219 protein-coding genes, 2 tRNA genes and 2 pseudogenes (2 of these 223 running past the window's edge) are annotated in these 227,094 nt (G+C 60.9%); 112 read left to right on the forward strand and 111 right to left on the reverse strand.

The genetic code is table 11. From position 1 onward, the window contains the following. From SC318_RS06625 to rpoS, 3 genes are all read left to right on the forward strand, one after another. Positions 1-521, forward strand: partial view of a protein-L-isoaspartate(D-aspartate) O-methyltransferase gene (locus SC318_RS06625; RefSeq protein WP_169867554.1) — the 3' portion only. It extends 115 nt beyond the left edge of the window; 521 of the gene's 636 nt are visible here — the last part of the coding sequence; the start codon falls outside the window, past its left edge; the stop codon is at positions 519-521. 208 nt (positions 522-729) lie between these two features. Further along, positions 730-1,566, forward strand: a complete 837-nt coding sequence (locus SC318_RS06630; protein ID WP_320430128.1) for a peptidoglycan DD-metalloendopeptidase family protein — start codon at positions 730-732, stop codon at positions 1,564-1,566. 105 nt (positions 1,567-1,671) lie between these two features. Beyond that, positions 1,672-2,679, forward strand: coding sequence for an RNA polymerase sigma factor RpoS (rpoS, locus tag SC318_RS06635; protein ID WP_320430129.1), 1,008 nt, complete (start codon positions 1,672-1,674; stop codon positions 2,677-2,679). 220 nt (positions 2,680-2,899) lie between these two features. Here the strand turns inward: rpoS and SC318_RS06640 are convergent, their stop codons facing one another. Continuing rightward, complete coding sequence (locus SC318_RS06640; RefSeq protein ID WP_002554837.1) at positions 2,900-3,109, reverse strand: cold-shock protein; 210 nt, start codon at positions 3,107-3,109, stop codon at positions 2,900-2,902. Between the two features lie 388 nt (positions 3,110-3,497). On the opposite strand from SC318_RS06640, the gene dcd reads away from it, so the two are divergent. Continuing rightward, on the forward strand, positions 3,498-4,064 hold the full coding sequence (gene dcd, locus SC318_RS06645) for a dCTP deaminase (RefSeq protein WP_003172320.1): 567 nt from the start codon (positions 3,498-3,500) through the stop codon (positions 4,062-4,064). 108 nt (positions 4,065-4,172) lie between these two features. Beyond that, a complete protein-coding gene (locus tag SC318_RS06650; RefSeq protein ID WP_057723177.1) occupies positions 4,173-4,370 on the forward strand; it encodes a hypothetical protein in 198 nt (65 codons plus the stop codon). A gap of 18 nt (positions 4,371-4,388) precedes the next feature. Here the strand turns inward: SC318_RS06650 and pdeM are convergent, their stop codons facing one another. From pdeM to SC318_RS06720, 14 genes are all read right to left on the reverse strand, one after another. Beyond that, positions 4,389-5,039, reverse strand: coding sequence for a ligase-associated DNA damage response endonuclease PdeM (gene pdeM / locus SC318_RS06655; RefSeq protein ID WP_320430131.1), 651 nt, complete (start codon positions 5,037-5,039; stop codon positions 4,389-4,391). Beyond that, positions 5,039-7,519, reverse strand: a complete 2,481-nt coding sequence (locus SC318_RS06660; protein ID WP_320430132.1) for a ligase-associated DNA damage response DEXH box helicase — start codon at positions 7,517-7,519, stop codon at positions 5,039-5,041. Before SC318_RS06660 ends, pdeM begins: the two co-directional genes overlap by 1 nt. Before the next feature lie 57 nt (positions 7,520-7,576). Then, complete coding sequence (locus SC318_RS06665) at positions 7,577-8,341, reverse strand: ABC transporter ATP-binding protein (RefSeq protein WP_320430133.1); 765 nt, start codon at positions 8,339-8,341, stop codon at positions 7,577-7,579. A gap of 13 nt (positions 8,342-8,354) precedes the next feature. Beyond that, on the reverse strand, positions 8,355-9,473 hold the full coding sequence (locus SC318_RS06670) for a succinylglutamate desuccinylase/aspartoacylase family protein (RefSeq protein WP_320430134.1): 1,119 nt from the start codon (positions 9,471-9,473) through the stop codon (positions 8,355-8,357). A 9-nt stretch (positions 9,474-9,482) separates the two neighbouring features. Further along, the gene (locus SC318_RS06675) at positions 9,483-10,193 is read right to left on the reverse strand and encodes an ABC transporter permease (RefSeq protein WP_124385473.1); all 711 of its coding nucleotides are present in this window, start codon (positions 10,191-10,193) and stop codon (positions 9,483-9,485) included. Next, positions 10,190-10,918, reverse strand: coding sequence for an ABC transporter permease (locus SC318_RS06680; protein ID WP_306491936.1), 729 nt, complete (start codon positions 10,916-10,918; stop codon positions 10,190-10,192). Before SC318_RS06680 ends, SC318_RS06675 begins: the two co-directional genes overlap by 4 nt. Before the next feature lie 57 nt (positions 10,919-10,975). Beyond that, positions 10,976-11,755 carry a transporter substrate-binding domain-containing protein gene (locus SC318_RS06685; protein WP_306491937.1) on the reverse strand — a complete coding sequence of 260 codons (780 nt, stop codon included), beginning with the start codon at positions 11,753-11,755 and terminating at the stop codon, positions 10,976-10,978. A 312-nt stretch (positions 11,756-12,067) separates the two neighbouring features. Next, positions 12,068-13,702 (reverse strand): ATP-dependent DNA ligase, encoded by a 1,635-nt coding sequence (locus SC318_RS06690; RefSeq protein ID WP_320430135.1) that lies wholly within the window; start codon positions 13,700-13,702, stop codon positions 12,068-12,070. After that, positions 13,699-14,703 (reverse strand): ligase-associated DNA damage response exonuclease, encoded by a 1,005-nt coding sequence (locus tag SC318_RS06695; protein WP_320430136.1) that lies wholly within the window; start codon positions 14,701-14,703, stop codon positions 13,699-13,701. Before SC318_RS06695 ends, SC318_RS06690 begins: the two co-directional genes overlap by 4 nt. A 201-nt stretch (positions 14,704-14,904) precedes the next feature. Further along, a complete protein-coding gene (locus tag SC318_RS06700; protein ID WP_320430137.1) occupies positions 14,905-17,346 on the reverse strand; it encodes a penicillin acylase family protein in 2,442 nt (813 codons plus the stop codon). 222 nt (positions 17,347-17,568) lie between these two features. Beyond that, a complete protein-coding gene (locus SC318_RS06705; protein ID WP_003189235.1) occupies positions 17,569-17,769 on the reverse strand; it encodes an SEC-C metal-binding domain-containing protein in 201 nt (66 codons plus the stop codon). Further along, on the reverse strand, positions 17,766-18,248 hold the full coding sequence (locus tag SC318_RS06710) for an LEA/WHy family protein (RefSeq protein WP_320430138.1): 483 nt from the start codon (positions 18,246-18,248) through the stop codon (positions 17,766-17,768). Before SC318_RS06710 ends, SC318_RS06705 begins: the two co-directional genes overlap by 4 nt. A 22-nt stretch (positions 18,249-18,270) precedes the next feature. Next, the gene (locus SC318_RS06715) at positions 18,271-18,741 is read right to left on the reverse strand and encodes a YchJ family protein (protein WP_306491941.1); all 471 of its coding nucleotides are present in this window, start codon (positions 18,739-18,741) and stop codon (positions 18,271-18,273) included. Between the two features lie 4 nt (positions 18,742-18,745). Continuing rightward, a complete protein-coding gene (locus SC318_RS06720) occupies positions 18,746-19,243 on the reverse strand; it encodes a DUF6231 family protein (protein ID WP_124385481.1) in 498 nt (165 codons plus the stop codon). A 174-nt stretch (positions 19,244-19,417) separates the two neighbouring features. Between SC318_RS06720 and SC318_RS06725 the strand changes: the two genes are divergently transcribed. Further along, complete coding sequence (locus SC318_RS06725; protein WP_320430139.1) at positions 19,418-20,176, forward strand: collagen-like protein; 759 nt, start codon at positions 19,418-19,420, stop codon at positions 20,174-20,176. 79 nt (positions 20,177-20,255) lie between these two features. On the opposite strand, the gene SC318_RS06730 is transcribed toward SC318_RS06725, so the two are convergent. Next, positions 20,256-20,720: a CopD family protein gene (locus SC318_RS06730; RefSeq protein WP_320430140.1), complete on the reverse strand. Its 465-nt coding sequence runs from the start codon at positions 20,718-20,720 to the stop codon at positions 20,256-20,258. 99 nt (positions 20,721-20,819) lie between these two features. Between SC318_RS06730 and dinG the strand changes: the two genes are divergently transcribed. The 6 genes from dinG (at position 20,820) to SC318_RS06760 (ending at position 29,277) form a co-directional block, all read left to right on the forward strand. After that, entirely contained in the window at positions 20,820-22,964 is a 2,145-nt protein-coding gene (gene dinG / locus SC318_RS06735; RefSeq protein WP_320430141.1) for an ATP-dependent DNA helicase DinG, read from the forward strand. Between the two features lie 88 nt (positions 22,965-23,052). Next, on the forward strand, positions 23,053-25,362 hold the full coding sequence (locus SC318_RS06740; protein WP_320430142.1) for a beta-galactosidase: 2,310 nt from the start codon (positions 23,053-23,055) through the stop codon (positions 25,360-25,362). Between the two features lie 83 nt (positions 25,363-25,445). Next, positions 25,446-26,591 (forward strand): serine hydrolase domain-containing protein, encoded by a 1,146-nt coding sequence (locus tag SC318_RS06745; protein WP_320430143.1) that lies wholly within the window; start codon positions 25,446-25,448, stop codon positions 26,589-26,591. 143 nt (positions 26,592-26,734) lie between these two features. Further along, positions 26,735-27,883 (forward strand): OmpA family protein, encoded by a 1,149-nt coding sequence (locus tag SC318_RS06750; protein WP_320430144.1) that lies wholly within the window; start codon positions 26,735-26,737, stop codon positions 27,881-27,883. Between the two features lie 25 nt (positions 27,884-27,908). Next, on the forward strand, positions 27,909-28,556 hold the full coding sequence (gene pdxH / locus SC318_RS06755) for a pyridoxamine 5'-phosphate oxidase (RefSeq protein WP_320430145.1): 648 nt from the start codon (positions 27,909-27,911) through the stop codon (positions 28,554-28,556). A 256-nt stretch (positions 28,557-28,812) separates the two neighbouring features. Beyond that, positions 28,813-29,277 (forward strand): outer membrane lipoprotein, encoded by a 465-nt coding sequence (locus SC318_RS06760; protein ID WP_003189251.1) that lies wholly within the window; start codon positions 28,813-28,815, stop codon positions 29,275-29,277. 74 nt (positions 29,278-29,351) lie between these two features. On the opposite strand, the gene nhaA is transcribed toward SC318_RS06760, so the two are convergent. Next, complete coding sequence (nhaA, locus tag SC318_RS06765; RefSeq protein ID WP_320430146.1) at positions 29,352-30,536, reverse strand: Na+/H+ antiporter NhaA; 1,185 nt, start codon at positions 30,534-30,536, stop codon at positions 29,352-29,354. Between the two features lie 215 nt (positions 30,537-30,751). On the opposite strand from nhaA, the gene SC318_RS06770 reads away from it, so the two are divergent. Further along, positions 30,752-31,846 carry a PLP-dependent cysteine synthase family protein gene (locus SC318_RS06770; protein ID WP_320430147.1) on the forward strand — a complete coding sequence of 365 codons (1,095 nt, stop codon included), beginning with the start codon at positions 30,752-30,754 and terminating at the stop codon, positions 31,844-31,846. 109 nt (positions 31,847-31,955) lie between these two features. Here the strand turns inward: SC318_RS06770 and SC318_RS06775 are convergent, their stop codons facing one another. The 3 genes from SC318_RS06775 to SC318_RS06785 form a co-directional block, all read right to left on the reverse strand. Further along, positions 31,956-33,569: an NAD(P)/FAD-dependent oxidoreductase gene (locus SC318_RS06775; protein WP_320430148.1), complete on the reverse strand. Its 1,614-nt coding sequence runs from the start codon at positions 33,567-33,569 to the stop codon at positions 31,956-31,958. Positions 33,570-33,675: 106 nt separating this feature from the next. Next, entirely contained in the window at positions 33,676-34,347 is a 672-nt protein-coding gene (locus SC318_RS06780; RefSeq protein WP_320430149.1) for a COG3650 family protein, read from the reverse strand. Positions 34,348-34,442: 95 nt separating this feature from the next. Beyond that, the gene (locus tag SC318_RS06785; RefSeq protein WP_320430150.1) at positions 34,443-35,042 is read right to left on the reverse strand and encodes a short chain dehydrogenase; all 600 of its coding nucleotides are present in this window, start codon (positions 35,040-35,042) and stop codon (positions 34,443-34,445) included. Positions 35,043-35,146: 104 nt separating this feature from the next. On the opposite strand from SC318_RS06785, the gene SC318_RS06790 reads away from it, so the two are divergent. Then, a complete protein-coding gene (locus SC318_RS06790; RefSeq protein WP_320430151.1) occupies positions 35,147-36,061 on the forward strand; it encodes a LysR family transcriptional regulator in 915 nt (304 codons plus the stop codon). Here the strand turns inward: SC318_RS06790 and SC318_RS06795 are convergent. The 9 genes from SC318_RS06795 to SC318_RS06835 all read right to left on the reverse strand — a co-directional run bounded on the left by SC318_RS06795 (position 36,052) and on the right by SC318_RS06835 (position 43,739). Continuing rightward, a complete protein-coding gene (locus tag SC318_RS06795) occupies positions 36,052-36,537 on the reverse strand; it encodes a DoxX family protein (protein WP_320430152.1) in 486 nt (161 codons plus the stop codon). The genes SC318_RS06790 and SC318_RS06795 overlap by 10 nt on opposite strands. Next, a complete protein-coding gene (locus SC318_RS06800) occupies positions 36,534-37,310 on the reverse strand; it encodes an HvfC/BufC N-terminal domain-containing protein (protein WP_320430153.1) in 777 nt (258 codons plus the stop codon). Before SC318_RS06800 ends, SC318_RS06795 begins: the two co-directional genes overlap by 4 nt. Beyond that, on the reverse strand, positions 37,307-38,185 hold the full coding sequence (locus SC318_RS06805) for an MNIO family bufferin maturase (RefSeq protein ID WP_306491957.1): 879 nt from the start codon (positions 38,183-38,185) through the stop codon (positions 37,307-37,309). The genes SC318_RS06800 and SC318_RS06805 overlap by 4 nt, the downstream gene beginning before the upstream one ends. 22 nt (positions 38,186-38,207) lie before the next feature. Then, on the reverse strand, positions 38,208-38,504 hold the full coding sequence (locus tag SC318_RS06810; RefSeq protein ID WP_320430154.1) for a BufA1 family periplasmic bufferin-type metallophore: 297 nt from the start codon (positions 38,502-38,504) through the stop codon (positions 38,208-38,210). A gap of 236 nt (positions 38,505-38,740) precedes the next feature. After that, complete coding sequence (locus SC318_RS06815) at positions 38,741-39,442, reverse strand: ABC transporter ATP-binding protein (protein ID WP_306491959.1); 702 nt, start codon at positions 39,440-39,442, stop codon at positions 38,741-38,743. Position 39,443: 1 nt separating this feature from the next. Continuing rightward, on the reverse strand, positions 39,444-40,211 hold the full coding sequence (gene livG, locus SC318_RS06820) for a high-affinity branched-chain amino acid ABC transporter ATP-binding protein LivG (protein WP_005785832.1): 768 nt from the start codon (positions 40,209-40,211) through the stop codon (positions 39,444-39,446). Next, a complete protein-coding gene (locus SC318_RS06825) occupies positions 40,208-41,461 on the reverse strand; it encodes a high-affinity branched-chain amino acid ABC transporter permease LivM (protein WP_320430155.1) in 1,254 nt (417 codons plus the stop codon). The genes livG and SC318_RS06825 overlap by 4 nt, the downstream gene beginning before the upstream one ends. Beyond that, complete coding sequence (gene livH, locus SC318_RS06830; protein WP_065886145.1) at positions 41,458-42,381, reverse strand: high-affinity branched-chain amino acid ABC transporter permease LivH; 924 nt, start codon at positions 42,379-42,381, stop codon at positions 41,458-41,460. The genes SC318_RS06825 and livH overlap by 4 nt, the downstream gene beginning before the upstream one ends. A gap of 230 nt (positions 42,382-42,611) precedes the next feature. Continuing rightward, on the reverse strand, positions 42,612-43,739 hold the full coding sequence (locus SC318_RS06835) for a branched-chain amino acid ABC transporter substrate-binding protein (RefSeq protein ID WP_046071338.1): 1,128 nt from the start codon (positions 43,737-43,739) through the stop codon (positions 42,612-42,614). A 340-nt stretch (positions 43,740-44,079) separates the two neighbouring features. On the opposite strand from SC318_RS06835, the gene SC318_RS06840 reads away from it, so the two are divergent. After that, positions 44,080-44,382, forward strand: coding sequence for a DUF2288 domain-containing protein (locus tag SC318_RS06840; RefSeq protein ID WP_306491961.1), 303 nt, complete (start codon positions 44,080-44,082; stop codon positions 44,380-44,382). Positions 44,383-44,572: 190 nt separating this feature from the next. Here SC318_RS06840 and SC318_RS06845 read toward each other — a convergent pair whose 3' ends face one another. Both SC318_RS06845 and SC318_RS06850 read right to left on the reverse strand, forming a co-directional pair. After that, positions 44,573-46,837, reverse strand: a complete 2,265-nt coding sequence (locus SC318_RS06845) for a putative bifunctional diguanylate cyclase/phosphodiesterase (RefSeq protein WP_320431195.1) — start codon at positions 46,835-46,837, stop codon at positions 44,573-44,575. Positions 46,838-46,975: 138 nt separating this feature from the next. Further along, positions 46,976-47,344 carry a YkgJ family cysteine cluster protein gene (locus SC318_RS06850; protein WP_320430156.1) on the reverse strand — a complete coding sequence of 123 codons (369 nt, stop codon included), beginning with the start codon at positions 47,342-47,344 and terminating at the stop codon, positions 46,976-46,978. Positions 47,345-47,597: 253 nt separating this feature from the next. Between SC318_RS06850 and SC318_RS06855 the strand changes: the two genes are divergently transcribed. After that, the gene (locus SC318_RS06855) at positions 47,598-48,944 is read left to right on the forward strand and encodes a spinster family MFS transporter (protein ID WP_320430157.1); all 1,347 of its coding nucleotides are present in this window, start codon (positions 47,598-47,600) and stop codon (positions 48,942-48,944) included. 545 nt (positions 48,945-49,489) lie between these two features. Here SC318_RS06855 and rapA read toward each other — a convergent pair. After that, positions 49,490-52,336: an RNA polymerase-associated protein RapA gene (gene rapA, locus SC318_RS06860; protein WP_320430158.1), complete on the reverse strand. Its 2,847-nt coding sequence runs from the start codon at positions 52,334-52,336 to the stop codon at positions 49,490-49,492. A gap of 232 nt (positions 52,337-52,568) precedes the next feature. On the opposite strand from rapA, the gene SC318_RS06865 reads away from it, so the two are divergent. The 3 genes from SC318_RS06865 (at position 52,569) to ccoM (ending at position 53,418) form a co-directional block, all read left to right on the forward strand. Continuing rightward, complete coding sequence (locus SC318_RS06865; RefSeq protein ID WP_306491965.1) at positions 52,569-52,910, forward strand: aspartate-semialdehyde dehydrogenase; 342 nt, start codon at positions 52,569-52,571, stop codon at positions 52,908-52,910. A gap of 86 nt (positions 52,911-52,996) precedes the next feature. Next, positions 52,997-53,158 carry a hypothetical protein gene (locus SC318_RS06870; RefSeq protein WP_164485559.1) on the forward strand — a complete coding sequence of 54 codons (162 nt, stop codon included), beginning with the start codon at positions 52,997-52,999 and terminating at the stop codon, positions 53,156-53,158. A 143-nt stretch (positions 53,159-53,301) separates the two neighbouring features. Then, positions 53,302-53,418, forward strand: a complete 117-nt coding sequence (ccoM, locus tag SC318_RS06875; protein ID WP_320430159.1) for a cytochrome c oxidase subunit CcoM — start codon at positions 53,302-53,304, stop codon at positions 53,416-53,418. A 158-nt stretch (positions 53,419-53,576) separates the two neighbouring features. On the opposite strand, the gene SC318_RS06880 is transcribed toward ccoM, so the two are convergent. Both SC318_RS06880 and SC318_RS06885 read right to left on the reverse strand, forming a co-directional pair. Further along, on the reverse strand, positions 53,577-55,052 hold the full coding sequence (locus tag SC318_RS06880; RefSeq protein ID WP_320430160.1) for an inorganic phosphate transporter: 1,476 nt from the start codon (positions 55,050-55,052) through the stop codon (positions 53,577-53,579). A gap of 333 nt (positions 55,053-55,385) precedes the next feature. Next, positions 55,386-55,586, reverse strand: coding sequence for a hypothetical protein (locus tag SC318_RS06885; protein WP_320430161.1), 201 nt, complete (start codon positions 55,584-55,586; stop codon positions 55,386-55,388). A 508-nt stretch (positions 55,587-56,094) separates the two neighbouring features. Here SC318_RS06885 and pcaR point away from each other — a divergent pair. The 11 genes from pcaR (at position 56,095) to pcaC (ending at position 66,887) form a co-directional block, all read left to right on the forward strand. Then, a complete protein-coding gene (pcaR, locus tag SC318_RS06890; RefSeq protein WP_124361666.1) occupies positions 56,095-56,937 on the forward strand; it encodes a pca regulon transcriptional regulator PcaR in 843 nt (280 codons plus the stop codon). Between the two features lie 145 nt (positions 56,938-57,082). Then, the gene (locus SC318_RS06895) at positions 57,083-58,423 is read left to right on the forward strand and encodes a 4-hydroxybenzoate transporter PcaK (RefSeq protein ID WP_320430162.1); all 1,341 of its coding nucleotides are present in this window, start codon (positions 57,083-57,085) and stop codon (positions 58,421-58,423) included. A 269-nt stretch (positions 58,424-58,692) separates the two neighbouring features. Beyond that, entirely contained in the window at positions 58,693-59,550 is an 858-nt protein-coding gene (locus SC318_RS06900; protein WP_320430163.1) for a CoA transferase subunit A, read from the forward strand. Further along, complete coding sequence (locus SC318_RS06905; RefSeq protein WP_320430164.1) at positions 59,550-60,329, forward strand: CoA-transferase subunit beta; 780 nt, start codon at positions 59,550-59,552, stop codon at positions 60,327-60,329. Before SC318_RS06900 ends, SC318_RS06905 begins: the two co-directional genes overlap by 1 nt. Continuing rightward, positions 60,326-61,528: a 3-oxoadipyl-CoA thiolase gene (gene pcaF / locus SC318_RS06910; RefSeq protein WP_320431196.1), complete on the forward strand. Its 1,203-nt coding sequence runs from the start codon at positions 60,326-60,328 to the stop codon at positions 61,526-61,528. The genes SC318_RS06905 and pcaF overlap by 4 nt, the downstream gene beginning before the upstream one ends. Positions 61,529-61,545: 17 nt before the next feature. Continuing rightward, entirely contained in the window at positions 61,546-62,250 is a 705-nt protein-coding gene (pcaH, locus tag SC318_RS06915; protein ID WP_320430165.1) for a protocatechuate 3,4-dioxygenase subunit beta, read from the forward strand. 1 nt (position 62,251) lies between these two features. Then, complete coding sequence (pcaG, locus tag SC318_RS06920; protein ID WP_320430166.1) at positions 62,252-62,818, forward strand: protocatechuate 3,4-dioxygenase subunit alpha; 567 nt, start codon at positions 62,252-62,254, stop codon at positions 62,816-62,818. Positions 62,819-63,007: 189 nt separating this feature from the next. Then, positions 63,008-64,303: an MFS family transporter gene (locus tag SC318_RS06925; RefSeq protein ID WP_320430167.1), complete on the forward strand. Its 1,296-nt coding sequence runs from the start codon at positions 63,008-63,010 to the stop codon at positions 64,301-64,303. A gap of 10 nt (positions 64,304-64,313) precedes the next feature. Continuing rightward, positions 64,314-65,678, forward strand: coding sequence for a 3-carboxy-cis,cis-muconate cycloisomerase (locus SC318_RS06930; RefSeq protein WP_320430168.1), 1,365 nt, complete (start codon positions 64,314-64,316; stop codon positions 65,676-65,678). A gap of 10 nt (positions 65,679-65,688) precedes the next feature. Beyond that, positions 65,689-66,480, forward strand: a complete 792-nt coding sequence (gene pcaD / locus SC318_RS06935; RefSeq protein ID WP_320430169.1) for a 3-oxoadipate enol-lactonase — start codon at positions 65,689-65,691, stop codon at positions 66,478-66,480. Positions 66,481-66,491: 11 nt separating this feature from the next. Further along, positions 66,492-66,887: a 4-carboxymuconolactone decarboxylase gene (gene pcaC, locus SC318_RS06940; protein WP_306491976.1), complete on the forward strand. Its 396-nt coding sequence runs from the start codon at positions 66,492-66,494 to the stop codon at positions 66,885-66,887. A 208-nt stretch (positions 66,888-67,095) separates the two neighbouring features. Here pcaC and SC318_RS06945 read toward each other — a convergent pair whose 3' ends face one another. The 7 genes from SC318_RS06945 to SC318_RS06975 form a co-directional block, all read right to left on the reverse strand. Further along, on the reverse strand, positions 67,096-67,995 hold the full coding sequence (locus SC318_RS06945) for a polysaccharide deacetylase family protein (RefSeq protein ID WP_320430170.1): 900 nt from the start codon (positions 67,993-67,995) through the stop codon (positions 67,096-67,098). A gap of 84 nt (positions 67,996-68,079) precedes the next feature. Beyond that, positions 68,080-69,330: an OprD family porin gene (locus tag SC318_RS06950; protein ID WP_320430171.1), complete on the reverse strand. Its 1,251-nt coding sequence runs from the start codon at positions 69,328-69,330 to the stop codon at positions 68,080-68,082. A 152-nt stretch (positions 69,331-69,482) separates the two neighbouring features. Continuing rightward, positions 69,483-71,102, reverse strand: a complete 1,620-nt coding sequence (locus SC318_RS06955; protein WP_320430172.1) for a J domain-containing protein — start codon at positions 71,100-71,102, stop codon at positions 69,483-69,485. Between the two features lie 11 nt (positions 71,103-71,113). Then, entirely contained in the window at positions 71,114-72,811 is a 1,698-nt protein-coding gene (locus SC318_RS06960; RefSeq protein WP_320430173.1) for a molecular chaperone HscC, read from the reverse strand. A 142-nt stretch (positions 72,812-72,953) separates the two neighbouring features. Beyond that, positions 72,954-74,411, reverse strand: coding sequence for an AdeC/AdeK/OprM family multidrug efflux complex outer membrane factor (gene adeC / locus SC318_RS06965; protein WP_320430174.1), 1,458 nt, complete (start codon positions 74,409-74,411; stop codon positions 72,954-72,956). Beyond that, complete coding sequence (locus SC318_RS06970; protein ID WP_320430175.1) at positions 74,408-77,569, reverse strand: efflux RND transporter permease subunit; 3,162 nt, start codon at positions 77,567-77,569, stop codon at positions 74,408-74,410. Before SC318_RS06970 ends, adeC begins: the two co-directional genes overlap by 4 nt. A 3-nt stretch (positions 77,570-77,572) precedes the next feature. Beyond that, positions 77,573-78,718 (reverse strand): efflux RND transporter periplasmic adaptor subunit, encoded by a 1,146-nt coding sequence (locus tag SC318_RS06975; RefSeq protein WP_320430176.1) that lies wholly within the window; start codon positions 78,716-78,718, stop codon positions 77,573-77,575. A gap of 286 nt (positions 78,719-79,004) precedes the next feature. On the opposite strand from SC318_RS06975, the gene SC318_RS06980 reads away from it, so the two are divergent. Continuing rightward, positions 79,005-79,637: a TetR family transcriptional regulator gene (locus SC318_RS06980; protein WP_306491982.1), complete on the forward strand. Its 633-nt coding sequence runs from the start codon at positions 79,005-79,007 to the stop codon at positions 79,635-79,637. Between the two features lie 417 nt (positions 79,638-80,054). Here the strand turns inward: SC318_RS06980 and SC318_RS06985 are convergent, their stop codons facing one another. The 3 genes from SC318_RS06985 to SC318_RS06995 are packed head-to-tail and all read right to left on the reverse strand — an operon-like array spanning position 80,055 to position 82,631. Further along, entirely contained in the window at positions 80,055-81,110 is a 1,056-nt protein-coding gene (locus SC318_RS06985) for an alkene reductase (RefSeq protein ID WP_320430177.1), read from the reverse strand. Between the two features lie 26 nt (positions 81,111-81,136). Further along, a complete protein-coding gene (locus tag SC318_RS06990) occupies positions 81,137-82,303 on the reverse strand; it encodes an MFS transporter (protein WP_320430178.1) in 1,167 nt (388 codons plus the stop codon). Positions 82,304-82,316: 13 nt separating this feature from the next. Then, positions 82,317-82,631 (reverse strand): ArsR/SmtB family transcription factor, encoded by a 315-nt coding sequence (locus tag SC318_RS06995; RefSeq protein WP_320430179.1) that lies wholly within the window; start codon positions 82,629-82,631, stop codon positions 82,317-82,319. 154 nt (positions 82,632-82,785) lie between these two features. On the opposite strand from SC318_RS06995, the gene SC318_RS07000 reads away from it, so the two are divergent. Continuing rightward, positions 82,786-83,370, forward strand: coding sequence for an acyl carrier protein phosphodiesterase (locus SC318_RS07000; RefSeq protein ID WP_320430180.1), 585 nt, complete (start codon positions 82,786-82,788; stop codon positions 83,368-83,370). Between the two features lie 112 nt (positions 83,371-83,482). Here the strand turns inward: SC318_RS07000 and SC318_RS07005 are convergent, their stop codons facing one another. Both SC318_RS07005 and olsB read right to left on the reverse strand, forming a co-directional pair. Then, positions 83,483-84,274, reverse strand: a complete 792-nt coding sequence (locus SC318_RS07005; RefSeq protein WP_320430181.1) for a lysophospholipid acyltransferase family protein — start codon at positions 84,272-84,274, stop codon at positions 83,483-83,485. Then, complete coding sequence (gene olsB / locus SC318_RS07010; RefSeq protein ID WP_034118547.1) at positions 84,274-85,029, reverse strand: L-ornithine N(alpha)-acyltransferase; 756 nt, start codon at positions 85,027-85,029, stop codon at positions 84,274-84,276. The genes SC318_RS07005 and olsB overlap by 1 nt, the downstream gene beginning before the upstream one ends. Positions 85,030-85,214: 185 nt before the next feature. Between olsB and SC318_RS07015 the strand changes: the two genes are divergently transcribed. The 4 genes from SC318_RS07015 (at position 85,215) to SC318_RS07030 (ending at position 88,508) form a co-directional block, all read left to right on the forward strand. After that, entirely contained in the window at positions 85,215-86,288 is a 1,074-nt protein-coding gene (locus SC318_RS07015; protein WP_320431197.1) for a serine hydrolase domain-containing protein, read from the forward strand. Further along, complete coding sequence (locus tag SC318_RS07020) at positions 86,285-86,599, forward strand: amidase (protein ID WP_320430182.1); 315 nt, start codon at positions 86,285-86,287, stop codon at positions 86,597-86,599. The genes SC318_RS07015 and SC318_RS07020 overlap by 4 nt, the downstream gene beginning before the upstream one ends. A gap of 168 nt (positions 86,600-86,767) precedes the next feature. Further along, positions 86,768-87,349, forward strand: a complete 582-nt coding sequence (locus SC318_RS07025; protein ID WP_320430183.1) for a YceI family protein — start codon at positions 86,768-86,770, stop codon at positions 87,347-87,349. 1 nt (position 87,350) lies between these two features. Next, positions 87,351-88,508, forward strand: a complete 1,158-nt coding sequence (locus SC318_RS07030) for a phospholipase D-like domain-containing protein (protein ID WP_320430184.1) — start codon at positions 87,351-87,353, stop codon at positions 88,506-88,508. Between the two features lie 127 nt (positions 88,509-88,635). On the opposite strand, the gene bglX is transcribed toward SC318_RS07030, so the two are convergent. After that, positions 88,636-90,927 (reverse strand): beta-glucosidase BglX, encoded by a 2,292-nt coding sequence (gene bglX, locus SC318_RS07035; RefSeq protein WP_320430185.1) that lies wholly within the window; start codon positions 90,925-90,927, stop codon positions 88,636-88,638. A 238-nt stretch (positions 90,928-91,165) separates the two neighbouring features. On the opposite strand from bglX, the gene SC318_RS07040 reads away from it, so the two are divergent. The 4 genes from SC318_RS07040 to SC318_RS07055 all read left to right on the forward strand — a co-directional run bounded on the left by SC318_RS07040 (position 91,166) and on the right by SC318_RS07055 (position 94,792). After that, the gene (locus SC318_RS07040; protein ID WP_320430186.1) at positions 91,166-91,777 is read left to right on the forward strand and encodes a LemA family protein; all 612 of its coding nucleotides are present in this window, start codon (positions 91,166-91,168) and stop codon (positions 91,775-91,777) included. Positions 91,778-91,795: 18 nt separating this feature from the next. Then, positions 91,796-92,524, forward strand: coding sequence for a TPM domain-containing protein (locus SC318_RS07045; RefSeq protein ID WP_306491993.1), 729 nt, complete (start codon positions 91,796-91,798; stop codon positions 92,522-92,524). 31 nt (positions 92,525-92,555) lie between these two features. Then, positions 92,556-93,173: a TPM domain-containing protein gene (locus tag SC318_RS07050; protein WP_320430187.1), complete on the forward strand. Its 618-nt coding sequence runs from the start codon at positions 92,556-92,558 to the stop codon at positions 93,171-93,173. Positions 93,174-93,574: 401 nt separating this feature from the next. After that, positions 93,575-94,792, forward strand: coding sequence for a class I SAM-dependent methyltransferase (locus SC318_RS07055; RefSeq protein WP_320430188.1), 1,218 nt, complete (start codon positions 93,575-93,577; stop codon positions 94,790-94,792). Positions 94,793-94,930: 138 nt separating this feature from the next. Here SC318_RS07055 and SC318_RS07060 read toward each other — a convergent pair whose 3' ends face one another. The 5 genes from SC318_RS07060 to SC318_RS07080 form a co-directional block, all read right to left on the reverse strand. Continuing rightward, positions 94,931-97,489, reverse strand: coding sequence for a TonB-dependent receptor (locus SC318_RS07060; RefSeq protein ID WP_320430189.1), 2,559 nt, complete (start codon positions 97,487-97,489; stop codon positions 94,931-94,933). Between the two features lie 118 nt (positions 97,490-97,607). Continuing rightward, on the reverse strand, positions 97,608-98,573 hold the full coding sequence (locus SC318_RS07065; protein WP_320430190.1) for a FecR family protein: 966 nt from the start codon (positions 98,571-98,573) through the stop codon (positions 97,608-97,610). Then, positions 98,570-99,109, reverse strand: coding sequence for an RNA polymerase sigma factor (locus SC318_RS07070; RefSeq protein ID WP_320430191.1), 540 nt, complete (start codon positions 99,107-99,109; stop codon positions 98,570-98,572). Before SC318_RS07070 ends, SC318_RS07065 begins: the two co-directional genes overlap by 4 nt. A 182-nt stretch (positions 99,110-99,291) precedes the next feature. Beyond that, positions 99,292-100,164 (reverse strand): dihydrodipicolinate synthase family protein, encoded by an 873-nt coding sequence (locus tag SC318_RS07075; RefSeq protein ID WP_320430192.1) that lies wholly within the window; start codon positions 100,162-100,164, stop codon positions 99,292-99,294. Between the two features lie 27 nt (positions 100,165-100,191). After that, the gene (locus SC318_RS07080; RefSeq protein ID WP_320430193.1) at positions 100,192-100,974 is read right to left on the reverse strand and encodes an aldolase; all 783 of its coding nucleotides are present in this window, start codon (positions 100,972-100,974) and stop codon (positions 100,192-100,194) included. Between the two features lie 108 nt (positions 100,975-101,082). Between SC318_RS07080 and SC318_RS07085 the strand changes: the two genes are divergently transcribed. Then, positions 101,083-101,610 carry a helix-turn-helix domain-containing protein gene (locus SC318_RS07085; protein WP_306492001.1) on the forward strand — a complete coding sequence of 176 codons (528 nt, stop codon included), beginning with the start codon at positions 101,083-101,085 and terminating at the stop codon, positions 101,608-101,610. 171 nt (positions 101,611-101,781) lie between these two features. Here the strand turns inward: SC318_RS07085 and SC318_RS07090 are convergent, their stop codons facing one another. After that, complete coding sequence (locus SC318_RS07090; protein ID WP_320430194.1) at positions 101,782-102,798, reverse strand: DUF4917 family protein; 1,017 nt, start codon at positions 102,796-102,798, stop codon at positions 101,782-101,784. Between the two features lie 123 nt (positions 102,799-102,921). Here SC318_RS07090 and yiaY point away from each other — a divergent pair, with 123 nt between their 5' ends. From yiaY to SC318_RS07120, 6 genes are all read left to right on the forward strand, one after another. Then, positions 102,922-104,070 carry an L-threonine dehydrogenase gene (gene yiaY / locus SC318_RS07095; protein WP_320430195.1) on the forward strand — a complete coding sequence of 383 codons (1,149 nt, stop codon included), beginning with the start codon at positions 102,922-102,924 and terminating at the stop codon, positions 104,068-104,070. 89 nt (positions 104,071-104,159) lie between these two features. Next, entirely contained in the window at positions 104,160-104,834 is a 675-nt protein-coding gene (locus SC318_RS07100; protein ID WP_320430196.1) for an NAD(P)H-binding protein, read from the forward strand. Further along, positions 104,834-105,742 (forward strand): LysR family transcriptional regulator, encoded by a 909-nt coding sequence (locus SC318_RS07105; protein WP_306492005.1) that lies wholly within the window; start codon positions 104,834-104,836, stop codon positions 105,740-105,742. Before SC318_RS07100 ends, SC318_RS07105 begins: the two co-directional genes overlap by 1 nt. 88 nt (positions 105,743-105,830) lie before the next feature. Continuing rightward, positions 105,831-107,024 carry a CaiB/BaiF CoA transferase family protein gene (locus tag SC318_RS07110; RefSeq protein ID WP_320430197.1) on the forward strand — a complete coding sequence of 398 codons (1,194 nt, stop codon included), beginning with the start codon at positions 105,831-105,833 and terminating at the stop codon, positions 107,022-107,024. Further along, a complete protein-coding gene (locus tag SC318_RS07115; protein ID WP_320430198.1) occupies positions 107,021-107,962 on the forward strand; it encodes a hydroxymethylglutaryl-CoA lyase in 942 nt (313 codons plus the stop codon). The genes SC318_RS07110 and SC318_RS07115 overlap by 4 nt, the downstream gene beginning before the upstream one ends. Positions 107,963-108,020: 58 nt before the next feature. Further along, positions 108,021-109,352 carry an MFS transporter gene (locus tag SC318_RS07120; RefSeq protein WP_320430199.1) on the forward strand — a complete coding sequence of 444 codons (1,332 nt, stop codon included), beginning with the start codon at positions 108,021-108,023 and terminating at the stop codon, positions 109,350-109,352. Here the strand turns inward: SC318_RS07120 and SC318_RS07125 are convergent, their stop codons facing one another. Further along, entirely contained in the window at positions 109,353-109,841 is a 489-nt protein-coding gene (locus SC318_RS07125) for a DMT family transporter (RefSeq protein ID WP_320430200.1), read from the reverse strand. 77 nt (positions 109,842-109,918) lie between these two features. Between SC318_RS07125 and SC318_RS07130 the strand changes: the two genes are divergently transcribed. From SC318_RS07130 to SC318_RS07140, 3 genes are all read left to right on the forward strand, one after another. Further along, positions 109,919-110,836: a LysR substrate-binding domain-containing protein gene (locus SC318_RS07130; protein ID WP_413817614.1), complete on the forward strand. Its 918-nt coding sequence runs from the start codon at positions 109,919-109,921 to the stop codon at positions 110,834-110,836. Positions 110,837-110,846: 10 nt separating this feature from the next. Beyond that, positions 110,847-111,257: a fosfomycin resistance glutathione transferase gene (gene fos, locus SC318_RS07135; RefSeq protein WP_320430202.1), complete on the forward strand. Its 411-nt coding sequence runs from the start codon at positions 110,847-110,849 to the stop codon at positions 111,255-111,257. Between the two features lie 250 nt (positions 111,258-111,507). Next, positions 111,508-112,035 (forward strand): DUF4142 domain-containing protein, encoded by a 528-nt coding sequence (locus SC318_RS07140; RefSeq protein WP_306492011.1) that lies wholly within the window; start codon positions 111,508-111,510, stop codon positions 112,033-112,035. A 53-nt stretch (positions 112,036-112,088) separates the two neighbouring features. Here the strand turns inward: SC318_RS07140 and SC318_RS07145 are convergent, their stop codons facing one another. The 11 genes from SC318_RS07145 to SC318_RS07195 all read right to left on the reverse strand — a co-directional run bounded on the left by SC318_RS07145 (position 112,089) and on the right by SC318_RS07195 (position 119,600). After that, entirely contained in the window at positions 112,089-112,511 is a 423-nt protein-coding gene (locus tag SC318_RS07145) for a low affinity iron permease family protein (RefSeq protein WP_306492012.1), read from the reverse strand. A gap of 115 nt (positions 112,512-112,626) precedes the next feature. Beyond that, positions 112,627-113,127 (reverse strand): methylated-DNA--[protein]-cysteine S-methyltransferase, encoded by a 501-nt coding sequence (locus tag SC318_RS07150; RefSeq protein ID WP_320430203.1) that lies wholly within the window; start codon positions 113,125-113,127, stop codon positions 112,627-112,629. A 102-nt stretch (positions 113,128-113,229) separates the two neighbouring features. Next, entirely contained in the window at positions 113,230-113,562 is a 333-nt protein-coding gene (locus SC318_RS07155) for a hypothetical protein (RefSeq protein ID WP_320430204.1), read from the reverse strand. A gap of 69 nt (positions 113,563-113,631) precedes the next feature. Then, positions 113,632-113,937 carry a DUF6482 family protein gene (locus SC318_RS07160; RefSeq protein WP_320430205.1) on the reverse strand — a complete coding sequence of 102 codons (306 nt, stop codon included), beginning with the start codon at positions 113,935-113,937 and terminating at the stop codon, positions 113,632-113,634. A gap of 22 nt (positions 113,938-113,959) precedes the next feature. Then, positions 113,960-114,484 carry a DUF3833 domain-containing protein gene (locus tag SC318_RS07165; protein ID WP_320430206.1) on the reverse strand — a complete coding sequence of 175 codons (525 nt, stop codon included), beginning with the start codon at positions 114,482-114,484 and terminating at the stop codon, positions 113,960-113,962. Between the two features lie 116 nt (positions 114,485-114,600). Next, positions 114,601-115,335, reverse strand: a complete 735-nt coding sequence (locus SC318_RS07170) for a hypothetical protein (protein WP_320430207.1) — start codon at positions 115,333-115,335, stop codon at positions 114,601-114,603. A 282-nt stretch (positions 115,336-115,617) separates the two neighbouring features. After that, a tRNA-Gly gene (locus tag SC318_RS07175) sits at positions 115,618-115,691 on the reverse strand. Positions 115,692-115,825: 134 nt separating this feature from the next. After that, positions 115,826-116,710 (reverse strand): alpha/beta fold hydrolase, encoded by an 885-nt coding sequence (locus tag SC318_RS07180; protein WP_320430208.1) that lies wholly within the window; start codon positions 116,708-116,710, stop codon positions 115,826-115,828. Positions 116,711-117,014: 304 nt separating this feature from the next. Then, the gene (locus SC318_RS07185; RefSeq protein ID WP_320430209.1) at positions 117,015-117,707 is read right to left on the reverse strand and encodes a pseudouridine synthase; all 693 of its coding nucleotides are present in this window, start codon (positions 117,705-117,707) and stop codon (positions 117,015-117,017) included. Further along, positions 117,697-117,909 (reverse strand): cysteine-rich CWC family protein, encoded by a 213-nt coding sequence (locus SC318_RS07190; RefSeq protein WP_306492017.1) that lies wholly within the window; start codon positions 117,907-117,909, stop codon positions 117,697-117,699. The genes SC318_RS07185 and SC318_RS07190 overlap by 11 nt, the downstream gene beginning before the upstream one ends. A 68-nt stretch (positions 117,910-117,977) precedes the next feature. Next, the gene (locus SC318_RS07195; RefSeq protein WP_320430210.1) at positions 117,978-119,600 is read right to left on the reverse strand and encodes a methyl-accepting chemotaxis protein; all 1,623 of its coding nucleotides are present in this window, start codon (positions 119,598-119,600) and stop codon (positions 117,978-117,980) included. A 297-nt stretch (positions 119,601-119,897) separates the two neighbouring features. Between SC318_RS07195 and SC318_RS07200 the strand changes: the two genes are divergently transcribed. Together SC318_RS07200 and SC318_RS07205 are read left to right on the forward strand one after the other, a co-directional pair. Further along, positions 119,898-120,251 (forward strand): hypothetical protein, encoded by a 354-nt coding sequence (locus SC318_RS07200; protein WP_320430211.1) that lies wholly within the window; start codon positions 119,898-119,900, stop codon positions 120,249-120,251. Positions 120,252-120,397: 146 nt separating this feature from the next. Beyond that, complete coding sequence (locus SC318_RS07205; protein ID WP_320430212.1) at positions 120,398-120,832, forward strand: DUF3757 domain-containing protein; 435 nt, start codon at positions 120,398-120,400, stop codon at positions 120,830-120,832. A gap of 4 nt (positions 120,833-120,836) precedes the next feature. On the opposite strand, the gene SC318_RS07210 is transcribed toward SC318_RS07205, so the two are convergent. After that, entirely contained in the window at positions 120,837-121,949 is a 1,113-nt protein-coding gene (locus SC318_RS07210; protein WP_320430213.1) for an enoyl-CoA hydratase/isomerase DspII, read from the reverse strand. A gap of 133 nt (positions 121,950-122,082) precedes the next feature. On the opposite strand from SC318_RS07210, the gene ung reads away from it, so the two are divergent. The 4 genes from ung (at position 122,083) to SC318_RS07230 (ending at position 129,768) form a co-directional block, all read left to right on the forward strand. Then, positions 122,083-122,775 (forward strand): uracil-DNA glycosylase, encoded by a 693-nt coding sequence (ung, locus tag SC318_RS07215; protein WP_320430214.1) that lies wholly within the window; start codon positions 122,083-122,085, stop codon positions 122,773-122,775. Positions 122,776-122,968: 193 nt separating this feature from the next. Further along, positions 122,969-124,996, forward strand: coding sequence for a hypothetical protein (locus SC318_RS07220; RefSeq protein WP_320430215.1), 2,028 nt, complete (start codon positions 122,969-122,971; stop codon positions 124,994-124,996). Positions 124,997-125,332: 336 nt separating this feature from the next. Next, complete coding sequence (locus SC318_RS07225) at positions 125,333-127,291, forward strand: hypothetical protein (RefSeq protein WP_320430216.1); 1,959 nt, start codon at positions 125,333-125,335, stop codon at positions 127,289-127,291. 245 nt (positions 127,292-127,536) lie between these two features. Next, entirely contained in the window at positions 127,537-129,768 is a 2,232-nt protein-coding gene (locus SC318_RS07230) for an autotransporter outer membrane beta-barrel domain-containing protein (protein WP_413817636.1), read from the forward strand. 182 nt (positions 129,769-129,950) lie between these two features. On the opposite strand, the gene SC318_RS07235 is transcribed toward SC318_RS07230, so the two are convergent. The 6 genes and pseudogenes from SC318_RS07235 to SC318_RS07260 all read right to left on the reverse strand — a co-directional run. Then, on the reverse strand, positions 129,951-133,547 hold the full coding sequence (locus SC318_RS07235; protein WP_320430218.1) for a YncE family protein: 3,597 nt from the start codon (positions 133,545-133,547) through the stop codon (positions 129,951-129,953). Between the two features lie 127 nt (positions 133,548-133,674). Beyond that, positions 133,675-134,703, reverse strand: coding sequence for an AbrB family protein (locus tag SC318_RS07240; RefSeq protein WP_320430219.1), 1,029 nt, complete (start codon positions 134,701-134,703; stop codon positions 133,675-133,677). Then, positions 134,696-136,210: a tripartite tricarboxylate transporter permease gene (locus SC318_RS07245; protein ID WP_306492022.1), complete on the reverse strand. Its 1,515-nt coding sequence runs from the start codon at positions 136,208-136,210 to the stop codon at positions 134,696-134,698. The genes SC318_RS07240 and SC318_RS07245 overlap by 8 nt, the downstream gene beginning before the upstream one ends. Position 136,211: 1 nt before the next feature. Next, on the reverse strand, positions 136,212-136,670 hold the full coding sequence (locus SC318_RS07250) for a tripartite tricarboxylate transporter TctB family protein (protein ID WP_306492023.1): 459 nt from the start codon (positions 136,668-136,670) through the stop codon (positions 136,212-136,214). A 62-nt stretch (positions 136,671-136,732) separates the two neighbouring features. Further along, on the reverse strand, positions 136,733-137,722 hold the full coding sequence (locus tag SC318_RS07255) for a Bug family tripartite tricarboxylate transporter substrate binding protein (protein ID WP_320431198.1): 990 nt from the start codon (positions 137,720-137,722) through the stop codon (positions 136,733-136,735). Positions 137,723-137,779: 57 nt separating this feature from the next. Then, a pseudogene (locus SC318_RS07260) lies at positions 137,780-137,998 on the reverse strand (outer membrane porin, OprD family); the annotation flags it as partial. Positions 137,999-138,233: 235 nt separating this feature from the next. Here SC318_RS07260 and SC318_RS07265 point away from each other — a divergent pair. Then, positions 138,234-138,905 carry a two-component system response regulator TctD gene (locus tag SC318_RS07265; RefSeq protein WP_306492024.1) on the forward strand — a complete coding sequence of 224 codons (672 nt, stop codon included), beginning with the start codon at positions 138,234-138,236 and terminating at the stop codon, positions 138,903-138,905. Then, on the forward strand, positions 138,898-140,283 hold the full coding sequence (locus tag SC318_RS07270) for a two-component system sensor histidine kinase TctE (protein ID WP_306492025.1): 1,386 nt from the start codon (positions 138,898-138,900) through the stop codon (positions 140,281-140,283). Before SC318_RS07265 ends, SC318_RS07270 begins: the two co-directional genes overlap by 8 nt. Here the strand turns inward: SC318_RS07270 and SC318_RS07275 are convergent, their stop codons facing one another. Together SC318_RS07275 and SC318_RS07280 are read right to left on the reverse strand one after the other, a co-directional pair. Continuing rightward, positions 140,284-141,105, reverse strand: coding sequence for an HDOD domain-containing protein (locus SC318_RS07275; RefSeq protein WP_320430220.1), 822 nt, complete (start codon positions 141,103-141,105; stop codon positions 140,284-140,286). A gap of 37 nt (positions 141,106-141,142) precedes the next feature. Next, entirely contained in the window at positions 141,143-142,084 is a 942-nt protein-coding gene (locus SC318_RS07280; RefSeq protein ID WP_320430221.1) for a CAF17-like 4Fe-4S cluster assembly/insertion protein YgfZ, read from the reverse strand. A 139-nt stretch (positions 142,085-142,223) separates the two neighbouring features. On the opposite strand from SC318_RS07280, the gene SC318_RS07285 reads away from it, so the two are divergent. Continuing rightward, complete coding sequence (locus tag SC318_RS07285) at positions 142,224-142,478, forward strand: FAD assembly factor SdhE (RefSeq protein WP_320430222.1); 255 nt, start codon at positions 142,224-142,226, stop codon at positions 142,476-142,478. Next, positions 142,462-142,908: a protein YgfX gene (locus tag SC318_RS07290; protein WP_320430223.1), complete on the forward strand. Its 447-nt coding sequence runs from the start codon at positions 142,462-142,464 to the stop codon at positions 142,906-142,908. Before SC318_RS07285 ends, SC318_RS07290 begins: the two co-directional genes overlap by 17 nt. Here the strand turns inward: SC318_RS07290 and nadB are convergent. Next, positions 142,877-144,493, reverse strand: a complete 1,617-nt coding sequence (gene nadB, locus SC318_RS07295) for an L-aspartate oxidase (RefSeq protein ID WP_320430224.1) — start codon at positions 144,491-144,493, stop codon at positions 142,877-142,879. The genes SC318_RS07290 and nadB overlap by 32 nt on opposite strands. Before the next feature lie 462 nt (positions 144,494-144,955). Between nadB and rpoE the strand changes: the two genes are divergently transcribed. The 4 genes from rpoE to SC318_RS07315 all read left to right on the forward strand — a co-directional run bounded on the left by rpoE (position 144,956) and on the right by SC318_RS07315 (position 148,808). After that, complete coding sequence (rpoE, locus tag SC318_RS07300) at positions 144,956-145,537, forward strand: RNA polymerase sigma factor RpoE/AlgU (RefSeq protein ID WP_003172477.1); 582 nt, start codon at positions 144,956-144,958, stop codon at positions 145,535-145,537. 32 nt (positions 145,538-145,569) lie between these two features. Further along, on the forward strand, positions 145,570-146,157 hold the full coding sequence (locus SC318_RS07305; RefSeq protein ID WP_320430225.1) for a sigma-E factor negative regulatory protein: 588 nt from the start codon (positions 145,570-145,572) through the stop codon (positions 146,155-146,157). Positions 146,158-146,173: 16 nt separating this feature from the next. After that, a complete protein-coding gene (locus tag SC318_RS07310) occupies positions 146,174-147,133 on the forward strand; it encodes a MucB/RseB family sigma factor regulatory protein (protein ID WP_320430226.1) in 960 nt (319 codons plus the stop codon). 235 nt (positions 147,134-147,368) lie between these two features. Then, on the forward strand, positions 147,369-148,808 hold the full coding sequence (locus SC318_RS07315; RefSeq protein WP_306492029.1) for a DegQ family serine endoprotease: 1,440 nt from the start codon (positions 147,369-147,371) through the stop codon (positions 148,806-148,808). 67 nt (positions 148,809-148,875) lie between these two features. On the opposite strand, the gene SC318_RS07320 is transcribed toward SC318_RS07315, so the two are convergent. Further along, complete coding sequence (locus tag SC318_RS07320) at positions 148,876-150,309, reverse strand: M48 family metalloprotease (protein WP_065886236.1); 1,434 nt, start codon at positions 150,307-150,309, stop codon at positions 148,876-148,878. Between the two features lie 95 nt (positions 150,310-150,404). Between SC318_RS07320 and SC318_RS07325 the strand changes: the two genes are divergently transcribed. Beyond that, on the forward strand, positions 150,405-150,644 hold the full coding sequence (locus SC318_RS07325; protein ID WP_320430227.1) for a sulfurtransferase TusA family protein: 240 nt from the start codon (positions 150,405-150,407) through the stop codon (positions 150,642-150,644). An 11-nt stretch (positions 150,645-150,655) separates the two neighbouring features. On the opposite strand, the gene SC318_RS07330 is transcribed toward SC318_RS07325, so the two are convergent. After that, entirely contained in the window at positions 150,656-151,129 is a 474-nt protein-coding gene (locus SC318_RS07330; RefSeq protein ID WP_306492032.1) for a peroxiredoxin, read from the reverse strand. A 9-nt stretch (positions 151,130-151,138) separates the two neighbouring features. Continuing rightward, positions 151,139-151,699: a glycine cleavage system transcriptional repressor gene (locus tag SC318_RS07335; protein ID WP_017137336.1), complete on the reverse strand. Its 561-nt coding sequence runs from the start codon at positions 151,697-151,699 to the stop codon at positions 151,139-151,141. 262 nt (positions 151,700-151,961) lie between these two features. Between SC318_RS07335 and dapA the strand changes: the two genes are divergently transcribed. The 7 genes from dapA to hepT all read left to right on the forward strand — a co-directional run bounded on the left by dapA (position 151,962) and on the right by hepT (position 156,597). After that, positions 151,962-152,840 carry a 4-hydroxy-tetrahydrodipicolinate synthase gene (gene dapA / locus SC318_RS07340; protein WP_320430228.1) on the forward strand — a complete coding sequence of 293 codons (879 nt, stop codon included), beginning with the start codon at positions 151,962-151,964 and terminating at the stop codon, positions 152,838-152,840. 17 nt (positions 152,841-152,857) lie between these two features. After that, a complete protein-coding gene (gene bamC / locus SC318_RS07345; RefSeq protein ID WP_306492034.1) occupies positions 152,858-153,973 on the forward strand; it encodes an NlpB/DapX family lipoprotein in 1,116 nt (371 codons plus the stop codon). 4 nt (positions 153,974-153,977) lie between these two features. Further along, positions 153,978-154,736 carry an MBL fold metallo-hydrolase gene (locus SC318_RS07350; RefSeq protein WP_320430229.1) on the forward strand — a complete coding sequence of 253 codons (759 nt, stop codon included), beginning with the start codon at positions 153,978-153,980 and terminating at the stop codon, positions 154,734-154,736. Between the two features lie 27 nt (positions 154,737-154,763). Further along, positions 154,764-155,477, forward strand: a complete 714-nt coding sequence (gene purC, locus SC318_RS07355; RefSeq protein WP_003172493.1) for a phosphoribosylaminoimidazolesuccinocarboxamide synthase — start codon at positions 154,764-154,766, stop codon at positions 155,475-155,477. Positions 155,478-155,560: 83 nt separating this feature from the next. Further along, a tRNA-Ser gene (locus SC318_RS07360) sits at positions 155,561-155,650 on the forward strand. 121 nt (positions 155,651-155,771) lie between these two features. Beyond that, positions 155,772-156,167 carry a type VII toxin-antitoxin system MntA family adenylyltransferase antitoxin gene (gene mntA / locus SC318_RS07365; RefSeq protein WP_320430230.1) on the forward strand — a complete coding sequence of 132 codons (396 nt, stop codon included), beginning with the start codon at positions 155,772-155,774 and terminating at the stop codon, positions 156,165-156,167. Beyond that, a complete protein-coding gene (gene hepT, locus SC318_RS07370; protein ID WP_320430231.1) occupies positions 156,157-156,597 on the forward strand; it encodes a type VII toxin-antitoxin system HepT family RNase toxin in 441 nt (146 codons plus the stop codon). Before mntA ends, hepT begins: the two co-directional genes overlap by 11 nt. A gap of 174 nt (positions 156,598-156,771) precedes the next feature. On the opposite strand, the gene SC318_RS07375 is transcribed toward hepT, so the two are convergent. The 3 genes from SC318_RS07375 to SC318_RS07385 form a co-directional block, all read right to left on the reverse strand. Continuing rightward, complete coding sequence (locus tag SC318_RS07375; RefSeq protein ID WP_320430232.1) at positions 156,772-157,998, reverse strand: MFS transporter; 1,227 nt, start codon at positions 157,996-157,998, stop codon at positions 156,772-156,774. 214 nt (positions 157,999-158,212) lie between these two features. After that, entirely contained in the window at positions 158,213-158,530 is a 318-nt protein-coding gene (locus SC318_RS07380; RefSeq protein ID WP_320430233.1) for a type II toxin-antitoxin system RelE/ParE family toxin, read from the reverse strand. After that, positions 158,527-158,808, reverse strand: a complete 282-nt coding sequence (locus SC318_RS07385) for a ribbon-helix-helix domain-containing protein (RefSeq protein ID WP_320431199.1) — start codon at positions 158,806-158,808, stop codon at positions 158,527-158,529. Before SC318_RS07385 ends, SC318_RS07380 begins: the two co-directional genes overlap by 4 nt. A gap of 332 nt (positions 158,809-159,140) precedes the next feature. Between SC318_RS07385 and SC318_RS07390 the strand changes: the two genes are divergently transcribed. Continuing rightward, positions 159,141-160,043, forward strand: a complete 903-nt coding sequence (locus SC318_RS07390) for a LysR family transcriptional regulator (RefSeq protein ID WP_306492039.1) — start codon at positions 159,141-159,143, stop codon at positions 160,041-160,043. On the opposite strand, the gene SC318_RS07395 is transcribed toward SC318_RS07390, so the two are convergent. Continuing rightward, the gene (locus SC318_RS07395) at positions 160,035-160,793 is read right to left on the reverse strand and encodes a substrate-binding domain-containing protein (protein ID WP_320430234.1); all 759 of its coding nucleotides are present in this window, start codon (positions 160,791-160,793) and stop codon (positions 160,035-160,037) included. The genes SC318_RS07390 and SC318_RS07395 overlap by 9 nt on opposite strands. Next, a complete protein-coding gene (locus tag SC318_RS07400; protein WP_124385599.1) occupies positions 160,790-162,097 on the reverse strand; it encodes an MFS transporter in 1,308 nt (435 codons plus the stop codon). Before SC318_RS07400 ends, SC318_RS07395 begins: the two co-directional genes overlap by 4 nt. A 111-nt stretch (positions 162,098-162,208) precedes the next feature. On the opposite strand from SC318_RS07400, the gene SC318_RS07405 reads away from it, so the two are divergent. The 3 genes from SC318_RS07405 to SC318_RS07415 all read left to right on the forward strand — a co-directional run bounded on the left by SC318_RS07405 (position 162,209) and on the right by SC318_RS07415 (position 164,128). Then, positions 162,209-162,442 (forward strand): hypothetical protein, encoded by a 234-nt coding sequence (locus SC318_RS07405; protein ID WP_320431305.1) that lies wholly within the window; start codon positions 162,209-162,211, stop codon positions 162,440-162,442. Between the two features lie 339 nt (positions 162,443-162,781). After that, complete coding sequence (locus SC318_RS07410; protein ID WP_124385603.1) at positions 162,782-163,705, forward strand: LysR substrate-binding domain-containing protein; 924 nt, start codon at positions 162,782-162,784, stop codon at positions 163,703-163,705. Positions 163,706-163,762: 57 nt separating this feature from the next. After that, a complete protein-coding gene (locus SC318_RS07415; protein ID WP_320430235.1) occupies positions 163,763-164,128 on the forward strand; it encodes a 5-carboxymethyl-2-hydroxymuconate Delta-isomerase in 366 nt (121 codons plus the stop codon). Positions 164,129-164,176: 48 nt separating this feature from the next. Here SC318_RS07415 and SC318_RS07420 read toward each other — a convergent pair whose 3' ends face one another. The 4 genes from SC318_RS07420 to SC318_RS07435 form a co-directional block, all read right to left on the reverse strand. After that, positions 164,177-165,118 carry a LysR family transcriptional regulator gene (locus SC318_RS07420; protein WP_306492043.1) on the reverse strand — a complete coding sequence of 314 codons (942 nt, stop codon included), beginning with the start codon at positions 165,116-165,118 and terminating at the stop codon, positions 164,177-164,179. Positions 165,119-165,255: 137 nt separating this feature from the next. Next, complete coding sequence (locus SC318_RS07425; protein ID WP_320430236.1) at positions 165,256-166,443, reverse strand: cyanate transporter; 1,188 nt, start codon at positions 166,441-166,443, stop codon at positions 165,256-165,258. A 292-nt stretch (positions 166,444-166,735) separates the two neighbouring features. Next, positions 166,736-167,350: an NAD(P)-dependent oxidoreductase gene (locus tag SC318_RS07430; RefSeq protein WP_320430237.1), complete on the reverse strand. Its 615-nt coding sequence runs from the start codon at positions 167,348-167,350 to the stop codon at positions 166,736-166,738. Positions 167,351-167,384: 34 nt separating this feature from the next. Further along, the gene (locus tag SC318_RS07435; RefSeq protein WP_320430238.1) at positions 167,385-168,251 is read right to left on the reverse strand and encodes an MBL fold metallo-hydrolase; all 867 of its coding nucleotides are present in this window, start codon (positions 168,249-168,251) and stop codon (positions 167,385-167,387) included. Between the two features lie 105 nt (positions 168,252-168,356). Between SC318_RS07435 and SC318_RS07440 the strand changes: the two genes are divergently transcribed. Continuing rightward, positions 168,357-169,262: a LysR family transcriptional regulator gene (locus SC318_RS07440; RefSeq protein ID WP_320430239.1), complete on the forward strand. Its 906-nt coding sequence runs from the start codon at positions 168,357-168,359 to the stop codon at positions 169,260-169,262. A gap of 96 nt (positions 169,263-169,358) precedes the next feature. Next, the gene (locus SC318_RS07445; protein WP_306492048.1) at positions 169,359-169,535 is read left to right on the forward strand and encodes a hypothetical protein; all 177 of its coding nucleotides are present in this window, start codon (positions 169,359-169,361) and stop codon (positions 169,533-169,535) included. A gap of 38 nt (positions 169,536-169,573) precedes the next feature. Here SC318_RS07445 and SC318_RS07450 read toward each other — a convergent pair whose 3' ends face one another. Next, positions 169,574-170,446 (reverse strand): helix-turn-helix domain-containing protein, encoded by an 873-nt coding sequence (locus SC318_RS07450; protein WP_320430240.1) that lies wholly within the window; start codon positions 170,444-170,446, stop codon positions 169,574-169,576. Between the two features lie 189 nt (positions 170,447-170,635). Between SC318_RS07450 and pobA the strand changes: the two genes are divergently transcribed. Further along, positions 170,636-171,820 carry a 4-hydroxybenzoate 3-monooxygenase gene (gene pobA, locus SC318_RS07455; RefSeq protein WP_413817637.1) on the forward strand — a complete coding sequence of 395 codons (1,185 nt, stop codon included), beginning with the start codon at positions 170,636-170,638 and terminating at the stop codon, positions 171,818-171,820. A 66-nt stretch (positions 171,821-171,886) separates the two neighbouring features. Continuing rightward, on the forward strand, positions 171,887-173,407 hold the full coding sequence (locus SC318_RS07460; protein WP_320430242.1) for an MDR family MFS transporter: 1,521 nt from the start codon (positions 171,887-171,889) through the stop codon (positions 173,405-173,407). A 264-nt stretch (positions 173,408-173,671) separates the two neighbouring features. On the opposite strand, the gene SC318_RS07465 is transcribed toward SC318_RS07460, so the two are convergent. The 3 genes from SC318_RS07465 to SC318_RS07475 are packed head-to-tail and all read right to left on the reverse strand — an operon-like array spanning position 173,672 to position 175,707. Further along, complete coding sequence (locus SC318_RS07465) at positions 173,672-174,511, reverse strand: cache domain-containing protein (RefSeq protein ID WP_320430243.1); 840 nt, start codon at positions 174,509-174,511, stop codon at positions 173,672-173,674. 55 nt (positions 174,512-174,566) lie between these two features. Continuing rightward, the gene (gene cynS / locus SC318_RS07470) at positions 174,567-175,037 is read right to left on the reverse strand and encodes a cyanase (protein WP_306492053.1); all 471 of its coding nucleotides are present in this window, start codon (positions 175,035-175,037) and stop codon (positions 174,567-174,569) included. Positions 175,038-175,065: 28 nt separating this feature from the next. Beyond that, complete coding sequence (locus tag SC318_RS07475) at positions 175,066-175,707, reverse strand: carbonic anhydrase (RefSeq protein WP_320430244.1); 642 nt, start codon at positions 175,705-175,707, stop codon at positions 175,066-175,068. 112 nt (positions 175,708-175,819) lie between these two features. Here SC318_RS07475 and cynR point away from each other — a divergent pair, with 112 nt between their 5' ends. Beyond that, positions 175,820-176,686, forward strand: a complete 867-nt coding sequence (cynR, locus tag SC318_RS07480; protein WP_320430245.1) for a transcriptional regulator CynR — start codon at positions 175,820-175,822, stop codon at positions 176,684-176,686. Here cynR and SC318_RS07485 read toward each other — a convergent pair. Continuing rightward, the gene (locus tag SC318_RS07485; protein ID WP_320430246.1) at positions 176,661-177,434 is read right to left on the reverse strand and encodes a transporter substrate-binding domain-containing protein; all 774 of its coding nucleotides are present in this window, start codon (positions 177,432-177,434) and stop codon (positions 176,661-176,663) included. The two genes, cynR and SC318_RS07485, sit on opposite strands and share 26 nt — an antisense overlap. Before the next feature lie 189 nt (positions 177,435-177,623). Here SC318_RS07485 and SC318_RS07490 point away from each other — a divergent pair, with 189 nt between their 5' ends. The 4 genes from SC318_RS07490 to SC318_RS07505 all read left to right on the forward strand — a co-directional run bounded on the left by SC318_RS07490 (position 177,624) and on the right by SC318_RS07505 (position 180,810). Beyond that, the gene (locus SC318_RS07490; RefSeq protein WP_320430247.1) at positions 177,624-178,223 is read left to right on the forward strand and encodes a class I SAM-dependent methyltransferase; all 600 of its coding nucleotides are present in this window, start codon (positions 177,624-177,626) and stop codon (positions 178,221-178,223) included. Between the two features lie 122 nt (positions 178,224-178,345). After that, positions 178,346-179,479, forward strand: a complete 1,134-nt coding sequence (rnd, locus tag SC318_RS07495) for a ribonuclease D (RefSeq protein WP_320430248.1) — start codon at positions 178,346-178,348, stop codon at positions 179,477-179,479. Then, a complete protein-coding gene (locus SC318_RS07500) occupies positions 179,476-179,769 on the forward strand; it encodes a YcgL domain-containing protein (RefSeq protein ID WP_124357485.1) in 294 nt (97 codons plus the stop codon). Before rnd ends, SC318_RS07500 begins: the two co-directional genes overlap by 4 nt. Positions 179,770-179,877: 108 nt before the next feature. After that, positions 179,878-180,810 carry a D-2-hydroxyacid dehydrogenase gene (locus SC318_RS07505; protein ID WP_320430249.1) on the forward strand — a complete coding sequence of 311 codons (933 nt, stop codon included), beginning with the start codon at positions 179,878-179,880 and terminating at the stop codon, positions 180,808-180,810. A gap of 125 nt (positions 180,811-180,935) precedes the next feature. Here the strand turns inward: SC318_RS07505 and SC318_RS07510 are convergent, their stop codons facing one another. Continuing rightward, positions 180,936-181,520 (reverse strand): nitroreductase family protein, encoded by a 585-nt coding sequence (locus SC318_RS07510; protein ID WP_320430250.1) that lies wholly within the window; start codon positions 181,518-181,520, stop codon positions 180,936-180,938. Between the two features lie 153 nt (positions 181,521-181,673). On the opposite strand from SC318_RS07510, the gene SC318_RS07515 reads away from it, so the two are divergent. Further along, positions 181,674-182,123, forward strand: a complete 450-nt coding sequence (locus SC318_RS07515; protein WP_003172524.1) for a YcgN family cysteine cluster protein — start codon at positions 181,674-181,676, stop codon at positions 182,121-182,123. Between the two features lie 13 nt (positions 182,124-182,136). After that, positions 182,137-183,357: a hypothetical protein gene (locus SC318_RS07520; protein ID WP_320430251.1), complete on the forward strand. Its 1,221-nt coding sequence runs from the start codon at positions 182,137-182,139 to the stop codon at positions 183,355-183,357. 122 nt (positions 183,358-183,479) lie between these two features. On the opposite strand, the gene SC318_RS07525 is transcribed toward SC318_RS07520, so the two are convergent. The 4 genes from SC318_RS07525 to SC318_RS07540 all read right to left on the reverse strand — a co-directional run bounded on the left by SC318_RS07525 (position 183,480) and on the right by SC318_RS07540 (position 185,655). Beyond that, entirely contained in the window at positions 183,480-183,830 is a 351-nt protein-coding gene (locus tag SC318_RS07525) for a YgaP family membrane protein (protein WP_320430252.1), read from the reverse strand. A 70-nt stretch (positions 183,831-183,900) separates the two neighbouring features. After that, positions 183,901-184,368: an RNA methyltransferase gene (locus tag SC318_RS07530; protein ID WP_003189607.1), complete on the reverse strand. Its 468-nt coding sequence runs from the start codon at positions 184,366-184,368 to the stop codon at positions 183,901-183,903. Between the two features lie 166 nt (positions 184,369-184,534). After that, positions 184,535-184,909 (reverse strand): YajD family HNH nuclease, encoded by a 375-nt coding sequence (locus tag SC318_RS07535; RefSeq protein WP_003210675.1) that lies wholly within the window; start codon positions 184,907-184,909, stop codon positions 184,535-184,537. Between the two features lie 59 nt (positions 184,910-184,968). After that, positions 184,969-185,655 (reverse strand): spermidine synthase, encoded by a 687-nt coding sequence (locus tag SC318_RS07540; protein WP_320430253.1) that lies wholly within the window; start codon positions 185,653-185,655, stop codon positions 184,969-184,971. 78 nt (positions 185,656-185,733) lie between these two features. Between SC318_RS07540 and SC318_RS07545 the strand changes: the two genes are divergently transcribed. Beyond that, complete coding sequence (locus SC318_RS07545; RefSeq protein ID WP_320430254.1) at positions 185,734-186,012, forward strand: hypothetical protein; 279 nt, start codon at positions 185,734-185,736, stop codon at positions 186,010-186,012. Here SC318_RS07545 and SC318_RS07550 read toward each other — a convergent pair. Together SC318_RS07550 and SC318_RS07555 are read right to left on the reverse strand one after the other, a co-directional pair. Further along, positions 186,009-186,482, reverse strand: coding sequence for a cyclic nucleotide-binding domain-containing protein (locus SC318_RS07550; RefSeq protein ID WP_306492066.1), 474 nt, complete (start codon positions 186,480-186,482; stop codon positions 186,009-186,011). The two genes, SC318_RS07545 and SC318_RS07550, sit on opposite strands and share 4 nt — an antisense overlap. Before the next feature lie 70 nt (positions 186,483-186,552). Beyond that, on the reverse strand, positions 186,553-188,595 hold the full coding sequence (locus SC318_RS07555) for a S9 family peptidase (RefSeq protein ID WP_320430255.1): 2,043 nt from the start codon (positions 188,593-188,595) through the stop codon (positions 186,553-186,555). 24 nt (positions 188,596-188,619) lie between these two features. On the opposite strand from SC318_RS07555, the gene SC318_RS07560 reads away from it, so the two are divergent. Genes SC318_RS07560 through SC318_RS07570 form a run of 3 tightly spaced genes read left to right on the forward strand, consistent with a single transcriptional unit; the run spans position 188,620 to position 190,507 of the window. Continuing rightward, complete coding sequence (locus SC318_RS07560) at positions 188,620-189,147, forward strand: MFS transporter (protein ID WP_320430256.1); 528 nt, start codon at positions 188,620-188,622, stop codon at positions 189,145-189,147. 30 nt (positions 189,148-189,177) lie between these two features. Then, the gene (locus SC318_RS07565) at positions 189,178-189,954 is read left to right on the forward strand and encodes a class II glutamine amidotransferase (protein ID WP_122542814.1); all 777 of its coding nucleotides are present in this window, start codon (positions 189,178-189,180) and stop codon (positions 189,952-189,954) included. 10 nt (positions 189,955-189,964) lie between these two features. Further along, on the forward strand, positions 189,965-190,507 hold the full coding sequence (locus tag SC318_RS07570) for a DUF2937 family protein (protein WP_124385631.1): 543 nt from the start codon (positions 189,965-189,967) through the stop codon (positions 190,505-190,507). Between the two features lie 122 nt (positions 190,508-190,629). On the opposite strand, the gene SC318_RS07575 is transcribed toward SC318_RS07570, so the two are convergent. Then, positions 190,630-191,544, reverse strand: a complete 915-nt coding sequence (locus tag SC318_RS07575) for a LysR family transcriptional regulator (RefSeq protein WP_320430257.1) — start codon at positions 191,542-191,544, stop codon at positions 190,630-190,632. A 177-nt stretch (positions 191,545-191,721) separates the two neighbouring features. Between SC318_RS07575 and SC318_RS07580 the strand changes: the two genes are divergently transcribed. The 3 genes from SC318_RS07580 to SC318_RS07590 are packed head-to-tail and all read left to right on the forward strand — an operon-like array spanning position 191,722 to position 194,068. After that, positions 191,722-192,462 (forward strand): 5-oxoprolinase subunit PxpA, encoded by a 741-nt coding sequence (locus SC318_RS07580; protein ID WP_320430258.1) that lies wholly within the window; start codon positions 191,722-191,724, stop codon positions 192,460-192,462. After that, positions 192,459-193,163, forward strand: a complete 705-nt coding sequence (gene pxpB / locus SC318_RS07585) for a 5-oxoprolinase subunit PxpB (RefSeq protein ID WP_320430259.1) — start codon at positions 192,459-192,461, stop codon at positions 193,161-193,163. Before SC318_RS07580 ends, pxpB begins: the two co-directional genes overlap by 4 nt. Then, the gene (locus tag SC318_RS07590) at positions 193,160-194,068 is read left to right on the forward strand and encodes a 5-oxoprolinase subunit C family protein (RefSeq protein WP_320430260.1); all 909 of its coding nucleotides are present in this window, start codon (positions 193,160-193,162) and stop codon (positions 194,066-194,068) included. The genes pxpB and SC318_RS07590 overlap by 4 nt, the downstream gene beginning before the upstream one ends. A gap of 135 nt (positions 194,069-194,203) precedes the next feature. Here the strand turns inward: SC318_RS07590 and SC318_RS07595 are convergent, their stop codons facing one another. The 3 genes from SC318_RS07595 to SC318_RS07605 form a co-directional block, all read right to left on the reverse strand. After that, positions 194,204-195,382, reverse strand: coding sequence for a vWA domain-containing protein (locus tag SC318_RS07595; protein WP_320430261.1), 1,179 nt, complete (start codon positions 195,380-195,382; stop codon positions 194,204-194,206). Then, complete coding sequence (locus tag SC318_RS07600; protein ID WP_034112447.1) at positions 195,382-196,227, reverse strand: AAA family ATPase; 846 nt, start codon at positions 196,225-196,227, stop codon at positions 195,382-195,384. Before SC318_RS07600 ends, SC318_RS07595 begins: the two co-directional genes overlap by 1 nt. A gap of 212 nt (positions 196,228-196,439) precedes the next feature. After that, positions 196,440-197,516, reverse strand: coding sequence for a DUF748 domain-containing protein (locus SC318_RS07605; protein ID WP_320430262.1), 1,077 nt, complete (start codon positions 197,514-197,516; stop codon positions 196,440-196,442). 125 nt (positions 197,517-197,641) lie between these two features. Between SC318_RS07605 and cysK the strand changes: the two genes are divergently transcribed. Then, positions 197,642-198,616 (forward strand): cysteine synthase A, encoded by a 975-nt coding sequence (gene cysK, locus SC318_RS07610; protein ID WP_320430263.1) that lies wholly within the window; start codon positions 197,642-197,644, stop codon positions 198,614-198,616. Positions 198,617-198,716: 100 nt separating this feature from the next. Here the strand turns inward: cysK and SC318_RS07615 are convergent, their stop codons facing one another. Next, positions 198,717-198,854: a hypothetical protein gene (locus tag SC318_RS07615; RefSeq protein ID WP_320430264.1), complete on the reverse strand. Its 138-nt coding sequence runs from the start codon at positions 198,852-198,854 to the stop codon at positions 198,717-198,719. Here SC318_RS07615 and SC318_RS07620 point away from each other — a divergent pair. Then, positions 198,853-199,791 carry an aspartyl/asparaginyl beta-hydroxylase domain-containing protein gene (locus SC318_RS07620; RefSeq protein WP_306492077.1) on the forward strand — a complete coding sequence of 313 codons (939 nt, stop codon included), beginning with the start codon at positions 198,853-198,855 and terminating at the stop codon, positions 199,789-199,791. The two genes, SC318_RS07615 and SC318_RS07620, sit on opposite strands and share 2 nt — an antisense overlap. Positions 199,792-199,921: 130 nt before the next feature. Here SC318_RS07620 and acnA read toward each other — a convergent pair whose 3' ends face one another. Beyond that, the gene (acnA, locus tag SC318_RS07625; protein WP_320430265.1) at positions 199,922-202,663 is read right to left on the reverse strand and encodes an aconitate hydratase AcnA; all 2,742 of its coding nucleotides are present in this window, start codon (positions 202,661-202,663) and stop codon (positions 199,922-199,924) included. Positions 202,664-202,854: 191 nt separating this feature from the next. Between acnA and rlmM the strand changes: the two genes are divergently transcribed. Next, complete coding sequence (gene rlmM, locus SC318_RS07630; protein WP_320430266.1) at positions 202,855-203,931, forward strand: 23S rRNA (cytidine(2498)-2'-O)-methyltransferase RlmM; 1,077 nt, start codon at positions 202,855-202,857, stop codon at positions 203,929-203,931. 125 nt (positions 203,932-204,056) lie between these two features. Next, positions 204,057-204,302 carry a sulfurtransferase TusA gene (gene tusA / locus SC318_RS07635; RefSeq protein WP_044272896.1) on the forward strand — a complete coding sequence of 82 codons (246 nt, stop codon included), beginning with the start codon at positions 204,057-204,059 and terminating at the stop codon, positions 204,300-204,302. Between the two features lie 105 nt (positions 204,303-204,407). Here the strand turns inward: tusA and SC318_RS07640 are convergent, their stop codons facing one another. Then, positions 204,408-205,811, reverse strand: a complete 1,404-nt coding sequence (locus tag SC318_RS07640) for an MATE family efflux transporter (RefSeq protein ID WP_320430267.1) — start codon at positions 205,809-205,811, stop codon at positions 204,408-204,410. Positions 205,812-206,070: 259 nt separating this feature from the next. Between SC318_RS07640 and pdxB the strand changes: the two genes are divergently transcribed. Next, positions 206,071-207,213 carry a 4-phosphoerythronate dehydrogenase PdxB gene (gene pdxB / locus SC318_RS07645; protein ID WP_320430268.1) on the forward strand — a complete coding sequence of 381 codons (1,143 nt, stop codon included), beginning with the start codon at positions 206,071-206,073 and terminating at the stop codon, positions 207,211-207,213. 52 nt (positions 207,214-207,265) lie between these two features. Here pdxB and SC318_RS07650 read toward each other — a convergent pair whose 3' ends face one another. Then, positions 207,266-207,442 carry a PA1571 family protein gene (locus SC318_RS07650; protein ID WP_320430269.1) on the reverse strand — a complete coding sequence of 59 codons (177 nt, stop codon included), beginning with the start codon at positions 207,440-207,442 and terminating at the stop codon, positions 207,266-207,268. 260 nt (positions 207,443-207,702) lie between these two features. On the opposite strand from SC318_RS07650, the gene SC318_RS07655 reads away from it, so the two are divergent. Further along, entirely contained in the window at positions 207,703-209,469 is a 1,767-nt protein-coding gene (locus SC318_RS07655) for an ABC transporter transmembrane domain-containing protein (RefSeq protein WP_320430270.1), read from the forward strand. 63 nt (positions 209,470-209,532) lie between these two features. Continuing rightward, positions 209,533-210,294 (forward strand): annotated as a pseudogene (locus SC318_RS07660) (Fic family protein); the annotation flags it as partial. 91 nt (positions 210,295-210,385) lie between these two features. On the opposite strand, the gene SC318_RS07665 reads toward SC318_RS07660, so the two are convergent. Next, positions 210,386-212,314 (reverse strand): transglycosylase SLT domain-containing protein, encoded by a 1,929-nt coding sequence (locus tag SC318_RS07665; RefSeq protein WP_320430271.1) that lies wholly within the window; start codon positions 212,312-212,314, stop codon positions 210,386-210,388. Positions 212,315-212,527: 213 nt separating this feature from the next. Between SC318_RS07665 and SC318_RS07670 the strand changes: the two genes are divergently transcribed. Continuing rightward, on the forward strand, positions 212,528-214,450 hold the full coding sequence (locus SC318_RS07670; protein ID WP_320430272.1) for an ATP-binding cassette domain-containing protein: 1,923 nt from the start codon (positions 212,528-212,530) through the stop codon (positions 214,448-214,450). A gap of 181 nt (positions 214,451-214,631) precedes the next feature. On the opposite strand, the gene SC318_RS07675 is transcribed toward SC318_RS07670, so the two are convergent. Then, positions 214,632-215,072 (reverse strand): universal stress protein, encoded by a 441-nt coding sequence (locus SC318_RS07675; protein ID WP_306492087.1) that lies wholly within the window; start codon positions 215,070-215,072, stop codon positions 214,632-214,634. 105 nt (positions 215,073-215,177) lie between these two features. Between SC318_RS07675 and SC318_RS07680 the strand changes: the two genes are divergently transcribed. The 7 genes from SC318_RS07680 (at position 215,178) to SC318_RS07710 (ending at position 223,639) form a co-directional block, all read left to right on the forward strand. Beyond that, positions 215,178-215,615: a hypothetical protein gene (locus SC318_RS07680; RefSeq protein WP_320430273.1), complete on the forward strand. Its 438-nt coding sequence runs from the start codon at positions 215,178-215,180 to the stop codon at positions 215,613-215,615. 575 nt (positions 215,616-216,190) lie between these two features. Then, positions 216,191-218,338 (forward strand): fatty acid oxidation complex subunit alpha FadB, encoded by a 2,148-nt coding sequence (gene fadB / locus SC318_RS07685; protein WP_320430274.1) that lies wholly within the window; start codon positions 216,191-216,193, stop codon positions 218,336-218,338. A gap of 29 nt (positions 218,339-218,367) precedes the next feature. Beyond that, entirely contained in the window at positions 218,368-219,543 is a 1,176-nt protein-coding gene (gene fadA / locus SC318_RS07690; protein WP_024074080.1) for an acetyl-CoA C-acyltransferase FadA, read from the forward strand. Positions 219,544-219,639: 96 nt separating this feature from the next. Further along, positions 219,640-219,876 carry a DUF1653 domain-containing protein gene (locus SC318_RS07695; protein ID WP_124385650.1) on the forward strand — a complete coding sequence of 79 codons (237 nt, stop codon included), beginning with the start codon at positions 219,640-219,642 and terminating at the stop codon, positions 219,874-219,876. Between the two features lie 114 nt (positions 219,877-219,990). Beyond that, on the forward strand, positions 219,991-222,612 hold the full coding sequence (gene topA, locus SC318_RS07700) for a type I DNA topoisomerase (protein WP_320430275.1): 2,622 nt from the start codon (positions 219,991-219,993) through the stop codon (positions 222,610-222,612). 208 nt (positions 222,613-222,820) lie between these two features. Then, complete coding sequence (locus SC318_RS07705) at positions 222,821-223,342, forward strand: DUF6586 family protein (protein WP_320430276.1); 522 nt, start codon at positions 222,821-222,823, stop codon at positions 223,340-223,342. Positions 223,343-223,405: 63 nt separating this feature from the next. Next, positions 223,406-223,639, forward strand: a complete 234-nt coding sequence (locus SC318_RS07710; RefSeq protein WP_003218969.1) for a hypothetical protein — start codon at positions 223,406-223,408, stop codon at positions 223,637-223,639. A 23-nt stretch (positions 223,640-223,662) separates the two neighbouring features. Here the strand turns inward: SC318_RS07710 and sulA are convergent, their stop codons facing one another. Together sulA and lexA are read right to left on the reverse strand one after the other, a co-directional pair. Then, a complete protein-coding gene (sulA, locus tag SC318_RS07715) occupies positions 223,663-224,136 on the reverse strand; it encodes an SOS-induced cell division inhibitor SulA (protein WP_065886339.1) in 474 nt (157 codons plus the stop codon). Positions 224,137-224,146: 10 nt separating this feature from the next. After that, the gene (gene lexA, locus SC318_RS07720) at positions 224,147-224,755 is read right to left on the reverse strand and encodes a transcriptional repressor LexA (protein WP_306492093.1); all 609 of its coding nucleotides are present in this window, start codon (positions 224,753-224,755) and stop codon (positions 224,147-224,149) included. A gap of 263 nt (positions 224,756-225,018) precedes the next feature. Between lexA and SC318_RS07725 the strand changes: the two genes are divergently transcribed. The 3 genes from SC318_RS07725 to SC318_RS07735 all read left to right on the forward strand — a co-directional run. Further along, positions 225,019-225,726, forward strand: a complete 708-nt coding sequence (locus tag SC318_RS07725) for a TetR/AcrR family transcriptional regulator (protein ID WP_065886340.1) — start codon at positions 225,019-225,021, stop codon at positions 225,724-225,726. A gap of 135 nt (positions 225,727-225,861) precedes the next feature. After that, positions 225,862-226,872 carry a beta-N-acetylhexosaminidase gene (gene nagZ / locus SC318_RS07730; protein ID WP_306492094.1) on the forward strand — a complete coding sequence of 337 codons (1,011 nt, stop codon included), beginning with the start codon at positions 225,862-225,864 and terminating at the stop codon, positions 226,870-226,872. Between the two features lie 116 nt (positions 226,873-226,988). Then, on the forward strand, positions 226,989-227,094 hold the 5' end (the start) of the coding sequence (locus SC318_RS07735; RefSeq protein WP_320430277.1) for a DEAD/DEAH box helicase. It continues 3,179 nt past the right edge of the window; the window shows 106 of its 3,285 coding nt (coding positions 1-106); its start codon is at positions 226,989-226,991; the stop codon falls past the right edge of the window.

A 227,094-nucleotide genomic window follows, 5' to 3' on the forward strand; every position in this document is an offset into this window, starting at 1 on the left:
AAGCCCTTGCGCATCGCGCCTACGAAGACACGGCGTTGCCGATCGGCCACAACCAGACCATCTCCCAGCCGTATATGGTCGCCCGCATGAGCGAACTGTTGCTGGCCGCGGGGCCATTGGACAAGGTGCTGGAAATCGGCACCGGCTCCGGCTACCAGACCGCCGTGCTGTCGCAACTGGTCGAGCGGGTGTTCTCCGTTGAGCGCATCAAGGTGCTGCAGGACCGCGCCAAGGAGCGCCTGGTGGAGCTGAACCTGCGTAACGTGGTGTTTCGCTGGGGGGATGGCTGGGAAGGCTGGCCGGCCCTGGCGCCCTACAACGGCATCATCGTGACTGCGGTAGCCACCGATGTGCCGCAAGCGTTGCTCGATCAACTGGCGCCTGGCGGCCGGTTAGTCATCCCGGTGGGGTCCGGTGAAGTGCAACAATTGATGCTTATTGTCCGAGAGGACGAAGGCTTTTCCCGGCACGTGCTTGGCGCCGTGCGCTTCGTGCCATTGCTCAATGGCCCGCTGGCCTGATCATTTATTGCGTGGCAGTGAATTCCATAGACACGGATGTGTCTTACAGCGGGGTCTATAGATTCAACTGGGCAGGCGCCGCAATTAAACATGATGAATCTTTCGTTTCAGTCAGGTGCCGGTAAAAAGCCATTGCCCAGTTATACTTGCGACACATTTCAAGCCTGATACAGGCGTTAACGTTCAGCCACCACAAAGGGAGCGGCGGGTGAGTCTCACAGGTCCTGCGCAGCGAATGAGTAAAACAAGCTTTCAGCGACTGGTGCTTGGCCTTGTCTTGAGTTCCTTACTGGCAGCCTGCTCGAGCACGCCATCCGGCGGCGCGCGGGTGGTTGACCGCACTAATGCGACGCCGCAAAGGCCGACCGTGACCACTGGCCAGTACCTGGTGCGCAAGGGCGACACGCTGTTCTCGATTGCCTTCCGTTATGGTTGGGATTACAAGGCGCTCGCAGCTCGTAACAATATTCCGGTGCCTTACACGATCCATCCCGGGCAGACGATCCGCTTCGATGGCCGCTCCGGTTCGGCGTCTACGGCAGTTGTGACAAAGTCAGGATCTTCGCCTTCCTCTTCCAGCAAAACCACCGTCATTACTCGGCCTGCAGGCACCGTTGCGCCTGCGGTTGCGGGTAAGCCGGCACCCGCGCCGTTGCCACCTGCAGGGCCTGCGCCGACCGGTTGGGGATGGCCTTCCAACGGCGTATTGATTGGAAAATTCTCTTCAAACGGCAGTTTGAATAAAGGCATTGATATCGCCGGGGATTTGGGACAGCCTGTTTTAGCTGCGTCTGATGGGACAGTGGTGTACGCCGGGAGTGGTCTACGGGGCTACGGCGAGCTGGTCATCATCAAACACAGCGATACCTACGTCAGTGCCTACGGTCATAACCGCAGGTTGTTGGTTCGGGAGGGGCAGCAGGTCAAGGTCGGACAGACAATTGCCGAAATGGGTTCAACGGGTACAGACCGGGTGAAACTGCACTTTGAGATTCGCCGCCAAGGGAAGCCTGTAGATCCACTGCAATTCCTACCCCGCCGTTGATGTGTTGCCAGCCTGTTCCCTCACGTAGAAGGAACAGGCTCCAGCGTTGCCAAGGATAAAGGCGTCGCTTGAGCTTGAGGTCGAACTCACCAAAGGACTATAACAATGGCTCTCAGTAAAGAAGCGCCGGAGTTTGACATCGACGATGAGGTTCTCCTGATGGAGGCCGGTATCGCTACGGAATCGATGTCAGATAATGAGGGTGCGTCACCACCTTCAGTTCGCACCAAATCCAAAAACTCCTCCGCGTTAAAGCAACACAAGTACATTGACTACACGCGGGCGCTCGACGCGACCCAGTTGTACCTCAATGAAATCGGCTTTTCCCCTCTGCTCACCCCTGAAGAAGAAGTCCATTTTGCGCGTCTGTCGCAAAAAGGGGATCCGGCTGGGCGCAAGCGCATGATTGAAAGCAACCTGCGCCTGGTGGTCAAGATCGCCCGGCGCTACGTCAATCGTGGATTGTCGCTGCTGGACCTGATCGAGGAGGGCAACCTGGGCTTGATCCGGGCGGTGGAGAAATTCGACCCTGAGCGGGGCTTTCGCTTCTCGACCTATGCTACCTGGTGGATTCGCCAGACCATCGAACGGGCGATCATGAATCAGACCCGCACGATCCGGTTGCCGATCCATGTGGTCAAGGAGCTCAACGTGTACCTGCGGGCCGCACGTGAGCTGACACAGAAACTCGATCATGAACCTTCGCCCGAAGAAATCGCCAACCTGCTGGAAAAACCGGTAGGGGAGGTCAAGCGCATGCTTGGCCTGAACGAGCGCGTGTCTTCGGTCGATGTCTCGCTGGGTCCGGATTCGGATAAAACCTTGCTGGACACCCTGACGGATGATCGCCCAACAGATCCGTGTGAGCTGTTGCAAGATGATGATCTGTCCCAAAGCATCGACCAGTGGCTGTCGGAACTCACCGACAAGCAGCGTGAAGTGGTGATTCGCCGCTTCGGCCTGCGTGGCCATGAGAGCAGCACCCTGGAGGACGTAGGCTTGGAGATCGGCCTGACCCGTGAGCGGGTTCGACAGATCCAGGTAGAAGGTCTCAAGCGCTTGCGCGAGATCCTTGAGAAGAACGGCTTGTCGAGTGAGTCGTTGTTCCAGTAGCGCTGCAGCTTGAATGCTTGAATGCTTGAATGTGGGAGGGGGCTTGCCCCCGATAGCAGTGGGTCAGTCAATATAGCTATCGACTGATGCGCCGCTATCGGGGGCAAGCCCCCTCCCACATTTTTTTGTGCCTGGCATTGGGTTGGTGTGAATGCCAAATCTCAGGCATAAAAAAACCCCGCTTTTAAGGGCGGGGTCTTTTCGACTAAGTCAGTACAAGTTAGATAACTTGAACTTCTTCAGCTTGCATGCCTTTCTGACCGCGGGTAGCGATGAAAGAAACCTGTTGGCCTTCTTTCAGGCTTTTGAAGCCGTCGGATTGGATAGCTTTGAAGTGAACGAACAGGTCGTCACCGGATTGTGGAGTGATGAAGCCGAAGCCTTTTTCATCGTTGAACCACTTAACGGTACCAGTTTGGCGATTAGACATGGTGTAACTCCTTGAACAAAGTTAACTGCGACTCAGGAAAAGCCCTGGCCGAGACTGAGTGCAAAGAGCAGGAAAAATTCTTGGAGATGGTTGGATCGAAATTCAACATATCGTGTAGAGATTCTCAGTGACACAAGCAACACAGTGACGCCACCTTAACCCTTTTTCCGGAACGTGCCAATGGTATTTCCGAAGGTTTCTCTATTTTCGTGACTGGCGGTGGTATTTATTGTCCCGCAAAGCCGCCGCAAGAGTCCCGGCCCCGCTGGCTGCGGGTTACAGACGCGCATGCATTCGTCATTAAAAGCCCTGCGCCCTTTGAACCCCACCGCCGGCCCCGGTAAGATGCCCCACAGAATTTTTCCACCTCGCTATTCAGGACATCGCCATGAGCATCAAATCGGACAAGTGGATTCGCCGCATGGCGCAGGAACACGGCATGATCGAACCGTTCGTTGAGCGCCAGATTCGTGGCGAAGGCGACGATCGTGTGATTTCGTACGGCGTTTCCAGCTATGGCTACGACGTGCGTTGCGCCGATGAATTCAAGGTGTTCACCAATATCAACTCGGCGATCGTCGATCCTAAGAACTTCGACGAAAAAAGCTTCGTCGACGTCAAGAGCGATGTCTGCATCATCCCGCCAAACTCCTTCGCCCTGGCCCGCACCGTGGAGTTCTTCCGCATTCCACGTGACGTATTGACCATCTGCCTGGGTAAGAGCACCTATGCCCGTTGCGGCATCATCGTCAACGTGACCCCACTGGAGCCCGAGTGGGAAGGCCACGTGACCCTGGAGTTCTCCAACACCACCACGTTGCCGGCGAAAATCTACGCCAACGAAGGCGTGGCACAGATGCTGTTCCTGCAGTCCGACGAAGCGTGCGAAGTGTCCTACAAAGACCGTGCCGGCAAGTATCAGGGCCAGCGCGGCGTCACTCTCCCACGCGCTTGAGCGAAAGCTCCTACGGCTCAAGGGAATTAGTCTGCGAAAATCGACTCTATCTAGGTGTACTGCCTCGGCGCGTGTAGAACGCGTCGAGCCACGCTTGAGGAGTGCCCTATGAAGATCAACCCGCGAATCAGCGCAGAACTTGCCCGGCTTGAACCCAACCAGATTGGCGTTCTGGCCTGGTCCTTGATGGCCGATCCTGCTTATGCGGGCGGCATCCCCGGCCAACCTGAACCGGACTATCCGCAGCCCACCGAACCCGGTGAACCGACCCTGCCGGATGAGCCGCCTCCCTCGCCCGTCGCGTGATCGCGGGCGCATTGCGCTTCACCGAACCGGCCAGACCTGATGATCGCCGATCACAAAAATGCGGCGTTCATCGTCCAGCTCAACCGCGTAACCGCCGGTAAAGGCGCCAAACGCCGGCAACAGGCTTACGCCCTTGCCAATCTGGAAGCACGGCAGGCGTAAGCTCTGGCGGCCTTTGCCGCGCAAGCGGTACACCGGATGAACATGCCCTGCCAGCACATGATGGGTGGGGTGGGCGTCGGGTTCGTGTTGCAAGGCGAATGGCCCCATCAATAAAGGTTCCGGTACCACGTCGATGTGCAGATCAGCAGGCGGATCGCCCGCGCGTTGATCGTGATTGCCGCGAATCAGCGTGATCGGCAACTCGGCATTTCGGGCGCGCCATGCTCTGAGCGCGCCCAGTGTGCCGCTGGCATGGGAGCCGGGCCCGTGCAGGAAGTCGCCGAGGAAGATGACCTGGGCGCAAGTGAACGCCGCCAATAAGCGATCCAGGCGCTGCAGGTTCTCGCTCGTGGTGCCTTGCGGCACCGGTTGCCCGAGGCTGCGATAGGCCGAGGCCTTGCCGAAGTGCGCGTCGGCGATCAGCAGGCTTTGGCGCGCTGGCCAGTAGATCGCTCTGTCCGCCAGCAGCCACAATTGCTCACCCTCAAGCGTTACCGAACACACCATTAAACCTTTCCTCTGTCCGCGACTTTTTCCAGGTCCTTGACCATTCGTGCGATGCGCTCCGAGAGCTTTTCCGAACTCAGGCTTTCGCGCATGCGCTCCACCAGCAGCGGGAAAGCCAGGGGTGTAGGCCGCTGGATCACATGCAAGTCCAGTTGCAGCGCCGACAGACGCAGCAATGTCTCTTCCAGTCGCTGAATATCCAGTTCATTGCGCAGGACTTCTTCTGCTGCCTGGGTCAGCAGCAGGTTCTGCGGGTCGTATTGTTTGAACACTTCGAAGAACAAACCACTGGAGGCCTGAACCTGTCGCGTGCTTTTTGGCGCACCGGGGTAACCGGCGAACACCAAACCGGCAATGCGCGCAATTTCCCGAAAGCGCCGCAACGCCAGCTCACCGGCGTTGAGGCTGGCTGCCACATCCGTCAGCAAATCCTTTGGGCTGAGCAGCGCCTCGTTCAACCGTTCGGGCCAGTCCACCTCGGTGGCACTGAGCAGCTCCAGCCCATAATCATTGACGGCAATGGAGAAGGTCACCGGTTGCCGGCGACTGACTCGCCAGGCCAACAGGCTCGCCAGCCCCAGATGCACCTGACGCCCGGCGAAGGGGTAGAGAAACAGGTGCCAGCCTTCGCGCGACTTGAGCACCTCCGCCAGCAAATGGTCACGGGTCGGCAGGCCGGACCAACGCAGTTGTGTGAGCAAAAGCGGCTGCACCGCCAGCATCTCCGGGCCCTCGAACCGCCCCTGAGCCGCCTCGTCGAAGCGCTCGATCACCGCCTGCGCCAGCTCATTGGAAAGCGGCATGCGCCCGCCATTCCAGCGTGGCACGGCGGCTTTTTTCGCAGCGCTGCGGCGCACGTAGGCGGTCATGTTTTCCACGCGCACCAACTCCAGCAGGCGCCCGGCAAACAGAAAACCGTCCCCTGGCTTGAGGCGGGCAATAAAGCCTTCCTCGACGCTGCCCAGGTTCTTGCCACCACCGCCTTTGCTCCAGTACTTCAGATGGATACTCGCATCGCTGACGATAGTGCCCACGCTCATGCGGTGGCGGCGCGCCAGTCGAGCATCGGGGACGCGCCAGATGCCGTGCTCATCGGGCTCTACGCGGCGGTAATCCGGATAAGCGGTGAGCGACAGCCCGCCATGGCGCACAAAAGCCAGCGCCCAGGCCCAGTCGGCTTCGCTCAGCTCGCGGTAGGCCCAGGCGCCGCGTACCTCTGCCAACTGTGCATCGGGAGTGAATCCGCCGCCCAGGGCCATGCTGACCAAATGCTGCACCAACACATCCAACGGCTTGTAGGGAGATTCGCGGGCTTCGATACGTCGCTGGGCTATCGCATCCTTTGCCGCGGCTGCTTCCACCAGTTCCAGGCTGTGGGTCGGCACCAGTGTCACCCGGGATGGCCGACCTGGGGCATGCCCCGAGCGGCCGGCGCGTTGCATCAGGCGCGCCACGCCCTTGGCCGAGCCGATCTGCAGTACCCGCTCCACCGGCAGGAAATCCACGCCCAGGTCCAGGCTGGAGGTACACACCACCGCCTTAAGTTGGCCTTCTTTGAGTGCGCGCTCCACCCAGTCCCGGGTCTCCCGCGAAAGCGAGCCGTGATGCAGCGCAATCAGGCCTGCCCAGTCCGGCCTGGCGTCCAGCAGGGCCTGGTACCAGATTTCCGACTGCGCCCGGGTATTGGTGAACACCAGGCAACTGCTGCTGGCGTCCACTTGCTCCACCACTTGGGGCAGCATCTTCAAGCCGATATGCCCGGCCCAGGGAAAACGTTCGGCGACGGGCGGCAGCAGGGTATCGACCAGCAGCTGTTTAGCCGTTTGCCCCTGTACATTGATCCCGCCGCCCTGTGGGACTAACACCTCCAGCGCGTGAGCCTGATTACCCAAGGTCGCGGAAATACCCCACACGAGCAATTCGGGGTGCCAACGCCGCAGCCGCGCCAACGCCAATTGCAGTTGCACGCCGCGTTTATTGCCGATCAGCTCATGCCATTCGTCCACCACCACCATGCGCAGGTGCCCCAGGCTGACCTCACTGTCGGCGCGCGCCAGCATCAGCGTCAGGCTTTCCGGGGTGGTGATCAACGTGGTGGGCTGGCGGCGGGTCTGGCGGGCGCGTTCGCTGCTGCTGGTGTCGCCGGTACGCAGGCCAACAGTCCAGGGTATCTGCAATGCCGCCAGCGGCGCTTCAAGGGCACGCGCGGTGTCGGCAGCCAGGGCGCGCATCGGGGTGATCCACAACACGGTCAGTGGTTCAGCCGGCGCCTTGCGCTTGCCTGCAACGGGTGGGCGAATCATGGCGAAACGATTGAGGGCGGCGAACCACAGCGCGTAGGTTTTACCCGCGCCGGTGCTCGCATGCAGTAAACCTGACTGGCCGTCCTTGACGGCCTTCCACACCTCTTTCTGAAACGCGAACGGACGCCAGCCTCGGGTAGCAAACCATTGTTTTGCGAAATCGACGGGTTTTGCCATGCGGCAGCTGACGCTCTGGAGGCTCTATTGCACAGACACTCCAGGCGTCACAAAGGTTTACTTCAAGTTGCCGCTCAGAAACTGCTGCAGGCGTTCGCTCTTCGGGTTGCCCAGCACGTCCGCCGGCGCACCTTGCTCTTCCACCAGGCCCTGGTGCAGGAACAGCACCTGGCTTGAGACCTTGCGCGCAAAGCTCATTTCGTGGGTCACCATGATCATGGTGCGGCCTTCTTCGGCCAGGCCCTGGATGACCTTCAACACTTCGCCCACCAGCTCCGGGTCCAGTGCCGAGGTGGGCTCATCGAACAGCATTACCTCCGGCTCCATCGCCAGCGCGCGGGCAATCGCCACCCGTTGCTGCTGGCCGCCGGACAGAAACGCCGGGTATTGATCGGCCACCCGCGCTGGCAGGCCGACCTTGTCCAGGTAGCGACGGGCGCGGTCTTCTGCGTCTTTCTTGCTGCACCCCAGCACCCGGCGAGGGGCCATGGTGATGTTTTCCAGCACGCTCATGTGGCTCCACAGGTTGAAGTGCTGGAACACCATGGCCAGCCGCGTGCGCAAGCGTTGCAACTCGGCATCGTCGGCTACGCGCATGCCGTGGCGGTCGCTGACCATGCGGATCGCTTGACCGTCCAGGGTCATGGCGCCGTCGTTGGGCGTTTCCAGGAAGTTGATGCAGCGCAGGAACGTGCTCTTGCCCGAGCCGCTGGCGCCGATCAGGCTGATCACGTCACCGGTCCTGGCCTTGAGCGAGACACCTTTGAGCACTTCATTGTCGCCATAGCTTTTATGCAGGCCTTCAACGGTCAATTTGTACATGGAGCGTGCATCCTCAAGGCGAAAGTAGGTAGCCGCTGCGGTAGGCCTGTGCGCCTGCGACATGGCTGATGACCATCCCGGCAGTGGCCATGCGTCGCAGTGAGCGGGCGTAAAGCAGGCCGGCATTGCGGCAATGCACGGGCGTTACGCGGTCGGTAATGGGGTCGATGATTTCGGCGATCAGTTGCCCGGCTTCCAGGTATTCGCCCGGCAAGGCGCTGAACACCAGCAAGCCGCCCACGGGGGTGGTCACCGGCTCCACACCGGCCAGGGGCGTGGCCGGGTAGGCCAGCGCGGGCAGTGGCGCCGCGTCGCCTTCGATGGCACCGAAGTGAATCAGGTAATCGATGATCGCCTGGCAGTCCAGGGCCGCCAGGCCGTGGTTGACGTCGCCCTGGCCGCGCAATTCGACCGTCACGGAAAAACTGCCCAGGGGGATCGGGAAGCGCTCGCCGAAGCGTTGCTGCAACTGCCACCACACCAGGGTGAAACATTCATCGAAGGACTGCCCGCCGGAATCGGTGGCCAGCAGGTTGGCCTCCGAGCCCAGGTAACGCGCCAGCGGTTCCACCTGTGGCCAGGCCTCGGGGGTGGTGTAGAGGTGCGCCACCGCTTCGAAATCGCAGTGCAGGTCCAGCACCATGTCGGCCTCGCACGCCAGGCGTTGCAGCACCAGGCGTTGGGACTGCAATTGAGTCGACGCGGTTTGCGTGGCCAGGGCGTCGGATAACGCGCTGCGGATCAATTGGGCGTTGCGCTGGGCGTCATCGCCCAGCAGGCCCTCGACCTGATCGCCGACTCTGTCGCTGAGGTCGACGAACAGGCGATTGAAATTCTGCCCGCTTTCCAGCTCGTAGCGGCCCAGGGGGATGTCCATCAGCACCTGTTCCAGCCCCACGGGGTTGGCGACCGGCACCAGTACGATTTCGCTACGCAAGCGGCCGTCGACCGCCAGCTGTGCCAGGCGCGCCTTCAGGTGCCAGGCCACCAGCATGCCCGGCAGTTCATCGGCGTGCAGTGACGACTGGATGTACACCTTGCTGCCGGCCTGTTCCGGGCCGAAGTGGAAACTGTGAATCTGCCGCGCCGTGCCAGGCACCGGTGCGATCAGGTCATGTCGCTGATGACGCATGAACACTCCTTAATGGCTCGGCCCGAGAAAGGCCAGCCAGCGGCGTTCGGCCAACCGAAACAGGCCGACCAGGGCGAAGGTTACGGCCAGGTAGATCAAGGCGGCGATGCCAAATGATTGAAAGGTCATGAAGGTCGCCGAGTTGGCGTCCCTGGCGACTTTGAGGATGTCCGGAATGGTGGCGGTAAACGCCACGGTGGTCGAGTGCAGCATCAGGATCACTTCGTTGCTGTAGTAGGGCAACGACCGGCGCAGCGCCGAGGGCATGATCACATAGGCATACAACTTCCAACCGCTCAGCCCGTAGGCCTTGGCCGCTTCGACTTCGCCGTGGGCCATGCTGCGGATCGCCCCGGCGAAAATTTCCGTGGTGTAGGCGCACGTGTTGAGGGCGAAGGCCAGGATCGTGCAGTTCATCGCATCGCGAAAGAACGCATCGAGCACCGGCTGTGCGCGCACGGCGGCGATGCTGTAGATGCCGGTGTAGCAAATCAGCAGCTGGATATACAGCGGCGTGCCGCGAAACAGGTAGGTGTAGAACTGCACCGGCCAGCGCACCAGGCGCCTGCGCGATACACGGGCGATAGACAGTGGAATCGACACCAGAAAGCCGATCACCAATGCGGCGCTGAGCAGCCACATGGTCATGGCCAGGCCCGTGATGTGCTGGCCGTCGCTATAAAGGAACGGGCGCCAGTACTCCTGCAAAAGCTCGATCATCGTACGGCCTCCCGTGAGCCTGCGGCGTAGCGCCGTTCAAGACGGCGCAAGACAAAATTGGAGGCGCTGGTGATCAGCAGATAGATCAGCGCGGCGATGACCAGGAAGTAGAACAGTTGGTACGTGCTCTTGCCGGCGTCCTGGGCCGCCTTCACCAGGTCGGCCAGGCCGATGATCGACACCAGCGCCGTGGCCTTGAGCATCACCATCCAGTTGTTGCCGATGCCCGGCAGGGCAAAGCGCATCATCTGCGGGAACGTCACGTAGCGAAACCGTTGCCCGCGCTTGAGCCCGTAGGCGGTGGCGGCTTCCAGCTGACCACGCGGCACGGCGAGAATCGCGCCTCGGAAGGTCTCGGTAAAATACGCACCGTAGATAAAGCCCAGGGTGATGACCCCGGCGCTGAATGGGTCGATCTCGATGTATTCCCATTCCATAAAATCGGTCAGGCCGGTCAGCCAGGTTTGCAGGCTGTAGAAAATCAGCAGCATCAACACCAGGTCGGGTACGCCGCGAATCAAGGTGGTGTAGAGCTGGGCGGGGATACGCAGGAAGGGCAGGCTGGACAGCTTCGCGCTGGCGCCGAGCAGGCCCAGCAACACACTGACGGCCAGGGACAGCACCGACAATTTGATGGTCATCCAGGTGCCTTGCAGCAACAGCGGGCCGAAACCCTTCAAGCTGAACGCGCTCAGCCCGAGAGTTTGCAACAGATCTTCAAACATAAATCAGGACCTATGGCGATAAAAAAGCGCCCCTTCAACAAAGGGGCGCCATGGGCATTATTTGCCGCTGTACAGGTTCAGATCGCCGAAGTGTTTCTTCTGGATGGTGGCGTAGGTGCCATCATCGTGTAACGCTTTGATACCTTTATCCAAAAGCGCCTTGAGCTCAGTGTTACCTTTTTTGATACCGACCGCGGTTTTCGACGGCAGCAACGGGTCGTCGATTGCAGCGCTGACTTCGTAGTCAGCACCGGCCGGGGACTTCAGGAAACCCAGCTCAGCCTGCAGCATGTCCTGCACGGAAGCATCGAGACGGCCGGAAGTCAGGTCCGCATACACCTGATCCTGGTTGGCGTAGGCCTTGGTGGTCACGCCAGCCTTGTCCAGCACAGCCTTGGCGTAGGCTTCCTGGATGGTGCCTTGCTCGTAACCCACCGATTTGCCCTTGAGCGACTCTGGGGTCGAATACCCGGCGCCTTTCTTGAACACCAGAGACGTTGGGCCGGAGAACAGCTCGTTGGAGAAGTCGATAGCCTTTTCGCGCACCGGGGTCACGGTCATGGAAGAAATCACGCCGTCGAACTTGTTGGCTTTCAGGCCTGGAATCATGCCGTCAAAGTCGCTTTCAACCCACTTGCACTTGACCTTCAGTTCCGCACAAATGGCATTGCCCAGGTCGATGTCGAAGCCCACCAGGCTGCCGTCGGCGGCTTTGGATTCGAATGGCGCATAGGACGGATCGACACCGAAACGCAATTCCTTGTATTCCTTGGCGGTTGCAACACCTGCAGCCATGCACAGAGCCAGTGCAGAAAGGGTCAGCAATGCTTTTTTCATTATGTATTCCCTGGAAACCAAGATAAGCGCTTGTGGCGCGTTTAGGACTGTTACTGAACGGTGTCAGACGGATCCCAGGTAGCAATTTCTGCACCATAGTGCCGAATGATCGTTTTAAAAGATCGGATGAGGGATTTTTAAGCGTAGGAAATGCCCCATTAGTGGGCGCTGATAGAGTAGTGCACCATTTAAGATCGAACGGAAATCCAAATGTGGGAGGGGGCTTGCTCCCGATAGCAGTGGATCAGGCACAAATGCTGTGACTGTCACACCGCCATCGGGAGCAAGCCCCCCTCCCACAATTGATTTGTGTCAGATCAGTAAGTCCTGCAACGTGGCGAGGCTGTCGGCTTCTTCCACCGGCTTGTCCTGGCGCCAGCGCAACATCCGCGGAAACCGCACCGCAATCCCGCTCTTGTGCCGCTTGGACAGGGCGATGCCTTCAAAACCCAGCTCGAACACCATGCTCGGCGTCACGCTGCTGACCGGGCCGAATTTTTCCACGGTGGTTTTGCGCACGATCGCGTCGACCTTGCGCATTTCTTCGTCAGTCAGCCCGGAATACGCCTTGGCGAACGGCACCAGCGTGCGCTCGCTGCCCGGCGGACCGTCCCACACCGCGAAGGTGTAGTCGCTGAACAGGCTGGCCCGTCGACCATGGCCGCGCTGAGCGTAGATGAGCACCGCGTCGACGTTGAACGGGTCGACTTTCCACTTCCACCACAGGCCCATGTCCTTGGTGCGGCCGACGCCGTACAGGCCTTTGCGATCCTTGAGCATCATGCCCTCGACACCGAGGCTGCGGGAGGCTTCGCGTTGTGTTGCCAACGCCTCCCAGGTAGGCCCTTCAAGCAACGGCGAGGGCAACAGCACGGGTTGGTTACACGCGGCGATCACCTGTTCCAGCTGCGTGCGCCGTTCAGACAGGGGACGGTTGCGCCAGTCTTCGTCCTGAAATTCCAGCAAGTCGTAGGCGAGCACCGCCACCGGCGCATCCTCAAGCACTTTTTTGCTCAGGGTCTTGCGGCCGATCCGCTGCTGCAACAGAGCGAAGGGTTGCACGGCGTCCTTCCAGACCACGATTTCACCGTCGATCACCGTGCCGTCCGGCAAACCACTGACCAGGCTGTGAAGCTCGGGGAAGCGTTCGGTCACCAATTCTTCGCCACGGGACCAGACCCACAGACGGCCTTCACGCTTGACCAACTGCGCGCGGATGCCATCAAACTTCCACTCCACCTGCCAGTCGGCGGGGGCGCCAAGCAGGGCATCAAACTGCTCCACCGGTTGCGCCAAACCGTGGGCGAGAAAAAACGGATACGGCTGCCCGCCGCGCTGGGCATGTTCGTCGCTCGATTCGACGGCGATCAGCTTGAGGTAGCCCGCCGCAGTGGGGCGATTGGACAAGTCGGTGTAGCCCACCAGCCGCTGGGCCACGCGCTTGCTGTCGAGCCCGGCCATGGCGGCAAGCGCGCGGGTGACCAGCAGTTTGGACACGCCCACGCGAAAGCTGCCGGTGATCAACTTGATGCACACCATCAGGCTCGGTTGATCCAGCTGCGCCCACAACGCCGGCAAACGTTCGGCCAGATCAGCAGGCGCCAGGCCACGCAGCGGTAATAGCTTCTCTTCCAGCCACACCGCCAGGCCATCTTCAGAGGTGTAGGTCGATTCGGGCAGCAGCAGGGAAATCGTCTCCGCCAGGTCGCCGACGGATTGGTAGCTTTCCTCGAACAACCACGGCTCGATGCTCGCCGCTTCGGTCGCCATATCCCTGAGCAGGCGCGTGGGTACCAATTGTCGTGGCCGCCCACCGGAGAGGAAATACACCGCCCATGCTGCATCCTGCGGCGGTGCCTGCTGAAAATAGTCTTGCAATGCCGCCAATTTGGCGTTGCTGGAAGTGGTCGCGTCGAGGTTGGCGTACAGCTCGGCGAAAGCTTTCATGCGCTGGCCTCTTCTTCGTCATCGCCGTATTCGGTGCTGAAACCTTGAGCATCCAGGCCTTTCTCGCGCAAATGGCGCACCAGTACGCCCACCGAGCCGTGGGTGACCATTACCCGTTCGGCGCCGGTCTGTTCGATTGCCCACAACAGGCCGGGCCAGTCGGCGTGGTCCGACAGCACAAAGCCACGGTCGACCCCGCGGCGCCGCCGAGTACCCCGCAGGCGCATCCAGCCACTGGCGAAAGCGTCGCTGTAGTCGCCAAAGCGGCGGATCCAGGTGCTGCCACCGGTGGAAGGCGGGGCGATGATCAGTGCCTGGCGCAGCAGCGGGTCGTTTTTCTTGAAGTCGCCGGCGTACAGGGTTTCCGGGATGTAGATACCGGCTTCGCGGTATACCCGATTCAGCGGCTCGACGGCGCCGTGGCTGAGGATCGGGCCGATGCTGGCGTCGATGCCATGGAGAATGCGCTGGGCCTTGCCGAACGAATAGCAGAACAGCACGCTGGCTTTGCCGGCGGCGACATTGGCCTGCCACCAGTCATTAATGCCCGCGAAAATCTGTGCCTGCGGCTGCCAGCGGTAGATCGGCAGGCCGAAGGTCGATTCGGTGATGAAGGTATGGCAGCGCACTGGCTCGAAGGGCGCGCAAGTGCCATCGGGCTCGACCTTGTAATCGCCGGACGCGACCCAGACTTCGCCCTGGTATTCCAGGCGCACCTGAGCTGAGCCCAGCACATGCCCGGCCGGATGAAAACTGATGGTCACACCGTGATGCACCAACGGCTCGCCGTAGGCCAGGGTTTGCAGGTTGATGTCCTGGCCCAGGCGCGAACGCAGGATGCCTTCGCCGGGTGCGGCGGCCAGGTAATGCTGGTTGCCGGTACGGGCGTGGTCGCCGTGAGCATGGGTGATGACGGAACGTTCCACCGGGCGCCAGGGGTCGATGTAGAAATCACCGGCGGGGCAGTAGAGGCCTTCGGGTCGGGCGATGACAAGGTCCATGGGGTGACCGGGGAGGAGGGCTTATCATTTAGGAGGATATGACGGTGAGAGAAGTTCTATCTGAATGCATGGGGTCCAGATGTGGGAGGGGGCTTGCTCCCGATAGCGGTGTGACAGTCGACACATCCATTGACTGAACTACTGCTATCGGGAGCAAGCCCCCTCCCACATCTGGATTCGGTTTCTTCTGAGAAAACCGGGTTACTTGCCGGGTGTCAGGGTCAGCCGGTTTTTTCCGTACACCTTGTCAAAGTTCTGCGGCTGCATCGGGAAGCTCAGGTATTGCGCCTTGAGCGACGGGTCGATGCCGTTGGCATAGTTCGGGCTGGCCGGGTTGCCGGACTGGCCGATGCCACCCTGGCCCATCATCGGTTCCGGCTGGCCGAAATCGACGATCATGCGCAGCGCCGACGTCTGGCTCACGTTGAAATCCTGCCCCCAGCTGTACGGCGCCGAATTCAGGGTGTTGTGGTCGCCGCCGCTGGCGAACGGGCCACGGATGACCTGGCCGCTGGTGTTCTTCCAGGTGATGGTGTGCAGCTTGCCCCACTGCCAGGTCTTGTGATCGGTACCCAGCAAACTGTCGCCGCTGCTGATCGCAGCGGCCAGGGTACGTGCCAGGATCGCCGGCTTGTCTTCCTTGAGCGGCGTGCGTGTGTCATCCCAGAACGGGCTGTCTTCGCGGCCCAGCAAATGGTCGGCAGTGGCTGCGTAGGAGAGGTTGGCGTTGCTGACAAAGGCGTTCCAGCTGGCGCTGTGTTCGGGGCCGAGTTTGTCGAGGAAGATCTGCCTGGCGCTTTCCTGCAGGAACAGCTCGTACACGGCCGCGTCGGCGGAGGTTGGCGCAAGGCGCCCATCGAAGGCCATCAGCCGGCCGAGTGCTTCGCGTGCCTTGGGCTGTTCGGCGGCAGGCAGCGCATCGATGGCCTGTTTCAGCGGCTGAGCCATGCCCGGCGCCTGGAACATGCCCTTGAGTTTGGCGGCGAAGGTGGTGGTCTGGTCGTATTGCATGGCGATCAGGCTGCGGCTGTCATGCTTGCCGGCATTGGCCAGTTGCGCCAGGCGCTCGCTGCGCTCCGGTGCCGCCCAGGAATTGGACAGCTGCATGCCATAGCCACGCGGGGCGGTGCGCTGGTTGGCGGTGCCGATCCAGCCTTGAGCCGGGTCCTGGTCATAGGGGTGCAGCATGGCGTCGGCGTAACCGTCCCAGTCAAAGCGCGTGTCCCAGCCCGGCGAGGGCAGCAGGCCTTCGCCTTCGCGGCGGTTGGGAAAGCGACCGGTGACCTGCCAGCCGATGTTGCTGGCGTCGGCGAAGATCATGTTCAACGCAATCGCGCGAATTTCGCGGGTGGCGTCCGAGGCCTTGCCGGCGTTTTGCGCGCGGGACAGGTCGAAGAACGCGTCCAGGCTCTTGTCTTCCTTCAAATCGGCGGTTTGCAGGGCCAGGCCAAAACCTCTGGTGAGGGCCTGGCTGCTATTGAGCAAGGCACCGTGGCGGGTTTCGTACACCACTTCGCGAATCGAGCGTTGGCCTTTAATGAAGAAGGTCTCGTTACGCACGCCGGCCGGTAGCCATTTACCGTTGTTCTCGTAGTACAACGCGCTGCCCTGGCGTTTGACCTTCTCCAGGAACAGGTCCTGAGTGTCGCCCTTGACCGCGCTCATGCTCCACGCCACCTTGCCGTTGAAGCCCGACAGCAGGGTGGGCAGACCGGCAATCGACGCGCCGACCGCCTGATATTTCGGCGCGCGGATTTGCACATAGCTCCAGGGTGATGGCGCTTGCGGCTGGGCCGCGATGTCGTTGGCCAGCAGGCTTTTGCCGCTGCGGCTGCGTTGCGGCCCGATGGCCCAGTTGCTGGAGGTGGTAACGCCCAGGGCGTTGAGGCTGTTGAGCTGCTGGCTGACCGTGTCCAACCCGGCCAGGCCGGTGATCTGGCTCAGGTTCACACCCTTGAGTTTGTCGGCTTCGGCCAGCGGGATCGCTTCGTCCGGCGCGCTGGGGATAAGCCAGGCGAGCTTGTCGACACCAACTTTTTGCGCCAGCACCAGCGAAGAAATTTCCTGCTGCAGGTTGCTCGACTCGCTGAAGTTCAGCAGGCAGAACAGCAGCGCCGAATCTTCCGGCTTCCAGTACTCGGGCTTGTAGCCGGTCTGGGCCAGGTCGGTCGGCAGCTTGTCGCGGTAGCGGAACAGGTAGGCATTGACGCCCCGTGCGTAGACTTCAAAGAAGCGCTTGAGCCGCGGCGATGAGGCGTTGTACAGCTCCCCGGCGCTCTTTTTAAGGTTGACCGCGCGCATGAAGCGGTCGACATCGAGCACCTGCGGGCCGGACATTTCCGCCAGGCGGCCCTGGGCCAGCAGGCGCAAGGTGACCATCTGGGTGATCCGGTCGCTGGCGTGCACATAGCCGAGGCTGAACAGCGCGTCGTGGAAGGTGCTGCTTTCGATCAACGGCATGCCCTGAGCATTGCGGCGTATCGAAACGTTTTGTGCGATGCCCTTGATCGGCTGTACGCCGGCCACGGGGGGCAGGGTGTCCTGGGTGTTCTGGAGCTGGCAACCGGCCAGGCTCAACGCACTGGCCACTGCCGCGGCAACGCCGAACCGGGGAATAAAATGTGTAAGGGCTGGCGAGGCCATGGCAAAGCTCCTGCGGGGGGTAGCGTCATTAAAGGCGCTACGTTAGTGAGCGCGGTGAAACGACGCAAGCGGGAGTTTTGTAATTGCGTGAGTACTTGGACTTATGCACAAACCAATGTGGGAGGGGGCTTGCTCCCGATAGCGGTCATTCAGTCAATGTCTACATAGACTGACACACTGCTATCGGGAGCAAGCCCCCTCCCACACGGGATGCTCAATGGCTTAAGCGCCGTGGCACTTCTTGAATTTCTTCTCGCTGCCGCATGGGCAAGGGTCGTTGCGACCTACGTCCTTCAAGGCGTTGCGCACGGGCTCCTGATGAGCGTGGCCGCAGTTCGGGCCGTGGACATGGCCGTGGTCGTGATCATGGTGATCATGATCGTGGTTGCAGTCGGGACCATGGACATGGGGTTGCTGAGTCATCGATGTCGCTCCGGAATAAAATCGCCGGGGATTATCTCGCCATTGTGGGCCACCTGCACGTCATTACCGATGAATAATCCGGTTTTCAGCTCGCCCTCAAGGCGATAGGGCACGGGACGTTCGGGATTTTTCAGCATTTGCACCACATCGCGAATTCGCGGCCACAGGTTGGTGCGCACCGAGACCTTGAAGACTTTATGGCTGCGTGGCGGCACGGTCAGCCATTCGTTGGACTCGCCCTCGGTCAGCACCAGATCGCCCAGGGTGACCTTGTAGATCAGGCCGCGCACGGTCAAGTCGGCGTCGTCGCGGTTGTCCACGCGAAAGTACAGCTTGAACTTCTGCTCCAGCAGCTTGGCCCGCACCACTTCGACGTTGACCAGTGATACGTGGGGCGGCGGCGCATCGTCTTCGAACCACGAGGCGCAGCCGGTCAGGCCCAGGGTTAACGCCAGCATCAAGCTGAAGGTGCGAAGCATTGGCGTAATCCCTGTCAGGTCGTTAAAAGTAGCTGGAACAGCACTTCTTGAATTTCTGCCCGCTGCCGCACAAACATACATCATTACGCCCGGCCTTCACCTCCACCGTCGGATCGATGAAGTACCAACGCCCTTCGTTTTGTACGAAAGATGAGCGTTCACGGTGGCTATGCTCGCCAGTGCTGTCGTGCCAGCGCGCGGTGAAGGTGACGAAAGCGTGTTCCGGCTGGCCGCCGAAAACTTCCGAGCTTTCAACTTCAAGGCCGAGCCAGGTGCTTTGGGCACTCCAGGCGGCAATGGCGTTGCGGTCCAGGCCTGCTTGCTGCGCCGGCAGGGTGGTGCTCACCAGATAGTCCACCAGGCCCAGCACATAGGCGCTGTAACGCGAACGCATCAGCGCCGCGGCGCATGGGGCAGGGTGGCCAGCGTGGTAATGACCGCAGCAGGCGTCCAGCAGGGTGCCACTGCCGCAGGGGCAAATGGATGTGCTCATTGGGTTACCACCAATACTTTCCAAAATTTTCCGGGTTGGCCCAGAAGCGGGCGTTGAGCCAGTCCGGTACTTGTTTATAGTCAAGCAGATCGTAGGTAAACAGCGTGAGCACCTGCTCATCGCGCTGGAATCGCTCACCGGCCTGCAGGGCCAGGGAGAAAAAATCGGTGTCCTTCCAGTCGCAGGCGCCCAGGTCCACCAGCACTGCGATGCGGCTGGCATTGAGGTTGCGAATGCCACCCAGCAACGTCAGACCCTGGGGTTTGGGCAGGTGTTCAAGGCAATCGACCACCAGCGCCAGGTCAAAACGCTGCGCCGCGAGTTCGGCCGGCAGCGGGCCAGGTGGGGCTACGCTGACGAGCACCTCGGGATGGGCCGCTTTAAACGCATCCAGCGCGGGAAACTGGCTGGCGCCCAATAGCAACAGGCGTTTGGGGGCGTGCAGGTCCAGCAGTGCAGCCAGTGCTTGCTGGGGCGTACGGGAAGAAATTCCAGCGGTCATCGCAGATCCTCACATCAGGACCGTAGAGACTAGCGCGGCTGGGCGTGCGGGCCTAGCGCATTACCGCCAATACAGCGGGTGTCTGAAGTTTTTTGATCCTTCACTGGCAAATCGCCTGTAGAAGTCGTTACTGTGCGTCCAAAGAAAAATTTGAAAACACTCGGGAGCCCCATGATGCGTAAGGTTTTTTTGCTGGCCCTGTTGGTCAGCCCCGTTGCCCTGGCCCAGAGTGTCAGCGTCGAGACTAACTCGTTGATGCGCCTGCCCAGCAGCACCAGTGTGTTGCAGCTGGAGCGCCTGGACGTGGCGGACTACGGCACCCTGCTGATTCCGGCCACCATCAGCCAGATATCGGTGGAGCAACTGCATCTGGGGCGTGACGCGCGCATCGCGATTGTCCCTGGCAATACCGCGCTGCAACTGCAGGTGCGCCAGGCTGAACTGGAGCACGGTAGCCAGATCACATCGCGCGGCGCGCCCGGGACCCATGAAAAACCCGCCAAGGCCGGGCGCGACTTGACCTTGCGCATCGAGTCGCTGACCGCCGAAGAGTTGTCGGTGGATGCCCGTGGTGGCGCTGGTGCCCAAGGGTATGCAGGCCTGGACGGCGCCAACGGCGAAGACCCAGGGTGCACGTGGGGTTCGGCAGGGCGTGGGTTCAATGGCGACAACGGCGGCAATGGCCTGCCGGGGGCGGCGGGCGCAGCGGTGCGTGTCGAGCTGCCCCAGGACTTTCCTGGCGACCGGATCAAGGTCTGGGTGGACGGTGGTGCCGGTGGCTTGGCCGGTGTAGCGGGCAAACCTGGCAAGGGCGGGCAGTCCAAGGGCTGCCTGGTGTACCGCGCCGACGGCGGCGAAAAAGGCCGGCCCGGGCTGGAAGGGCAGCCGGGGCCGGTGGGGCCTGCGGGGTCTGTGATTATTCAGCGGCTCTAAAGAGCCACAGCTTCAAGCTACAAGTTTAAAGCTGCAAGTTCAAAACTTGCAGCTTCAGGCTTGAAACTTGGCGCTGTGCTTAAAACATCGGCCGAGCCGAAGCAATCGCCACCACCACCAGTCCCACGATCAGATTGATCCCCACCAACTTGCGGATCTGCCCCAGCGCCGCAGCACCCGCCGCCCAATCCTCAGTCGCCACCGCCGCCTTCAGCGCCGGAAATTTCAGCGCCTGGATGCGGATAAACAGCGCCGTCATCACCAGGTACAAGCCCATCATCACCTGCACATAGCGCGGCGCAGTCTCAAAGCCACTGAAACGCAAGTGCAGCAGGCCGACACCGCTGATCGGCAAAATCAGCACCGCCACCCACACCCAGACAAAAAAACGTTGAAACACATTTGCCCACAGCTTCAGCCGGGCAGGGCCCTCAAGCGCCGCCATGGCGGCGGGGCGCAGGATCATCCAGGCGAAAAACATACCGCCGACCCAGATCAAGGCGGCCAGTACATGCAGGGTGTAAGCGAGGCTAAACGCGGTCATTGTGGTACTCCGTTCTGCGCGGGATTAATTAGCGGGGTATGATAGCGGCCGATCCGAACCACTGAAAATTTATCCAGCGTTTTTTGCGCCCGACTATCCATGATCAGCACTGAACTTAAAACCACGATCCAGGGCGCCTATTCGCGTTTTCTCGAAGCCAAGAGCTTGAAACCGCGTTACGGCCAGCGCCTGATGATCGCCGAAGTGGCGAAAGTCCTCGGGGATATCGACACCGACGACGAGGGCCGCCGCGAGGGCGAACCCGCGGTCGTGGCCGTCGAGGCCGGCACCGGTACCGGTAAGACCGTGGCCTACAGCCTGGCTGCGATACCCACCGCCAAGGCCGCGGGCAAGCGCCTGGTGATCGCCACGGCGACCGTCGCACTGCAGGAGCAGATCGTCTACAAGGACCTGCCCGACCTGATGCGCAACAGCGGCTTGAACTTTACCTTTGCCCTGGCGAAGGGGCGCGGCCGCTACATGTGCCTGTCCAAGCTCGACGTGTTGCTGCAGGAAGGCCACGCGCAGACCGCCACGGCTTCGCTGTTCGAAGAAGAAGGCTTCAAGATCGAGGTCGATGAGGCCAGCCAGAAGCTGTTTACCAGCATGATCGAGAAACTCGCCGGCAATAAGTGGGACGGCGATCGCGACAGCTGGCCCACCGCCCTTGAAGACTCCGACTGGGCGCGCCTGACCACCGACCACAGTCAGTGCACCAACCGCCATTGCCCCAACTTCGGTCAGTGCGCCTTCTACAAGGCCCGCGAAGGCATGGGCAAGGTCGATGTGATCGTCACCAACCACGACATGGTGCTGGCCGACCTGGCTCTGGGCGGCGGTGCCGTCCTGCCGGACCCGCGCGACACCCTGTATGTGTTCGACGAAGGTCATCACCTGCCGGACAAGGCCATCGGCCACTTCGCCCATTACACCCGGTTGCGTTCCACCGCCGACTGGCTGGAAACCACCGCCAAGAACCTCACCAAGCTGCTGGCCCAGCATCCGCTGCCGGGCGATCTGGGCAAGCTGATCGAACAGGTGCCTGAGCTGGCGCGTGAGATCAAGACCCAGCAGCAGTTCATGTTCAGCGCCTGCGAGCAGGTGGCCGACTTCAAGCCCGGCGAAGACGTGGAAGGCCGTGAGCGGCCGCGTCACCGATTTGTGGGCGGCATGATCCCTGAGCATATGCGCGAAATGGGCATTGAACTGAAGAAGGGCTTTTCACGCCTGACCGACCTGTTCACCCGTCTTACGGACTTGCTCAAGGAAGGCATGGATGGCGAGGTCAATATCGGCATCGCCAGCAACCAGGCCGAAGAATGGTACCCGCTGTTCGGCAGCCTGCTGTCTCGCTCCCAGGGCAACTGGGAGTTATGGACGGCGTTCACCGTCGAAGACCCGGAAGACAACCCGCCCATGGCGCGCTGGCTGACCTTGTCGGAAAGCGGTGCGCTGTTCGATATCGAGGTCAACGCCAGCCCGATTCTTGCTGCCGAAATGCTGCGCCGCAACCTGTGGAACGTGGCCTACGGCTGCCTGGTGACCTCGGCCACGCTGACCGCCCTGGGTACCTTCGACCGCTTCCGCATGCGCGCCGGCCTGCCGAAAAAGGCCGTCACGGCGGTGGTGCCGAGCCCGTTCCATCATGCCGACGCTGGCGTACTGCGGGTGCCCGACCTCAAGGCCGACCCACGGGATGCGGCGGCGCACACGGCGGCGATCATCCGCGACCTGCCCGAGCTGGTGGAAGGATCGCGAGGCACCCTGGTGCTGTTTTCGTCGCGCAAACAGATGCAGGACGTATTTGACGGCCTTGACCGCGACTGGCGTAAACAAGTGTTTATCCAGGGCAACCTGTCCAAGCAGGAAACCTTGAACAAGCACAAGGCGCGGGTCGACGGCGGTGATTCCAGCGTGCTGTTCGGCCTGGCGAGCTTTGCCGAGGGCGTGGACTTGCCTGGCGCCTACTGCGAACACGTGGTGATCGCCAAGATTCCGTTCTCGGTACCGGATGACCCGGTCGAGGCCGCGTTGGCCGAATGGATCGAAGCCCGCGGCGGCAACCCGTTCATGGAAATCTCGGTGCCCGATGCTTCCCTGAAGCTGGTGCAGGCCTGCGGGCGCTTGCTGCGCACCGAGCAGGACCGGGGCACCATCACCTTGCTCGATCGCCGCCTGGTCACCCAGCGCTATGGCAAGGCAATCCTGAATGCCTTGCCGCCGTTCAGGCGCGAAATTTCTTAAGCCACCGTGGGCGAACTCGCCCACTTCGTGGTCTATCTCATGTATGTCATCAGGCCAGTCATCGGCCGTTTGGGAGAACCTTGTTCGTATGATTCGCACGCTGCCCGCTCTTTTTGCCCTGCTGTTCGCTGCGCCCTTGATGGCCGCGCCTGCCGGGCAACAAACCCTGTTCAACTTCGTCCGGCCCGCCGATGTGGTCAAAGTGGCGACCCAGGACGCCAGCCTGCCGCAATACAACGCCGAACAAACCCCCGAAGGCGAGGTGCTGCGCCGCATCACCTTCAACCCGGCTACCGAGCCGAGCCTGGTGCTCAGCCCGCAGACCGGCGTGTGGGACTGGTCGCAATCGGGCGCCATGAGCCTGCGTATCCAGAGCGCCATGAATTGGGCGTTGACCCTCTACGTCAAAGTACAAAGTGCCGACGGCAAGACCCTGCTCAGCCGCATCGACCTGCCGGCCGGCCCGGCGCAGACCTTGCTCGTGCCGCTGCAAGCCCACTCGCCGCTGAGCCAGGGCATGAAGGCCGGCCCGCCGATGCCCATGACGGTGGATGGCCAGCGTGTGTTGTTGGCCGCCAGCGCCGGGGAAATCGACCGCAGCCAGGTGGTGTCGGTGACGCTGTCGATGATCAAACCCAATGCCGCCCAGAGCATCCTGCTGGAGCGTTTTGGCGTGCAGGACAGCGAGCCGGTGATCAAGGCGGCCTATAGCGAACTGGTGGACGCTTACGGCCAGTCGACCCGCGCGCGCTGGCCGGAAAAGGTCAGCAGCGACGAGCAGCTCAAGGCTGCGGCGGCCAAGGAGCAACAACAGCTGAAGGTGTGGCTTGCCGAGCGTGACAAGTCCTCGCTGGACCAGTACGGCGGCTGGAATAAAGGCCCGGCGTTCGAAGCCAGCGGCTTCTTCCGCACTGAAAAGCGCGACGGTCGCTGGTATCTGGTCACGCCGGAAGGTCACCCGTTCTACTCGCTGGGGGTCAATACCGTGGCCCCGGACAACAGCCAGACCTACGTGGCCGGGCGTGAGTGGATGTTTGCGGCGCTGCCCAAGGCCGGCGAACCATTCGACAAGTATTACGGCAGCGGCGATAACCGTACCGGCAACGGCGCGGGCGAGGGGCGCGGTTTTGGCGCGGGGCGCTGGTATGATTTCTATGGCGCCAACCTGCAACGTACCTATGGCACTGAAACCGGCTCCGATGGTTTCGACCAGAAGCGCTGGGTGACCCATACCCTCGACCGCTTGCAAGCCTGGGGCTTCAACACCGTCGGCAACTGGAGCGACCCGGACCTGGCCACGGCCGACCGCGTGCCCTACACCTTGCCGCTGTCGATTGTGGGGGATTACGCCAGCATCAGCACCGGCACCGACTGGTGGGGCGGCATGCCCGACCCGTTCGACCCACGGTTTGCCATGGCCACTGAACGCGCCGTGGCCATTGCCGCTCGCGATCATCGCGACGACCCGTGGCTGATCGGTTTCTTTGCCGACAACGAACTGGCCTGGGCCGGCCCTGGCGATGATGCCAAATCCCGTTACGCCCTGGCCTACGGCACCCTGCGCATGACCACCGATGTACCGGCCAAGCGAGCCTTCCTCAAGCAACTGCGCGACAAGTACCGCAACGAGCAAGGGCTGTCGAAAGCCTGGGGTATCCAACTGGCGGGCTGGGAACTGATGGAAGACCCCGGCTTCGAGCCGCCGATGCCTAATCCGGAGCATCCTGAAATCGAGGCCGACTTCAAATATTTCCAGAAGACCTTCGCCGACGCCTACTTCAAGACCATCTCCGACTCGCTCAAATGGCACGCGCCCAACCAGTTGCTGCTGGGTGGACGTTATGCGGTGAGCACCCCTGAAGCCGTCGCAGCCTGCGCACAGTATTGCGATGTGCTGAGCTTCAACATGTATACCCTCAAACCCCAGGACGGCTATGACTTTGCCGCCCTGCGTGCACTCGACAAGCCGGTGCTGATCACCGAGTTCAATTTCGGCTCCACCGACCGCGGGCCGTTCTGGGGCGGGGTGACACAGTTGGCCGCAGAAGACGAACGGGGCGCGGCCTACGCTGCGTTCCTCAAGCAAGCCATGGCGGAGCCGTCGATTGTTGGCGTGCACTGGTTCCAGTACCTGGACCAGCCGGTGACCGGTCGCTTGCTGGACGGTGAAAACGGCCACTTTGGCCTCGTGGGTATTACGGATGTGCCGTTTCAGGGCTTCGTCGACAGCGTGCGTAAGAGCAATCTCGCGGCGGTCGACCAGCTCGGCAAGGCGGCGGAAAAAGCCAAGGCGGCCGGTGCGGCCCGTGAGAGCGAAGGTGGCCGAGCGGGCCAGGCAGGCAAAGGCGCGGGCCAGGGCGCCGGGCACGCGGGCGGGCACTCTGGAAATGGGCATTGATTCGTCGTTGACGGGTTCACAAACCCCCTAATGACTGGAACAATGTCGGCCACTTTTCATGATGTTTTTTTGAGGTCGCTCAGGTGCAGATTCAGGGTCATTACGAGCTCCAGTTCGAAGCGGTACGTGAAGCCTTCGCCGCCTTGTTCGATGACCCTCAAGAGCGCGGGGCCGGGCTTTGCATCCAGGTCGGCGGCGAGACGGTCGTCGACCTGTGGGCCGGCACCGCCGACAAGGACGGCGCCGAAGCCTGGCACAGCGACACAATCGTCAATCTGTTCTCCTGCACCAAGACCTTCACAGCGGTCACTGCCCTGCAACTGGTGGCCGAAGGCAAGCTGAAGCTGGACGCGCCCGTGGCCGATTACTGGCCGGAATTCGCGGCGGCGGGCAAAGAGACCATTACCCTGCGCCAGTTGCTCTGCCATCAGGCCGGGCTGCCGGCGATCCGCGAGATGCTGCCCACCGAAGCCTTGTACGACTGGCAACTGATGGTCGATACCCTGGCGGCTGAAGCGCCGTGGTGGACACCCGGCCAGGGTCATGGCTATGAAGCAATCACCTATGGCTGGCTGGTCGGTGAACTGCTGCGCCGTGCCGACGGGCGCGGGCCTGGGGAGTCCATCGTGGCGCGAGTGGCGCGGCCGTTGGGGCTGGATTTTCACGTGGGCCTGGCGGATGAAGAGTTTTATCGTGTCGCCCATATAGCCCGCAGCAAAGGCAATATGGGGGATGCGGCGGCACAACGGTTACTTCAAGTAATGATGCGCGAACCCACGGCAATGACTACGCGTGCATTTGCCAACCCGCCGTCTATTCTGACCAGCACTAATAAACCCGAATGGCGGCGCATGCAGCAGCCAGCGGCAAATGGTCACGGTAATGCGCGCAGCCTGGCCGGGTTTTATAGCGGTTTATTGGACGGTAGTTTGCTGGAAAGCGACATGCTCGAACAATTGACCCGTGAACACAGTATCGGGCCCGATAAAACCTTATTGACCCAAACCCGTTTCGGCCTGGGTTGCATGTTGGATCAACCGCAGTTGCCCAATGCTACGTTCGGCCTTGGCCCGCGCGCCTTCGGGCATCCCGGGGCAGGGGGCTCGGTCGGGTTTGCCGACCCTGAACATGATGTAGCGTTCGGTTTTGTGACTAATACCTTGGGACCCTATGTACTTATGGACCCACGGGCACAGAAGTTGGTCGGAATATTGGCCGGTTGTCTATAAACCCCTTGCTGTTTCACAATTTTTTGTTACAAAGGCACGTATAAGAAGACGCTGAACGCAATGATGTAACTTCAATGTTCTTTAAGCGTCGGTTTAACGGGGCATCTGGCCCCCCTGGTTTTTTCTCATTTTGTGGATATCTCATGTTATCGAACAAGTCCTTGGCACTGGCGCTGTGCCTCACTATTACGGGTTGTGCACAAACTCCACAGAGTGATGCCGAAGGTGGGCATTGGTGGTCATTTGGATCAGACAAGGCTGCTACCAAGGACGCAGTGACCCAAACTGACACCAAGCCGGATGCCAAGACGGACGCCAAGCCTGCTGCCGACGCCAAGCCTGCCGCGCCGGTCGCAGCTGCTGCTGCTGCGCCAGCTCCTGTAGCCAAGGCCGATACCGGCTTCAACTGGTGGCCATTCTCCGCCAAGAGCGCCGACGAGAAGGCCGCCGATGCCAAGGCTGACCTCAAAGCTGACCTCAAGGCTGCAACGCCGGCGCCGGCCGTGGCCAAGACCGACACCGAAGCCCACTGGTGGTGGCCGTTTGACACCAAGCCAAAGCCGCTGGCCAAGGTCGACGTGACCAATGTGCAGATGCCTGATCCGAAAGTTACCCAGGCCTGGTTGGACGATTACGAGCCACGTCTGCGTGCCGCCATCAAGGACAGCAACCTGCAATTGGAACGTCGTGACAACGTACTGGTGGTGATTGCCCCGGTGGACGGCTCCTACAACCCGAAGCGCCCAGCGATGTTGCTGCCGGTGACCCTGGGCCCATTCACTCGCGTCGCCAAGGCGGTTGAGTCGGATCCCAAGACCGCCGTACTGGTTCTGGGCCACGTTGATGCCACCGGCAGCGCTCCGGCCAGCCAGGCGTTGAGCAAGGAACGCGCACAGTCGATTGCCTCGATTTTCAGCCTCAGCGGTTTGAAGCAGGATCGCCTGATGCTGCGTGGCATGGGCGACCTGATGCCACGTGCCGCCAACGACAGCAGCCAGGGCCGTGCGCTGAATCGTCGCATGGAAATCATGTTCACTCAGCGTACAACGATGTTGGCGTTGCTGAGCCAGTACAACTCTGGCAAGACCCCGCCAGTGGCCGAAATGGTTGCCGTGCAGGATGTTCCGGCACCGGCTCCAGTGGCAAAGGCGCCTGCGAAGAAAGCGCCAGCCAAGAAAGCTGCCGCCAAGCCAGCGGCTAAAAAGGCTGCGGCCAAGCCTGCGGCCAAGAAACCGGCTGCGGCCAAAGCCAAGGCTGCTGCGCCGGCGAGTAACGACCAGGCCAAAAACTGATCCGTTGAAAGAAGGATAAAGCCGCATGACCCAGGCATTGGCCGATATGCGCCGTGACTACACACGGGACGGTTTGAGCGAGGCCCAGGCCCCGGATGAACCGTTTGCCTTGTTCCGCCAGTGGTTCGCCGATGCGGTGAATACCGAGCAGGCACCGGTGGAGGCCAATGCCATGACCCTGGCCACGGTCGACCAGGACGGTCGGCCGCACTGTCGCATTCTGTTGCTCAAGGGCCTGGATGAACAGGGCTTTACCTTCTTTACCAACTATCAGAGCGCCAAAGGTGAACAACTGGCGGCGCGCCCGTTCGCGGCGATGACCTTTTTCTGGCCGACCCTCGAGCGTCAGGTGCGCATTGAAGGGCGGGTGGTCAGGGTCACGCCTGAAGAGTCGGATGCTTATTATCAGGTGCGTCCTTTGGGCAGCCGTCTGGGTGCCTGGGCGTCGCCGCAGAGCAAGGTCATTGCAGATCGCGAAGAACTGCAGGCACTGCTCAAGGCAACCGAAGAGCGTTTCAGCGACACCCAACCCGATTGCCCCGAGCATTGGGGAGGCTATCGTCTATTGCCCGAGCGCATCGAGTTCTGGCAGGGCCGCGCCAGCCGCCTGCATGATCGCCTCAACTATCGCCTGCAAGCGGGCCAATGGACGCGCGAGCGTCTTGCGCCCTGAGCGCCTCCTTTCGTCATCTGAGCTGAATCAAGCCCTTTGCGCCGAAGTCTCTATGCAAGAGATTTCGGCGTTCTCGGCTATATGGCTACACTGATCAAGCACGCTATGGCATGGTTGGGGTTCGCCACCGTTCGTCGATTTTTGTGGTGCCAGCAGCCTGTACTCAGGCTGAATGAAAGCACTTTTCTGCGTGGCTCGCCGTGACAGGCGCCAAGCTGCAGCGTTTAATGAATACCTGTCCTTTGGAGTTGATGCTATGCGTAAGTCCGTTTTACTAGTTGCCTGCTTTACCACCCTGTCATTGCTGTTGGGTGGCTGCGCCTCGAGTCTGACCGGCGACTCGTACTCCCGTGACGAGGCCCGTCGCGTACAGACCGTCCGCATGGGTACCATCGAATCCCTGCGCCCGGTCAAGATCGAAGGCACCAAGACCCCAATCGGCGGTGCTGCGGGTGCAGTCATCGGCGGCGTTGGCGGCAGCGCCATCGGCGGCGGCCGTGGCAGCATCGTTACCGCTGTGATCGGCGCGGTAGCCGGCGGCCTGCTGGGCTCGGCCACCGAAGAGGGCCTGACCCGTACTCAGGGCGTGGAAATCACCGTTCGTGAAGACGACGGCAGCATGCGTGCCTACGTGCAAGCCGTGCAGGAAAATGAAATCTTCCGCATTGGCGACCGCGTGCGCATCATGACGGTCGACGGCACCAGCCGCGTTACTCGCTGACAGCGCAGGCAACCGGCAAAGAAAAACCCCAACCGGGTGACCGGTTGGGGTTTTTTGTTTAAACGGTGCAGCAGTCAGGATGGCTGAGCAGGTTTTCGACTCGCCATCGCGGTCACTGCGTAACCAATAAACGCCGCCAAGATGGACCCGGTCAGAATCCCCATCCGATCCTCACCCGCGAATTCGCTGGCCCCCGGCACGAATGCCAGTGAGCCGACAAACAGGCTCATGGTAAAGCCGATCCCGCACAGAATCGCCACGCCCAGCACCTGGCCCCAGTTCGCACCGCTGGGCAACGAGGCGATGCCGGTCTTGATGGCCAGCCAGGTAAGGCCGAACACACCGACGGTCTTGCCGATCAACAGGCCGGCGGCGATGCCCATGGGCACGTGGTGGGTGAAACTTTCGAGGCTGACGCCGGTGAGGGACACCCCGGCGTTGGCAAACGCGAACAGTGGCAGGATGGCGTAGGCCACCCACGGGTGCAGGGCATGTTCCAGGGTCAGCAGGGGTGAAGTTTCGGCATTCTTGGTGCGCAATGGAATGCAGAACGCCAGCGTCACCCCGGCCAGGGTGGCATGGACGCCGCTCTTGAGTACGCACACCCACAGGATCAGGCCGATGATCATGTACGGTCCGAGCTTGACCACACCCAGGCGGTTCATGGCTATCAAGGCGATCAAGCACGCCGCTGCGCCCGCCAGCGAAGCGCCGGACAGGTCGGCGGAGTAGAACAGCGCGATGACGATGATGGCACCGAGGTCGTCGATGATTGCCAGGGTCATCAGGAACAGTTTCAGCGACACCGGCACGCGTTTGCCCAGCAGCGCCAGTACGCCCAGCGCAAAGGCGATATCCGTGGCCATCGGGATCGCCCAACCGGCGAGGGCTGCCGGGTTGTCCTTGTTCAGCGCCCAGTAGATGAGCGCCGGTACGACCATGCCGCCGATCGCCGCTGCGCCGGGAAGGACCACCTGCGACGGTTTGGACAAGTGGCCATCGAGCAGCTCGCGTTTGACCTCAAGACCGATCAGCAGGAAGAACAGGGCCATCAGGCCGTCGTTGATCCACAGCAGGGCCGGCTTGGCGATCTGCAGGGCGCCCACCTGCGCCACCACGGGCGTGTCGAGAAAGGCGCCGTACAGGTGTGACAGCGGTGAATTGTTGATAATCAGCGCCAGGGCGGCAGCGGCGATCAGCAATAGGCCGCTGGCGGCTTCCAGCTGGAAGAAACGAGTGAAAGTGCTACGCAGAGGCAAGGGATGCTCTCCAATCCAGGTTCAATGGTGGGTACCCTAACCCGTACCGTTAGTTGTTAAAACAAAAGTTATATTCTTATTTGTTATAAGCGTCGGACCCAACTGGGGTTGCGTTTAAGCCTGGCAATTGTGTGTCCAATTGAGTCGTTACTGTATCTGTGTGTGGTGTAGGAAACCCCCTAATATCGGCGTGAAATTCTTAGAGAAATCTCCTTATGAGCGACCATCGTCCCTGGGCCCGCGAAGCCATTCGTATCATTGAAGCAGATTTCCAGCGCAGCGCTGACACCCATCTGATCCCTTTGCCATTGCCGGGCTTGCCGGGTATTGAGCTGTATTTCAAGGATGAATCCAGCCACCCGACCGGCAGCCTCAAACATCGGCTGGCGCGCTCGCTGTTCCTGTACGCGTTGTGCAATGGCTGGCTGAAGCCGGGTGCCCCGGTGATCGAAGCGTCCAGCGGTTCGACGGCGATCTCCGAAGCCTACTTTGCGCGCCTGCTCGGCCTGCCGTTTATCGCGGTGATGCCCGCCACCACTTCCCAGGAAAAGATCGCGCAAATTGCCTTTTATGGTGGCAAGAGCCATCTGGTGCAGGATCCCACGCAGATCTACGCCGAATCCGAACGCCTGGCACGGGAAAGCGGCGGTCATTTCATGGACCAGTTCACCTACGCCGAGCGCGCCACCGACTGGCGCGCGAACAACAACATCGCCGAGTCGATCTTCCAGCAGCTGCGCTTCGAGCAACACCCGGAGCCGAGCTGGTTGATTTCCAGCCCCGGAACCGGCGGCACTACCGCGACGCTGGGGCGCTATGTGCGCTATCGCCAGCATTGCACCCGCGTGTTGTGTGCCGACGCCGAACGTTCGGTATTTTTCGATTACTACCTGAGCGGCGACGCCAGCCTGCGCCTGGACTGCGGCTCGCGGATTGAAGGGATTGGCCGGCCACGGGTGGAAGCCTCGTTTTTGCCGGCTGTGATCGATGCGATGGTCAAGGTGCCGGACGCGCTGTCGTTGGCGGCGATGCATTATCTGGCCGAGCGGTTGGGGCGGCGAGTGGGCGGTTCCAGCGGGACGAACCTGATCGGTGCCCTGGTGGCGGCGCAACAGATGAAAGCGGCGGGGGAGTCGGGCTCGATCGTGGCGATCTTGTGTGATGGGGGCGAGCGCTATGCCACGACTTATTATGATCAGGCATGGCTGGCGGGGCAGGGCTATGCGTTGGAGGGCCTGATCGCCGCAGTCGCAGCAAGTGTCGAACGCGGTGATGCGCTACCGGGTACTGTCCTGCGCGCCAATATCTGATACACCGCAAACCAAATGTGGGAGGGGGCTTGCCCCCGATTGCGGTGTATCAGTCAAAGATGCTCCGACTGAACGACTGCTATCGGGGCAAGCCCCCGCCCACATTTTATTAGGCCTCGATGCCCAGCATGTCCCGCGCCAACGCCTCGGCGATACGAATCCCGTCAACGCCTGCCGACAGAATCCCACCGGCATAACCTGCGCCTTCACCGGCCGGGAACAAGCCTTTCACATTCAGGCTCTGCATCGACTCATTACGGGTAATCCGCAGCGGCGAGGAGGTACGCGTCTCGATACCGGTCAAGACCGCGTCGTGCAGCGAGTAGCCTTTGATCTGCTTCTCGAACGCCGGCAAGGCTTCGCGGATGGCTTCGATGGCGAAGTCCGGCAGGGCCAGGGCCAAGTCACCCAGGGCTACCCCAGGCTTGTAGGACGGTTCTACGCTGCCGAGGGCCGTGGACGGCTTGCCTGCGATGAAATCGCCGACCAGCTGGGCCGGGGCCTCGTAATTGCTGCCGCCGAGCACGTAGGCATGGGACTCCAGGCGCTCCTGCAGTTCGATACCGGCGAGCGGGCCGCCTGGGTAGTCCACTTCTGGCGTGATCCCGACCACGATGCCCGAATTGGCGTTGCGCTCGTTACGCGAATACTGGCTCATGCCGTTGGTCACGACGCGATGGGGCTCCGACGTCGCAGCCACCACGGTGCCGCCAGGGCACATGCAGAAGCTGTATACCGAGCGACCGTTCTTGGCGTGGTGCACCAACTTGTAGTCGGCGGCGCCGAGTTTCGGGTGCCCGGCGTATTTGCCCAGGCGCGCGGCATCGATCAACGACTGCGGGTGTTCGATACGGAAGCCCACCGAGAACGGCTTGGCCTCCATGTACACGCCCCGACCGTGAAGCATGCGGAAGGTGTCGCGGGCGCTGTGGCCCAGGGCCAGGATCACGTGCCGGGAGAGGATTTGTTCGCCGCCGTCGATGACCACGCCGTGCAACTGGCCATCTTCGATCAGCACGTCGGTAACCCGTTGTTCGAAGCGCACTTCACCGCCCAGGGCAATGATCTGCTGGCGCATGTTTTCCACCACGCCGGTCAGACGGAATGTGCCGATGTGCGGCTTGCTGACATACAGAATCTCTTCCGGCGCGCCGGCCTTGACGAACTCGTGCAGCACTTTGCGCCCGTGGAATTTCGGGTCCTTGATCTGGCTGTAGAGTTTGCCGTCGGAGAAGGTCCCGGCGCCGCCTTCGCCGAACTGCACGTTGGACTCGGGGTTGAGTACGTTTTTGCGCCACAGGCCCCAGGTGTCCTTAGTGCGCTGGCGCACTTCCTTGCCACGCTCAAGGATGATCGGCTTGAAGCCCATCTGTGCCAGCAGCAGCCCGGCGAAGATTCCGCAGGGGCCAAAGCCAACCACGACCGGCCGTTCGACCAGGCCTTGCGGTGCCTTACCCACCACGTGGTAGCTGACATCCGGTGCCGGGTTGATGTTGCGATCATCGGCAAACTTGAGCAGCAAGGCGGCTTCGCCCTTCACATTCAGGTCAATGGTGTAGATGAAGCACAGCTCCGAGGACTTCTTGCGGGCATCGTAGCTGCGCTTGAACAAGGTGAAATCGAGCAGGTCATCACTGGCGATGCCCAGGCGCTGCACGATGGCAGGGCGCAGGTCTTCTTCGGGATGGTCGATGGGCAGCTTGAGTTCGGTGATTCGTAACATGACAGGATCCGGTAGGCGGCGGGCAAGGAGGCCGGCTGTTTTGCAAACCGGCGATTATAAGCCCCAATGGCGCTTTTCCGTCAGGTTAAAACAGCGCAGGGCGCAATCAGTCGTCCCGCGAGCCGCCAAATGCCGCGCAACCACGCTGTACCTGGCCGTTTACACGCAGCTCGGCGCTCATGTGTTGCAGGCTGCCGCTCATGCTGTCGACGCATCGCTGCGGGGCGACCCACAACTCGATGTGCTGGTTATTGGCGTCGGTCATCAGGTTGAAGCGCCCATCGCCCAGTTGCTCCTCGACATACGGCACGGCCAGGGGCGGCTGGCCTTCGCGTTCGAGCACCATGCCCTTGGCCGTGACGCTCATCGCCCAGGCCGGCTTGTGGCCGTTTGCGCGCAGGATCATGCGTTTGAAGTCCGGGTCGCCACAGGCTGAGGTCGAGCGTTCGACGCGATACAGCTGTTGCAGGTCCACTGAGCCCTGGGTGCCGCTGGCAACGCCGGAAAACTTGCCACGCAAATCTGCAAACAACGCGCCTTGCTGACCGGCCAGGGAGGCGGCTTCCTGCAGGATGCTGGTGCCACCGGTGTCGTTGACCACGTAGTTGCGCTGGTCGTTGCAAGGCTGGAACAGCAGCTTGCCGTCCACCGCCGTCAGTTCACCCTGCATGCGGGTCAGCCCGACGGTAGAGACCTTGGCAGGCTCGCTGTCGAACATCTGGCAAGCGGCGAAGAAGGGGAGCAGGGCTAGCAATGTAAGGGTCGAGGCGGCACGCATTTTCGGTCTCCAGACAGGTGCCGTCACGTTACGCAGGCTTGCGCCGCATCACAAGCCTGTGACCCAGCTTCAGGCGTTTCTTACAGCCGTGAAACTCAGCCCACGATAAAGGTCTGACCGGTCTGTAGACCCTCTACGCTTTTTGCGTAGGCCAAAGCCACTTCGGCGGCGGGCACTGGTTTAAAGCCACGGAAATAGGGTGCGTAGCTGCCCATGGCTTCCAACAGCACCGTCGGGCTCACGGTGTTAATGCGCAAACCGCGCGGTAGCTCAATCGCCGCTGCCTTGACGAACGCATCCAGTGCGCCATTCACCAGCGCCGCCGAGGCACCGGTGCGAATCGGGTCACGGTTCAAAATGCCGCTGGTGAAGGTAAACGACGCGCCGTCATTGGCGAACTCACGGCCGATCAGCAGCAGGTTCACCTGGCCCATCAGCTTGTCACACAGGCCCAGTTCGAAGTCTGTCTCGCCCATGTCGCTCAGCGCTACGAAGTTCACGTTGCCTGCTGCGCAAACCAGCGCGTCGAAGGTGCCGGTCTGCTCGAACAGCTTGCGAATCGAGGCCGTGTCACTGATGTCGACCTGCAAGTCGCCGCTGTTGCGGCCGATGGCGATCACTTCGTGACGCTGCGCCAGCTCTGCCCCGACCGCTGAACCGATCGTGCCGTTGGCACCAATCAAAAGAATTTTCATCGTGCTGTTCCTCCAAGAGCCAGTTGAAGGAAGAGTCTAGTGTGGCTTTTTCACCGGATAAACGCGCTAATAGGCAACCTTTGGTTTTCAAATGGAAACAATCAATGAGCGAAATGGATGACCTTGCCGCCTTCGCCGTGTTGGTCGAGGCCGGTAGCTTTACCTTGGCGTCCGAGCAACTGGGTTGCAGCAAGGGGCAGTTGTCCAAGCGGATCAGCCAGTTGGAGGCACAGTACGCCGTGGTGCTGCTGCATCGCACCACGCGCAAGCTGAGCCTTACCGCCGCAGGTGCGGCCTTGCTGCCTCAGGCACAGGCGCTGGTGTTGCAGGTGGAACGTGCGCGTCAGGCCCTGGCGCGACTCAACGATGACCTGGCCGGGTCGGTGCGTATGACGGTTCCGGTTTCATTGGGAGAAACCTTCTTCGATGGCTTGTTGCTGGAGTTTTCCAGGCAATACCCACAGGTGCAGATCGAGCTGGAGCTCAACAACCGCTATCGGGATTTGGCGCGGGACGGGTTCGATCTGGGTGTACGCTTGGACGCCATCGAGAATGAGCGGCTGGTGGTCAAGCCACTGCTGGCCTGGCACGAGATGACCTGCGCCAGCCCAGGCTATCTGCTACAGCACGGCGAACCGCTGCGCCCGGAGGATCTGGCCGGCCACACCTGTCTGCTCAACAGTCATTACAGCGGCCGCGAGGAATGGCTGTATCACCAGCAGCATGAGTTGGTGCGTGTGCGGGTCAGCGGCACCTTCGCTTCCAACCACTACAACCTCTTGAAAAAAGCCGCATTGGTGGGCGCCGGTATCGCTCGCCTGCCGTCCTACCTGTTGCCCGCGGAATTGGCGGATGGTCGATTACGCTGGCTGCTGCGTGACTATCAGACGCGCAGCCAGCCGATGTACCTGGTGCATCCCTACCAGGGGGGCCTGCCGCGGCGCATCCAGGCACTGGCTGACTACCTGGTGGACTGGTTCAAGCGCAGCGGCGCGGCCCTGGACCGTCTTCAGCGGTAGCGGCGGGCGATCCAGTGGTCGATGGACAAGCGGCCCGGGCCCTTGGCCACCAGCAGCAGCAACAGCGCCAGCCAGGTGCCATGGGTTGGGTAGGCGTCCGGATAGACAAACAGTTGAATGGTCAGGGTCATGCCGACCAAGGCGAGTGCCGAGAACCGCGTGGCAACTCCCAGCAGGATCAGCACCGGGAAAAAGTGCTCGGCAAACGCTGCCAGGTGCGCGGCGACTTCGGGCGACAACAGCGGCACGTGGTATTCGCTGCGAAATAACGGCAAGGTCGAGGCCGCAAGTTTGGGTTCGCCGAGCTGGAAGGTGCCGCTGACCAGATCGATGGCGAAACCTTCGACTTTGGTCTGCCCGGATTTCCAGAACACCGCCGCGACAGAGAAGCGTGCAATGAAAGCGATCAGGCTGTAAGGGATTTTTTCGAAAAGTGCGATGGCCCGGTTGAGCAGGTGGGCAGCGGGACGGTTCATGGCAATACCTTTTGTTCCAGGTGTAAATGAGTAATGGCGTCGTGGCTGATCAACAGCGTCAGACACCGGTGGAGTTCGAATTCGGACGAGACCCGTAAGGCATGCTCCACAGCCGTTTCCAGTTTCATGCCTTGGCTCAGGCATTCAATAAAGGCCACCGAGCCGCTGTCGATGGCGAACACCTTCACCTTCAAGCCCTGGCGCAGGATCAGTGCGTTTTGCGCAGGCCATGGGTTCAAGCCGGCAAGGCCGTCGTCAGTCTGGTGCGCGGCCCATATCGCCACGACCGCATAGCAAGAGTTCAACGTGGCGAGCGACGGGTGCAGTTGCAGGCTTGACTGCCCCACGTCTGCGTCACCTTGCAGGCAGTGAAGAATGTGTTGCTGGCACTGCGCCGGGATGTCCGGCGCGTGATAAGCACGAACACGCAGGCGCTCCAGCCGTGCGACATCGGCGAGATAGGGCACGCTGGCAGCCGGTTCGAATGCCTGGATAAAGTCCGCCAGACTGCTGCCGTACTCGTTGATCAGCGGGCTGGTGGGAGGGTTGGCCTGAACGAAAAGAGCGGCCATGGCGCGGAAAAATTTATCGCCCACCAATTGCAACGTCACGGGATAGCTGGCCGCCAAGGCATTGATCAACGAGCTGTGGACGTTATTGCGATACACCGCGAAGCGACTGGCCGGGTCTGCGCCGTTGCTGCTGAACAACCCGTCCGGACAGGAGCCGTCCGCCGCGATCAGGGCGTTGGCAAATGCGTTCTGAAGGCTCATGAGATCACCTGCAACAGATGCCGTTCGGCTTGCCTGGCTTCAGCGTGCAGCACGCTGAAGGCCGGCACCTGGTTATCTCGCTCGATCAGCGTGGCGACCGGCCCCGTGCGGTTGAGCAGCTGTTTGTATAGCTGCCACACCGCCTCGTCGATCGGCGCGCCGTGATCGTCGATGAGCAACCTGTCGCCCAGGCTGTCGGTGTCTTCGGCAAAGCCGGCCAGGTGTATCTCGCCGACGGCCTGCAAAGGTAAGGCATCGATGTAGGCCAGCGGATCGCGCTGATGGTTGATGCACGACACGTAGACGTTATTCACGTCCAGCAACAAACCGCAGCCGGTGCGCCGAATAATTTCGCTGAGGAAGTCCGTTTCGTCCAGGGTGGAGCGTTGAAACTGCACATAGGTCGACGGGTTCTCCAGCAACATCGGCCGCTTGAGCGCGCTTTGCACCTGATCCACGTGCTCGCAGACACGCGCCAGGGTTTGCGCGTCGTAGGCCAGGGGCAGCAAGTCATTGAGAAACACCGGGCCGTGGCTGGACCAGGCCAGGTGTTCGGAAAAAGAGTGGGGTTGATAGCGTTCGATCAGCCTGGCCAGCCGTGCCAGGTGCTCAGGGTTGAGTGGGCCTTCACCGCCGATGGAGAGACCCACGCCGTGCAACGACAGTGGGTACCGTTCGCGAATCAAGCCCAGATAGTGGTGAAAAGGGCCGCCGGCGACCATGTAGTTTTCGGCATGCACTTCAAAGAAACCGATGTCGGGGCAGGTCTCAAGCACTTGGTTGATGTGCTCGGTCTTCAATCCCAGCCCCGCCCTGTGAGGGAGGCCGGACACTTGAGCCGGTGAGGCGGTAGGCTGGGATGAAAGCGTCATCATCTGTCCTCAGGTTTGCGGGGGTTCAGGGCTTGGCGGTAAAGACTGCTTCCTGACCGAAACCGGTCGGTGAGGTGGTGCTTGGGGTTGTGGTGCAAGTGCCGGCGGGTACCAGCTTCCAGGCGTTGGCCTGGTCCTTGGTTTTGGACGTACCGGCGCAAGAGGTGCCGGCGCCGGCGGCGCAGTCGTTCTTGCCGGCCTCGGCGATGCCGAAGCATTTCTGCATGTCGTCGGCCGCATGGGCGGTGGTGGTCAGGGCAGACAGGCTCAAGGCCGAGCCAAGGGCCAGGACGAGGGTGGCAGCGGACAGTTTGGTCGTCATGATGTATCTCCAGCAGTGGGTTGATTGGCAGGCTTGATTGCCTGCTTGCACCACTAGAGAGAGGGGGACGAACTTCGTTACAAGCCGGCCGAAAATAATTGTAAGCATCACGCAAAGCAAATGTGGGAGGGGGCTTGCTCCCGATGGCGGTGTATCAGATACCCATAGGCTGTCTGACACGCTGTCATCGGGGGCGAGCCCCCTCCCACATTTTGAGCCGGTAACCAGCCAGCGTTTTAACCGCCCAGGTAGGCCTCACGCACCTTCGGATCGGTCAGCAATTGCTCGCCAGTGCCCTGCATCACTACGCGGCCGTTCTCCAACACATAGGCGCGGTCGGCAATTTTCAGTGCCTGGTTGGCGTTCTGCTCCACCAGGAACACCGTCACCCCGTCCTTGCGCAACTGCTCGATGATGTCGAAGATCTGCTGGATGATGATCGGCGCCAGGCCCAGGGACGGTTCGTCCAGCAGCAACAGCTTGGGCTTGCTCATCAATGCCCGGCCGATGGCGAGCATCTGCTGCTCGCCGCCGGACATGGTGCCACCGCGCTGGCTGAAACGCTCCTTGAGCCGCGGGAACAGGTGCAGCACCTTGTCCATCTGCGCCTCGTAGTCGCCCTTGTCGGTAAAGAAGCCGCCCATGGCCAGGTTCTCTTCCACGGTCAAGCGCGAGAACACGCGACGGCCTTCTGGCACCACCGCGATGCTCTTGCGCATGATTTCGGCGGAGTGCTTGCCCACCAGTTCTTCACCCATGTAGCGGATGCTGCCGCTGTGGGCCTGGGGCGAACCGCACAGGGTCATCAGCAACGTCGACTTACCGGCGCCGTTGGCGCCGATCAGGGTCACGATCTCACCCTGGCGCACTTCCACGTTGACGCTGTGCAGGGCCTGGATCTTGCCGTAGAAAGTGGAAACGTTTTCGAATTGCAGCATTTTACGCTTCCCCCAAATAGGCTTTGATCACTTCGGGATTGTCGCGGATCTGCTCCGGCGTCCCGTCGGCCAGCGGCGTGCCCTGGTTGATCACGACGATATGGTCGGAAATGCTCATGACCAGTTTCATGTCGTGTTCGATCAGCAGCACGGTGGCGTTGTTTTCCTCGCGCAGCACGCTGATCAGCGCCTTGAGGTCTTCGGTTTCCTTGGGGTTCAGGCCGGCGGCCGGTTCGTCGAGCATGAGGATCCGCGGGCGGGTCATCATGCAGCGGGCGATTTCCAGGCGACGCTGCTGACCATAGGCCAGGGTGCCGGCCGGGCGGTTGGCGAACTCGGTCAGGTTGACCTTGTCCAGCCAGTACGCCGCATACTCCATGGCCTCGCGCTCGCTCTTGCGAAACGCCGGCGTCTTGAACAGGCCTGCGAAGAAGTTGGTGTTCAGGTGACGATGCTGGGCGATCAGCAGGTTTTCGACCGCTGTCATGTCCTTGAACAGGCGCACGTTCTGGAACGTGCGCACCACGCCCTTGCGGGCGATCTCGTGACCGGCCAGGCCCTGGATCGGCTGGCCGTCCAGCAGGATGCTGCCACCGCTTGGTTTGTAGAAACCGGTGAGGCAGTTGAACACCGTGGTCTTGCCGGCACCGTTGGGGCCGATCAGCGCGACTACTTGTTTTTCCTTGACGGTCAGGGCGACGCCGTTGACCGCGAGCAGGCCGCCGAAGCGCATGCTCAGATTTTCGACTTTCAGGATCTCGCGGCTCATTTGCGCAGCTCCATGTGTGGACGTTGCATGGGCAGCAGGCCTTGAGGGCGCCAGATCATCATCAGCACCATCATGGCGCCGAACATCAACATGCGGTATTCGCTGAACTCACGCATCATTTCCGGCAGCAGGATCATCACGATCGCGGCCAGGATCACACCCAGTTGCGAGCCCATGCCACCCAGTACCACGATGGCAAGGATGATCGCCGACTCGATGAACGTGAACGACTCCGGGGTCACCAGGCCCTGGCGCGCGGCGAAGAAGCTGCCGGCGAAACCGGCGAACGCAGCACCCAGGGTGAAAGCGGAGAGCTTGATGATGGTCGGGTTCAGGCCCAGAGCGCGGCAGGCGATTTCATCTTCGCGCAAGGCTTCCCAGGCGCGGCCGATCGGCATGCGCAGCAAGCGATTGATCACGAACAGTGCCGCCAGCGCCAGCAACAGGGCGACCAGGTACAGGAACACCACCTTGCTCACCGGGTTGTAGGCAATCCCGAAGTACTCGTGGAAAGTCTGCATGCCCTCGGCTGCGCTACGGTCGAACGACAGGCCGAAGAACGTTGGCTTGGGGATGCTGCTGATGCCGTTGGGGCCACCGGTGATATCGGTCAGGTTCCGCAGGAACAGACGGATGATTTCACCGAAACCCAGGGTCACGATTGCCAGGTAGTCACCGCGCAGGCGCAACACCGGGAAACCCAGCAGGAAGCCGAATGTGGCTGCCGCCATCCCCGCCAGTGGCAGGCAGACCCAGAAGCTCCAGCCCAGGTAGTGCGACAGCAGCGCGTAGGTGTAGGCACCCACGGCGTAGAAGCCCACATAACCCAGGTCGAGCAGGCCGGCCAGGCCCACCACGATGTTCAGGCCCAGGCCCAGCAACACGTAGATCAGGATCAGGGTGGCGATGTCGACCGCGCCGCGCGAGCCGAAGAACGGCCAGATCAACGCGGCGATGATCAGGCCGATGATGATGTAGCGCTGGGTGCGCGGGAGGGTCAAGAATTGGCTGACCTTGGGCGACACCAACGGACTACGGTTGCCCTTGAACAGGGCGCCGACCTGCTGGGTGAACAGCACGCGCAGGAACATCAGCACCGAGCACAGGGCGATCACCGTCAGGGTCAGGGGCCCTGTGCCATGCACTTCCAGGTTGATGCCAACAATGCTCAACTTGAGACCCAGTACCGGGAAGGCCACTGCCCATACCAGCAAGGCGCTGAAAAACGCCGATTTAAGATATCTGCTCATACTTTCTCAACCTCCGGACGGCCCAGGATGCCGGTCGGACGGAACAACAACACCAGAACCAACAAGCCGAACGCCACGACGTCCTTGTACTGGTCACCGAAGATATCGGCGCCAAAGGCTTCGGCCACGCCCAGCACCAGCCCGCCGAGCATGGCGCCCGGAATACTGCCGATACCGCCCAATACCGCCGCGGTAAAGGCCTTGAGGCCTACCAGGAAGCCGGCGTTGGGGTTGATCACGCCGTACTGCATGCTCAGCAACACGGCAGCGACCGCCGCCAGCGCAGCACCGATCACGAAGGTCAGGGCGATGATGTTATTAGTGTTGATGCCCAGCAGGTTGGCCATCTTGATGTCTTCGGCGCAGGCCCGGCAGGCGCGCCCCAGACGAGAACGGGAGATGAACAGCGTGAGGCCGAGCATGGCCACCAGGGTGACGATGAAGACCAGGATCTGCATGTAGGAAATCAGTACTTCTTCCGCGCCACCGGGGCCGAAGGAGATGCTCCCCGGAATCAGGTTGGGGATGGACTTGTCCTTGGAGTCCTGGGACAGCAATACGGTGTTCTGCAGGAAAATCGACATGCCGATGGCGGAAATCAGCGGGATCAACCGGTTGCTGCCGCGCAAGGGACGGTAGGCAACACGCTCGATACTGTAGCCATAGGCACTGGTCACGACGATCGACGCAAGGAACGCAGCGGTCATCAACAGCGGCAGGGAGTGGATACCCATCATGGCCAGCCCGGCGAGGGCGATGAAGGCCACGTAGGAACCAATCATGTATACCTCGCCATGGGCGAAGTTGATCATTCCAATGATGCCGTAAACCATTGTGTAGCCAATGGCTATCAAGGCATAGGTGCTGCCAATGGTCAGGCCATTAACCAGCTGTTGGAAAAAATGATAGATCTCAGGCATTACAGCGCTCCTAAAAACCCGATACGCATTTCACTGGTGGAGTCATGTTCCGGCCCTGTGCTGTGTTCTATGAGCACATTTGCACAAAGCGTTTGCCAGCGAACCGCTGGTGACGGTTTTAAGATTTTCAGGTGAGCCAGCGCCCGGATCGCGGGTGACATGGCCCATAAACCTCGTAAAACAAAGCCCACTGCTCTCACAGTGGGCTTGTTGGACCAGTAACGCCTGGCTTACTGAGGGGAAACTTCGGTTTTTGGCTTGCCGAAGTGCCATTCGTAGACCACGAACTTGAAGTCCTTCAGGTCGCCCTTGGCGTCGAAGCTGAGATCGCCGGTAGGGGTCTTGAAGGTGCCCGCGTGGATGGCCTCGGCCACCTTGGCGGTGTCTTCGCTCTTGGCAGCCTTGATACCGCCGGCGATCACTTCGATGGCCGAGTAGGCTGGGAACACGAACGGACCGGTTGGGTCCTGCTTGTTCTTGGCGAACTCTTCAACGATGGCTTTGTTGGCCGGATCGGTGTCGAAGGATTTAGGCAGGGTCACCAGCAGGCCTTCGGAAGCGCCTTGGGCGATTTGCGAGATGGAGTCGTTGCCGACGCCTTCCGGGCCCATGAACTTGGCGTTCAGACCTTTTTCCTTGGCTTGGCGCAGAATCAGGCCCAGCTCAGGGTGGTAGCCGCCGTAGTAGACGAAGTCGACGTTGGCTTGCTTGAGTTTCTGGATGATCGAGGAGAAGTCCTTGTCGCCGGCGTTCAGGCCTTCGAAGACGGCAACCTTGGTGCCTTTTTCTTCGAGGGTTTTCTTCACGGCGCTGGCGATGCCTTCACCGTATTGCTGCTTGTCATGCAGCACGGCAACGATTTTTGGCTTCACGTGGTCGGCGATGTAATTGCCGGCCGCCGGGCCTTGTGCGCTGTCCAGGCCGATGGTGCGGAAGATCAGCTTGTAGCCACGGGAGGTGATTTCCGGGCTGGTGGCCGCGGGGGTAATCATGATGACGCCTTCGTCTTCGTAGATATCGGACGCTGGCTGAGTGGAGCTGGAGCAGAGGTGACCGACCACGAACTTGACGCCGTCGTTGACCACTTTGTTGGCTACGGCAACGGCTTGTTTCGGATCGCACGCGTCGTCGTATTCCTTGGCTTCAAGCATTTTGCCGTCCACGCCGCCCTTGGCGTTGATGTCGGCGATTGCCTGCTTGGCACCCATGAATTGCATGTCGCCGTATTGCGTTACTGGCCCGGTCTTGGGGCCGGCAATGCCGATCTTGATGGTGTCGGCTGCGAACGAATGGCCGGCAACCCCAGCCAGGACCATAGCGGCAAACAGTTTGGAAATCTGCTTAGTAGCCTTATTCATAGTGCTCCACTCTTACTGTTGTATTTTTTATAGTTCTAGCGGCCTTGTGAGCTGCAGAACCGGATCAGATATCTCGGATATCCCCCGGCGATGCCCTGGCAACTGTACCGGTACAGTGTAGAGCGCCGGTTGAGCGCTTGAAAAGCTGGCTGTCGGGGGCGAAACCGGGTTGTGTCGCTTTAATGAAAGAAAAAGACAGAATTGCGGCGGGGTGAGGCCAGCGTTGCGCGCACTCCTTGGCTTTTCCGACACTTTCAATTGCTACCTCATTTGCTACTGGGTTTTTCTGGCTGAGACACGACGCTATGATTGCGCCGATTTTTTACTCAGGTGAACTCCCATGACGCAAGAACCTAGCACCCTCTATGCCAAGCTGCTCGGTGAAACCGCCGAAATTTCCTGGAAGGAGCTCGAACCGTTCTTTGCCAAGGGTGCCCTATTGTGGGTCGACGCTGGCCTGGATTTGATCGAGGCGGCCGAGGCGATGGCCGAAGACAATCGCGACAAAGTCGCTGCCTGGCTGGCTGCAGGGAGCCTCGGCGAAGTGTCTGCGACGCGGGCGGTGGACCTGGTCGCACGAGACCCGGGCTTGTGGGCGGTGGTGGTATCGCCCTGGATTTTGATCCAGGAAAGGGCGGCGTAAGAAGCTGTTGCTCCAAATGGGTGCGCCGAATGTGCCTGGGCAAGTGTGTAGCCGAGTAACCGCTTGAGCGGTGATGGCACCTTGCCGTAGAGAAAGGTCACAGGTGACGGTGACGTTAACGTCACGGGAACAGTTAGGAGGCCGGGGCGAGGGCAGGGGAATTGTTTCAACGTATTAAACCCTCGCCCCTTCAGCGAATGGGCCTGACGATCGAAGGCGGGTTGACGCGCGCTGCAACGGGTTCCGTTGGCGGCAGGGGGGCTTTAGTGCTGCCCGTGCCGACGGCGTGGAGCGGGTTGCGTATCTGCATGCCTTGCATGACGCCGATGATGTCGTTGAACGCCACCGCCGGGCTCAGCAGGTAACCCTGAATGAAGTCGCAGCCGTGCTGCAGTAACAGCTCGAATTGGGCTTGAGTTTCCACCCCTTCGGTCACCACCTCCAGGTGCAGGGTATGCGCCATGCCGATGATGGCCTGGACGATTTCGCTGTCGGCGGTGGACTTGGGGATGTCCTGGATAAACGAACGATCAATCTTCAAGGTGTTCAGCGGCAGACGCTTGAGGTAGGCCAGTGATGAATAGCCGGTACCGAAGTCATCGATCGCCAGGGATACGCCCAGGGCGCGGATCTGCCGCAACAAGGCCAGGGTGCTGCTGATATTGCCCATCAACGCGTTTTCGGTGACTTCCAGCTCCAGGCGATTGGCGGCAATGTCGGCAAAGCGCAGCGCGGCTTCGATTTCGTCTGCCAGTTCATCACGGGCCAGGTTCAGGGCCGAGCAGTTCACGGCCATGGTCAGCTCGGTGTAGCCGCGATCGGACAGCAGGCTCAGATCATGGCAGGCCTGGCGCAACACCCAGTGGTCCAGTTCGGCAATCAAGCCGTTGCTTTCGGCGATCCCGATAAAACGGTCCGGAGCCAGCAACCCGTGTTGCGGATGTTGCCAGCGCACCAGGGCCTCCAGGCGCGTGACCTTGCCCAGTTTCATGTCGAAGATCGGCTGATAGAACAGCACCAGTTCATTACGCGTGCGCAGGGCGGCGCGCAGTTCTTCTTCCAGTTGCAGCTCAAGGAAGGCGCGGGTTTTCAGGTTGGAACTGAAGAAGTGCAGACTGTTGCGCCCGGCGTCCTTGGATTGGTAAAGCGCCAGGTCGGCGGTTTTCAGCAGTTCTTCGCAGGTCTGGCCATCCTCGGGAAACAGGCTGATACCGATGCTGGTGGTCATGACCATGCGCCGGCCCGCCAACTCGATGGGTTCTTTCATTTTTTGCATGATGCGCTGGGCCATGTGCCGCGCTTCTTCGCGATGATGGATGTTGATCAGGATGCAGAACTCATCCCCACCAAAGCGCGCCACCACGTCGGCATGGCTGCGCACCGAGCTTTTGATATGGCTGGCCAGCACGGTCAGCAATTGATCACCGGCATCATGCCCAAGGCTGTCGTTGATGCGCTTGAAGTGGTCAATGTCGAGGAAGATCACCGCCATCATGCCGTTGGTTGCGGTTTTTTCCGCGACTTTTTCCGCGAAAATCTGGTTGAAGCCCCGCCGGTTGAGCAAGCTGGTCAGCGCATCGTAATGGGCCACCTGTTGCAACGAGGCACGGGCCTGGTCCAGTTCGCTGAGCAGCGCGTTGACCCGGCGCAGGTCACGTTCCTTGTGCTGCAGCTTCTTGTCGGCCAGGGCCGCGCTGATGCTGCTGCCGATGACCAGCAAGGTAATCACCGCCACCGACAGGCCCAATTGCAACGGATTGTGATCGATCGGCAACTGCAGATTCGAGCCATTCGGTATCAGCATTTGCATGGCTGCCATGCCAGTGAAGTGCATGCTCAGGATGCCGGCACCCAGCACCAGGCTGGCGGCGTATTTGAGCAACTGGTGAAACATGCCGGTACCGTTGCGCAGGTAGCTCGACAGCAGCAACGCTGCCAGGCTGGCACCGATGGCAATCGCGACCGATGCCACGAATAGCCCTGACTCGAAGTACACCTGGGCCTGGGAGCGCATGGCCGACATGCCGACGTAGTGCATCAGGGCGATGCCCAGCCCCATCCACACCGAAGCCAGCAGGTACTGGTGGAACCGCAGGTGCGCATGACTGAGGGTTTGCATGGCGAACAGCGAAGCGATCAAGGCAATGACCAGCGAGACGAAGGTCATGGGCAATTCGTAATGAATGGCGATGGGGGCCTGGAAAGCCAACATGCTGATGAAGTGGGTGGACCAGATACCGCCCGCCAGGCAACTGGCACCCAACCAGCGCCAGCGGCGGCGGGCGGTGGGGTCTTCTACATGGCCGACGCGTTCGGCCATGTCCAGCGTGCCGAAGCCCGCCGCGCAGGCGACCAGATACGCCAGCAGCACCAGAAAGGGGTTATGACTGCAATTGAGTAATAAGTGCCCGTTGTCTGGAAGGTCGGTGAAAAAGTGCAGCCCCAGCCATTCCATAGCATGTCCCGTCATAGAGTCGCGTCACAGCCTGAGGCGATGACCTATGAGGTCGAGTATAGAAGCCTCGGAGGATTTGCCATGAATAATGGCACTTTGATTTTAATTATTTTGGCATCCCGCCCATAGCGTTTGATGCTAAGCGCTGATGGGCAACTCCCGCTCAAAAGGCGGTTGTTCCAGGGGCTCCAGGCCGAAGGCGGCGCGGGCGGCATCGCAATCGACGTTCTGCACGCCCAGGCTCCAGGAGGCATCGAACTCGCGGCAGGGGCTCGAACGCTGCTCATAAATCGAACAACGTGTGCCTTTGCCTACTTCGCCCTCAAGGCTGCAGCAGCGTGCCGGCTTCTGGTCGGTTCCGATCATTGCCACGCGGGTGGGGTTGATCTGTACCACGAGGTCATCGGGCACTGTGCCGCCCGATGAGGCGCACTCGCCCCAGAAGAAAGACACACGAAAGTATGAACAGCAGGCACCGCAATTCAGACACGGACTGGCTTCGGACATGGGCGTCATCAATAAAGGATAGGTAAGAGGGGAACTGCGGGAAGGCTCGCCATTCTATCCGGGCCGTGGCCGTTGGGAAGAGGGGCGCACACATATATTTTCGTCAGGAAAGTCCCGTAATACCGGGTGAAATCACGCCCTATCAGCTTTACGAATCATTACAGACAAGCGCTGCCAGCCCGCCTATGTTGCAAAGACCCGAGCAGGATGCAGTGGGCATCGCAGCTCTCATAACAATAAAAGAGACGGACCCATGCAGAACTCGACCCAAGCGGCGAATGCCTGGCGCATTCTGTTCCTGCTGTTCCTCGCCAACCTGTTCAACTTCTTCGACCGTACCATCCCGGCAATCATCATCGAGCCGATCCGCATGGAATGGCACCTGAGCGACTTCCAGCTGGGGATCATCGGCACCTCTTTCACCATCGTTTATGCCATCGCCGGGCTGCCGCTGGGGCGTCTGGCCGACACCGGCTCGCGCAGCAAACTGATGGGCTGGGGACTGTTTGCCTGGAGCGGGCTGACGGCGCTCAATGGTCTGGCCGGCAGTTTCTGGAGCTTTCTGTTGGTGCGCATGGGCATTGGTATCGGCGAAGCCAGCTATGCCCCTGCCGCCAATTCGTTGATCGGTGATCTGTTTCCCGCCCATCGTCGTGCGCGCGCAATGGGGATCTTCATGCTCGGCCTGCCGTTGGGCCTGTTGCTGGCATTCTTTACCATCGGTTGGATGGTCAAGGCCTTCGACAGCTGGCGTGCGCCGTTCTTTATCGCTGCCGTGCCGGGGCTGATCCTCGCGGTGTTCATGTTCTACATCAAGGAGCCCAAGCGCGGCGCGGCGGAAACGGTGCAAGTGCCCCAGGAGCGCGTCGACCGTCCAATCCGCCGCGTGCTGGCGGTGCCTACCTTCCTGTGGCTGGTGCTGGCCGGGTTGTGCTTCAACTTTGCCACCTATGCGTGCAACTCATTCCTGGTGCCGATGCTGCAGCGTTACTTTCTGATGCCGTTGCAGGATGCGGCGGTGGCCACCGGTGTCATCGTCGGCGTGACGGGCCTTGTGGGCCTGACCCTGGGTGGCTGGATTGCCGACAAGATCCACCAGCGCGTCGCCAATGGCCGGCTGCTGTTCGCGGCATGCAGCCTGATTATCTCCACGGTCACCACCGGCTGGGCATTGCACGCCGGGCGCATCGAGATCGGCGTGTTCGTCGTGCTGTTCAGCGTTGGCTGGCTGTTTGCCTATAACTTCTATACCTGCGTGTACACGGCGATTCAGGACGTGGTTGAACCGCGCCTGCGGGCCACGGCGATGGCGTTGTTCTTTGCCGGCTTGTATCTGTTGGGCGGGGGGATGGGGCCGATTGTGGTGGGCGGGCTGTCCGACCATTTTGCGCATGCGGCGATGTACGCAGCGGGGGCGCAGCAGATGACCGAGGCGTATAAAGCCGTCGGTTTGCATGACGCCATGTACCTGATTCCGGTGGCGTTGTTCCTGACCATGCTGTTTCTGTTCCAGGCTTCGCGCAGTTTTGTGCGTGATGCCAGGCGCATGAAAGAGGGGCTGAGTGCGGTTGAGGTGCCGGCGGCGGTGGCGACGGCTTGAGATTGGGGGTGATGCTATCGGCTCCCCACACATTTTGATTTGTGAACACAGTTAAGTGTGGGAGGGGGCTTGCCCCCGATGGCGGCCTCTGGGCCGACTAGGGTGCTGGATTGGACCGAGTACATATCCGTTTCTGCGGTAACGGCTGCTATGGGTTCCGCTTTTACAGCGGCTCACTTTTGAAAAGCGCAAAATTAAGCAAAACGCTCTTGCCCCACCACTCGGCACCTCGCCCAGGCTCGGTGTGCCCTCTCTCCGGCTTGAATCCGTGGGCCGCCGCCACGCGCCATCCATGGCGCGGGGCGGCTAACCCGGCGTCCTGCCGGGTTACCCACGGATTCAAGCCTGCGTTCGGCCAGCGTGGTTTAACGGGGCGCCTAAGATCAAAAGCAGATCAAGAGCAAGAGCGGCTCGTTTCGCATCGTGGTTAGCGTTGGAGGCTGTAGCCTGCGAAGTGTGTAGATACCTACGCCCCGGTGAGGCCCTGAAGGCTTATAAAAAAGGCCCGCATTGTGTGCGGGCCTCTCTTTTTCAGCAGGCAGTGATCAACCCGCGACCAGCACCCGAATCGCTTCCAGTCGCAGCGCCGCCTTGTCGAGCATGGCCAGGCCTTGCTCGCGCTGGTTGCGCAGGGCGACCAACTCGCTGTCGCGTACGGTCGGGTTGACCGCTTGCAGCGCGGTCAAACGCGCCAGCTCTTCGTCGGTGTCCGCCGCCAGGCGACGCTTGGCTTCGGCCACACGCTCTGCGTGGCGCGGGGCGATCTTCTCTTCGCCGGCATTGATGCGCGGCGTCAATTGGTCGCGTTGGGCCTGCACGAACTTGTTGGCGCTGGCCCGTGGCACGCTTTCCAACTGGTCGTTCAGGGTCACGAACGACACGCGGCCGGACAGGTCATTGCCGTTGGCATCCAGCAGGCAGCGCAGGGCCGCCGGTGGCAGGTAACGACCCAACTGCAGCGAGCGCGGAGCAACCACTTCGCTGACGTACAGCAGCTCCAGCAATACGGTGCCTGGCTTGAGCGCCTTGTTCTTGATCAGCGCCACGGCGGTATTGCCCATGGAGCCGGACAGCACCAGGTCCATGCCGCCCTGCACCATCGGGTGTTCCCAGGTGATGAACTGCATGTCTTCACGCGACAGCGCCTGGTTGCGGTCGTAGGTGATGGTCACGCCTTCGTCGTCGCCCAGGGGGAAGCTGGCGTCGAGCATTTTCTCGCTGGGCTTGAGGATCAGCGCATTTTCCGAATGGTCTTCGCTGTCGATGCCGAACGCGTCGAACAGGGTTTCCATATAGATCGGCAGGGCGAACTGGTCGTCCTGCTCAAGGATGTCCTCGACCAGCGCATCGCCTTCACCGGCGCCACCGGAGTTGAGCTCCAGCAAACGGTCGCGACCGGTGTGCAGCTCCTGTTCCAGACGCTCGCGTTCGGCACGGGCTTCGTCGATCAGGGCCTGCCACTCGCCGTCGTCGGCGTTTTCCAGCAGCGGCAGCAGGCGCGGGCCGAACTGATGCTGCAAGGCGTTACCGGTCGGGCAGGTGTTGAGGAACGCGTTCAGCGCTTCGTGGTACCACTGGAACAGGCGCTCCTGCGGGCTGGTTTCCAGGTACGGCACGTGCAGTTCGATCACGTGTTTCTGGCCGATCCGGTCCAGACGGCCGATCCGCTGTTCCAGCAGGTCCGGGTGGGACGGCAGGTCGAACAGCACCAGGTGGTGAGAGAACTGGAAGTTGCGACCTTCGCTGCCGATCTCGGAGCAGATCAGCACCTGGGCGCCGAATTCTTCATCGGCAAAGTAGGCGGCGGCGCGGTCACGTTCGAGGATATTCATGCCCTCGTGGAACACCGTGGCCGGAATGCCGGAGCGCACGCGCAGCGCGTCTTCCAGGTCCATGGCGGTTTCGGCGTGGGCGCAGATCACCAGGACCTTGGTGCGCTTGAGCATTTTCAACTGGTCGATCAGCCACTCGACGCGCGGGTCGAAGCGCCACCAGCGATTGTCTTCCTCGATGTCCGGCTGCGACTGGAAGCTGACTTCCGGGTACAGCTCGGCATGCTCGCCCAGGGGCAATTCAAGGTATTCGTCCGGGTTCGGCAGCGGGTAAGCGTGCAGTTTACGCTCGGGGAAACCCTGCACGGCGGCGCGGGTGTTGCGAAACAGCACACGGCCGGTGCCGTGGCGGTCGAGCAGTTCGCGCACCAGGCGTGCGCTGGCTTCGCTGTCGCCATCGTTGACGGCGGTAAGCAAGGCTTCGCCTTCGTTGCCGAGGAAACCCTGGATGGTCTTGTGCGCGGCAGGCGACAAGCGACCCTTGTCCAGCAGCTCCTGCACGGCTTCGGCCACCGGGCGGTAGTTCTCGCTCTCGGCGCGGAAGGCATGCAGGTCGTGGAAGCGGTTCGGATCGAGCAGGCGCAGGCGCGCAAAGTGGCTGTCCTGGCCCAGTTGTTCCGGGGTGGCGGTGAGCAGCAGCACGCCAGGAATCACTTCGGCAAGTTGCTCGACCAGCGAGTACTCGGCGCTGGCCTTGTCTTCGTGCCAGACCAGGTGGTGGGCTTCGTCGACCACCAGCAGGTCCCAACCGGCGGCGAACAGCGCGTCCTGGGCCTTCTCGTCATCCACCAGCCATTCCAGGGCGACCAGCGCCAGCTGAGTGTCTTCGAACGGGTTGGTGGCATCGCTTTCGATAAAGCGCTCTTCGTCGAACAGCGCAACCTGCAGGTTGAAGCGGCGGCGCATCTCCACCAGCCACTGGTGCTGCAGGTTTTCCGGAACCAGGATCAGCACGCGGCTGGCGCGGCCCGACAGCAGTTGGCGATGGATCACCAGGCCCGCTTCGATGGTTTTGCCCAGGCCCACTTCGTCGGCCAGCAATACCCGCGGCGCGATACGGTCAGCGACTTCACGGGCGATGTGCAGTTGGTGGGCGATCGGTTGCGCACGCACGCCGCCCAGGCCCCACAGCGAGGACTGCAGTTGGCGGCTGGTGTGTTCCAGGGTGTGGTAGCGCAGCGAGAACCAGGCCAGCGGGTCGATTTGCCCGGCGAACAGGCGGTCGCTGGCGAGGCGGAACTGGATGAAGTTCGACAGTTGGGTTTCCGGCAGGGTGACCTGCTCGTTCTGCCCGTTGAGGCCGTGGTAGACCAGCAGGCCATCGACGTCGTCGACTTCCTGTACGGTCATTTTCCAACCTTCGAAATGAGTGATGCTGTCGCCCGGCGAAAACCTCACGCGGGTGAGGGGCGCATTCCGTAGCGCATACTGGCGAGTATCGCCAGTGGCCGGATAGAGCACGGTCAACAAGCGGCCGTCCTGTGCCAGAACGGTGCCTAACCCCAGCTCTGCTTCGCTGTCACTAATCCAGCGTTGCCCCGGTTGATACTGCTGCGCCATGCTGCCTGACTCCCGCCGTGAAAAAGCCGACTATCTTAACGGAACAAGGCCCCACGCCCAAGGACTCTGACAAAAGTACCCTGACAAAAAGTACTCTGCTGCGCAGGGGCCCACACGCCGAATCGACGGGTGGCGGGCACTCACAAGTGTCGACTGGGTCACAGCTTGACGAGCAAGTGTTCAAGTCGCCCAGGGGGGCGCCGACAGCCTGTAGACCAGGAGAATTAAGATTATGTTGCCACCCATGCTGCCCGTCAGCGTTGTGCCGGTCACGTCGCAACTCGATCCGGTGCGCCAGAAGCCGGATATTCCGCCCGTGGTGCCGGTTCAACCGGGCTCCAGCGAGAGCACCATCGACCTTAAGAAAGGCGATGCCGAGCAATCGAGCTTTCTGCTGCGCGAGGAGCAGCGCCGCCAGCAGGAACAGCAAAAACGCCGGCGTGAAGCCGACAATGATCCTGATCAGCACCTGCCGATCCCCGGCGACCTGCTCAACGCCGACAACACCGTCCCCGTGGCACCGCTGATTGAAGACGCGCCGCGCCAAGGCCTGTGGGTGGACATCGAGGTTTGATCGCGTGTTTTTTGTCGCCCGCTGATTTGCCGCCGAGCGCAGGAGACCGCATTATTGGGCACTCCCGCCATAACGTAAGCCACGCCATGAGTGATGATGACAAGCTGATCGACCTGAATGCCGAACGCGCCAAGCGTGTGCATGACCTCAATGACAAACGCCTGAATGAAGTGCGCCAGGCCTTTGAGCAGGCGATGCCCTTGGGTAAGCCCAAGAAGAAAACCAAGAACAAGCCCAAAAAACGTTGAAGCAACTTGCTTCAGTTGATGCAGGTCAGTTATTGCCCTTCTTTACGCCCCGTCGTGGGCGACATTGATCCCCGTCAATTTTTCAATCCGCCTTCTCCATTAACTTAGCCCTATCGCAACAGGGCAAGTGCAGGAGGCCGGTCATGTTTATCGATAATGTGGTATTTGCCGGAGTGCTGACCGTCAGCCTCATGGTGGTGTTTTTTGCAGGGTTTGGAATTTTTATCTGGAAAGACGCCCACAAGCGTAAAAAACCTTAAGTTTTTCCGGGTTACAGGGCACGCAAGGCATTTTGGGCGACTTCGGTCGCCTTTTTTTTTGGCCGTGATTTAACCAACCTATGTTTCATGCCCAGAGGTTCCAGGCAAAAAAAAGGTGCGGTCCTCGCGGATCGCACCTTTTTCGTTATTGGCAGCTATCAGCTGCCCAGCGCCTTGGACGCCAGCCAGAACAACCCGGCCGAGAGGGCTACGGTTGCCGGCAGGGTCAGCACCCAGGCCATCAGGATGGTCTTGACCGTACCGCCTTGCAGGCCGCTTTTGTTGGCGACCATGGTACCGGCCACGCCAGAAGACAGCACATGGGTGGTAGACACCGGCAGGGCGAAGATATTGGCAAAGCCGATCATGGTAGCGGTGGTGATCTGGGCCGACATGCCTTGGGCATAGGTCATGCCTTGCTTGCCGATCTTCTCACCGATGGTCAGAACCACGCGCTTCCAGCCCACCATGGTGCCCAGGCCCAGGGCCAGTGCGACCGCAAGAATCACCCAGAACGGCGCGTACTCGGTGGTAGCGGTGAGGTCTTTGCGCAGCTTGTCCAGGTCTGACTTCTCACGCGCATCCAGGCCAGGCAGCTTGCCGACTTTCTTCGCGGTGTCGTCCAGGCAGAGCAGGTAGCGACGCACTTCAATACGATGGTCAGCGCTCAAAGAGTGGTAGTCGGAAACGCCTTTGAGCGTTTCAACAAGCGCGTTGATGGTCGGCTCGGTCTGCTGCGGGTTGCACTGGAACTTGCCCGGCAGATCGTCCTTCACGCTTTTGCCCAGCGCCAGGAACTCGCCAAGGGTGGCGTTGTTACGCTGGTAGAACTGGCTCAAATGCACAGTGGCATCGCGGGTACGCTCGATCTGGTAGGTGGTGCTGCCCAGGTCGAGAACGAACTGCGCCGGCACGATACCGATCAGCACGAGCATGATCAGGCCGATGCCTTTCTGGCCATCGTTGGAGCCGTGCACGAAGCTTACGGCCATGGCGGAAATCACCAGGACCAGGCGGTTCCAGAACGGTGGATGCTTCTTGTCGTCAAGCTTGCGGCGCTGGTCCGGGGTCTTGTGCATCTTGGACAGCGGACGCCACCACTTCAGGCCGATCAGCACCAGGGCTGCGACCAGGAAACCGGCCATCGGCGAGAACACCAGGGACGCACCGATATCGATCGCTTTCTGCCAGTTCACACCGTCCGCCAAGGGAATATCGTTGATCAGGGCGTTGGCCAGGCCTACACCGAGGATCGAACCGATCAGGGTGTGGGAGCTGGAGGCGGGGATACCGAAGTACCAGGTGCCCAGGTTCCAGGTGATGGCCGCCGCCAGCAATGAGAAGACCATCGCCAGACCATGGCCGGTGTTCACATTGATCAGCAACTCCACCGGCAGCAAATGCACGATGGCGTAGGCGACACCCACACCCCCGAGCAACACGCCGAGGAAGTTGAACACCCCGGAGAAAAACACGGCCAGGTGCGGCGGCATGGCTTTGGTATAGATGACTGTGGCCACCGCGTTAGCGGTGTCATGAAAGCCATTGATGAACTCGAAGGCGAGGACAAAGGCGAGGGCGAGCAACAGGCTCACTAGAACCCAGGCATCCAGTCCGCTGAATAAATCGATCATGAAGGTTTTCTGACCCGGTCGTAAGGGGGCGCGATTATGCCAGAAAACCTCGGTAATCGATGCATTAGCTGCTCATCGGTAAGAATCTACCTGGAAAAAAATTGCTTGAAACACGCGCATCCCAAGGTTTTCGGGGCTTTGGCAAGTCTTTGATTTCTATAGTCGGGGCGCAAAAAGACGTGGTTTCGTCACAAAAAAGTCATATGTGAAACATTTGTATGAAATTTCGTTTGAGATTGTAGGGCGCCGACCAGTGGCCGCCTGGATCCGTTGACCTGCGCCGGTGGTGGGCCGGTGCAGGCAGCAAAACCTGGTGACTGGCTTCAAGAGGGGTCAGGGCTCCTCGGCTTTGAGTTCCTGCTCGATCTTCTGAATTTCCTGGGCGAATGCCTGGTCGAGCACACTGGCGCGTTTGCGCCATGGCTTACGTTCCGGCTCAGGCTGGGCGGCGTAGGTGGTGACTTCCCCGCCGTAAACGTCCTTGTAACGTTGCTCCTGGCGCTCAAGTTCCGCGCGCAGTTCATCTTTCGTCACAGTGTTACCTAATGTTGAGTTGAGTTTAATAGGGTACGACGTCATGCCAAAAGGCAGCCTCGGGGTGTACAAACTTGAACAGATTCCCTATCCAGGTTTGAAGTAAGCACCCGGGATCGCGTTTCAATTCGATACTTTAATCGACGCGGCGCTCTGAATGCGGCGCCGGGCGAGCTCTGCTCCCAATAGGTAAATTGGGCTGACCTCTGTACAGGCTGCATTATAGCGACGCATCTGGATAACGCTATCGGCATAAAGTTAAAAAAGCTTCAAGTTCATGTTTGAGTTTTGTTACATCACACCCTAAGTGTCGGTGAAACTATCTACCTAAGCGGCGTGTTTCTTGGCATACCTGTGCAGCCGGCCGGAGGGCGGCAAATTGCGATAATCGAATGATCGTCCGATAATCGCCCAATGTTGCCGCCCCTGCCTTGTACATCTGCACCGGTGCAGCTTGTAATAGCAGCCAACCCTTCTGTGGTTGAACACAAGAAAAAGGATCCCTGAAATGAATGATCAATTGCGCAACTCCTTCGCGTCAGTGGCGCCGCCGATTGTGGCTTCACCGGCCAAGCGCATCCAGGCATTCACCGGCGATCCGGATTTCATGACCTCCCTGGCCCGCGGCCTGGCCGTGGTGCAAGCGTTTCAGGAGCGCAAGCGTCACCTGACCATCGCCCAGATCAGCCATCGCACCGAGATCCCGCGCGCTGCCGTGCGCCGTTGCCTGCACACCCTGATCAAGCTCGGTTACGCCACTACCGACGGCCGTACCTATTCGTTGCTGCCCAAGGTGCTGACGCTTGGCCATGCGTATTTATCGTCCACGCCGTTGGCCGTGTCGGCCCAGCCTTATTTGGACCGCATGAGCGAACAGCTTCACGAAGCCTGCAACATGGCGACCCTTGAAGGTGACGACATCCTGTATATCGCCCGCTCCGCCACCACGCAGCGCCTGATTTCCGTGGACCTTTCCGTGGGAGGACGCCTGCCGGCGTACTGCACCTCCATGGGCCGCATTCTGCTTGCCGCTCTCGACGATGCCTCGTTGCAGGACTATCTGGATCATGCCGATCTGCAAACCAAGACCAGTCGTACCTTGACCACGCCTGAAGCCTTGTTCGAATGCTTGCAGCAAGTGCGTCAGCAGGGTTGGTGCATTGTTGACCAGGAATTGGAGCAGGGCCTGCGGTCAATCGCCGTACCGGTTTACGACGCGTCCGGCCAGGTGCTGGCTGCACTCAATGTCAGCACCCACGCCGGACGGGTCAGCCGCAGCGAGTTGGAGCAGCGTTTCCTGCCGAGCATGCTCAGCGCCAGTCGCGAGCTGAGTACGCAGCTGTTTGCCTAAGTGTTCGGTGACCGCACAGATCCCGGCGTGATCAATTGACGCTGTTTCCCCTGGCTTATTACTGTGCGGCAGCGCTGCAGAGCGCGCTCCAATAATAATGGTGACCCCCCGGTCGACCGCCCGCCATCGGTGTGGAATAAAAATAATGAATCAGCCATCTGTCGGTACCACCCTGGACGTTCAGTCCTTCATCAATGCCCAGCCCTTGTCACGTTACCAATGGCGTGTGGTGATTCTGTGCTTCCTGATTGTTTTTCTCGACGGCCTCGACACCGCCGCCATGGGCTTTATCGCGCCTGCGTTGTCCCAGGATTGGGGTATCGACCGCGCCAGCCTCGGCCCGGTGATGAGCGCCGCGTTGATCGGCATGGTGTTTGGCGCGCTGGGTTCCGGCCCGCTGGCCGACCGCTTCGGGCGCAAAGGCGTGCTGGTGGGCGCGGTGCTGGTGTTTGGTGGCTTCAGCCTGGCGTCGGCGTACAGCAGCAATGTCGACCAACTGCTGGTGTTGCGTTTCCTGACCGGCCTGGGCCTGGGTGCCGGCATGCCCAACGCCACCACGCTGCTTTCCGAATACACCCCCGAGCGCCACAAGTCGTTGCTGGTGACCAGCATGTTCTGCGGCTTCAACCTGGGCATGGCCGGTGGCGGGTTTATCTCGGCCAAGTTGATCCCGGCCTTCGGCTGGCACAGCCTGTTGCTGATCGGTGGCATCCTGCCGTTGATCCTGGCCGTCGTGCTGCTGGTGTGGTTGCCGGAATCGGCGCGTTACCTGGTGGTGCGCAACCGTGGTACCGACAAGGTGCGCAAAACCCTGTCACCGATCCAGCCCGCTATCGTTGCCCAGGCCGCCGCCTTCAGCGTGCCGGAGCAAAAGACCGTCAAGGCGCGCAACGTGTTTGCGGTGATTTTCTCCGGCACCTACAGCGCCGGCACGCTGTTGCTGTGGCTCACCTACTTCATGGGCCTGGTGATTGTTTACCTGCTCACCAGCTGGTTGCCGACCCTGATGCGCGACAGCGGCGCCAGTATGGAGCAGGCCGCGTTTATCGGTGCCTTGTTCCAGTTTGGCGGTGTATTGAGCGCCGTGGGCGTGGGCTGGGCGATGGACCGGTTCAACCCGCACAAGGTGATTGGCACCTTCTACCTGCTGGCCGGGGTGTTTGCCTACGCGGTTGGGCAGAGCCTGGGCAACATCACTGTATTGGCGACCCAGGTGCTGATTGCCGGGATGTGCGTCAACGGGGCGCAATCGGCGATGCCTTCCCTGGCCGCGCGCTTCTACCCAACCCAGGGCCGCGCCACCGGCGTTTCATGGATGCTCGGCATTGGTCGTTTCGGCGCCATCCTGGGGGCGTGGATGGGCGCGACCCTGCTGGGCCTGGGCTGGAACTTTGAACAAGTGCTGACCGCGTTGGTGATCCCGGCTGCACTCGCCACGGCTGCCGTGGTGATCAAGGGCATGGTCAGCCACGCCGACGCCACCTGATCCCTGGCACGGCCAAAAATGTGGGAGGGGGCTTGCCCCCGATGGCGGTATATCAGTCATAAATCATTCAACTGACCCACCGCTATCGGGGGCAAGCCCCCTCCCACATTGGATCGTCTTCGTTAAGGAAATTAGCTCGCCAACAATCCGTTCGATAATCGAACGCTGAGTCGATTATCGGATTGTTCGGCCCATGTCCCCGGCTTAACCTTCAAGCACTTCGGCGCCACCTCAGCGCCTTTTTCGATCAACATCGGGAGCTCAACCCCATGGCTGAAATTCTCACCCTGCGTGATGCGGTCAAGCGCTTCGTGAACGACGGCGATACCGTCGCCCTCGAAGGCTTCACTCACCTGATCCCTACGGCCGCAGGTCATGAAATCATTCGTCAGGGCAAGAAAGACCTGACGCTGGTGCGCATGACGCCTGACCTGATCTACGACCAGTTGATCGGTGCCGGCTGTGCGCGCAAGTTGATTTTTTCCTGGGGCGGCAACCCTGGCGTGGGCTCCCTGCATCGCCTGCGCGACGCCGTGGAAAAACAGTGGCCGCAGCCGCTTGAGATCGAGGAACACAGCCATGCCGACTTGGCCAATGCCTACGTCGCCGGCGCCTCCGGCCTGCCGTTTGCGGTGCTGCGTGCCTATGCCGGTTCCGACTTGCCCAAGGTCAACCCGCTGATCAAGACCGTCACCTGCCCGTTCACGGGCGAGGTGCTGGCGGCGGTGCCGTCGGTACGTCCGGATGTCACGGTGATCCATGCGCAGAAGGCCGACCGCAAGGGCAACGTGCTGCTCTGGGGCATTCTCGGGGTGCAGAAGGAAGCGGCCCTGGCGGCCCAGCGCTGCATCGTCACCGTCGAGGAAATCGTCGATGACCTGAATGCGCCCATGAACAGCTGCGTGCTGCCCACCTGGGCCTTGACTGCGGTGTGCCATGTGCCGGGTGGCGCGCATCCGTCCTACGCCCACGGCTATAACGAACGTGACAACCGCTTCTACCAGGCGTGGGACCCAATCGCCCGCGACCGTGAGACGTTTACCGCCTGGATCGACGAGTACATCCATGGCACCGCCGACTTCCGTGAATTCCAGGTCAAGCTGGCCACCCAGCAGGAGGCCAAGTAATGGCTTACTCCACCAATGAAATGATGACCGTCGCCGCTGCGCGCCGCCTCAAGAATGGCTCGGTGTGCTTCGTCGGCATCGGCCTGCCGTCCAAGGCGGCCAACCTGGCGCGCCTGACCTCATCGCCTGACGTGGTGCTGATCTACGAGTCCGGTCCGATTGGCGCCAAGCCATCGGTGCTGCCGCTGTCCATCGGTGACGGTGAGCTGGCGGAAACCGCCGACACCGTGGTGCCCACCGGTGAAATCTTCCGCTACTGGCTGCAAGGCGGGCGCATTGATGTCGGCTTTCTCGGCGCGGCTCAGGTTGACCGCTTCGGCAACATCAACACCACCGTGGTCGGCGACTATCACCAGCCCAAGGTACGTTTGCCGGGTGCCGGCGGCGCGCCGGAGATCGCAGGTTCCGCCAAGAGCGTGTTGATCATCCTTAAACAGTCGTCCCGTTCGTTTGTCGACAAGCTGGACTTCATCACCTCGGTTGGCCACGGCGAAGGCGGCGATTCGCGTAAGCGCCTGGGCCTGCCGGGCGCGGGTCCCGTCGGCATCATCACCGACCTGTGCATCATGGAGCCGGAGCAGGGCACCCATGAGTTCGTGGTCACTGCGTTGCACCCCGGCGTGACCCGTGAGCAGGTAATAGCGGCGACCGGTTGGGCAATCCGTTTTGCCGACCAGGTCGAAGTCACCGCCGAACCGACCGAGGTTGAGCTGAGCGCCCTGCGTGACCTTGAGGCACGCACCGCAGCCGCCCACGGCCAAGCACCCGGAGAAGCCTGATGCGCGATGTCTTTATCTGTGATGCCATTCGAACGCCCATCGGCCGTTTCGGCGGTGGCCTGTCCACGGTGCGCGCCGATGACCTCGCCGCGTTGCCGATCAAGGCACTGATGGAGCGCAACCCGACGGTGGATTGGACCGCGGTTGATGAAGTGTTCCTCGGCTGCGCCAACCAGGCCGGCGAAGACAACCGCAACGTGGCGCGCATGGCGCTGCTGCTGGCGGGCCTGCCGCAGAGCGTTCCCGGCGTGACCCTCAACCGCCTTTGCGCCTCGGGCATGGACGCCATCGGCACGGCCTTCCGCGCAATTGCCAGCGGCGAAATGGAGCTGGCGATTGCCGGTGGCGTCGAGTCGATGTCCCGTGCGCCGTTCGTGATGGGCAAGGCCGATGCCGCGTTTTCGCGCAACATGAAGCTCGAAGACACCACCATCGGCTGGCGCTTTATCAACCCGTTGATGAAAGCCCAATACGGCGTGGATGCGATGCCGCAGACCGCCGATAACGTCGCCGACGACTACGCCATCTCCCGCGCCGATCAGGACGCGTTCGCCCTGCGCAGCCAGCAGCGGACCGCCGCCGCCCAGGCTGCCGGCTTCTTTGCCGAAGAGATCGTGCCGGTGCGGGTCGCGCATAAAAAAGGCGAAACCCTGGTGGAGCACGACGAGCATCCCCGGGACACCAGCCTGGAAGCGCTGACCAAACTCAAACCGGTCAACGGCCCGGACAAGACCGTTACCGCCGGCAACGCCTCGGGCGTCAACGATGGCGCTGCCGCGCTGATCCTCGCTTCTGGCGAAGCCGTGAAGCAACACGGCCTTACCGCGCGCGCGCGGGTATTGGGCATGGCCAGCGCCGGTGTCGCCCCGCGTGTGATGGGCATCGGCCCGGTGCCGGCAGTACGCAAGCTGGTGGAACGGCTGGGGCTGGCGGTCACTGATTTCGACGTGATCGAACTCAACGAAGCGTTCGCCAGCCAAGGCCTGGCGGTGCTGCGCGAACTGGGCCTGGCCGACGATGCGCCCCAGGTCAACCCCAACGGCGGCGCCATCGCCCTGGGCCACCCCCTGGGCATGAGCGGCGCGCGGCTGGTACTGACCGCCCTGCATCAGCTGGAAAAAACCGGCGGGCGCAAAGGCCTGGCGACCATGTGTGTGGGCGTCGGCCAAGGCTTGGCCCTGGCCATTGAACGCATCTGATAAAAGAGGACTGTTTCATGAGTGACAAGCCCGGTTACCGGCGCCCGCAAGCGGGCACTCAACCTGATTACCTGCACCCGGCCTACCAGTCGACGAACTTGCGCTCGCCGTCCCAGCCGTTGGTGTTCCTGCCTCATTCCTTGTCGGAAATCACCGGCCCGACCATCGGTGCCGAGCGGCTCAACGCCAAGGACAATGACCTCACCGCCCAGCATGAAGGCGAGCCCCAGGGCGAACGCATCATCATTCACGGGCGCGTACTGGATGAAAACGGCCTGCCGGTGCCCGGCATCCTGGTGGAAATCTGGCAAGCCAACGCCGCCGGTCGCTACAACCACAAGCGCGACCTGCACGACGCGCCGCTGGACCCGAACTTCACCGGCACCGGGCGCACCGTCACCGACGCAGAAGGCTGGTACCAGTTCCAGACCATCAAGCCCGGCGCCTACCCGTGGGGCAACCATCACAACGCCTGGCGCCCGGCGCATATCCACTTTTCGCTGTTCGGCCCGAGCGTGCTGACGCGCCTGGTCACGCAAATGTACTTCCCCGGCGACCCGCTGCTCGAATACGACCCGATCTACAACTGCGTGCCGGACACCCGCGCCAAGCAACGCCTGATCGCCAGCTTCGACCTGGAAAAAACCATTCCTTCCTATGCCCTCGGCTACCGCTGGGACATCGTCCTGCGCGGCCGCGACGCCACGCCGATGGAGAAATGAGATGAGCCTTTACGCAACCACGTCCCACACCGTCGGGCCGTATTACCACATCGGCCTGACCTGGCTGAACCGCGAAGACCTGACCGTCGCCGCCACCCTCGGCGAACGCGTGGCGATCACTGGGCAAGTGGTGGACGGCAACGGTGATGTGGTCAACGACGCCATGCTCGAAGTCTGGCAGGCGAACGCCGCCGGCAAGTACGACCACCCGGAAGACGAGCAGGACAAACCGGTAGATCCCAATTTCGAAGGCTTTGGCCGCGTGCCGGTGGATGCCGAAGGGCGTTTCCGCTTTACCACGATCAAGCCGGGCAGCGTGCCGGGGCTTAAAGGCACGACCCAGGCGCCGCACCTGGTGGTGCTGGTGTTTGCCCGTGGGTTGGTCAAGCACTTGCTGACGCGAATTTATTTTGACGGTGAAGCGCTGAATGCAGATGACGCGTTGCTGGCGTGTGTGCCGGCCGAACGTCGCGGTACGCTGATTGCCAGGCAGGATGGGGCAGGGGTTTATCAGTGGGATGTGGTTTTGCAGGGGACAGACAGGGAAACGGTGTTTTTCGATTATTGAGTTGGCTGTAGGGCCTCATCGGGGGCAAGCCCCCTCCCACATTGGATCTAGGTGAACCCGATCAAGTGTGGGAGGGGGCTTGCCCCCGATAGGGCCTTTTCAGACGACACAGATCCAAAAGTCTGCTTGCGGAACATGGTTGTTGCAAAGTATGTCTAGGCTATAACCGTTCCCATTGAGTGAAAAAACATGACAACAACAACGAGTCACTACACCGGAGAAGAACGCAGCAAACGGATTTTTGCGATTGTCGGTGCTTCCTCCGGCAACCTGGTCGAATGGTTCGACTTCTACGTCTATGCCTTCTGCGCCATCTATTTTGCCCCGGCGTTTTTTCCGTCGGATGACCCCACCGTGCAGTTGCTCAATACCGCTGGCGTGTTCGCTGCCGGGTTCCTGATGCGTCCTATCGGCGGCTGGCTGTTTGGCCGGGTGGCCGACAAGCATGGCCGCAAGAATTCAATGATGATCTCGGTGCTGATGATGTGCGCCGGTTCCCTGGTCATCGCCTTCCTGCCCACCTACAACACGATCGGTGCCTGGGCGCCGGCGCTGCTGTTGGTGGCGCGACTGTTCCAGGGTTTGTCGGTGGGTGGCGAATACGGCACCACCGCCACCTACATGAGCGAAGTGGCGCTCAAGGGCCAGCGCGGTTTCTTCGCCTCGTTCCAGTACGTGACCCTGATCGGCGGGCAATTGCTGGCGGTGTTGGTGGTGGTGATCCTGCAACAGATCCTCACCGAGGAAGAATTGCGCGCCTGGGGCTGGCGGATTCCGTTCGTGATCGGCGCCATTGCGGCGGTGATCTCGTTGCTGCTGCGACGCACCCTCAAGGAAACCACCAGCAAGGAAATGCGCGAAGACAAGGACGCCGGCAGCATCGTCGCGCTGTTCCGTGACCACGGCAAAGCGTTCATTACAGTGCTGGGCTACACCGCCGGCGGCTCGCTGATTTTCTATACGTTCACCACTTACATGCAGAAGTACCTGGTGAATACCGTGGGCATGCACGCCAAGACCTCCAGCTACATCATGACCGGTGCGCTGTTTCTCTACATGTGCATGCAGCCGCTGTTCGGCATGCTGGCCGACAAGATCGGCCGGCGCAATTCCATGCTCTGGTTCGCCGGCCTGGGCACGCTGTTCACGGTGCCCATCCTGCTGACCCTGAAAACCGTCACCAGCCCGTTCCTGGCCTTTGTCTTGATCACCCTGGCCCTGGCAATCGTCAGCTTCTATACCTCCATCAGCGGCCTGGTCAAAGCGGAGATGTTCCCGCCTCAGGTGCGTGCCCTGGGCGTAGGCCTGGCCTATGCGGTGGCCAACGCGGTGTTCGGCGGTTCGGCGGAAGTGGTCGCGTTGGGACTGAAGTCCATCGGCATGGAAAACAGTTTCTACTGGTATGTCACCGCGATGATGGCGGTGGCGTTCCTGTTCAGCTTGCGCCTGCCCAAGCAGGCCGCTTACTTGCACCATGATTTGTAAGGGATGAGTTATGACACTGCGCACGAGCAACCAACTGTTCGACGCTTACTTCACCGCTGACAGCATGGCCGAAGTGTTCTGTGACCAGGGCCGCTTGCAGGGCATGCTGGATTTCGAGGCCGCGCTGGCCCGCGCCGAGGCCCAGGTCGGGTTGATCCCCCAGGCCGCCGTGGCCCCGATTGCCCAGGCCTGCCTGGCCTCGTTGTATGACGTGGATGCGCTCAGCGGCGCGATTGCCACGGCGGGTAACTCTGCCATCCCACTGGTCAAGGCACTGGGCAAGTTGATTGCCGCTGAAGATGCAGGGGCCGAGCGCTATGTGCACCTTGGCGCCACCAGCCAGGATGTGATGGACACCGGCCTGGTGTTGCAGCTGCGCAGCGCGCTGGCGTTGATCGAGGCGGACCTGGCGCGCCTGGGCGACGTATTGGCCGCCCAGGCGCAGCGGCATGCGTCAACCCCCTTGGCGGGCCGCACCTGGCTGCAGCACGCCACGCCCGTCACCCTGGGCATGAAAATCGCCGGCTGGCTGGGCGCGGTGACGCGCAGTCGCCAGCGGCTGGTGGAATTGAAACCGCGTTTGCTGGTGCTGCAGTTTGGCGGTGCGTCGGGCACCCTGGCCGCGCTGGGGGAGCAGGCCATGCCGGTGGCGCAAGCCTTGGCCGCAGAGTTGCACTTGGCCTTGCCCGATCAGCCCTGGCACACGCAGCGTGATCGCCTGGTGGAGCTGGCCAGCGTGCTTGGCCTGATCGCCGGCAGCCTCGGCAAGCTGGGCCGCGACATCAGCTTGTTGATGCAGACCGAAGCGGCGGAAGTGTTCGAGCCCTCGGCGCCGGGCAAGGGCGGTTCGTCGACCATGCCCCACAAGCGCAATCCGGTGGGGGCCGCCGTGCTGATCAGCGCTGCGACCCGCGTGCCTGGCCTCGTGGCGACGCTGTTCAGCGCCATGCCCCAGGAGCACGAACGCAGCCTGGGGCTGTGGCATGCCGAATGGGAAACCTTGCCCGAGATCTGCCGACTGGTGTCCGGCGCGCTGAAGCAGGCGTTGCTGGTCAGCGAAGGCTTGGAGGTGGATGCCGAGCGCATGGCCCGCAACCTCGACCTGACCCAGGGCCTGGTGCTGGCCGAAGCCGTCAGCATCGTGCTGGCCCAGCGCCTGGGCCGTGAGACGGCGCACCACCTGTTGGAGCAATGCTGCAAACGCGCCGTTGCCGAGCAGCGGCACTTACGTGCCGTGCTGGCGGATGAGCCGCAGATCACCGCCGAGTTGTCGTCGGCCGAACTGGACCGCCTGCTCGACCCGGCTCACTACCTGGGCCAGGCCCGTACCTGGGTCAGCCGCGCCGTGACCGAACACTTTGGATTGACTGCGTAAGGAGACCGCTGTGGCTTTCGTACAACTCGCTGAGGGCGAACTGCATTACCAACTCGATGGGCCCGCCGATGCACCGGTGCTGGTGCTGTCCAACTCCCTGGGCACCGACCTGCATATGTGGGACATCCAGATCCCGGCGTTCATCGAACATTTTCGGGTGCTGCGCTTCGACACCCGAGGCCATGGCCGCTCGCTGGTCACCGAAGGGCCCTACAGCATCGAGCAGCTGGGCCACGATGTACTCGCGCTGCTGGATGCGCTGGGTATCGAGCGCGCGCATTTTTGTGGGCTGTCCATGGGCGGGTTGATCGGCCAGTGGCTGGGCATCAACGCAGGCGCGCGGCTGAACCGCCTGGTGGTGTGCAACACCGCCGCCAAGATCGGCACGCCTGAGGTGTGGAACCCGCGTATTGAAATGGTGTTGCGCGATGGCGCGGCGGCGATGGTCGCGCTGCGCGATGCCTCGATTGCACGCTGGTTCACCGCCGACTTTGCCGCCGCCCATCCTCACCAGGCCAACCAGATCACCGACATGCTCGCGGCGACTTCGCCCCAGGGCTACGCCGCCAATTGCGCGGCGGTGCGTGATGCCGATTTTCGTGAGCAACTGGCGTCAATCAAGGCTCCGACCCTGGTGATTGCCGGCACTGAAGACGCGGTGACACCACCGGCCGGCAGCCACTTTATCCAGAACCATGTGCGGGGCGCCGAATACGCCGAGTTCTATGCGGCGCACCTGTCCAATGTCCAGGCCGGCGCTGCCTTCAGCGACCGCGTCATTGAATTTCTGCTGGGCCGTTGAGGAGCTTTTCCGTGGACGAGAAACAACGTTATGCCGAAGGTCTGCAGGTGCGCCGCGAAGTGCTGGGCGACGCCCATGTCGAACGCAGCCTCAATGCGCTGACCGAGTTCAACAGCGAGTTCCAGGAAATGATCACCCGCCATGCCTGGGGCGATATCTGGACTCGCCCTGGCTTGCCACGGCACACCCGCAGCCTGATCACCATCGCCATGCTGATCGGCATGAACCGCACTGACGAGTTGAAGCTGCACCTGCGTGCCGCCGCCAGCAATGGCGTGACCCGCGCCGAAATCAAGGAAGTGCTGATGCAAAGCGCGATCTATTGCGGGATACCGGCGGCGAACGCGACGTTCCACCTGGCTGAGTCGGTGTGGGATGAACTGGGCGTCGAATCCCGCGAGACCTGACTCTGGGATACAGACAAATGTGGGAGGGGGCTTGATCGTTCCCACGCTCTGCGTGGGAATGCCGCTCTGGACGCTCCGCGTCCCGCCAACCTCCGCCATTTCAGGTGACGCGGAGCGTCACGGGCTGCATTCCCACGCGGCAGCGTGGGAACGATCTTCATCGGGGGCAAGCCCCTCCCACATTTTTGATCTCTGCATTCTGTTGAGATCAGTTGGAATCGGCATCCCACACCCAGTTCCACACTCCCGGCAGGTGCACCGGCTCGTTCACATCCTTGACCGTGCGCGCCAGGGCCGCGCGTTGCAGCGCCGCACGGTCGGTGTAGAACGGCTCGGTGGCGGTCTTCAGGCCGTTGATGCGTGCGCTGTCCATCAGGATCTGCAGGTATTCCTGCATATGCCGTGCGGTGTAGCGGTTGATGTCGTGGAAGGTCACCACCACCGGGATCGCGCCGTCCACCGAGGGCAACTCACCCAACGCGATGCGCTCACGCACCACCGACAGTTGCCGGTACAGGTTGGCGCGGCGACGGGGGCTGGCGTTGAAGCCCCAGATTTTGCCGTCATTGGCACTCAGGTCGGTCAGCAATACCTGCATGCCGTGGCGCCGGTAGGCGGCGAACGTGCGGCGGTCGTAGTTCCAGAACGGCGGCCGCACCAGCAGCGGCGGTGTGCCGGTAATGGCGGCAATGTGCGCGGCGCCTTCGGTGAGGGTGCGTTCCAGCTCGGCGTCATTGAGCCAGCGATGATTGGTATGAAACGCCGTCGCGGTGTGGAAGGCCAGGACATGGCCGGCGGCGTACTCACGCTCCATGGTCTTGCGCCCGCGCGCGCTGCCCCCTGAACGGGCGGCTTCGGTCTGCAGGAAAAACACCGCCTTGATCCCCGGCAACACCGGGTTATTGGCCAGGTCGGCCACCACCGAACGGCTCGGGTTGTTGTACCCCGAGGCACTTGGGCCGTCGTCGAAGGTCAGCAGAAAACGGATCGGTGCCTGGGTTTGCAGGCGCTGCTCGGTCTGCGGCGTCAGGGCGATGGGCGAGCCGATACAACCCGTCAGGCTCAGGGCCAGGGCAAACACTGTGAGTGCTGTAGCGAAGGTTTTCATGCTGTGCGCGTGCCCGGATAAAGAGCCGCTGCTGGGTCGATCAGCAGCGGCAGGCGCGCACCATACAGTAACTGCGACGCCGGTTTACAGCAGACTTATCGGGTAGCTGACGATCAACCGGTTTTCATCGAACTCGTTATTACTGTAGTCACGACGCATGCTCGAATTGCGCCAGCGCACAGTCAGGTTCTTCAAGCTGCCGCTTTGCACGGTGTAGCCCAATTCGCTTTCGCGTCCCCATTCCTTGCCGTCGGTCACCGTGCCGGTGTGCACGTTGCTGCCGCTGATATAGCGGTTCATCAGGGTCAGCCCCGGTACGCCAAGGGCAACGAAGTTGTAGTCGTGACGCACCTGCCAGGATTTCTCCTGGGCGTTGTCGTAGCTGGAGTTGTAGCTGTCATTGGCCAGCGTGCCGCCGCTGGTGCCGTTGACCCGCATCCAGGCGCTGTCGCCGGTGAGTTTCTGCAGGCCGATGTAAAAGGTGTTGCCGCCGTGGCGGGCCGATAGCAGGCCGGACCAGGTCTTGTTGTCCAGGCTGCCGGCGCGGGCGCTGCCGTCGTCCTTGCCATAGAAGAACCCCAGGTTGGCGCCCAGGGTCCAGTCGCCCACAGGCTGGGTGTGGATCAGGTTGAGAAATTGCTGGCGGTAGATGTCCTTGAGCTGGGCATTCCACACCCCGACTTGCGTGCGTTTGTCGTTGAAGGCGTATTCGGCGCCCTGGAAGTTGAAGCGGTCGGACGTGAACGCGGTTTTGCCGGTCATCGACATGTCGCGCATGCTGCTGTCGTCCCGCGGGCTGTTGGCACGGAACTGGCCGCCGTACAGGGTCAGGCCGTCGATTTCCCTGGAGGTGATCTGCCCGCCGCGCAGGGTTTGCGGCAGTGAGCGGCCGTCGTCCGAGCGCAGGATCGGCAGCACCGGCATCCATTCGCCGACTTTCAATTCCGTCCGGGAAAAACGGGCCTTGAACGCCACGCCCAGGCGCCCGAATGCATCGGCTGGCCGGCCGTCGTGGTCCAGCGGCAATAACTGCGTGCCACCGGTGCCGCGCCCGCCATCGAGCTTGAGCGAGTACAAGCCCAGCACGTCCACACCAAAACCCACCGTGCCCTGAGTGAACCCGGACTTGGCATCGAAGATGAAACTTTGCGTCCACTCCTGCGCGCCGCCCTGGGTTTTGGTCGGGTTGGTGTAGTTGCGATTGAAGAAGAAATTGCGCAGGTTGAGGTTGGCGCTGGCGTCTTCGAGAAAGCCGTGTTCCTCGGCGGCGACAGGCAGGGCAAGACTGGCGACAGCGGTTGCCAGCAAGAGCCGGCGCGGGTGGAAAGTGCTCATGGTGTCGGACCTGTTGTTATTGGGGTTATGCAGGTGGCGGCCATGGTGCGCGGCGGTGCGGGGCTGTTGAAAGTGGGGGAGAGCGGGTTGTGGGCGATGATCGAACGCAAGTTGCCGAGCCTGAGCATTGCACCCAGGCCCGGCTGGCGTGGTCAGTGTTTCTGCAGGTTGAAGTGGGTCCAGGGCACGGCGGGCAGGTAGTACTGAGCGGCGAGCATTACCGCCACCATCACCACCAGGAACACCACTTGCAGCGGGCTCCAGAATGCCCAGTGCAGGCCGTTCACCCACGGGTACTGGCTGACTCTAGCGCTCATCTGGCCGATGCGTTTCGGGTGCAGCAGGCTGATCAGCACCATCCCGGCATAGGTCACCATACCCAGTACGCCCAGTATCAACCCGCACGCCAGCAGCATGCACAGCTGCGGGACGCCATGGCGTAGCACCAGCCAGTATCCGTTGGGATTGAGGCGCTTGGGGATCAGGCGCTGGCTCAGCCACAGGTCTTGAATGATAAAAGACCAACTCATGCCGGCCCACATCTGGGTGAGGCGGAAACCGACCACCGCCGGCACGATCAACAACGCCAGCAGTATCACCACCACGCCAGCATCCAGCTTTCCCGAATCGTCGTGAATCAGGTTCAGGCCCGCCCCCAGCGCGAAGATCGCCCACAGTCGGATAAACACATGGGTGTAGATCGGTCGGATCCTGAATTTACGCCAGAAAAACGCGTCGGCCTCAGGCAGTCGCTCCAGCAGTTGCGGGTAGCGCCACGTCAAGGTTTCGCCGAGTTGCTGACACGCGTTCCAGTGGGCGTCGCTGAAGCCCCTGATCAGGCGCATTTGTTCTGTCGCAGACATCGGCGTCAGCAGCAAGCGCGCGGCCTGGGCGTCGACGGACATGCGGCGGGTGTCCTGGGCCTTTTCCTGAAGGTTGGCGTAGAAGCTTTCCTGCTCGCAGCGTGACACCAGGTCGCGCCATATCCAGGTGGGCTCGGGGTGTATGCCTTGCTGGTCGTCCCAGCCAAACGCCTGGCACACGCGCTCGAACAGCGGCACGCTCCATTGGCTGTCGTGCAGCAGGCGCAGAATGCTCTGCTGCCATTGTTGCTGCAGGTCGAATACCCGTAGCCAGGGCTGGCTATTGTACTGCGTCAACGCGGTGACGAACTCGCGCTCGGCCTTTTGCGCCAGCAGCGCTTGCAGGTGATCACGATATTCCTGCAGCAATTGGCTGACGAGTACCTGGTGCTGCCACGGCGCCATGCTCACGCGTTGCCAGGGCGTCAGCCATTCCAGGTGTTGCGTCGCCCAATGGACGATGGCGCTGCGTTCGCCGGGTGCTTCAAAGCAGTGGCGCAACAGCCCGGCCTGGAAGGCATCGCCGCAGCCCTGCTGCTGAGCCTGGGCCCAGCGCTCGTCGAGATTGTGCAGGCCAACGCCCTGGAGCAGCGCGTGGGCCGGGTCCTGTTCGCGGGCGTCAACGGGGGCCGGACGCAGCGTGCTCACGTCCATCAATTCGGCCAGGTCGTTGAAGTGGCCATGGCTCTGTTCGACGACGTCGGCCTGGCGCTCCTCTTCTTCTTCCTCCTGCTGGTGCTCGGCTTGCCAGCGCGCGTAGCTCAGCGCTTGCTCATAGGCTTCGCGCACGCGCTGGAAGCCCTCGGCATCTTCGTCCGGACGGCAATTTTTGATCAGCCGTGCGTAAGCCCGCTTGATGGTGCGTTCGTCGGCATCATCGTCCAGTTGTAATACTGTCCAGCAGTCCATGTCTTCAAGCCTCAGCGCCAGAACCCGTTATCGAGTTGCTCAAGTTGTCGGGTCAATTCGCTGCGGGCCTCGCGGATGCGGCGTTCGTCCTGGGTATCGAGCACTTGCTGGAACTGCGCGGCCCAGTGGCCCAACTGCTGGCGCACGTCGCCCAGGCTTTCCTGGTAGAGGCGTTCGAGGCGCGCGGTCAGCACCGTGTTGACCTGTTGGTCGCGCGGATGAATCTTCAACAGTGCCAGGGCTTGCAGGCGTTGCTGGATTTCCTGTGGGCTGAGCACGCCCGGGTTGTTCTCGATCACCAGCGAATGCTGCTCGCCCGTCAGCGGGATGCTGACCTGGGCTTCGAGCAGACCGTTGTTGTCGTAGGTGAAGCGCACGTCCAGCGAGACCTCGCCGGCCTTGCGCTTGGGGACCGGGATTTCCAGTTGGCCCAGCTCGATGTTGTCTTTCACCAGGCGGCTTTCACCCTGATAGATTTTCAGCAGCACGCGCGACTGGTCGTCGGAAAGGGTGACCACACTTTTAACCCGGCTCACCGGTACGCTGCTGTTGCGTTCGATCAGCGGCAGGTAATGACCGTTTTCGATGTGGCTGCCGTACTGGTTGGCGGTTTCGATACCCAGGGTGTAGGGGCATACGTCAGTCAACACGACTTCTTCCAGCGCCGCGGACCGGGCTTTGAGCGCGGCCTGAATCGCCGCGCCGTTGGCGACCACCTGGTCGGGATCCAGGCTGATGGACGGGAAGCGTCCGAACAGACTGGCGGCAAGTTTGCGCACCAGCGGCATGCGCGTGGTGCCGCCCACCAGCAGGATTTCATCGAGATCGCCGACACGAATTCGCGCATCGCGCAGCGCCCGTTCGATCGGTGCGCGCAGGCGTTCCAGCAGGGGCGTATAGAGCTTGGCCAGTTCCTGTTGGGTGATGGTTTTCACCCATTGCTGGCCGTCGACACGCAGGGTGAAGTCGGCGCTGTCGTCCTGGCCCAATGCCTTGCGCACGCGCTCGGCTTCGCGGCGCAGGGCCTGCAGCACGCTGCTGGTGGGCGGGAAACCCTGGGCGTTGCGCTGGCTGTCGACGAAGTGTTCCAGCAACAGCGTGTCGAAGTCTTCGCCGCCGAGGAAGTTGTCACCCGCGCTGGCGCGCACTTCCATCACCCCATCGAACAGCTCGATGATCGACACGTCGAACGTACCGCCGCCCAGGTCAAACACGAGGAACGACGTTTCCTTGTCACGCTGATGCAGGCCGTAGGCAAGGGCGGCGGCGGTGGGTTCGTTGATCAGTTTTTCAACCGTGAGCCCGGCCAGTTCACCGGCGATACGCGTGGCCTTGCGCTGGCCGTCGCTGAAATACGCGGGCACGCTGATCACGGCTTCGGTGACGGTATGCCCGTAGGTACGCTCGATGTCTTCCTTCAGGCTTTTGAGCACCAGCGCCGAGAGTTCTTCCGGGCGGAACGAGCGGTCGCCCAGACGCACTTCGGTGGCACTGCCCATATAGCGCTTGAACAGCGAGGTGGTCAGGTGCGGGTGGGTATGCAGGCGCTCTTTGGCAGCCTGGCCTACCAGGACACGGCCTTGATCATCCAGCCCGACCACACTGGGGGTCAGCAACTGGCCAAGGGCATTGGGCACCAATTCGGCGGCGTCACCGCGCCAGACGGCGGCCAGACTGTTGGTGGTCCCCAGGTCGATTCCTACGATCATTACGACAAGCTCCCTCTGTGGTCTGTAAGAATCTGTTACCAATTTTACCCTGAACGCTTCCAGAAAAAGCAAGCCGGCTTCCACGGTTCAAGGGCATAAAAAAACCGCTTCCGGTGAGGGAAGCGGTTTTCTTGTCGCGCTTTTAGAACAACTTAAGCGGCGGTGCTTCTTCTTTCACCGGCTCATTTTTAGCGGTCTGCTCGTTCCAGCCACCGCCGAGGGCCTTGTACAGGTTGACCTCGCTGGTCAGCTGCGCCAGGCGGTCGGTGATCAGCGATTGCTGGGCACTGAACAGTTGGCGCTGGGCGTCGAGGAAGGTCAGGTTGCTGTCCACACCGATGCGGTAGCGACGCTCGGCCAGGCGGTAGTAATCCTGGTTGGCGGCGACGAAGCCACGTTGTGCATCCAGTTGCTGCTTGTAGGTCGCCCGCGCGGCGAGGCCGTCGGAGACTTCCTGAAAGCCGGTCTGAATGGCCTTCTCGTAGTTGGCCACGTTGATCTCTTTCTGGATCTTCGAGTAGTCCAGGCTTGCGCGCAGGCTACCGGCGTTGAAGATCGGGATGTTGATCTGTGGCGCAAAGGACCAAGTGCCCGAGCCGCCCTTGAACAGGCCGCCCAGGTTCGGGCTGGCGGTACCGGCGCTGGCGGTCAGGCTGATGCTTGGGAAGAACGCCGCACGGGCCGCACCGATGTTGGCGTTGGCGGCCTTGAGGTTGTACTCGGCCTGGACGATGTCGGGACGACGTTGCAGCAGGTCCGACGGCAAGCCGGCCGGTACTTCGCTGAGCAGGTCGTCGGACAGTGGCTTGCTGGCGATGTTCGCCGGCAGGCCGGTGCCCAGCAGCAGGGTCAGGCTGTTCTCGTCCTGGGCCACCTGGCGCGTATAACGGGCAAGCTGCACACGGGCGTTTTCCACCGAAGTGCGCGCCTGGCTCAGGTCGAGGGCCGAGGCCACGCCGACTTCGTTGCTGCGCGAGGTGAGCTTGAAGCTCTGCTCGAACGCGCCGAGGGTGTCCTGGGTCAGCTTGAGCAGTTCCTTGTCGGCCTGCCAGGTCAGGTAGGCATTCGCCACGTTGGCCACCAGGCTGATCTGGGTGCTGCGTCGCGCTTCTTCGGTAGCGAAGTATTTCTGCAGCGCTTCTTCGCTCAGGCTGCGCACGCGGCCGAACAGGTCCAGTTCATAAGAACTGATCCCCAGGCCTGCCGAGTACTGGCTGGCGATGGTCGATTCGCCGGTTTGCGACAGTCGCGCCGGGGTACGGGAGCGGCTGCCGTTGCCGGTGGCCGAGACCGCCGGGAACAGGTCGGCCCGCTGGATCTGGTACTGCGCCGCGTAGGCATCGATGTTCAGAGCCGCGACGCGCAGGTCGCGGTTGTTCACCAGCGCGGTCTGGATCAGCTGTTGCAGGGCAGGGTCATGGAAAAACTGCTTCCAGCCTTGCTCGGCAGCGGCCTGGCCCGGCGCCTGGGCCGACGAATACGCCGGCCCCTGCGGGAACTGCGCTGCTACCGGCGCTTCGGGGCGCTGGTAGTCAGGGATCAGCGAGCAGCCACTGAGCACGAATGCGGTGACGGCTAAGGAAAGTAGCGACTTGCTCATTGGCCAGCCTCTTGAGGAGTTTGCTTGGTTTCAGTCTTTTTACGGTCGCCAATGGCGGACACGGTTGCAAAGAACAATGGCACCCAGAAGATCGCCAGCACCGTGGCCGTGATCATACCGCCGATTACGCCGGTACCGATGGCGTGCTGGCTGCCTGAACCTGCGCCCGAGGAGATCGCCAGCGGCAGTACGCCGAGGATGAACGCCATGGAGGTCATGATGATCGGGCGCAGACGCATGCGGGACGCCTCGATCGCGGCCTCGACGATGCCTTTGCCCTGTTCGTGGAGCTCTTTGGCGAACTCCACGATCAGGATGGCGTTTTTCGCCGCCAGACCCACCGTCACCAGCAGGCCCACCTGGAAGAACACGTCGTTGGACAGCCCGCGCATGCTGGTGGCGATCAACGCCCCCACCACACCCAGCGGCACGACCAGTACCACCGCAATCGGGATCGACCAGCTTTCGTACAGCGCCGCGAGGCACAGGAACACCACCAGCAGCGACAGGGCGTACAACGCCGGTGCCTGTGAGCCGGACAAGCGTTCTTCGTACGACAGGCCTGTCCAGGCATAGCCGATACCGGCCGGCAGTTGCTTGACCAGACGCTCTACTTCAGCCATTGCGTCACCGGTGCTGTAACCCGGTGCCGGGGTGCCGAGGATTTCCATCGCCGCCACACCGTTATAACGCGAGAGCTTTGGCGAACCGTAGATCCACTTGCCCGAGGCAATGGCCGACAACGGCACCATCTTCCCGGAGTCGCTGCGCACGTACCACTTGTTCAAGTCTTCCGGCGACATACGGCTGGCGGCTTCGCCCTGCACGTACACCTTCTTCACGCGACCACGGTCGATGAAGTCGTTGACGTAGCTGCCACCCAGGGCAATCGCCAGGGTCTGGTTGATGCTCGCCAGCGTAATGCCTTGGGCGCTGGCCTTCTCGTCGTCGACGGTGAGCTCATACTGCGGCTCATCGTTCACGCCGTTAGGACGCACACCGGCCAGGATCTTGCTTTGTGCCGCCATGCCCAGGAACTGGTTGCGCGCAGCCATCAGTTTGTCATGGCCGACACCACCCTGGTCCTGCAGGAACACGTCGAAACCGGTGGCGTTACCCAGTTCCAGTACGGACGGTGGCACGATGGCAAACACCATGGCGTCCTGGAAGGTCTGCATGAAATAGCCTTGGGCGCGCTTGGCAATCTCGAACACCGACGTGGAGGCATCACGCTCATCCCATGGCTTGAGCATTACGAACGCCAGGCCCGAGCTTTGACCACGACCGGCGAAGTTGAAGCCGTTCACGGTAAACACCGATTTCACGCCTTTGCCTTCGCCTGGCTCGCCTTCCTTGTCGTTGAGCAGGAAGATGCGCATGTCGTCGATGACTTTTTGCGTGCGCTCGGCCGTGGAACCGACCGGGGTCTGCACCTGGGCAAAGATCACGCCCTGGTCTTCATCGGGCAGGAACGCGGCGGGGATGCGCATGAACAGCCAGATCATGCCGGCGAAGATCAGCAGGTACACCAGGAACGCCGGGATCTTGTGCTTGATCATGTTGCCCACGCCGCGCTCGTAGCTCAGTACGCCACGGTCGAAGGTGCGGTTGAACCAGCCGAAGAAACCACGCTTGGGTTGACCGTGCTTTTCCGGGTCGATTGGCTTGAGCATGGTGGCGCACAGGGCCGGGGTGAAGATCAGGGCAACCAGTACCGACAGCGCCATGGCCGAAACGATGGTGATGGAGAACTGTTTGTAGATCACACCGGTGGAGCCGCCGAAGAACGCCATCGGCAGCAGTACCGCCGACAGTACCAGGGCAATACCCACCAGGGCGCCCTGGATCTGGCTCATGGACTTGACCGTCGCCTCTTTCGGCGACAAGTGCTCTTCGGCCATGACGCGCTCGACGTTTTCCACCACGACGATGGCGTCGTCCACCAGCAAGCCGATGGCCAGGATCATGCCGAACATGGTCAGGGTGTTAATGGTGAAACCGAACGCCGCGAGAATCCCGAAGGTACCCAGCAACACCACCGGCACCGTCATGGTGGTGATGATCGTGGCGCGGAAGTTCTGCAGGAACAGGAACATCACCAGGAACACCAGCACAATCGCTTCGACCAGGGTGTGGACAACACCTGAGATCGATTCGGTGACCACTGGCGTGGTGTCATACGGCACCACCGCCTTCATGCCTGGCGGGAAGAACGGTTCCAGCGAGGCGACGGTGGCACGGATGGCCTTGGCGGTGTCCAGGGCGTTGGCGCCGGAGGCCAGTTTGATCGCCATGCCGGAAGCCGGTTTGCCGTTGAACTGCGCGCTGATGCTGTAGGTCTGGCCGCCCAGCTCGATGCGAGCGACGTCCTTCAAGCGTACTTGCGAGCCGTCGGTGTTGACCTTCATCAGGATGTTGCCGAACTGCTCGGCGGTCTGCAGGCGGGTCTTGCCGATGATCGTGGCGTTCAGCTGGGTGCCGGGCAGGGCAGGCAAGCCGCCCAATTGACCGGTGGCCACCTGGACGTTCTGCGCCTGGATCGCGGTGCTCACATCCACCGGCGTCAGCTGGTAGTTGTTGAGCTTGGCCGGGTCGAGCCAGATACGCATGGCGTACTGCGAACCGAACACCTGGAAGTCACCGACACCCGCGGTACGCGAGATCGGGTCCTGGATGTTGGACACGATGTAGTTGGACAGGTCGTCCTTGGTCATGCTGCCGTCTTCCGACACCAGACCGATCACCATCAGGAAGTTCTTCACCGACTTGGTAACGCGGATACCCTGCTGCTGTACTTCCTGGGGCAGCAGTGGCGTTGCCAGGTTCAGCTTGTTCTGCACCTGCACCTGGGCGATGTCCGGGTTGGTACCCTGGTTGAACGTCACGGTGATGGTCATGCTGCCGTCGGAGTTACTGTCCGAGGAAACGTAACGCAGGTTGTCGATACCGTTGAGCTGCTGCTCGATGACCTGCACCACGGTGTCCTGCACGGTTTGTGCGGACGCGCCCGGGTAGGTCACCTGGATGTCGATGGCGGTTGGCGCGATGGCCGGGTATTGGTTGATGGGCAACTTCAGGATCGACAGTGCCCCGACCAGCATGATCACCAGGGCGATTACCCAGGCGAAAATGGGACGGTCGATAAAAAATTTCGACATGGATTACTCCCCTTTGCCAGCAGCGGCAGCAGGAGCGGCGGAACCGGCAGGCTTGGCGTTGTCTGCTTCCTTGACTTTGACCTCGGCACCCGGCTTGACGTACTGCAAGCCTTCGGTGATGACGCGGTCACCGGCGTTCAAGCCTTTTTCCACCAGCCAGTAGGCGCCGTAGGTACGGTTGGCCACCAGTTCACGCTGCTCGACCTTGTTGTCGGCATTGACGATCAGCGCCGTCGGGGTGCCTTTGAGGTCGCGTGTCACGCCTTGCTGCGGTGCCAGAATGGCTTTGCTGTTCACGCCGGCTTGCAGTTGGGCGTGCACGAACATGCCCGGCAGCAGGGTGTGGTCCGGGTTGGGGAACACGGCGCGCAGGGTGACCGAACCAGTGGTCTGGTCAACCGACACTTCGGAGAATTCCAGTTTGCCTTCCTGGCCGTAGTCACTGCCATCTTCCAGGGTCAGCTTGACCTTGGCGGCATTGGCGCCGGCTTTTTCCAGCTGACCGCTTTCCAGGTCGCGACGCAGTTTGAGCATTTCTGCCGAGGACTGGGTGACGTCGACGTAGATAGGGTCCAGTTGCTGGATCACGGCCATGGAGTCGGCCTGGCCGTTGCTGACCAGCGCGCCTTCGGTGACCGAAGAACGGCCGATACGCCCGGAGATCGGCGCGTACACCTTGGTGTAGCGCACGTTGATCTGGGCGGTTTGCACGTTTGCTTCGGCCGTCATGCGGTTGGCGACGGCGGTGTCGTATTCCTGACGGCTGACGGCCTGTTCATCGACCAGCTGCTTGTAGCGGTCGGTGATGGATTTGGTCTGGGTCAGGTTGGCTTGTGCGCTTTTGAGGGTCGCTTCATAGACCGACGGGTCGATCTGATAAAGCTGCTGGCCTTCCTTCACGTCCGCGCCTTCCTTGAACAGGCGCTTGAGAATGATGCCGTTGACCTGGGGGCGTACTTCCGCAATGCGGTAGGCCGTGGTGCGGCCCGGCAGCTCGGTGGTCAGGGTGAAGGCTTGCGGTTGAATGGTGACCACGCCGACCTGAGGGGTTTGAGCGGGCGGAGCCGCTTCTTCCTTTTTACATCCGCTGAGCAGCGATGCCAGGGCGACGGCAGTGACCAGAGCGGTAACAGCTGGCTTAAGTTGCATGAAGATCCTCGGGTCAGGCGCGCAGAGTGCGCACAAGAAGTGTGGAAGGGTAAAAACAAAGCTGCGAGTAGATAAGTAGCTTGCTACGCAATATACTTACGTTCATGGTTGTTTGTAAACTCTTGACAGGCAGGGCGGAATGTACACAAAGCACCCCCCAAAGCCTCGATTTTAGTACGTTCGGTGCCCATGACGGTGTCGTCCCACAATTATTCAGATGATCGTTCGCGTCTATTAACATTGCGTTAACGATAGTCCCAAGTGTTCTGATTGAGGTTTTACTGCCATGGTTCGTCGCACCAAAGAGGAAGCTCAGGAAACGCGCAGCCAGATTCTCCAAGCCGCCGAGCAAGCCTTCTATGACCGGGGCGTTGCGCGGACCACGCTGGCGGATATCGCCGCCCTGGCCGGCGTCACGCGCGGCGCCATCTATTGGCATTTCAGTAATAAGTCCGACTTGCTCCAGGCACTGCTCGATACGCTGCATGAGCCCCTGGACGAATTGGCCCGGGCCAGTGAAAGCGAGGATGAAGTCGACCCGTTGGGGTGCATGCGCAAGCTGCTGATTCATCTGTATCACCAAGTGGCCCTGGACCCGAAAACACGGCGCATCAACGAAATCCTGTTCCATAAGTGCGAGTTCACCGATGAAATGTGCGACATGCGCCGCCAACGCCAGGCCCACAGCCTGGAGTGCAATCTGCGCATCGGCCTGACGTTGCGCAATGCGGTGCATCGCGGCCAATTGCCGGAAAATCTCGATACCACCCGTGCAGCGGTGTGCATTCATGCCTACATCCACGGCCTGATCGGCCAGTGGCTATTGGTGCCTGACAGCTTTCAACTGCACCAGGACGCCGAGCGCTGGGTGGATGCCGGGCTGGACATGCTGCGCCTGAGCCCCAGCCTGCGCAATTGAGACAAAATGCGTAATTACGTCCGGTTGTGTCAACAGTAAAGCCTAAGGACGGTCAATCGTCCTTATGCCTGATTGAAGGGGTGACTTTATATACGGGCTGGCGGGCGGTTGATAGGTAGCGCCCTAAGTATTTTGTAGCGATTTTGTTGCGGTTCTGTGAAGCAATGTTTCCAAGACGCTACATGAGGCAAATATGTGGGAGGGGCAAGCCCTAATGCCAGTCAGTTAAGGCGAACACCAAACCTGTGGCGAGGGAGCTTGCTCCCGCTGGACTGCGCAGCAGGCCCATTGTTTGGGGCCGCTTCGCGGCCCGGCGGGAGCAAGCTCCCTCGCCACAGACGCTTCTCGCTTCTGCTGCTTCTTAACCGACTGGCATTAGGGCAAGCCCCCTCCCACATTGTTCCATGGTTCAGTCAGTCAGATCGGCAGCGTTGGGTAGTCGATATAGCCGACCGGTCCTTTACCGTAGAAAGTCTCCGGGTGCGCGTCGTTCAGTGGCGCATCGGCCTTCAAGCGTGCCGGCAGGTCCGGGTTGGCAATGAACGGTACGCCGAAGGCCACCGCATCGGCCTTGCCGGCGGCCAGCCAGGCGTTGGCGCTGTCTTTGGTGAAGCGTTCGTTGGCGATGTAGACGCCGCCGAAGGCTTTCTTCAGCTGTGGGCCGAGGCTGTCCGCGCCTTCTTTTTCACGGGAGCAGATAAAGGCGATGCCACGCTTGCCCAGTTCGCTGGCGACGTAGGTAAAGGTTTCCGCCAGGTTGTCGTCGCCCATGTCATGGGCGTCGGCACGCGGTGCCAGGTGCACGCCCACGCGGCCGGCGCCCCAGACTTCGATGGCGGCATCGGTCACTTCCAGCAGCAGGCGCGCACGGTTTTCCAGGGAGCCGCCGTACTGGTCGGTGCGCTGGTTGGTGCTGCTTTGCAGGAACTGGTCGAGCAGGTAGCCGTTGGCGCCGTGGATTTCCACGCCGTCAAAACCTGCGGCCTTGGCGTTTTCGGCGCCGGTGCGGTAAGCGTCGACGATGTCGGCGATTTCAGCGGTTTCCAGGGCGCGCGGGGTCGGGTAGTCGGCCAGTGGACGCACCAGGCTGACGTGGCCTTTGGGCTGGATCGCGCTCGGCGCCACCGGGGTTTCGCCGTTCAGGTACGACTCATGGGAAATACGGCCCACGTGCCACAGTTGCAGGAAGATCTTGCCGCCCGCGCCGTGGATCGCCTTGGTCACGTTGGCCCAGCCGCGAACCTGATCGTTGGACCAGATGCCCGGCGTGTCCGGGTAGCCCACGCCCATGGGCGTTACGGAGGTGGCTTCGCTGAGGATCAGCCCGGCGGACGCGCGCTGCACGTAGTACTCGGCCATCAGCGCATTGGGGACGCGACCGGCGTCAGCACGGCAGCGGGTCAGCGGCGCCATGATGATGCGGTTTTTCAGTTCCAGGTCGCCCAGTTTGATGGGATCGAAGATAGTCGTCATGGGAAAACACCTTTCTCTCAAGTTGATCAGTGAGTCGCGGGGGCCAGGTCGGCATCGCCGCTCTGACGGAAAGTAATCAGGGTTACCAGCAGGGCCAGTATCGCCAGGGCCGCGGCTGCCAGGGGCACGCGGGTCAAGCCGAAACCGTGGGCGATCACGCTGCCGCCAACCCAGGCGCCGAGGGCGTTGCCGATGTTGAAGGCGCCGATGTTCAGGGTGGACACCAGGTTTGGCGCGGCCTTGCCGAAGGTCACCACGTTGATCTGCAGCGCCGGCACGGCGGCGAACGAGGCGGTGGCCCACAGGAACAGGGTGATTTCAGTAGGGATCAGCGCGACGCTGGTCCAGGTCAGTACGCTGGAGACCACCGCCATGCTGGCAAACACGCCGATCAGGGTGGCGGCCAGGCGCTTGTCGGCCAGCTTGCCGCCGATGATGTTGCCCAGCGTCAGACCCAGGCCGATCAGCAGCAGGGTCCAGGTCACGCCTTTGGGCGACACGCCGGTGACGTCACCCAGCAACGGCGCGACGTAGGTGAAGAGGGTGAACATGGAGGCGGCGAACAAGGCGGTCATGCTCAGCGACAACCAGATGCCGGCGCCTTTGAGGGCGGCCAGTTCGGCGCGCATGTCGAGTTTTTCTTCGTCGTGCTTGGCCGGCAGGAAGCGGATCAGGCCGATCAAGGCGATCACGCCGATGACCGTCACCGCCCAGAAGGTCGAGCGCCAGCCGGCGTGCTGGCCGAGCGCGGTACCCAGCGGTACGCCCAGCACGTTGGCCAGGGTCAAACCGGTGAACATCAACGCCACCGCCGACGCACGTTTGTTGGCGGGCACCAGGTTGGCGGCCACCACTGAACCAATCCCGAAGAACGCACCGTGGCAAAGCGCGGTGACCACACGGGCGAACATCAACACGTTGTAGTCGCTGGCCATCGCGCAGAGCAGGTTGCCGACGATGAAGATACCCATCAACGCTACCAGGGCGGCCTTGCGCGGCAGCCGGGCGGTGGCCAGGGCCATGAACGGCGCGCCGATGGCCACGCCCAGGGCGTAGCCGGTCACCAGCCAGCCGGCGCCGGGAATCGACACCCCCAGGTCTGCCGCCACATCGGGCAGCAGACCCATGATGACGAACTCGGTGGTGCCGATGGCGAAGGCGCTCAGGGCCAGGATGAGTAGCGAGAGGGGCATTTAGGTTTCCTTGTTACAGCGAGGGTGCGCTGAGTTCGGTGGTGAGCGCCGTCAGGAAGGCTTGGATCACCTCCTCATTGCGCCGGAAAAAGTGCCACTGCCCGGCTTTCTGGCTGGTGATCAGGCCCGCTCGTTGCAATGTGGCCAGGTGCGCCGACACGGTCGACTGGGACAAGCCGCAGCGCTGGTCGATCTGCCCGGCGCAGATGCCGTATTCGTGGTTGTGCAGTTGCTCGGGAAATTGCACTTTCGGGTCTTTCAGCCAGGTGAGGATGTCTCGTCGTACTGGGTGCGCCAGGGCTTTTATTATTTCGTCGAGGTCGGACATGGCAGGTGCTCGGTGGCGTAAAACGTTATATCGCGATGAGGCGAACTTTAAATCGTTATATCCCGATATACCAATATGATTTTGCGCTGAGGTCAGGCGAATTGGGTATATCGGGTTATAACGATACGTGGTCGGCAGTGGTAGACTGCGCGCCATGAATTATCTCGCACATCTGCACCTGGGCGGCCAACTTCCTGCGCAACTGCTGGGTAGCCTGTATGGCGACTTCGTCAAAGGTCGCTTGCAGGGCCAGTTCAGCCCGCAAATCGAATCGGCGATTCAGTTGCATCGCTCGATTGACTGCTTCACCGACAGCCACCCGCTGGTGGGGGAGGCGTTGTCGCGCTTCAGCCTGACCCGCAGGCGCTATGCGGGGATTGTTCTGGATGTGTTTTTCGATCATTGCCTGGCGCGGGATTGGGCGCTGTATGCCGACCAGCCGCTGGAGCACTTCACCTCGCAGGTGTACCGCGTGCTTGCCGCCGAGCCGCAGTTGCCGGGGCGGCTGGCGCAGATTGCACCGTGGATGGCAGCGGATGACTGGCTGGGCTCGTACCGTGAGTTCGAGGTGATGGGGCAGGTGTTGCGGGGGATCTCGCGGCGGCTGACGCAGCCTGAGGCGCTGGGGTTTGCGATGCAGGAATTGCGTGAGCTGTATGAGCCGCTGAGCCAGGACTTCCTTGAGTTCTACCCACAGCTACAGGCATTTGCACAAGACCAACTGAATACTCAGAACTAAATGTGGGAGGGGGCTTGCCCCCGATAGCAGTGGCTCAGTCAACCTATGCAGTGACTGGCATACCGCCATCGGGGGCAAGCCCCCTCCCACATTTTTTTTGACCGTGCCCGCTTCAGGCCGCGTAGGCGGGGCGAGTGCCTACCAATTCGGCCTCCGGCAACGGCCCAAACAACGCCTTCTGCACCGCCTGCTGCGCCTGATACGCCAGCGCCGCACGTTCCTGCCCGGCGCAGGCAATCGGTTTGAGCAGGTGAATTTCCACGTCGCCCTGGTCATTGCCGAATAGTCGCATCAGGTGCGAGAGCAAATCGTCATCACCAATAAACGGCGCCAGCGGGTCCACCTGGCCATCGCGCAGGTAACGGATCGCCACCGGTTGCAGCGCCACGTCCGCATCGATCGCACTGGCCAGCAAACGCCCGTGGAAGGTGCGCAGGCTGCGCCCGTCGGTGGTGGTGCCCTCGGGGAACATCAGCAGCGGGTGTTGTTGCTCCAGATGGCGGGTCATCTGTTTGCGGATCAACTGACTGTCACCCGAGCCACGGCGAATGAACAGGCTGCCGGCTTTCGCCGCCAACCAGCCCGCCACCGGCCAGGTGCGCACTTCGGCCTTGGACAGGAACGACATCGGCGCCACAGCACCGAGCAGCGGGATATCGGTCCAGGACACGTGATTGCTCACCCACAGCATCGGTTGCGTCGGCAATTCACCGTGCACCGTCACGCGAAAGGGCAGGGCGTTGGTCAACCGCGCCATAAAAAAGCGCGACCAACGCTGGCGCCGCACCATCGAGTTGGCCACCCCCAGGCGTTCGAACAGGCCAAACACGCTGGCCATGCTCAAGCCCAGCGCCACCACCAGCAGCACCCGGGCGATGCGCCCGTACACACGCAGGCGACCCATCACATCGCCGCCTTGAAGTGGCGGGCGTAACGCGGGCACAACTCATCGCGCTTGAGCAGGATGAACACGTCGGCCACCTGGAAATCTTCATCCCAGCACGGCTCGCCGCAAATCTTCGCACCCAGGCGCATATACGCCTTGAGCAGCGGCGGCATTTCAGCGATGACGTTGGAGGGCAGGTCCAGCGCCGGCAGTGGTTTTTTCGGTTCGGCGCGCAGGTGTTCGTTGCACAGGTAGCGCTCGCGCAGGCGCTGCATGATCGCGTGGGCCTGAATGCCGCCGTCGTGCATCGGTATGCTCGCGCAGCCCATCAGGTAGCTGTAGCCGCCCTGGTTGAGTACTTCGGCCAACTCGCCCCAGAGCACCGCGATGGTGCCGCCGTTGCGGTAGGCCGGGTCGACGCAGGTACGGCCGATCTCCAGGATCGGGCCCTGCAAGTGCAGCAGCCCATGCAGGCTGAATTCTTCTTCACTGTAGAACCGGCCCAGGGTGCTGGCGGCCTGGTGATCGAGCAAACGGGTGGTGGCGACCAGCCGACCGCTGTTCAAGTCACGCACGCCAATGTGGCTGCAGTGAACATCATAGTCATCCATGTCCAGACCCAGTTCGGCGCCTTTGAGCTTGGCGTTGAATTCACCGCTGAATACGTTGAACCGCAGGGCCTGGGCTTCCTGCAAGGCCTTGGCGCCAACCAGGCGTTCGGCTTGCAGACGGCGTTCATTGCCGGTGTCGCTGATGCGGGCGATCTGAGTCATAGCGAGTCTCCGAGTGCCGGCCAGGTTGTACGGCCAGTCGACTTTGTTGTCCAAAGTCAGGCTATGTAGCCTCGGTGTCATCTCCATGAAGTTACGGTGACCGTTGAGTGACAGCCCCGTTGTCGCAAATCTGTCATCGGCCTGGACTACGCTCGCGGGCTTGAATGCCCCTTGAGTTGGTGCCCATGGTCAGAGGCCTGTTGTGCGTTGTTCTGTTGTTCGTCACTGTCGGTGCTTGCGCCGAAACCTGGCCCGGCGAGGATTGGGTGACGGGCCGACTGATCGAAGGTCCTGCCGTCGACGCGCTGAATGCCTACGCGTTCCCGCCCCGCGACGACAACACCCGCCAAGGCATCCGTACCGATGCGTTGCTGGTGATCCGCGATGGCGAAATCATCTACGAACGCTACGCCGCACCCACCACCCCCAGCACGCCGCACCTGACCTGGTCGATCAGCAAAAGCCTGATGGCAACCGTGCTGGGCGTGGCCTACGGCGAAAACCGCTTCAAACTGAGCGACCCCGCCGCGCGCTTTTACCCACCGATGAAACAGCACCCCAAGGTGAGCATGGCCGACCTGCTGCACTGGGCCTCGGGCCTGGACTGGCAGGAAGACTACGAATACGCGCCGCTCAAATCCTCTGTGGTAGCGATGCTCTACACCCGTGGCCGCGCCGACATGGCGCAATTTGCCGCCGAGACCGAGGCCGCCGATGCTCCCGGCCAGGCGTTTCGCTATTCCAGCGGCGACAGTAATATCCTGTCCGCCGCGCTCAAAGGCATGCTTGGGCACAAGGCCTATATGAGCTACCCGTGGGACGCGTTGTTCAAGCCGCTGGGCATTCGTAACGCGACCTGGGAAACCGACGCCGATGAGACCTTCGTCGCCTCCTCCTATGCCTACCTCACCGCCCGCGACCTGGCGCGGGTTGGGCTGCTGATGGCGCGGGATGGGCGCTGGAACGAACGCCAATTGCTGCCCAGGGAGTGGGTCGCCTTCAACCGCCAGCCCTTCGACCACTACAAAGCGGGTCAGGATGAAGCCGTGCCCGGCGGGCAATGGTGGCTCAACCAGGGCACGCCCCAACCCTGGCCCGACGCACCGCCCGACACCTTCGCCGCCCTGGGGCACTGGGGCCAGGCGCTGTTCGTGGTGCCCGGCGAACACCTGGTCATCGTGCGCTACGGCGACGACCGCGATGGCAGCTACCGGCATAACGAACTGCTCAAGCGCGTCTTGGCGGCGGTGCGCTCATGATCCGTCGTCATCCGTTTATCAGCGTCTTGCTGGCGCTGTTGCTCGCGTTGCTGGGCTGGGTGTGGCACGAGCGCGTCAATCTGCAAGCGTTTCCCGACATCATCGCGGCGTACACGGCCAAGGAGTACTGCTCGTGTCGCTACGTGGCAAACCAACCCGCCGATTACTGCCGTGGCTATGTGAAGCAATACGTGCCGACCAGCGCTTTCAATGATAATCCCGAGCGCAGTGAAGTGACGGCGAGCGGGTTGGGGCGTACGCATATGGCGCGGTGGCTGGGCGACCGCCAGGGCTGTCGACTGATCCCCTGAATACACGTCACCCCTGTGGGAGGGGGCTTGCCCCCGATGGCAGCGTGTCAGTCACAGGATGAGTTGCTGGCCCACCGCTATCGGGGGCAAGCCCCCTCCCACATTGGATTTGCGCCGGTTGGGACATTGCGCTTACTGTTCGTGCAGATTTTTCGTCCCTGAGTCCTTATGTTCAACGTCAAACCCCTTGTCTTCGCCTTGCTGACCTGTGCCGCCGTGCCTGCCCACGCCGACTGGTACCTGGATAACGAATCCTCACGCCTGTCGTTCGTCACCACCAAAAACACCGAAATCGCCGAGGTGCACCGCTTCCTCGTGCTGCACGGCAAGGTCGACAGCCAGGGCGCGGCCCAGGTGCAGGTGGAGCTGGAGTCGATCAACAGTGGCATCCCGCTGCGTGACGAGCGCATGCGCAAGGAGCTGTTCGAGATCAAGCAGTTTCCCGAAGCGTTGATCAGCACCCAGATCAACCTGCAGCCGATCAATGATCTTGCCCCCGGCGCGCAAATTGAATTGCGCCTGCCACTGAACATCACCTTGCACGGCAAGACCCGGACCTACGACGCCGAGCTATTGGCCACGCGGCTGGACGACCGACGCTTTCAGGTGGTGACGCTGGAGCCGGTGGTGGTGCACGCCAAAGATTTCGAGCTGTCGCCCGGTGTGGCGGCGCTGCGCAAAGCGGCGGGGCTTGAGTCGATCAGTTTGTCGGTGCCGGTGGGTGCGGTACTGATCTTCACGGCGCGCTGATATGGGCGGCGCAGTGTTCCCTTGGCGCAGCGCCAACCGTTTCGAACTGTTGATCGACGGGCCGAATTTTTTCCCGCAGATGCTGGTGGGTATCGCCCGCGCCGAGCGGCAGGTCGACCTGGAGTTGTACCTGGTGGAGGCCGGAGCCTGTGCCGAAGCGATGGTGCAGGCGCTGGTGCTCGCGGCCCAGCGCGGTGTGCAGGTGCGCTGCCTGTTCGATGATTACGGCAGCCTGGCGTTTACCCTCGGGTTGCGCAAGCGCTTGACCGACGCGGGGGTGGAGCTGCGTTTCTACAATCGCCTGAGCTGGCGACGCTGGATGCGCAACCTGTACCGCGACCACCGCAAGTTGCTGCTGATCGACCAGGAGGTCGCGGTGGTCGGTGGCACCGGCGTCACCGATGAATTCTGGACCCCAGGCCAGGACACTGCCGAGTGGCATGAAGTGATGGTGCACATCAGCGGGCCTTTGGTGCTCGACTGGCAAGCACTGTTCGACCGCCAATGGCATGCCAATGCGGCCCGACGGGAATGGAAACCGGCCACGCATTTCGGCCTGCCGCGCTTGCCCAAGGTGCCTGCAAGCGGGCCTGGCCTTGGCCGCGTCGCCTATGCCGACGCCCGTCAGCACCGCGATATCCTGCAATCGCTGATCCGTGCCCTGAACAGCAGCAAGACGCGTATCTGGCTGGCCACGCCTTACTTTCTGCCCACCTGGAGCGTACGCCGCGCCCTGCGTCGTGCGGCGGGGCGCGGGGTGGACGTGCGTTTGCTGCTCACCGGCCCGCGCACCGATCACCCGTCGGTGCGCTACGCCGGGCACCGTTATTACCCGCGTTTGCTGCGTTCGGGTGTGCAGATCTTTGAGTACCAGCCGTGCTTCCTGCATTTGAAGATGGTGCTGGTGGACGACTGGGTCAGCATTGGCTCGTGCAACTTCGATCACTGGAATCTGCGCTTCAATCTGGAAGCCAACATCGAGGCGTTGGACCCTGAATTGACGCAGGCGGTGGCGGGCAGCTTCGAGCGTGATTTTGCGCAAAGCCAGGCGGTCAGTTTGCAAGCCTGGAAGGCGCGGCCGTTGTGGCGGCGGGTGAAGCAGCGGGTGTGGGGGTGGATTGATCGGTTGGTGGTCAATCTGCTGGACAGACGCGGCTAACAGGAACAATGAGGTCAAATGTGGGAGGGGGCTTGCTCCCGATAGCGGTGGGTCAGTAACAATTATGCTGACTGATCCACCGCAATCGGGGGCAAGCCCCCTCCCACATTTTTGACCGAGTCAGGCTTTAGAGCAATTCAAAGCTCTGCTGCTGCACATCCTGCGAATCCAGCCCGATCTGCACATTGAAGTCACCCGGCTCTGCGGCGAATTTCAGCTGGGCGTTATAGAACTTCAGGTCTTCCTCGGTAATGCTGAAGTGCAACGTGCGCGCTTCGCCAGCCTTGAGCATGACCTTCTGGAAGTTCTTCAGTTCTTTGACCGGGCGGATCATCGAGCCGGCCACGTCCTGGATATACAACTGCACCACGGTTTCGCCGTCCACCTTGCCGGTGTTCTTCACCGTGACGCTGGCGTCGAGCTTGCCGGTCTTGTTCAGGGTGGTGGACGACAGCGCCATGTCCGACAGGCCGAACGTGGTGTAGCTCAGGCCATAGCCAAACGGAAACAGGGGACCTGTGGTGTCATCGAAGTACTGCGAGGTGTAGTTGCCCGGTTTGCCCGGCGTGAACGGCCGGCCGATGCTCAGGTGGTTGTAGTAGGTTGGAATCTGCCCCACCGAACGCGGGAAGGTGATCGGCAGCTTGCCCGACGGGTTGTAGTCGCCGAACAGCACGTCGGCAATCGCGTTGCCGCCTTCGGTGCCGGCGAACCAGGTTTCCAGGATGGCGTCGGCCTGTTGGTTTTCCTCCAGAATCGACAGCGGCCGGCCATTCATCAGCACCAGCACCAGCGGTTTACCGGTGGCCTTGAGGGCCTTGATCAGGTCGCGCTGGCTTTGCGGGATATTCAGGTCGGTGCGGCTGGAGGATTCATGGGACATGCCACGGGACTCGCCCACGGCGGCCACTACGATGTCTGCATGCCTGGCCGCCTCGACCGCTTCATCAATCAACACCTGGGGCGCACGCTTGTCATCCACCACTTCCGGGGCGTCGAAGTTGAGGAAGTTGAGGTAGTCGACCACGGCCTTGTCATTGGTGATGTTGGCGCCGCGGGCGTAGATGATCTTGCCTTTTTTGCCGATCACGGCGTTCATGCCGTCAAGCAGCGTGACGGACTGCTCCGGCTTACCGGCGGCGGCCCAACTGCCCATCATGTCGATGGGTGCCTTGGCCAGCGGGCCGACCAGCGCGATGGTTGCGGATTTCTTCAGCGGCAGCGTCTGGTTCTGGTTCTTCAGCAACACCAGGCTGCGGCGCGCGATGTCACGGGCGTCGGCGCGGTGCAGGCGGCTGTCGGCATAGGTGTCGGCCGGGTCATCCTCGGCCTTGCCGATGCGCAGGTACGGGTCCTTGAACAGGCCCATGTCGTACTTGGCGCCGAGCACTTCGCGCACGGCGTTGTCGATGTCGCTCTGTTCGATCTCGCCGGACTTGAGCAGCCCTGGCAATTCCTTGCCGTACAGGGTGTCGTTCATGCTCATGTCGATGCCGGCCTTGATCGCCAGCTTGGCCGCTTCACGCCCGTCCTTGGCCACGCCGTGCTTGATCAGCTCGAAGATCGCGCCGTGGTCGCTCACCGCCAGGCCCTTGAAACCCCAGTCCCTGCGCAGCAAGTCGTTCATCAGCCAGGTGTTGGCGGTGGCGGGCACGCCGTTGATCGAGTTGAGCGCCACCATCACGCCGCCGGAGCCGGCCTTGATCGCCGCGTGGTAGGGCGGCAGGTAATCCTGGTACATCTTGACCGGGCTCATGTCGACCACGTTGTAGTCGCGCCCGCCTTCCACCGCGCCGTACAGGGCGAAGTGCTTGACGCTGGCCATGATGCTGTCGGCGTTCGCGGCGCTGGCGCCCTGGAAGGCCTTGACCATCACTTCGGCGATGCGCGACACCAGGTAGGTGTCTTCGCCGAAGCCTTCGGAAGTGCGGCCCCAGCGCGGGTCACGGGAGATGTCGACCATCGGCGCGAAGGTGATGTCGAGGCTGTCGGCGGCGGCTTCCTGGGCGGCGATGCGCCCGGAGCGGCCGATGGCGTCCATGTCCCAGCTGGAGGCCAGGGCCAGGCTGATCGGGAAAATCGTGCGATGGCCGTGGATGACGTCGTAGGCGAAGAACATCGGGATCTTCAACCGGCTGCGCATGGCCGCGTCCTGCATCGGCCGGTTTTCCGGGCGGGTGATGGAGTTGAACGTGCCGCCGATGCGGCCGGCGGCGATTTCCTTGCGGATCAGCTCGCGGGGCATTTCCGGGCCGATGCTGATCAGGCGCAACTGGCCGATCTTTTCATCGAGGGTCATCTGCTTGAGCAGGTCGCTGACGAAGGCGTCCTTGTCTTTAAGCGCAGCAGGCTTTGTTTCTGCCCATACGGGGTGGCTGGCCAGAGTGGCAACAAGGCCGAGCAAACACAGCTTCTTCATGAATATCCTTTTTCGGCTCACTGCACAGCGGTCAGGCTGATCGGCCAAAATGTGGGGAGCGTCTATTGTTGTTCGGGTGTTGTTCAGATAAATGCAGCACACTCTGAACTCTTTTTCGCGCTGGGCATCTTTGTAGCTGATTGGCTCGAAGCATTCCAGTGGTGGCGGATTATGCCCCAAGCGCGTGGTTTATAGGGTTAGTCGTCAAATTCCATCCAGATTGGGCAGGAGAAACACCATGCAAGCAGCACAGACTTACCGTTGGGGCTTGAAGGCCGCGGCATTGCTATTGATCAGCAGCGTGCTGAGCGGTTGCGGCATCAACAACATTCCGACCCTGGACGAACAGGCCAAGGCCGCCTGGGGCCAGGTGCAGAACCAGTACCAGCGCCGTGCCGACCTGATCCCCAACCTGGTGGAAACCGTGAAGGCCTATGCCGCCCACGAACAGGACACCCTGACCGCCGTGATTGAAGCGCGGGCCAAGGCCACCTCGATCCAGGTGGACGCCAGCACCCTGGACAATCCCGAGAAACTCAAGCAGTTCCAGCAGGCTCAGGATGGCTTGAGCGGTGCACTCAGCCGTTTGATGGTGGTGTCCGAGCGCTATCCGGACCTGAAAGCCAACCAGAACTTCCTGGCGCTGCAGTCGCAGCTCGAGGGGACTGAAAATCGTATCGCCGTGGCCCGTCGCGATTTCATCCAGACCGTGCAGGCCTACAACACCGAAATCCGCACCTTTCCAGGCCGCCTGTGGCACAGCGTGATGTACAGCGACTTGCCGATCCGCGCCACGTTTGAAGCCACCAGCGCCGACGCCGATAAAGCGCCGCAGGTGAAGTTCAAATAACGCTGCCTTGAGGTGTCGATGCGTTTATTACGGATAGGCCTGGCGCTGTGGCTGCTGGCCTGCCTGGGCACGGCCCAGGCGGCCCTGACCTTCCCGGCATTGACCGGGCGGGTGGTGGACAACGCCCAGATGATCGACCCGGCGGTGCGCGAGCAGCTGACTCAGCAATTGCAGGCGCTGGAGCAGACCTCCGGTGACCAGATCGTGGTGGTCACCGTGCCCGACCTGCAGGGCGTGCCGATTGAAGACTACGGTTACCAACTGGGCCGCCAGTGGGGCATTGGCCAGAAGGGCAAGGACAACGGCGCGCTGCTGATCGTGGCCCGTGACGAGCGCAAGTTGCGCATCGAAGTCGGCTATGGTCTGGAAGGCGTGCTGACGGATGCGCAGTCCTGGGTGATCATCAACCAGGTGATCGCGCCCAAGTTCAAGACCGGCAACTTCAGCCAGGGCATCAGCGACGGCGTGGCGGCGATGATTCAGGTGGTGGGCGGTGAGCCTTTGGCCGTGCCCGCCCATGTGGCGGATGCGAATTTCGCCAAGGACAACCCCGGGTTTTCCATCGGGTTGTTCATCCTGCTGATCGGCGTGTTGTGGCTGTGCAATCGCATGGGCCTGCCGGTGGGCGCTATCCTGCTGGCAATCCTCAGCAGCAGCGGACGCGGCGGCGGTGGGGGCGGCGGTGGCGGGGGTTTTCGCGGCGGCGGCGGTGGTTTCGGCGGTGGTGGGGCTTCGGGCGGCTGGTAATGACAATAACGAGAAAAGAGCATCTACAACCATGGCATTACTGACTGAACACGAGCAGCGCCAAGTGGCCGAAGCGATTGCCCGGGTCGAGCAACAGACCGACGCCGAGCTGGTCACGGTGCTGGCTGCGCGCGCCGACGACTACGCCTACATACCGTTGCTGTGGGCCAGCCTGATCGCGTTGGTGGTGCCCGGTGTGGTGCATTACTTGTCAGGCTATCTGACCATGTACACCTTGTTGCTGGCGCAGTGGGCGACTTTCATTGTGCTGTGCCTAGTGTTCCGTTTGCCCAAGGTCACCACCCGTTTGATCCCGCGTTCGGTCCGCCACTGGCGCGCCTCGAACCTGGCACGCCGCCAGTTCCTGGAGCAGAACCTGCACCACACCCTGGGCAGCACCGGCGTGCTGATTTTCGTCAGCGAGGCGGAGCGTTATGTGGAAATCCTGGTGGATGAAGGCATTTCCAAGCGCCTCGACGACAGCAGCTGGGATGGCATCGTCAAGGCCTTCACCCAGCAGGTGAAGCAGGGGCAGACATTGGCCGGCTTCATTGCCTGCATCGAGGCGTGTGGTGAGTTGCTCAAGGTGCATGTGCCGGTGACGCAGACGCGTAACGAGCTGCCCAACCGCCTGGTCGTACTGGAATAAGCCCGTCAACACCGTTCTAAATGTGGGAGGGGGCTTGCCCCCGATGGCGGTGTGCCAGGCAGCTAATCTGTAGCTGACCCACCCTCATCGGGGGCAAGCCCCCTCCCACATTTGAATCGCGGCGCTCCAGCTACTCGTTGATCGTTCCCACGCTCCGCGTGGGAATGCCTCTTGGAACGCTCCGCGTTCCGCCACCGCTGCAAGTTTCGTCAATTGCGCGCGGGCGACGCAGAGCGTCACGGGCTACATTCCCACGCGCGAGCGTGGGAACGATCGCTTGGTCATCAAGACAGTTGCTCCCATATTTGGAACTGCAGTGACCATTGGTCAAATAACTCCGTGCCCTGGCGGGTTATCCCTCCTAAAATGCCCGGCATTCTTTACCCGAGGCCTTTTTGTTCATGTCCGTCACCGCTCAACCTGCCCGCCCCGCGCCGGATCATCACGCCCAGTTCATCGAACTGCTGAGCGCAAGCCTGGCGCAGAACGCCTTTATCAAGCTGGTGCTGGCCAAGTACGTGGGCGAGGAGGCCGAACTGCAGCGGCTGATCATCAAGCCGGTGACGGTCAAGGAGCAGCCATGCCTGTCCTTCGTCTACCGCTACAAGACCCGCGACATCACCAAGAACTTCCCCCATGCGGACGGCGTGGCGGCGATCGCCGAGCTGCTGCCGGCCTCGTTCAAGAACGCACACTTGTTGTCGCTGACGGACGAAGCCCAGCTGGAATACAGCAAGAAGAACAAAAGCTCGCTGTTCAAAAGCAAGCCGCAGCAGTTGCGTGAGGCGCCGTCAGCCGAGCATAACCGCGAGAAAAACCGTTTCCTCGACCTCAGCCGGCCGTTCCTTGCCGACCTGGGCGTGACCGACGCCAAGCAGGCGCTGATCCCGTCGATGTCGCGCAAATGGAAACAGATCAACAAGTTCATCGAAGTGTTCAGCCATGCGCTGACGTCCTCGCCACTGAAGCTCGACCAACCGGTGCGCGTCGCCGATTTTGGTTCGGGCAAGGGCTACCTCACGTTCGCGATCCACGACTACCTGCGCAATACGCTCAAGGCCGAGGGCGAAGTGACCGGTGTCGAGCTGCGCGAGGACATGGTGACCCTGTGCAACGCCGCCGCCGCGCGCCTGGAACACCCAGGGCTGGTATTCAAGTGCGGCGACGTACGCAGCGTCGCGCCGAGCGAGCTGGACGTGATGATCGCCCTGCATGCCTGCGACATCGCCACCGATTATGCGATTCACACCGGCATCCGTTCCGGCGCGTCGATCATCATGTGCTCGCCGTGCTGCCACAAACAGATTCGCCTGCAGATCCAGAGCCCGCTGTTGCTCAAACCGATGCTGCAATACGGCCTGCACCTGGGCCAACAGGCGGAAATGGTCACCGACAGCCTGCGCGCCCTGTTTCTTGAAGCCTGTGGCTATGAGACCAAGGTGTTCGAGTTCATCTCGTTGGAGCACACCAACAAGAACAAGATGATCCTGGCGGTCAAGCGCACGGAGCCTTTGGAAAATACGCAGTTGCTGGCAAAGATCCAGGAACTCAAGGCGTTCTACCACATCACCGAACATTGCCTGGAAACCCTGCTGCGCGCCGATGGTTTCTTGAACTAGGCACGAGACCAATGTGGGAGGGGGCTTGCCCCCGATTGCAGTGTGTCAGCCAACAGATTCATTGGCTGATCCACCGCCATCGGGGGCAAGCCCCCTCCCACATTTAGACTCCACTTCGCTGAGAGACAGGTGTAGCAATCAGAAGAACCGCGTCACGCTGATCTTCGCATCGCGCCCCTTGGTGTAGGCACGGTCGCCGCTCAACGCCGGGCGGAAGTTGTTGTTGAACAGGTTGTCCACGGTGAAATTCACCTCGGTGCCTTTCAGGTACGCCTGCTGCGGTGCCCATTTGGCGAACAGCCCCTGAGTGTTGTAGCGCTTGTTGCCGTACTGGTCGTAGAACAGATCGCCGACCCCGGAACCCGGCCCGCCGGAGTATTTGTCGCTGGGCAGGCGGTCGGTGGCGCCGATGAATTGGCCCATCCAGCCCACCTGGGCGTCCCAGGCCGGGATGTGGGTGCCCAGCACCAGTACCCATTTGGTCGGCGGGATATCCCGCGCTGCCACGTCCGGGCCCCAGGGGTTGGTGTAGGCGCCTTCGTGCTGGCCTTTGGCATAGGCGAACGACACCGAGCCGAACAGGTAGGTGGAGTTGTAGATCGACTCGATCTCGATGCCCTTGATGGTCAGGCCGCCGATGTTGCGGTAGTTGGGCAGCGCTCCCGGCGGGCAGGCGGAGGCGATGGTGCCGCCGTTGACGGCCTGGTTCTGGCAGCCCACGCCGGTGGCCTTGAAGATTTCGTCTTCGACCTTGTTGTGGAACAAGGTGGTGCGCAGTTGCAGGTTGTCATCCTGGGCGATGAGGTTGTCGAAGTGGGTGATGTTGCCCAGGGTAATCGAGGTGATGCGCTCCGGGTCGAGGTCGACACTGGTGGCGGTACGGCTGCCGAGGCCTTGCACTTCGTATTGCTCGTCGATCACGGGGGCACGCCAGGTCTGGCTCCAGTTGGCGAACAGGCCGACGTTGGGCGTCACGGTCCAGAACAGCGCCAGGCGCGGCGACCAGCCGGTGTAGGTGCGGTCGCTGTAGTCGTGGCCAACGGCTGGGTCGGGGTTGTTGTAGTACGGGGCATCATTGCCTTCGCCCCGGTTGCGCACATGGTCGTAGCGCAGCGATGGGGTAATGGTCAGGTCGCCTAGGGTCACCGCGTCCTGGATAAAGAAGCTGTTGGTGTCGACCTTGCCGTGGGGCATGAAGCCCGGCTGAAAGTGACCATAGTTGTAGCGCGGCGTGTTGTAGGTGCTACCCGGCATCCACATCTCGGTTTCGCGCACGTGCTTGCGAACCTGCCCGCCCACCGTCAGCGCATGCTGCAAGGGCCCGGTGTCGAACAGGCTGACGTTGCGTATGTCCAGGTGCTTGTCGGTGTAAGCGGTGTCCATCTTGCGCCCGCCGGTGGCCAGCTGGAAAAACGCGGTGGCATCACGCTCGTCGGTCTGTTCGGTGTTGGACTGGGAGTACTTGACGGTCAGGTCCACCAGCGGGTTGTCCAGCGGCTGGTACTGGTACTTGCCCGACCAGGTGGTGTCGACGGTGTCGCGGTGCGCCAGGAAGCGCTTGAGCGCGCCTTCGTAACCGTAGCGGTCGATGTTGGCCTGGGTCGGCGGTGTGGGGTAGCTGGCGGCGGAAAACGGCGTCCAGCGGTTGCTGTGGGAACGCGAGTAGGACAGCCCGACACTGTGTTCATCGGTGAAGTGCGCATTGACCTTGAACAGCTTGCCATCCACGTCCTGAGCGCTGTTGGGCAGGCGCTGGGGATTGATCGGGTACTGGTTGTTCTCGTTGGGTAATTTGCCGGCCACCTTCATGTCGCCGCCGTCGCGTTGGGTCAGGTAGGCCAGCGCGTCGAAACGGCCGTCGTCGGTGCGGCCATACACGGCGCTGCTATACACCTGTTCGTGGTCGTTGCTCGAATAGCCGTACTTGAGCATGGCGCCGCTGTTGCGACCGTCCTTGAGCAAGTCCGGGGCATCCTTGGTGGTCATGTTCACCGTTCCGCCAAAGCCGCCGTTGCCGGTGAAAGGCGAGTTGGGGCCTTTCTCCACCTCGATGCTCTTGATCAGCTCCGGCTCGATAAACACCGTGCCCTGCTGGTAGCGCTCAAAGCCGCTCTTGGTCGCGCCATCGACGGTCATTGGTACGTCTTCGGCATCGCCGAAACCGCGGATGTTGATGGTCTGGCCGCCGGGTTTCAACGAGCCGCCCTGGCTGACGCCGGGCAGGGTCTGCAGCAGGCTCGGTATGTTGTTGGACTGGTAGCGGTCGATGTCGGCCTGGGTCAGGGTGGAGCGGTTGACGGTGCTGGAATTCACTTCGTTGCCGGTGCCGATCACGCTCAAGGTATCGAGCTGGATCGTGCTGCTTTGCGTGGTCCTGGCGGCCTCGGCGCGTACCACATAAGTGCTGCCGACCTTGATCAGGGTGAACTCACCGTCCTTGAGCAAGGTACGAATCGCCACTTCGGCGCTGTAGTCGCCCTTGAGCGCCTGCGCCTGCACATTTTTGAGCACCGCTTCATCGAACAGCAGCTGGATTTTCGCTTGCTGCGCCACTTGGCTCAGGGAGGTGGCCAATGACTGGGCGGGCAGTTGCAGCTTGAATGACTCGGCCTGGGCGCTGACGCTGAACGCCAGGCAGGTTGCAAGCAGGGTTGTTCGAACAAACAGGTGCGAAGCAGGGCAAGGCGCGCGAAACATGAGATCCCCCGGTGCGGCTAAATAGCCAAAAAGGTGTGCGTATCAAACACAGACGGGAGGAAGACGGCGCAGCCAGAGAAATCCACATATGCAAATGCAAAATATTCTCATGTGCGAACTACTTGCTCGATACGATTCGCACGATGCCGTCGGCCGAGGTCACGGTTTTTACCGGCAGCAGCGCGGGCAGGGCGTTGAGCAGGGCGTCAGGGTCATGCACATCCAGGTTGCCCGACACCTTGAGTTGCGCCACGGCCTTGCTCACCTGCAACGGCGCCTGGGGGCGGTACAGACTCAATTCGTCGATCAGGCTGGCCAGTTCGCGATTGCGAAACGACAAGTGCCCGCTGCGCCAATCGGCGACTTCTTCGGCGCTGAGGGTTTGTTGCTGCAACGTGCCCTTGGCGTACTGATAAATCGCGCGCTGCCTGGCCTCGAGCAGCGTCACCGAATGTTTTGCATCCGGTTCGAACGCTACTTGGCCATGGGCCACGCTGACCACCAACTGCTGTTCGCTGCGGCGCACATCGAAGCCGGTGCCCACCACCCGTACGTTGGCCTCGCCAGCTTGTACGTAAAGTGGGCGTTCCTTGTCGGCGGCCACTTCGATGTACAACTGGCCTTTGTCCAGGTGAAGGATGCGCTGGTGCGCGGTGAAGTCCACGCGCAGGCGGGTGTTGGCGTTCACATACAAGGTGCTGCCATCGGGCAGATTCAGGGTACGCATGCCCTTGGCATGCGCGGCAACCTGGCTGTGATACAGCTCGCGAGGCGCACCGAGATGGGGGGCAAGCAGCGCGCAGAGCAAGGCGGCCGCTACCGCCAGGGCAGGGCGCCACGCGGATGTGCGCCGAGGCAGCGCCACGGGTTTGTTCAGTTGCTGCAACTGGGCAAGGTCAGCCCACAATTGCTCGAACTCGGCATAGGCGCGCGCATGGGCCGGATTGGCCTGCCAGGCGGCAAAGGCTTTGCGGTCGGCACGGCCCGTGTCGTTGCGGTTGCGTGCAAACCAGCTGGCGGCTTGGGCGTCGATGGAGTCGCTCGCTTGGCTATCCAGCGCGTCGATGTCGCTCAGGCGGTTCATAGTGGCTGCTCCGTGCCGGGTTCAGGTTGAAGGCGTCGCTTGCAATGCAGCAGGGCAAAAGCGATGTGCTTTTCCACCATGCTCGTCGAAATACCCATGCGCGCGGCGATCTGTGCCTGGCTCAAGCCTTCGAAGCGATGCAGCATAAGGGCTTCTCGTCGGCGGGGCGAGAGTTCGGCGAGGACTTCTTTCAACTGTTCCAGGCGCTGGCTGCGCAGCGCGGCGGCCATGGGCTCGTTTTGCTCGTCGGTGACCGGTTCGGTGTGCGCCTCGGCCGAATCGGCATGGACGCTCTGGCGGACCTTTTGTTTACGCCAGTGATCGCGCAACAGATTGCGCGCCATCTGAAACAGAAACGCCCGAGGCTGCTCGACCTTGGCCCGGTCGCGGTAGTCCAGCCATTGGGTAAACACATCCTGGGCCATGTCCGCCGCGTCACTGGCGTTGCCCGTGCGTTTGCGCAGGAAATACAGGATATCTGCATAAAACCCGCGACAGGCATCGGCCGACAACGGGTCGGGCTTGGGACGAGACATGGATATCCTTCTTGACGAAGCACGGCTTGGAAAAGTCGCGAATGATATCGAGAATTATTGTTATTTGTCTCTGATTATGTGGGAGGGGGCTTGCCCCCGATAGCGGTGAGTCAGTCAATGCATTCTTCGGCTGTCAAACTGCAATCGGGGGCAAGCCCCCTCCCACATGTTTGCGTTCAGTGTTATCGCAGCAATGCCTTCAGTTGCTCGGTCTCGGCTTCGCCCAGCGGGAACACCGGCAAGCGTGGATGACCCACGTCCAGCCCGGTCAAGCGCAGCCCTGCCTTGATCGTCGCCGGCAACCCACCCTTGAGGATGAATAGCAGCAAGGGCAACTGTCGATAGAACAGCGCTCGCGCCTGGTTCAAGTCGTTGGCCAGTACGGCCTGATACAAGTCCAGGTTCAGTTGAGGGATCAAGTTCGGTGCTGCGGTGCACCAGCCTTTGGCACCGGCCGCGAACGCTTCCAGGGCCAGCGGGTTGCAGCCGTTGTAGAACGGCACGTCGCTCTCACGCTTCAACTGGTGCATGCGCTGTATGTCCCCGGTGCTTTCTTTGACCAGGGTCACGTTCTCGACCTCTTTGAGAATGCGCAGGATCAGCTCTACCGACATGTCGGTACCGCTGGTGGCCGGGTTGTTGTAGAGCATGATCGGCACGCCGATGCTGTCACCAATCGCCGCGTAGTGGGCGAGGATTTCCGCTTCGTTGAGCTTCCAATACGAGGCGGGCAGCACCATCACCACATCGGCGCCGTGGTGTTCGGCGTAGCGGGCACGGCGCACGGCCTTGGCCGTGGTCAGGTCGGACACGCTGACAATGGTCGGTACGCGTCTGGCAACCTTGTGCAGGCTGTAGGCGCTGACCTCGTCCCATTCGGCATCGCTCAGATAAGCCCCTTCGCCGGTGCTGCCCAGAGGCGCGATGGCGTGAACGCCGCTGTCGATCAAACGGTCGATGGAACGCCCGAGGGCGTCGAGGTCAATGCGCTGGCCGTCGGCGCTGAACGGGGTGATGGTGTAGCCGATGATGCCGTGAAGGGTGGGCTTGGACATAAGGATGCTCCGCTCGAAAAAAGGCGATCAGTTCAGGCAATCGGCGTGTTGGCGCAGGTTCTGCCGGGCGTAGTAATTGAAGGCGGCGCCGTGGCGCTTGGGCTTGGAAATCCAGGCGTGGGCTTCGCGCCCCAACTCCGGCAGGATCGGTTTGATCGTGCCGGCCGCCATTGCCAGCAGTTGCAGCTTGGCGGCGCGCTCGATCAACTGCGCGATCACGCAGGCTTGCTCGATGCTCGCCCCGGTGGACAATTGGCCGTGGTGCGAGAGCAGGATCGCGCGTTTGTCGCCCAAGGCGCTGGTGATGATTTCGCCCTCTTCGTTGCCCACCGGTACACCCGGCCAGGCTTGCAGGAACGCGCAGTCTTCGTACAGCGGGCAGAGGTCCATGTGCGACACCTGCAACGGCACTTCCAGCATCGACAATGCGGCGATGTGCGTTGGGTGCGTATGGATGATGCAGTTTACATCCGGCCGCCCACGGTACACCCAGGTGTGGAAACGATTGGCCGGGTTGGGAATGCCGTGGCCCTCGAGCACCTCAAGGTCTTCGTTGACCAGCAACAGGTTGCTGGCGGTGATCTCATCGAAGCCCAGGCCCAACTGTTGGGTGTAGTAGGTGCCCGGCGTCGGCCCGCGCGCGGTGATCTGCCCGGCCAGGCCGGAGTCGTGCCCGTGTTCGAAGAGGATGCGGCAAGTGAGTGCCAGCTTTTGCCGGTCGGTCCACGTATTATCTGCCAGGCTGTTTTGCATCTGGATCAGTGCTTGCTTGACCAGTTGGTCTTTGGGAAGTGCTAATGTCTTGGCCATATGAGTGTGTCCTTTGGGTGAGAGCAAATGACACAACCGATGCTATATGACACAATGTGTCATTAGCAAGCATGGCTTTCCGTTTTCTGCAGGGATTAATCGCAGCGCATGTCTATCCGCTTGAAATTATTGAGAAAAAAACTTGGCGTGACGCTGGAAGCCCTGGCGGAAAAATCCGGGATGACTAAGAGTTACCTGTCGAAGGTCGAACGCGGGCTCAATACGCCGTCCATCGCGGCTGCGCTGAAACTGGCCAAGGCGCTGAATGTGAACGTCGAAGAATTGTTCAGCGAAGAACGCGTCAGCCTCGACAGCTACAGCCTGGTGCGCAGCGATGAGCGGCCTGACACCTCGCCCGGTTACGCGGTGCTGGCCCATCAAGTCAGCGAGCGTAGCCTGTTGCCGTTCATCATCTACCCGCCGAAGGAATTTACGGACAAGACTTTCAAAGAGCATCTGGGCGAGGAGTTTTTGTTCGTGCATGAAGGCCGGGTGGAGGTGGACTTCATGACCGAGCGAGTGATTCTGGAGCGTGGCGATGCGTTGCATTTCAACGCGCAGAAACCCCACCGGATTCGCTCGGTGGGGGAGGCGCAGGCGCAGTTGCTGGTGGTGGTGCACAGCGCAGAAGAATGATGCAGGCAGCGAGTCAGTCGAGGCTTTTTGTAGGAGCGAGCTTGCTCGCGAAGAACTCCGGGCCACCGCGTTTATGCAGAATGAACGCGTTGCCTGGACGTTTTTCGCGAGCAAGCTCGCTCCTACAGTGGGCTACTTTCGCTTAACTGAAGCCCCCTCACACAGCTTCAATCAGCGCTCGACCGGTACCGACAGCGCCGGGTCGCCAAGGGCATGAGTGCGTGCCGCAAAGAACTTCAGGTCCATCCCGCTGCCGTCGAACAACTCGCTATACCGGCGCTTTTGCTGACGAATAAACCCGTCGCTGCGCCCCGACACGGAAATCGCCAGGGTGGTAATGCTGGCCTGGCGGATTGCGTCCACCAGGTGCTTGTCCTGCGGCCCCAGGTCATGGCCGAAGATGCACAGGGCGCCCTGGTGGCTGAGCAGCTGCTCATAGCAGAACGACAGGTAATCCGAGCTGCGGATGGTCTTGAGCTTTTCCTGCACCTTGCCTTCACTGACGAACAGCGGCACATCGTCCAGGGTCTTGATCGTGTTGTTGATCGCGAAGCTGCTGAGCAGCGTACTGTCGGTGGACGGCAGTTTGCGCGCGCTGCCGTCGAGGTTGCGCACCAGGTGCAGGCCGCCGTGCAGGTACAGAATACGCGTGGCGTCGCTGCGGGTATCGCGCAGGTCGAAGCTTGCGTCGGGGCTGCGGAACAGGTCGTCGATACCGGGCGTGTGCAAGGTCGCCCAGTAGTTGAGCAGGTCGTAGTTGCTGGTGAACACCGTGGCGTAGCGGGCCAGTTCAGTGTTGATCGTCGCCAGGGTCGAGGGCTGCACCAGGCGCCAGGGGATATGCACGGCGTGGATCGTATTGATCAGCGCTTCCTTGATCGCGTAATAGCGATTGCGCGGCGCCGCCGAGCTGACCGCCAGGGCTTTGTTGACGCGGCTGGTGGTTTTCAGTGCGCCCAGGGCCTGCTCGAAACTGCGGGTTTGCAGGGCATCGAACACGCTGAGCTCGGATGGGCTCAGGGGCTTTTCTTCCACCGTGCGAGCGTTTTCAAACAGCGAGTCGTAGGCAAAGTCTTCCCAGATCGCACGGCTTGCGCCATTGCCGATCAGAATCCCATTGAAGTCGATCGCGTCGTGCAGTGCGCTCCAGTCTTCAAGGTGGGCGTCAATATCCTGGAAATCCTTCATTGCGGCGGGTCTACTCGAAATCGGCTGGACGGTGACTTTATCACGAGCCGGCGTTGATCCTGATCAAGATGCGGCAAGTGGTAGCGGTGGATTCTGTGGCTATAAAGCCCTTGAGGATCGACCATGAGCAGCACCTTCTTTATTCCCGCCGTCAACATCATGGGCATCGACTGCCTCGACGAAGCCATGATCGCCATCCGCAACTACGGCTTTCGCAAGGCGCTGATCGTGACGGACCAGGGCCTGTGCAAAGCCGGCGTGGCCAGCCTGATCGCCGAGAAGCTGGCGATGCAGGACATCGATTCGGTGGTCTACGATGGCGCCAGGCCCAACCCCACGGTGGACAACGTCGAGAAGGGCCTGGCGCTGCTGCAACAGAGTCACTGCGATTTCGTCGTGTCCCTGGGCGGCGGCTCGCCCCATGACTGCGCCAAGGGGATCGCCCTGTGCGCCACCAATGGCGGGCGGATCGGCGACTATGAGGGCGTCGACCAGTCCAGCAAGCCGCAACTGCCGCTGGTGGCCATTAACACCACCGCCGGCACGGCCAGCGAGATGACCCGTTTCTGCATCATCACCGACGAAACCCGCCACGTGAAAATGGCCATCGTCGACCGCAACGTCACGCCGCTGCTGTCGGTCAACGATCCGGCCTTGATGGTCGCAATGCCCAAGGGCCTCACCGCCGCCACCGGCATGGATGCCTTGACGCATGCCATCGAAGCCTACGTGTCCACCGCCGCCACACCGATCACCGACGCGTGCGCCATCAAGGCCATCGAACTGATCAGCGCCAACCTACGCCTGGCTGTACGCGACGGCAATGACTTGGCCGCACGGGAAAACATGGCGTATGCGCAGTTTCTCGCGGGCATGGCGTTCAACAACGCGTCGCTGGGCTTTGTGCACGCCATGGCGCATCAACTTGGCGGGCTGTACGACCTTCCCCACGGCGTGTGCAATGCGGTGCTGCTGCCCCACGTGCAGAGTTTCAATGCCAGCGTCAGCGCCAAGCGCTTGAGCGACGTGGCGTGCGCGCTGGGTGCCGACACCAGGGGCGTGACCCCGGAGCAGGGCGCACAGGCCGCGATCGCCGCGATTCGTGCGCTGTCCCAGGACGTGGAAATCCCCGCCGGCCTGCGCGAACTCGGCGCCAAATTGCAGGATATTCCGCTGCTGGCAAGCAATGCACTGAAGGACGCGTGTGGCCTGACCAACCCACGGCGGGCCGATCAGCGTCAGATTGAGGAGATCTTTCGCAGCGCGTTTTGACAGGGGCAGCTTTGAGCCGCAAGCGTTAAGCTACACGCTGATTGCGTTCAACTGAGCATGATGCGTGCGGCTTGCCGCTGAGGTCCCCCATGAGAGTTCTATTATTCGGTGCCACCGGCATGGTCGGCCAGGGCGTGCTGCGCGAGTGCCTGTTGGCGCCCGATGTGCAGGAAGTGGTTGCGGTCGGTCGCACGGCGTTGACCCAGGAGCACGGTAAACTGCACCAGGTGTTGCACAGCGACATGCTGGATTTCCAGCCGCTGGAAAACCTGTTGCAAGGCTTTGATGCGTGCTTCTTCTGCCTGGGTGTTTCGTCGGCGGGCATGGATGAAACCCGGTACACCCATCTCACCTACGACCTGACGTTGGTCGCCGCCAGCACCCTGGCGCGGCTCAATCCACAGATGACGTTTATTTATGTGTCCGGGGCGGGCACAGACAGTTCGGAAACGGGCAAGTCGATGTGGGCGCGGGTCAAGGGCAAGACCGAGAATGCCTTGCTGCGCTTGCCGTTCAAGGCGGTGTATGTGTTCCGGCCGGGCGTCATTCAGCCGTTGCACGGGGCACGTTCGAAGACGCCGCTGTACCAGGCGTTCTATAACGTGCTCGGCCCGTTGCTCTCGTTTGTGCGTCAGATAAAGCCGAGCTGGGTGGTCAGCACCGAGACTGTCGGCCGTGCGATGTTGCAGGCGGTGAGCCATGGCGCGCCGCGGCACGTGGTGGAGCAGGCCGAGATCAATCGCTTGGCGGCTGAGCGTCGCTGATGCTGCACAAGAGTCTGGTGCGCCGCCTTGACCTGATCACCCTGCAACTGTTCGTCGCGGTGTTCGAAGAGGGGACCCTGACCCGTGCGGCGGCCCGTGAGGCCATCGCGGTGTCGGCGGCCAGCAAGCGCTTGATGGAGCTGGAGCAGGTACTTGGGGTCAGCCTGTTCGTGCGCCGCGCCAAGGGCATGGACCTGACGGCGGCCGGCGAAACCTTGCTGCACCATGCGCGACAGATGCTGTTCAATGTCGAAAAGATGGGGCTTGAACTGGGTGAGCACAGTCATGGCGTGCGCGGCTATGTGCGGATGCTGGCCAACCTCTCGGCAATCATTCAGTTTCTTCCCGAAGACTTGCGCGACTTTTCCGCGTTGCACCCGCAAGTCAAAACCGACCTTGAAGAGCGCCCCAGCAACGGTGTGGTGCAAGGCGTGCTGGATGGCGTGGCGGACCTGGGCATCTGCTCCAGTGATACCGACACCAAAGGCTTGCCCAGCGTGACCTATCGCCACGACAAACTGGTGGTGTTGATGCCCGCCGATCACGCGCTGGCGTCACGTGAAGCCGTGGCTTTCAGCGAGACCCTGGGCAGCGATTATGTCGGCCTGCACGCCGCCAGTTCGATCAATATGCGCACCCATGCCGCCGCGCGCGAGGCCGGCCAGATGCTGCGCCTGCGTATCCATGTGCCGGGGTTCGATGCGATGTGCCGGATGGTCCAGGCGAACATGGGCATCGGCATCCTGCCGCAAAAGGCCTATGAACTGTTCGGCCATGCGCTGGGTTTGCATGCGGTGCCACTGACGGATGCCTGGTCGAACCGCAGCCTGATCCTGGTGGTGCGCGACGAGGCGCAGTTGTCGCCAGTCAGCCGCTTATTGTTTGATCATTTGAGCGTTCGCGTTTAACGAACGCATCTTGCCAACTGACGGTTGGATTTTTCCTGTGCGAGTCCTCTAGCCTTGGAGCACATTCCAAGAACAAGAGGTACACCCGATGACGGCTCCCCTGAGCGGTATCAAGGTGATCGAGATCGGCACCCTGATTGCCGCGCCATTCGCGGCGCGAGTGATGGCCGAGTTTGGTGCCGAGGTAATCAAGATCGAAGCCATGGGGCAGGGCGATCCGCTTCGCAAATGGCGAAAGCTGCACGAAGGCACGTCGCTGTGGTGGTACCTGCAGTCGCGCAACAAGAAGTCCCTGGCCCTGGACCTCAAGTCGCCGGAAGGCTTGAGCCTGATCAAGCAATTGCTCGGCGACGCCGACGTGCTGATCGAGAACCTGCGCCCCGGTGGCCTGGAAAAACTCGGCTTGGGTTGGGACGTGCTGCACGCCCTCAACCCCAAGCTGACCCTGGTGCGCATCTCTGGCTATGGCCAGACCGGCCCCTATCGCGACCGCCCGGGCTTCGGTGCGATTGGCGAGGCCATGGGCGGCATTCGCTACACCACCGGCAACCCGGATTCGCCCCCGGCGCGGGTCGGCGTGAGCCTGGGGGATTCCCTCGCGTCGTTGCATGGCGTGATCGGCGCGCTGATGTCGCTGCTGCGGGTCAAGACCGGCCAGGGTGACGGGCAGATCGTCGACGTGTCCCTGGCCGAAAGCGTATTCAACCTGATGGAAAGCCTGGTGCCCGAATACGACATGCTGGGCCATGTGCGTGAGCGCAGCGGCGGCGCCTTGCCCGGTATCGCGCCGTCCAACACCTACCTGACCGCCGACGGCGCCTACGTGGTGATCGCCGGCAACAGCGACCCGATCTACAAACGCCTGATGACCACCATCGGCCGCGCCGACCTGGCCGAGGCGCCCGAGTTCGCCCACAACGACGGGCGTGCGGCAAAGAGTGGTTTGCTGGACGCGGCCATTACCCACTGGACCAGCAGCCTGCCCATCGAGCAGGTGCTCAGCGCCCTGGAGGCCGCCGAAGTGCCGGCCGGGCGTATCTATTCGGTGGCGGACATTGTCAGCGACCCGCACTACCAGGCGCGCGATATGTTGCTTGATGCCGAATTACCCGGCGGTGTGTCGGTGAAGATGCCCGGCATCGTGCCCAAGCTCTCGGAAACACCCGGCGCGGTGAACTGGCAAGGCCCTGCGCTGGGTCAGCATACCGATGACATCCTCGGCGGCCTGGGCCTGACCGGCACCGATATCCAACGTCTGAAAAATTCGGGAGTGGTGCAATGATCACCGATTATTCCGACCCGTTGATCGTGCAGGAAGTCTCCCCGCGCGACGGCCTGCAAATCGAGCCGACCTGGGTCGACACCGCTGACAAGATCGCGCTGATCAACCAGCTTTCCCGCGCCGGTTTTTCGCGCATCGAAGCCGGATCGTTCGTCTCGCCCAAAGCCATACCGGCTCTGCGCGATGGCGAGCTGGTCTTTCAAGGCATCGAGCGCACGCCTGGGGTGATCTACGTGGCACTGATCCCCAATCTCAAAGGCGCCCAACGCGCTATCGCGTCCCGCGCCGATGAGCTGAACCTGGTGATGTCCGCCAGCCAGACCCACAACCTGGCGAACATGCGCATGCGCTGCGAGGCGTCCCTGGCTGCCTTCGGCGATATCGCACGCTTTGCCGCCGACCACCCGGTGCGCCTCAATGGCAGCATCGCCACCACCTTCGGCTGCCCGTTCGAAGGCAAGATCGACGAAGACCGGGTGCTGCAGATTGTCGATGCTTACCGCGAGCTGGGCATCCAGGGCATCACCCTGGCGGACACCACCGGCATGGCCAATCCACGGCAGGTCGAGCGCTTGGTCAAGCGCGTGCTGGCGCGTATACCGGCGGGCGATCTGACCCTGCATTTCCATAACACCCGCGGCCTGGGCTTGTGCAATGTGCTGGCCGCCTACGAAGCCGGCGCGCGGCGTTTTGATGCGGCGCTCGGTGGCCTGGGCGGTTGCCCGTTCGCGCCGGGTGCGTCGGGCAATATCTGTACGGAAGACCTGGTCAACCTGTGCGAAGAGGTCGGCATTCACACCGGCATCGACCTGCCGCATCTGCTGCACATGTCCCGCCGCCTGCCCGCGCTGCTGGGCCATGCATTGCCCGGCCAGGTGGCCAAGGCCGGGCGCAACAGTGACCTGCATCCACCGCCTGAATACATCGCCGCTTTGTAGATTCGTACCAGACAACAAAAACAATCGGACGCCTGTGAGCAGTCCGCTGGAGACACACATGAACACTAATACGTTAGAGGCCGGCGCGCGCCTGGCTGCCGAGATCGACGCGGAAAAATCCCTGGTCAGCAAGGTCGCCTGGCGCCTGATGCCGCTGATCATGGTCTGCTATCTGTTCGCGTTTTTTGACCGCATCAACATCAGCTTCGCCAAGTTCCAGTTGCAGGCGGATCTGAGCCTGAGTGACACCGCCTATGGCCTGGGCGCCGGCTTGTTTGTGGTGGGTTACGTGATCTTCGAAGTGCCCAGCAACATGATGCTGTACAAGGTCGGCGCGCGGCGCTGGATCGCGCGGATCATGATGTCCTGGGGCCTGGCCACGGCGGCCATGGTGTTTGTCACCGCCGAATGGCAGTTCTATGGGTTGCGCTTCATCATCGGCGCGATGGAGGCCGGGTTTGCACCGGGGGTGCTGTATTACCTGACGCTGTGGTTCCCGCAGCACTTCAGGGGGCGCATCACGTCAATGCTGTTTCTGGCGTCGGCGTTTGCGGGCCTGGTGGGCGCGCCGTTCTCCGGGCTGGTGCTGGAGCACCTCGACGGTGTGCTGCAGATGCGCGGCTGGCATTGGTTGTTCCTGCTCGGTGGCCTGCCGTGCATCGGCCTGGGCTTGCTGGTGCTGATGCTGCTCAAGGATCGCATTGAAGACGCCCATTGGCTGACGAGCGCCGAGAAGACCTTGCTGTCGAGCCGGATCGCCAAACATGAGCCCAACCAGCACGGCGGTTCGCTGTGGTCGGCGATGCGCATTCCCGGTTTCCTGATGCTGGGCTTCATCTACTTTCTGATTCAGGTCGCGTCCTACGGCCTGAACTTCTGGGCACCCCAGTTGATCCGCAGCGCCGGCACCCAGAGCCCGGTGATGATCGGCCTGCTCACGGCGATTCCCTACATATGCGGTGCGATCAGCATGGTGGTGATCGGACGCTTGTCGGACGCCACCGGTGAGCGCCGCAAGTTTGTCTGTGGGCTGGTGGTGCTCGGCGCGGTGGGGTTCTTCAGTGCCGGCATCTTCGCCGACCGCACCACCTTCCTGATCATTGCCTTGGGCATGCTCGGTGCGGGCATCATCGCGTCGATCCCGACCTTCTGGACCCTGCCGCCCAAATTGCTGGCCGGTGCCGGCGCGGGGGCGGCGGGAGGGATCGCGGTGATCAATACCCTGGGTCAGTTCGGCGGCATTGTCAGCCCGGTGATGGTGGGGCGGATCAAGGACCTTACCGGCAGCACCACGCCGGCGCTGTATGTGATCGGCGTGTGCGCGTTGCTGGCAGCCGCGTTGCTGCTGTGGGGCTTGCCGCACAAATTGCGCACCCTGGATAAGGGCTGATCAGCCAGCCGGTGCCAATGCACGGGCGGGTGTCGCGCTGAACTGAATCAGTGCCACGCCGCCCATCAACAGCAACGCCCCCAGCACGCGGGGCGTTGTGACTGGGCGCTGCGCCAGACCGAACAGCCCGAAGTGGTCGAGCAGCAGTGACGCCAGCATCTGCCCGGCCATGGCCAGGGCAATGAACCCGGAGGCGCCCAGCTTGGGCAGCAGCACCAGTGCCAGCGAGATAAAGCACACCCCGAATGCGCCACCGGCCCACATCCACAGCGGCGCCTGGGTGACAAGTGCCAGGCTCGGCAAGGGCAGGCGCAGCGCGATGATCACCGGCAGCAACACTATGATGCTCACCAACAGCGACGCCAGCGTCGCCCACAGCGGGTGGCCGAGCCCGCGACCCAGGTTGGCGTTGATCGCACTTTGAAACGGCACCACGGCCCCGGCAATCACCGCCAGCAGCAACAAGCCCAGCCAATGCATTGTAGTCATGTCGAATCTCCCAAAGGTTTTGCTGGACTCTAGGTTATTCGTCGCGCAAATTTAAATTCCAAGTTCTTATGCCGAGCATGCAGCTGATGAATGATCTCAGGCGCATCGACCTCAACCTGCTGGTGGTGCTCGATGCTTTGCTCAGCGAGCAACACGTCACCCGCGCCGCCGAACGGCTGCACCTGAGCCAACCGGCGGTCAGCCATGCGCTGGCGCGCTTGCGTGACCTGCTGGGTGATCCGTTGCTGGTGCGCCAGGGCGGCTCACTGATACCGACCGCCCGTGCGCTGGAGCTGGCCACGCCGTTGGCAGAGGCGCTGGCCCAGGTGCAGGCATTGCTGGCGCCGAACCGCTTTGACCCGGCTTTGGCCAAGCGTCGGTTTCGCGTGGCGATGTCGGACTACGGCGCGGCGATTTTCCTGCCTGGATTGGTGCGCCTGCTGCGCCATGAAGCGCCGGGTATTGACCTGCAGATCATCCAGGCCAGCCGCGAAGGCATGGTCGACGGCGTGCTCAATGGCGACCTGGACCTGGCCGCCGGGGTTTTCCCTGACCTGCCCGCCGAACTGCGCACCGCACCATTATTCGAAGAGCATTACACCTGCGTGGTCGACCGCGACAGCCTGCCGGCCACGGGTGTGCTGGACCTGCCCACCTACTTGTCACGCCCCCATGTCCTGCTGGAAATGCGCGGCAGCGGTACGCCGGAAATCGAGCGTGCGCTGGCCGCGATTCATGAGCGGCGGCACGTGGCCGTCAGCCTGCCGCACTGGGGCGTGGCGCCGCGGTTGATTCAGGGCACGGATTTGATTCTGACGGTCTCGTCCCGAGGCCTGCTGAATGTTGATCATGCGCGTCTGATTGCGGTGCCACCGCCGTTTCATATTCCTTCATTTGCGTTCGAACTGGCCTGGCATGCGCGACGCGGTGGCGATGCAGGGTTGCAGTGGTTGAGTGGGCGGGTGCAAGGTGTGCTGTCTGGTCATGAACCCTAGGAAAAATACGATGCTTTCAGGTCTCAACCACCTGACCCTGGCGGTCACCGATCTGCAATGCAGCATCCGTTTTTACCATGAGCGGTTGCAGTTTCGGCTTGAGGCCACCTGGGATGACGGCGCCTACCTTTCGCTGCCTGGGCTGTGGTTATGTCTATCTCGCGACCCGCTGCGTCACCCGGTTGCCGCAGCCGATTACACGCACTATGCGTGGAGCGTCGAGGCGCATGATTTCGCAGGCGCGGTCGCACGCTTGCGGGACGCTGGTGTGGAAGAGTGGCGCGATAACCGCAGTGAAGGCGCCTCGTTCTATTTTCTTGACCCCGATGGCCATAAGCTCGAACTTCATGTGGGCGACCTGGCCTCGCGGCTGCAGGCTTGTCGCGCCAAGCCTTATGCCGGCATGAGGTTTTATCCTTAGCCTGTTAAGGCAGCCCCTGCGCCTTTGAACGGCTATCGGTGGTGGGGGGGCGACGCCCAGCGTGCGCGTACGAGGTATCAGCGTCACGAAACCCTCATCGCCAAACGGTACGGCCAACAAGCCTGCCTGTTTTGGCCACGACCGTTCGTCGCACTGGAGAGTTTTTTCTAAACCTTTGCCGCCCGCAAAATTCGAATCCAGGGCGAGGTGCAATTGCCTCGCACTCATTTTTGCCCTGGAGGAACTCATCATGAGCCGCATGGCTATCCGGTTACGCACCGCCAGTTTCGCGATGCTGCTGGGCCTCGGCGCCAGCAATGCTTTCGCCCAGACGCCTGCCGAATTCATCGAGCAGGCTTCGGCCAAAGGCATGGCCGATATCGAAACCAGTCGCATGGCCCACGCCAGGACCTCGTCCCAGGAAATCAAGGATTACACCATCGAGGTGATCAACGAGCGCACCCTGGCCAACCAGCACTTGGCGGCTATTGCCAAAAAACTCGACTTGCCGGTGGCCCCGCGCGAGAAGATCGTGGACAAAGCCGAAACCCTGATGCCCGAACTCAAAGACGGCGACTCTTTCGACGCCGCCTATACCGCGCAGCAGGTCAAGGAAAGTGAAGACGCCATTGCCCTGTTCAAGCAGGAAGGTGCGGCGTCGTCAGTGCCGGAGATAAAAGCACTGGTGGATGAAACACTGCCCAAGCTGGAGGAGCGTCTGCAAAAAGCCCGCGCCCTGGCGTCGACCTACGGCAAGGGGCACCAAGGCGACGGTTGACCCTGTCGCTGGACATGAAAACGGCGGTTGGATCCTCTCCAACCGCCGTTTTTTTATGCCTGGTTCAAATCGGTTTTGTGCTGGGCAGCGTCGGCGGCGGGGCCGCTGCTGCTGTAGGGGTTCAAGCCGCCGGCTTTGCCGATATCGCGATATTCCTGGCGCAGTTTCTCAAGCTCTTTACGGTCCAGGCCGTCGAGGCTCAACACGGCGTTCTGCGCATCCTTGGACACACGCAACAACTCGTCGATCTTGATGTGCAGGATGTCATTGTCGCGGTTCTGGGTGTTCTGAATCAGGAACACCATCAGGAAGGTGATGATGGTGGTCGACGTGTTGATGATCAATTGCCAGGTGTCGTTGTAGTGAAAGTACGGCCCGCTCAGGCTCCAGGCCAGGATCAACGCCACCGCCGTGTAGAACGTCCGGGGGCTCCCGGCCCAGCGCGAAAGGGTTTGGGAGACTGCGGAGAATTTCATGACCGTTTTCCTCAAAAGGGGTGATGAAAATACTGACCGCAGGCTGTCTCTGAAATTTCTTTTTACAACTTATTCTTTGGGCCAGAGACTCTGAGTCCTACTCCCGGTGTCGCCGTCAGAACGACATTTTTACCTGACTGCGGTCTTCGAGCGTCAACAGATACTGCTTAGCCTCAAGCCCTCCGGCGAATCCGGTCAGCCCGCCCGAAGCCCCCACCACTCGGTGACACGGTGCGATGATCGAAATCGGATTGCGTCCGTTCGCTGCGCCGACTGCGCGCACGGCTTTCGGGTTGCCGATCTGCTGGGCAATCTGGCTGTAGCTGCGGGTTTCGCCGAAGGGAATGGTCAGCAACGCCTGCCAGACTTGTTTCTGAAAGTCGGTGCCGGCGAAGTCCAGCTCCAGCTCGAACTGGCGGCGTGTTCCGGCGAAGTATTCCGTCAGTTGACGTTCGGCTTCCACTAACACCGGGTTGTGGTTGGCCTCGACCCGTTCACCCAGGCGCACGCGGTTGGCGCGCTCTGTTTCCCACAGGATGGCGCCTAGCTTGCCCTGGCGGGCCACCAGGGTGAGCTCGCCGACAGGGGAGGGCATCAGTTTGTATTCATGGCGCATGAGCGGGTTCATCCTCGAAGGAATATGAAAGCGTACGACGCCACTCTAGGCCCGTTAGCGTCTGTGCAAACTACGTTTCTTGCGCTCGAATTCGTCGCCCGCCTAGACGTTGCCGTAGAGCCAGTGGCTTAAGTACGGATACCCAAAGAACCGCACACAATAATAGAGCGCCATCAGCACGGACGCTGTACTGAGCATTACCAACGACACAACGTTAAGCAAGGTGACAACCAGCGCGAACAGCGTCACGTGTCGGCTGGCGTGACGACGGGCAAACACCACCCCATAGGCCGACGCAGCGATTGCCCCGAGCGCCAGCCCTTGGCCCACGCCCAATGGCAGTCTCACCCAAGAAACCAACAGCGGCAGAATCACCACCCAACCGATCACCTGGAGCAGGATGGGTTTCGGCGTGTGTGGGTAAGGCTCAGACATTGTGCTATTCCTGATGTCGCGGGGGCGGAGAACGATCAGGGGGGATAGTAACCAGAAACAGGCGCAGCGCTAAAGTACGGTGTTCAGCGAAAACGGAATGCGCAACCCACCAATAGGCCCTTCGCGGACCCCGCACATCTCATCATGCACGCTGTGTTGCACCAGCACGCAGGGAAACGCGGGCAAGCCATGTAGCAGGTCGCGCAAGTGAGTGGTGGAGCGGATGCGCAGCGGCTGTTGATCATCGCCCAGCAGCGTCTTCTCGACGCTGTCCAGCCTGACCCGCGCCAGATAGAAGCCGCCCTCCAGCGAAAGCAACTGCAGCTCGGTGATGTGTCCCTTCACGGCCAGCTCGGTCAGCATTTGCACGTTCATGACTCGACCCTCATTCAGGTGTTTATTGACGCCGAAAAAACAACGTGACCTGACCCCATTCGACGCCGAACTTGGACATGCTCGAACGGTTGATCAAAGTGTCTTCGTCCATCAGGTACATCCAGTCGTCAAAGCTGACTTCGTACACCGAACCGTCTACCGGCAGGTTGAGCCGGTAGCGCCACCGCAGCGCGTTGCCGGCCACTTCGCCGATGGCCTCGCCCACCACGTCGCCGGCCCGCCCACGCCAGCGATGCGGGCCATCGGGCGTGAGCGTCCATACCCGACGCTGACGCGTGCCGTCGCTGTACAGGAAGCGTTCGTCGAGAATCAGATTGTTGCCCTCGCGCCGGCTGGCAATATCCACTTCAAAGCGCTTGGCCACTTCGCCGGAACGCTTTTCGAAAATGCCCCAGGCCTTGACCGGTTTGCTGAAGAAGCGCTCCAGGTCCAGTGTCGGTTGCTGGTCGGCGTAGTGCTCGACGCCGACGCCGGTGCAACTGCACAAGCTCAGCATCAAGAACAGTGAAGCCAGAAGACGTGGCATGGCCCTGCTCCCTGATCGCGCCAGTCGTTATGCCCGCGCTCAAATGCTGATACTTGTACATAATTATATTTTTGTACAGATTTATGGGGCCGGCGAGGAGACACGCGCTACGGGCGTCACTGTTTTTCCAACAACCACTGACGTGAGCCTGGGGTGAGCTGGGGAATTTCGTCAGGTTGGGACAGGTTGAGCGCTTGGAGAAACTCCAGTTGGTTGCCGTAGCGGACGAAAATCCATTCTTCTCCCACGTCCCCCATGCCTAGGTAGAGGGTGTCATTACCTGCGCCCTGAGTGGCGCAATCGCCTCCCAGGCATAACTCGTACCGGTCCTTGTTCGCCAGCCCAGACACACTGCCGTCCGCCCTGAATTCCACGAAGTTGCCGGCGCCCTGGCCCTCAACGATTTTCCAGCGGCCACTCATATAGGCTGCGTTCAGCGCTTGTCTGAAGGTCGTGCCCCATTTCGTGGCTGGTGCGGCTGGTAGGAGAGGGCGGCGGAATACTTGCGCTGGGGTGTATTTTCCAGCCTGTTGGAGCAATTGCCTGGGATCTGACCGAAGTTCGTCGCTGCTGTCGCCGTCATAATCAACGGACCATACGCCGGGCGCCTTTTGCAGCAAATGACCCTCGCCCAGTTCGAACCCATTGCTAAATTGCGCCTTGCCATTCTGGGTGTCGATGTTCCATTCCAGATTAGGGCCGTGAGTGGCAAGTGCTCGCGACAGGGGCCTGCCCTGGGCTGCGGAATCAATGGCTGCCTGGTTGATCCAGAGACCGTTGATGTCGGCTGTTGGCGGGGTGTGAGCGCAACCGCCCATCAGGATCAGGCACGGGATAAGTGATAGGCGCATGGTGGCCCTTTGCGAAATTGGAAAACGATCGAGCAGACTAAAGAAAAAACAGCTCGCAGGCGAATGCCCACGATGGAGCGCGGCGTTGCCGGGCGATGTCGTGGGGCCGTTTCCATGCCCGAGCGAGACCCATAAAAAAATCCGACGCCCCTACAGGCATCGGATTTGATTTCTTGCGACCGAAGATCAAGCGAAAACGCTCAAGTCATCGGCATCAGCCACCAGGGTCGGTTTTTTATGCATCCCGTGTCCGCCAGGGCGTGACAGGAGAGCCAATATGAGTGGAGCGGGTAGAGGGAATCGAACCCTCAACTAAAGCTTGGGAAGCTTTCGTTTTACCACTAAACTATACCCGCTCAAAGCGGCTGACTTTGTACCAGATGTTCACCTGGATTTGAAGTTTTTCTTCGAAAAAATCGCAAGTTGCGCCCGCACCCTCCGCCGATAAGCGGCGCCACTGCAGGAACCTGCTCCTACAGTGGGCCTCACTTCAGACCGCAAATGCATGTTGCGTCTGACCGAGTTGATAGCGTAACCGACTCACCGGTCGCTGCCCCTTCAAGAAACCCACCACCGCCTCCCGACTGTCCCGGCACGCGGCTTTGTGCTCCATGTCCAGGAAATGCCCCGTGGCCTGGACAGTGCTGAAGCTGCTGTGGGTGATGTGCTGCCCAAACAGCCTGGCATCCTCGGCGCTGGTGTACTCGTCCCACTCGCCGTTGACGAACAGCACCGGAATGTCGATCTGCCTGGCCGCATTGAGGTAGCACAACCGGTCGCTGTTGAGCACGTGGCTGATGTGGAAGTGCATCTGCCCGTATTCGTGCTCGGCCAGGCTGCTCACGTGCTTGTAGTTGAAACGCTTGAACAGTGACGGCAGGTGTTTGCCGATGGTGCTGTTGACCAGATGGCCGACGCGGTCGCGGTCGAGGTTGCCGAGGTAGTCGACGCCGCGTTCGAGGTAGTCACGCATGGGCGCGTTGATCACTGGAGAGAATGAACTGATCACGGCCTTCTCAACGCGTTGCGGGCGTTGGGCAAGGGCGAGCAGCGTGGCGGCACCGCCCCACGAAAAGGACAGCACGTGCTCGGCGGCAAAGCGGTCGATCAGCTCCAGCAGGATCTGGCCTTCGACTTCCTTGGTCAGCATCCGCTCGTGGCGGTTGTGGATCTTGGAACGGCCGGCGTAGGGTTGGTCGTACAGCACCACATTGAACTGCGGGTACAGGCCTTTCACGGTCTGGGAGAAAGAGGCGGTGGTGGCCATCGAGCCGTTGACCAGAATGATGGTCTTTTCAGCTGTATCCGCGCGATAAAACTCCGTGTAAACCCGGTACTGACCCTGTATATCCAACACAGCGATTTCTGGCCTCATGTCGTAAGACTCCTGGCAAGCGGGTAGGGCGCGCAAACAACTTTGCACGAGCTTTATGACAGGTAGGCATACGCCTGGAAGATGAGCGCCCATGTCGGTCCGATTGCGGCAGGCCGACAGCGGTTGTCAGGGCGGGTGGTTTGCCGGGAAAGCCCGTTGATCAAGCGCGGGCGAGGCAAGGTGTTTCTTGGAGGTTATAGGTGACTCGCCGGTCATGGCTGAACGGTTGAAGTTGATTCAAGCACAGACTCGGCAGGCCGCAAGCTGCTTGGCTGGGTTTTCGCTGCCAGCGGCTGAACGGTCGTCAGACTTGCCGGATTTCCTCGTCAGTCAGGGCTCGGTACTCACCTGGCGCAAGGGTCGTATCCAGCTGCAACGGCCCCATGCGCTCACGATGCAACGCGATCACCTTGTTATCGAAGTGCCCGAACATGCGTTTGACCTGGTGATAACGGCCTTCGATGATGCTCAACCGCGCTGTGTTCGGCCCCAGTAATGCCAGTTCGGCGGGTTGGGTGGTGAGGTCTTCGAATGCGAAGTACAGGCCAGCCTTGAAGGTCTCTGCGTACTCGGGGCCGATTGGCTGCTCTGTTTCCACGCGGTAGACCTTGGGCAGCTTGGTGGACGGTTGGGTCAGGCGCCGCGACCACTGCCCATCGTTGGTGATCAACATCAGCCCGGTGGTGTTGTAATCCAGACGCCCCGCAATATGCAGCGTGTGTTTGTCCGGCTCATCGAGCAGGTCGAGCACGGTAGGGTGTTGCGGATCCGAGGTGGCGCTGACGCAGCCTTGTGGCTTATGCAGCATGAAATAGCGCGCCGGTGTGCCGGCCTGCAGCATTTCGCCATCCACGCACACCCGGCTGAACGCACGTACTTCATGGTGGGGATCACTGACTGTCACACCGTCAACGCTGACGCGGCGCTCCACCAACAGCAGCCGTACCTGCTTGCGATTGAATCGCGGCAGGTTGCTGAGAAACCGATCAACGCGCATCAGGGGTTCGCAACTGCTCGTCCACTTGGGCGCAACGCGGGCACAGGCAGGCCTTATTACGCAGTTCGTCAGGTAGCGCCTGAAGTACCGCCGGGTCGATGCTGACACTGAAGCACCAGCACGCCCGGTCAGCCGTACGTGGGTCGGCCAGGGTGCAGTCGTTGACGGCGCCGCAGGCGGGGCAAAGCGTGGGTGTGGTCATGGCAGGGTCGGGCTGTATCGGAAGGTGCGTGGCCTTGCACGATACAGCGCCGACCTGCGGCGGGCTACTTACAGTTTGAACTTGCTGACCAGCACGCTGAACGAGGTAGCCAGGCGCGACAGGTCCTGACTTGAGGCGTTGGTTTGATGCGCGCCGGCGGCGGTCTGGGTCGACAGGTCCTGGATATTGAGCAGGTTGCGGTCGACTTCACGTGCAACCTGGGCCTGTTCCTCCGACGCGGAAGCGATCACCAGGTTGCGTTCGTTGATCATCGCCACGCTGGCGGTGATACGTTCCAGCGCTTGGCCGGCGTTCTGCGCCATCGCCTGGGTGTTATTGGCCCAGTTCAGGCTCTTGTTCATCGCGGCGACAGCTTCGTCGGCACCGATCTGCACGTTACCGATCATTTTTTCAATGTCCACTGTGGACACCTGGGTACGATGGGCCAGTGCCCGAACTTCATCGGCGACCACCGCGAACCCGCGCCCCTGCTCACCTGCACGGGCCGCCTCGATCGCGGCGTTCAGGGCCAGCAGGTTGGTTTGGTCGGCTATCCCACGAATGACATCGATCACCTTGCCGATCTCACGTACCTGGTTGGCAAGACCCTCCACCGACTGCGTCGAATCGGTGATCTCCACCACCATCGAATTCATGCCGGAGACGGCCTGTGCCACTTGCGCTCGACCCTCCTCGGCTTCGGTGGTGGCCTGGTTTGATGCTTGCGAGGTAGACACAGCGTTGCCGGCCACTTCGTCGACGGCTGCGGTCATCTGGTTCACCGCCGTGGCGGCTTGTTGAATTTCGTCATTCTGACGGGTCAGGCCGCGGGTGCTTTCTTCAGTCACCGCGCTGAGCTCCTCGGCCGCGGAAGCCAGTTGATCGGAGGCGTTGGCGATCTCCAGCAGGGTATGCTTCAAGCCACCCTGCATGTCTGACAGTGCCATCAGCAATTGCCCGGCTTCATCGGTGCGCTCAGTGGTAATGGCCTGGGTCAGGTCGCCCCCGGCGATGCGTTGTGCGCTTGTTACGGCCTGGGCGATGGGGCGCGTGATCAGTCGCGTAATCAGGGTGCCGACGATGAGGGCGATGATGAAGGCCAGAACGATGCCGCTGATCATCCAGGTAAGCGCACTGTTGCGCAGTGCCTGGGCGGCGACTGCGCCTTCGTTGATCTGGCGGCTGTTGGAGTCGACTATGATGCGGATCAGTTCGCGGGCCTGGCGGAACAGTTCATTGTTGGTGGTGTTGAGTTCCGCACGGGCCTGGTCGACCTGGCCCTTGTCGAGCATCGTCAGGACACGTTCCGAGCTGCTGAGGTAAGTCGGCCAGATTTGGTCGAACTTGTCACCCGCCGCTCGTTCGTCCTCTTCCAGTGGCGTTGCGCGGTAGGCCGCGTATGCCGTCTGGCTGCGCTTGAGTTCGTTGGCGATGTCCTGGCGCACACGGTCGCGGTCTTGCTGGCTGACGTGGCCGTTATCGGCATCCAGTAACCGGTACAAGCCTCGGTTGTGGGCGACCACGCCGTTGAGGGTGGCGCCAGTGTTGCCCACGGACACCAAGTTGTTGGAAAACGTGGATTCCAGGGCTGTAGAGAGCCGGACAACCCCTTTGATGCCCAGCAGGCCCACCCCTAGGGTGACCATGGCACACAGGAAAAATGAGAGCAGCAGTTTGGCGGAGATTTTCATGGCGCGAATCCGACGATAGGGAGCGGGAAGGGCACACTAGGGCCTCCCTGGCATTGTGCAGTATCACAATGACATCATCCGGGCCGGCAAAGTTTCTCCTCAACGAAAATGACTGAAACGATACAGCCCGCGTTGGCGCCTAGGGCTATGTGAGCGGGCCTGCGCGTTGATGTATCAAGTTGTTACTAAAACGCACCAGATGTTGTTTTTGATGTCAGATATTTCATCATTCGGTGCAAGCTGAATGCCGCTCTCCAGCGTCGCTGGAGGTGCTCTTCCGCGGTCCAGGAGGCCGCCATGTATCGACGACTGCTGCTCACTGCATTACTCGGCCTGACCCTTTCAGCCTGCGTGCCCTACTACGATGGAGGCGCCTCTTACTATCGCTCCGAGGTGTATACCGCACCGGCACCTGCCTATTACTACGGCGGCCCTCGCTATTACGGGCGCAGCTACTACACGCCGGCGCCGCGTTACTATCCGGCCCCGCGCTACTACTCGGCGCCGCGTTATTACCAACCCGCGCCACGTTATTACCCAAGGTCTGCCTACCGGTCGTATCCGAACCAGGGTTGGGGAGGAGATCGCTGGGGCAATGGCGGTCACGGACGGGGCGGCGAGCGTGGCGGTGGGCATGGTGGCCACCGCTGAAGAAAGGCTTTGTACCCAGCGGCGCATGATGCGCCGCTTTTTTTCGTCTGTTATTTTTAGATACTGTCAGATTTAACAGCTATCTTTGCGGCTCAAGATGTATTTCACTGCGCAAAACACGGTGTGCCTGTCGAAGGGAGCCTTCTATGTCCAAACACCTTATTTGTGCGCTTTTATTGTTCGGCTGCGTCATCGACCAAGTGTGTGCGAAGCAGTTTTGTCCGGACAAATCCATGATCCGCAACGTCAATGGCTACTTTCAATACCAGCGTGATGGAGTGCTCTGGCAAGGACCCAAGATTGACCCTAACGAATACATAAACGGCTTTCTTGGCGCTGTGTTCGCGCCAGAGAAGGGGGCTGATCGGAAAGTCGGCTACGTGGAAAGGTGTGTTTATAAAAACCACCGTGAAGAGCTGGTTGTCCTGCGCCCGTGCTTATCTCGCGGTGTGAACAGCATGTCGCTGACCGATAGTTTGCATTGGGCGCTCGGCGAGAGTTCATTCGATCAGCCGGTTTATGTGTGCCAGGACAATCAGCCGGATAACTGCGCATTCACGGTCAACGATTCGCGCCTATGAACTGTCAATAATCGGACAAGTCTGCCAGAGGATTCCTACCCTCCCAGGCTTTATCGAAATGCGCCTGCACCACCGCCTCTGGAACCGTGTTGATGTCCGGCCAATGCCAGTGCGGTGTCTGGTCCTTGTCGATCAACCGCGCCCGTACCCCTTCGGCGAATTCCGGATGGCGGCAGCAATTGAGGCTCAGGGTGTACTCCATCTGGAACACCTGGGCCAAAGACAGGTGGCGAGCCCGCCGGATTTGCTCCCACACCAGATGGGCGGTCAGTGGGCAGCCTTCGCTGAGGGTCTTGCCGGCGCGAGCCAGCAGCGGATCAGCGTGATCACGCAGCAGCGCCAATGCACGCCAGGCGCAGCGTACGTCACCCACATCCAGCCAGTCGTCGATCTGCTTGCGGCGTGGCAGCCATTGCGCTTCGGGTTGCTGGTCGACGGCTTCCTGGGCCAGGGCCTTGAGCAAGCTGTTGAGCTGCATCGCGGTCTGTTCCTGCCAGTTCAACTGCAGCAGGCCGTCGAGCAATTCGTCTTGCTGGTCATCGCGCAGGAAGCGGTCGGCCAGGCCCAGGTCCAGGGCGTCGCGACCATTGATATGGGCGCCGGTCAGACCCAGGAACAACCCGAGCTTGCCGGGCAGGCGCGACAGGAACCAGCTGGCGCCCACATCCGGGTACAGGCCGATACTGATTTCCGGCATCGCCAGACGACTGGTCGGCGTCACGATTCGCACGGACGCGCTTTGCAGCAGCCCCATGCCGCCGCCCAGTACATAGCCGTGGCCCCAACAGATCAGCGGTTTGGGGTAGGTATACAGGCGATAATCGAGGCGATACTCCGCAGCAAAGAATTGCGCGGCCAGGGCGGGCACTTCACCGGGTTGTTCGCGACAGGCCTGCGCCAGGCTGCGGACTTCGCCACCGGCGCAAAAGGCCTTGGCGCCGTTGCCGCGCAGCAGTACGCAGACAATGTTCGGATCCTTGGCCCAGGCATCCAGGCGTTCGCTCAAGGCCTGGATCATCGGCAGGGAGAGGGCGTTGAGGGACTTTTCAGCGTCGAGGCTGGCGACGCCGACGCGGGCGCCACCACTGCCGGTCAGCTCTTCGAAGTGCAGGTTCATTGGGACCTCAGTCGAGAAGGTGAAGGATCAGTATGATCGCTTGGCGGGAAACTGCCGCTGATGTGTCGGATCAATTGACAAGCGGGGTCGGCTTTCCTAGGGTGCGCCCATTCTTTTTACATGATGACCCACCATGACCGAAGGCGACCGTATCAAACTCGAACCCAGCTGGAAACACGCCCTGCGCGATGAGTTCGAGAAGCCCTACATGGCCCAATTGCGCGAGTTTCTGCGCCAGGAACATGCGGCCGGCAAGGAGATCTACCCGCCCGGCCCGTTGATTTTCAATGCCCTCAACTCGACGCCGCTGGACAAGGTCAAGGTGGTGATCCTCGGCCAGGACCCGTACCACGGCCCTGGCCAGGCCCACGGCCTGTGCTTCTCGGTACAGCCTGGCGTGCCGACGCCGCCGTCGCTGGTCAATATCTATAAAGAGCTCAAGCGTGACCTGAACATCGACATCCCCAACCACGGCTACCTGCAAAGCTGGGCCGAGCAGGGCGTGCTGATGCTCAACACCACCATGACCGTGGAGCGCGCCAATGCCAATGCCCATGCGGGCAAGGGCTGGCAGTTCTTTACCGACCGGGTCATCGAGGTGGTCAGCGAGCATCAGCCACATCTGGTGTTTCTGTTATGGGGTGCCCATGCCCAGAGCAAGCAGAAGCTGATCGATGCGACCAAACATCTGGTGCTGACGTCGGTGCACCCGTCGCCGTTGTCGGCGTACCGGGGGTTTATTGGCTGCGGGCATTTCAGCAGGGCCAACAAGTTTCTTGAGCAGAGTGGTGAGACACCAATCAAGTGGGCCTTGCCATCCGTCTGAGCGCTGGCTTAAGCGAAGTCTGACGGTGAGTTTTCCTGGGGCGCAATGCTCCCTGGAAGGGCCTACCTGTTAGTTCTGACAGTATCCAGTTCCCCTCGTTTACTCGTTAACTGTGCTCCCGGCCTTCTTGCTCTGCTGTTCATCAGCATGCATTCAACGGCCAGTCACTAACCGAGTGTTGAGGAGAGTGGACATGCCTAACAACAGCCTGTCGGACGAATACTTATTTAAGAGGAAACTTCCGATTCCGAAAATGGCGGCGGAGCCTGTGGTTCCGCCACCGTTCGCGTTGCCATTATTGGGTGATGAGCAGGCCTATACCATCCCGCTCTCGGCTCAGGTGGCGAGTTTACCGGTGGAGGTCCAAACGTTGTGGGGCGGAGCGGATGGCCTGGATCCTGGTGAGGTCACGACTATTTCCTTCTATTGGGATGACGAATTGACGCCGTTCGATATCCAGTCTATTACCGCCCCTTACGATGAGCGTGATCTGCCGGTGACCGGGACCGTACCGCAGATAAAACTCAATGCACCCGGTCTGCACCTGCTGCGCTACACCGTGATGCTGGTGCCGGGCGACACGGCCGGTCCGTCAAGTCCGATCCTGATCAATATCGATAAGCAAGCGCCTAACCAGAATAATCGTGGGGCCCCGTTGATTTTCCCATCGGATGTCGAAACAGGAGGGGTGACGGATGCGTACTTGGAGGTTAACGGTGACCAGGTTGTGGCTGAAGTTCCGCGATGGTCGGACATACGTCTGGAGGATGAGGTGGTGTGCGACTTGGTGCTTTTGCCTCTGAGTAGGGCCAAAGGTAAGCGACGTGTGCTTGCGGATGCGGTCGCCCGTACCACGATCACCCAAGCTCATGTGGATGGAGCTCCCATCGAACTCGTCCTTACCGGTGACGTACTGCGCAGCCACGGCAATGCCGAATACAACGCCCGCTATTTTTTGTCTGACAGGGCGGGAAACGAGGGGCCACCTTCGCGCACTTCAGTCTTGCTGATAGATCTGACACCCACCCCGACCATTCTGCGACCCATCGAAGTGCCCCAATTGGCGATCGACGGGCTGATCGACCTGGAAGACGCCAGGGATCCAGGCCCGCCAGGCGGCGTGTATATGCATATTCTGGAAGTGGCCGGTACAGCGCCAGGCGATATTCTTCAGCCATACTGGGACTTTATTCCCTTGGGTGCTATTACCATCGGCATTGGTCAGATTTGGCCGGTGTTGGTGCCAGTCGACTACGCAACCCTTGCCAGTGGCGGCTCTGAGTTCACCGCTGGCACGATCAGAGCTGACTACACATGGCAGCGCGGAACGGGCGGACCCAGGCGCTCACCTCCCAGGTTCGTGCCTGTCAATCTGACGGTCGCAGGGCCAGTTAGTCCGGGCAACCCGGACCCGGTAAACCGGTTACTGGACAGGGTCACAGTCAAGGGTCTTGACGGCGATAACCAACTGACTGTCAACGATCGAAACCGACCCGCCCGGGTTATCGTGCCGTTGTATGCAGGCCCTGTTGCGGGCCAGTCATTGGAGTTGATGTGGGGCGACCCCGCGGTTCTTGCCGATACCTATATCGTGCGGCCTGAAGACCGGGCAGGGGACGAAATCGAGTTCTTCGTTCCCTGGGCACTGATCGAGCCAACGCCAGGCGTTGTGCCAACGTTCTACTGGACGTTCAACGGGGTCAACCGGCAGCGTTCACTCCATACCGACGTGACAGTCAATATCGTGCCGATCGAAGGGCTGCTCGATCCTGAATTTCCTGATGTCAGCGATGGGCCAGGGCCTGGAGCGAATTTCATCAACTGCGATTTGCGCCCTTGGGTCAGAGGTGTGCGGGTGAGAGTTCCCGGCGACCGCAGCCGGTTGTCGGAGAACGATACGGTCATAGTGTCCTGGGCAAGTTACGGCAACACCAATGGCCACTCAAGCGGCGTCATCCCGGAAACGATCCAGACCTTCCCCCATATCTTGACGGAAGAGGAGGCGGAACATGGGTTTGATTTTTGGGTGCCATTTGACCCCTATATCCGGCTGCCTGGGCTGGTAAAACCGCCTGAGGGACAGTCCAACCCGCGCCATGGGTCGGCGGTTGTGCAGTATCGACTCATCAAGAGCGGGGGAGGAGGAATGGGCGAGTCCGAACGGCGATTGGTATTTATCTCCCTGATTCGACCTGACAGTCCACCCTGCCTTGCTGATTGATGCCGGTGCAGTCGATGAGAGCCGGGAGGTAGCGCAGACCTCCCGTTCTTCAAAGCGGCTTGGCTCGTTCGTCTTCAACCTCTAGGTGATTAAGAACGCAGCCGAGCGGTCGTCTTTGGTGGTGGACAACAAAGCGCTGAACAGTCTCGACAGGTTTGCGCCTGTCAAGGTTGACAGTTACGAAGGTTTTGCGAAAAGCGTTAACTGCATGAAGTCAGTGCGAATTAGTTAAGTAGTCGTGAGTGGTACTGATCACTAGTCGTCCACATCTATTGGAGATACCCGATGCCCTGTCTATGCCGGGCTCTCGGTTCCTTCTACTTAGGAGTTTATAAAATGGCAAACCCAAAACGCTTCAAAAACGCCAAGGGACTTCAAACGAGCGTGAATAAACCCAATACATGGCCCACTGCCCTGACGCCTCCAGCACCTGCTGACATCCACACATTGCCGGATGTAGCGGGTGATGACCAACGGAATGTGGTAAGCGCTGAGCAACAACGGGAAGGGATACCCATCACGATACCATTATGGCCGAATCCCGCAGAGTTTCCGGGTGACTTCGACACCCTCAGGGTCACGATTGATGGGAACGAAGTTTATCTTGACGAGTTGGAGGGCCCTCTCACAGCGGATGTGGATATTGTGCTCCGCTCAGGTCGCCTTAGAAGTCATGGGCCCAAAGAAATTACCTATTCCGTTACGCTAGACGGTTTACCCCCTGGCGAGTTTTCCTTGCCGCAGGAGGTCTTCGTCGACGCGATCGACCCCAATGGCAATAACCGGCCGTCGGCTCTCCAGCTGCCGGCTGACTTGCCATCTGAAGGGGTGACGCCTGCGTATCTGGCGACCCATGGTGGAGTCACCCTGACCCTTCCCCGGCCCGTCGACTCAAGACCAGGAGATACCCTCGCGGTATTTTTTGGCGAGACAGACGATATGGGCAAGACTATTACCGTTCCGGTTACAGGGGCGGTTACCGTTATGTATACAACGGTTGAAATACAGGCTTTCGGAGAGGGTGATTTTTTAATCACCTATCAGTATATCGACAGGGCAGGTAATGCCACGCAAGTGTCGATACCCCGTACGCTCTCGGTTAGAACCAATAACCCGCCCGTGCTCCAGCCGCCGCTTGTTCCCAATGCCGGCGTTCTGATTGACAAGGAGGAGGCACGTCAGGGCGTGCTGGTGACTGTGCCCTCCATCGTCGATTTCCACCCCAACGATTGGGTACATATCTTTGCAGGCGGTATTGAGTTTGGTAGTCAGCGATTGGGCGTCACTCCAATATTTGATTTGGAATTTGTTGCCGACTATTCCACGCTGCGTGCAGGTGGCACGCTCTACAACGTCCATTTTAAGTATGAAATTCGCCGCGGCCTGGATGTGTTCCCCTCGGGGGAAACCATCGTTGCGGTGGACCTGGTGGAGCCTGGCGAACCCATCATCGGGCCGGGGCCGGTAGATCCAACTCTGGCCTTGCCTGTGGTGAGGGGGGATTCGGCGGTTGATAATTCCCTGATTGCAAGTGATCTGGACGGCACGATTCGGGTGACCTTTCCTATTTATGCCGGGCGTACAACGCTTCCGAGCACCGAGTTTATTGATGTCTATTACGGCACAGTGGGCGGCGAGATTGCCTACACGTACGAACTCACCGGCGCGGAGGCTGATGGTTTCATGGTGTCGGGGACTATCCAAAGCGCAGTAGTTGCGACTTACGGGAACGGCAATATTCCCTGCTGGTACGTGGTACGCAACGCCAACAATTACAAGGAGTCCCGCAAGCAGGAGGTAAGCGTTAACGTCTTTTCCCTAGATGGTTTGGCTGACCCCGTCTTTACCAATTTGTTCACGCCGCCACCGCCTTCCACCGAGGCGCCCTTTATCTCCTGCGTGCAAACCCCTTGGGTGACCGTGCCCATCAGAATTTTTGATCCGGTCAATCTCCAGGATAACGACATCGTCGTTATTCATGCTGTGCGATATCTTTACAATGGCGCGACACAACCGGCAACGCCGGTGGCGGGAAGTGAGCAGGACAGCCCACCGCTGGGAATCGGGCCCTCGGAACGACTCAACGGTTTCACTCACAATTTTGCCCTGCCGTACTTCGATGGCGATCCAACTAGGCGGCGTGGCTGGCTGGAGGTCAGTTGGAGCATCAGTCGCAATGGCCCACCGCCCGAGAGTGGAACTTCTGACGCCGTATCGGTGAAATGGGACATTCGCAGCAGTGGTGAAACCGGGACGTGTGCCCCCACCTTTTTGAGAAACGGCTCGCTGGGGTAGAGCGTCCATTTTTCCCAATCACCAGAAATCCCCTCTTACGAGGGGATTTTTCATGGGGGATTGTTAAGGAATATCCTACATATCCTTTCTGCTTTGCTCTCTAACCTTTGCGGCTCTTGAAAACGGAACCTGCTCGTTACGGCTCCGGTTTCGACTTGGTACTTTTTTAAGAGTCGCAAAACATGACCAATACCTCTACACCTTCGCGTTTTCGTTACACGCGGCTGTCCGCCGTGCTCAAGCTCATGGTAGCTGCCCCTCTGTGTCTATTGGGGGAGCAAGCCATGGCCGTTAAAGTCGTCGACGGGCAAAACGGCCCAGGCTTTTTCGATGTCATCCCTGGCTCACACACCGACAATTATATCGTGCAACGCGGTGGCGTCCTGAATGTGAAGCCGGGTGGCGTCACCCGTGAAATTCGCGCAACCGGCGCGTCGACCCTTAACATGGACGCAAGCCGCGTTGACAGCTATTCAACGCTCGATGCCGCGATACTTCTGCATCAAAGCAATGCCACTATCGCTGACTCACGGATCACCAGCCATTCCAAGGGCGGTCTGGATATGTCCCGCAGCCTGTCGGATGACATCGGCTCCGAGGCCACAGTGAGCAATAGCCACATTACAGGTGCCACCTACGGGGCTACGGTTACAGGGTTCAGCCATCTGCAGTTGCTCAATGGTTCGACGCTGACGGGTAGCAGCCAGGAAGGCCTGAAACTGATGGGCGGAAAGGCAACTGTCGTAGGTAGTACCGTTACCGGGGCTACCCATGGCGTCACGATGACCCGCGAGCATCGCACGGTAAAAGAGTCGCCGGTGCTGGTTCTGGAAGGCTCACGTGTTGAAGGCCTGAATGGTCCGGCCATTCTGGTGAACCAGGACATCACGGCCGAGATCGATGTGAACAACGGTTCCACCCTGGTCGGTGGAAACGGCAATATGTTGGAGCTGACCAACGGCGGCAATGCCAACATGCGCGTCAACCGCAGCGCACTGAATGGCAACATTCAAGTGGGCACCGACAGCGCCTTGGACCTTAGCCTTGACGGCGCCTTCATGAACGGCGACGTGATCAACAACGGCGGCAGTGCCAGCGTTGGCCTGCATAATGGCTCGGTGCTCACCGGTCGCCTGCAGAGCGTCGACACCTTGGCGATCAACAGCGACGCCACCTGGGTAATGGTCGATGACCAGCAAGTGGGTGACCTGCTCCTGGCCGGCGGTAACGTCAAGTTCGGCGACACCGGTACGTTCTACCAACTGGACGTGAACAACCTGTCGGGCAATGGCACGTTCATCATGAGTGCGGATTTCTCGACCTTGACCGGCGATTTCCTGAACGTCACCGGCACGTCTTCGGGCGATCATAAACTGCTGATCGCCAGCAGCGGGGCCGACCCGTTGTCGGAAGAGCGCTTGCACGTGGTGCACACCGAAGACGGCGGCGCCAAGTTCAGCCTATTGGGTGATCGAGTGGACGTAGGTACCTATTCCTATAGCCTGATCAACGACAACGAAGGCAAGGATTGGCTGTTGGACCCGGACAGCAAGGTGATCAGCCCGAGCACCAACGCAGTACTCGCCCTGGCCAATGCGGCGCCGAGCGTGCTGTACGGCGAGATGACCAACCTGCGGACCCGCATGGGTGAGCTGCGCCACAGCGATGGCAAATCGGCGGGGCTGTGGAGCCGTGCCTATGGCAATAAGTTCGAAGTGGACAACCGTGATAAAGGCGTGCAGTACAACCAGACCCAACGTGGTTTCACCCTGGGCGCCGATGTGCCGTTGTCTGGTGGCGACGGCCAATGGCTGGCGGGCTTCATGGCCGGTCACAGCACCTCGGATCTGGACCTGAGCCGCGGCAGCAAAGCTAACGTCGACAGCTACTATGTGGGCGGGTATGCGACGTGGATGGACGCGCAAAGCGGTCTGTACTTCGATGGCGTGCTCAAGTTCAACCGCTTGCACAACGAGTCAAACGTTGCCATGAGCGACGGCAAGAAAGCCAAGGGCAACTACACGCAAAATGCAGTCACAGCTTCGGCTGAAGTGGGGCGCAATATCAAGCTGGATGACGGTTACTTCGTCGAGCCATACGGCCAGTTGGCCACGGCGATTATCCAGCGCCAGAGCTACGAGCTGGACAATGGCCTGCAGGCTGAAGGTGCACGTACGGCTTCGGTGGTAGGTAAGCTGGGTGTGACCGCCGGGCGTGATATCCAGTTGGACAGTGGCGGCGTGTTGCAACCCTACCTGCGTACAGCGGTGGCCCATGAGTTCAACCAGAGCAACAAGGTGTCGGTCAACGGTAATAGCTTCAACAACGACCTCTCGGGTTCGCGGGTTGAGGTTGCAGCCGGTGTGGCCATGGCGGTATCGAAGAACTGGAAGGTGCATGCGGACGTAGAGCGTAGCATGGGCAAGAGCATTGATCAGCCTTGGGGGGTGAATGTGGGAGTGCGTTACGACTTTTGATAGCTGACGTTCTGAGTGAACAATGCCTTGCTCTGATAAAGAGCGGGGCATTTTTGTTTCCAGGTGCATGAATCTTGAATGCTCACGACCGTTACTGAGCGGGTACTTTTGTACGGGCAAAGCGGAACAGGTTTATCGGTTGGATAAACCTGTTTCCGTTGCTTTGGGCGTCGCAGGGTGGGTCACAGTTGGACTACGAACACCGTGTTGGCGGTGTAGTTGCTGACCAGGGCGAAACTTCCGCTGGGGTCAATGGCAATGCCTTTTGGCTGGACAAATCCCGTAATTATATTGATGACTTCCTCTCTGTCAGTGTCAATAATTGCCACGGAGTTGGCACTGGTCATCGTGACATAAGCCAGTGGTCGTGTTGGGTGAAAGGCCACGTCGAACGCACCTGCCAGGTTAGGTATGAGTCCAATTATTGAATTGGTGCGTGTATCGACAATTTTCAAGTTGCCCGCACCTGAATCGGGAAGATAAATCTTTGAGTCGCGCGGGCTGTAAGCTAGTCGTCGGATATCAGTGAAACCCGCAAGAGACGGGAGCGCTGCGTTGCTGGCTGTGTCGATAATCCCCATAACAGTTGCGCCGGCAGAGTATAGGCGTGTACCCTCTGGAGCAAGTGCAAAGTCGTACGCGTAACCATACCCGGCTCTCCTGAAGATTAGACTGTCGTTTGTTGTATCAATAAGGTGTAGCGTTCCGTAGTACCAGCTCGCGTAATAAAGGCGTGAGCTGTCCGCGTTGAATGCTAAAGCGCCCGTTCCATAGATTTCAAGGCCACTAATCGAGTGGCTGTATTTATTGTCGATGGTGGTAGCTACCTGAATATCGTATGCGACCTCCCCACTTACGTAAAATCTTAATCCGTCCGGGTGAAGCGCCAACCCATTTGTGTAACCCGACAGATTCGGGCTGTCCGTAAGTCTGAATGTAGTCAGATCAATCACGGACACCGTGGAGGTATTATAGTTGGCAACATAGGCAACAGTCCCCTGTGCATTGATGACAATCCGATCCGGTCCGCCGCCGACGTTGATACTGCCTACAATACCCGTCTGCGTCCTGATCCTGTAGTTCACCGGTACAAAGGGTTGTGGCGGCAGACTACCGTTATCATCCAACGACACCGACGCCTTGATTTCTAGCGTGCTGTCATTATCGAGCTTTCTCAAATATTCAGCCGGGATGGGGGTGAGAATACGATTGGCGGCAAACTCTGCGGAAGTCAGTGGGGCACCGTTACGCAACACTTGTTTCACGGTTCCATTCCCCTCAATCCATACCGGTTGCCCTACGCGGTTAAACTTCCACGCATGGATCTGCACATCATGGGGTTTGCTGGTATCAATCACCCCGCCGTTGGCCTGCGGTACGCTCACCAGGTCCCATTCCTGCTCCGATAAGGCTGCTATCTCTAGCGTTAGTTCCTCAGATTTGGTGGTCCGCCCTGTTTCGATCAAGTCATAGCTCACGGTGCAATGACCGGCCAGGTAGGCCGCGACAAACGTGCTAGGTGCAGTAAAGCTGGTGTAGTTTTCCCCGGGTGTTGGTACTGCGGGTTTTATCGGGATATTCGGTGTACCGATCCCGTCCTTGCCCGTGATATGTACCTTGAGGTCGGCGCTGGCTGGGAATGTGTCGGACACCACTCGGATGGTCACGATGGCCGGATTTGGCGGCAGCACATGCAGAGGGTTGAGGCGTGCCAGGATTGGCGAGATCGATTCGGCTTCAACCACGATGGGCGGTGGCAGCTTTCGCGCCATGCCCACGTTGATCAGCAAGGGCAGGGACTGTCGTGGAGGCACGCCGGGGACTTTGGCGTCCACTTCGAAATACAGGCTCATCGTCCCGCCATCGTTGATAAGGACAATGGTCCGTGCAATGGTGAAGGGGATGACCGCACCTTCCCAATTGTCGTCCACCTCAAACCATGGCGTGATGATGCTGCCACCTGGTTCGGAGCCGAGGGCAACTACGCGGATTCGTACGCCATCGACAATTGCTTCGTGAGGGTCAACATACACGTTGAGGTTGGCCCGGTGGGTGCCTGGATTGAACGTGAAGTCAGGCGGCACCGCTTGCAGTGTCCTGGGCTGAGGGAGCGTACCCTGAGCATTGCCGACAGGCACGGTGACCGACTCCGAAGGTGGACGTGAGTCACCGTTGATGGTGTAGTGAACCGTGAAATATCCGCCGTTCAGTTCGGCGAAGAAGGCATTTTCCAGCAGGAACAGAATATCCTCGGTCCCGGCCATGTCGCTGAATTCGGCGTAGCGAGGTGTGCCGTTGACGGTGTAACCCACTACGTTCAGAGCGATCCGGTCATTTTCCTTTTGCCCAAGGTATTTTTTAATCCGGATACGTACCGGGTTGGTGGTCTCTGGCAGCGTGTTGTCGACCAGGTCCAGTACCTGCGGAGGCGGCAGCTTACTGTCTACCGGGTCGCCATAAATGGCATATAGCACGGCGTCGGAGGGGCGATCGGGCACGTCCGGGCGATCGGGCACGCTCGGGCGAATCCGTTTGTAAGTGATCAAGATCCGGCCGGCCGGCAGGGGCAGCAGGAACTCAATTGGCAAAGGGATATTTACCCTGGTTAGGTTGATTGCAGTCACGGTGTAGCGCAGGACGAGTTCGGTGCTGACACTGGCCGCGCTGACGCCCTTGATCGACAGTTCCACGAGGTCGTTGACTGCGTAACCCTGATTACGTATTAACAGTTCAATGTTCGCGTCACCGCCAAGCGTCCGGATATCAATGAAATCCTGCTCAAGCTTGTCGTCGTAGTCAGACTCGGTGACATGCACCGCTGGCAGGAGCGGCTCAGTCCCGCTGCCGCGTTTTAATTCAAGGAGCCTGGGCGGCGAGGCACCAGGTGAGCCATTGCCGACCTTGTCAAAGACTCTCCACTCGACCGCGTGCTTGCCGTCGCTCAGCTGGCTCCAGGTGCCGTAATACACCCAGATGCTGATCGGTAAAGTGCCAGAGGCTTCGAAAGGCGTAACGGTGTGCTTGATGATCTTACCGCCGATACTCAGGTGAATCACATCGTCGGCTTTGCGGTGATGGACCTGTGGGAGTCCTCTATCCAGCGGATAGTTATCGATAACGATTTCTACTCCGGCGATAGCATGCTCTTGGGTGACAAGTTCAAAAGCTTCAATCTGCGGATCGGCGAACTTCACCGGTGCCATATTTTCGTTGTAAGGGGTGCTGTAAATGGGATCACGGCCGACAGGCAGCTCGCGATTGGCGAGGATATTGAATTTTCTGGTTTCCTCAATGTTACCCGACAGCTGTTCCACAAAGGCTTGTATCGTATTGTTGGCCTGGTCAATAAAGCGGCTGCTTTCTATGAACAGAACGGTTGGCTTGCCGAGTCGGGCCTCTTCCTCCGTGACGAGATGAAAATCCGCCTGCTCGCCGTTGATTTCAATCGAGATGAAATCGAGTTCAAACTGATCCAGGTAACCAGGCACGACACAAATCACACCGGAGGGATTGACCGCCAAGGCCGCCGCGTTGAAACCGCCATCATGTCCCGGAACGGGAGCGGTCACCGTGGGGAGAATCAGCGGTAGGTCGGCAAAGGGGAGTACGGCAAGCTTTTCCAGGCTGGAAACCTGATCCGCAGCGGGCTCGGGAACGAAATACCGGCGCAATGGAGCGTCAGGAGAGAGGCCGTCGGATGAGGTGAGCTGACGATTGTCCAACAGTGCCGGAACGCGCGGCCTGTCGTGGCGTCCATTGGGATCTTGATCGTGGGTCATGATGAGGGGCCTGCCAGTAATTATAAGGGGCAGGGTCCATTCAATGCCTTAGGCTGAAGGGTGCCTAGCTGTGAGAAATGACAGTTGGGACGAACGGTGGGCCCCCGACGGGCCACTTGGGAAGGGGTTATTGTTGACGGTTCCAGTGCCTGAACAACGGCTCTGCCAGAAACAACACAAACAACAAACGCATCACTTGCATCGCCGTCACCAACGGCACCGACAATTGCAGCGTCTCTGCCGTCAGGCTCATCTCGGCAATACCGCCAGGCATCATGCCCAACGTCAGGGAGCGCAGGTCCAGTTGGGTCAAAGCACTTAAACCCACCGCTGCAAGCGTTGCCAGCGCCATGGTCAGGACTGTGCCAATCAACGTGCGGCCCATAAACGCTGGGGCCCTGCGGAAAAACTGGCGATTGAAGTGGCAGCCCAAGCCACTGCCGATCAACCATTGGCCAACCTGGCTGCCGCCATCGGGCAGACCAATGTGCAAATCCCAGGTCACGCTGGCGAAAGCACTCACCAGCAATGGCCCGAACAACCAGGGATTGGGTTGGCGCAAACGCTGCCAGCCCCATGCGACCAGCGCACCTATCGGAAACAGCAGCGCCAGCCAGGCCCAGTCAACGGGCGCTGGATGAAACTGCGGTGCGCCACTGCTCAGCAGATACTTGAAGATCGCCGGCACACAGAGCACCACCACCAGCACCCGCAGACTTTGCCCCGCAGCGACACGGCTCAACACCGCACCATTGCGCGCGCCGAGGTTGACCATCTCCCCGGAGCCTCCCGGCATGCTGGAGAAAAACGCAGTGGCGCGGTCTTCACCGCTGCGGCGCATCAACCACACACCGACCACACTCGATAAACTGGTCACCAACGCACCGAAGAAAATCAGCCCGAAGTGGTTCATCACCTGTTCGATCACCATCGGCGTGAAGTGCAGGCCGATGCCGATGCCCACCACCCATTGGCCGCATTTGCGCCCGCCGGGAATTTCGGCCAGTTGCCATGGTGTCAGGCAACGCACCAGGATGATCGCCAGCAACGAGCCAACCATGTAGGGCAAAGGCCAGCCGACGAGGCTGGCCAGGAAACCGCCGGCCAGGCCGACCAGCGGTGTTCCCCACCATTGCTTGAAGGTGACGTCAGACATCGGCCACGGCACGACGCTGCAAGGCACGTTTGCGGTAGATGCGCACCAGCGGGAACATCAACATCAGCGCGGTCAGCACCCAGACGCCAAAGGTGATCGGGCTCGACCACAAGATGTCCAGCGCACCGTTGGAGATCGACAGCGCCCGGCGCAGGTTCTGCTCCATCAGGCCGCCGAGGATAAAGCCCAGCAATACCGGCGACAGCGGGAAGTCCAGCTTGCGCAGGATGTAGCCGAAGATGCCGATACCGACCATCAGGAACAGGTCGAACGTGGTGGCGTGAACCGCGTATACACCAATCGCGGTGATGATGGCGATCACCGGCACCAGCGCCCAGTTCGGCACGGCGAGGATACGCGTGAAGATGCGGATCATCGGGATGTTGAGGATCACCAGCATGATGTTGGCGATGAACAACGACGCGATCAGGCCCCAGACGATGTCCGGTTGTTGTTGGAACAGCAGCGGGCCGGGCGTGATGTTGTACAGCGACAGGGCGCCGATCATCACGGCGGTAGTGCCCGAGCCGGGTACGCCCAGGGTCAGCATCGGTACGAGCGCGCCGCAGGCGGATGCGCCGATCGCGGTTTCCGGGGCGGCCAGGCCACGCATGTCGCCCTGGCCGAATTTGCCGCTGGCGCCAGCCAGGCGTTTTTCGGTCATGTAGGCCACGGCGGACGCCAAGGTAGCACCGGCACCCGGCAATACGCCCATGATGAAACCGAGCAAGCCGCAGCGGATATTAACCACGAACACCGCACCGGCTTCCTTCAGGTTGAACATCATGCGTCCGGTGGCCTTGACCGCTTCCTGGCCACGGTGGGTTTTTTCCAGCAGCAACAGGATCTCACTGATGGAAAACAGGCCCAGTACCAACACCACGAACTGGATGCCGTCGGTAAGGTGGATGTTGTCGCCGGTAAACCGATACACGCCGCTGTTGGCGTCAATGCCCACTGCGGAGAGGAACAGGCCAATCAGCGCCGCGACGAAGGTCTTCAGCGGCTTGTCGCCCGCCATGCCGCCCAGGCACACAATCGCGAACACCATCAGCACGAAATACTCCGCCGGGCCGAAGGCAATTGCCCATTTGGCCAGCAGCGGGGCAAACAGCACCATGCCGCAGGTGGCGATAAAGGCACCGATGAACGAGCTCCACGCCGACAGTGACAGCGCCACGCCAGCCAGGCCTTTGCGGGCCATCGGGTAGCCGTCGAGGGTGGTCATCACGGTGGAGGCTTCGCCCGGAATATTGAGCAGGATCGAGCTGATACGGCCGCCGTATTCGCAGCCCAGGTACACCGCTGCAAGCAGGATCAAGGCCGACTCGGGCGGCAGGCCCAGGGCGAATGCAATGGGGATCAACAGTGCCACGCCATTGATCGGCCCCAGGCCCGGCAACAGGCCCACCACGGTGCCGATCAGCGTGCCGCACAGGGCGGTCACCAGGTTGTACGGGCTCAGCGCGACGCCGAAGCCCTGGCCCAAATAGCCAAAAGTATCCATATCAGTTCTCCAGTACGTCGAGCAGTCCGAGGGGCAGCGGCACATCCATGGCTTTGTCGAACAGCAGGTACAGGCCGATGGCCATCAGGCCGACGATCACCACGCTGGGCAGCCAACGTCCGCCGTACAGGCGCGCCATCGGGATACCGATCAGCATGCTGCTGAGGATGAAACCCAGCGATTCGAAGGTGGCGGCGAACACAATCAGCAGCGTGACGCAAATGCCGATCTTGATCAGCGTGTCGCGGTCCAGCGCCGGTTCTTCTTCGGTGTGCTTGGTCGGCTGCGGGCGAAACAGCATGTAGATCAGCGCCAGGCTCATCAGCCCGAGCATCAGCAGCGGATAGGCGCGGGGCCCGACCGGCTCGTATGAAAACGCCGCCTGATACGGCCAGGCCATCAGGGCGAGGCCGGCGCAGGCCAGCAGCAGTATGGCGGCAAAAATGCGTTGTGAGAGCATGGTGAACTCCTGGGCCACGCCGCTTGTGTAAGCGGGCGTGGCCGCGCGAAAGAGGTGGGCGTTTACTGGATCAGGCCGAACTCTTTGGCCAGCACTTTGTAGTCAGCCACCTGTTTCTTCACGTAGGTGTCCAGCTCCGGGCCCGTCATGGCGAACGGGAACAGCTCGCGCTGGTCACGCAGCTTGGCGAACTCGTCGGAGGCCAGCAGTTTGTCGAACGCTTCTTTCCACCAGGCATAGTCGGCATCGCTGACTTTTGGCCCGAGGTAGAACCCGCGCACCACTGGCCAGACGATGTCGTAGCCTTGCTCCTTGGCGGTCGGGATGTCCTTCATTTCCGGCTCGTCCAGGCGCTGTTCGGAGAACACCGCCAGCAGGCGCATATCACCGCTGAGGATGTGGGGCATGGAGTCGGAGATGTCGGTACTGCCTACCTGAATGTGGCCGCCGAGCAGCGCGGTCGCGATTTCGCCACCGCCTTCGAGCGCGACGTAACGCAGCTCGCGCGGGTTGATGCCCGCGGCCTTGGCGATCAGGGCGGTCTGCATCCAGTCCTGGCTGCCGACCGTGCCGCCGGAACCGATCACCACGCTGCCAGGATCTTTCTTCAAGGCTTTTACGAGATCGTCGAGGTTCTTGTAGGGTGAATCGCTTTTCACCGCGATGGCACCGTAACTGGTGCCCACCGCCGCGAGCCAGCGCACGGCGCTTTCATCGAAGCGACCAAACTTGCCTTGGGCCAGGTTCAGCAACGAACCACTGGACCAGGCCACCAGGGTTCCGGCATCGGCAGGGCGCTGCGCGACCACCGCGTTGTAGGCCACGGCGCCCACGCCGCCTGGCATGTAGGTCACGCGCATCGGCTTGCTCAGCAGCTTCTCGTTGACCAGCGCGCTTTGCACCAGTTTGCAGGTCAGGTCAAACCCACCGCCCGGCGAGGCCGGGGCGATGCACTCGGGGCGCTTGGGCTCGTCGGCCGCCAGCAGTTGGCCGGCAAACAGCATGCAGCCGGCGGTGAGGGCAAATTTACGCAGTGAAAGGGTCATGGTGATCTCCGTCTTGTTGTTATGAGTGGCTTACAGAGTGCGATGCTGTACCTGGCGTTGCGCGAGCGCATGGCCATACGCTTGAACGTGGCGCTTTGCACCGTCATGCGCGTCATGGTTGAAGTACAGGTTACGCGTGTCGAGGGGCGCACCACCGTCTTGGGAGACGCCAGCCTGGCTAAACGACGAAAAGCCGGCAAGGGCAGCGGCACTGGCAAGCGCGGTGTGACTGAGGCGGGAATTACGAACAGGCGGGCAAGCCTGGGGCTGTGTCGACAGCATCGTGGTGCACTCCGTTATTGTTCTTATTTTGGCGAAAACGCGTCGAGGCGTTTTTCGGGCGCTACGGGTGAGGTAGCTGGGCGGGCGCAAACCACCGTAGCTGGATGCTAAAGGGCGAAGCTTTCACTAACCTTTCAGTTGCCTTTCAATGTTTTCGGGCTTCACAGGGCAGGTTGCGCCTGTAAACTGCCCGCCAAAGCGTGGCGTTGACCACTCCTGAACGAGGTAGAAATCCATGCGCGTCCTTCTGGTTGAAGACCATTTGCAGCTCGCCGAAAGTGTCGCCCAGGCGCTCAAGAGCACGGGTTTGACCGTCGACGTGCTGCACGATGGCGTAGCTGCGGACCTGGCCTTGAGCAGCGAGGACTACGCGGCGGCGATTCTCGATGTGGGGCTACCGCGCATGGATGGTTTCGAGGTACTGGCGCGCTTGCGGGCCCGCGGTAAAAACTTGCCGGTGTTGATGCTGACGGCGCGCAGCGATGTCAAAGACCGCGTGCATGGCTTGAATCTGGGGGCCGACGATTACCTTGCCAAACCGTTCGAGCTGACGGAACTGGAAGCGCGGGTCAAGGCGCTGCTACGGCGCAGCGTGCTGGGCGGTGAGCGCCAGCAGGCGTGCGGCGTGCTGGTCTACGACCTCGACACGCGGCGCTTCACGGTCGGTGGCGAATTGCTCACGTTGACGTCCCGCGAGCAAGCGGTGCTTGAAGCACTGATCGCCCGGCCCGGCCGCGTAATGAGCAAGGAGCAACTGGCTTCGCAGGTGTTCGGTCTCGACGAAGAAGCCAGCCCCGACGCGATCGAAATTTACGTGCACCGCCTGCGCAAGAAACTCGACGGCCAGCCCATCGCCATTGTTACCTTCCGGGGCCTGGGCTACCTGCTGGAAGCCCGCGATGCATAAGCCCAGCAGCCTGCGTTGGCGCCTGCTGTGGAACCTGGCATTGCTGCTCGTGCTGCTGATGCTCGCCAGCGGCATGAGTGCCTACTGGAACGGTCGCGAAGCGGCCGACACTGCCTACGACCGCACGCTGCTGGCCTCGGCGCGCACCATTGCCGCCGGCTTGACCCAAGTGGACGGCACGCTCAGTGCCAACGTGCCCTACGTGGCCCTGGACACCTTTGCCTACGACAGTGCCGGGCGTATCTATTACCAGGTCAATGACATCGACCAAAAGCTGATATCCGGCTACGAAAATCTTCCCGGTCCACCGCCCGGCACGCCGCGCACGGATGATTACCCGGCCCTGGCGCGGTTCTACGACGCCGTGTATCAGGGCCAGCCGGTGCGTGTGGTGAGCCTGCTCAAAGCCGTCTCCGAGCCGAACATGAACGGCATGGCGGAGATCCGTGTGGCGGAAACCGACGAAGCGCGGGTCGCCATGGCCCGCAGTCTGATGGCCGACACCTTGTTGCGCCTGGGCATGCTTGCCATTGGTGCGCTCTTGCTGGTGTGGTTTGCCGTCAGCGCGGCGCTGCGTCCGCTGGAGCGCCTGCGCACGGCGGTGGAGGAACGTCAGCCTGACGACCTGCGGCCCTTGCCGCTGGTGGAGGTGCAGGATGAGTTCGGCCCGCTGGTGCGTTCCCTCAACCATTTCACCGAACGCTTGCGCGGCCAGTTCGAACGTCAGGCGCAGTTCATTGCCGACGCCGCCCACGAATTGCGCACGCCACTGGCCGCGCTCAAGGCCCGCCTGGAACTGGGCCTGCGCGCCGAAGAACCGGCCACTTGGCGCAGCACCCTGGAGACCGCCGCCCAGGGCACCGACCGTCTCACTCACCTGGCTAATCAGTTGCTGTCCCTGGCCCGCATCGAAAACGGTGCCAGGGCCATTGCCGAAGGCGGTGCGCAGTTGCTCGACCTCAGTCAGTTGGCCCGAGAGCTGGGGATGGCGATGGCGCCGCTGGCCCATGCACGGGGCGTTGCCCTGGCGCTGGAGGCGGACGAACCGGTGTGGCTGCGCGGCGAGCCGACGCTGCTCAATGAATTGCTGAGCAACCTGGTGGATAACGCGCTGGCGCACACACCGCCCGGCGGCAACGTGATTTTGCGGGTGACGGCGCCGGCGGTGCTGGAAGTCGAAGACGATGGCCCGGGTATCCCGCTGGATGAGCGGGACCGGGTGTTCGAGCGATTTTATCGGCGCAGTCAGCAGGGCATGGGGTCGGGCCTGGGGCTGGCGATTGTGGGTGAAATCTGCCGCGCGCATCTGGCGCAGATCAGTCTGCATGATGGCGAGTCAGCGGGGTTGAAAGTGCGAGTGAGCTTTATCGCCGGTTGATCAGTAGAACATCGAACGTGCTTCGTCCAGCTCAAGACGCAATGTCTCGCTGTAGGGATCAATCCGCAGTTTTTGCATGGCCGGCACCAGGGTCACGTCGACTTTCGCCAAAGGATGTTCGGTGTTGTGGTGACAATACAGCACGGCGATCTGCACCAGGTCGATGTAGTCGAGCCGGGCGCTGTCGCGCTCCAGGTTGAGGTACTGGCCCGGCAGTTTTGCCAGCATTTCAGGGAAGTCCCAGCCACCGAGCAACTTGTCGCCCAAAACCGGGTGGATGCTGTCGATCACGTGGTTGAGGCTGACCGGGTCTGCCAGCAACTCGTAATGGTCTTCGGCATAGGTGAGGATCGGCAGCACGCCGATCTGGTGCACCAGACCGCCGAGGGCCGCCTGGTCCGGCTTGAGATGGCTGTGGCGGCGACACAAGGCATAGCTGACGCCCGCCACCTCCAGGCTGCGGCGCCACACATCACGCATTTTCTGTTCTACCACCTCGGAGCGGGCGTGGAAGATCTGCTCCATGACCAGGCCGATGGCCAGGTTGCTGCTGTAATTGGTGCCCAGCCGTGTGATGGCTGTGTGCAGGTCGGTGACTTCCTGGGTCGCCCTCAGCAACGGGCTGTTGACCACTTTGATCAGGCGCGCCGACAGCGCGGTATCGCGGCTGATCACTTTACTCAAGTGGCTGATGCTGATTTCCGGGTCTTCGGCGGCCTGACGAATTTTCAGGGCCACCTCCGGTAATGTCGGCAGAACCAGGTCATCGTTGTCGATGGCCTTCATCAAAGCCTGTTGGACTTTTTCCGCCAGCTTGTTCATTCATGCTCTCTAGGGTGCTGCAAAAAAAGTGCGGCGGTTAACGCTGGATCTCGCGGTCGCGATCCAACGGGTAAGGCAGGTCAAGCATTTGCAGGCCGGGGCCTTCCAGGCTGCCCAGGCGCACGTCGCCCTGTTCGGCAGCTTCGGCTTGCAGCACGGCGAGAAGTTCAATGGACTGGTCGGCTTTTGCCGCAATCACCACTTCGCCGACCGAACTGTTATGGCTGGGGGAAAACAGCGCGGTGCCCGGTTCGGGTAACTCGGCGGCTGCGAGGCTAAGGCGGTACAGCCGGCGTTTGAGTTTGCCCAGGTACTGCATGCGCGCAACGATTTCCTGACCGGTGTAGCAGCCTTTCTTGAAGCTGACACCGCCCACGGCTTGCAGGTTGAGCATCTGCGGGATGAACAGTTCGCGGGTCTGCGCCATCACCTGGCCGATGCCGGCGCGGATCTGGCCCAGCAGCCATTCATTCAGGTCGGCTTGCGGCAGGGTTGCCGCTAATTGGCTGCGCAGTTGCTCGGCCTGTTCGGCGGGGGCCCACAGTTCAGCGCGGCCAGGCGATACGCGGATGGCGATCAGCGCCTCGGTGCGCGCTACGCTGTCAGTCTCGACCGGTAACGCCAGGCCAAGCGCGGACAGGGTCTGGTCGGCATTTGCCAGGCCGAAACGCACCCAGGCGGCGCTTTCGTCGGTGAGTTTGGATTTGGAGAACACTGCGTATTTCTTCAGGTCCGCCAGTTGCGGTTCGAGCAGTTCGCTGGCCATGGCCAGCAGCACACCGTCACCTTGTAACAGGATGCGAAAACTCGACTGCATCCGGCCTTTTTGCGTGCAGCGCGCGCCCAGGCTGGCTTGGGTGTCGCTCAGGTAATTGAGGTTGCAGGTCAGTTGGCCCTGAAGGAACTTGGCAGCGTCAGCGCCGCGGACGGCAAGAATACCTTCATGGGTCAGTGGGCAGAAGAAAGCAGAGTCGGCCATGGGTCATCGCAGGTCAAAAAGTCATGGGTGCATCATAGAGGGGCGCCCGGCAAATGCATAGTTTCCATGGGCGCGACCAAAGCCGACTGTTCCGGTGCCGTCGGGCCTGTATACTTGCGCTCTATTTGAGGAGCGCTCCATGGTCGAAGAAGTAGAAATCAATCGCCTCTACTGGCACAGCCGTCGCGGCATGCTGGAGTTGGACGTGTTGCTGGTGCCTTTCACCAAGGAAGTCTACGCGACGCTCAACAAGGTAGATCGCGACCTTTACGTACGACTGCTGACCTGCGAAGACCAGGACATGTTCGGCTGGTTCATGGAGCGCGCCGAATCGCAAGACCCGGAACTGCAACGCATGGTTCGGATGATCCTGGATCGTGTCCAGCCCAAGTAACCGTTTCGAATGCCGCTGGCAGGCCTCACGGCTGTTGCTGGCGGCGTATCTGGTTGCCCAGCTGTTCGCGCTGGGTGCCTGCCTGGTTGTCGACCTACCTTTTGCCTCTCTGGGCATGCTGGTATGCCTGGCCCATGCCGCCTGGGTGTTGCCGCGGCATGTCCTGCTGACTCACCGCTCGTCGGTTCGGGGCCTGCGCCGCGACGATGACGGCTGGCAATTGTTCAGCGCCGAACGCGGTTGGCACAGCGTGCAGTTACGGCCCGACAGCCTTGCGCTGCCGCTGGTGGTAGTGCTGCGTTATCGCGTGCAGGGTGAGCGCTGGGTGCGCTCGACATGCGTGCCCCGCGACGCGCAGACCGCCGATATGCACCGGCGCCTGCGCGTACGCTTGAAGTTCAGTCGCCGTAGGTGGCTGGCACCAGAATAGTGTCGCGGGCCTCGGGCAGCATCTGCGGGTAGTCGAGTGTGTAATGCAGGCCCCGGCTTTCCTTGCGTTCCATGGCCGAGCGAATCATCAGTTCGGCGACTTGAGCCAGGTTGCGCAATTCGATCAGGTCGCGGCTGACTTTATAGTTGCTGTAGAACTCATCGATTTCATCCAGCAGCAAGCGCACCCGGTGCTGTGCCCGCTGCAGCCGCTTGTTGGTGCGCACGATTCCCACGTAATCCCACATGAAGCGCCGCAGCTCGTCCCAGTTGTGCGCGATGATCACGTCTTCGTCCGAATCCGTCACCTGGCTGGCATCCCAACGCGGCAGGGCGGCCGGCACCGGGATACGCGGCAGTTGTTCAAGGATGTCCGCCGCCGCGGAACGCGCGTACACAAAGCATTCGAGCAACGAGTTGCTGGCCATGCGATTGGCGCCGTGCAGGCCGGTGAAGCTGGTTTCGCCGATGGCGTATAAGCCGGGCACGTCGGTGCGGCCATGCTGGTCGACCATCACGCCGCCGCAAGTGTAATGCGCGGCGGGCACCACAGGGATTGGGCCTTTGGTGATGTCGATGTTGAAGGTCAGGCAGCGTTCGTAGACGGTGGGGAAGTGCGTCTTGATGAACGCTTCCGGCTTGTGGCTGATGTCCAGATAGACGCAGTCGATGCCCAGGCGCTTCATTTCATGGTCAATGGCGCGGGCGACGATGTCGCGCGGCGCCAGTTCTGCGCGTGGGTCGAAGCGTTGCATGAAGCGTTCGCCGTTGGGCAACTTCAGGTGTGCACCTTCACCGCGCAGGGCCTCGGTGATGAGGAAACTCTTGGCTTGGGGGTGATACAGGCAAGTGGGGTGAAACTGGTTGAATTCCAGGTTCGCCACTCGGCAGCCCGAGCGCCAGGCCATGGCAATGCCGTCACCGCAGGCGCCGTCGGGGTTGCTGGTATAGAGGTAGACCTTGGCTGCCCCACCGGAGGCGAGAATGGTGAAGCGTGCGCCGTAGGTGTCGACTTCGCCGCTGGCGCGGTTGAGCACGTAGGCGCCGAGGCAGCGCTCACCGCTAAGGCCCAGGCGCTTTTCGGTGATCAGGTCTACGGCCACGCGTTGCTCCAACAATTCGATATTGGGGCGTTGGCGGGCCTGGTCGAGCAAGGTCTTGAAGATCGCGGCGCCGGTGGCGTCGGCGGCATGGATGATACGGCGGTGGCTATGGCCGCCTTCGCGGGTCAGGTGAAACTCGAAACCGCCGTCGTCGTTGCCTGCGTGCTCGTCGCGTGTGAAAGGCACCCCCTGGTCGATCAGCCATTGGATGGCTTCGCGGCTATGCTCGACCGTGAAGCGCACCGCGTCCTCATTGCACAGGCCGCCACCGGCATTGAGGGTGTCTTCGACATGGGACTGTACGGTGTCGGTGTCGTCCAGCACGGCAGCGACGCCGCCCTGGGCCCAGAATGTCGAACCGTTGGCCAGGTCGCCTTTGCTCAGTACGGCAATACGCAAGTGGCTGGGGAGGGTCAGTGCCAGGCTCAAGCCGGCGGCGCCGCTGCCGATCACCAGAACATCGTGTTGAAACTGTTGGCTCATTGAATGGATTCCGCAAAAAGCGATCCGAAGAGGAGGCGCAAGCAGGACGCCTGGATCGGCGAATCAAAGGGGCACACGGGCCACTAGTATATAGAGGGGTGGAGCGGCACAATAGCCAGGCATTCGTGGCATTGTGAGATTACGGTGCACAGCTTTGGGTTAAAACAGCCAGTCAGCGAGCGGGAACTTTTTGCATAAGCCCCGACTCAATAGCAGGTTGCCCGAAAGCTGGGAAAACGTTGAGTTTATTGGCCGTCGGGAGCATTGGACGCGTCAGAAGACCGGCGACAAGATTATTCGCGCAGCCGGCGTTGCCTGAGCTGCGTTTTTCGTGTGTGCCAAATCAGTGCGTGCCGGAAACTTGCTTGAAGGGGGAGAACTTTTGCGAAAAGCCCGAGTCTATGTTTACAAGCCTGATCGTTTAGTTATGCAAGCCTCCTTTGAGCACAATGAGGAGTGTTCATGCTAACCCAGGAAGAGGATCAGCAGCTGGTCGAGCGCGTACAACGCGGCGACAAGCGAGCATTTGATCTGCTAGTGCTGAAATATCAGCACAAAATTCTCGGGTTGATCGTGCGGTTTGTGCACGACACCCATGAAGCGCAGGACGTTGCACAGGAAGCCTTTATCAAGGCTTACCGTGCACTGGGCAATTTTCGCGGTGATAGCGCGTTTTATACGTGGCTGTACCGCATCGCCATCAACACGGCGAAGAACTATCTGGTGTCTCGCGGGCGCCGCCCACCAGACAGTGATGTCAGTTCAGAAGATGCTGAATTTTACGATGGTGATCACGGTCTCAAAGATCTCGAGTCGCCGGAGCGAGCATTGCTGCGCGACGAAATAGAGGGAACCGTTCATCGAACGATTCAGCAACTGCCAGAAGATTTACGTACGGCGTTAACTTTACGTGAATTTGATGGTCTGAGTTACGAAGACATTGCGAGCGTCATGCAATGTCCGGTGGGGACTGTAAGGTCACGGATTTTCCGGGCCCGGGAAGCCATCGACAAAGCCTTGCAACCGTTGTTGCAGGAAAACTAAAGACAGCGGCGACAGCCAAGAGAGGAACCGCCATGAGTCGTGATGCCCTGCAGGAATCGCTGTCCGCAGTGATGGATAACGAAGCGGATGAACTGGAACTTCGTCGGGTGCTCAACGCATTTGATGATGCCGAAACCCGTGATACCTGGTCTCGTTACCAAGTCGCTCGGGCGGTGATGCACAAGGATCTTCTAATCCCTCGTCTGGATATTGCTGCGGCCGTTTCTGCCGCGCTGGCCGATGAAGCCGTTCCGGCAAAAGCTGCTCGTGGTCCATGGCGTAGCCTGGGTCGTCTGGCAGTCGCTGCTTCGGTGACCGTCGCCGTACTGGCCGGTGTTCGTCTGTACAACCAGGACGAAATTGCTGGTGCCGAACTGGCCCAGCAGACTCAGCAACCGGTCATGGCCGGTCCGCAGGTCAAAGGTCCGGCTGTACTGGCTGGCTACAAGGAAAGCTCTGATACCGCCGGCCCTATGGCTAACGGTGTACTCCAGGGGCAACCCGGCTGGCAGGATCAGCGTCTACCAGGTTACCTGCGCCAACACGCACAGGAAGCGGCCGGGAAGAATGCTGAAAGTGCATTGCCATACGCTCGCGCAGCAAGCCTGGAAAACCGCTGAACCGCTAAGGAGCCCTATGCGCGCCATACCGCTCCTTACGCTTCTGCTCAGTAGTTGGTTTGCAGTACCCGCCCATGCCGATGACGCCCAAGACTGGCTGATTCGACTTGGGCGTGCAGAGCAGCAGCAAAACTTTCAAGGTACGTTCGTTTACGAGCGTAACGGCAGCTTTTCTACCCATGACATCTGGCAACGTGTTCAGAATGGTCAGGTCCGAGAGCGGCTATTGCAGCTCGATGGCTCTGCCCAGGAAGTTGTGCGGATAGACGGTAATACCCAATGTGTCAGCGGCACTCTTGTGGCCGGCCTTGGGAACTCTCGTGGCACTGCGTCACGTTCGCTGGATCCGCAAAAACTCAATCAATTCTATGACTTGGCCATCATTGGCAAATCTCGCGTGGCCGGTCGTAATGCGGTGATTGTTTCGATTACCCCGCGTGACCATTATCGTTATGGTTTCGAACTCCACCTGGATCGTGAAACGGCATTGCCGCTCAAGTCGTTGCTACTCAGCGAGCAGGGTCAGCTGCTGGAGCGCTTTCAGTTCGTTCGATTGAATACGTCCACAATCCCCGCTGATCGCGATTTGCAGCCCAGTGGCGAATGCACGCCCGTTGGGCTTGGCCGCGGCAAGGCAGCGCAAGCAACCGCTTCCAGTGCGTGGCATCTAGATTGGTTGCCACCTGGATTTGAGCTGACCAGCAGTACATCTCGCAAAGACCTCCAAACCAAATCCACCATCGATAGCTTGATGTATGACGATGGGCTCGCACATTTTTCGATATTTCTTGAATCGACCGAAGGCGCAAGCGTGCCGGAAACCCGTACTCAGCTTGGACCTACGGTTGCGGTGTCTCGGCACCTGAATACGGTGGACGGCGAAATGATGGTAACCGTAGTGGGGGAAATCCCAATCGGCACTGCCGAGCGCATCGCGTTGTCGGTTCGCGGTGAAAAGACCGCAGCCAAGCCGTGAGTCGTTAATCCAGTGTTCATCTTGATCTTGCACGCTGCGCCCATGTCAGAGCGCGTACCGAGAGCATGAAATGTCTGGATCAGCATTTTCACTTGCAAAAAATCCGTATGTTTTTTATAGGTCAGGGCTTCTCGGCCCTGGCCTTGTTTTGTTCGCGGAACATGAAGCGTCGGTCGCGTTTCCGGCGTCTTTTTGAACCCTGTCGCTCAACCCTGCTCGTCGTAACGGGAGCTGTATGTCGATACCACGTTTGAAGTCTTACCTATCCATAGTCGCCACGGTGTTGGTGCTGGGTCAGGCCGTGCCCGCGCAAGCGGTCGAGCTGCCTGACTTTACCCAACTGGTGGAGCAGGCCTCACCTGCGGTGGTGAATATCAGTACCACGCAGAAGTTGCCGGATCGCAAAGTTTCGAACCAGCAGATGCCCGACCTGGAAGGCCTGCCGCCAATGCTGCGCGAGTTCTTCGAACGAGGCATGCCGCAACCACGCTCGCCGCGTGGTGGTGGCGGTGGGCAGCGCGAGGCGCAGTCCCTGGGTTCCGGGTTCATCATTTCGCCTGACGGCTATATCCTGACCAACAATCACGTGATTGCCGATGCTGACGAGATCCTCGTGCGCCTGGCCGATCGCAGTGAGTTGAAAGCCAAGCTGGTCGGCACCGACCCGCGTTCCGACGTGGCCTTGCTGAAGATCGAAGGCAAAGACTTGCCAGTGCTCAAGTTGGGCAAGTCCCAGGACCTGAAAGCGGGCCAGTGGGTGGTGGCGATCGGTTCGCCGTTCGGTTTTGATCATACCGTCACCCAAGGCATCGTCAGCGCCATCGGTCGCAGCCTGCCCAATGAAAACTATGTGCCGTTCATCCAGACCGACGTGCCGATCAACCCGGGCAACTCCGGAGGTCCGTTGTTCAACCTGGCGGGCGAAGTGGTAGGCATCAACTCGCAGATCTACACCCGTTCCGGCGGTTTCATGGGGGTGTCTTTCGCGATTCCGATCGACGTGGCCATGGATGTCTCCAATCAGCTCAAAGCCGGTGGCAAAGTGAGCCGTGGTTGGCTGGGTGTGGTGATTCAGGAAGTGAACAAGGACCTTGCAGAGTCTTTCGGGCTCGACAAGCCAGCGGGTGCGCTGGTCGCGCAGATCCAGGATGACGGCCCGGCTGCCAAGGGTGGCCTGCAGGTTGGCGACGTGATCCTGAGCATGAACGGCCAGCCGATCATCATGTCGGCCGACTTGCCGCATCTGGTCGGCGCGCTCAAGGCCGGCAGCAAAGCCAAGCTGGAAGTGATTCGTGACGGCAAGCGTCAGAATGTCGAACTCACCGTCGGCGCAATCCCGGAAGAGGGCGCGACCCTGGACGCCCTGGGTAACGCCAAGCCAGGTGCGGAGCGCAGCAGCAACCGCCTGGGCATTGCCGTGGTAGAGCTGACTGCCGAGCAGAAGAAAACCTACGACCTCAAGAGTGGCGTCGTGATCAAGGAGGTTCAGGACGGCCCTGCCGCGTTGATCGGCCTGCAGCCGGGCGACGTGATCACCCACCTGAACAACCAGGCAATCGATAACACCAAGGAGTTCACCGACATCGCCAAGGCGTTGCCGAAGAATCGCTCGGTGTCGATGCGTGTGCTGCGTCAAGGGCGTGCGAGCTTCATCACCTTCAAGCTGGCCGAGTAACCTTCCAGCCCAATAAAAAGCCCCGCTATCGGTAAACGATGGCGGGGCTTTTTTGTGCGCGATGGGTTTAGCTCATCATCCCTTTCACCAGGCGTTCCTGCTCGATCAGCTCACGCTGGCGCGCATCGATTCGCGAGGACAACGGAAAATTATTGCCGGCGCGGCGCTTGGCAAAATCCAACTGCTGAATGGCCTGCTGGAAGTCGCCCACCAGGGCGAAATATTCGGCGCGTGCCTGGTGCAGTCCAATGATATTGCCCGACAAACCGCGCGTTTCGGCGACCTGATACCACACGTCCGGATCGTCCGGCCGAGACTTGAGCAAGCCATCCAGGGCTTTTTCCGCATCAGCCGTGCGGTTCTGCTTCAGCAACAAGTCTACGCGGACCTGGTTCAGCGGGTAGTTGCTCGGATACTGGGTAAGCATGCGGTCGGTGCGTTGTTGTGCGTCCGGCATGCGATTGCTGGTGATATCCAGCTCGATCTGCGCCAGGTTGTAGGTAATGTCGTTGGGCGCTTTGGCCAGCAAAGGCGCCAGGCTTTCCCGCGCTTCCTTGAGCTGGGTGCCCTTGATCTGGGCGATGGCCAAGCCATAGCGCGCCACATCGTTCTTCGGATTCTCGTCCAGCTGTGCCTGGAACCGTTTGGCGGCGAGGCCTGGCGTGTCTTCGTACTTCAGCTGCACCCGCGCGCGGATCAGTTGATAGCGCAAGCTGTCTTCCTTTCCACCGGGTTTGGCCTGCTCCGCGCGGTTGCGGGTGTCGGCGATCCGCGATTCTGTCACCGGGTGCGTCAAAAGGAATTCCGGTGGCTTGGCGTCGAAGCGATACTGGCGCATCAGGCGCTCGAACATGGTGGGCATGGAGCGTGGGTCGTAGCCGGCTTTCTCCAGGTTGAGGATGCCGATACGATCGGCTTCCTGTTCGTTCTGCCGGGAAAAGCGACGTTGCTCCTGGATCGCGGCGGCCTGGGAGCCGGCAATCGCGGCAATGCCCGCATCGCCAGCACCGGCTGCGGCAGCAATGATGCCGCCGAGCAGGGCCGCCATCATGGGGATCTGCATGCGCGACTGCGCTTCCACGCCTCGGGCAAAGTGACGCTGGGATAAGTGCGCCAACTCGTGGGCCAGCACCGATGCGTATTCGCCTTCGGTCTGGGCATTGAGGAACAGCCCACCATTGACCCCGACGATCCCGCCGGGTGCCGCGAAGGCGTTGAGCTGAGGGCTGTTGATCAGAATGAATTCCAGGCGCCGGTCATTGACCTGGCTGGTCTCCACCAGCTTGTACACGCTGGTTTCGACGTAATCCTTGAGCTGCGGGTCATTGAGCTGCGAGACCTGGCCCCGCAGGTAGGCCAGCCACGCGCGGCCCAGTTGGTATTCCTGTTGAGGCGAGACAATGGCAGAACTGGCGTCGCCGAGTGACGGCAGCTCGTCAGCGAAGGCCGGGGAGGCCAGCAGGCAGGCCAGCGTCAGCAGGGTAGGGCGCAAAAAATTCATGCACGAAGCCTTTCGACAAAGAGCTTACTGTAGCCGGACACTGAGCTTCGGACCAGATATTCTAAGCAGCTCAAATGTTTGCCTGGAGTAACACCATGACCGACGCTGTAGCCTTTGACGCCGAACTCGATGCCAGCGGCCTCAACTGTCCGTTGCCCTTGCTCAAGGCCAAGCTGGAGCTCAATCGACTGGCCAGTGGCGCCGTACTCAAGGTGATCGCCACCGACGCAGGCTCCCAGCGCGACTTTAGGACCTTCGCCAAGCTGGCGGGCCATACGCTGGTCCAGGAAGACGAGGCAGCAGGTGTGTACCGTTACTGGTTACGCAAGGCCTGATGCCCGGTAGGTCAGGCCTTGTTCAGTGCCTGTGCCGCCGCCAGAACCGCGTCCACATGCCCGGGCACTTTCACGCCGCGCCATTCCTGACGCAGCACGCCTTCACTGTCGATCAGAAAGGTGCTGCGATCCACACCCAGGTATTCCTTGCCGTATAGCTTCTTCAGCTTGATCACATCAAACAACTGGCATACCGCCTCGTCCTTGTCGCTGATCAGCTCGAACGGGAACGCCTGCTTGCCCTTGAAGTTTTCGTGGGACTTCACGCTGTCGCGCGACACGCCAAACACTTCGGTATTGGCAGCCTTGAATGCGGCGTATTGATCACGAAAACCTTGACCCTCGGTGGTGCAACCCGGGGTGCTGTCCTTGGGGTAGAAATAGATCACCACTTGCTTGCCCTTGAGGGCGGCAAGGCTGAAGGTCTGGCCGCTGGTGGCCTGGGCTTCGAAATCGGCTACGGGTGTGTCGATGGCTACCGGCATGGTATGTCCTTACATGGGGTTCTGTGGGCGCCAAGGCTCGATCAGGGCGTCAAGGTTCAGGGCGTCGGCGAAATCCAGGAACTGGTCGCGCAACCAACTGATCTGCACGCCGGCCGGCAAGGTCACGGTGAAGGTGGCATTGAGCATGGTGCCGCCGGTTTGTGGCGCCTGGTAGGTGTCGCAGGTGAGGTTCTCCAACTCGACGTTGTGGTCGATAAAGAACTGGCACAGCTCGTTGACGATGTCCGAGCGATAGGCCGAGCTGACATAGGCCACATAAGGCAAGGCCTGTGGGCGATTTTCCAGGGCGGCGCTGCGTACCACGTTAACGGTGAAATTGTGCTTCTTGGCCAGGCCCGGCAGGCCGGTCTCCAGGCGTGCGAGGGCGTCCCAGCTGCCGGAAATCTGCAGCACCAGCGCACTGCACTCGCCATGGCGGGTCAGGCGGGAGGTCACCACGGCGCAGCGGTTTTCATGGCTGGCGCGGCACAGGACGTTGGTCAGCTCCATGGGGTTGGCGCCGAGGGCACTGATAACAAGGAATTGTTCGCGAACTGTGGGGGTGGACATGCAGCCTTCCTAAAGCGATGAGCGGTCGATACCGTCAGAGCTGTATCGATCAAAGGATCAAGGGTAGCGAAAACCATCGCCAAGGGCTAGGAGGTGGCGTTTTCATTACGTGAACGAACTGCTTGAAGGGGGGCTTTGGCCCAATGATGGCATTGCCCGTCGTTTAGTTGCGCCAGAACGCATCCTCGCACGGTACTTCGCTTGTACAAGCATCTTGGCGCCAGTACCATTACGGCTCTCTTTTTCCGGCAGGAGCGGTTGCATGATTGCGGGCAGTATGGTGGCACTGGTCACACCCATGGATGCACAAGGTCATCTCGACTGGGACAGCCTGGGCAAACTGGTGGACTTCCACCTGCAAGAAGGCACCAACGCCATCGTGGCGGTCGGCACCACAGGTGAATCGGCCACCCTCGATGTGGAAGAACACATCCAGGTGATCGAGTTCGTGGTCAAGCGCGTTGCGGGCCGCATCGCCGTGATCGCCGGTACCGGCGCCAACTCGACGCGTGAAGCGATCGAACTGACCCGCAATGCCAAGAAGGCCGGCGCCGATGCCTGCCTGCTGGTGACGCCGTACTACAACAAGCCGACTCAGGAAGGCCTGTACCAGCACTTTCGCACCATTGCCGAAGCTGTCGACATCCCGCAGATCCTCTACAACGTACCCGGCCGCACCGCGTGCGACATGAAAGCCGAGACGGTGATCCGCCTGTCTACCGTGCCGAACATCATCGGTATCAAGGAAGCCACCGGCGACCTGCAGCGCGCCAAGGACATCCTGGCCGGCGTGAGCAGCGATTTCCTGTTGTATTCCGGTGACGACGCCACTGCAGTGGAACTGATCCTGCTGGGTGGCAAGGGCAACATTTCCGTGACCGCCAACGTTGCCCCGCGCGCCATGAGCGAAATGTGCGCCGCCGCCATTGCCGGTGACGCCGCGACCGCGCGTGCGATCCACGAGAAGCTCATGCCGCTCAACAAGACACTGTTTATCGAATCCAACCCTATTCCCGTGAAGTGGGCGCTATTTGAGATGGGCCTGATGCCGGACGGTATCCGTCTGCCGCTCACCCGGCTCAGCGAAGCCTGTCACGAACCGCTGCGACAGGCCCTGCGCCAGTCCGGCGTCCTGGTTTAATTGAGGAAGCACTACGCATGAAGCGATTGGCCGGACTTTCCGCACTTGCCTTGATTATCTCCAGCACCAGTGGCTGCGGTTGGGTATGGGGCCCGGAGGGCTACTTCCGTGACCGCGGCAGCGATTACCTGGAAGCGCAAGCAACCAAACCCATGCAACTGCCGCCTGACGTGAGCGTCGCCAAGCGCCTCGACCCGTTGCTGCCGATTCCGCGCAATGTCGCCGACGACACCGTCAAGGGTGAGTACGTGGTGCCACGCCCGCAGCCGATCACGGCGGTGGCCGATGCCAGCGACTACAGCCTGCAAAAGAGCGGCGACAATCGCTGGATCGTGGCTCAGCGTCCACCCGCCGAAGTCTGGCCGGTGGCCGTGCAGTTCTTCCAGGACAACGGTTTCCGTCTCGACCAGCAGCGTCCGCAGACCGGTGAGTTCACCACAGCCTGGCAACACGGCAGCGAGCTGTCCGCCAACATGGCCCAGCGTCTGCAGGCCAGTGGTGTAGCCGCCGATAACGAAGCCCGCGTGCGTGTACGCATCGAGCCTGGCGTGCAACGCAATACCAGTGAAGTCTATGTGGTCAGCGCCGAGCGTCCCGCCGGCAGCACCGCCAACGTCGACTTCACCAACCGCTCGGTCAATACCGGCGTCGACGCCGCGCTGGTCGACGAGATGCTGGCCAGCATGAGCCGCATCTCCGAGAAGGGCGGCTCGGTTTCCCTGCTCGCCGCACGTGATTACGACACCCCTAGCCGCGTCAGCCTCACCGAAGACGGCAGCGGCAACGTGGTGCTGAACCTGGGTGAAGACCTGGATCGCGCCTGGGCCAGCGTAGGTCGCGCGTTGGAGCAGGGCCCTTGGCGCGTTGAGGACATCAACCGCAGCCTGGGCCTGTACTACATCAACGTGGCTGAAAAGGCCGAGAAAAAAGACGACGAGCCAGGTTTCTTCGGCAAATTGTTCGGCAGCCAGCCGACCAAGGAAGAAGTTGAGACCCGCGCCGAGCGTTACCAGGTTCGTTTGAGCAAGGTCGGCGAGAGCGTGCAAGTCACCGTCGAGAAGAACATCAACACCGTCGCGCCAGCTGAAACAGCGCGCAAAGTGTTGGGCGTGATTCAGGACAACCTGGGCTGATCCGATGCGTTTTGCTGTTCTCGGTAGCGGTAGCCAAGGGAACGGCACGCTGGTCGCCCACGACGATACGTACGTACTGGTGGATTGTGGTTTCTCGTTAAGAGAAACCGAGCGGCGCCTGCTGCGCCTGGGGGTTCACCCTGCGCAGCTGAGCGCGATTCTGGTGACCCACGAACATGCCGATCACGTGCATGGCGTGGGTTTGCTGTCTCGGCGCTACAATCTTCCGGTGTACTTGAGTCGCGGCACGTTGCGCGGGATGCGCAAACCCATTGAACCCGCAGGTTTCCTGGCCGGTGGCGAGCAACTGCAGATCGGTGCCCTTAGCATCAATGTTGTCGCGGTGGCTCACGACGCTCAGGAACCCACGCAATATGTATTCAGTGGTGGCGAGCGGCGCTTGGGTGTACTCACTGACCTCGGGTCCTACTGTGCCAAAGTGCTGGACGGTTACCGCGACCTCGATGCCTTGATGATCGAGTCCAATCACTGCCGAGACCTGCTGGCTCGCGGTCATTACCCCTACTTTCTCAAGCAGCGGGTGGGTGGCGAGCTGGGACATTTGAACAACCACCAGGCGGCGTACCTGGTGTATGAGTTGGGCTGGCAAGACCTGCAACACCTGGTCCTGGCCCACCTGAGCAGCAAGAACAACCTGCCGACGCTTGCCCGGCAATGTTTTGTCGACACCCTAGGGTGCGACCCGGACTGGCTGCAACTGGCCGATCAAGATTCAGGGCTCGACTGGCGACACATCGCCTAGCCCACCTCACTCAAAGCGGAGCCCATCATGGAAAAACGTGAAGAACTCTACCGCGGCAAAGCCAAGTCGGTGTACAAGACCGACGACGCCAACCGCCTGATCCTGCTGTTTCGCAACGACACCTCGGCGTTCGACGGCAAGCGCATCGAACAACTTGATCGCAAGGGCATGGTGAACAACAAGTTCAACGCCTTCATCATGCAGAAGCTCGAAGAGGCCGGTATTCCGACTCAATTCGACAAACTGCTGGGCGACAACGAGTGCCTGGTCAAGAAGCTCGACATGATCCCGGTCGAATGCGTCGTGCGTAACTACGCTGCCGGCAGCCTGGTCAAGCGCCTGGGCGTGGAGGAGGGCCTCAAGCTCAATCCTTACACGTTCGAACTGTTTCTGAAGGACGACGCCAAGGGCGACCCGTTCATCAACGAATCCCACGTCGTGGCCTTCGGCTGGGGCACCGCTGAACAGCTGGCGCGCATGAAAGAGTTGTCCCTCAAGGTCAACGACGTGCTGAGCAAGCTGTTCGACGATGCCGGCCTTCTGCTGGTGGACTTCAAGCTCGAATTCGGCGTTTTCCACGACGGCTCCATCGTCCTGGGCGACGAGTTCAGCCCAGACGGCTGCCGCCTGTGGGACAAGGACACCAAGAAGAAGATGGACAAGGACCGCTTCCGCCAGGGCCTCGGTGATGTCATCGAAGCCTACGAAGAAGTCGCCAATCGTCTCGGCGTACCGCTGTAATCGACGCAAGCATCTGATAGCACGGAAAAAAACCGCTTCGGCGCTTTGCATCCACGAACCATGCTGTTATGATGCGCGCCGTTGGAGAGATGCCAGAGTGGCCGAATGGGACGGATTCGAAATCCGTTGTACCTTCACCGGTACCTAGGGTTCGAATCCCTATCTCTCCGCCATTATTTATAAACGAAAACCCCCAATAGCTTGGATGTTATTGGGGGTTTTTGTTTTTGTAGCAGAAATACCCGGGTGAATTCTGCTACGGTCGTCATTACCTGATGGCAGTGCGGGTCGGTCATGAATTTTGAAAAAGTGCTCACGCATTTGCAGGCGAATCTTGCGGGGCTGTTGGCTGTTTACGTCTTTGGCAGCCGAGTCACGGGCGAGGCGAATGCTGACAGCGATCTCGACGTGGCTGTGCTGATTGAAGGGAGCATCGACCCCCTACAATTGTGGCGTTTATCCGGAGAGCTGGCGGATATCGTCAAAGCCCCTGTTGACCTGCTGGACTTGCGTGCGGCTTCGACGGTCATGCAATACCAGGTTATAACCACGGGGCGTCGACTCTGGAGTAAAGACAGCCAGGCCGGTGTATTCGAAAGTTATATTCTCAGCGAGAAGACTGCGCTGGATTCTGCCAGGGCTGGGCTGCTAGTCGACATTCATAAGGACGGGACGGTATATGGTCGATGATGTGCTCATTAACAAGGCGGCCAGTATCGAGCGTTGCGTCGCTCGTGCTCGCGAGGAATACGAAAAGGATCCCGCCAGTTTTGCCACCGATTTTACTCGTCAGGATGCGGCCATCCTGAACATTCAGCGCGCCTGTGAAGCCGCTCTGGACATGGGGCAGCATCTTATCCGCCGCGAGCGCCTTGGCGTTCCCCAGGGAGCTCGTGATGTGTTCGAGCTGCTGGCACAGGGCGGATGGGTGAACCCTTCCTTGTTGACCAATCTGAAAAATATGGTCGGTTTCCGCAATATCGCAGTGCATGAGTATCAAACGCTGCAGCTGCCGATCACGGTTGCGATCATTACCAAACACCTGGGCGACTTTCTGGCCTTCAGCTCACAAGTTTTAACCAGGGACTCTGGCCAGCCAGGCGCTTCAAAAGCTCCTTGAAGTACGTCGCCACATCAGCGACCTTTTCACGTTAGCCGAGGGCGTTACGCGCACCAGCGTCGCTACGGGAATTCTGGTTGCCGGGCTTTTCAAGCGGTTCAGTCATCTCCCGCACCCGAAAAAAAAGCCTGCTGAACTCAACGCTCAGCAGGCCTTTTTGCGCATCTAACCCGATCAGGCAGGCTGCGCCACCAGGCTATTACTGACCTTGCGGCCCAATACCAGCACGGTGGCAAAACCACATCCCACCAACACCGTCGCCAGGCTCAACAACACCGAGCTACCCATCTGATCGACAATGCGCCCACCAAAGAACGAGCCCAGGGCGATGATCACCTGAAACAGCGCCACAAACAGTGGCATGCCCCGTTCTACATCCTTGGGCGCCACGACAAACATCCAGATGCTGGCGCAGGCGGGGAAAGCGCCGAAGGCGAAGCCCCAGAGGGCGATCAGCATCGCTGCGCCGGTCATGCCGGTGGCGAAGTAGGGGAACAGCGCAGTGCTGGTGCCGATCATCAGTGCAACCAGCAGCAGGGTATTGCGTACGCTGCGGTTGGCGGCGAAGCCGGCGAAGATATTACCCATCACGCCCGCCACGCCATACAACAGCAACAGCGAACCAATGGTTGGTCCGTCAAAGCCTGAACTGTGTTTGAAAAACGGCGCGACATAGGTGTACGCGGCAAAGTGGGCCAGGCCGATCAGCAAGACGGCGATCAACCCGACCCGAGCTTGTGGATTGATAAACAGGGCCGGCAGGTCGCGAACCTGAATGGCTTTTTCCGGGGTGAGTCGGGGCAGCAGGAAGACCTGCGCCAGCAGCACCGGAATACCCACCAGCGCGGTGACCAGAAAGGTCATGCGCCAGCCCATCAGGCCACTGAGCCAGGTACCCACAGGCACGCCCAATACGGTGGCGAGGGTCACGCCCATCATGATGATCGAAGTGGCTTTCGCAACCCCCACGCCTTTGGGCGCCAGTCGCCCGCTGAGCGCGATGGCCGTCGCCCAGAAGCCACCAATGCTGATGCCGAGCAAGACGCGGCCGAACAGCAGCAGGCTGAAATCACTGGCGAAGGCCACCACCGAGTTGGCGATGATCATCACCAGCGTCAGACCGATCAGCAAATAGCGACGGTCCATCGCGCCGATGCTCACCGACAGGAACGGCGCAGCGAGGGCGGCCATGATACCGGGCAGTGTCACCATCAGGCCCGCGTGACCGGCGCTGATACCCAGGTCGCTGGCGACGTCATTGAGCACGCCCACCGGGAGAAATTCGCTGGTCACCAGGGCAAAAGCGCCCACGGCGACCGAAAGAATCGCCAGCCACTGCTGTTTGACGCTTTGTTGATTATGTTCGGGAAGCCCGCTAGGGGCCTGGCTCGCGCTTGGCATGGGGTTGGGTTCCAGGAGGAATGTCGCCTGAAGCCAGGCGGGGAGGGGAATTTGGAAGGGATTATAGGAATCAGCATCGGCAATCGAGCAGGCGCTCGTTTCGATAGTAATCATCAGTGCTATCGATGTGACGAGGAGTCGGTTGTTCAATCGGCACTATCAACGAAAGGCCTGCTGATCAGTTTCAGCAGGTTGTTTTCATCCATCGTTGGTGTTAATTTTCATCGCCCTGCAACAGCGCAGCGTAGTCCTGCCCCCCGTAAAATACGCCCACGATTGATACCGTTTCGCAATCAGGCGCCACCCTGAAGGCGATGATGGTGTGGCGACGATAATGAGTGATGCGCAGGCCTGTCAGCAGGTCGTCGCGGCGCACGCCACGCAAGGGAAACAGGGCAAGGCTTTCGCAGTGGCCGACGAGGTTGTCTATGAAACGCGCGGCTACGGATGGGGAGCCGACATCGCTGATGTAATCTTCCAGAGCATCGAGTTGCGCCAGGACTTCAGGCGAAAAGACGACCGAGTGGCTCACGCTTGCCCTGTGCCTCTGCGCTGGCGCTTGACTGTCATATGTGCGCGCACCTGCTCAGCGGACAACCCGAGCTCAGGCTCAGCCTCGAGGGCGGTCGCTGCGGGAATGACTTCATCCTTAAGCCAGTTTTCCATGGCACGGTCACGCGCCAGCAGCGCCCGCAGGCCGTCGCGAATCACTTCGCTTTCAGTGGCATATTCGCCGCAAGCCACCTTGGCTTTGACCAGAGCAGCCATTTCGAGGGGAAGCGTGATGCTAATTTGCTGGGTTGAACGCATTGGGGTCTCCGCCGGCAGTGGGTAGGATTCAATCCTACTTGACCATTGGCGCGATGCAAGAAGCAACTGATCGATGCCGATATCCGGCGTCTCTTCGTCCATCCAGAACTGATAGGTTTCCATGAGTGCTACATCTCCCGTTGTGTAAGTCAGGCCGCAAGTATTGACCTGTTTTGGCGATTGCGTGGTCGTAGGCGGCTGATAACCTGCTGATATGTATGACTCGATATGTGTAACAGGGTTATCCGGACAAAGCCGTCCCGCCACACATGGCGTCCCACCGGCTCCCATACGATAATGCTCGCCATCCCGACCACTTTGGCTTCCTTCCCGTGATCATCAACTTCGACCTCAACGACCTCCAGGCCTTTCGCGCCGTGGTAGACAAGGGCAGTTTTCGCGGCGCCGCCGAAGCGATCCGAATCTCGCAGCCGGCCCTCAGCCGACGTATCGAAAAGCTTGAGTCCGCACTCGATGTAAAACTGTTCGAACGCACCACGCGCAGGGTCAGCCTGACCATGGTCGGGCGGGCGTTCCTGCCTCAGGTCGAACGCATGCTCGACGACCTCGATATCGCCTTGATGGGCATCAGCAACGTCGCGTCCACGCGCATGGGTAACGTCACCATTGCCTGCGTGCCGTCCACCGCGTACTACTTCATGCCCCATGTCATTTCCGAATTCCACAAGCTGTATCCGAAGATTCGTTTGCGGGTACTGGATGCCAGTGCCGGTGAGGTGTGCAATGCGGTAGAAAGTGGCGAAGCGGATTTTGGCGTGAGCTTCAGCGGCAGCCTGGCGGATGAAGTGGAGTTCGAGTTGTTGCTGCAGGAGCGCTATGTGCTGGCCTGTCGTCGTGACCATCCGCTGGCCACGCGGGAGAGCGTGACGTGGACCGAAGCCTACGAGCATGACTACATCACGGTGGACAAAACCTCGGGCAACCGCTTCCTGCTGGACCAGGCCCTGCGCGGTGTGCGCGTGAAAAAACCGAGTATCTGCGAGACCCACCACGTGACCACGATGATCGGTTTGGTGGAGGCGGGGTTGGGCGTGGCGATGGTGCCGTCGATTGCAATGCCGGCGTGCGAACACCCGATTCTGGTGAGTGTGCCGCTGGTGGAGCCGCACGTGATGCGCAACGTGGGCTTGATCAAGCGCCGCGGGCGGACATTGCCGCCCGCGGCGCTGGAGTTGGAACGGTTAGTGCGGGAGATGCCGTTTCGCTCAGCGTGACACCGAGTCCAGCCCGGTGGATTGCACCACCGGTTGAGCTTCGGGCGATGCCATGAACTGCAGCAGCGCCTTGGCCTCTTCCGGGTGTTCGGCATTGACCGGAATGCCCGCTGCAAAACGCGTAACGGACTGCACATCTTCCGGGATCTTGCCGACAAACGTCACGCCCTTGACCGGCAACAATTCCGCCACCTGCTGCAAACCGACTTCGTAATCACCCTTTGCCACCTGCTCGCCCACCGGTACACGTTCGATCATGGTGCCCTTGGCCGGCATGCCGAGCTTTTTGAACAGCTCTTTCTCCACATACACACCGCTGGCGCTGTCCGAGTACGCCACCGACTTGGCCTTGCTCAATACGGCCTTGAGTTCGGCATCGGTGCCGATGGAAGGTTTGACCGCACCTTCCTTCACCACCAAGCCAATCCGCGAATCCGCCAGTTCCACGCGGGAGGCGGGGTCGACCTTGCCTTGTTTGATCAGCTCATCCAAAGCGTAGCCGACCATGATCACCACATCGGCGTGTTCGCCACGGGCCAGGCGATTGGGAATCGCTTCCGGCGCCTTGCCCATCGACGGGCCGAGAATGGTGTCGAGGGTGTCACCGCTATGCTTGGCATATTGCGGGCCGAGCAATTTATACGCGGCGGTGAAGCCACCGGAGGTCATCACCTTAAGTTCTTCAGCCTGTGCTGACAGCGACAGGGCGCCCAGCACCATGGCGGTGAGGGCTTTGAACAGCGGCTTCATTGCGCAGCACCCTGCATGACCTGGCCTCGGGTATTGGCACGGCGATACAGCGCCAGGGTGGAACACAGCGCGCACAGCGCAGCGAACATCATCCAGTAGGCTGGCGACGCCTTGTCTTCGGTGATGTGAATGAACCACGTGGAGATTGCAGGCGTGAAGCCACCGAAAACCGCGGTGGCCAGGCTGTAGGCCAGGGAAAAGCCGGCAACGCGCACTTCTACCGGCATGATTTCAGTCAGTGCCGGGATCATTGCGCCGTTGTACATGCCGTAGAGGAAGGAGAACCACAGCAGGGTTTCCAGCATGTGTGCAAAGCTTGGCGCGTTGACCACGTAGGACAACGCTGGATAAGCCGTGAGAACGGTCAACACGGTCATGGCGATCAGTACCGGCTTGCGGCCAAAGCGGTCGCTCAGGGTGCCGCCGATCGGTAGCCAGACGAAGTTGGACACCGCCACCAGCAAGGTCACCAGCAGCGCATCGGAGGTACTCAGTTGCAGCACGGTCTTGCCGAAGGTGGGGGCGTACACCGTGATCAGATAGAACGCAGTGGTGGTCATCGCCACCATCAGCATGCCGCCAATCACCACGGTCCAATTTTTCACCAGGGTGGCCATGACTTCACGCATGGTCGGGCGATGTTTGCGTTTGGCGAACTCTTCGGTTTCCTGCAGGTTACGTCGCAGCACGAAGATAAACGGGATGATCACGCAACCGACGGCGAACGGGATGCGCCAGCCCCAGTCGGCCACCACGGCTGGTTCCATCCAGACATTCAAGCCATAGCCCAGTGCGGCGGCGACCACGATGGAGATCTGCTGACTGCCCGACTGCCAACTGGTGTAGAAGCCCTTGCGACCAGGCGTGGCCATCTCGGACAGGTACACCGACACACCGCCCAGTTCCGCACCGGCCGAGAAGCCCTGCAACAGACGACCCAGCAGCACCAGCAACGGCGCCCATAGGCCAATGGTGTGGTAACCGGGCACCAGCACGATCAACAGCGTGCCGCTGGCCATGATCGAGAGGGTGACGATCAGGCCTTTGCGCCGTCCCACGTCATCGATATAGGCACCCAGAATGATCGCGCCCAACGGACGCATCAGAAAGCCTGCACCGAACACGGCAAAGGTCATCATCAAGGATGCAAATTCGTTGGCGGCGGGGAAGAAGGCAGCAGCGATGTAGGTGGCGTAGAACCCGAACAGAAAGAAATCGAATTGTTCGAGGAAGTTGCCCGAAGTGACGCGCAATACGGCGCCTACTTTCGAGGGGGCAGCCGCAGGCCGGGAAGGGCTAGTCATGGTTTTGTGTCTCCAGCGTTCTTTTTAAAGTGCTTGTTTCGCTTAAGACTTGGGATAGTGGCTGACACATTTAGAAATGATAAGTGACAAATTTGGATAGATTGATGCGTCATGGCTATCAATCAAAGTGCGCTGCTGAAAGCCGCTCCTTGTTCTATGCTTGAAACCGTGACCAATTCTTATGGATGGGAGGTGGCTATGGGCAATGAACCGAAGCAGCACAACGAGCAGGAGAGCGAGCAACCCCGGCAGTGGCCCGAGGAAGAAAAGCCGCAAACCTGGAAGCACCCGGACGACGGCACGGAACTCTCCGAGCGGGATCAGGAGTTTCCGCTGAAACCGTGAGCTGCGAACCAAGGCGTGAAAATTGTGGCGTGGGCTTGCCCTAATGCCAGTCAACAGCAAGCAGCCCAAGCGACCTTTGGCGAGGGAGCTTGCTCCCGCTGGGCCGCGAAGCGGCCCCAAACAATGGGCCTGCTGCGCAGTCCGACGGGAGCAAGCTCCCTCGCCACGGGTACGGTTTTCACCTCACATCAGGGCAAGCCCCGCTTTCACAATGGCTATAAATCTTTCTGGGAGCCCATGAAACCCGCGACCTAGACAAAACTGATGCGTCTACCGACATAGACGCCGCCCCATTGCCTTTCTAAACTGCGGCTTGTCTTGGGGAAGGGGCAGGCGCCGATGAATCGCAATGAATTACGCAAGGCTGATATCAACCTGATGGTGGTGTTCGAAGCGCTGATGCTCGAGCGCAACGTGACGCGTGTAGCGGAGAAGCTGTTTCTCGGCCAGCCAACCATCAGTTCGGCTCTCAATCGTCTGCGCACGTTGTTCAACGACCCGTTGTTCATCCGTGTCGGCCATCGCATGGAACCCACCGCGCGCGCCGAGGAAATTATCCAGCACCTGTCACCGGCGCTGGATTCGCTCTCTTCAGCCTTGAGCCTGACCCACGATTTCGACCCGTCCATCAGCACCATGACCTTTCGTATCGGCCTGTCCGATGATGTTGAATTCGGTCTGCTGCCGCCGTTGCTGCGGGCGCTGCGTCAGGAAGCGCCGCAGGTGGTGTTCGTCGTGCAGCATGTGGATTATTGGCGCATTCCCGACCTGCTGGCCTCCGGCGATATCACCGTTGGCATCACTCAGACCCGCGGCCTGCCGGCCAATGCCAAACGTAAGCTGTTGCGTCATATCCGGCCTTGCCTGCTGCGCGCCGATGCATCCGATACACCGCTGACCCTCGATGAATATTGCGCACGGCCCCATGTGCTGGTGTCCCACACCGCCAACGTGGCCGGGTTTGCCGATGAATGGCTGGCGGAAATCGGCCGCAAGCGGCACGTGGTGCTGTCGGTGCCGCAATACAGTTCGCTTCCGGCATTGCTCGCCGGCACCGACATGATCGCCAGCCTGCCGGACTACACGGCCCAGGCCATGGCCGCTGGCGGCAATCTGTTCTGCGAGGCGTTTCCATTTGAGACGCCGACCCTGGACCTGTCGATGGTCTGGCTCAGCCACGTCGACACCGACCCGGCGGAACGCTGGATGCGCTCGCGGCTGGAGGCGTTCATGAGTGATCGAGGGCTCGGCTTACAGGTCTGAGGCCTGCTTGCTTGTTGTATATTCAGCCAACTTCCTACAAAAAAACCGGAGAAACCCATGCCACATCTGCACTTGGAATACACCGCCAACCTGGCGCAACTGGACACCGATAAGGCTCTGTTGCGCCTTAACCATGCGCTGGTGGCTTCCGGTCAGTTTGGCGCCGAGTTCGACATCAAGAGCCGTACAGTCAAAGTCGAGAGCTTTCGCGTAGGCACCGGCTTGGGGGAGCGGGCTTTTGTCGCGGTACGCCTGGCATTGCTCAGTGGGCGCTCGCCGCAGATCAAGCAGCAACTGTCGCAAAGCCTGCTGGCAGTGCTGCAGGACCTGGGCCCCTGGCCTGAGGGTGTGCAGGTGCAACTGAGTGTCGAATTGCGGGATATGGATCGCGACGCCTATAGCAAAGAAGCAGTGGGGAGTTAAAAGCGGCAAGCGCCAAGCTAACCGCGACCCTGGAACCTCTTGCAGCTTTCAACTTGCCGCTTGCAACTGCTCCTCACACACCTTCACCACTTGCTCGCGAAACCAGGTATTGGCGTTGTCCTGTTCGCTGGTTTCGTTCCACTGCATCTGCAGGGTAAAGCCCGGCAAGCCGTTCGGGGCTTCGCAAAACCCGTACGTCGAGGTCGACGCCAGCAGCTTTTGCACGCGGCGGGGCAGAGTCACGATGAAGTCGGTACCGCTGATCAACTTCAACGCTGCGCTGTAGCTGTTGGCGCGCGCGATCACCTGGCGTTTGTGGGCTTGTCGCGCCAGCCAGCCGTCGATCATGTTGGTGTCGGAGGTCCAGGGGGTGGGAAACACGTGGCGTCGCTCAACGAAGGCTTGCAGGCTGAAGGCCGGTTCCCGGGGCGCCGCGCGTTTGTCGAAGACGCACACCAGGTCGTCTTCGAGCAGCATCTGGGTTTTGAAGTCTTTATGGGCGCGGTGAAAGTTCGGGCCGAAGCAGATCACCAGATCGAGGCGGCCTTCGCGCAAGTCGTCGGCGGGAATCTCGGTTTCCAGCTTCTGTACGTTGACGATGACCGGCAGGTCGGCGCGGTCGAAGTTTTTCAGCAGGCGCGGCAGGATCAGCTGTTCGAAGTATTCCGGGGCGCACACATTGAAGGTCACAGCGTTGCGGGTCGGGTCGAAGTCCTGGCCACCGGCGTGACACAGGTTGATGCTCTCGAGGATTTTCTGCACGTGGCCGTACATCGTGGTGGCCTTGTACGTGGGACGCATGCCTGCTCGCGTGTTGATAAACAGCTCGTCTTCGAAACTGGTGCGCAATTTCTTCAGGCTGTAGCTCACGGTGGACTGGCTGACGAACAGTGTTTCGGACACATCGGTAACACTGCTCTGGTCGTAGACAGCGATAAACACCATCAAGTCCTGCATATCGAGCTTTCTGAGCAAGTTACTGTTTAGCATCGGTTTCGTCCGTAAACCCTTTGTACCGAACTCAGTACAAGACTGAGCAAAATGTTAACGGAACGCTCGTACCAATAGAAAGCTCTGTAGGACTCTTCTATGTTTTGAGTGGGACAAATAGTGTTTACAACACGACCTCAGCGGATATGTTTCGCGTAATGCTGCGGATTGAAACGTGTGACCATCAGCAGCATGACCACCACCACAGCGGTCAACGACCACCAGGCCCATTCGAAGTTGCCCAACCGGTCGCGGAGCATCCCGGCAATCAGCGGCGAGAGCCCGGCGATCAGGTAACCGATGCCTTGCACGAACGCGGTGAGACCACCGGCACGGCGCGGGTTGTCGAGGTGGTCCAGGGACAGGATCAAGCTCATCGGAAACAGCCCGCCGATACCCAGGCCGAGCAGGCACGGCCACAACAGGCTGACGTGCTGGGGGCTGAGGATCAGGCCGCAGAAGCCGAGGATGATCAGCACCAGCAATACCGCGACTACGCTGCGTTTATCCCGGCGGCGGTTGGCGATGGCGGGGGTTGCAAGGCCCGAGACGACCTCCATGGCGGTGAGCAAACCCAAGAGCAAGCCGGCCTGCTGTTCACTCCAGCCCTGCTCGACGTAATACGGCGCCAGCCACGCCAGCACACAGGTGTAGGACGCCGTGCCGAAGCCAAAAAACAGCGCCAGCAGCCAGGCCCGGCGATTGCCAAAAAAGGACTCCTGCGGGCCGCTGTCGACCTGCGGCAAGGGCGGTAGCGCCGAACGCTGGGCGTACCAGAACACCAGCGCCAGCAACGCCAGCGCTGCCCATATCGCCAGGCCGATGCGCCAACTGCCGGTGTGCACTTGCACAAACGGCGAAAACGACGCGGCCAGTGCGGCACCGCCCATGATCGCCGTGACATACAAACCCATGAACAACGAAACGTTATCGCCAAAGCGCGACTTGATCAGCGCCGGCATCAACGCCTGGATCAGCGCAATCCCTAGGCCTGCCGCGATGGCACTGACGATCAACTCCAGCGCCGAATCCAGCCACAACCGCGACAATGTCGCCGCCCCAATCACCAGCAGCGACACCACGATACTGCGGTGCTCGCCAATGCGCCTGGCCAGGCCCATGCCAAAGAACATCGCCAGGCCCATGCCCATCACCGGCAACATGGTGAGCAAGGCTGCGCTGCTGAAACTCAGCGGCACATCCGTGCGAATCGACGACAACAACGGACCCACAGCCGCCATTGACGGGCGCAGGTTAAGGGCAACCAGCACCACACTGATCATCAGCCACACGGCAGTGGCGGGTTTTGCGTGAAGGTTTTCCATGGGCCTGCCTTGAATGAACAAGCGTGAATCAGGCCACGGGCGCAGCGGTGGAGCAAATCAGAAAGTCGCAGACGCTATTGAAAAATTGCGGCCAGCTGAGCGTCGCTTATAGAGGGGGGAACGTCCAATTTTATGGGGTCAGTTCAGAGCGTGGGAACGATCAAATAAAAAGTGGGCACAGTCAAATGTGGGAGGGGGCTTGCCCCCGATGAGGGAGTGCCTGCTTATGCATTTCTCACTGAACCACCGCTATCGGGAGCAAGCCCCCTCCCACAATTTTTACCCGGTTGTGTCAGTAGCCTACGGTGAAGCGCTTGCGCGAGTGCTTGGGTGTTTCCACTTCATCGAGCATGGCAATGGCGTAGTCGGCAAAACTGATCGAGCTGTTACCGTCACTGCTGACCAGCAGATCATCCTGGCCCAGGCGGAATTTACCGGTGCGCTCGGTGCCATCGAACAGCGCCGACGGCGACAGGAAGGTCCAGTCCAGTGCCTGCTCCTGACGCAGCTCGTCGAGAAACGCAGCCCCCGCGCTGGCTTCAGCTTTGTACTCAGCCGGGAAGCCTGGGCTGTCGATCACCCGGCTGCCGTCCGGCAGCAGCAGCGAACCGGCGCCACCCACCACCAGCAGGCGTTTGACCCCGGCCTTCTTCACCGGGCCGATCACGGCACTGGCGGGCAACGTGGCAAAGTGCGCCGCACTGATCACCACATCGCTGCCGCTGATGGCCTGTTGCAGGGCATCGGCATCCAGGGCATCGACTTGCCTGGCGGTGACGCCGGGGCGTACGGCCAGTTTGTCGGTATGGCGCGCGATGGCGGTGACGGTATGCCCCCGGCGCAGCGCTTCTTCCAGCAGTTGGCTACCGGCACGGCCGGTGGCACCAATAATTGCGATCTTGCTCATGAGGTTCTCCAGTCAGGTCAGGGTTTAAAACCAATCACCACTTCATTTCGCCCTTGGCGACTTTGGCGCTCAATTCCAGCGAGCTCTCGTCGGCCAGGGTCGGGTAACGCTTTTTCATGGCCGCGATCAGGGCGGCGGAATCCTTGGCCTTGGCGGTTTCGATGTCGAAGGCCTTGATGTAGTCGGCGGTAAATTTGACCGACGCGGGTGATGGCGTGCCCAGGTAGTGGCCCGGAATCACGGTTGCAGGTTTCAGGTCTTCAATGCGTTGCAGGGTGGCCAGCCAATCCTCATGGGACTGCGCAGTCTGGGTGTCGGCCATCCACACGTGAATGTTCTGCGCGACCACCACACCACCGACCACGGCCTTGATCGACGGAATCCACACAAAGCTGCGGTCCGGCTGCGGGCCGTCCAGGCCGATGACGTCCAGTTGCTGCCCTTCCAGCGTCAGGCTGTGGCCTTGGAGTACCTGCGGTACGAGGGTCTTGGCCGGTTTGTCGGCGCCCATTTTCGGGCCCCAGAACGCCAGCTTGTCGGCGACGGTGGCGTTGATATGGTCGACCACCGCTTGTGGTGCCAGCACTTTCGCGTCGGGGAAGGCGGTGGTGAGGGTGTCGAGGCCGAAGTAGTAGTCCGGGTCGCCATGGCTGATGTAGATGGTGGTCAGGTGCTTGCCACTGGCGCGGATTTTCTGCACCAGTTGCTCGGCCTGGCCCTTGCCGAATTGGGCGTCTACCAGGATCGCGTCCTTGGCGCCGCTGACCAGCACCGAACTGACGGGGAAAATCGCCGCTTCGCCCGGGTTGTACACGTCGAGCTTCAAGTCCGCCGCCATTGCGCTGGCGGCGAAGGCCAGGGCGGCCGTGGCCAGGGTCAAGCGTTTAACAGTCGAAAACATGGGGCAGCTCCTGCCATCGGTAAGGGATGCACAGAGCTTAGTTGCATAAAACACCACAAAAAATGCGATGCTGGGACATAGTTTGTTTCTGAAAGCGGGCAAATCATGGATCGTCTTCAAGCAATGCGCGTGTTTGTCACCGTGGTGGACCTGGGCAGTCAATCCGCCGCCGCCGATCATCTTGACCTGTCGCGCCCGGTGGTCTCGCGCTATCTGGCCGAATTGGAAGACTGGGTCGGCGCGCGCCTGCTGCACCGCACCACGCGCAAGCTCAGCCTCACCGCCGCTGGCGGTGAAACCTTGCCACGTTGTCGGCAATTGCTTGAATTGAGCGCGGATATGCAGGCCGCCGTCAGCGAGCCCGATGACGCCCCTCGGGGCCTGTTGCGCCTGAGCGTCAGCACCTCCTTCGGCCAGGCGCAGTTGGGTGCTGCGATTGCCGAGTATGTCAAACGCTACCCGTTGGTGACGGTCGACCTGCAAATGCTTGATCGCACGGTGAACCTGGTGGATGAACGCATCGACCTGGCGATCCGCACCAGCAATGACCTGGACCCCAATTTGATCGCCCGGCGCCTGACGGTGTGTCGCTCGGTGGTCTGCGCTACGCCGGCTTACCTGCTGGAGCACCCTGCCCCGCAGAAAGTCGAAGACCTGACCCGGCATAACTGCCTGACCCACTCCTACTTCGGCAAGAGCCTGTGGCATTTCGAGGAAAACGGTGAGCACGTATCGGTGCCGGTGCACGGCAACATCACCGCCAACGAGGCCAGTACGTTATTGCGTATAACCCTGGCTGGGGCAGGGGTGGCGATGCTCCCCAACTATCAGGCCGGCGACCTGATCCGCAGCGGTGAACTGGTGCGCCTGCTGCCTGACGCCGAGCCGCGGCAGATGAATATTTACGCGGTGTACGCCTCGCGCAAACACATGCCCTCGGCGTTGCGCAGCCTGCTGGATTTTCTGGTGCTGCGGTTTCCCGAGGCGCCTGTGTGGGACGTCGGTCTATAGGGGGATAAACGCGCTGAATGGCCTGCAATCATGGCAACTTGCCCTGAGTGACCTATGCTTTAAACAGCACCGTGTAGATCCGCCAGGAGGTGTGCCATGAGCATCAAAACCAGAAAGTACCTGATGATTGTCAGCCTGTGCGCATTAGCCAGCGCACTTTACGGCACGGCTGCGTATCGGGTGGAACAGACCCGCATGCAGCCAACCTTTGCGATCAGCTGCCACCAGGACCTGTGCCTGCCCCGCAGCGGCAGTTTCAGCGCATTGCGTTGACCAGTAAGCCGATTGATTGAAGACCCGCGGGAGCGCTTTTACGCCAGGTCGGCCTTCAACTGCTCGCGAAACGCCTTCGGTGAGAACCCCACTCTGCGGCGGAACAATCTCGAAAAGTTGGTCGGGTCGGAAAACCCCAGCACCTCGGACATTTCATTGATCGTCATGCTGGTGTAAGTGAGCAGGCGCTTGGCCTCCAGCAACTGGCGGTCATGCATGATCTGCAAAGCAGGCTGCCCGCCCAATTCCCGACACGTGCCATTGAGGTGTGAGACCGAGATGCCCAGTTTGTGGGCCAGGTCTTCAATCTTGGGGTGTTCGCGGTAATGCTGTTCGACCAGTTGGGTGAAGCGCCGGAAGTATTCACGACTACGGGGCACCCTGGGGTGGCGCCGCTGAATCGCCTGACGGCTGACCCACACCAGCAGCACACTGACCAGTGCGTGCAGCATCATGTCCCGTGCCGGTTGCTCATCGGCGTATTCGTCCTGCAGACGGGTGAACAGATTGTTGAGGTAGTCGCTGTCCTTGCCCGCCGGGTAGCTGCCCAGGGTCTGCAGACCATCGACCGTGCTGCCCAGTTGCGCCTGTAAATGGCTGACCAGGGGCGCCGACAGGGTCACCACGTAACCTTCGACATCTTCGCAAAAGCGAAAACCGTGCACACACAGTGGTGGCAGTACTTGCAGGCTGGCTTCGTTGAGTGTGCTGCGCTGGCCTTCGATTTCCAGGTGTGCCTGACCTTTGTGCACGTAGAGCAACTGGCACAGGTCCGCGTGCCGGTGGGGCTGGATCTCCCACTGGTATTCCCGACTGCGCCGGGAAATGGTTTCGCAGTGCAACAAATCGGGGGTTGGCCACTGCTGGCTTTCCCCGTAAAGCTTGAAGACCGGAATCGCGGTGTTGGTCATGGTTTCAATCCGATACTCAGGATAGTGGTTCGGTAATCGCCCCGATTGGCAAAAAGCGCAGGCTTTTAAGCAGTTTTCACCTTCTTATGCTGCTCGCTCAAGTGAAAAATGTCAGCCACACGTCCAATGACAACTCTTTCACTCGTTCGGTTCGGGTGAAGCTTGCAGGCGATAAAAATAATGAAAACGCTGAAAACCCAAGTCGCCATTATTGGCGCCGGTCCTTCGGGATTGCTGCTCGGCCAGCTGCTGCACAATGCGGGCATCCAGACCCTTATCCTAGAGCGCCAGAGCGCCGATTACGTGCAGGGCCGCATCCGCGCCGGGGTGCTGGAGCAAGGCATGGTAGACCTGCTGCGCGAGGCTGGCGTGAGCCGACGTATGGATGCCGAGGGCCTGGTGCACGACGGTTTCGCCGTGGCGCGGGACGGCGGACTCACCCACATCGACCTCAAGACCCTGACCGGCGGCCGGTCGGTGATGATCTACGGCCAGACCGAAGTCACCCGCGACCTGATGGACGCCCGTGCCGCTGCCGGCGCCACCACCTTCTATGAAGCCGCCAACGTGCAGCCCCACGACCTGAAAAGCGATCACCCCTGGCTGACCTTCGAGCATCAGGGCCAGACGTTTCGCCTGGAGTGCGATTACGTCGCTGGCTGTGATGGTTTTCACGGCGTGGCCCGTCAGTCGATCCCGCCCGAGGCGCTGCAGGTGTTCGAGCGCGTCTATCCCTTCGGCTGGCTGGGCATCCTGGCCGATACGCCGCCGGTGCATCCGGAGCTGGTGTACGCCACGCATCCGCGAGGCTTTGCGCTGTGCAGCATGCGCTCGCCAACCCGTAGCCGTTACTACTTGCAGGTTCCCGCAGCGGAACCCTTGGCCGCCTGGTCGGATGAGCGTTTCTGGGAGGAGCTGAAAACCCGCCTGCCCGTTGACCTGGCGCAACAACTGGTCACCGGCCCGTCCATTGAAAAAAGCATCGCCCCGCTGCGCAGCTTCGTGGTGGAACCGATGCAGTACGGGCGCCTGTTCCTGCTCGGCGACGCTGCGCATATCGTGCCGCCGACCGGGGCCAAGGGCCTGAACCTGGCGGCCAGTGATGTGAGCACGTTGTTTCGGATCTTGCTCAAGGTTTATCGCGAGGGGCGTGTGGAATTGCTCGAACGATACTCGGCCATTTGCCTGCGCCGGGTGTGGAAGGCCGAACGGTTTTCCTGGTGGATGACCTCGATGCTGCATCAGTTTCCCGAGGCGGACGGCTTCAGCCAGCGCATTGCCGAGAGCGAACTGGACTACTTCATTCACTCCGAGGCAGGGCGCAAAACCATCGCGGAAAATTACGTCGGGCTTCCTTACGAGGCTATCCAATAGCCTGCTATCGTATTGAGCATTCCCGCAGGCTGCCATTGCCTGCGGGCCCTGCTCAAAGGTTCTGCCGTGACTCATCTCAATCAGCCCGCTCCAACCGTTCCCGCCGTGCGCAGCATTCTCGCCGCACTGATGCTGGCCATCTTTCTCGGTGCGCTGGACCAGACCATCGTCGCCGTGTCGATGCCCGCGATTTCCGCGCAATTTCATGACGTCCACCTGCTGGCCTGGGTGATCTCTGGCTACATGGTGGCGATGACGGTGGCGGTGCCGATCTACGGCAAGCTCGGCGACCTGTATGGGCGGCGGCCGATGATGTTGATCGGCATGGGCGTGTTCACCGTCGCCTCGCTGTTCTGTGGGGTGGCGCAAAGCATGGAACAACTGGTGCTGGCGCGGATTATCCAGGGCATCGGCGCCGGCGGGATGGTCTCGGTGAGCCAGGCGATCATCGGCGACATCATCCCACCCCGCGAACGCGGCCGTTATCAGGGGTATTTCAGCAGCATGTACGCGGTGGCCAGCGTCGCCGGGCCGGTGTTGGGCGGTTACATGACCCAGTACCTGTCCTGGCGGTGGGTGTTCCTGATCAACCTGCCGCTGGGCGCGGTCGCCTGGTATGTGGCCCATCGCACCCTCGTGGGACTGCCGGTGCCGCAACGCAAGCCGATCATCGATTACCTCGGCACCGTGCTGATGATCATCGGCTTGACCGCCTTGTTGCTCGGCATCACCCAAATCGGCCAGGGCCATGCCTGGCATGACGACCAGGTACTCGGGCTGCTGGCCTGTGCGCTGTTGGCGTTGAGCGTGTTCGTATGGCATGAGCGCCGCGCGCGCGAGCCATTACTGCCGATGCACCTGTTCGTCAACCGCAGCGCGGTGTTGTGCTGGTGCACGATTTTCATCACCAGCTTCCAGGCGATTTCCCTGACGGTGCTGATGCCGTTGCGTTACCAGACCGTGACCGGCGCCGGGGCCGACAGCGCGGCCCTGCACCTGTTGCCTCTGGCGATGGGGTTGCCGATGGGCGCCTATTTCGCCGGGCGCATGACTTCAGTGACGGGCCGTTATAAACCGATGATTCTCAGTGGTGCTGTGTTGAGCCCGTTGGCGATTCTTGGCATGGCCTACAGTGCGCCCGAGGCAGTGGGGCTCACGTCATTGTTTATGCTGTTGTGTGGAATTGCGGCCGGGATGCAGTTTCCGACGTCGCTGGTGGGGACGCAGAATTCGGTAGAGCAGCGTGATATTGGCGTGGCTACCAGCACGACGAACCTGTTTCGTTCCCTGGGTGGGGCGGTGGGGGTGGCGTGTATGTCGGCGTTGCTGCTGGCGTTGCTGCAGGATGTGAGTTTTGCCCATTTTGCCAATGGGGCGCTGATGGGGGAGGGGGGCTCGGGCAATGCGTTGCTTGATGGGCTCAACGCTGCGCCTGGGCTGGCGCGGGATGCGTTGCGAGGGGAGTTGGCGGTGACGTTTCGGCATTTGCTGATGGTGAGTGCGGGGGTGTCGTTGTTTGGGTTGGCGGCGGCGGTTGCGATGCCGAATCGGGTATTGCGGGGGCGTGAGGATAAGGTTGATCGCTGATTGGGGCGATTGAGATCAATATCAAAAGCGACTCGCTGCGCATCGTAGATAGGCAATAATCGGCGCCGTACTGTGGCGAGGGAGCTTGCTCCCGCTGGGGCGCGAAGCGGCCCCGCTTTTTTAAGACTGGGACTGCTGCGCAGTCCAGCGGGAGCAAGCTCCCTCGCCACAGGTTATTGATTGGCTGAGCGGTTGCGCACCCTCCGCTGTAAGAGCGGAACCGCCAGCCGGCGCTACCCAAATAACGGATATGTACTCAACCAATCAGGGACTGTAATACCCCACCGCCACCATCAAACGCCCCGTCTTACGCAAATAAGCATGCTTGTTCTCAACCTTCCCCGTCACCGGATTCTTCCACCGATATTTGTACTCCCCCTGATCCTGCTCGCTCATCAACTGAAGAATCGGCTCCCCCACAGGCTTGCCATCCGGGTCCTTGACCTTGGCAAAATCGGTATTGATCAAACGCAGGTTAGTGCCATGCGCCACATAGCGGCGCGTGTCCAGGTCCACCACGAACACATAGAGATCATCCTGCAGAAACCCTCCCTGTAATGAGTTGATCGCCTTGAGCGTCCCCGCTTCATCCTTCACCAACGCGTTCACTGCCTTGTTACGCAGCGCCCGCGCCTGTTCCGGCGTGGCCCGCGGCAGGTAATAGCCGACCGCCAGGATGCGCTCGCCCACCCGTTGGTAAAACACGTGCTTGTTTTCAACCTTGCCGTCATTCCAGTTCTGCCAGCGATAATCGGCCTGCTGGATACCCTGGCCTTCCGGCGCGCTGATGGCTTGCTTGAACGAGGCTTGCAGATCAGGCCCGAGTACCTCTGTCACGTCGCGACCGATCAACGCCGAAGAGGGGCCGCCACTGGCCAGCAGCACGCCTTTTGTGTCGACCACGAAGACGTAGCGGTCCTGGTCGATGAATTCACCCTGGCGGCTGAACGCGGCCAGCGCCTTGTCGCCATTGCTCTGGTAGTACGCCAGGGCTTTTTCCAGCAACGCCCTGGCCGCTTGGGCGTCTGCATCCTGGGCCGTAACGGCGTGCACCTGGCTACCGCACAACAGCAGCAGCCAGGTGAGTCGCAGCAGTGTCTTCATTTAACCGTCCCTCGCACGTGTTGGAATCACAAGAGCGTAGACGGTCAATCAGCGATCAGAAGGGTTTGGTCGGCAGGTATTTGCCGTCCAGGGTGATCACCGCCCGGGAACCACCGTCCGGGTCCTCGACTTTCTTGATGTCCAGCTTGAAATTGATTGCGCTGATGATGCCGTCGCCAAACTGCTCATGCACCAGGGCCTTGAGGGTGGTGCCGTAGACCTGCAGCATTTCATAGAAACGGTACATCGTCGGGTCAGTCGGCACGCCGCCGGGGAAGCTGCCGCGCAGGGGTACGCTTTGCAGCAGGCGGCTGGCGTCCTGGTCCAGACCGAGCTTTTCGCACACGATGTCGGCAGCGTCTTTGGGCAGCGGATGCTGGCCGAGCAGGGCAGCGGTGACGAAGGCCAGGCTCAGGCCGGTGCCGTCGGCGAGGTCCTGCCAGGACAGGTCCTTGCGCGCCTTGAGGTCGATAACGGTGTCGGCCAGGGCCAGGCGTGGGGTTTGGGAGAAGTTGGATTGCAGCATGGTGATGTCCTCTGGGTTGAAATAGGGTTCAGGCGGCGTGGGCGCGAGTGGTCGGGTGTTCAAGCAGGGACTGAAAGCGTCCGCTGCGTCCATCCAGAGCGTCGATGCCACCGGTTTCGATGTCGTACACCCAGCCGTGCAGGTTCAGCCGGCCTTGCTCCAGCGCCAGCGCGACGGACGGGTGAGTCTTGAGATTAGCCAATTGGGCGACCACGTTTTCACGCACCAGGGCATCCAGGCGCGCCGCGTCCGAGGCATGCTGGCGTGCCGCATTGATCACTTTGGCCGACTCGGCATGGCGCAACCAGTTGGCCACGGCGGGCAGGTGTTCCAGGCATTTGCAGGTAGAAATGGCGGTCATCGCACCGCAGTCGGAGTGGCCGCAGATCACGATGTCGCTCACACCGAGTACCGCCACCGCGTATTCGACCGTGGCCGACACGCCACCCGGTTCCGGTCCGTAGGACGGCACTATGTTGCCGGCATTGCGGATGACGAACAGGTCGCCAGGTTCCTGCTGGGTCAGCAGCTCCGGGACGACACGGCTGTCGGAGCACGACACGAACAGCGTGCCGGGGTTTTGCGTGGTAGCCAGGTGTTTGAACAGGTCGCTGCGCTGGGCAAAGGCTTCGCTCTGGAATTTGCGAAAGCCGTCGATGAGATGCTGCATGGTGTTTCTCCTTGCGTTGCTGATGGGGCAAGGATGAAAGTTTTCAGCTATAGCGTCCAAGACCGGCTTATTATGGTTTCTATAAGTACTGCCTATAGTTGGAGCGTCCTCGATGTTGCTGCGCCATATCCGTTACCTGCTGGCCGTCGCCGAGCACTGCAATTTCACCCGCGCCGCCGAAGCGCTGCATGTGTCGCAGCCGACCTTGTCGCAGCAGATCAAGCAACTGGAAGACAGCTTGGGTGCGCCGCTGCTCGATCGCTCCGGGCGCAGCGTCAGCCTGACGGATGCGGGGCAAGCCTATGTGCGCTTTGCGCGGCTGGCCTTGCAGGATCTGCAGGCCGGTACCCGTGCGATGCATGACGTGCAGGACCTCAGCCGTGGGCACCTGCGCCTGGCGATCACGCCAACGTTCACCGCCTACCTGATCGGCCCGTTGCTGGCGCGCTTCCATGGGCTGTACCCGGGCATCAGCGTGAGCGTCGAGGAATTGACCCAGGACCGCATCGAGGCCGCGCTGGGTGAGGATTTGCTGGATATCGGCATCGGCTTTACCGGCGAGCACGGTGCGGATATCGACTGCGAAGCGCTGTTTGACGAGGCGTTGAGCGTGGTGGTGCGGGCCGATCATCCCGAGGTGGATCGCCTGGCGTGGTTCGAGCAGCCGCTGGTACTGCTCGATCCGGGTTTTGCCACGCGCCGCTATATCGATGACTACTGCCGCCAGCAAGGCGTGAAACCGCGCATTGTCATGGAGGCCAACTCCATCAGCGCGATCATTGAAATTGTGCGCAACACGTCACTGGCAACCATCCTGCCCCAAGCGCTGGCCGAGGCGCAGGCCGGGTTGCAGGCCGTGACTATCGAGCCGCCGTTGCCGCACCGTACGGCGGCGCTGCTGAGCCGCCGCGGCGCCTATCGCAGCGCCGCGTGCGCGGCCTTTGTCGAGCTGATCACGGCGCCGCCAGCCACTGACTGACAATGCCGTCATACACCCCGGTGGCCACGCTCAGGTGCAGCCATTGGTCGACGTAGCTTTTCCAGGCCACATCGTCGCGGGGCAGCAGGAAGGCTTTCTGGCTGTACTGCATCTGCCGCTCGGGGTTGACCGCACACAGCCCCGGTTTTTGCTTTTGCTGGTAACGCGCTTCGCTGGCGTCGGTGATCATCACGTCGGCCTTGCCCGCCAGCAGTTCGTCAAAAATCGTCACGTTGTCGTGCAGGCGTATCTGCGCCTGGCCCAAGTGGGCGCGGGCAAACACCTCGTTGGTGCCACCGGCCGGTTCGATCACCCGCACCTGGGGCTGGTTGATCTGTTCGACGCTCTGGTAGCGCTGCACATCGGCGCAGCGCACCAGCGGGATCTTGCCGTCGACGCCCAGCGGCTCGCTGAAGAAGGCTTTTTTCTGGCGTTCCAGCGACACCGAAATCCCGCCCACGGCAATGTCGCAGCGCTGCGCAAGAAAATCCGGCATCAGGGTTTTCCAGGTGGTGGGCACCCAGGTAATCGTCGCGTTGAGGCTCTTGGCCAGGGATTCGGCCATGGCGATGTCGATGCCTTGATAGCGGCCATCGGCACGCAGCGAGGTGTAAGGCATGTAGTCGCCGGTGGTGCACACGGTCAGCGTGCCACGCTGCACAACCTCATCAAGGCGTGACGGGCTGGTATCGGCCAGGGCGGCGGTTGCCACGCTCGCCAATACCCACAGGGCTAGAGGAGCTTTCATGCGGTCGAGTCCTTGGGGCAGGTCGGGCGGTCATTATTTCCAGCGTCGGGCAGGGTGGCAAGGCACAACCCACAGCGTTGCGGATTATCGACAACATGAACCGAAGGGCTTTCGACCTTTTTTTCACGTTGCAGTGGTTAAGCTGCGGATCAAGGTCGTTCACTTCCGTTATATCCACATGAGCCCGCGATGTCGTCACAACCTCCATCCTCCATCGAGACCGAATTCACCGAACGCTATGACCGTGAGCATGCCAGGGTCTGCGGTGACACGCGTCCGCCTCGGCTGTTGCAGCGCCTGGGCGCGTGGCGCGATGCACGGTTGGTGCGCCATGCATTGAAGGTGGCCGGGGAGCCGGGGTTGATCCTGGACCTGGCTTGCGGCTCCGGGCGGTTCTGGCCGGTGCTGGGTGAACACGTCAATCGGGTAATCCTGGCGTCGGACCATTCCCAGGAAATGCTCGACCATGCCCGTACCCATCATCCGGCGGCGCTGCTCAAGCGCGTCAAGACGTTTCCCGGTTCGGCATTTTCCATCGGCCTCTCGGCGAACGCGGTGGATTGCATCTTCTGCCTGGAGTTGTTTCGCCATGTGCCAAGCACCGAGGTGCGCCTGGCGTTGCTCCGTGAATTTCACCGCGTGAGTCGCGACACCGTGATTGTGTCCGTGGACTCGCGCACCCCGGTCGAGGATGAGTTTCGCCAGGCCGGCTTCAAAGTCTTGAACCGCCAGGAGTTCATGCCGGGCTCCACGCTGTGGTGTGTGTATGTCCTGCGTAAGAAGGGATAACTCCCGCTTGTCGGACTATTCTTCATCTCCTGTCTGAGTTTTCATGGTTGCCTGTGCACTGCGGATGCTCGCAAGTCCCTTTCGCGATATATACTGCGCGCCATTCTTCAAGGGAGAGCCGTGTGGCCATCGATATTCACTGGATCTGCGACAACGATAGCCTCGGCCAGCATTGCGCCCAATGGCAGCAGTTGCCATTCGTCGCCCTCGACACCGAATTCATGCGGGTCGACACCTTCTATCCCATTGCCGGGCTGATCCAGATCGGTGATGGCGTACGCGCTTACCTGATCGATCCCCTGACCATCGACAACTGGCAACCCTTGGCCGCCTTGCTGGAAAATCCAGCGGTGATCAAGGTGGTGCATGCCTGCAGCGAAGACCTGGAAGTGCTGTTGCGCCTGACCGGCAGCCTGCCGGTGCCGTTGTTCGACACCCAATTGGCCGCGGCTTACCTGAACCTGGGTTTCTCCATGGGTTATTCGCGCCTGGTGCAAGCGGTGCTCGACATCGACTTGCCCAAGGGCGAGACGCGCTCGGACTGGCTGCAGCGGCCCTTGTCCGAAACCCAGGTGAGTTACGCCGCCGAAGACGCCGTGCACCTGGCCGAGGTGTACATCCGCCTGCGCCCGCGTTTGTCGGATGACAAGTACGCCTGGGTGCTGGAAGACGGTGCCGAACTGGTGGCCAACCTGCGTCGCGAAGTCGACCCGTACGAGGTGTACCGCGACGCCAAGCTGGCCTGGAAACTCTCCCGCGCCCAACTCGCCGTACTGCGTGAACTGTGCGCCTGGCGCGAGCAGCAAGCCCGTGCCCGTGACCTGCCGCGCAACCGCATCATCCGTGAACACTCGTTATGGCCCCTGGCCAAATCCCAGCCGGATAACCTCGCCGCCCTGGGCAAGATCGAAGACATGCACCCGCGCACCGTGCGTCAGGACGGCCAGTTCCTGCTCGACCTGATCAAGCGCGCGGGCAGCGTGCCCATGGACCAATGGCCACCTGCGGTGCCTGAACCGCTGCCGGTCGACGCCGCTGCGCTGATCAAGCAACTGCGCGCCCTGGGCCAGGCCGAAGCCGAGCGCCTGGACATGGCGCCGGAACTGATGCTGCGCAAGAAAACCCTCGAAGCCCTGGTTAAAAGCGGCTATCCCGATGGGCCTTACCAATTGCCAGACTCGCTGCGTGGCTGGCGCCGCGAGTTGATGGGCCAGGCACTGCTCGACAGCCTGGCCACTGCCGGAGAACAGCCTTGAAACGTATTTGCTCCATTTATCGCAGCTTGAAAAAAGACGGCATGTACCTCTACGTCCTCAAAAGTGATGCCTTGGAGCGGGTGCCGGAGCCGCTGATGGCTGCCTTCGGCAAGCCGCATCATGCGTTCGACATGGTGCTGACACCGGAGCGCAAGCTGTCGCGCGAAGACATCGCCGTGGTCCTGGAAAACCTCGACAAGCAGGGCTACCACCTGCAAATGCCACCGGCCGAGGACGAGTACATCGAACACTTGCCCGAAGAGCTGCTGCGCCGCAACGACCCGATGTGATCGGTGGGTGCCCGGTGCCGGGCACAGTCTTCAACGCAATCGTAATGAGTTGGCGGTGGCCGTAAGGATGCGGGCGGCCGTCTGCACTGTTTTTGAAAGGTTTGAACCATGCGTGTTCTGATTGCTGAACAGGATCACCCGCTCTACGCCCAACTGCTTCGCGAAGCCGCGCCGGACCTTGAGGTGCTGACCAGCGGCGACTCGGCCGAACTGTCGCGCCTGGCCGCCGATTGCCCGGTGTGGCTGGGGCAGCCGGACCTGCTGGCAACGCTGTTGCGCCAGGGCCATCACCCGCAATGGTTGCAATCGACCTGGGCCGGCATTACACCGCTGCTGGCCGAAGGCCTGCCGCGTGATTATCGCCTGACCCGCGCGGTCGGCATCTTTGGCCAGGTCATGGCCGAATTCGTCCTGACCTACATGCTCGGTCACGAGCGTGAAGTGCTGGCCCGGCTGGTCAGCCAGGTCGAGCGCAAGTGGGACAACCGCATGGGCCAGAGCCTGGCGGGGCGCAAGGTGCTGGTGGTGGGTACCGGCGATATTGGCCAGAGTGTGGCGCAGTTTCTGCTGCCGTTTGGCGTGAAGCTGTACGGCATTGCCAGCACCGCTCGCGAGCAGGCGCCATTTATCGAAGTTGCCGGGCTCGACCAATTGGGCCGGCTGGTGGGCGAGGTGGATTATGTGGTCAACCTGCTGCCCAACACGCCGGAAACCCACGATCTGTACGACGCCGCGCTGTTCAAGCAATTCAAGCCGACCGGGTTGTTTATCAACGTCGGGCGCGGCGTGGCGGTGGTCGATGCCGACTTGGTCGAGGCGCTGAAAGAAGGGCACCTGGCCGGTGCGGTGATCGACGTATGCCGCCAGGAGCCGCTGCCGCAGCGTCACCCGTTCTGGACCGCGTGGGGCTTGCTGTTGACAGGGCACAGCTCGGCGCCGACCTCGCCGTCGATGATGGTGGAGCTGTTCGTGCAGAACGTGCGTGCGTACCAGGCCAAGCAAGCGCTGCGCGGCGAAGTGGATTTCGCACGCGGCTACTGAACCACCGCAGTACAGAGTGTGGGAGGGGGCTTGCCCCCGATAGCAGTGTGTCAGTCAATGCATAAGTTGGCTGATCCACCGCAATCGGGGGCAAGCCCCCTCCCACATGGGTTCTGCGCATAACTTCAGAGAGTGAAGTCGCCTTCCGAGACCAGCTCGCTCAGCGGCTTGCGCGGGCTCGGCACCTCGCGGCCCTGCAGGTACTCCGGCAGGGTCGACTTGTCGCCCAGCTTGCCGATGGCCACGGCGGCATGCAGTGCATAACCTTGCGGAATCTTCAGCTCTTTGCGGGTCAGTTCCTGATCGAAGCCGGCCATGCCGTGGGTGTGCCAGCCGCTCAGGCTCGCTTGCAGCGCCAGGTGGCCCCACGCCGAGCCGGTGTCGAAGGTGTGCCACAGGGCAGGGGTTTCTTCCGTGGCGCCGGGGGCGATGAAGTCGGTTTTCGAGGCGATGATCACCAGCGCCGACGCATGCTGCGCCCAGCCCCGATTGAACTCGTTCAGCAGGCCCAGAAAACGCTCCCAATCCGGCGTATCGCGACGGGCGTAGAGAAAGCGCCACGGCTGCGAGTTGTAAGCCGAAGGTGCCCAGCGCGCAGCTTCGAAGAAGCTCAGCAAGGTGTCCCGGGAGATGTTCTCGCCGGTAAAGGCGCGAGGCGACCAGCGGTCGGTGAACTGGGTATGGATCGGATAGTCGGCAACACGTGTCATAAGCAGTTCCTGATCGTCAATTCGGCGCACAAAGCTACTGCGCCGCCACTAGGCTGACAAGTGTTGTTACACCGCCAGTCGTAAGCGCTTGGCCCCGGAAGCCTTGGGCACTAGACTGGCGGCCTTTTCACCTACCGATACTGATGCAGAGCCATGGCCGCCAAAGTCGAACCTTTCTGGATACGCAAAACCCTCGAACACCTCGACCAGGAGGAATGGGAGTCGTTGTGCGACGGTTGTGGCCTGTGCTGCCTGCAAAAGCTTGAGGATGAAGACGACAACAGCGTCTATTACACACGCATCGCCTGCAAACTGCTGGATTTGAAAACCTGCCAGTGCACCGACTATCCCAATCGTCGCGCGTCGGTGCCGGACTGTATCCAGCTCACGCCGGGGCAGGCCGACCAGTTCAAATGGCTGCCGCCCACCTGCGGCTACCGTCTGGTCAGCGAGCGCAAGGATTTGCCACTGTGGCACCACCTGGTCTGCGGCGACCGCGATGCCGTGCACCACGAACGCATTTCCCAGTCCGGGCGCATGCTCAGTGAAGGCAGCGTGCCAGAGGACGACTGGGAGGATTACCTGATCTTCCGTGCGGGTTGAACAAGGAGTGGGTATGAGAGTGGGATGCAAGCTGGCGACCTGTGCCCTGTTGGTAGGGCTAAGCATGCCGGCATGGAGCGCCAGGAAAGTCGACCTGGATTACCACGTCAAACTCCTGCCCCAGAGCGATCAGGCCGAAGTGCGCGTGAGCCTGTCCCAGGGTTCTGCGGTGCGCAGCCTGGATTTTGACCTAGGCCGCGACGGCGACTACAGCGACTTCAAGGCCGATGGGCAATGGAAGGTCAGTGGTCATCGTGGTCATTGGCAACCCAGCGCCGACAAGGCCAGCCTGAGCTACCGCGTACGCCTGACCCACGCGCACAAGCCGGGCCTCTATGAGGCGCGGATGACCCCGGGCTGGGCGCTGTTTCGTGGCGATGACCTGGTGCCCACCGCACGGCTGGACCAGCAGGACGGCGTCGAGCTGGTCTCGCGCCTGATGTTCGAACTGCCGCCGGGTTGGAAAAGCATCGAGACCGCCTGGCCGCGTATCGGCAAGAACCGATTCCGCATCGACAACGTGTCCCGCCTGTTCGACCGCCCCACCGGCTGGATGCTCGCGGGCAACCTGGGCAGCCGCCGCATGCGCCTGGGGGAAACCGATGTTACCGTGACCTCGCCCAAGGGCCAGGGCATGCGACGCATGGATGTGCTGACGCTGCTGACCTTCGTCTGGCCGCAAGTGGAAGCCGCCTTCCCGCGCCACCCGGCTAAATTGCTGGTAGTGGGCGCCAGCGATCCAATGCGCCGTGGCGCATTTGCCGCGCGTGACTCGATCTACCTCAACAGCCGCACGCCGCTGGTCAGCGAAGACGGCAGCAGCCCGTTGATCCGCGAAGTGGTACAGGCCATCGCCCGCTTCAATGACCACGACACCAGTGACTGGATCAGCGAAGGCCTGGCCGAGTATTACGCCATCGAGCTGGTACGCCGCGCCGGAGGGATCACCGATGAGCGGTATCAGGCGATACAGGCGCGCTTGGCCAGGGAGGGCAAGGACGTGACCAGCCTGCGCGGGGACCACGTCAGCGGCGCCACGCTGTCACGGGCGGTGGTGGTGTTGCAGGAACTGGACCGGGAAATCCGCGTGAAAACCCACAACAAGCGCTCGCTGGATGACCTGGCTCAAGCGGTGATGCGTGACGACAGCATCACGACAACAGCGTTTGTGCAGTTGGCCGAGAACATCATCGGCGAGTCATCGGTGGTACTCGACAGCAAGTTGCTACGCTGAGCCCCAGGCCCTGCACAAAGCAAAATGTGGGAGGGGGCTTGCTCCCGATAGCGGTGGGTCAGCTGGAAATAGGCTGACTGACACTCTGCTATCGGGGGCAAGCCCCCTCCCACATTTTTGGATCAGCCTGTGGTTTTAACGGCCTTCTCAGCCGCCACTTCGGCCTTGGTCTTCAGGTTTTTCAGTTCCGCGCCGGCCTGCTCGATCTTCGTGCGCACGCTGTTCATTTCCTGGCGACCGTGCTCCAGCTTGTCCTTCATCGAGCAGTGCCCGGTGAAACCACGGACCAGCGCCATGCCGCCGATTGCCACTTGAATCAGTCCGAAAAGCCCGCCACGACGCAGGCCTTTGCCGGCCATTATCGCCCCACCGGCCACCGAGCCGATGCGTTCCCAGCCGTGCACATTCTGTGTGCGTAAGGCTGCAGGCTGCTGATGTTCGATGATAGGTCGCAGGTTTTGGCTGTCGCTCATGATCCGTCTCCAACAAAGGGGCAAGTGTAAGTAGCTGACTGTTCCCCAGCGCCGGATGTTCCCGGTATTTTCAGTATTTGGGGCCCGAGCGGGTGTTGTTGCCCTTGGCCAGGCGGTCGTAGAGCACCACGTTGACGGTGGCGGCGAGGTTCATGCAGCCGGTGGTCGGAATGTAGACCACGTCTTCGCACCAGTCGCGGATCTCTTTATCCAGCGAGCCGTCTTCCGGGCCGAAGATATACAGCGCGCGGTCGGGATGCGTGTACTCGGGCAGCGGACGGGCGCCTTCCACCAGCTCCACCGCGACGGGGATGCAGCCCAGGGGCAGGATTTTCTTCAGGTCATCAATGCCGATCAGCGGAATATCGTGATGAACCTTCTTGGTGTCGGTGATGAAATCCCGCGCGCGCTCGTAACGCACCCCGGTGTAGAACACCGAAGCCACGCCGTAGCAGCCGGCGGCGCGCATCACCGAACCGACGTTTTCAGGGGATTTGGGGTTGTACAGACCGATGCAGCTGTAGCGTTTATTGCCCACGGGGAAAGGTGCCTTGGAGAAAAACCGCGATTATACGGCCTTGGGGCATCGTGGTGCTGGGGCGATCGCTATCGGGAGCAAGCCCCCTCCCACATTTGACTGTGTTCACAATCATAATGTGGGAGGGGGCTTGCCCCCGATGAGGCCAGAACAGGCAACAAAATCCTCAGTCGTCCTTCTTCATCAACCCCGCCAACGCCGCAAACGGGTTGTGCGTGGCCTTGGCAATCGTCGGGCTGCTGGTGGAGCCTTCACCGAAATACTGCTGGTCGGTATAGCGCGAGTGCTCGTTGTCATGGCAGTACAGGCAGAGCAGCTCCCAGTTGGAACCGTCCTGGGGGTTGTCGTCATGATTGTGGTTGCGATGATGCACGGTCAGTTCGCTCAGGCGCTTGCCGGCGAATTCACGGGCGCAGCGGCCGCACACGTGGGGGTACATTTTCAGGGCTTTGTCGCGGTAGCCCATTTCCCGGTCGCGCTGGGCATCGGCGAGAATGCGGTCCAGCTTGGCGGTGTGAGAGGGCGGGTTGGTCGAGCTCATCATGGCTCCTGGCTATTGGGTGGTCACGGACAGGTTGATTCTAGCTAATCACAGCGCAATTAGCCCTTGAGCTTTTCCGCAATCCAGATGGTGTGCCGCGTGCCTTTGTTGCCATGGGCAAACACCTGCACTTCTTCGGCCTTGAAACCGGCCTTGCGCAGTTTGTCGCTGAACAGTTTGTCGGCGCTGGCCGACCACACGGCCAGTACGCCCTTCGGGCGCAGGGCCTTGGCACACGCGGCCAGGCCACCGGCCGAATACAGCCAGCTGTTGGCCTTCTGCGTGAGGCCTTCGGGGCCGTTGTCCACATCGAGCATGATCGCATCGAACCCCTGGGGTTCGGCCTGCAGCACCTTGGCCACATCCTCCAGGCGGATCACCGTGCGCGGGTCAAGCAAGGGACGGCCGGACTTCTCGCCCAGCGGTCCACGGTTCCACTCCACCACACCCGGCACCAGTTCGGCGACAACCACTTCAGCGCTCTTGCCCAAGTGCTTGAGCGCCGAAGCCAGGGTAAACCCCATGCCCAAACCACCGATCAGCACCCGCGAGTTCGGGCGCCCGGCGACTTTACGGCAGGGAATTTCCGCCAGGGCGTCTTCGGAACCGTGCATGCGCGTGTTCATCAACTGACCACCGTCACCGCCCTGGATCTTGATGACGAAATCTTCGCCGTATTCGAACAGGCACAAGGCACCGCCGTTATCGGGGATCGGAGTGGTGTCCAGCAGAATGAAACGTTTCATGGAAATCTCATTGGGAAGGGCATTCTTGCGCGGTTGGGAGTAGCCTTGTGACATTCCGGTCAGGCCATGGAGCCATCGATGAAGTGCAGCATTCTAACGGTCATTGTGCTTGGCGCGCTCACATTGGGTGCGGCGCAGGCGCAGGAGTTGCAAACCGTGCCGGTCGCACCTGCGCCAACCCCCGGCGCGCCGGGGACGCCAACGCCCACGTTGTACCCGCAGGTCACGCCGCCCGTGGTGCCTAAAACCAACGGCTCGCCGCCCCTGGCGCCCATCGTGCTGCCGACGCCGCCAAAGGACCAGACCGTCCCAGGCTTGCAGCAGAACGACAACAAGCCGAAGACCCCAGGCGGTTAAAACTGTTGCGACAGCAGTTGCCCGTCCGCCATGCGCAAGCGCTTGGACAGGGCGATGGCAATCGCACGGATGATCTTGGCCGCCACCCTGGGCGCTTCGTTGAGCATTTTTTCCAGCGCGTCCTTGCCCAGGTTCAGCAGTACACAGTCGGTGGCCGCAACGCAGCTGGCCGAGCGCCGTTCACCGTCGAGCACGGCCATTTCGCCAAAGGCCCTACCGCTGCGCAAGGTGGCGATGGTCAGGCGTTCGCCGGTGTGGTTGGTCTTCTGCACCGCCACCTGGCCGCTGTGGAGGATGCACATGAAGGTGCCCGCATCGCCTTCCAGGAAAATCACCTCATCCTGAGCAATGCTGCTGATATTGAAATAGCCAGCGGCGATATGAAAATCTTCCGGCAGCAGCGGGTCGAACAGGCCGCAGTCCATCAGCATGTCGCGGATTTCATCGTTAAGCAGAGTGGGTTGTGACATAGCGGCAATCTTGATCCATCAATCCGGTAGGCGGTCCTGTGTTCAGACGGGACCGCCTCACACTAAGTTCTCAAATCAGTTCCAGCGCCTTGAACACGAAGGCGTATTCGAGTGCTACGTCACGTAATCCCTGGTAACGACCGCTCATGCCACCGTGCCCGGCACCCAGTTCGGTCTTGAGCAGCAGCAGGTTGTCGTCCGTCTTGGTGTCACGCAGTTTGGCCACCCACTTGGCCGCTTCCCAGTACTGCACGCGACTGTCGTTGTAGCCGGCAATCACCAGCATGTGCGGGTAGGCCTGGGCACGCACGTTTTCGTAAGGCGCATACGCCTTGATGCGCGCATAGACCTCGGGCTCCTGCGGGTTGCCCCATTCGTCGTACTCGGTGACGGTCAGCGGCAGTTCCGGGTCGAGCATTGTGTTGAGCACGTCCACAAACGGCACTTCGGCAATCGCCGCCTGGAACAGCTCCGGACGCTGGTTGAGCACGGCGCCGATCAACAGGCCGCCGGCGCTGCCGCCGCTGATCGCCAGTTGCCGGGAGGTGGTCAGGCCCTGGTCGATGAGGTGTTCGGCGCAGGCGATGAAATCGCTGAAGGTGTTCTGTTTGTGTTCCTGCTTGCCGTTGCGATACCAGGCCTCACCCAGTTCGCCGCCGCCGCGTACATGGGCGATGGCAAACGCCACGCCACGGTCCAGCAGGCTCAGCCGCGCATGGGAAAACCACGGATCCAGGCTCGAGCCATAGGCGCCGTAGCCGTACAGGTACAGCGGCGTCGGCTTGCCCAGTTGGTCACGCCTGACCACCAGGCTGATCGGCACCTGGGTGCCGTCGGCGGACGTGGCCCACAGGCGTTGGCTGACATAGTCGTCGGCATTGAACACGCCGAGGACCGGGGTTTGCTTGAGCACCTGTTGGGCACCGCTGGCCAGTTCCAGCTGGCGCACCTGGGCCGGGCGGTTCAGGGCTTCGTAGCGCAGGCGGATCTTGTCGCTGGCAAATTCCAGGCTGTTCTGTACGTAGAGGCTGTAAGCCGCGTCAGGCAATTCCACGCGGTAGGCCGGAACGCCCTGGGGGTGCACTTCGATCACCGGCAGGCCGCCAATGCGCAGGCTCAAGGTCATGGCGTTGGCATTGAGGCTGACCCCGTCAAGCATCACCTCGTCGCTGTGGGGGATCAGGTTCTGCCAGTCGGCTTCGGTGGGCACCGTGCCCGTGTCGGCGGCGACGAACAGCGCGTAGTTGATACCGTCACGGTTGCTGCGGATAAACCAGGTCCACTGGCCGTTCAACTGGCCGTGGTCGACATCGTATTCGTGGTCTTCCACCCTTGGCGCCAGGCAGGTGAAGTCCTGGTGCGGCTGGTCGGCATCCAGCGCCCAGATTTCGCTGGTGGTCTTGCTGCCCAGGGCCAGCAGCAGCTGGCGCTCGGAGCTGGAGCGGTAGCAGTGCAGGAAGAAACGTCCGTCGGGTTCGTGGAACACTTCCTGCGCCGCTGTGCCGTCCAGGCGGTAGCGATAGAGTTTGTGCGGACGGTGGGTGTCGTCCAGTTCGCCGAAGAACAGCGTGAGGCTGTCGTTGGCCCAGGTCATGCTGCCGTCGCAGTTGTCGAACACCAGTTCGCTGACCTTGTCCGTCGCCAATTCCTTCACGTACAGGGTGTAGATCTCTTCACCGCTGGTGTCGAGGCTGTAGGCCAGGCGCTGATGGTCGGGGCTGATGCTGAACGCGCCGAGGGAAAAAAAGCCGCCATTGGCCAGCACGTTCGGGTCCAGCAGCAGTTCTTCGCTGCTTTCGTCCACCTGGTTGCTGTCATCGGCCGGGCGGCGGCAGCGGTAGTGGCGCGCGTACTCGTCACCGGCGGTGGTGCGGGTGTAATACAGATACGGGCCCCAGGGGGAGGGCAGGGACAAGTCGGTTTCCAGGATACGGCCCTTGATCTCGTCGAACAGGCTCTCGCGCAGCGCCTGCTGGTCGGCGAGTTGCGCTTCTTGCCAGGCGTTTTCGGCCTTGAGGTAATCGAGGACTTCAGTGCTGTCACGTTCCTGCAGCCAGGCGTACGGGTCTGGGCCTGGGGCCTTGCGGGCAATCGGTGCGGTCGAAATAGGCATGGACAATTCTCTATCTGGCGGACGGTGGCCGGCATTGCAGCCGCGACACGCAAAAGTCGTTATCATAGCCGCCTCTTTGCCAGCCTTGCCATGGACACCATGACCGAGAACGACTATCTGACCGCTTGGGGCCTTTACGCCTTCGCCGCATTGGGCTGCCTGTTAGTGTGGTGGCGCATGACCCGCTGGATCTGGCGCTGGCTGCGCGAGCCGTTGCAGTTGCTGATGGCGGTGCTGTTGCTCAGCCCCACCATCGTCGACCCGGTCAAGACCCAGTTCGCGCCGGCCGTGGCGATCACGGCCCTGGACCTGCTGCTCAAGGTCGGCAACAACGCGTGGCGCGCCATCTCCGACCTGTTCATGTACACGATGATCGTGTTCGGGCTGTACATCGTGTTCGTGCTGATCCGCTGGCCCATCGAGCGCGCCGCCAAGGCCCGCCGCGAGCGCAAGGCTGCCATGGATGCCGCGTTGGCCGCCGAGCCGGAAGACGACGAACCGTTCCGTCGTCCGGCGCCCACTGGTGGCATGCGGGTCGAACCGCGCCTTTAACGTTGTCTGCCCTGCAGCGAGAGCCCTGGCATGTGTGAATTATTGGGCATGAGTGCCAACGTCCCCACCGATATCGTGTTCAGCTTCACCGGGCTGATGCAGCGCGGTGGGCGCACCGGCCCGCATCGCGACGGCTGGGGCATCGCCTTCTACGAAGGCCGTGGCCTGAGGCTGTTCCAGGACCCGGCCGCGAGCAGCGAGTCGGAAGTCGCGTTGCTGGTGCAGCGTTATCCCATCAAGAGCGAAGTGGTGATCGGGCACATCCGCCAGGCCAACGTCGGCAAGGTGAGCCTGGCCAATACCCACCCGTTCGTGCGCGAACTGTGGGGGCGCAACTGGTGTTTTGCGCACAACGGTCAACTGGCGGACTTCAACCCCCGCGCCACCTTCTACCGACCGGTAGGCGACACCGACAGCGAAGCGGCGTTCTGCGACCTGCTGAACCGCGTGCGCGAAGCCTTCCCGGAGCCGGTGGACATCGAGCAGATGCTGCCTGACCTGATCGCCGCCTGTGCCGAATACCGCAGCAAAGGCGTGTTCAACTGCCTGCTCAGCGATGGCGACTGGCTGTTTTGCTACTGTTCGACCAAACTGGCGCAGATTACCCGACGCGCTCCGTTTGGTCCGGCCCGCTTGAAAGATGTCGACGTGATCGTCGATTTTCAGGCCGAAACCACCCCCAATGACGTAGTAACGGTGATCGCCACCGAACCGTTGACCGACAACGAAAACTGGACCCGCTACGAGCCGGGCCAATGGAGCCTGTGGCGGCGCGGCGAATGCGTCAGCCAGGGCGTTACCGAATAAGGAATCGACCATGTTGCTCAGTTATCTGCGGTTGGTGCTGTTTGCCATTGGCTTGTTGGTCGGCGTGCAAGTGCCGGGGTTTATCAACGATTACGCCAAGCGCGTCGAAGCTCACCTGATCGAGGCCCAGACCGGCCTGCGCGGGTTTGAGTCCACCGCGCAGCAGTTCTTCAACGGTGACCTGCAAGCCCTGGTGGCGCATTACCGCGCCAGCGATGATCCGGTGTTCCAGAGCGACGCCAGCAGCCTGGGCGCGATGCTCGATCGCCAGGTGGAGTTGGACAAGCAATTCCAGGCCATGCAAGGCCCCTGGTACATCCGCGCTCTGCAAGTGGCGGTGGCCGCCGACCCGGATATCCGCCTGGAAACCTGGAATGGCTACAGCTACCAGATCCTGCTGACCCCCGAAGCCATGGGCTGGGGCCTGGGCGGGGCGATGCTGTTGTCGTTCGGCATCGAATGCCTGTATCGACTGATCGACTGGGTGGTGCTGGGCGGCCGGCGCCTGCGCCAGAGCCGGCCGATCGAAGAGCGCGACCTGAAGGGCCTCTAAACCTTCACTCAATCCAATGTAGGAGGGGGCTTGCCCCCGATAGCAGAGTGTCAGTCAGCCTATTTCCAGCTGACCCACCGCTATCGGGGGCAAGCCCCCTCCCACATGTGTATCCGGTTTATTCAGTGGCTCAGCACCATCCGCGCTTCGCCGACTTCCTCGGCGTACCTGGCCACCACCTTCTGGCACAACCCCACAATCTCCTCCACCAGTTCCACCCCGACACGCCACGACACCACCACCTGCAGGTTCGGCAGTTTCTGCGCCATCGGCAGCATCACCAGCTCTCCACGTTCCAGCTCTTCGCTGACCAGCACCGGCGGCAGCGCGCCAATGCCGAAACCATCGCGCAGCAAGCGGGTGATGGCCGATACCGAATTCACGCAGTTCATCCGCGGCGCGGCGACGCCATTGGCCTGCATCAGGCTCAGTACATCCTGGTGCGGGTGGGAGTTTTTCGAGTAGGTGATGATGCGCTCCTGAGCCAATTCGGCGAGGGACGCGTAATCGCGGTTGTAGATCGAGTGGCTGGCGACAATCCAGGCCATGGGGTGGCTGGCCAATTCCAGGCTGCGCACGGTTTCGAGGCGCAGCAGGTCGGTTTGCAGGATCAGGTCGAGAAAGCCTTTTTGCAGCTGATCGCTTAAGTTCAGTGCGGTATCGGCGACCAACTCGATTTCCACCAGCGGGTACAGGTTCATCAACTCGGCGACCAACGGGCTCAGCCACGTGTGGATCACGGTGTCCATCGCGCCGATCCGAATCCGTCCGACCTTGCTGCTGGTGGTTTCCAGGGACTGCTTCAAGCCCTGCATGGTCACCATCATCTGCTCGGCATAATCGAGCACCTTCAAGCCTTCCGGGGTCAGGCTCACGCCGCGCGAATCGCGCAGGAACAGCTTCACTCCCAACTCGCTTTCCAGCACAGCAATGCGGCTGGAAATCGAAGCCTGAGTGGTGAACAGCTTTTCGGCGGTCAGGCGGAAACTCTTGAGCTTGGCCACCCAGACGAAGGTTTCGAGGAACTTCAAATTCATGGGATCAACTTTTTCTTATGCTTGGATCGGTTTTTATTAGTTGGACGCCGCACCGGGCCAGCGCCAAAAATCGAAGCGTTCCACGATAAGCGTCGTTGGGTTTGAGGACAACATCGTTGCGAGATGTTGGTAAAAGATCCCACACTACAAAAAAACAAAGCCTACAGGAGCGACCCCGTGAGCCGCCTGCTATTGAATTGCGACATCGGCGAGAGTTTTGGCAACTGGACGATGGGTCTGGACGCCGAAGTCATGCCGTTCATCGATTGCGCCAACGTGGCCTGCGGCTTCCATGCCGGCGACCCGAGCATCATGCGCAAGACCGTCAGCCTGGCGCTCAAGCACGGCGTGAAAATAGGCGCACACCCGGCCTACCAGGACCTTCAGGGGTTCGGCCGGCGCTCCATGAATTACACACCCCAGGAAATCCAGGACCTGCTGCACTACCAGATCGGTGCGCTGGACGGGATCTGCCGGGCACAAGGTGGCCGCGTCAGTTACGTGAAACCCCACGGTGCGATGTACAACGACATGATGGCCAACCCCGCACAACTGCGCGCGGTGATCCAGGCCGTGGCCGCCTACGGCGATCTGCCCCTGATGGTGCTGGCCATGCGCGACAACAGCGCGGCCCAGGCCTTGGCTGACGAATTCGGCGTGAGCCTGTGGTTCGAAGCCTTTGCCGACCGCGCCTATGACAGCAGGGGCCACCTGGTTTCGCGCCAGTTGCCGGGCGCGGTGCACCACGATGCCGAGACCATCGTCAACCAGGCGGTGACCCTCTCACGTGGCGAGGCGCTGACCGCCAGCGACGGCAGCGCGCTGGTGCTGCAAGCCAACACCTTGTGCGTGCACGGTGATAACGCCAGCTCGGTGGCCGCGGTGCAGCGTATCCACCAGGCGTTGAAGCCAGCATGAAGCTACGGATTGAAGTGGTGGCCATCGACTGCCTGATGGTGCGGCTGTTCGATGAGATTGCCGAAGCCAACATGCCGTGGATGCTTGCCGCCACCCAGCGTCTGCGCAGCGGGTTTGGCAGTGCCTTGGTCGACCTGGTGCCGTCCTACACTACCCTGATGGTGCATTACGACCTCGCCGCGCTCGACCCGGCCCAGGCACGGGCACTGATCGACCTGGCCCTGACTGATCTGCAGCCCCAGGCCTCGGGCGCTGGCCGCTGCCATGTACTGCCGGTGTGGTACGACCTGAGCGTCGGCCCGGAACTGAGCTTGCTCTCACAACGCAGCGGGCTGGCGGTGGCTGAAGTGATTCGTCGACACAGCACCCATACCTATCAAGTGTTCGCCCTCGGCTTCGCCCCCGGTTTCGCCTTTATGGGGCTGGTGGACGAAAGCCTCGCCACGCCGCGCCTGAGCACGCCGCGTAAGCGCGTCGCGGCCGGCAGCGTGGGGATTGCCGAGCGGCAAACCGCCGCCTATCCGGTGGTGTCCCCCGGTGGCTGGAACCTGATCGGACGCACCCCAGCCAAACTGTTTGACCGCGAGCGTGACGGTTACAGCCTGATGCAGCCGGGCGACACGGTGCGCTTCGAGGCGGTTGGCCACGCAGAGTTCGTCAACCTGGGTGGCGATGACACGCCTTTGGAGGCGCAGGCATGAGCCGCTTGATGATCGAGGCCAGCACGCCGCTGTGCCTGTTGCAGGATGCCGGGCGTTTCGGCGTGCGCCACCTGGGCGTGACCCAGGGCGGTGCGTTGGACTGGGTGTCGATGTCGTGGGCCAATTGGCTGTTGGGCAACGCGCTGGATGCGCCGGTGGTGGAAATCACCCTGGGCGGCTTTACCGTACAGGCGCAGGAGTACTGCCTGCTGGCCCTGGCCGGTGCCGACCTTGGCGCCTTTATCGACGAACGTGCAATCAGCCCTGGGCGCAGTTTTATCCTGCAAAGAGGCCAGCGCTTGCGCTTTACCCAGCCGTTCAAGGGCGCGCGGGCTTACCTGGCGGCGCCGGGCGGGTTCGATGCGCCCGATGTGCTGGGCAGTTGCGCGACGGTGGTGCGCGAAGAACTGGGCGGCGTGGACGGTTTGGGCAAGGCGTTGGCCGAAGGCGGGCGCCTGGCCTATTCCGGCACTGGTGGGGCGATGAAAGTGCTGACTCACCCGGATCTGCCATCCGCTGCCCCACTGGACGTGATCGTCGGCGCACAGATCGGCCAGTTCAGCGGCCAGAGCCTGTTCGATGCCTTCAATACCGACTGGGCCCTCGACAGCCGCGCCGACCGCATGGGCATGCGCCTGCTGGGCACGCCGTTGCAGTATCAGGGGCCGTCGTTGATTTCCGAAGGCATCCCTCTGGGCGCGGTCCAAGTCCCGCCGGATGGGCAGCCGATTGTGTTGCTCAATGATCGGCAGACCATTGGTGGATACCCAAGGTTGGGGGCGCTGACGCCATTGGCGCTGGCAAGGCTGGCGCAGTGCCTGCCGGGGGAGAAGGTGCGCTTGGCACCGGTGGTGCAGGAAACGGCGCATCGACAGCACGTCGAGTACTTGCGCCGGTTCAACTAAACACCACAGTCCAAAGTGTGGGAGGGGGCTTGCTCCCGATGGCGGTGTGTCAGTCAACTGATCAGTGACTGGACTATGGCTATCGGGGGCAAGCCCCCTCCCACAGGGGATCTCCTACAGGGCTTGGATTTTCATTCACTTGGACAGAAAGCGCATGCCTTCTTCCAAACCGCGCAACGTCAGCGGATACATCTGGTCTTCCACCAACTCCCGCACGATTCCCGTCGATGCCGTGTACCCCCAGGTGTCCTTGGGATAGGGGTTTATCCAGATCAGCTTCTTGTACTTGGCCATGAAGCGCTGCATCCACACGTAACCAGGCTCCTCGTTCCAGTGCTCGACGCTGCCGCCGGCCTGGGTGATCTCGTAGGGCGCCATGGACGCGTCGCCAATGAAGATCACCTTGTAGTCAGCGCCGTACTTGTGCAGCAGGTCCTGGGTGGAGGTGCGTTCCGAGGTGCGGCGCTGGTTGTTCTTCCAGACCGACTCGTACACGAAGTTATGGAAGTAGAAGTACTCCACGTGCTTGAACTCGGTCTTGCACGCGGAGAACAGCTCTTCGCAGATCTTCACATGGGCGTCCATCGAGCCGCCGATATCGAACAGCAGCAACAGCTTGATGGTGTTGCGCCGCTCCGGGCGCATCTGGATATTCAGCAGCCCGGCGTCGCGCGCGGTGTGGTCGATGGTGCCATCGATGTCCAGCTCTTCGGCCGCGCCCTGGCGGGCAAACTTGCGCAGGCGGCGCAGGGCGATCTTGATGTTGCGCGTGCCGAGTTCCACCTGATCGTCGAGGTTCTTGTACTCGCGCTGGTCCCATACCTTCACCGCCTTGCCCTGGCGCTTGCCGGCATCGCCGACGCGAATGCCTTCCGGGTTGTAGCCGCCGGAGCCGAAGGGGCTGGTGCCGCCGGTGCCGATCCACTTGTTGCCGCCGGCGTCGCGTTCCTTCTGTTCTTCCAGGCGTTTCTTGAATTCCTCAATCAGTTTGTCGAGGCCGCCGAGGGACTGGATCTGCGCGCGTTCTTCATCGCTCAGCGAACGTTCGAATTCCTTGCGCAGCCACTCTTCGGGGATCAGCGCCTGCAGGTGATCGTCGAGTTTTTCCAGGCCATTGAAGTAGGCGCCGAAAGCCCGGTCGAACTTGTCGAAATGCCGTTCATCCTTGACCAGGATCGCCCGCGCCAAGTAGTAGAACTCGTCCATATCGGCGAAGGTTACGCGCTGTTTCAGCGCGTTGATCAGGTCGAGCAGCTCGCGCACCGACACCGGCACCTTGGCGGCCCGCATTTCGTTGAACAGGTTGAGCAGCATCAGCGATTACCGCGACGGCTCATGAACGCCAGACGCTCCAGCAATTGTACGTCCTGCTCGTTCTTCACCAGGGCGCCGGCCAGCGGCGGGATGGCTTTGGTCGGGTCGCGTTCGCGCAGCACGGCTTCGCCGATATTGTCGGCCATCAGCAGCTTGAGCCAGTCCACCAGTTCGGAGGTGGAAGGCTTCTTCTTCAGGCCCGGGACCTTGCGCACATCGAAGAACACGTCCAGCGCTTCGCTGACCAGGTCTTTCTTGATGTCGGGGTAGTGCACATCGACGATTTTCTGCAGGGTCGTGCGGTCGGGGAAGGCGATGTAGTGGAAGAAGCAGCGACGCAGGAATGCGTCCGGCAGCTCTTTCTCGTTGTTGGACGTAATGATGATGATCGGGCGTTTTTTGGCCTTGATGGTCTCGTCGATCTCGTAGACGTAGAACTCCATCTTGTCGAGTTCCTGCAACAGGTCGTTGGGGAATTCGATGTCGGCCTTGTCGATTTCGTCGATCAACAGAATCACCCGCTCATCGGACTCGAAGGCTTCCCAGAGCTTGCCCTTCTTCAGGTAATTGCGCACGTCGTGCACTTTGTCCACCCCCAACTGCGAGTCGCGCAGGCGGCTGACCGCGTCATACTCGTAGAGACCCTGATGGGCCTTGGTGGTGGACTTGATGTGCCAGGTGATCAATTTGGCGCCAAAGGACTCGGCCAGTTGCTCGGCGAGCATGGTCTTGCCGGTACCCGGTTCGCCCTTGACCAACAGCGGCCGCTCCAGGGTGATGGCGGCGTTGACGGCCAGTTTCAGGTCATCGGTAGCCACATAGGCCTGGGTGCCTTCGAACTTCATCGGTCATTCCTCGAATTCATCAATGCCCGACTATACCGCGCAGCCCCGGCGACTGTGAACGCAGACGGGTTATTCAGTCTCTGAATGGCCGGTCACTTCAATCTTCTAGTCAATGGGGAAATGTGGGAGGGGGCTTGCCCCCGATAGCAGTGTGTCAGGTTTATAGCTGTACCTGATGCACCGCCATCGGGGGCAAGCCCCCTCCCACAGTTTTAATCGGCGCTGGGCTTGGGTTGTTCATAGCGCGCATTGAACGCCTGGATAAACCCGTTGCGCAGAATCGCGATCACTGCGGAAAACGCGCTGACATTTTGCTGATGCACGCTTCCGCTCAGCTCCACGCGGGTGGCGAACTGGTTTTTGCGCTGGTTCTTCAACACCGTCTCGCTGGCGCCGACCACGGCCTCCCAGATCGAGCGGAAGATGTTCTTGTCTTTGTTTTCCACGTCCTGCTGCCAGTCGAATACCTCGACATCACGCAGCAGCGGCTTGATATAGCCGGTCAGTTGGCCTTTTTCCGCCTGGGCTTCGACCACCACGTCGCCGGTTCCGGCCTTGAAGTCGAATTTGCCATAGGCCGAAGCAAAGTCATTCATGCGCTTGAGTTGCAGGTCGCGGGCGCGAAAGCGCAGTTCAAACTCTTCGAAATCGCTCAGCGGGTCAAAGGTGGCGTTGGCTTCCAGCGGCGCCTGGCCTTGCAACAATGCCTTGCCTTCAAAGCGCGCGTCACGCTTGCCTTCCACGTCCACCACGTTGGTCAGGTTGTAGAAGCTGGCGTTGACCCCGGTGGCGTTGATGTTGACCTTGGGTGTGGAGTTGAAATTATGAAAGGCGATCTTGCCGTCTTCGATGCGCACCTCGTTGAGGGTGATCGGCAGCAGCTTGCTCAGTTGTTCCTGCCAGTCGGTGCCTTTACCGGTCTGGGATGCCTGCTTGTTGGCGCCACCGTCGACAAAATTGACCTCTGGCCGCACGAAATGCCCCTCGGCCACCACCGCATGGTCGTACCACAGTGAATGCCAGCTCACCGCGAACTCGATCAGCGGAGCCTTGACGAACGGCACCGGCACCTTGCCGTCCACCTTGACGATCTGCAGGCCGTTGATCCGGTAGGCGCCGCGCCATAAAGCCAGGTCCACGTCGGCAATTTCGCCACGGTAATCGCCCATGTCGGCGAGCTTTTCATTCAGGTAGTTGCGCACCAGGTAAGGCAGCGCGATGTTCACGGCAACCAGGACCAGCACCAGCCCGGCGACGGTCCAGAGCGGCCAACTGTAGCGACGTTTCATGGGGCAGTTCTCCTTGCTCGTAGGAGATGGACTGCTGTAGGAGGCGCAACGTTCCTCCGACTGGACGCCTAGTGGCACGAGGCATACCCTTGGGGCCTTTCCGACATTGCCCAATAGGACCCGTCATGAGCCGCATCTTTGCAGACAACGCGCACTCCATCGGTAATACGCCCCTGGTGCAGATCAACCGCATCGCACCGCGCGGGGTCACCATCCTGGCCAAGATCGAGGGGCGTAATCCAGGCTACTCGGTGAAGTGCCGCATTGGCGCCAACATGATCTGGGACGCGGAAAGCAGCGGCAAACTCAAGCCGGGCATGACCATTGTCGAACCTACTTCCGGCAATACCGGCATCGGCCTGGCGTTCGTGGCGGCGGCGCGCGGTTACAAGCTGCTGCTGACGATGCCTGCGTCCATGAGCATCGAGCGCCGTAAGGTGCTCAAGGCCCTGGGTGCCGAGCTGGTGCTGACCGAACCGGCCAAAGGCATGAAAGGCGCGATTGAAAAGGCGGCTGACATTGTCGCCGGCGACCCCGGCACCTATTTCATGCCGGCGCAGTTTGAAAACCCGGCAAACCCTGTCATCCACGAGAAAACCACCGGCCCGGAAATCTGGAACGACACCGATGGCGCCGTGGACGTGCTGGTAGCGGGCGTGGGCACCGGCGGCACCATCACCGGGGTGTCGCGTTATATCAAACACACGGCGGGCAAGCCGATCCTGTCGGTGGCGGTGGAGCCGCTCGTGTCGCCGGTGATCACCCAGGCGCTGGCCGGCGACGAAATCAAGCCCAGCCCGCACAAGATTCAGGGCATTGGCGCCGGTTTCGTGCCGAAAAACCTCGACCTGTCGATAGTCGATCGCGTGGAACTGGTTACCGACGAAGAATCCAAGGCCATGGCTCGGCGCTTGATGCAGGAAGAAGGCATTTTGTGCGGCATCTCCTGCGGCGCCGCGATGGCCGTGGCGGTGCGCCTGGCCGAAAAACCGGAAATGCTAGGCAAGACCATCGTGGTGATCCTGCCGGACTCGGGGGAGCGCTACCTGTCGAGCATGCTGTTCAGCGATTTGTTCACCGAGCAGGAAAACCAGGCTTGAGCCTCTGTAGGCGCGAGCTTGCTCGCGAAGATCGCCAACGTTAACGCGGGTTTGCTGGCTTAGCGCGGCGCTCTCGGGTTTTTCGCGAGCAAGCTCGCTCCTACAGCAGCAGGGCGACGGCGGGTTGATTCAGGTCAGGCGGTTTGCCGAGGCCTTCTGCATAATGACCCAAATGTTTATCATGACCGGCTGTTACGTCTGCTGTTGGCCAGGCGCTTATTTCCAGGAGTTGCTGCATGACCTTTTCTTTGGCCGCCAAACTGTCGGTGTTGCTGCTGTTTATCGGCAGCACGCTGTATGTGCACCTGCGCGGCAAGGCCCGTTTGCCGATGTTGCGCCAGTTCGTCAACCATTCGGCGCTGTTCGCCCCCTATAACGCCTTGATGTACCTGTTTTCCGCGGTGCCGTCCAAGCCCTACCTGGACCGCAGCAAGTTCCCGGAACTGGATGTGCTCAAGGACAATTGGGAAGTGATCCGCGAAGAGGCCATGCACCTGTTCGACGAGGGCTACATCCGCGCCGCCGAAAAGAACAACGATGCCGGTTTCGGCTCGTTCTTCAAGAAGGGCTGGAAGCGCTTCTACCTCAAGTGGTACGACAAACCCCTGCCATCGGCCGAGGCCCTGTGCCCGAAAACCGTGGCGCTGGTCAGCAGTATCCCCAACGTCAAGGGCGCGATGTTCGCGCTGTTGCCGGGCGGCAGCCACTTGAACCCGCACCGCGACCCGTTCGCCGGCTCCCTGCGCTATCACCTGGGCCTGTCCACGCCGAACTCCGACGACTGCCGCATCTTCGTCGACGGCCAGGTCTACGCCTGGCGCGACGGTGAAGACGTGATGTTCGACGAAACCTATGTGCACTGGGTGAAAAACGAAACGGATAAAACCCGCGTGATCCTGTTCTGCGACATCGAACGCCCGCTGAGCAACCGCGTGATGACCCGCGTCAACCGTTGGGTCAGCAAGCAGCTGGGGCGTGCGACCGCGCCGCAGAACCTGGACGACGAACGCGTGGGTGGGATCAACCAGGCGTATGCCTGGAGCAAGACCTTCAGCGACAAGTTCAGCGGCCAGGTCAAACAATGGAAGCGCAAGCACCCCAAGGCCTACCGCATCGCGCGCCCGGTGTTGGCGGTGGTTGTGCTGGTACTACTGTGGAAGTGGCTGTTCGGCTGATCTGAAATCTGGAATGCCATCAATGTGGGAGGGGGCTTGCCCCCGATAGCGGTGGATCAGTCAGCTTATCTTCAGCTGACCCACTGCCATCGGGGGCAAGCCCCCTCCCACATTTGATCTCCAGTGTGGCTTAAGAGGCGATCAACTGGCGCAGCACGTAGTGCAGGATGCCGCCTGATTTGAAGTATTCCACTTCATTGAGGGTATCGATCCGGCACAGCACCTCGACTTTCTCGCTGCTGCCATCTTCCCGGGTAATCACCAGCGTCAGGTTCATCCGCGGTTCGATCTCGGCACCCGTCAGGCCGAGGATATCGACCTTTTCCTTGCCGGTGAGCTTGAGCGACTTGCGGTTCTGGTCCAGCTTGAACTGCAACGGCAGCACGCCCATGCCCACCAGGTTGGAGCGGTGGATGCGCTCGAAGCTTTCGGCGATCACCGCCTTGACCCCCAGCAGGTTGGTGCCCTTGGCCGCCCAGTCGCGGCTTGAACCGGTGCCGTATTCCTGGCCTGCGATCACCACCAGCGGTGTGCCTGACGCCTGATACTTCATCGCCGCATCGTAGATCGCCATCTTCTCGCCGGTCGGGATATACAGCGTGTTACCGCCTTCTTCGCCGCCGAGCATTTCGTTGCGGATACGGATGTTGGCGAAGGTGCCGCGCATCATCACTTCATGGTTGCCCCGGCGCGAGCCGTAGGAGTTGAAGTCCCGTGGGTCCACGCCTTGCTCGCGCAGGTAACGGCCGGCGGGGCTGTCGGTCTTGATGTTGCCGGCGGGGGAGATGTGGTCGGTGGTCACCGAGTCGCCGAGCAGGGCCAGCACGTTGGCGCCCCTGACGTCCTGGATCACCGGCAGCGGGCCGCCAATGTCGTCGAAGAACGGCGGGTGCTGGATGTAAGTGGAATCCTTCTGCCATACGTAGGTTGCCGCCTGCGGCACTTCGATCGCTTGCCACTGTTCGTCGCCGGCAAACACCTCGGCGTATTCCTTGTGGAACATGCCGGTGCTGACCTGGGCCACCGCGTCGGCAATCTCCTGGCTGCTGGGCCAGATGTCCTTGAGGTACACCGGGTTGCCGTGGGGGTCGTTGCCCAGTGGCTCGCTGCTGATGTCGATCCGCACCGTACCGGCCAGGGCGTAGGCCACCACCAGGGGCGGCGAGGCCAGCCAGTTGGTTTTCACCAGCGGGTGCACGCGGCCTTCGAAGTTGCGGTTACCCGACAACACCGAGGCGACGGTGAGGTCGGCTTTCTGGATGGCTTTTTCAATCGGCTCGGGCAGCGGCCCTGAGTTGCCGATGCAGGTGGTGCAGCCGTAGCCCACCAGGTCGAAGCCGAGCTTGTCCAGGTACTGGGTGAGGCCGGCGGCCTTGTAATAGTCGGTGACCACTTTCGAGCCCGGCGCCAGGGAGCTCTTGACCCATGGCTTGCGCGTCAGGCCTTTTTCCACCGCCTTCTTGGCCACCAGCCCGGCGGCCATCATCACGCTGGGGTTGGAGGTGTTGGTGCAGGAAGTAATGGCGGCGATGACCACCGCGCCGTTCTTCAGTCGATAGGTGTTGCCTTCGTATTCGTAGTCGGCTTCGCCCACCAGGTCGGCATTGCCTACGGCGACGCCGCCACCGCCTTCGCTTTCCAGGCGACCTTCTTCCTTGTTGGTGGGTTTGAACTGCAGGTCGAGGAAATCACTGAACGCCTGGCCCACGTTGGGCAGGGCGACACGGTCCTGCGGGCGTTTGGGTCCGGCGAGGCTGGCTTCGACGCTGCCCATGTCCAGCGCCAGGGTGTCGGTGAAAATCGGCTCCTGGCCGGCGTTGCGCCACAGGCCCTGGGCCTTGGTGTAGGCCTCGACCAGCTTGACGGTCTCCGCCGGGCGCCCCGACAGGCGCAGGTAGTCCAGCGTCACCTCGTCGACCGGGAAAAAGCCGCAGGTCGCGCCGTATTCAGGCGCCATGTTGGCGATGGTGGCGCGGTCGGCCAAAGGCAAGTCGGCCAGGCCGTCGCCATAGAACTCGACGAATTTACCCACCACGCCTTTTTTGCGCAGCATCTGGGTGACGGTCAGCACCAGGTCGGTGGCGGTGATGCCTTCCTGCAACTTGCCTGTGAGCTTGAAACCGATCACTTCCGGGATCAGCATCGACACCGGTTGGCCGAGCATCGCCGCTTCCGCTTCGATCCCGCCCACGCCCCAGCCCAGTACGCCGAGGCCGTTGATCATGGTGGTGTGGGAGTCGGTGCCCACCAGGGTATCGGGGAACGCGTAGGTGCGGCCGTCTTCGTCCTTGGTCCACACGGTGCGGCCCAGGTATTCGAGGTTGACCTGGTGACAGATGCCGGTGCCCGGCGGCACGACGCTGAAGTTGTCAAAGGCGCTCTGGCCCCAACGCAGGAAGGCGTAGCGTTCGCCGTTGCGCTGCATTTCGATGTCGACGTTCTGTTCAAAGGCGTCGGCGTTGCCGAACTTGTCGACCATCACCGAGTGGTCGATCACCAGGTCCACCGGCGACAGCGGGTTGATGCGCTGCGGATCGCCGCCGGCCTTGGCCACGGCGGCGCGCATGGCGGCCAGGTCAACCACGGCGGGCACGCCGGTGAAGTCCTGCATCAGCACGCGGGCAGGGCGGTACTGGATCTCACGGTCGGACTGGCGTTGCTTGAGCCAGGCGGCGATGGCCTTCAGGTCAGTGCCGGTGACGGTCTTGGCGTCTTCCCAGCGCAGCAGGTTTTCCAGCAGCACTTTGAGCGACATCGGCAGCTTGTCCAGGTCACCCAGGCTCTTGGCGGCTTCGGGCAGGCTGAAATAGTGGTAGGTCTTGCTGTCTATTTGCAGGGTTTTAAGGGTTCTCAGGCTATCAAGGGATGACATTACACGACTCCTTTTGATCCGCACGGCCACGGACCTGACGGGACGAACAGAGCGTTCAACTTAGCGCGGTTTTGATTAGCAGGCTAATAACTGGACTCTATGGTTAAGTCCAAGGTTCCGAACTCGGCTATCATGCGCGCGTTTTCATGACAGGTATTGCGATAGAGCAGTCCAGTTGCCAGGAGATTCAATTGAACACCCTTTTTATGCACTGCCGTCCGGGTTTTGAAGGCGAAGTCTGTTCCGAGATCGCGGAACACGCCGCGCGCCTGAACGTTTCCGGCTACGCCAAGGCCAAGACCGGCAGCGCTTGCGCCGAATTCGTCTGCACTGAAGAAGACGGTGCGCAACGCCTGATGCACGGCCAGCGCTTCGCCGAGCTGATTTTTCCTCGGCAGTGGGCGCGCGGGGTGTTCATCGACCTGCCGGAAACCGACCGCATCAGCGTGATCCTCGCCCACCTGAGCCAATTCCCGGTGTGCGGCAGCTTGTGGCTGGAGATGGTTGACACCAACGACGGCAAGGAACTGTCGAACTTCTGCAAGAAATTCGAAGTGCACCTGCGCAAAGCCTTGCTGAACGCCGGCAAGCTGGTGGACGATCCGAGCAAGCCGCGCCTGCTGCTGACGTTCAAGAGCGGCCGCGAAGTGTTCATGGGCCTGGCTGAGTCGAACAACTCGGCGATGTGGCCGATGGGGATCCCGCGGTTGAAGTTCCCGCGTGAGGCGCCAAGCCGTTCGACCCTGAAGCTGGAAGAGGCCTGGCACCATTTCATTCCCCGCGAGCAATGGGACGAGCGCCTGCACGGCGACATGACCGGTGTCGACCTGGGGGCCGCACCCGGTGGCTGGACCTGGCAGCTGGTCAACCGTGGCATGCTGGTGACCGCCATCGACAACGGCCCCATGGCCGAAAGCCTGATGGACACCGGCCTGGTGCAGCACTTGATGGCCGACGGCTTCACCTTCGTGCCCAAGCAGCCGGTGGACTGGATGGTGTGCGACATCGTCGAGAAACCCGCGCGCAATGCGGCGTTGCTGGAAACCTGGATCGGTGAGGGCCATTGCCGCGAAGCGGTCGTCAACCTCAAACTGCCGATGAAGCAGCGTTATGCCGAAGTGAAGCGTTTGCTCGAACGCATCGAAGATGGCTTCAAGGCCCGCGGCATCCGTGTGGAGATCGGCTGCAAGCAGCTGTATCACGACCGCGAAGAAGTGACGTGCCACCTGCGTCGCCTCGTGGACGTCAAGAAACCCAAGAGACACTGATATCCAATGTGGGAGCTGGCTTGCCTGCGATAGCGGTATAACTGTCGAAATGTATGTTGAATGTGCCCCCGCCATCGGGGGCAAGCCCCCTCCCACACGGAGTCGGGTTCGTTTAGGAGTGAAGTATGAGTCTTGAATTGCCCGTCGATGGCACCCTCGACGCCACCGGCCTCAATTGCCCGGAGCCGGTGATGATGCTGCACCAGCACATCCGTGACCTGCCTGCGGGCGGGCTGCTCAAGGTGATCGCGACCGACCCGTCGACCCGTCGCGATATCCCCAAGTTCTGCGTGTTCCTTGATCACGAACTGGTCGGTCAACAGGAAGACGCCGGCACGTACCTTTACTGGATCCGCAAGAAAGCCGACTGACCGCCGACCCCTTGTAGGAGCGAGCTTGCTCGCGAAAAACGCTAACGATAACGCAGCGCTTCTGGTTTAACGCGGTGCTCTCAGGTTTTTCGCGAGCAAGCTCGCCTACAGTGTACGTGTGAGCGCGTTGCCTGCCCGAATGCGCCGGCGTGCACTGCGCGCCAGGCGCACCAGCAGCATGCCGGCCGCGCAACTCAGGCCGACGATCAGGCCCTGCCACAAGCCGCTTGGGCCGCTGGGTTCGCCCAGCCAGTTGGTCAGCCCCAGGGCATAGCCCACCGGCAAGCCCACGCCCCAATAGGCGAGCAGGGTCAGCAGCATGGTCACCCGGGTGTCCTGATAGCCGCGCAGCGCACCGGCAGCGGTCACCTGGATCGAGTCGGAGAACTGGAACAGCGCCGAGAACACAATCAGCGTCGAGGCCAGGTGGATAACCACCGGGTCGGGGGTGTAGATCGCCGCGATCTGCTCGCGAAACACCAGCATCAGGCTGCAGGACAGGAAGGCATAGGCCAGTGCGGTGCCCATGCCGACCCCGGCGGCGAAGCGCGCTTCACGCGGTTCGCCACGGCCCAAGGCCTGCCCGACACGCACGGTGATGGCCATGCTCAGGGAATAGGGAATCATGAACACCAATGAGCTGACATTCAGCGCGATCTGATGACCGGACACCACGGTGGCCCCCAGGCTGCCCAACAGCAGCGCGATCACCGCGAAGATGCTCGACTCGGCGAAGATCGCCACGCCAATCGGCAGGCCGACACCCAGTACACGCTTGATCACCGTCCATTGCGGCCAGTCGAAACGCTTGAACAGCTCGCTGCTCTGATAGGCCGGGCCCCAACGGGTCCAGCCGGCCAGGCCAAGCATCATCACCCACATCGCAATTGCCGTGGCCCAGCCGCAGCCTACGCCGCCCATGGCCGGCAGGCCGAAGTGACCATAGATGAAGATGTAGTTCAGCGGAATGTTCAGGGCCAGCCCGCACAAGCCCATGACCATGCTCGGCCGCGTCCGGCCCAGGCCATCACTGAAGCAGCGGAACACGTAGTACAAGGCAATGGCGGGCATCCCGGCCGCAATGCCCTGCAGGTAGCCCATGGACGGGGCGATCAGGTCGGGCTCGACCTTCATCGCGTGCAGCACCGGTTCGGCGCACAGCAGCAACAGTGCGCCGCACAAACCGACCACCAGGGCCAGCCACAATGACTGGCGCACCAAGGGACCGATTTCGTTGTACTGGCCGGCGCCGTAGCGCTGCGCGACTTTAGGGGTGGTGGCCAGCAGCGTGCCGGTCATCAACAGGTAGACCGGAATCCAGATCGAGTTACCCAGGCCAACCGCCGCCAGGTCCTTGGGGCTGACACGCCCGGCCATCACCGCATCGACAAAGCTCATTGCGGTGGTTGCCAGTTGGCCGATGATGATCGGCAGGGCCAGCGTCAGCAGGCCGCGCACTTCCCGGCTGATGCGGGCGGGGCGGGTGAGGGTAGCGGTGGCAGTGTTCACGTACAGGCATCCGGTCAAGAGGCAGTTCCAGGGACCGCGGATTCTACGCCCTGACGCAACGGTCAGGAAAAAACCTATGTTGCTGATTTGTAATGCGGTATCGCAGGCACCTTGTAACCCCTGTGGGAGGGGGCTTGCCCCCGATAGCAATGGCTCAGTCACAAATGCATTAACTGACCCACCGCCATCGGGAGCAAGCCCCCTGCCACATTGGATCCCCACAAGGCTGTACACTGCTGATCCGCCAAAGGAGCCTGCCATGCTGATTGTTGCCGACGAAAATATCCCGCTGCTCGACGCGTTCTTTCAGGGGTTTGGCGAGATTCGCCGCGTGCCCGGCCGTTCCATTGACCGCGCCACGGTCGAGCAGGCCGATGTGCTGCTGGTACGCTCGGTGACCAACGTCAACCGGGCCTTGCTCGAGGGCACGAAGGTGGGTTTTGTCGGCACCTGCACCATCGGCACCGATCATCTGGACCTCGATTATTTCAGGCAGGCCGGCATCCAGTGGTCCAGCGCACCCGGCTGCAACGCCCGAGGCGTGGTGGATTACGTGCTGGGCAGCTTGCAGACCCTGGCTGAAATCGAAGGTGTCGACCTCACACAGCGCACCTATGGCATTGTTGGCGCCGGTGAAGTCGGCGGGCGGCTGGTCAAGGTGCTCAAGGGCCTGGGCTGGAATGTGCGCGTATGCGACCCGCCCCGGCAGATTGCCGAAGACGGCGACTACGTGAGCCTGGAGCAGATCATCGAGCAATGCGATGTCATCAGCCTGCACACGCCGCTGACCAAGTCCGGCAATGGTTCCACCTGGCATCTGTTCGATCGTGAGCGCCTGGCGCAGCTCAAGCCTGGCACCTGGCTGATCAACGCCAGCCGAGGCGCGGTCGTGGACAACGCCGCCCTGCGCGACGTGTTGCGCGAGCGCGAAGACCTGCAAGCGGTGTTGGATGTATGGGAGGGCGAGCCGCAAGTGGATGCCGACCTGGCCGACCTGTGCGTGCTGGCCACGCCGCATATCGCCGGGTACAGCCTGGACGGCAAGCAGCGCGGCACGGCGCAGATCTACCAGGCGTTCTGTGCGCACCTGGGCCAGGAACCGAGCATTCGGTTGAGCGATTTGTTGCCGGCGCCGTGGCTGGCCGAGGTGCACTTGAATGCCTCAACCGATCCGGCCTGGGCGCTGGCGACCTTGTGCCGCAGTGTGTACGACCCACGTCGGGATGATGCGGATTTTCGTCGCAGCCTCGTAGGAACGGTAGACGAGCAGCGCAAGGCGTTCGACCTGCTGCGCAAGCATTACCCGGAGCGTCGCGAGATTGACGGCTTGAAGGTGCGCATCAACGGCGAGTCTGCAGTCCTGTCCGGCATCGTCACCGCCCTGGGCGCCGAAGCGATTTAACGCGTATAAAAAACCCGGCCACCGGGGCCGGGTTCGAAAGAGCGTGGGCGCTTCAGCCTTGTTGGGCAGGCTTGACCAGTTTCTCTTCCAGTTCGCTGCACGCTTGCTGGATCATTTCTTCGGTGATCTGCACCTCGCGGCCCTTGGCGTCGATGTACGAGCACGGTAATAGCTGCTGCTGGCGGATCACGTCAATTTTTTTGGCATCGCTGCTGTTTTGCAAGGTCATGGCCTGTCTCCTCATCAGGTTGTATACCTACTTTAATTCCCCCGCGTGACCGAGCCATTACAACTCCTTTCACGATCATCGGTTCGAACGCCCAGTCCACCAGAAACCGGTGCGGATTTCCAGACCAGTCTTAGACCGATAGCCTCTAGCGGCATACATCAGTGGGTATAATTAATCTGATGCATTGCTGTTACGAAAGTTGTTATTTGCCCAAGTTCCCCCAATGTTGATCAATAGATTCCTCTATCGGTGAACCCTACATGTTCTCAGCCCGTCAACGCCGCGCGATTCGCCTGGCCGGTCGCTTCATTGCGCCTTACCGCTGGCAGGCGCTGGGTGCCCTGTTGGCGCTGATCGTCACTGCCGGCATTACCTTGTCCATGGGGCAGGGGATCCGCCTGCTGGTGGACCAGGGATTCATGACCCAGTCTCCGCACTTGCTCAACCAGTCCATCGCGCTGTTCATGCTGCTGGTGCTGGGCCTGGCGGTGGGCACGTTCACGCGTTTCTACCTGGTGTCGTGGATCGGTGAGCGGGTGGTGGCGGACATCCGCCGACAGGTGTTCAACCACCTGATCTACCTGCACCCAGGTTTCTACGAGAACAACCGCAGCTCGGAAATCCAGTCACGCCTGACCACCGACACCACCTTGCTGCAATCGGTGATCGGCTCATCGCTGTCGCTGTTTCTGCGCAATGCCTTGATGGTGATCGGCGGCATCGTGCTGTTGTTCATCACCAACCCCAAGCTCACCAGCATCGTCGTGGTGGCGTTGCCGCTGGTGCTGGCGCCCATCCTGATCTTTGGCCGGCGTGTGCGCAGCCTGTCGCGGCAGAGTCAGGACCGCATAGCCGATGTCGGCAGCTATGTGTCCGAGACCCTGGGGCAGATCAAGACCGTGCAGGCCTATAACCATCAGGTCCAGGACGAACAGCGTTTCGCCCTGACCGTGGAAGAGGCATTCACCACGGCCCGCAAACGCATCCTGCAACGGTCGTGGCTGATCACTTTGGTGATCATGCTGGTGCTTGGCGCCGTGGGCGTGATGCTGTGGGTTGGCGGGATGGACGTGATCAGCGGGCGCATCTCCGGCGGTGAGCTGGCGGCGTTTGTGTTCTACAGCCTGATCGTCGGCAGCGCCGTCGGCACCTTGAGTGAAGTGCTTGGCGAGTTGCAGCGGGCCGCCGGTGCGGCAGAGCGCATTGGCGAACTGTTGCAGTCGAGCAACGAAATCCAGGCACCGGCCAGCGGCGGTGTGCGCTTGCCGGAGCGTGTCAGCGGGGGCATGGAACTGCAGGACGTGCGCTTTTCCTACCCGTCACGGCCCGACAGCTACGCCATTGACGGCCTCAACCTGACCGTCAACCCCGGCGAAACCCTCGCCTTGGTCGGCCCTTCAGGCGCAGGCAAATCGACCCTGTTCGATTTGCTGCTGCGCTTCTACGACCCTCAGCACGGCCGCATCCTGCTTGAAGGCCAGCCGCTGCTCGAGCTCGACCCGCTGGACCTGCGCCGCCACTTCGCGCTGGTTTCCCAAAGCCCGGCGCTGTTTTTCGGCAGCGTCGAAGACAACATCCGCTACGGTAACCCCACGGCCACCCGCGAGCAGGTAGAAGCCGCGGCACGCATCGCCCATGCCCACGACTTCATCCTACAAATGCCCGACGGCTACCAGACCCACCTGGGCGAGGGTGGCCTGGGCCTTTCCGGCGGTCAGCGCCAACGCCTGGCCATCGCCCGCGCGTTGCTGGTGGATGCGCCGATCCTGCTGCTGGACGAAGCCACCAGCGCCCTCGATGCGCAGAGTGAGCACCTGATCCAGCAAGCCCTGCCGCAATTGATGCAGGGCCGCACCACCCTGGTGATTGCGCATCGCCTGGCCACGGTGAAAAACGCTGATCGGATTGCGGTGATGGACCAGGGCAAGCTGGTGGCGGTGGGCACGCATCAGCAGCTGATTGCGAGCAATCCGCTGTATGCGCGCTTGGCGGCGCTGCAGTTCAGCGATGGGCTGAAAGTGGAATGAAGCTGCGATGTGCCTGTGCCTTGAGGCATCATGTGGTCTTTCTTTAATGATCTGGATGAGGACATGAGCCGTTATCAACCTCCGCTAACGCTGACTACAAAGATCCTGGCCCTGGTGGCCGACATCAGTGAGCAGATCGGTCAGCTCTCGGCCGGTGACGATAGCCGTCAGACGCCTCAGTTAAGGCGTGGTAACAGGATCCGTACCATTCAGGCTTCTCTTGCGATCGAGAACAATACACTCAGCGTCGAGCAGGTCACTGCTGTCTTGGAGGGTAAGCGAGTACTGGGCCTGCCACGCGAAATCCAGGAAGTGCGCAACGCGTTTGCGGCCTATGAGGCGATGCCGCAATGGACGCCGAGTGATCGTGCTGACCTGCTTAAGGCCCACGAACTGCTGATGTTCGGATTGATTGACGATGCCGGGCGGTTTCGTCATTCAGGGGTTGGGATTTATCGTGGTGAGCAACTGATTCTTATGGCGCCGCCTGCGAGTCGCGTGGGCCAACTCATCGATGACTTGCTGCAGTGGCAGTCAGTTTCGGACTGGCACCCCTTGATCGCCAGTTGCGTATTTCATTATGAGTTCGAATTCATCCATCCATTTACAGATGGTAATGGACGAATGGGGCGGCTCTGGCAAACCTTGATACTGAGCCAATGGCGTCCGGTGCTGGCTTACCTGCCAGTGGAAGCGGTGATTCGGGATCAACAGGATGCTTACTATGCGGCGCTTTCGGCGGCGGATCAGCAGGCAGAAGCGACACCCTTCGTTGAATTCATGTTGCACGCCTTGAGCCTGGCATTGGCCGAAGCGTCTGATAGCCAAGGGCCGTCGAGTTAATAAAAAAATGCCCGCATTTCTCAATGCGGGCATTGTCTTGTCGCTTCAAACTTGCCGCTTGAAGCTTCCTGCCTTACTGATCGTCAAAATACCGCTCATGCCAATCCACCAACGGCTGCGGTGAGTTGAGCTTCTGCCCGTAGATTACCGAGTAGGACAGCACGTTCTGCACATACTGGCGGGTTTCGTCGAACGGGATGCTTTCCACCCACACGTCGAAACTCAGGTGGTCCGCACCGCGCAGCCATTGGCGCACGCGGCCGGGGCCGGCGTTGTAGGCGGCGGAGGCGAGTACGCGATTGCCGTTGAATTGGCTGTGCACCTGGCTCAGGTAGGCTGCGCCGAGCTGGATGTTTTTGTCCGGGTCCAGTACCTGGGCCGGGGAGGCCAGGGGAATGCTGAACTTGCGCGCTGTCTCCTTGGCGGTGCCGGGCATCAGTTGCATCAGGCCGCTGGCGCCGACGCCGGAGCGGGCATCGTCCATGAAGGCGCTTTCCTGGCGAGTAATGGCGAACACCCAGCTCGAATGCAAGCCACGCACCTTGGCTTCGCGCACCAGGGTGTCGCGGTGGGCCATCGGGAAGCGGATGTCCAGGTCGTCCCAGTATTGCGCCTGGCTGATCGTGCGGATCGCCGGGAAGTACCACTTCATGTCATAGGCCAGCTTGGCCTGGGCGACCATTTCATCGCGGTTGAAATGACGGCTGACGTGGTACCACTCACGGCGACCGTCGACGATCTGGCCACGGGCATAGAATTCCAGGGCACGGCGCACGCCTGGGGTATTGCGCACTTTATTGACCAGCGCCTGGCTCATCACCAGCGGCTTGTTGTTCAACTGGTAAGGGGTCTTGGAGCGGTCGGCGGCGAGGAAGCCGTAGAAGTCGCGCTCCTTGGCCACGTTTTTATACAGCACCAACGCTTGCGGGTTTTTCGGTTCGGCCAGTTCCAGGCTGCGTGCCTGCCAATAGCGCCAGCGGTTGGTGGTGGCCAGGTCCTGGGGCAGCTTGCGGGTCAGCTGGTAGGCCTCTTCCCAGCGCGCCAGGCGCAACAGCAGGCGCAGGCGCCATTCGGAGACGGTGTTGTCACACAGTTCCGGGTCGTATTTGGTCATCACGTCCAGGGCACGAGGATCGTAGCGACGTGCCAGGGTCAGGCCGATTTCCCGGGCAATCGACACTTTTTCGTCACGGGAGAAGTGCATGCTGGTGGCGTAACCGTCCAGCAGAGCCATGGCTTTATCCGGGTCCTGGCGTGCCAGCCGACGCAGGCCCAGGCCTACGGCGTCAGACATGGCCTCGGTGGCCGGCAGAAAACGCGACGGGTCGCTGAGCATGTCGGGCTTTTGCGCCACGTCGATCATCAGGCGGCCCTGGGCGCCGAGCGTGGGCAGGGTTTTCACCAGGCTGTTGGCCAGCGCGTAGTTGCGCGCTTCGGCGGCGAGCTTGGTGCGGTCCCAGATTTTCTGCTCGGTCAGTTGCCCGTCGGATGCCCACTGGCCAAAGGTCACGTCACAGGCGGCGGGTTGGGATTTGCCGGTCATCCACAGCTTTTCGGCGGTCTTGTAGCCTTCGGCCTTGAGGTTGTGGGTCAGCTGATACTGGCCATGCAGGCAGTCCAGCTCGACGAAATTGAGCTTGGTATCGTAGTACTTTTCAAAGGTCTGCCAGTCACCGCGCTCGGCCAGCCAGCGCAACCAGCGCAGCTTCATCCAGTTGGCCTGGGGCAGGTCGCCATTTTTGGCGAGGAACTGCTCGATTTCCTGATTGCTCGCGCTTTTAAGGCGCGCGGTCAGTTCGTCATAGGCCAGGTAGGGCGTCAGCGGGTAATCGGCCAGGGCCTGGCTGTATTGCATGTACGGGCCGCTGTCACCCTTGGCCAGCGCCCGCTTGGCTTCATCGTAATATTGACGTTGGGTGGTGAGGTCCACGGCCTGGGCAGATTGAACGGCGGTGGCAGAAAGAAGCAGGCAGGATAAAAAGTTGAAAAGGCGACTGCGCATGAGACGTCCGTGCAGAGAAATCACGACTAGCACCGGCATCGCCGACACTGATTGCCCCTAGCTTAGCCTTTTGCCAGCGACCGGCGAAAGCTTTGCCGGCCGGTTGGTTCAAGTTCGCGGCAAATGTCCTGCGGAACGTGTCGGCAGCGAAAATGCTGGCCGCATCCCACCCTCAACTCAGGTAGAATGCGCGCCCAGTTTTTGGAGAAGCGTATGACCCTGCTCAAATTCAGCGATGTGTCCCTTGCTTTCGGCGCTATGCCGTTGTTGGACAAGGTGTCCTGGCAGATCGCCCGTGGTGAGCGGGTGTGCATCATCGGCCGCAACGGCACCGGCAAGTCCAGCATGATGAAGCTGGTCAAGGGCGACCAGAAGCCCGATGAAGGCTCTGTCTGGCGTGCTCCCGGCCTCAAGATCGGCGAATTGCCGCAGGAATTGCCGGTAGCCGACGAGCGGACAGTGTTCGACGTGGTTGCCGAAGGCCTGGACGGCGTCGGCGAATTGCTGGCGCAATACCACCACCTGGCACAGAACTGCGTCACCGAAGAAGACCTGGACAAGTTGATGCACGTCCAGCAAGACCTCGAAGCCCGTGATGGCTGGCGCCTGCAGCAACTGGTGGACAGCACCCTGAGCCGCCTGCAGCTGCCGGCCGACAAGACCCTCGCCCAGTTGTCCGGCGGCTGGCGTCGTCGCGTGCTGCTGGCCCAGGCGTTGGTGTCCGAGCCGGACCTGCTGCTGCTCGACGAACCGACCAACCACCTGGACATCGGCGCTATCGCCTGGCTCGAAGAAGCGCTCAAGGATTTCCAGGGCGCGGTGCTGTTCATCACGCACGACCGGTCCTTCCTGCAAAACCTGGCCACGCGCATCCTGGAACTGGACCGCGGTGGCCTGATCGACTGGAACGGCGACTACGCCAGCTTCCTGGTGCACAAGGAAGCCGCGCTGGCGGCCGAAGAAACCGCCAACGCACTGTTCGACAAAAAGCTGGCCCAGGAAGAAGTCTGGATCCGCCAGGGTATCAAGGCCCGTCGCACCCGTAATGAAGGTCGCGTGCGTGCGTTGAAAGCCCTGCGGGTTGAGCGCAGCGAACGTCGCGAGCGCACCGGCAAGGCCAATATCCAGCTCGATACCGCCGATAAGTCGGGCAAGCAGGTAATGGTGCTGGAAAACGTCAGCTTCCATCACCCGGAGGGTCCGTTCCTGATCAAGGACTTCTCCATGGTCCTGGCGCGCGGCGACCGTATCGGCCTGCTGGGCGCCAACGGTACCGGCAAGACCACCTTGCTCAAGCTGATGCTCGGCGGTCTGCAGCCGACCAGCGGCACAGTGGAAGAGGGCACGCGCATCGACGTGGCCTACTTCGATCAGCTGCGCCATCAGTTGGACCTGGAAAAAACCGTGATCGACAACGTCGCTGAAGGTCGCGACTTTATCGACATCGACGGCCAGAGCCGCCACGTACTCAGCTACCTGGGCGATTTCCTGTTCAGCCCGCAACGTGCGCGGACCCCGGTGAAAGCCTTGTCCGGTGGCGAGCGCGCGCGCCTGCTGCTGGCCAAGCTGTTCAGCAAACCGGCCAACCTGCTGGTGCTCGACGAACCAACCAACGACCTCGACGTGGAAACCCTCGAGCTGCTTGAAGAAGTGCTGCTGACGTTTAACGGCACCGTGCTGATGGTCAGTCACGACCGGGCATTCCTCGACAACGTGGTCACCAGCACCCTGGTCTTCGAAGGCGAAGGCAAGGTACGCGAGTACGTCGGTGGTTATCAGGACTGGCTGCGCCAGGGCGGCTCGCCGCGCCTGCTGGGCGTGACCGAGAGCAAGTCCGGCAAGGCCGACTTGAACTCGGCGGTAGTGACGCCTGTGGCGGCTGCGGCCCCTGCACCGGAAGCTGCGCCTGCAGCCAACAAGAAAAAGCTCAGCTATAAGCTGCAGCGCGAACTGGAAGCCTTGCCGGGTGAGATCGACGCCAAGGAACAGCAGATCGCCGCAGTAGAAGCAGAAATGGCTGACGCCGGTTTCTACCAGCGCCCGGCCGCGGAAACCGCCAAGGTCATCGCCTCCCTGGAAACGTTGAACCAGGAGCTGGAAGCACTGGTTGAGCGTTGGGCTGAGCTGGATGCCTGAGTGATCTTCGCGCAATGAAAAGCCCGGCGCTCTTCTATGAGCGCCGGGCTTTTTTATATGAAATATGGTCAGAATGTGGGAGGGGGCTTGCCCCCGATAGCGGTGTATCAGTCACCCGATGCATCAACTGACAGACTGCTATCGGGGGCAAGCCCCCTCCCACATTGGGTCTACAGCGTTCTCAGGTATTTTTTACCAGCCTGACCGCCAGCACATCGCACGGCGCACCATGCAGCACGTCATTGGCGGTGGAGCCCAGCAGCAACGCCAGGCCGTGTCGGCCATGGCTACCGACCACGATCAGGTCGCAGCCTTGCTCCTTGGCGATGTGGTGGATTTCCTGGCGCGGTTGGCCGTAGGTAAGGTGGGAGTTTTCCTTCTTTAACTCGGGATACTTGATGATTAACCGCTCCAGGCGCTCCTTGGCCTGGTCGAACTGTTGCTGCTGTAGCTGGGAAAGGTCCATCGGCACGTCGCCACCGAAGGCCATGGCCATGGGTTCGACGATGTGCACCAGGGACAGTTTGGCGCCATTGGCAACGGCGGACTCCCGTGCACGCTTGATCACTGGATCGCACTCTTCGGTCAGGTCGACAGCGACCAGAATATGTTCGTAGGGCATGGGGCGTTCCTCCAGGGGACTGCAATAAATTCAGTATGGCTGCTTTCAAGCGGATCGGCTTGCGTCAGATCAAGTCCGCTCATCAGGAAATTCGGGAGTACACATATGACGGTCTGGATAGTGGTGTCAATCCTTGTGGTGGTTCTGAGCCCTCTGGCATGGTTGCGCCCATCGCGCAATCAGAGTGGGCGCATGGCCTTGCGCATGGAGGCGCGCCGCATCGGGCTGGCCATGCAGCTCGCGCCCCAGGAGTGGCCGCACTGGCTCAAGCAGGAGCCGCCGAGCCCCTGCGCGCAGTATTGCCGGCCACGACGCGGCAGCACGCCGGCCATCTGGAGTTACTGGCAGTTCGAGCCGGGAGTGTGGGTCAACCAGTGGCGCGAGGTTTGCGTGGATGAGAAGTTGTTGCCGTATTTTTCAACGCTGCCGGCCAACGTCTACAAGGTCGAGGCCGACAGGCAAATGATCGCGCTGTATTGGGGCGAGAAGGGCGACGCAAGCGTGTTGAAGGATATTGATGCGCTGCTCAAGGCATTGGCCTGACGCCGCGGCTTCCCTGTAGGAGCGAGCTTGCTCGCGAAGATCGTCAACGATGACGCAGGCATTTAAGGGTATCCGGGTCGCCCTCACGTTTTTCGCGAGCAAGCTCGCTCCTACAAAAAGCCAGGCAATAAAAAGCCCGACATATCATCGGGCTGGAGTTGGCCAGGCAGGCCGGTAAATTCATTCGAAGGCATTTGGGTTGCAGCTAGCCTAGCCGCCTATCCCTTTCTGTGCAGACTTTTTCCGCGCCTTTTACATTATTGATCCTGTGAATATTTGAATATTGACGGGCGGCGGGCTTATGGTCGGAGTTCTGAAATGACTGGAAAGTCGCGTTTTTCCTAGCCTTTGGAGCGATTGACAATTGCCCGGAATTGGATGAAGGTGGCGTACCCAAATCAAACGGGCGTATGAAATGAGCGTTTGTCCTACAGGCGACTCTGACATAACCCCGACTATCGCACCGGCGGGTGTGCCTGGCGTATTGGCGTGAGCATTGATGCAGCTGTCAATGTCAAACCAGAGGCCAGCGTCCGGTGTGTACTGTTCAGCTTCCATATCGTGGAGATCAGTTGATGATTTACGAAGGTAAAGCCATCACGGTTAAGGCTCTTGAAAGTGGCATCGTCGAATTGAAATTCGACCTCAAGGGTGAGTCCGTCAACAAGTTCAACCGTCTAACCCTGAACGAACTGCGTCAGGCTGTAGACACCATCAAAGCAGATGCTTCGGTCAAGGGCGTGATCGTCTCCAGCGGCAAGGACGTGTTTATCGTCGGCGCTGACATCACCGAATTCGTCGACAACTTCAAGCTGCCCGATGCCGAGCTGGTGGCTGGCAACCTCGAAGCCAACAAGATTTTCAGCGATTTCGAAGACCTCAACGTACCTACCGTTGCTGCGATCAACGGCATCGCCCTGGGCGGTGGCCTGGAAATGTGCCTGGCGGCCGACTTCCGCGTGATGTCCGCTACTGCCAAGATCGGCCTGCCTGAAGTCAAGCTGGGCATCTACCCGGGCTTTGGCGGCACTGTGCGTTTGCCGCGTCTGATCGGTGCCGACAACGCCATCGAATGGATTGCCGCCGGCAAGGAAAACAAAGCTGAAGACGCGCTGAAAGTCGGTGCCGTCGATGCTGTGGTTGCCCCGGACAAACTCGCTGAAGCCGCGCTGAACCTGATCAAGGGCGCCATCAGCGGCGAATTCGACTACAAGGCCAAGCGTCAGCCCAAGCTGGAAAAACTCAAGCTCAACGCCATCGAACAGATGATGTCGTTCGAAACCGCCAAAGGTTTCGTCGCGGGCCAGGCCGGTCCTAATTACCCGGCGCCGGTCGAAGCGATCAAGACCATCCAGAAGGCGGCGAACTTCGGTCGCGACAAAGCCCTGGAAGTGGAAGCGGCAGGCTTCGTCAAACTGGCGAAAACCTCGGCTGCCCAGAGCCTGATCGGCTTGTTCCTGAACGATCAGGAACTGAAGAAAAAGGCCAAGGCCTACGACGAAATCGCCAAGGACGTGAAGCAGGCCGCCGTACTGGGCGCCGGCATCATGGGTGGCGGTATCGCCTACCAGTCGGCGTCCAAAGGCACGCCGATCCTGATGAAAGACATCAACGAGCACGGCATCGAGCAGGGCCTGGCGGAAGCCGCCAAGCTGCTGGTGGGCCGCGTTGATAAGGGCCGCATGACCGCCGCGAAAATGGCCGAAGTGCTCAACGGCATTCGTCCTACGCTGTCCTACGGCGATTTCGGCCACGTCGACCTGGTGGTCGAAGCCGTTGTCGAGAACCCGAAGGTCAAGCAGGCGGTGCTGGCTGAAGTCGAAGCCCAGGTCAAAGACGACACCATCCTGGCGTCGAACACTTCGACCATTTCCATCAGCTTGCTGGCCAAGGCCCTCAAGCGTCCGGAAAACTTCGTCGGCATGCACTTCTTCAACCCGGTGCACATGATGCCGCTGGTGGAAGTGATCCGTGGCGAGAAGTCCAGCGAGTTGGCCGTTGCCACCACCGTTGCCTACGCCAAGAAAATGGGCAAGAACCCGATCGTGGTCAATGACTGCCCGGGCTTCTTGGTCAACCGCGTGCTGTTCCCTTACTTCGGCGGTTTCGCCAAGCTGGTCAGCGCTGGTGTGGATTTCGTGCGCATCGACAAGGTCATGGAAAAATTCGGCTGGCCGATGGGCCCGGCGTACCTGATGGACGTGGTCGGCATCGACACCGGCCACCACGGTCGCGACGTCATGGCTGAAGGCTTCCCGGACCGCATGAAAGACGATCGCCGTTCGGCCGTCGACGCCCTCTACGAAGCCAAGCGCCTGGGCCAGAAGAATGGCAAGGGCTTCTACGCCTACGAGACCGACAAGAAGGGCAAGCAGAAGAAGGTCGCCGACCCGTCGGTACTGGAAGTGCTCAAGCCGATCATCTACGAGCAGCGTGAGGTGTCCGACGAGGACATCATCAACTGGATGATGATCGCCCTGTGCCTGGAAACCGTGCGTTGCCTGGAAGACGGCATCGTCGAGACCGCCGCCGAAGCCGATATGGGCCTGGTGTACGGTATTGGTTTCCCTCCATTCCGTGGTGGTGCGCTGCGTTACATCGATTCGATCGGTGTGGCCGAGTTCGTTGCCCTGGCTGACAAATACGCTGATTTGGGCCCGCTGTACCACCCAACCGCGAAGCTGCGTGAAATGGCCAAGAACGGCCAGAGCTTCTTCGGTTAAGCGCCCAATCGACTAGAGCGAGAATATTTATGAGCTTGAATCCAAGAGACGTCGTGATTGTCGACTTCGGTCGTACGCCGATGGGCCGCTCCAAGGGCGGCATGCACCGCAACACCCGCGCCGAAGACATGTCGGCGCACCTGATCAGCAAGCTGCTGGAACGCAACGTCAAGGTTGACCCGAACGAAGTCGAAGACGTGATCTGGGGCTGCGTGAACCAGACCCTGGAGCAGGGCTGGAACATCGCGCGCATGGCCTCCTTGATGACGCAGATCCCGCACACCGCGGCCGGCCAGACCGTGAGCCGCCTGTGCGGTTCGTCGATGAGCGCGCTGCACACTGCCGCCCAGGCGATCATGACCGGTAACGGTGATGTGTTCGTGGTCGGTGGCGTGGAGCACATGGGCCACGTCAGCATGATGCACGGCGTCGACCCTAACCCGCACATGTCGCTGTACGCGGCAAAAGCTTCGGGCATGATGGGCCTGACCGCGGAAATGCTCGGCAAGATGCACGGCATTACCCGCGAAGCCCAGGACGCGTTCGGCCTGCGCTCCCACCAGCTCGCCCACAAGGCGACCGTGGAAGGCAAGTTCAAGGATGAAATCATCCCGATGAACGGCTATGACGAGAACGGTTTTCTGAAACTGTTCGACTACGACGAAACCATTCGTCCGGACACCACCCTGGAAAGCCTGGCGGCGCTCAAGCCGGCCTTCAATCCAAAGGGCGGCACCGTGACTGCCGGTACTTCGTCGCAAATCACCGACGGTGCTTCGTGCATGATCGTGATGTCGGCGCAGCGTGCCCAGGACCTGGGTATCCAGCCGCTGGCGGTGATCCGCTCGATGGCCGTGGCGGGTGTGGATCCGGCGATCATGGGCTATGGTCCAGTACCGGCCACACAAAAAGCCTTGAAGCGCGCGGGCCTGACCATCTCTGATATCGACTTCTTCGAGCTCAACGAAGCTTTCGCCGCACAGGCCCTGCCAGTGCTGAAAGATCTGAAAGTACTCGACAAGATGAATGAGAAGGTTAACCTGCACGGCGGCGCGATTGCCCTGGGCCACCCATTCGGTTGCTCCGGTGCGCGCATTTCCGGCACATTGCTTAACGTGATGAAGCAAAATGGCGGCAACCTTGGGGTTGCAACCATGTGCATTGGTCTCGGCCAAGGCATTTCCACCGTCTTCGAACGCGTCTAAGCGTTGGGTTGACGGTAGCCGGGGCCCAGTGCCCCGGTTTTTGTTTTTTGGAATTTTTAAATTTTTTTTCGACAAAATTTGTAGGGAGGTCAGAGCATGAAAGTCGAACCCGGGCTCTACCAACATTATAAGGGCCCGCAGTACCGCGTTTTCAGCGTGGCGCGGCACTCCGAAACCGAAGAAGAAGTGGTGTTCTATCAAGCACTGTATGGTGAATACGGCTTTTGGGTACGTCCCTTGAGCATGTTCCTGGAGTCCGTCGAAGTTGACGGCGAGCAGGTCCCGCGCTTTGCTTTGGTCCAGGCCGAACCCAGTCTTTTTAAAGGGCAATAACGGCAGGTCGCGCAGAATGCTGCGCTTGACCTCACCCGGTTGCCACTATATATAGCGTTGCCGCGTCAGGCGCCAACTGCCTTTCACTTCTCGAATTCAGGAATTTTCCGATCCATGGGCAAATCGCTGGTCATTGTGGAATCCCCGGCTAAGGCCAAGACCATCAACAAGTACTTGGGCAACGAGTACGTGGTGAAGTCGAGTATCGGCCATATCCGAGACCTGCCCACCAGCGGTTCGGCTAGCGCCAGCAAGGAGCCTGCCGCCAAGCGCGGCAAGGCCGCCGCGGGCGAAGGTCCGGTGCTCACGCCCAAAGAGAAAGCGCGCAAGCAGCTGGTCTCGCGCATGGGTGTGGACCCGGATCATGGCTGGAAGGCCAAGTACGAAATCCTTCCGGGCAAGGAAAAGGTCATCGAAGAGCTGCGCCGGCTCGCCAAGGATGCTGACACCATCTATCTCGCAACCGACTTGGACCGCGAAGGGGAAGCCATTGCCTGGCACCTGCGGGAAGCCATCGGCGGTGACGACAGCCGCTACAAGCGCGTGGTGTTCAACGAAATCACCAAGAAAGCCATCCAGGAAGCCTTCTCCAAGCCGGGCGAGCTGGACATCGATCGCGTCAACGCCCAGCAGGCACGGCGTTTCCTCGATCGCGTGGTGGGTTATATGGTTTCGCCATTGCTGTGGGCCAAGATTGCCCGCGGCCTGTCTGCCGGCCGTGTGCAATCGGTAGCGGTCAAGCTGGTGGTGGAGCGTGAGCGTGAGATTCGTGCGTTCATCCCTGAAGAATATTGGGAAGTCCACGCCGACCTCGGCACCGCCAAGGGCGCCAATGTGCGCTTTGAAGTGGCCCGCGAAAAAGGCGAAGCCTTCAAGCCGCTGAACGAAGCCCAGGCCATGGCCGCGCTGGAGAAGCTCAAAGCCTCCAGCTACAGCATCGTCAAGCGCGAAGACAAACCGACCAGCAGCAAGCCGTCGGCGCCGTTCATCACCTCCACCCTGCAGCAGGCGGCGAGCAACCGCCTGGGTTTCGGTGTGAAGAAAACCATGATGATGGCCCAGCGTCTGTACGAAGCCGGCTACATCACTTATATGCGTACCGACTCCACCAACCTGTCGCAAGACGCGGTAGCGATGGCGCGCACCTATATTGAAAGCGAATTCGGCAAGAAGTACCTGCCGGAGAAGCCTAACGTCTACAGCAGCAAGGAAGGCGCCCAGGAGGCTCACGAAGCGATTCGTCCTTCCGACGCCAACACCACGCCCGCCAAACTGAGCGGCATGGAACGCGACGCTGAGCGCCTCTACGAGCTGATCTGGCGCCAGTTCCTGGCCTGCCAGATGCTGCCGGCGCAATACCTGTCCACCACCGTGAGCGTTGCTGCTTCCGACTTCGAGCTGCGTGCCAAAGGTCGTATCCTCAAGTTCGACGGTTACACCCGCGTGATGCCGCAGATCGCCAAGCCGGGCGATGATGATGTGCTGCCTGACATGGCCCAGGGCGACACGTTGAAGCTGATCAAGCTTGACCCGTCCCAGCACTTCACCAAGCCACCGGCGCGTTATTCGGAAGCCAGCCTGGTCAAGGAGATGGAAAAACGCGGTATCGGTCGTCCTTCGACCTACGCGGCGATCATCTCCACCATCCAGGACCGTGGCTACGTGGCGCTGCACAACCGTCGTTTCTATTCGGAAAAGATGGGCGATATCGTCACTGAGCGGCTGTCCGAGAGTTTCTCCAACCTGATGGACTACGGCTTCACCGCCGGCATGGAAGAGAACCTCGATGACGTCGCCCACGGCGAGCGCGACTGGAAAAGTGTGCTGGACGAGTTCTACGGTGATTTCAAGAAAAAACTCGAAGTGGCCGAGAGCCCTGAGAGCGGCATGCGTGCCAACCAGCCGGTGATGACGGACATTCCCTGCACCACATGCGGCCGGCCGATGCAGATTCGTACGGCGTCTACCGGCGTGTTCCTGGGTTGCTCCGGTTACAGCCTGCCGCCTAAAGAGCGCTGCAAGGCCACCGTCAACCTGGTACCGGGTGATGAAATCGCCGCCGATGACGAGGGTGAATCCGAGTCGCTGGTATTGCGTGGCAAGCACCGCTGCCCGATCTGCAGCACGGCGATGGACGCCTACCTGTTGGACGAGAAGCACAAGCTGCATATCTGCGGTAACAACCCCGATTGCAATGGTTACGAGATCGAAGAGGGCACCTACCGCATCAAGGGCTACGAAGGTCCGAGCCTGGAGTGCGACAAGTGCGGCAGCGAGATGCAGCTCAAGACCGGCCGTTTCGGCAAGTTCTTTGGTTGCACCAACCCGACCTGCAAGAACACCCGCAAACTGCTCAAAAGCGGTGACGCAGCGCCGCCGAAGATGGACCCGGTGAAGATGCCCGAGCTCAAGTGCGAGAAGGTCAACGACACCTACATCCTGCGCGACGGTGCTTCGGGCCTGTTCCTGGCCGCCAGCCAGTTTCCGAAAAACCGCGAGACCCGTGCACCGCTGGTGATGGAGATCGTGCCGCACAAGGACGAGATCGATCCGAAGTACCACTTCCTGTGTGAAGCGCCGAAGAAGGACCCGGATGGTCGCCCAGCCGTGATCCGCTATAGCCGCAAAACCAAGGAGCAGTACGTGCAGACCGAAGTCGACGGCAAGCCTACCGGCTGGAAAGCGTTCTACGACGGTGGCAAGTGGAAGGTCGAGGACAAGCGCCAGGGCGCTTGATCCGCTACACGCGCTGACGTTCCAGTGTGGGAGGGGGCTTGCTCCCGATAGCGGCGTATCAGTCGGTGATGATATGACTGATACACCGCCATCGGGGGCAAGCCCCCTCCCACATTTGGATCTGCCTCATGGCACTTGCAGTCGGTTCGGCTGATCCGTGACACTGTTCAGCCAGCATCACGCCTAATTCGTTGTGGAGATTGCCGTCGTGGCCCACGAGCTCTATACCCGTACCAACCAGAAAATCTACTTCGCGGGTTTGTCCCTGGAAGCCCTTGGTCGTGCCGAGGCGGGCAAGGAAATGAATGCCATCGCGCTGGTCCAGGCGGGGCGCGAAGCTGCTCTGTTCCACCTGTACGGCGCGTTGCTGGGGCTATGCCATGAAATCGCCGGGTTCTACCGCTTGCCCCAGGCCGGTTCGCCCCGCGCCGAAATGATCATGACCCGGGAAGTGCTGGAAACCATGGCCATCCCGGAACTGGCCGAACTGGTGGAAATGGCCCAGAGCCCGGACAGTTGGGTAGCCCGCCTGCTCAAGGCGCATGCCGACATGTTCCAGCCGCCGCGCGTTCCTCATGTACCCAAAGGTGATGTGACACAGCCGCTGATCGTGGCGGTTGCGTTGGATGCGGATGAGCCCAAGCCTTTGAGCCGGGAAGAGCTGGAAAGCTGGCGCCAGGAGCTAAAAAAGCTGGCACTGCGCTTTCGTGAAGGCTTGAACGAGTGCTGAGCGGGCAAGCCTGCACGCCACAACACTGATATAATCTCGCGCTTTCGTGGAGAACAGACTTTTATGCCAACGTCCTTTCTGGAAATTGTTGAACTGCCTGACGGCCGAATCGAGCTGCGCCGGGCTGAGGACGAAGGTTCTCTGGTTATCCTGGACTTTTCCGAAGACGCAAAAGCGTTCCTGCAAGGCCAGCATGTGGAAGTGGCCAAAGCCATGTTGAGCGTTGGCGTGCAAATGGCAGGTCGCCTGGCTGAAGGCGAGCCTGAGAAGGAAGATGGGCCACGGATTCTTCACTGAGCCCTGTGTAACCCGCTTATCTTTTATCCCAGTCGAATATTCAAGCTTTGTGCATCGCCTGTGTGTGCGGCGCTGATCAACTGCTGCTTGGCCGTTGCATTCAACGGGTTCAGCCAGCTCACTACCGTATGGCTACGGCCCAGGCGCAAGGCTTCGCAGGTCAATTGCTGGGCACTTTGCGCGCCCCGTGGCTGCAGCAACAGAATACGCTCACGGTTGAGGCCTGCATCCCGTAACCAGGCCTGTGTCAGGCTGGCGGGCGGGGCGATCAGCGTCAACCAGCGCGCGTCCTGCTCCTCGCTGAGTTCGCGCAGAATCGGCGCCAACAGGCTCAGGCAGCTCCCGGCAGCCCCACGCAACGACAATTCACTGAATACCTCGGGTTCGCAGCTCCAGGGAGCTTCGACCGTTTCCTTGAGGATGGGCGCAAGGGGTTGAGCCATGAAGGCCTCGAACAGCGACAGTTGTGTGTGTTGTGGGGTGTGCACGAGCTGCATGATGTCTCCTTTAGCGGCGAATAACGCCGACACTCAAGCCTTCGATCACCAGGTCCTGGTCTTTCAGGTTCACTTCAATCGGCGCGAACTCCGGGTTTTCCGCCATGAGCCAGACCTTGCTGCCTTCACGCTTGAAGCGCTTGACGGTGACTTCATCACCGATCCGTGCCACCACGATCTGGCCGTTACGGGCTTCACGAGTGGTGTGTACGGCCAGCAGGTCACCGTCGAAGATGCCCACGTCCTTCATGCTCATGCCATGCACCCGCAACAGGTAGTCGGCGCGCGGATGAAAGAAGGTCGGGTTGATGTTGCAGGACTCTTCGACATGCTGTTGCGCCAGGATCGGCGCACCGGCGGCCACTCGACCGATGATCGGCAGTGTCGATTCGTCGGCCTTGGCTTCGAAGCCAGGGATACGAATGCCGCGTGAAGCACCGGGGGTCATCTCGATCGCGCCTTTGCGAGCGAGGGCCTTGAGGTGCTCTTCGGCAGCGTTGGGAGACTTGAAACCCAGTTCCTGCGCAATTTCGGCGCGTGTCGGTGGGTAACCATTGTCATCAAGACAGCGCTTGATAAACCCCAGAATCTCAGCTTGGCGTGGCGTCAGTTTTAGCATGTTGATCGCTCTGGCTTTTTATACAGTGACTGGGATTATATACAGTGAACGGCGCTTGGCAATCATCCTTTTGTGCGGCCCCGCTGGACGGTCATTCATCACCTGTACTACAAGGCACGGATAGCGCTGCCTACAGACCGAGCCGGATGTGATTAAATAGCGACGAAATAGATGACTGACCGGCCGGAAAACGAACCCGCAGGCTTGACAAGACATACCCTGAAACGTATGTTTCAAACAAGTGTTTGTCAGGCGGAGTAGCCATGGCCCAGTCGGAAACCGTTGAACGCATTCTCGATGCTGCCGAGCAATTGTTCGCGGAAAAAGGATTTGCTGAAACTTCATTGCGGCTGATCACCAGCAAGGCCGGGGTCAACCTCGCCGCCGTGAACTACCATTTCGGCTCGAAAAAAGCCCTGATCCAGGCGGTGTTCTCGCGCTTCCTGGGACCGTTCTGTGCCAGCCTCGATCGCGAGCTGGAGCGTCGCCAGGCCAAGGCCGACAACAAGCCAAGCCTGGAAGAGCTGCTGGAAATCCTGGTTGAGCAAGCCCTGGTGGTGCAGCCACGCAGCGGCAACGACCTGTCTATCTTCATGCGCCTTTTGGGCTTGGCGTTCAGCCAGAGCCAGGGCCACCTGCGCCGCTACCTGGAAGACATGTACGGCAAGGTGTTTCGTCGCTATATGCTGCTGGTCAATGAAGCCGCCCCGCGTATCCCGCCGATCGAACTGTTCTGGCGCGTGCACTTCATGCTCGGCGCTGCGGCTTTCAGCATGTCCGGGATCAAGGCGCTGCGTGCAATTGCCGAGACCGATTTCGGCGTCAACACCTCCATCGAGCAGGTGATGCGCCTGATGGTGCCGTTCCTCGCCGCGGGCATGCGCGCCGAAACCGGCGTGACCGACCAGGCCATGGCCGTCGCCCAATTGCGCCCGCGCAGCAAATCCACACCCGCCCTCGCCAAGGTTTGACCGCAGCGGGTGTGCGCGGCCGCTTGCATCCGCTAAGCTAGCCGCCATGTCGATTTCAGCTATTTACGTGCAACCCCTCCTGCTTACCGGAACCGGTAGGGGTGATGGGTTGCGCGCGTTATTTAAGGAAGGTTTATGACTGCTGCCCTGCAAGGTTCTTTGATGGTCGACGTGGCGGGTACCTGGCTGACGGCCGAGGATCGCCATCTGTTGCGCCAACCGGAAGTGGGCGGCTTGATCATTTTCGCGCGCAATATCGAGCATCCGCGCCAGGTCCGCGAGTTGAGCGCGGCGATTCGCGCGGTGCGCCCGGACCTGCTGCTGGCGGTCGACCAGGAAGGCGGCCGCGTGCAGCGCCTGCGCCAAGGCTTCGTGCGCTTGCCGGCCATGCGCGCGCTGGCCGATAACCCCAATGCCGAATACCTGGCCGAACAATGTGGCTGGGTCATGGCCACTGAAGTGTTGGCCGTGGGCCTGGACCTCAGCTTCGCCCCAGTGCTGGACCTGGATTACCAGCGCAGCGCCGTGGTCGGCACCCGTTCGTTCGAAGGCGACCCCGAGCGCGCTGCCGTGCTTGCCGGTGCCTTTATTCGCGGCATGAACAGCGCCGGCATGGCCGCCACCGGCAAGCACTTCCCTGGTCACGGTTGGGCTGAAGCCGACTCCCATGTCGCAATTCCCAACGACGAGCGCAGCCTGGAACAGATTCGCGCCAACGACCTCGTACCCTTCGCTCGCCTGAGCAAGCAATTGGCCGCCGTGATGCCGGCCCATGTCATCTATCCGCAAGTCGATGCCCAGCCGGCAGGCTTCTCACGCCGCTGGTTGCAGGACATCCTGCGCGGCGAATTGCAGTTCGACGGGGTGATTTTCAGTGATGACCTGTCCATGGCCGGTGCCCACGTGGTGGGTGATGCCGCCAGCCGTATCGAAGCTGCGCTGACGGCGGGCTGCGACATGGGGCTGGTATGCAACGATCGTGCGGCTGCCGAGCTGGCCCTGAGTGCGGCGCAGCGGATGAAGGTCAAGCCTTCGGCGCGGATTGCGCGCATGCGCGGGCAGGCTATTGCCTCGACGGAATACAAACAGGATCCACGTTGGCTGACAGCGCTTGGAGCGTTGCGGGATGCTCAACTGATCGAATAAGTATTGTTGAACGCTTGGTGTAGGAAACATCCGAATAAGGCTGTAGCTATCTCTTGCGGTAGTGTCAGAGTTGTCCTGCTTAAGTCCCATTGCTGGTGGCTGTAGAGTTCAGTTTCATGAATGACCTGATTGCCCGTATCGTCGAGTTGGATTGGCAAGCGTACTTTGAACTTCGCTCGCTGGAGCGCGGCTTTGAGTATGCCGGCCAAAATCGCATTGAGA

Origin of the sequence: Pseudomonas sp. MUP55 (assembly GCF_034043515.1) — a bacterium.
Taxonomy (GTDB): domain Bacteria; phylum Pseudomonadota; class Gammaproteobacteria; order Pseudomonadales; family Pseudomonadaceae; genus Aquipseudomonas.

Coding starts and splice junctions, on each gene's coding strand:
- SC318_RS07385 (WP_320431199.1), bottom strand. CDS start 158,808: ATGCGTTCAACCCAGCAAATTAGCATCACGCTTCCCCTCGAAATGGCT.
- dapA (WP_320430228.1), top strand. CDS start 151,962: ATGATTGCGGGCAGTATGGTGGCACTGGTCACACCCATGGATGCACAA.
- SC318_RS06685 (WP_306491937.1), bottom strand. CDS start 11,755: ATGAAAAAAGCATTGCTGACCCTTTCTGCACTGGCTCTGTGCATGGCT.
- pcaR (WP_124361666.1), top strand. CDS start 56,095: ATGAATGATCAATTGCGCAACTCCTTCGCGTCAGTGGCGCCGCCGATT.
- SC318_RS06975 (WP_320430176.1), bottom strand. CDS start 78,718: ATGCAACTTAAGCCAGCTGTTACCGCTCTGGTCACTGCCGTCGCCCTG.
- SC318_RS06865 (WP_306491965.1), top strand. CDS start 52,569: ATGTTGCCACCCATGCTGCCCGTCAGCGTTGTGCCGGTCACGTCGCAA.
- SC318_RS06760 (WP_003189251.1), top strand. CDS start 28,813: ATGCGTAAGTCCGTTTTACTAGTTGCCTGCTTTACCACCCTGTCATTG.
- SC318_RS07130 (WP_413817614.1), top strand. CDS start 109,919: ATGCAGCTGATGAATGATCTCAGGCGCATCGACCTCAACCTGCTGGTG.
- SC318_RS07420 (WP_306492043.1), bottom strand. CDS start 165,118: ATGCTAAACAGTAACTTGCTCAGAAAGCTCGATATGCAGGACTTGATG.
- tusA (WP_044272896.1), top strand. CDS start 204,057: ATGAGTCTTGAATTGCCCGTCGATGGCACCCTCGACGCCACCGGCCTC.
- mntA (WP_320430230.1), top strand. CDS start 155,772: ATGAATTTTGAAAAAGTGCTCACGCATTTGCAGGCGAATCTTGCGGGG.
- ccoM (WP_320430159.1), top strand. CDS start 53,302: ATGTTTATCGATAATGTGGTATTTGCCGGAGTGCTGACCGTCAGCCTC.
- olsB (WP_034118547.1), bottom strand. CDS start 85,029: ATGACTCAGATCGCCCGCATCAGCGACACCGGCAATGAACGCCGTCTG.
- SC318_RS07030 (WP_320430184.1), top strand. CDS start 87,351: ATGGGCGGCGCAGTGTTCCCTTGGCGCAGCGCCAACCGTTTCGAACTG.
- SC318_RS06750 (WP_320430144.1), top strand. CDS start 26,735: ATGTTATCGAACAAGTCCTTGGCACTGGCGCTGTGCCTCACTATTACG.
- SC318_RS07475 (WP_320430244.1), bottom strand. CDS start 175,707: ATGCAGCATCTCATCGACGGCTTTCGCAAATTCCAGAGCGAAGCCTTT.
- SC318_RS07620 (WP_306492077.1), top strand. CDS start 198,853: ATGACCTTTTCTTTGGCCGCCAAACTGTCGGTGTTGCTGCTGTTTATC.
- SC318_RS07005 (WP_320430181.1), bottom strand. CDS start 84,274: ATGGGTCGCCTGCGTGTGTACGGGCGCATCGCCCGGGTGCTGCTGGTG.
- SC318_RS06990 (WP_320430178.1), bottom strand. CDS start 82,303: ATGCCCCTCTCGCTACTCATCCTGGCCCTGAGCGCCTTCGCCATCGGC.
- SC318_RS06790 (WP_320430151.1), top strand. CDS start 35,147: ATGAGCGAAATGGATGACCTTGCCGCCTTCGCCGTGTTGGTCGAGGCC.
- SC318_RS07185 (WP_320430209.1), bottom strand. CDS start 117,707: ATGCGCGTTGATCGGTTTCTCAGCAACCTGCCGCGATTCAATCGCAAG.
- nadB (WP_320430224.1), bottom strand. CDS start 144,493: ATGAGCCAACAGTTTCAACACGATGTTCTGGTGATCGGCAGCGGCGCC.
- SC318_RS07575 (WP_320430257.1), bottom strand. CDS start 191,544: ATGAATTTGAAGTTCCTCGAAACCTTCGTCTGGGTGGCCAAGCTCAAG.
- SC318_RS06945 (WP_320430170.1), bottom strand. CDS start 67,995: ATGAAAACCTTCGCTACAGCACTCACAGTGTTTGCCCTGGCCCTGAGC.
- SC318_RS06845 (WP_320431195.1), bottom strand. CDS start 46,837: ATGGAATGGCTGGGGCTGCACTTTTTCACCGACCTTCCAGACAACGGG.
- SC318_RS07440 (WP_320430239.1), top strand. CDS start 168,357: ATGGATCGTCTTCAAGCAATGCGCGTGTTTGTCACCGTGGTGGACCTG.
- SC318_RS07050 (WP_320430187.1), top strand. CDS start 92,556: ATGGCATTACTGACTGAACACGAGCAGCGCCAAGTGGCCGAAGCGATT.
- SC318_RS06815 (WP_306491959.1), bottom strand. CDS start 39,442: ATGCTGCAATTCGAAAACGTTTCCACTTTCTACGGCAAGATCCAGGCC.
- SC318_RS07650 (WP_320430269.1), bottom strand. CDS start 207,442: ATGACCTTGCAAAACAGCAGCGATGCCAAAAAAATTGACGTGATCCGC.
- SC318_RS07600 (WP_034112447.1), bottom strand. CDS start 196,227: ATGAAGTTCGAAGGCACCCAGGCCTATGTGGCTACCGATGACCTGAAA.
- pcaH (WP_320430165.1), top strand. CDS start 61,546: ATGAGTGACAAGCCCGGTTACCGGCGCCCGCAAGCGGGCACTCAACCT.
- SC318_RS07155 (WP_320430204.1), bottom strand. CDS start 113,562: ATGTCTGAGCCTTACCCACACACGCCGAAACCCATCCTGCTCCAGGTG.
- SC318_RS07210 (WP_320430213.1), bottom strand. CDS start 121,949: ATGAACCTGCACTTCGAAGAGCTGACCGGCAGTGGTGGCGCCCGCGTC.
- SC318_RS07085 (WP_306492001.1), top strand. CDS start 101,083: ATGTCTATCCGCTTGAAATTATTGAGAAAAAAACTTGGCGTGACGCTG.
- SC318_RS07020 (WP_320430182.1), top strand. CDS start 86,285: ATGATCCGTCGTCATCCGTTTATCAGCGTCTTGCTGGCGCTGTTGCTC.
- cynS (WP_306492053.1), bottom strand. CDS start 175,037: ATGCTGCAATCCAACTTCTCCCAAACCCCACGCCTGGCCCTGGCCGAC.
- SC318_RS06905 (WP_320430164.1), top strand. CDS start 59,550: ATGGCTTACTCCACCAATGAAATGATGACCGTCGCCGCTGCGCGCCGC.
- SC318_RS07605 (WP_320430262.1), bottom strand. CDS start 197,516: ATGAAACGTCGCTACAGTTGGCCGCTCTGGACCGTCGCCGGGCTGGTG.
- SC318_RS07040 (WP_320430186.1), top strand. CDS start 91,166: ATGCAAGCAGCACAGACTTACCGTTGGGGCTTGAAGGCCGCGGCATTG.
- SC318_RS07180 (WP_320430208.1), bottom strand. CDS start 116,710: ATGAGGCCAGAAATCGCTGTGTTGGATATACAGGGTCAGTACCGGGTT.
- SC318_RS06665 (WP_320430133.1), bottom strand. CDS start 8,341: ATGTACAAATTGACCGTTGAAGGCCTGCATAAAAGCTATGGCGACAAT.
- fadA (WP_024074080.1), top strand. CDS start 218,368: ATGAGCTTGAATCCAAGAGACGTCGTGATTGTCGACTTCGGTCGTACG.
- SC318_RS06870 (WP_164485559.1), top strand. CDS start 52,997: ATGAGTGATGATGACAAGCTGATCGACCTGAATGCCGAACGCGCCAAG.
- SC318_RS06740 (WP_320430142.1), top strand. CDS start 23,053: ATGATTCGCACGCTGCCCGCTCTTTTTGCCCTGCTGTTCGCTGCGCCC.
- SC318_RS07590 (WP_320430260.1), top strand. CDS start 193,160: ATGAGCCGCTTGATGATCGAGGCCAGCACGCCGCTGTGCCTGTTGCAG.
- SC318_RS07710 (WP_003218969.1), top strand. CDS start 223,406: ATGCCAACGTCCTTTCTGGAAATTGTTGAACTGCCTGACGGCCGAATC.
- SC318_RS07695 (WP_124385650.1), top strand. CDS start 219,640: ATGAAAGTCGAACCCGGGCTCTACCAACATTATAAGGGCCCGCAGTAC.
- SC318_RS07680 (WP_320430273.1), top strand. CDS start 215,178: ATGACGGTCTGGATAGTGGTGTCAATCCTTGTGGTGGTTCTGAGCCCT.
- SC318_RS07665 (WP_320430271.1), bottom strand. CDS start 212,314: ATGCGCAGTCGCCTTTTCAACTTTTTATCCTGCCTGCTTCTTTCTGCC.
- rpoE (WP_003172477.1), top strand. CDS start 144,956: ATGCTAACCCAGGAAGAGGATCAGCAGCTGGTCGAGCGCGTACAACGC.
- SC318_RS07200 (WP_320430211.1), top strand. CDS start 119,898: ATGTATCGACGACTGCTGCTCACTGCATTACTCGGCCTGACCCTTTCA.
- rpoS (WP_320430129.1), top strand. CDS start 1,672: ATGGCTCTCAGTAAAGAAGCGCCGGAGTTTGACATCGACGATGAGGTT.
- SC318_RS07655 (WP_320430270.1), top strand. CDS start 207,703: ATGTTCTCAGCCCGTCAACGCCGCGCGATTCGCCTGGCCGGTCGCTTC.
- SC318_RS07395 (WP_320430234.1), bottom strand. CDS start 160,793: ATGAAGCCGCTGTTCAAAGCCCTCACCGCCATGGTGCTGGGCGCCCTG.
- SC318_RS06670 (WP_320430134.1), bottom strand. CDS start 9,473: ATGCGTCATCAGCGACATGACCTGATCGCACCGGTGCCTGGCACGGCG.
- SC318_RS07000 (WP_320430180.1), top strand. CDS start 82,786: ATGAATTATCTCGCACATCTGCACCTGGGCGGCCAACTTCCTGCGCAA.
- SC318_RS07140 (WP_306492011.1), top strand. CDS start 111,508: ATGAGCCGCATGGCTATCCGGTTACGCACCGCCAGTTTCGCGATGCTG.
- SC318_RS07670 (WP_320430272.1), top strand. CDS start 212,528: ATGACCCTGCTCAAATTCAGCGATGTGTCCCTTGCTTTCGGCGCTATG.
- SC318_RS07235 (WP_320430218.1), bottom strand. CDS start 133,547: ATGACCCACGATCAAGATCCCAATGGACGCCACGACAGGCCGCGCGTT.
- livG (WP_005785832.1), bottom strand. CDS start 40,211: ATGAGCCGCGAGATCCTGAAAGTCGAAAATCTGAGCATGCGCTTCGGC.
- SC318_RS07615 (WP_320430264.1), bottom strand. CDS start 198,854: ATGCAGCAACTCCTGGAAATAAGCGCCTGGCCAACAGCAGACGTAACA.
- pxpB (WP_320430259.1), top strand. CDS start 192,459: ATGAAGCTACGGATTGAAGTGGTGGCCATCGACTGCCTGATGGTGCGG.
- SC318_RS06930 (WP_320430168.1), top strand. CDS start 64,314: ATGACACTGCGCACGAGCAACCAACTGTTCGACGCTTACTTCACCGCT.
- SC318_RS07525 (WP_320430252.1), bottom strand. CDS start 183,830: ATGAGCGACAGCCAAAACCTGCGACCTATCATCGAACATCAGCAGCCT.
- SC318_RS06785 (WP_320430150.1), bottom strand. CDS start 35,042: ATGAAAATTCTTTTGATTGGTGCCAACGGCACGATCGGTTCAGCGGTC.
- SC318_RS06980 (WP_306491982.1), top strand. CDS start 79,005: ATGGTTCGTCGCACCAAAGAGGAAGCTCAGGAAACGCGCAGCCAGATT.
- SC318_RS07125 (WP_320430200.1), bottom strand. CDS start 109,841: ATGACTACAATGCATTGGCTGGGCTTGTTGCTGCTGGCGGTGATTGCC.
- SC318_RS07160 (WP_320430205.1), bottom strand. CDS start 113,937: ATGAACGTGCAAATGCTGACCGAGCTGGCCGTGAAGGGACACATCACC.
- SC318_RS07110 (WP_320430197.1), top strand. CDS start 105,831: ATGACGGCTCCCCTGAGCGGTATCAAGGTGATCGAGATCGGCACCCTG.
- bglX (WP_320430185.1), bottom strand. CDS start 90,927: ATGAAGAAGCTGTGTTTGCTCGGCCTTGTTGCCACTCTGGCCAGCCAC.
- SC318_RS06640 (WP_002554837.1), bottom strand. CDS start 3,109: ATGTCTAATCGCCAAACTGGTACCGTTAAGTGGTTCAACGATGAAAAA.
- ung (WP_320430214.1), top strand. CDS start 122,083: ATGACCGAAGGCGACCGTATCAAACTCGAACCCAGCTGGAAACACGCC.
- SC318_RS07550 (WP_306492066.1), bottom strand. CDS start 186,482: ATGTCACAACCCACTCTGCTTAACGATGAAATCCGCGACATGCTGATG.
- SC318_RS07015 (WP_320431197.1), top strand. CDS start 85,215: ATGGTCAGAGGCCTGTTGTGCGTTGTTCTGTTGTTCGTCACTGTCGGT.
- SC318_RS07225 (WP_320430216.1), top strand. CDS start 125,333: ATGGCAAACCCAAAACGCTTCAAAAACGCCAAGGGACTTCAAACGAGC.
- SC318_RS07245 (WP_306492022.1), bottom strand. CDS start 136,210: ATGGATACTTTTGGCTATTTGGGCCAGGGCTTCGGCGTCGCGCTGAGC.
- SC318_RS07435 (WP_320430238.1), bottom strand. CDS start 168,251: ATGTTTTCGACTGTTAAACGCTTGACCCTGGCCACGGCCGCCCTGGCC.
- SC318_RS07205 (WP_320430212.1), top strand. CDS start 120,398: ATGTCCAAACACCTTATTTGTGCGCTTTTATTGTTCGGCTGCGTCATC.
- SC318_RS06900 (WP_320430163.1), top strand. CDS start 58,693: ATGGCTGAAATTCTCACCCTGCGTGATGCGGTCAAGCGCTTCGTGAAC.
- SC318_RS07105 (WP_306492005.1), top strand. CDS start 104,834: ATGCTGCACAAGAGTCTGGTGCGCCGCCTTGACCTGATCACCCTGCAA.
- SC318_RS06675 (WP_124385473.1), bottom strand. CDS start 10,193: ATGATCGAGCTTTTGCAGGAGTACTGGCGCCCGTTCCTTTATAGCGAC.
- lexA (WP_306492093.1), bottom strand. CDS start 224,755: ATGCTAAAACTGACGCCACGCCAAGCTGAGATTCTGGGGTTTATCAAG.
- cysK (WP_320430263.1), top strand. CDS start 197,642: ATGAGCCGCATCTTTGCAGACAACGCGCACTCCATCGGTAATACGCCC.
- SC318_RS07240 (WP_320430219.1), bottom strand. CDS start 134,703: ATGTCTGACGTCACCTTCAAGCAATGGTGGGGAACACCGCTGGTCGGC.
- SC318_RS06825 (WP_320430155.1), bottom strand. CDS start 41,461: ATGAGCAGATATCTTAAATCGGCGTTTTTCAGCGCCTTGCTGGTATGG.
- SC318_RS06775 (WP_320430148.1), bottom strand. CDS start 33,569: ATGTTACGAATCACCGAACTCAAGCTGCCCATCGACCATCCCGAAGAA.
- SC318_RS07410 (WP_124385603.1), top strand. CDS start 162,782: ATGAATCGCAATGAATTACGCAAGGCTGATATCAACCTGATGGTGGTG.
- SC318_RS07065 (WP_320430190.1), bottom strand. CDS start 98,573: ATGAACCGCCTGAGCGACATCGACGCGCTGGATAGCCAAGCGAGCGAC.
- fadB (WP_320430274.1), top strand. CDS start 216,191: ATGATTTACGAAGGTAAAGCCATCACGGTTAAGGCTCTTGAAAGTGGC.
- SC318_RS06715 (WP_306491941.1), bottom strand. CDS start 18,741: ATGAGCACATCCATTTGCCCCTGCGGCAGTGGCACCCTGCTGGACGCC.
- dinG (WP_320430141.1), top strand. CDS start 20,820: ATGATCAGCACTGAACTTAAAACCACGATCCAGGGCGCCTATTCGCGT.
- SC318_RS07565 (WP_122542814.1), top strand. CDS start 189,178: ATGTGTGAATTATTGGGCATGAGTGCCAACGTCCCCACCGATATCGTG.
- yiaY (WP_320430195.1), top strand. CDS start 102,922: ATGAGCAGCACCTTCTTTATTCCCGCCGTCAACATCATGGGCATCGAC.
- SC318_RS07025 (WP_320430183.1), top strand. CDS start 86,768: ATGTTCAACGTCAAACCCCTTGTCTTCGCCTTGCTGACCTGTGCCGCC.
- SC318_RS07285 (WP_320430222.1), top strand. CDS start 142,224: ATGGTCGAAGAAGTAGAAATCAATCGCCTCTACTGGCACAGCCGTCGC.
- SC318_RS07405 (WP_320431305.1), top strand. CDS start 162,209: ATGGCTATCAATCAAAGTGCGCTGCTGAAAGCCGCTCCTTGTTCTATG.
- SC318_RS07150 (WP_320430203.1), bottom strand. CDS start 113,127: ATGCGCCATGAATACAAACTGATGCCCTCCCCTGTCGGCGAGCTCACC.
- SC318_RS06960 (WP_320430173.1), bottom strand. CDS start 72,811: ATGATCGTAGGAATCGACCTGGGGACCACCAACAGTCTGGCCGCCGTC.
- SC318_RS06880 (WP_320430160.1), bottom strand. CDS start 55,052: ATGATCGATTTATTCAGCGGACTGGATGCCTGGGTTCTAGTGAGCCTG.
- adeC (WP_320430174.1), bottom strand. CDS start 74,411: ATGAGCAAGTCGCTACTTTCCTTAGCCGTCACCGCATTCGTGCTCAGT.
- SC318_RS07330 (WP_306492032.1), bottom strand. CDS start 151,129: ATGCCGGTAGCCATCGACACACCCGTAGCCGATTTCGAAGCCCAGGCC.
- SC318_RS07430 (WP_320430237.1), bottom strand. CDS start 167,350: ATGAGCAAGATCGCAATTATTGGTGCCACCGGCCGTGCCGGTAGCCAA.
- SC318_RS07675 (WP_306492087.1), bottom strand. CDS start 215,072: ATGCCCTACGAACATATTCTGGTCGCTGTCGACCTGACCGAAGAGTGC.
- SC318_RS07465 (WP_320430243.1), bottom strand. CDS start 174,511: ATGAAGACACTGCTGCGACTCACCTGGCTGCTGCTGTTGTGCGGTAGC.
- cynR (WP_320430245.1), top strand. CDS start 175,820: ATGTTGCTGCGCCATATCCGTTACCTGCTGGCCGTCGCCGAGCACTGC.
- SC318_RS07075 (WP_320430192.1), bottom strand. CDS start 100,164: ATGTCCAAGCCCACCCTTCACGGCATCATCGGCTACACCATCACCCCG.
- SC318_RS06810 (WP_320430154.1), bottom strand. CDS start 38,504: ATGACGACCAAACTGTCCGCTGCCACCCTCGTCCTGGCCCTTGGCTCG.
- SC318_RS06970 (WP_320430175.1), bottom strand. CDS start 77,569: ATGTCGAAATTTTTTATCGACCGTCCCATTTTCGCCTGGGTAATCGCC.
- SC318_RS07570 (WP_124385631.1), top strand. CDS start 189,965: ATGTTGCTCAGTTATCTGCGGTTGGTGCTGTTTGCCATTGGCTTGTTG.
- SC318_RS07315 (WP_306492029.1), top strand. CDS start 147,369: ATGTCGATACCACGTTTGAAGTCTTACCTATCCATAGTCGCCACGGTG.
- SC318_RS07060 (WP_320430189.1), bottom strand. CDS start 97,489: ATGTTTCGCGCGCCTTGCCCTGCTTCGCACCTGTTTGTTCGAACAACC.
- SC318_RS06895 (WP_320430162.1), top strand. CDS start 57,083: ATGAATCAGCCATCTGTCGGTACCACCCTGGACGTTCAGTCCTTCATC.
- SC318_RS07115 (WP_320430198.1), top strand. CDS start 107,021: ATGATCACCGATTATTCCGACCCGTTGATCGTGCAGGAAGTCTCCCCG.
- SC318_RS07490 (WP_320430247.1), top strand. CDS start 177,624: ATGTCGTCACAACCTCCATCCTCCATCGAGACCGAATTCACCGAACGC.
- SC318_RS07045 (WP_306491993.1), top strand. CDS start 91,796: ATGCGTTTATTACGGATAGGCCTGGCGCTGTGGCTGCTGGCCTGCCTG.
- hepT (WP_320430231.1), top strand. CDS start 156,157: ATGGTCGATGATGTGCTCATTAACAAGGCGGCCAGTATCGAGCGTTGC.
- SC318_RS07505 (WP_320430249.1), top strand. CDS start 179,878: ATGCGTGTTCTGATTGCTGAACAGGATCACCCGCTCTACGCCCAACTG.
- nagZ (WP_306492094.1), top strand. CDS start 225,862: ATGACTGCTGCCCTGCAAGGTTCTTTGATGGTCGACGTGGCGGGTACC.
- SC318_RS06850 (WP_320430156.1), bottom strand. CDS start 47,344: ATGTCCGAAGCCAGTCCGTGTCTGAATTGCGGTGCCTGCTGTTCATAC.
- SC318_RS06700 (WP_320430137.1), bottom strand. CDS start 17,346: ATGGCCTCGCCAGCCCTTACACATTTTATTCCCCGGTTCGGCGTTGCC.
- SC318_RS07190 (WP_306492017.1), bottom strand. CDS start 117,909: ATGACCACACCCACGCTTTGCCCCGCCTGCGGCGCCGTCAACGACTGC.
- SC318_RS06950 (WP_320430171.1), bottom strand. CDS start 69,330: ATGAGCACTTTCCACCCGCGCCGGCTCTTGCTGGCAACCGCTGTCGCC.
- acnA (WP_320430265.1), bottom strand. CDS start 202,663: ATGTCATCCCTTGATAGCCTGAGAACCCTTAAAACCCTGCAAATAGAC.
- SC318_RS06680 (WP_306491936.1), bottom strand. CDS start 10,918: ATGTTTGAAGATCTGTTGCAAACTCTCGGGCTGAGCGCGTTCAGCTTG.
- SC318_RS07415 (WP_320430235.1), top strand. CDS start 163,763: ATGCCACATCTGCACTTGGAATACACCGCCAACCTGGCGCAACTGGAC.
- SC318_RS07230 (WP_413817636.1), top strand. CDS start 127,537: ATGGTAGCTGCCCCTCTGTGTCTATTGGGGGAGCAAGCCATGGCCGTT.
- SC318_RS07540 (WP_320430253.1), bottom strand. CDS start 185,655: ATGAAACGTTTCATTCTGCTGGACACCACTCCGATCCCCGATAACGGC.
- SC318_RS06725 (WP_320430139.1), top strand. CDS start 19,418: ATGCGTAAGGTTTTTTTGCTGGCCCTGTTGGTCAGCCCCGTTGCCCTG.
- SC318_RS07595 (WP_320430261.1), bottom strand. CDS start 195,382: ATGCTGCTCAACCTGTTCAACGAAATGCGGGCCGCCAAGGTGCCGGTG.
- livH (WP_065886145.1), bottom strand. CDS start 42,381: ATGCCTGAGATCTATCATTTTTTCCAACAGCTGGTTAATGGCCTGACC.
- SC318_RS07520 (WP_320430251.1), top strand. CDS start 182,137: ATGAGAGTGGGATGCAAGCTGGCGACCTGTGCCCTGTTGGTAGGGCTA.
- SC318_RS07510 (WP_320430250.1), bottom strand. CDS start 181,520: ATGACACGTGTTGCCGACTATCCGATCCATACCCAGTTCACCGACCGC.
- SC318_RS07450 (WP_320430240.1), bottom strand. CDS start 170,446: ATGACCAACACCGCGATTCCGGTCTTCAAGCTTTACGGGGAAAGCCAG.
- SC318_RS07275 (WP_320430220.1), bottom strand. CDS start 141,105: ATGAACAAGCTGGCGGAAAAAGTCCAACAGGCTTTGATGAAGGCCATC.
- SC318_RS06855 (WP_320430157.1), top strand. CDS start 47,598: ATGCAGAACTCGACCCAAGCGGCGAATGCCTGGCGCATTCTGTTCCTG.
- SC318_RS06955 (WP_320430172.1), bottom strand. CDS start 71,102: ATGGACTGCTGGACAGTATTACAACTGGACGATGATGCCGACGAACGC.
- SC318_RS07280 (WP_320430221.1), bottom strand. CDS start 142,084: ATGGCCGACTCTGCTTTCTTCTGCCCACTGACCCATGAAGGTATTCTT.
- SC318_RS07305 (WP_320430225.1), top strand. CDS start 145,570: ATGAGTCGTGATGCCCTGCAGGAATCGCTGTCCGCAGTGATGGATAAC.
- SC318_RS06995 (WP_320430179.1), bottom strand. CDS start 82,631: ATGTCCGACCTCGACGAAATAATAAAAGCCCTGGCGCACCCAGTACGA.
- SC318_RS07350 (WP_320430229.1), top strand. CDS start 153,978: ATGCGTTTTGCTGTTCTCGGTAGCGGTAGCCAAGGGAACGGCACGCTG.
- pdxH (WP_320430145.1), top strand. CDS start 27,909: ATGACCCAGGCATTGGCCGATATGCGCCGTGACTACACACGGGACGGT.
- SC318_RS06780 (WP_320430149.1), bottom strand. CDS start 34,347: ATGCGTGCCGCCTCGACCCTTACATTGCTAGCCCTGCTCCCCTTCTTC.
- SC318_RS06840 (WP_306491961.1), top strand. CDS start 44,080: ATGACGCAAGAACCTAGCACCCTCTATGCCAAGCTGCTCGGTGAAACC.
- topA (WP_320430275.1), top strand. CDS start 219,991: ATGGGCAAATCGCTGGTCATTGTGGAATCCCCGGCTAAGGCCAAGACC.
- SC318_RS06720 (WP_124385481.1), bottom strand. CDS start 19,243: ATGACCGCTGGAATTTCTTCCCGTACGCCCCAGCAAGCACTGGCTGCA.
- SC318_RS07555 (WP_320430255.1), bottom strand. CDS start 188,595: ATGCCTATTTCGACCGCACCGATTGCCCGCAAGGCCCCAGGCCCAGAC.
- SC318_RS07100 (WP_320430196.1), top strand. CDS start 104,160: ATGAGAGTTCTATTATTCGGTGCCACCGGCATGGTCGGCCAGGGCGTG.
- SC318_RS07725 (WP_065886340.1), top strand. CDS start 225,019: ATGGCCCAGTCGGAAACCGTTGAACGCATTCTCGATGCTGCCGAGCAA.
- dcd (WP_003172320.1), top strand. CDS start 3,498: ATGAGCATCAAATCGGACAAGTGGATTCGCCGCATGGCGCAGGAACAC.
- SC318_RS06800 (WP_320430153.1), bottom strand. CDS start 37,310: ATGAGCCTTCAGAACGCATTTGCCAACGCCCTGATCGCGGCGGACGGC.
- SC318_RS07165 (WP_320430206.1), bottom strand. CDS start 114,484: ATGCCACGTCTTCTGGCTTCACTGTTCTTGATGCTGAGCTTGTGCAGT.
- SC318_RS07090 (WP_320430194.1), bottom strand. CDS start 102,798: ATGAAGGATTTCCAGGATATTGACGCCCACCTTGAAGACTGGAGCGCA.
- SC318_RS07425 (WP_320430236.1), bottom strand. CDS start 166,443: ATGGAAAACCTTCACGCAAAACCCGCCACTGCCGTGTGGCTGATGATC.
- SC318_RS07220 (WP_320430215.1), top strand. CDS start 122,969: ATGCCTAACAACAGCCTGTCGGACGAATACTTATTTAAGAGGAAACTT.
- SC318_RS06695 (WP_320430136.1), bottom strand. CDS start 14,703: ATGGACCTTGTCATCGCCCGACCCGAAGGCCTCTACTGCCCCGCCGGT.
- SC318_RS06795 (WP_320430152.1), bottom strand. CDS start 36,537: ATGAACCGTCCCGCTGCCCACCTGCTCAACCGGGCCATCGCACTTTTC.
- SC318_RS06835 (WP_046071338.1), bottom strand. CDS start 43,739: ATGAATAAGGCTACTAAGCAGATTTCCAAACTGTTTGCCGCTATGGTC.
- SC318_RS07535 (WP_003210675.1), bottom strand. CDS start 184,909: ATGAGCTCGACCAACCCGCCCTCTCACACCGCCAAGCTGGACCGCATT.
- SC318_RS07250 (WP_306492023.1), bottom strand. CDS start 136,670: ATGCTCTCACAACGCATTTTTGCCGCCATACTGCTGCTGGCCTGCGCC.
- SC318_RS06805 (WP_306491957.1), bottom strand. CDS start 38,185: ATGATGACGCTTTCATCCCAGCCTACCGCCTCACCGGCTCAAGTGTCC.
- SC318_RS07320 (WP_065886236.1), bottom strand. CDS start 150,309: ATGAATTTTTTGCGCCCTACCCTGCTGACGCTGGCCTGCCTGCTGGCC.
- SC318_RS07170 (WP_320430207.1), bottom strand. CDS start 115,335: ATGCGCCTATCACTTATCCCGTGCCTGATCCTGATGGGCGGTTGCGCT.
- SC318_RS07325 (WP_320430227.1), top strand. CDS start 150,405: ATGACCGACGCTGTAGCCTTTGACGCCGAACTCGATGCCAGCGGCCTC.
- rapA (WP_320430158.1), bottom strand. CDS start 52,336: ATGGCGCAGCAGTATCAACCGGGGCAACGCTGGATTAGTGACAGCGAA.
- SC318_RS06730 (WP_320430140.1), bottom strand. CDS start 20,720: ATGACCGCGTTTAGCCTCGCTTACACCCTGCATGTACTGGCCGCCTTG.
- SC318_RS06660 (WP_320430132.1), bottom strand. CDS start 7,519: ATGGCAAAACCCGTCGATTTCGCAAAACAATGGTTTGCTACCCGAGGC.
- SC318_RS07120 (WP_320430199.1), top strand. CDS start 108,021: ATGAACACTAATACGTTAGAGGCCGGCGCGCGCCTGGCTGCCGAGATC.
- SC318_RS07335 (WP_017137336.1), bottom strand. CDS start 151,699: ATGTCCACCCCCACAGTTCGCGAACAATTCCTTGTTATCAGTGCCCTC.
- SC318_RS06770 (WP_320430147.1), top strand. CDS start 30,752: ATGAGCGACCATCGTCCCTGGGCCCGCGAAGCCATTCGTATCATTGAA.
- SC318_RS06925 (WP_320430167.1), top strand. CDS start 63,008: ATGACAACAACAACGAGTCACTACACCGGAGAAGAACGCAGCAAACGG.
- pdxB (WP_320430268.1), top strand. CDS start 206,071: ATGCTGATTGTTGCCGACGAAAATATCCCGCTGCTCGACGCGTTCTTT.
- SC318_RS07375 (WP_320430232.1), bottom strand. CDS start 157,998: ATGCCAAGCGCGAGCCAGGCCCCTAGCGGGCTTCCCGAACATAATCAA.
- SC318_RS07055 (WP_320430188.1), top strand. CDS start 93,575: ATGTCCGTCACCGCTCAACCTGCCCGCCCCGCGCCGGATCATCACGCC.
- SC318_RS07145 (WP_306492012.1), bottom strand. CDS start 112,511: ATGAAATTCTCCGCAGTCTCCCAAACCCTTTCGCGCTGGGCCGGGAGC.
- pdeM (WP_320430131.1), bottom strand. CDS start 5,039: ATGGTGTGTTCGGTAACGCTTGAGGGTGAGCAATTGTGGCTGCTGGCG.
- SC318_RS07400 (WP_124385599.1), bottom strand. CDS start 162,097: ATGACTAGCCCTTCCCGGCCTGCGGCTGCCCCCTCGAAAGTAGGCGCC.
- SC318_RS07310 (WP_320430226.1), top strand. CDS start 146,174: ATGCGCGCCATACCGCTCCTTACGCTTCTGCTCAGTAGTTGGTTTGCA.
- SC318_RS07515 (WP_003172524.1), top strand. CDS start 181,674: ATGGCCGCCAAAGTCGAACCTTTCTGGATACGCAAAACCCTCGAACAC.
- fos (WP_320430202.1), top strand. CDS start 110,847: ATGCTTTCAGGTCTCAACCACCTGACCCTGGCGGTCACCGATCTGCAA.
- SC318_RS06690 (WP_320430135.1), bottom strand. CDS start 13,702: ATGAAAGCTTTCGCCGAGCTGTACGCCAACCTCGACGCGACCACTTCC.
- SC318_RS07195 (WP_320430210.1), bottom strand. CDS start 119,600: ATGAAAATCTCCGCCAAACTGCTGCTCTCATTTTTCCTGTGTGCCATG.
- bamC (WP_306492034.1), top strand. CDS start 152,858: ATGAAGCGATTGGCCGGACTTTCCGCACTTGCCTTGATTATCTCCAGC.
- SC318_RS07070 (WP_320430191.1), bottom strand. CDS start 99,109: ATGTCTCGTCCCAAGCCCGACCCGTTGTCGGCCGATGCCTGTCGCGGG.
- purC (WP_003172493.1), top strand. CDS start 154,764: ATGGAAAAACGTGAAGAACTCTACCGCGGCAAAGCCAAGTCGGTGTAC.
- SC318_RS07265 (WP_306492024.1), top strand. CDS start 138,234: ATGCGCGTCCTTCTGGTTGAAGACCATTTGCAGCTCGCCGAAAGTGTC.
- SC318_RS07485 (WP_320430246.1), bottom strand. CDS start 177,434: ATGAAAGCTCCTCTAGCCCTGTGGGTATTGGCGAGCGTGGCAACCGCC.
- SC318_RS06650 (WP_057723177.1), top strand. CDS start 4,173: ATGAAGATCAACCCGCGAATCAGCGCAGAACTTGCCCGGCTTGAACCC.
- SC318_RS07270 (WP_306492025.1), top strand. CDS start 138,898: ATGCATAAGCCCAGCAGCCTGCGTTGGCGCCTGCTGTGGAACCTGGCA.
- sulA (WP_065886339.1), bottom strand. CDS start 224,136: ATGCAGCTCGTGCACACCCCACAACACACACAACTGTCGCTGTTCGAG.
- SC318_RS07445 (WP_306492048.1), top strand. CDS start 169,359: ATGAGCATCAAAACCAGAAAGTACCTGATGATTGTCAGCCTGTGCGCA.
- SC318_RS07545 (WP_320430254.1), top strand. CDS start 185,734: ATGAAGTGCAGCATTCTAACGGTCATTGTGCTTGGCGCGCTCACATTG.
- SC318_RS07080 (WP_320430193.1), bottom strand. CDS start 100,974: ATGGCCAAGACATTAGCACTTCCCAAAGACCAACTGGTCAAGCAAGCA.
- SC318_RS06705 (WP_003189235.1), bottom strand. CDS start 17,769: ATGACTCAGCAACCCCATGTCCATGGTCCCGACTGCAACCACGATCAT.
- SC318_RS06985 (WP_320430177.1), bottom strand. CDS start 81,110: ATGACGACTATCTTCGATCCCATCAAACTGGGCGACCTGGAACTGAAA.
- SC318_RS06710 (WP_320430138.1), bottom strand. CDS start 18,248: ATGCTTCGCACCTTCAGCTTGATGCTGGCGTTAACCCTGGGCCTGACC.
- pcaG (WP_320430166.1), top strand. CDS start 62,252: ATGAGCCTTTACGCAACCACGTCCCACACCGTCGGGCCGTATTACCAC.